Here is a 230686-nt window from a genome sequence, read left to right as displayed (position 1 = left end):
AATGATTGGATGCATTTTCATCGAAAAGTGTATTATAAAATAAAACATTAGACATAGAAATAGGAGAATCATGAGGAACAAGTGCTACTTCTCCAAGGTAATGAGAGCCCTCATCTGTTGCTGTGAGTTCTTTTAAAATTTCTTCGCCTTCTTCTGCCTTGACGTCTGTAATCCGGCCGTTTTCAAATGTAAGAGAGAAATTGTCAATCAAATTACCACCGTAGCTGAGAGGCTTTGTGCTTGCTACAACGCCATTTACGCCTTCTTTATCAGGAACTGTGAACACTTCTTCTGTTGGCATATTAGCCATAAATTCGTTGCCTTGTTCATTGACGCTTCCTGCGCCAATCCATAGGTGCTTCTCAGGAAGTTTGATTGTTAAATCTGTTCCCTGTGCACGGTAATGGAGCTTTTTATATTTTTTGCCGTTTAAATATTCTACCTTGCTGTTCAGTGATCGATCATGTTCCTTCCATGCTGCAACAGGATCTTCAAGATCTGTGCGGGTTGCTTTGAAGATTGCATCCCACAGCTGTTCAACTGCTTTTTCGCCAGCTTCAGGGAACACTTTTGCAGCCCATTTCTCAGATGGAACGGCGATCACGGACCAGCTTACTTTGTCTGCCTGAACATAATTTCTGTATGTAGATAAAGCAGTGCCTGCAGCTTTTGAATTGGCAGCAATTTTCTTCGAGTCAATGCCCTTTAATAAATCAGGGGACGATGAAACGATCGACATAAAAGCAGCGCCATTTTCGGCAAGCGTTTCTAGACCTTTTGCACGCCACTCAGGAAATTCTTCGAAAGCTTCCAGCGGTGCAAGCTCAAATCTTGTACGGGTTACTTCGTCATCATTCCAGTCTACCTGCACGTGTTTTGCACCTGTTTCATAGGCTTTTTTTACAACTAAACGGACAAATTCAGCTGCATCAATGGAAGCGTTGATGACAAGCGTTTGCCCCTTTTGAATATTCACTCCGACTTTGACAGCAAGCTCTGCATATTTTTCGAGCTTTTTTTGAAAAGAAGTCATTAGCTTTATCTCCTTTAACCAGAATTAGTTCTATTTTATCAGAACTGTTAACATTAGGAAATATAAAGGACTGAGTATTCTATATACAAACAGATATCAGATCGGAATACTTTATCAAATGTGCGAGAAAAGATAGAATAGAAGGGAAAGAAGGTGGAATCGTGCTTGATCAGCAATTCATCAAAACGGACAGACAACTGATATTTTTGGAGAAGGCTACTGAGCTTGCACAGCAGTTCTCAGTGCGTGCCGATTATTACGATCAGCAGGCTCTTTTCCCTTTTGAAAATTTCAATGATTTAAAAAGAGCGGGCTTTTTGAAATTATCAATCCCTCAGAAATATGGCGGAGACGATCTGACTCTTTATGAATTCGTGTTAATACAGGAGAAGCTTGCACAGGGTGACGGAGCAACAGCTTTATCACTTGGATGGCATCTTGGAATTCTTATGAATATTAGAGAAACTGAAAAGTGGGAAGAAAAAACGTACGCACGGATTTCCCGAGAAATCATACAGTTCGACAAATTACTGAACAGTGCAGCGTCTGAACCGAATGGAGGAAGTCCTGTGAGAGGAGGAAAACCTGAAACGACAGCAAAACGCAATGGGGAGAAGTGGATCATTAACGGCAAGAAAATATTCACATCCCTTGCTCCTGCGCTTGATTATTTCCTGATTACCGCAACAATTGAGGATACAGGCGAAGTGGGGGAATTTATTATTCCAAGAGAATCTCCCGGGCTTTCCATTGAAGAAACATGGAACACGCTTGGAATGAGAGGAACAAGAAGCGATGATTTAATTCTTGAGAATGTGGAAACTGATGCAGAAGCGATGACAGGTTTGAAAACGAAACCTTCTAAAGGACCGGCACAGCAAGGCTGGCTGCTCCATATACCGGCATGTTATTTGGGAATTGCCATTGCAGCAAGGAATTTTGCTGTCCAGTTTGCAAAAAAACATCAGCCAAACAGCTTAAATCATCCAATTAAAGATCTGCCTGAAGTGAGAAGAAAGATAGCAAAAATGGATCTTTCGCTTCTGACGGCGAGACATCTTTTATACGGTACAGCAGAAAAATGGGACGCTTCACCCAATGAGCGAAATAAGCTCTCAGCGGAGCTTGCAGCAGCCAAGACAGTTGCTACAAATACAGCAGTCGAAGTGGTCGATCTAGCCATGCGTGTAGTTGGGGGGCAAAGCATGTTTAATTCCCTTCCCCTCCAAAGATATTACAGAGATGTAAGAGCGGGCCTCCATAATCCTCCGGCAGATGAAATTACGTATTCGATCCTTGCAGACCAGGCTTTTCAAGGAGATGAACAAGGAGAATGAACCTTTCAAGTGAGTTTAAACAAACAATTATCGGAGTTCATGGAGATTCAGGAGAAGCCTGGCTCCGTGAACTCCCTTTCATCATTGCGAGCTGCGAGCAGACTTTCGGCCTTAAAATAGGGGAACCTTATAAATTGTCGTATCACTATGTGGCACAGGCAGTTATGGAAAATGGAAAAGAGGCTGTTGTTAAAATCGGGCTTCCCAACCACAAAGATTTAATCGCAGAGTGCATCGCTTTAAAGATAATGGGCAGCGGAGATGGCATGGTAAAGCTGATTGATGCCCATTTAAATCACGGTCTATTAATTTTGGAAAAATTAATTCCAGGCACCATGCTGTCAGAGGTGAGCAGCGTTGATACAGCTGTTTCAATTGCTTCATCTGTTATGAAGAAAATTTGGCAGCCTTATGCAGGTGACCATTCTTTCCCTCACTTGTCAGATTGGATGGCCGGCTTGAGACAGGTGGAGCAAAATATCATTGCTGAAAAATGGATTCATAAAGCGGAGGTTCTTTTTGGTGATTTAATAAACTCTATTACTAAACCCATTCTTCTGCATGGAGATCTTCATCAGGACAATATCTTGAAAAAGGGCCAGGACTGGCTTGCCATAGACCCTAAGGGGGTTATAGGGGAAGCAGAATATGAAGTAACAAGCTTTTCCAAAAATTATCTATTTGATAAAAAAAATCCTAAGGATGTTCTCAGAAAGAGACTTGACCTGTTCGAAAAAGAATTAGGCCTGGACCGAAGCCGGATGATTGGCTGGGGCTTTTGTCAGGCTGTACTGAGTGCATGCTGGTGTCTGGAGGGTGGGGCAGCATGTTTTGAAGAGAATCTTCACCTTGCCAAGCTGTACGATGCCATGATGTAACTGCTTTCATATGGTGTTGACATATTTAGTTTTTTTATCATATACTAATATCATTCTAATATCGGAAAGGAAAAGGTACAGGAGACATGTGGAACTAATCTTATTTTCTAAACGTTTTTTGAATAAGCAAAAAAACGAGACCTAGAGAATAGGATGAGTACGCTCATTTTTCATACCATTTCCAGCTGAAGGCCCAGAAACATGCATCTTTTTGCATTTTTTTCTGTACCCTTCTGTCTATTTCATATGGTTGAAATCCTCTCTAGGCGAACTTGGGAGGTTTTTTTATGGGTAAAAATGAAAGATTCTTAAAACAGCGAAATGCAAATACAATTCTTAATGTAAAGGATGTAAAAAAACAATATGGTGATCAAGTTATACTTGAAAACATACAGTTTGAATTGAAACAAGGAGATTGTGCCGGATTAGTCGGATACAACGGTGCAGGCAAGACGACCCTAGCCAATCTGATTTTTGGGAAGCTTCTTCCTGATGAAGGCAGCATCTACAGAAAAAAAGACATGAAAATCGGATATCTGATGCAATCAGTTGATTACACCGTACATGATTTTAAAGGTGTTTTAGAAGATCACAGCTTCGAAACGATCTTTGAAACGACAAAAAAATTAGGACTTGAAAAAGTGCAGAATTGGAAAGATGACCGGCTTTATCATTTAAGCGGCGGTGAGAAGCTGAAGCTCGCACTCGCTCATGTATGGGCCGCAAACCCCGATCTGCTGATTCTGGATGAACCGACCAATCATTTGGACTATCAGGGAATAGAATGGCTTGTGGATCAGATGAGGACGTTTAGTGGAGCTGTGCTGATTATCTCGCATAACCGGTATTTTCTCGACAGAACCGTATCTCATATTTTTGAACTGGAAAATAAGAAGATAAAGGAGTTCAAAGGGAATTACACGGCTTACAGGGACGAGAAGAAAAGACTTTTAGAAGAACAAAAGCATCAGTATGAAGTGCAGCAGCGGTATAAAGCAAAAATTGAAGGGCAAATGGAAAATTTAAAGAATTGGTCAGATAAAGCTCACCGTGAATCAACCAAGCAAGGAAGTCCTTCTGAACGGAAACAAATGGGCTTTAAAGAATATCACAGAGTAAAGGCGAAAAAATTGGACATTCAGGTCCGTTCTAAGATGAAGCGGTTAACGGCTGAGCTTGAAAAAAATAAAATAGAAAAGCCGCAAGATGAAGCGAAAGTCTTGTTTCAGTTTGATTCAAGCGGCAAGAGAGGCAGACGTGTACTTGAAGCAAAGGATCTTGAAAAAACGTTTGGGCAGCTGCCCTTGATTAAGAAAAGCCATTTTTATATTAAACATGGCGAGAGAATTGGCATGATCGGAAAAAATGGAGCCGGTAAATCGACGCTCATCCGGATGATTCAAGGCATGGAAGACGTGACCGGAGGCGAGTTATGGAAAAGCGAAACGATGAAGATCGCTTATTTAAGTCAGGATGTGAATGATTTAAAAGAAGATGAAACGGTTCTTGAGGCTCTTGATCTTTATGAGAGGGAACAAATTCTAAGAGCGCGGACCATTTTCGCAAATATGGGGCTACCTGAAGAAAAACTTCAGCAGACAATCGGTTCACTGAGCCTAGGTGAACGCACAAGGGTGAAGCTCGTGTCTATGATCCTCAAAGAATATGACGTTCTCATACTCGATGAGCCGACAAACCATCTGGACCTCCCGAGCCGCGAACAGCTAGAGGAAACCCTTGATGAGTTTGAAGGGACCATCATTATTGTCTCTCACGATCAGTATTTTATAAATAAATTATGTGATAAGCTGCTCGTATTTGAAGATGGGACCGTAAGAAGAGTAGAAATGAAGCTTAATGACTATTTTTCAAAGAGCAGTAGTGAATCGAATGAAACAGATATTGAGAAAGAGCTGCTTAAAATAGATCATCAGCTGACAGCTGTTTTAAGCAGGCTGAGTGTAATCAGCAGAGATGACCCTTCTTTTGAATTGCTTGATGCAGAGTACAGCAGACTTCTTAAAGCTAAGAAAAAGTTAACAGGCTGATCATAAAAGGCTGAGTCACGATGACTCAGCCTTTTATAATATTAGATTTTAGAAGCTGCTATAATTTGAACCTCTAGAGTGCCGCTTTTTTGATCGGTTATGGATTTAATAATAACAGGATAGTCTTTATTATTCATAAATTTAAAATCGTAGCCTCCCCAGGAAACAGTTGCATCCTGATTAATAGGGACATAGCCGACTGCTTTAGAATGGTGATGAAGTTCGATTATTTCAAGACCTGCCTTGGCAACAGCGTTGTACAAAGTGCTTGATGTCTGGCAGATGCCTCCGCCGATTCCTTCGACAAACTCTTTATTTACAATCTCAAGCGCTTTTTGATATCCGCGTGCAGGTGTTCTCTCACCGACGATTAAATTAAAATAAAATCTGTCTCCAGGTCCAAGTACGATTTCATTAATCGCATTCGAAGAAATGGCAATGTTGGTGCTTCTGCCTGCTACAGAAGGATTGAAAGTTGTTTTGTAGCTTCCGATCACGCTTTGTTTAGCGCCATTTAAGGCTTCCTGCGTAATATTTGGAGCTGTTTCCGTGATAGGGAGCGGGATTTCCTGATTAAATGCCGATAGATTCAGCAATTGATTTAATAGAGCCTTCTCATCCAGGACAACCCGGCTTTGACCCGGGAAAAGCTTGCCGTCTTTAACTTTTGAAGGGGTCATCGGCTGATCAAATTTATCTGCCATCTGCCGAACCAGTGCCTTCATATCCTTTTCATGCTGCTCTTTATTTTTATCTGCAGCTGGTATAAATGTGGTCACTGTGCTGCCGTCTCTGCTGTCAATCAGAGCAAACTCCCGGTTCATCTCCATCGCCTTTGAAGAAACAGCTTTTGCACTCACAGCATTATTCGCCATGATAAGTTTTTCTTTTTCCGCCAAACCGCATCCGCTTAGAACAAAAGTAATTGATACGAACAATAATAAGCGTTTTATGTCGTTCTCCCCCAGTGAAATTGTAGATTAGATGTTTTTATGTGAATCATACAATAGGTAAGACGCATATGAAAAGAGAAAAGTTTCAAAAATTTGGAGAAAAAAAGAATAATTTTCAAGTGATTGATTTATTTAGAAAAAGAAAGTAGAATAAAAAATAAGAACAAACGTTCTATATCAAGCAAAAAAAGAACCGCAGTAAAATGCGGCTCTTTCACACTTATATTATTTTGAAACTTTTTGAAGCTTGTGAATGACCTGAAGAGATCTTCCTGTTCCGATTGCAACTGATTCAAGCGGGCTTGGAGCAAGGTGTACAGGGACTACAATTTCTTCACTGAGCCATTCCTGCATGCCTTTCATTAATGCACCGCCGCCTGTCAGAATAACTCCGCGGTCTACAATATCACCGCTAAGCTCAGGAGGACAGTCTTCAAGGGTAGCACGAATCGCTTCCAGTATATGGAGCAATGATTCTCTCATTGAATTCTGCATTTCTGTTGAAGATAGAGTTATCGTCTTTGGAAGACCTGTAACCAAGTCACGTCCTCTGACTTCCATTAACAGCTCGTCATGCTTGACAAGTGCATAGCCGATTTCCATCTTAATGTTTTCAGCAGTGCGCTCGCCGATTAACAGGTTATAGTTTTTACGGACATATCCAATAATATCCTCATCAAGCTGATCACCGCCGATTCTGATGGAGTGACATGATACAACCCCGCCAAAAGAAATAATGGCAACCTCTGTGGTACCGCCGCCGATATCAACAATCACATTAGCGATCGGTTCATCTACAGGAAGATCTGCGCCAATAGCTGCTGCAACCGGCTCCTCAATTAAATGAACGATTTTAGCTCCTGCATTTTTTACCGCATCGTGAATGGCACGGCGTTCAACACTTGTTGCACCTGAGGGAGTACATACAACAACAGTAGGCTTTCTAATAGAAAACCCTAATTTTTTTGAAGCTTTTTTCATAATTTGCTTAAGCATTTCAGTTGTTACATCATAATCAGCAATTACGCCATCTTTTAGCGGTCGGACCGCCACAATTTTACCAGGCGTTTTGCCAATCATGCTTTTTGCTTCCGTCCCTACAGCCAAAACATTTTTTGTTACTGTATCAATCGCCACAACGGACGGTTCATTTATTGCGATTCCTTTATCCTTGCTGTATACAAGAATATTTGCTGTACCTAAGTCAATACCAATTTCAGAAGTAGAAAACATATATCTTCACCCAATCCTCATAGATTTCGAGTCTTTAATATTCATTCTGCGAACAGTGTCGATTTATGGGGGTAGCGGGCCGTTTTTTTTAGGATGTATTTTATGGGAGCTTCAGGGAATAAGAAAAAGAGTATTGAAAAAGGAAGTGCATCTAAAGTGGAAGTGAAATTCTGTAGACATTCTTTTGTAGTAAAAACAAGTATCGTGCTCCCCTCTGATACAAACAATTATGGAACATTGTTCGGGGGGAAGCTTATGGCTTATATCGATGACGTAGCAGCCATTTCTGCAATCAGACATGCCCGGGCGCATGTTGTCACTGCTTCGACTGATTCTGTTGATTTTCTGCATCCAATATATGAAGGAAACTCTGTTTGTCTTGAAGCGTTTGTGACATATACGGGAAGAACATCAATGGAGGTTTTTGTAAAGGTCATTGCAGAAGACCTCCTGAACGGAAATCGAAATGTTTGTGCTCTTTCCTTTCTTACAATGGTCGCCGTTGATGAACACAGTAAACCTACTCCCGTACCAAAGGTTATTCCTGAGTCAGAAACAGAAAAGATGCTGAACGACTCTGCACTTAAGCGTGCAGCAATCCGGAAAAAACGAAAAGAAGACACCGAATCAATGGCAGCCGCATTCGGAACCGATTATCCCTGGCTGTAAGGGTAAAGAAAGTGATGTACAGCCTAAAGGAGCAGGGATGTCCTGTTTCTTTGGCTGAAAGCAGAATGGGGAAACCTGAAACCCTGTTCTTTTTCATTCAAAATGAATTACTGGAGAAATCATATTCAATGCATGTATAGTGAAGCAGGAATCTTTCATATATAATCAGTGGAAAGAAATCAGGATCTTCTGATAAAAAGAAGTATATCTTTCTACTAACTGATCTATAAACCTATTAATGACGGTTATCAGGTAACCCTCTGAAACAAAAAGGAGAAACGAAATTGAAGCAGTTATGTGTTATACCATGCGGAAATAAAAAAATTTGGGATAAGGAGCCTCATCTTGGACAAGTTGAAGCCCAAAATGCCTATACGGGAACCTTTCATTTGCTCTGCCGGCAGTATGCCGAAATGTTCTTCGATGATTGGGTCATTCTTTCTGCAAAACATGGCTTCTTATTCCCTCAGGATCTTGTTCCGGGCAATTACAATGTCTCGTTTAGCATGAAAACAGAAGAAGTGATAAAACTTGAAGAGCTGAACATGCAGGCTGATGAAAAGAACCTGCATCAATTTAATAAGTTTGTTGTGCTTGGAGGAAAGAAATTCAGACCCATTATAGAAACGGCGGTTGAAGGGGAATACATTTATCCTCTGCAGGGCTGTACAGGAATCGGATATATGCAGCAAATGCTAAAAAAGGCGGTTCTTACAAATCATAGTCTCCATGATTGATAGTAAGAGATAAGACGGTTGAATATGCTGATAAATCAGAAAATGGTATACTATAAAAAAACAGAGGCGAAAAGGTGCTGCGATGAACAAATATACGGGCAGAATTATGATTACTTTAATAGCAGTATGTATTCTGATTTTATGGAATATCTTAGACTATTATTTGGGGAGTCAGTCCGTCCCATTGGTGCTCCGCAGTTTATTCTGCATATTAATCTTGGCTGTTGTCTGGAAATTAGGCACTTATTTTGACCGGTCCAAGCTGTTGATTCATCAGCTGAGCGAAAGTCAGCGCCGCTATAAAAACCTGCTTGTTGAGACGAAGATGGTCCTTGAAAATATTCAGGAAGTCGTGTTTCAAACAGATGGTGAAGGGAATTTTATTTACTTAAATCCTGCATGGACGGACGTAACAGGGTATGAAAGAACAGAAAGTCTTTATTCAAGTTTTTATCATTACATTACATTTGAAGATAAAAAGCGGGTGAAAAGCAAGCTTGTTGAATATACGGCTGCGAAACGAGTCGAGGGAAAACTGGAAACATCCTATCGCAAGAAAAGCGGCGGAGAATTTTATGCTTATGTTCATTTCAAAATGTATTATGATAATGAAGGCTATTTGATCGGAACAGTCGGGACAATTCATGATATTACTGACAGAAAACTGGAAGAGCGGGAATGGAGAGAGATGAATGAGCACCTTGCCCTGAAATCCCAAAAACTGTCCATTGCCGGGCAGCTTGCAGCGGGCATTGCACATGAGGTAAGAAATCCGCTTACATCCATCAGCGGTTTTCTTCAGCTGATCAAAAACGAATTTCCTGACAAAGATTCATATTTTGATATTATCTTTGGAGAAATAAAGAGAATTGAGCTGGTTCTTAGTGAAATGCTTGTCTTGGCCAAACCGCAGGCGATTCATTTCAGGGAAAAGAATATGATTTCCATTTTGGACCAAGTGGCTGTACTGATTGAATCCAATGCCATTTTACATAATATCCAGATTGAAAAAAGTTTGCCCTCAACAGAAATTATAGTTGAATGTGATGAAAATCAATTAAAACAGGTATTTATCAATCTTATTAAAAACGCGATTGAAGCACTGCCTGATGGAGGAAATATCCACATGAGCTGCAGACTGAAAGGCGAATACGTGATCATAGCAATTGAAGATGATGGCATGGGGATACCAAAAGAAAAAATCTCAAAACTTGGCGAACCCTTCTTTTCTACAAAAGAAAAAGGGACTGGTCTTGGTCTGACCGTTTGCTTAAGGATCATAAAAGATCACTATGGCCATATCAATGTAAACAGCAGCTTAAATAAGGGGACTACCTTTGAGGTTGTACTGCCAGTTGTGAATCGCCATACGATATTAGAACCAGTTTAAGAGGAGAATGGTAAGATGAACTGTCATTTATTTGTTTATGGAACACTGCGCTATATGGAGAAAAATCATCATTTTTTAAAGAATGGAACGTGTATTGCCGAACAGGCGCGGACAAATGGATCGCTGTATGATTCGAATGACGGCTATCCTGCGATGACTGTGGAACAGGAAACCGTTTACGGAGAACTCTATGAAATTGATGAGGAACTGCTTCCTGAAGTTCATGAACTAGAAGGGCACAATGGACCTGAAGCAGATGACAACCTGTTTGAATTTGTGCCAATTCGTGTCTATACAGATACAATGGAATATGATGCTTTTTGTTATGTAATAAAGCCGGAACAGGCTGATACAATGAAAAAAATAAAGAGCGGCGACTGGAAAGAATATCAGTTTATCTTGAATCCGCCAGCTGAAACGTTTTATTTTGCTTATGGCTCGTGCATGGATACTGAACGATTTCAAAAAGCGGCTGTTGATCATCATTTTGCTGATGTAGTCGGCGGCGGAAAAGCAGAAAAGTATTCTGTTAAATTCACAGTTACGATGGAAGATGGGGGCCGCGCTGACATCGTTGAAGATGGCGGAGGGGCTGAGGGCATTTTATACCGTGTACCTGAGGAAGCAGTGGACTATCTTTACATGCGTGAAGGTGTTGACTCTAAATTGTACCGTCCAGCCTTCATCAGGGTGGAAACGGGAGGAGTGGTCTATGAGCAGTGCCTTACCTTTACAGTGATTCAGAAAAAAGAGGAGTTCCGCCCGCCTGGACATTACTCAACAGAAATATTAAGAGGTGCAAAAGGCAGACTTGGAGAGGAGTATGTTGAAAAAATCCGGGCATATATGGCGGCTCTTCCTGAATATAAATCATGATAGGCATAGGAGATATCTTCTTTGCTGATCATGATTGCAAAACATGTTCAGCACATCACAATCTTTTATGTTTTGCTTTTGGGAATCTGTGATATAAGATCATTAGAACATTAAAAGGAGATGTGGCCCTTTGGCTGAACTTGATAGCGTCATACTTAGCCGGATGCTTACGACATTGACACTAGCCTTCCACATTATTTTTGCAACAATTGGAGTCGGAGTTCCTGTTTTAATATCTATTGCAGAATGGATGGGAATCAGGAAAAACGATCCGCACTATATCCTGCTGGCAAGACGCTGGACGAGGGGCTTTGTTGTTACAGTGGCAGTAGGCGTCGTTACTGGAACATGTATTGGATTGCAGTTATCTTTATTATGGCCGAGTTTCATGGAAATTGCCGGTCAGGTTATTGCCTTGCCGCTTTTTATGGAAACATTCGCTTTTTTCTTTGAGGCCATCTTTTTGGGCATCTATCTTTACACATGGGACAGGTTTAAAAAACCAATTTACCACTGGCTTATTTCCATTCCGATTATTATAGGATCGTCGATGTCTGCCGTGTTTATCACCACAGTTAATGCTTTCATGAATACTCCTCAGGGCTTTACGCTGAATGGCAGAACGATTACAGGCATCGATCCGATTGCTGCAATGTTTAATCCTGCAGCACCTTCAAAAGTCTTTCATGTGCTGATGTCTTCCTATATGACTTCAGCCTTTGTGCTCGCTGCTATAACTGCTTTTATGATCCTTAAAGGAAGAAGAACAGACTATCACCGTAAAGCCTTGCAGGTGACAATGGTCTCGGCTCTTGTCTTTTCGCTTGGTACGGCCCTCGCTGGTGATCTCTCTGCAAAATTTTTGGCCGAGCATCAGCCTGAAAAGCTTGCAGCAGGGGAGTGGCATTTTGAAACAGAAGCCGGAGCTGATTTAATTTTATACGGAACACTGAATGAAAAGGGTGAAATCATCAATGAGATCAGGGTTCCAAAAATGCTCAGTTTCTTATCATTCAGTGATTTTAATGCAGAAGTAACAGGGTTAAATGAAATAGAAGAAGACTTAAGACCCCCTCTCTGGATTCACTATATGTTTGACGTAATGGTCACGATTGGGATGTTCGGTCTGGGATTGTCTATGCTGTTTATTCTATTTGGAAAAATAAAAAGGCTGAATGGTTTCCAATCGCTGCTTTTATGGCCGATTGTAGCTGCCGGACCTCTTTCCATGATTGCAATCGAAGCAGGCTGGATTTTTGCCGAGGTTGGACGTCAGCCATGGATTCTCAGAGGTTTTATGAAGGTTGCTGAAGGAGCAACGACATCTGATCATGTAGGGTTAATGTTTGTTCTGTTTTTTGGGCTGTACACCTTGCTTGGAACACTGTGCATCATTGTGTTAAAACGCATGTTTAAAGAAAATCCGGCAGAAGCTGAGCTTGAGTACCGTTTTAAATAGGAGGGAGAAGTCTAAATGGATATTCCAATCGTTGGCATGACGGTTCTGTGGGTTTTTCTTTACGGCTATTTAATTGTTGCTTCAATAGACTTTGGAGCTGGTTTCTTTGCTTTTTACGCCCAGCTGACAAAGCGGGATGATATCGTAAATAACTTAATCAGCCGCTATTTGTCGCCGGTGTGGGAAGTGACAAATGTCTTCTTCGTCTTCTTTTTTGTGGGGATCGTCGGTTTTTTTCCGCAAACAGCGTATTATTATGGCACAGCACTGCTGGTTCCAGGCAGCATAGCGCTGGTTTTAATCGCGATCCGCGGTTCCTTTTACGCATTTGGGAATTACGGGGCTAAGGACAGTCTTTTTTATACGTTTTTATATGGAGCCACAGGACTTTTAATTCCTGCATCCCTGTCTACGGCTCTTTCAATATCAGAAGGGGGCTTTTTGGAAGAACGAAATGGCACTGTCGTATTTCTTGCTAATGAGTTATTTACAAGCTTCTATTCGTGGAGTGTGGTATTCCTTGCCATTGTATCCGTTTTGTTTATCAGTGCTTCTTTTTTAACCTACTATGCAGATCGTGCGTCAGACAGCAAAGCTTTATCGCTGCTTAGAAAGTTTGCGCTTTTTTGGGCGCCGCCTACAATCCTTGCAAGCTTTCTTGTCTTTCTTTCCCTGCAGCAGCATAATCCCAGGCATTTTAATCAAGCGCTGGATCTTTGGTGGATGTTCGGATCCTCACTCTTGTTTTTTATGATATCCGTTTGGTTAATCTATAAAAGAAAGAATCTTGGAACGGCCTTTATTATGGTGATGCTGCAATTTTTCTTTGCCTTCTTTGGCTACGGGGCATCACATTTGCCTTACATTCTTGATCCGTTTGTTACTATTTATTCGGGATATACCAATGAAACGATGGGGATCACACTTGTCATTGTTTTTATAGCAGGGCTGCTGCTTTTGATTCCCTCATTGATATTGCTTTTGCGCCTGTTTTTATTTGATGCAGAATATGTAAAGGGCAGAAAGTAAAGCTTCAATTTGTTTTAATAAGGGATAAAGTTATGTTAAAATTTGTTTATAGTATGATGGCTGGAGGAACGTACATATGAAAAAGGATTTTGCAGTTATTGGACTTGGGCGTTTTGGAGGCAGTATTTGCCGTGAGCTGAGCGAAGAGGGCATGGAAGTAATGGCCATCGATATGGATGAAGATAAAGTGAATGAGTATGCCAATATTGCTTCCCATGCTGTTGTCGGAGATTCAACTGACGAAGCTGTTTTAAAAAGCCTGGGCATCCGCAACTTCGATCACGTCATCGTGGCAATTGGCGATAATATTCAGTCAAGTATTTTAACAACACTGATGCTGAAAGAGCTAGGCGTTAAATTTATTACTGTAAAAGCGCAAAACGATTATCATGAGAAAATTTTAAGGAAAATTGGAGCTGATCAAATCGTTCATCCAGAGAGAGATATGGGCAGAAGAATTGCTCATAATCTGATCTCCAATAACGTTCTTGATTACCTTGAACTTTCCGACGAACACAGTATTGTAGAGATTGTCGTAAATAATAAACTGTCAGGAAATACATTAATCGATCTTGATATTCGCGCTAAATACGGAATTAACATAGTTGCCATAAAAAGAGGCAAAGAAATATTTGTTACTCCACAGGCAGATGAAGTGATTCAAAAAGATGATATTTTAATTGTTATTGGTGCAGATACAGATATCGACAGATTTGAAAAAAGGGTTTTAGAAGCTTAATCGGGAAAAGACACTTGAAGGTGTCTTTTTTTATTTTTTGCAGTAGAACGTTTGTTCTTTATGAATTGTGGTATAATGGAAGATGTATACATTCGTGAACATATGGGTGGTCGGCTAGCCCCTGTCTCTTTTCTTTGTGAAGCAAGGAAAGGGGGTGATGCCCGGGTGACAGTATATGAGAGCTTAACATTTGCTATTTCATTTGCTACGCTTATCATTGCAGTTCTGTCGTTTGACCAGAAAAAATAGACCTCCCAGCTTTGTCGATTGCGGGTGAGGTCTATTTTTTAATTGATTGATAAAAATGGCCGACCCCGAGCGTGGGACCGAATGTATGCATGGCCGTAAGTGTTGCTGCACTTGCGGTCATTTTTATGTTATTCAACTTTATGTGTATCATACCACAGAATAAATAATTATTAAACGAAAACAAAAACCGTTGACTGCCGGTCAATTTACCATTACTATATGTTACTAAATACTTATATTCATGAACTCGTATAATATTGGAGATATGGTCCAAAAGTTTCTACCGAACTGCCGTAAAAAGTTTGACTGCGGGGAATGAATAAAAAAGGCATTATTCTATTGCCTTTATTTATCTCACTCCTCCATAACAGCGAGGGGTTTTTTTATGAAAAAAGAAGAATTCATTCAATCAATAGAAGCAAGTACAAAAAGAAAAAAAGCCGATATCGTTTTTAAAAATGCTCAGATTGTCGATGTGTTTAATTCGGAGATTATAAGCGGCGACGTAGCCGTCACAAATGGAAGAATTGTAGGTATAGGCGATTATGAAGGCAAGGAGGAAATTGATGTAAGCGGGAAGTATCTTTGTCCCGGATTAATTGATGGTCATGTTCATATTGAATCGTCAATGGTTCCGCCGCATGAATTTGCCAAAGTGGTGCTTCCTCATGGTGTAACAACGGTCATTGCAGATCCTCATGAAATTGCGAATGTTTCCGGGGTAAAAGGGATTCAATATATGCTGGACAGTTCAGAAGGCATTTTGCTTGATGTATTTGTCATGCTGCCGTCCAGTGTGCCTGCAACAAGCTTTGAACATGCAGGAGCAAGGCTGGAAGCTTGTGACTTAGAACCCCTTTTCGACCATGAACGAGTCATTGGGCTTGCAGAAGTCATGGATTATGTTGCTGTTCAAACAGCTTCTGACAGCATGCTGAATAAACTTGAAATGACTTCGCGGCACTCGCGCCTGATTGATGGCCATATGGCAGGCCTTCCTGCAGATATGATCAATGTCTATCGCTCTGCGGGGATTATGACAGATCATGAGGTGACGAATGCGGCAGAGGCGAAGGAGAGAGTGCAGCGGGGCATGTATGTGTTAATCAGACAGGGCTCCGTGGCAAAAGATCTTCCGAATGTAATAGGAGCTGTCAATGAACGTAATTCCAGACGCTTTTTATTCTGCACGGATGATAAGCATTTGGATGATTTAGCAGCAGAAGGCAGCATCGATCATAATATTAGACTTGCTGTGCAGCATGGGGTTGATCCTATTATAGCTATACAAATGGCTACATTAAATGCAGCAGAATGCTATGAACTTAAGAATAAAGGGGCTGTGGCGCCTGGGTATGAAGCCGACCTGCTGATTCTAAACAGTCTCAGCGATTTTCAGATTGAGCAAGTTTATAAAGCTGGGAAATTAGCAGCACATGAGGGTGTTGTAAAAACGGATGATCTGAGAACAGTGAAAACACCTTCTGCATTATTAAATACAGTTCATCTGCATGATTTGCAGCTTTCAGATCTTGAACTATCCGTAACGAAAGATCAGCCGGTACCGATTATTGAAATCATTCCAAATCAGCTTGTTACAAGAAAAATATTCGAACAAACAAGTGTCAGCGATGGTATTTTCCATCCTTCCACTGAGCTTGATCATTTAAAGCTAATCCTGGCTGAGCGTCATAAGAATACGGGATTAGTCGGAAAAGGAATTGTAAAAGGCTTTCAGCTGAAAAGAGGGGCAATCGCAACTTCGATTTCGCACGATTCACATAACCTCATTGCTGCCGGTACGAATGATTCAGACTTGCAGCTTGCTGTCAAAGTGCTGAAAACCAATGCAGGAGGTTTAGTTGTTGTACAGGATGGAAACATTCTCGCACAGCTTCCGCTCTCAATCTCGGGTTTAATATCTGATCAGCCGTATGAAGAAGTGCTGCACGGCCTAAAATCGATACATGAAGCATTAGAAATGATAGGACTGCCTGGCACCTTTAATCCATTCTTAACGTTATCTTTTCTTGGACTTCCTGTCATTCCGGAATTGAAAATAACATGTCAAGGAATCTTTGATGTCAATTCTTTTATACATTTAGAGTATTAACCACGAACAACCGGTCTCGCAGTGAGGCCGGTTGTTTAAATTTATGTATGATCGTAAGGGAGCTTCGTGCGAGTAAATATTATTGTTCTAATGGAAATTGCTTCAATTGCTTACCGTCTAATTGAAGGAGAGTCACTACTTTTTTTGTGGCAGGGCTGATCAGATCTGCTTTAACTCCTTTATCCTTTAGACGCTGTACGAATTTTTCAAGAGAGGACGGCTTTTTCATGTTAGGCACTACCTTTCTTTCGGCTTAAAATTTGACTGAACGGTCAGTGCAGTTTATTATACAGCATATTTTCTGATTCTTCAATATGATGGAGAATACTTGAAGACAGATCTTCTAATACAAAAAAACTGCCGGATTTCCGGCAGCTCTGCTGATTAAACCTCCATGATGATAGGTAAAATCATCGGGCGGCGTTTTGTTTTTTCGTATAGGAATGGTGCAAGTGTATCTGTAATTTCATTTTTAATTTCAGACCACTGGCTTGTGCGGCGTTCCATCACTTTATTTAAATGCTTAGTAATCAGCACTTGAGCATCATTAATAAGATCACCTGATTCTCTCATGTAGACGAATCCGCGTGAGATGATGTCAGGACCGGCAGAAATTTTAAATTCCTTCATATTAATGCTGACAACGACAATAACTAATCCTTCTTCCGAAAGAATGCGGCGGTCACGAAGTACGATATTTCCGATATCGCCAATTCCGCTCCCGTCAATATAGACAGAGCCAGAAGGAATTTTACCTGCTACAGATACTTCGCGGTCACTGAGGGCAAGAACTTCTCCATTATCCATGATAAAGCAGTTTTCTTCAGCAACACCACAGTCCTTGGCAAGTCTTGAATGCATAATCTGCATGCGGTACTCACCATGAATTGGCATGAAGTATTCAGGCTTCATTAGACGAAGCATCAGCTTTTGCTCTTCCTGGCCGCCGTGGCCAGACGTATGAACATCGCTTAAAGAACCATGAATGACTTCTGCGCCTGCACGGTAAAGCTGGTTGATTGTTCTGCTTACGCTGATTGTGTTTCCAGGGATCGGCGAAGAAGAAAATACAACCGTATCTCCAGGAATGATCTGAATTTGACGGTGTGTGCCATTTGCAATACGGGATAGTGCTGCCATAGGTTCGCCCTGGCTTCCGGTACATAAAATAGTCACTTTATTAGCAGGCAGGCGGTTAATTTCATGTGGTTCAACAAATGTTTCTTTTGGACATTGAATGTATCCAAGATCTTGTCCGATTGCAATCGCTGATTCCATACTGCGGCCAAATACAGCAATTTTACGATTATGCTGAACAGCTGCTTCAACGACTTGCTGAAGTCTGTGAATGTTTGATGCAAAAGTTGCGAAGATGACACGTCCATCAACTTTGCGGAAGATCTCCTGAATGCTCTCGCCGACACGGCGCTCAGACATCGTAAAGTGAGGAATTTCACTGTTAGTGCTGTCTGAAAGCAGACATAAAACGCCTTCTTTGCCGATTTCAGCCATTTTTGTCAAGTTTGCAGGTTCGCCGACCGGTGTAAAATCAAACTTGAAATCTCCAGTATGTACGATATTTCCAGGCGGTGTCTTTACAACGATTCCGTATGAATCCGGGATGCTGTGTGTTGTTCTGAAGAAGGTAACAGACGTCTTTCTGAATTTAATGATGTCATCTTCTTTAATTTCATATAATTTAGCCTGACGCAATAAACCATGCTCTTCAAGTTTGTTGCGGATTAAGCCGAGTGCAAGCTTGCCTCCGTAAATTGGCACGTTTACTTGCTTCAATAGATAAGGAATCCCGCCGATATGGTCTTCATGGCCATGTGTAATGAAAAGACCTTTAATCTTATCTTCATTTTTGACTAAATACGTGTAATCCGGAATCACGTAGTCAATTCCAAGCAATTCCTCTTCAGGGAATTTAATGCCGGCATCTATCATAATAATTTCATCCTGGAATTGGACACCGTACGTGTTCTTGCCGATTTCTCCGAGTCCACCAAGTGCGAATACCGCAACTTGATCATTTTTAACAAATTTCATAAAAATCAAATCTCCAATACTTTAAAGTTTTCGTTTTGTTTTTCATATTCAAGAAAAGCACCTTCTACTGATTGAATAAATTCAATGTTATAAAAGCGGTCTTTTAGTTTATTTCTTGCGTCACCTTCTGTTTTAGCTTCAACAAAAAGTGTTTTAGTTTTTTCGCGGACAGGAACCTGATTTAATTTCTCCTGATAATAAACTTTGTATAGCATTGCCAAATCTCTCCTTAACTACCGTATGTTAGACTAACTTGTTCTATTATATGCGATAATCATCCCTAAGCCAACCCTCATGAGCACTAGGCCTATTTCAATTAGAAAAAAAACCCTCTGCATCTAGAAAGGGTTTTTGTTAAGCCATTGTTTTTCTGCCAAGAATACTATTCCATTGAGATCTTAATCTGCGCCGCAATCTTTTCAACATATCTGTCTCACTCCTTATCTTGTCCAATTCGGGTGTCTGCCGAGCCTTCGTGAATCTGCCAGACTTAGTATATGTGATATAGAGCAAAGTTAACATGGGTATTTGTGGAAAATGTTTGTATTTAATGATTAAATAAGAAGAGATTAAACGATTTCGGTTGAGAAGCTAAATTTTTTCCTTTATTATGGGTCTAGTTATGGTTGATTAATTCAGGACAGGTTAGGAGACGTTTTATGAATGGAAAAGTAATATTTTTTGATATTGACGGCACTTTATTAAATCACGATAAAGAAATACCGGACTCCACACGGGCGGCCATCGAAGAGTTAAAAAAAGAGGGTCATCATGTTGCCATCGCAACAGGCAGGGCGCCTTTCATGTTTGAGGATCTTAGAAAAGAACTTGGAATCGATTCCTTCGTCAGTTTTAATGGCCAGTTTGTAGTTTTTGAAGGAAATGTCATTTATAAAAATCCTCTTAATACAGAAAGACTTGAAGAATTATATGAATTTGCACGCACGTCAAATCACCCGTTAGTTTTCATGAGTGATGACACTATGATGTCAACAGAAACGGATCATCCCTATATACACGAGAGTATGGGCAGTCTGAAGTTTATGCATCCGGAGCGGGATCCTGACTTTTACCGCCATCACGAAATTTATCAGACGCTGCTTTTTTGTAAAGAGGGCGAAGAAGAAAACTATAAAAAGTATGAAGACTTCCATATCATCCGCTGGCATGAGCTTGCTACCGATATCCTTCCTTTTGGAGGTTCTAAGGCTGAAGGCATTAAAAAGCTGATGGAACGTCTGGAGATTGAGAAAAAAGATGTTTATGCTTTCGGTGATGGATTGAATGATCTTGAAATGATTAAATATGCTGGTACAGGCGTAGCGATGGGGAATGCAGTGCCTGAGCTGAAGGAGCTTGCAGATGAAGTGACATCAGATGTAAACCAGGACGGCATCCTTAATGGGCTGAAAAAAGTGGGACTGCTGTAGAAAAGCATATGTTTATTGGTCCGCAATAAAAATAAGAATCTTTCTTATGACTATAAAAAGACCTGTCTGCTTTAGCAGACAGGTCTTTTAGCGTTCAATGGCAATGGCATCTTCGGGTTCTTGCATAGGATCTTTTTCATTCATATGATCATAAAACATGACTCCATTTAGATGGTCTATTTCATGCTGAAATACAATAGAAAGCATGCCGCGGAGTCTTAAGTCGAGTTCTTCTCCCTCAAGTGAAACCGCTTTGACGCGAATTCTTGCATAGCGGGGCACATATCCCGGTACAGGGCGATCAACTGACAGACAGCCTTCACCGCTTGTTAAGTAGCTTTTTTCAACGGAATGGCTGATAATTTTCGGATTAAATAAAGCGTAGCTGTGCAGTGTTCCTTTTTCATCTGTCAGCCGAATGGCAATCATCCGCTTTGAAACGTTTATTTGCGGTGCAGCAAGTCCTATACCAGGTCTTAAGCCATATTTTTCGATCATTTCAGGATTTTGACTGTTTGAAACATAATCAAGCAAATCCTGCAATGTTTTTTTGTCTTCATCAGAAGGCGGCATGGCAACTTCTTCTGCCACTTTGCGAAGTGCCGGATGGCCTTCCCTGATAATATCATCCATTGTAATCATGGGGACTCACACTCCATTTCTTGCTAAATCATCTATATAAGTATAATGGAATTGACGACAAACGAAAAGTATTGCTTGTCCATTCAGGATAAGCGGCATCATTTTTGCGGCTTGCCCACAAAAAAAATGTGGGCATCACGGCCGCAATCATTCATTAGCAGTGGCCTACAAAAGCTGCACCAACGATAATTAATAGAATAAACAACACTACAATTAAAGCGAAAGTGCGTCCGTCGGCAGCCGGGTAGCCGTAACCGTACCCAGGATAACATCCGTGCATGTAAAAAACCTCCTTTTAATTGACCCTCATGTTCTGTGCATTAGCCTGAGTGTCTAATATAAACTATGTCACGGCATGGGAAGTGTATAGACAAAAGCCCAGATCCAATAAAAAAAATGGGAATTGATAGTGAGCAATTCGGCGCTGCCTTTCATACTGATCCAATCTTGCCTGAACTCAGGCGGTTAACAGGTTAAATCAAACATTATACAATTAACTTTTAAATCACCTCATTCTGATCAGCTTCACCTAATTCCCTCAGGAAAGTCAAACCCGGACTTTTCGGGTGAATTCTTATCTGTCTTACCCGAGTCTGACCAGGCGGTTCCGCTTTTCTGTTAAAGAAGATATTGTAAAAAACCGAAGAACATCTTATAGTTAAAGTGTTGAATGGTTAGGGGGACCCATGGTGACAAAATTTTCAAAAGCAATTTCAGCAGCAGCGGCAATCTTGATTGGATCGGTATTATTATCTGGCTGTTCAGGCTCTTCGCCAGAAGAAGAAATGTACAGTGCTCTTGAGAAGGTAGTATCTCTTGAAGATACATTTGAGCAGCAGCAAAAGCCTCTAATTGAGCTTGAAAAAGAGGAAAATGAACTTTATGAAGAAATTATTTCTTTAGGTATGAAAGAGTACGATAAGATTGTTTCTCTTTCAAAGGAAGCGTCAGCTGTTGTAGAAGAAAGAGAAAAGCGGTTAGAGGATGAAAGGCAAAGCATTCTTGATTCCAAGGAAGAATTTAAAAAAATTGCAGATCTTTCAAAGGAGCTCAAAGAAGACGGAGCGAAAGATAAGGCTGATAAGCTGCAGGGGCTGATGCAGAATCGCTATGATTCCTACGATGCCCTTTATGCTTCATATAAAGAAGCGATTGACCTTGATAAAGAGTTGTATCAAATGTTTCAAAAAAAGGATTTGAAGCTTGAAGAGCTTGAAGCGAAAATTACTGAAATTAACAGTACTTACGAAAAAGTATTGGCCGAAAATAAAAAATTTAATGAGTATACAGAACAGTATAATCAGGCAAAAATGGACTTTTATAAAGAAGCGGAGATTGAGGTAGAACAGCCGGAAGAAAATGCATCAAAATCATAACCATAAAAGCTTGTTTTATAGAGTATGGCCTGCAGAGAGATCGTTCTCTGCAGGTTTTTTGTTTTCGAGCAGTAAACCGCTGAGTATAATGGCAGCCGCATCAGCATTTTTCGACATTTGCTTATAAGGATACCTGTATCGATTTTTATAATACAGATGAACAATTAGTTATAGTACAGATTGATAAATAGGAAATAAAAGTAAAATGAAAACACTTGATATCTTTTAAGAATATCGATATAAATCAATTGACGAACTTATTTTTTATGGTGTACACTAGGAAATGTTGAAACGAATTGTATTAATTTCTTTCATCACTTAAATTAGTACAGATATTTGTACTGTCCAATACATAGAGAACGTTTCGGCATTCTCTCAGGTGGTATAAAGATATATAGAGGATAGCCTAAAAAAATGTGTCAGGCGTACTCATTTTGGGTAGGCTAATGCTGTATGTGTCAGTAATTATCTAATCTAGAACTATTTTTTTATAAGAGAAAGGATAGGTGACTAAAGATGGCTGCTAAGACTAAAAATGCTGTAGTTGACAGCAAAAAGCAATTCGAAGGAATTGCAAAGCAGTTTGAAACGTTCCAAATTCTGAATGAACAGGGCGAGGTTGTAAACGAAGCTGTAATGCCTGATTTATCAGATGATCAATTAAAAGAATTAATGCGCCGTATGGTTTATACGCGTATTTTGGACCAGCGTTCTATTTCACTAAACCGTCAAGGACGTTTAGGATTTTATGCTCCAACAGCAGGACAGGAAGCATCTCAGATCGCTTCTCATTTTGCACTTGAAAAAGAAGATTTCGTTCTTCCAGGATACCGTGACGTTCCGCAAATCATCTGGCACGGACTTCCATTATACCAAGCATTCTTATTCTCACGCGGACATTTCCACGGAAACCAGTTCCCTGAAGATGTAAATGCAATTTCACCGCAGATTATCATAGGTGCACAAATCATCCAGACTGCAGGTGTAGCTCTTGGAATGAAAAAGAAAGACCTTAAATCAGTTGCAATTACTTACACTGGCGACGGCGGAGCATCTCAAGGTGACTTCTACGAAGGTATCAACTTTGCAGGCGCTTATAAAGCACCGGCGATTTTTGTTGTGCAAAACAACAGATTTGCGATCTCAACACCTGTTGAAAAGCAATCTGCTGCTCAAACAATCGCTCAAAAAGCTGCAGCTGCAGGTATCGTAGGAATTCAGGTTGACGGAATGGATGCATTAGCTGTATATGCTGCAGTACGTGATGCACGCGAACGCGCTGTTAATGGTGAAGGTCCTACATTAATTGAAACGCTTACTTATCGTTATGGCCCTCATACGATGGCTGGTGACGACCCAACCCGCTATCGTACGAAAGAACTTGATAACGAGTGGGAAGAGAAAGATCCTCTTGTACGTTTCCGTAAATTCTTAGAAAACAAAGGCTTATGGAACGAAGATGAAGAAAATAAAGCGATTGAACAAGCAAAAGAAGATATTAAAGAAGCAATCAAAAAAGCGGATGAATATCCAAAACAAAAAGTAACAGATCTAATGGATAACATGTACGAAGAAATGCCATACAATCTGAAAGAGCAATATGAAATCTACAAAGCAAAGGAGTCGAAGTAAGCCATGGCTCAAATGACAATGATTCAAGCAATCACTGATGCGCTGCGCTCAGAATTAAAAAATGATTCTAACGTCTTAGTGTTTGGAGAAGATGTTGGTGTAAATGGCGGCGTATTCCGTGCTACTGAAGGATTACAAAAAGAATTCGGCGAAGACCGTGTATTTGATACACCTCTTGCTGAATCAGGAATCGGCGGTCTTGCGATCGGTCTTGGATTAACAGGATTCCGTCCTGTAGCTGAAATTCAATTCTTCGGTTTCGTTTATGAAGTAATGGACTCTATTTCAGGCCAAATGGCTCGTATGCGCTACCGTTCCGGCGGACGCTGGTCTTCTCCAGTTACTATCCGTTCACCATTCGGCGGAGGCGTTCATACACCTGAACTTCATGCTGACAGCTTAGAAGGCCTTATGGCTCAGCAGCCTGGTGTCAAAGTTATTATTCCTTCAACTCCATACGACGCAAAAGGACTTTTAATCTCTGCTATTCGTGATAACGATCCAGTCGTTTTCCTTGAGCATATGAAACTTTACCGTTCTTTCCGTCAGGAAGTTCCTGAAGAAGAATATACGATTGAAATCGGCAAAGCTGAAGTGAAAAGAGAAGGTTCTGACCTTTCTATTATTACTTACGGCGCAATGGTGCATGAGTCATTAAAAGCAGCAGAAGAGCTTGAAAAAGAAGGAATTTCTGCTGAAGTGATCGACCTGCGCACAATCAGCCCATTAGATATCGACACAATCATTGCATCTGTAGAAAAAACAGGCCGTGCGATTGTTGTGCAAGAAGCTCAAAAGCAAGCAGGAATTGCAGCGAACGTTGTTGCTGAAATCAATGACCGTGCGATCCTAAGCTTAGAAGCTCCTGTACTTCGCGTGACAGCTCCAGACACTGTATTTGCTTTCTCTCAAGCTGAAGGTGTATGGCTGCCAAACTTCAAAGATGTGATTGAAACAGCTAAAAAAGTAATGAATTTCTAATTATACATTCTGAGAAAAGAAATCAGAGGGCCCGGAAGAATGCGTGTTTATGTTCCATGATCAGCGCGGCGCAGCTGCGTGAAAGCACTTGAACAAACATCAAATGGTAATTCTTTTGAAACCTGAAAACTGGTTTCTTTTCCATATGAAAAATAGGAGGTAATATACCGTGTCATTCGAATTTAAAATGCCGGATATCGGTGAGGGTATCCACGAAGGTGAAATTGTAAAGTGGTTTATCAAGCCAGGCGATGAAGTAAACGAAGATGACGTACTGGCTGAAATCCAGAACGATAAAGCTGTCGTTGAAATTCCTTCTCCTGTAAAAGGAAAAGTTATTGAGCTTAAAGTTGAAGAGGGAACTGTTGCGACAGTTGGACAAACTCTTATTACATTTGATGCTCCTGGTTATGAAAACCTTAAGTTTAAAGGTGATGACCATGGAGATGAGCCTGCTAAAGAAGAGAAAACAGAAGCACAAGTTCAATCTACAGCTGAAGCTGGTCAAGATGTGAAAAAAGAAGAAGCTCCTAAACAAGAAACAAAAGAAGCTACAGGCGCAGGTGCACAGGATCAGGCTGAAGTCGATCCAGACCGCCGCATCATTGCAATGCCTTCTGTACGTAAATATGCCCGTGAAAAAGGCGTTGAAATCCGCCAAGTATCAGGATCAGGCAAAAACGGACGCATCGGCAAAGAAGACATTGATGCATTCTTAGAAGGCGGCTCTAAACCTGCTGATAACGCAAACTGAAGCTCCTAAAGCAGAAGCTAAAGAAGAAAAAGCAGAGCAAAAAGCACCGGCAAAACAAGCTGTTCCAGAAGGCGACTTCCCTGAAACACGCGAGAAAATGAGCCCAATGCGCAAAGCAATCGCTAAAGCAATGGTTAACTCAAAACATACAGCTCCACACGTTACATTGATGGATGAAGTGGATGTGACGAAACTAGTTTCTCACAGAAAACAGTTCAAAGGTGTTGCAGCCGAGCAGGGAATTAAGTTAACATATTTACCGTACGTAGTGAAAGCTCTTACATCAGCGCTTAAGAAATATCCGGTTCTTAACACTTCTATCGACGACAAAACAGAAGAAGTGATTCAAAAGCATTACTACAACATTGGTATTGCTGCTGATACAGAAAAAGGACTTATGGTTCCAGTTGTTAAAAACGCAGAACGCAAATCAATCTTTGACATTTCTGATGAAATTAACGGCTTAGCTACTAAAGCACGCGACGGTAAACTTTCTGCTGCGGAAATGAAGGGCGCTTCTTGTACAATTACAAACATCGGCTCAGCTGGCGGACAATGGTTCACTCCAGTAATCAATCACCCAGAGGTTGCAATCCTTGGAATCGGCCGCATTGCTGAAAAAGCAATCGTAGTTGACGGTGAAATTGTTGCTGCTCCAGTGCTTGCTTTATCATTAAGCTTTGACCACCGCATGATCGATGGTGCTACAGCACAAAATGCATTAAATCACATTAAGCGTTTATTGAACGACCCACAACTTATTTTAATGGAGGCGTAATCGATGGTAGTAGGAGATTTCCCTATTGAAACAGATACTCTTGTCATTGGTGCGGGACCTGGCGGCTATGTAGCTGCCATCCGCGCTGCACAGCTAGGACAGAAAGTAACAATCGTAGAAAAAGCAAACCTTGGCGGCGTTTGCTTAAACGTTGGATGTATTCCTTCTAAAGCGTTAATCGCTGCCGGTCACCGTTTTGAGAATGCTAAGCATTCTGAAGATATGGGAATCAAAGCTGAAAACGTAACAGTTGATTTTACGAAAGTTCAAGAATTCAAAGCTGGCGTAGTGAAAAAGCTTGTCGGCGGTGTTGAAGGACTTCTTAAAGGCAACAAAGTTGAAATCGTTCGCGGCGAAGCTTATTTTGTAGACAGCGAATCTATTAAAGTAATGGATGATAATTCATCTCAAACTTATAAATTCAAAAATGCAATCATCGCTACAGGTTCACGTCCGATTGAAATTCCAGGATTCAAATATTCTAAACGCGTTTTAGATTCAACAGGCGCGCTAAACTTAAATGAAATTCCTAAGAAAATTGTTGTTATTGGTGCAGGCTACATAGGCACTGAGCTTGGAACAGCTTACGCAAACTTCGGTTCTGAAGTCGTATTCATTGAAGCAATGGATGAGATCTTAATGGGCTTTGAAAAGCAAATGAGCTCACTAGTAAAACGCAACCTTAAGAAAAAGGGCAACGTTGAAATCCATACAAAAGCTAAAGCTAAATCTGTTGAAGAAACAGAAAACGGCGTAAAAGTAACATTTGAAGTAAAAGGCGAAGAGCAGACAGTTGAAGCTGATTACTTGTTAGTAACAGTTGGTCGCCGTGCTAACACAGACGAACTTGGCCTTGAGCAAGTAGGCGTTGAAATGTCAGACCGCGGCGTGATTAAAATTGATAAGCAGTGCCGCACAAGCGTGACTAACATCTTTGCAATCGGCGATATTGTTGAAGGTCCTCCTCTTGCACACAAAGCTTCTTATGAAGGCAAAATTGCTGCAGAGGTAATCGCTGGCGAACATGCTGAAATTGATTACTTAGGAATTCCTGCTGTTGTATTCTCTGAGCCTGAACTTGCTTCAGTAGGCTACACAGAAGCACAAGCTAAAGAAGAAGGAATTGAGGTTGTTGCTGCTAAGTTCCCATTTGCTGCAAATGGACGGGCACTATCTCTTAACCAGACAGACGGATTCTTAAAACTAGTTACACGTAAAGAAGACGGTCTTGTTATTGGAGCGCAAATTGCTGGTGCTGCAGCTTCTGATATGATTTCAGAGCTTAGCCTTGCAATTGAAGCCGGCATGACTGCTGAAGATATTGCGATGACAATTCATGCGCATCCAACATTGGGAGAAATCACAATGGAAGCTGCTGAAGTTGCAATCGGAAGCCCGATTCACATTGTGAAATAATGAGAGAAAAACCCCCTTAATGCTTATGATTAAGGGGGTTTTTTGACAAAATAAAAAGGCGGCTAATTATATAGAACCACCTTAAAAACTTAACGCTGTCCGCTGCTCTTTGACAGAGCTTTAATGACAGGATTAATAATCTCCTCTTTATTCCCTACATGCCCTTCAATTTGGAAGATCACCTGATTATCGTCCACAACAACAAGAGAAGGATATTTGTCTACATCATACGGATAATTTTCTTCCGCACTTGACTCGATAAATTGCAAACCTTCAATTTCTTCTGGGAATTCCCTTTTTAAATCGATGAGTGCGTCATAATAAACGGATTCCTGATATTCATCCTGTTCATCTGAGAAGAATAATAGCTTTCTTTCTTCCGGTTCCGGCTGATTAATCGCCTCAGAAGTGAAATTCAAACTGCAAGATGATAGAAGAAATACTGGCATGATGAAGGCGACAATAACCGACTTTGCCATATTGCCCACCTCTTTAAAATGAAATGGTCTAAACATACCGCTCTATTTGTGAATGAAAACCAATACTTACTACCCAGTTTTAGTGTGCCGTCTTGCTAAATTAATGCTATTCTATCATGTTTTCCGAATATTCCCCTGAATGTTACCTATTTGTTACATAAATGAAAAATATACAGTAGGAATGTCGCATAACCTAAATATAGGGGATAAAGCGGTTGAGTAAAAGAAGGGGAGTAAAGATGAAATGGCCAATGATTATTTTTCTGCAATGTTTCATGTGGGGCGGTTATTTATTGGTGGAAAGGATTTCTGAAAAAGATTCGCTGCAGGCTAAATTGATCTTGCTTGGGGTCTTTCTGTACATAGCATATATTGTGGCAGCATCTCTTTCACAATCCAAAAAAATCGCTCTATTCGTGACGGCTGCAACTTCAGCTGCGGCATTTTTATGCAAGGATGAATTCTTATTGCTCATTAGGACGTTTATTTAATAACACTGTCAGCATAATCAAAAACACTTTCTCCCAAACTAGAAAGTGTTTTTTGATTTTTTCTTTTATACAGGATTATTCACTGTAAGCAGGTACCTTTGTTAATTAATTCCTCTTTTTATATAGTGCAGCAATCAGCCTTATATTATACTAATAATGGAGAATGATTGGGGGATACATAATGAAGCATTTGCTTTGCATCTTGGCTGCGGTCTGTTTACTTGCAGCGTGCAGCTCAGATCAAACTGATAATCAAGCAGCGAAACATGAAGAAGCGGACAAGCAAAAGGAAGGACAAAAGAGTGACAAGGCACCAGAAGAGCCTGCACCTGATAAAGAGGAAAAAGAAAGCGCGGAGACAGCAGCTGAACCAGAAGCACTTCCTAAATACAAGATAAATCCAGCGAATTGGACAATTAAGCCTCTGAGTGCAAATATCAATGCAAAGGCAGTCCTGATTACGATTGATGATGCTCCTGATAAACACAGTCTGGAAATGGCTCATACGCTAAAAGATCTTGGTGTAAATGCGATTTTTTTCGTTAATGGCAACTTCTTAGATACAGATGAAGAGAAAATGACATTGAAAGATATTCATAACCTCGGGTTTCCGATCGGCAACCATACGATGACACATGCTAATTTGAAAGATCTTTCTGCAGAAGAGCAGCGAAATGAAATCGTTCGGCTGAATGATCTAGTTGAAGCGACAATTGGAGAAAGACCTCGTTTTTTCCGTGCTCCATTCGGAAGCAACACAGAAGAAAGCCGGAAGCTTGCAGAGGAAGAAAAGATGATTTTGATGAACTGGACATACGGTTATGATTGGGAAAAGGCGTATCAATCAAAAGATGCCCTTGCAGACATTATGGTCAATTCACCGTTCCTGACAGATGGAGCGAATCTGTTAATGCATGACCGGGAATGGACAAACGAAGCATTAAAGGGGATTGTAGAAGGATTAAAAGCTAAGGGATATGAATTAGCTGATCCCCATTCAATCGAAAAAATTTCATGAAAAAGCGGTCCTATAAGGATCGCTTTCATCTTTTATAATAGTACATTTTTCTGCCGTTAAATAATGTTAGTTCTCCTTTAAGTTTTTTTGCAAGGAACTTTGAAAACTCATTTGCTTTATTCTTGTCTCCGTATTTTGAATCAGAGGGGAGGGTGATTTGCAGAAAAGAAGGCTGCTCATTACCGGCTGAACTGACTCCGACATACATTTTGGAATATCCTCGTTCTTCTGACGATAAGGAAAGATATCCATCCACTTGTTTACATTCATAAGGAAAAGCAGAGCTTTCATATTCGAAGTTTAATTGCTGGCCGGTTTTACTCGTTATGTCCTTGTAATAGTGAAAAAGCTCTATTACTTCATCAACCGTTATATGCTGTTTAATGGATCCGCCGACTAATTTAATAAATGCGTGAGAGGCCATCCTGTCAACTCCTAATATTTTTGACTGATTAAATTAAATTTTACAAATATTTAAACAGTCTGACAAGATAAAGGTGAAATAAAATTGTGCTGAGACACAATGTAGGGTATAATTAATCTGAATAATCAGATAATAAAACAGAAGGAGGCCATTATGAACGCTTTAGAAAAGTTTTATGATGATACCGAGCAGGCTAACGTAAGGTATGTGGGATTTGCTTCAAGTGACAAGAGGTATGATTTGGCCATTGTATACTCAAGCATGTTTTTTGGCAAACCGCTCGTCATATGTCTCCAAACCGGTAAAGCAGCTCTCCTTGACTCGTCTGATATCGAAGACCTCGAACTCCTCATGAACACATTTCGCACTGAAACCCTGCAGCAGGCATCAGAACTCTCTGATTTCTTCAAAGAAGTGATCCCAGCCGTCCAATTGACCACCGAATATGAATAAGAAAAAAACTGGCGTATTTCAGCCAGTTTTTTAATATGCTTATACTAAAAGAAAGATACATAAATTGATAGAAAATACATAAATGTGTTATACAATTTAGGCTTGACGAATTAAATGTGTTATATTATTATAGAGTTACAAAGTATTAAGCGCTTTCAATAATTCTTAAAGCGCTAATCCACTCAAAAAAGGGGTATGGAAATGGGAACAATCGTATGTCAAACATGCAATGGTACTATCGATCATTTTGAGGACGAAAAGGTCAGTGTTTTGTATGGGAAGTGCACAAGCTGCGATTGCCAAGTACTCGAGAGAGAAATTACAGTTATTCAAGGGGTTTAAATAGAAGCTAGATGAAAGCATGCGGGATTTCCTGCATGCTTTTATTTTTTTTTAGATTTGTCTGCCCTTCGTTTCTGCGCGCTCACCTTGTAATTCTTCGCGTTAAATCCAATTAACATTCTTTCAATCTACTTCGATTAAGGCGGCTGTTTTATTTTTTTCTTGCACCGGATAATGGTTATAAATTGTTTAAAGCTGAGACTAAGAAAAGCTGTCTGCTGAATTTCAGAGCGAACATATATGCATTTTTCCAGATAGAATGGGGTGAAAATACGACTGTTGACTGTTGATTTGTTACTGCTCGGTTTCTGACCACACAGCCATTTATCTCTGCAAAGTATGTATTTAATCTCAGACACTGTTTTTGATCGATCCCTGTTGTTAGATGAATACCCTGATGCCTAAACTATTCATGCTGCAGTCAGTTTCTTATAACCGCAAAAAAGACGATTCATAAAAGAATCGCCTTTTTACTTTTATCTGATTGCTTTATGCTCTTTAATCACTCTCAAATAGTTAAGCTCAGGATCTTCTGGTCCTTGTACAGGTAGACCGACTTCCAGGTTCTTGCGCACATATGCAAGATTTTCTTCAGATATGATTTCACCAGGGATGAAAATTGGAATTCCTGGGGGATAAACCATGATAAACTCAGCAATGATGCGTCCTGCTGATTCACTGAAAGGGACAACTTCCGTTTCCGCATAAAATGCATCACGGGGTGTCAGTGCTAAAACAGGAATATCAGGCAGCATGACAGTCGGTTTTACCAAGTCTGCAGATGCATCAATAAATTCTGAAGACAGAGCCTGCAGCGCTTCAACCAAAATGCCTGTTTCTCTTTCAGAATCCCCCGGTGTAATGATGCAAAGAATGTTATATAAATCTGACATTTCAACTTCAATATTATAGTTTTCACGCAGCCATTTTTCTACATCATAGCCATTTAAGCCAAGCTCTTTTATGGAAATGATCAGCTTCGTCGGATCGTAATCAAATGCCGCTTTGGTGCCGACAATCTCCTCGCCGATGCACTCGATTTTATCAATCTCATTAATCTTTCTGCGTGTATCCTCTGCAAGGTGGATAGCCCGTTCGACGAGCTCGCGGCCTTCTGTTGCCAAACGTTTTCTTGCTACATCAAGCGAAGCTAAAAGCAGATATGACGTAGATGTTGTTGTCAGCATGCTCAGGATAGTTTGAACTCTTTGAACAGATACCAATCCTTCGCGGACGTTTAACACAGAGCTTTGCGTCATAGATCCGCCCAGCTTATGAACACTTGTTGCCGCCATGTCTGCACCTGCCTGCATGGCTGACATCGGGAGGTCCTCATGAAAATGTATATGAACCCCATGAGCCTCATCGACAAGAACAGGGACATTGTACGAATGGGCAATTTCAACGATTTTCTTTAAATCAGCCGAGACTCCGAAATAAGTAGGGTTGATGACAAGCAGTCCTTTTGCATCTGGATGCTGCTCAAGGGCATGTTCAACAGATTCAGTTGTAATGCCGTGTGAAATGCCAAGCTCTTTATCAATTTCAGGGTGAATAAAGATTGGTGTAGCCCCAGAGAAAACGACAGCGGACATAACCGACTTATGAACATTGCGGGGAACAAGGATTTTATCTCCAGGTCCGCATACAGCCATCACCATTGTCATGATCGCACCGCTTGTTCCCTGTACAGAGAAGAATGTATAATCTGCTCCAAATGCTTCAGCTGCCAAGTCTTGAGCTTTTTTGATCATTCCTTTTGGAGAATGAAGATCATCCAAAGGTCCGATGTTGATTAAATCTATGGAAAGAGCAGGGTCCCCGATAAAAGAGCGGAATTCAGGATCAATTCCTGCACCTTTTTTATGTCCTGGGATATGGAATTGAACAGGATCTTTTTTTGCATGCTCTTTTAATCCTGTAAATAAGGGTGTTTCATATTGCGACAATTTGTATTCCCACCTTCTTTAATTAAAAATAGCATCTATTTTCATCATTTCATTTTAGTTATTTACACATAAAACAAGTGAATTATATCACTTTATAAATGGATTGAAAAGGTATTTTTCAAAAGGGTAAAACTGCGCAAAATAATTAATTTGGCAGAATTTTTAGAATAATGGTTGTCTTTTTTGCCAGTTACATATTATGATAGAAGTAGCTTTACATACCAACCGGTTAGTAAGTTATTAGAAAGGGTGATTTAGTTGAACTTTACTTACTCAGATAAAGTGATTGACTTACAAAAACGAGTAGCATCTTTTATGGAAGAATTCGTTTATCCAAATGAAAAAAAGTACGAAGAACAATTAAATGCACAGGAATCCAGATGGTCTGAAATTCCGGCCATAATGGAAGAGCTGAAAACCAAGGCAAAGGAAAGAGGATTATGGAATTTATTTTTGCCTGAGAGCGAGTACGGGGCAGGACTTACAAATTTAGAATATGCTCCGCTTTGTGAAATTATGGGACGCTCATTGCTTGCACCTGAAGTGTTTAACTGTGCAGCACCTGATACAGGAAACATGGAGGTACTTGTGCGCTACGGCACAGAAGAACAAAAAGAGAAATGGCTGAAGCCTCTTCTTACCGGAGAAATCCGTTCATGCTTTTCCATGACTGAGCCTGATGTTGCCTCAGCAGATGCGACGAATATTGGAGCAAGCATCATCCGGGACGGGGATGAATATGTCATTAACGGAAGAAAATGGTGGTCTTCAGGAGCCGGCGATCCCCGCTGCAAGATTGCGATTGTGATGGGAAAATCCGATTTTCAAGCCCCTAAATATGAACAGCAGTCGATGATTTTAGTGCCGCTTGATGCTGAAGGCGTCAAGATTGAAAGAGTGCTGCCTGTTTTCGGCTACGATCACGCTCCTCACGGTCATGCGGAAATTACATTTGAGAACGTAAGAGTGCCGGCTTCTAATATGCTGCTCGGTGAAGGAAGAGGATTTGAAATTGCCCAGGGCCGACTTGGACCGGGAAGGATTCATCACTGCATGAGATTGATCGGGGCTGCAGAACGAGCTCTTGAGGAATTATGTAAGCGCGTACAAAACAGAGAGGCTTTTGGCAAACCGATTTCAAGCCAGGGTGTCATCAGAGAATGGATCGCAGACTCCCGCATCGAAATTGAGCAGGCGCGCTTGCTGACTTTAAAAGCGGCCTACATGATGGATACGGTCGGAAATAAAGCGGCTAAAACGGAAATCGCGATGATTAAAGTCATTGCTCCGAATATGGCACTGAAAGTAATCGACAGGGCCATTCAGGCATTCGGTGCTGCTGGAGTCAGCGAAGATACTCCGCTTGCCGCTCAATGGGCAAGTGCAAGAACCTTGAGAATTGCTGACGGACCGGATGAAGTGCATCGTGCGCAGCTGGCAAGGCTTGAGCTGAAAAAATACGATGTGAATTTGCAGACAGTATAAGGAGGGGTAGTATGCATGTGAAAGAAATGTTTGATCTGACAGATAAAGTGGCTATCATCACGGGCGGAGGTCGAGGACTTGGCGAGCAGATAGCTGAGGGATTTGCACAGGCAGGCGCATCGCTTGTCCTCTGTTCCAGAAAAGCCGCAGCCTGTGAAGATGCAGCTGCCCGTTTAAGCAGGGAATATGGAGTAAAAGCCATCGCTTTATCATGTGATGTGACAAATAGTGAAGATGTAAAAAATGTTGTAAAAACTACAATCGAAAAGTTTGGAAAGATTGATATTTTAGTCAATAACAGCGGAGCAACATGGGGTGCACCTGTTCAGGAAATGCCGCTTGAGGCGTGGAATAAGGTTATGAATGTGAATGTTACCGGCACATTTCTAATGTCCCAGGAAGCCGGCAAACAAATGATCAAGCAAAAGAGCGGGAAAATCATTAATATCGCCTCTGTTGCAGGACTTGGCGGAACAGACCCTCGCTATATGGATACCATTGCCTACAACACAAGCAAGGGCGCTGTCATCACTTTTACAAAGGACCTGGCTGTGAAGTGGGGACAGTACAACATTAATGTGAATGCCATTGCACCCGGTTTTTTTCCTACTAAAATGTCTCAGGTGATCATAGAAAACGGGAAAGATCATTTCCTGAATATCACACCGCTTAAACGATTCGGAACAGATCAGGATTTAAAAGGCGCTGCCCTGTTTTTGGCGGCCAAAGCTTCTGATTTTATCACAGGTGATGTTCTCGTCGTAGACGGCGGAACACATGCCATGTAAGAAAGGGGTAAGTTAAATGAATCGTGATCCGGTCATCGTAGCTGCTGTCAGAACCCCAATTGGGAGACAAGGCGGTGCACTTTCATCAATGGAAGCCAATGAATTTGGGGCCATTGTAATAAAAGAGGCAATGAACAGAGCAAAGATATCAGCAGACATGATCGATGATGTCATTTTTGGAAATGTCCTCTCAGGCGGAGGAAATATTGCAAGATTAACAGCCTTGTCCACGGGACTATCACTTGATATACCGGGGCTGACAGTTGACCGTCAATGCGGCTCGGGGATTAATGCTGTGAATCTAGCAGCACAGGCGATCAAAGCAGGTGATGGTGATATCTATATAGCAGGGGGCACTGAAAGCATGTCTCTCGCTCCTTATTTAATGGAAAAACCGAAAAAAGCATTCAGTCCGGCACCGCCGAGATTTAAGTCAGCAGTGCTGTCTCCGAAAGAAATCGGGAATCCTCCAATGGGAATAACAGCGGAAAATCTGGTTTCCAAATATGAGATCAGCCGCGCGGAACAAGATGAATTTGCTCTCCGCAGCCAGCAGAGAATGGCGGCAGCTGTCGCAGAGGGAAGATTTGACGAGCAGATTGTTCCTGTTGAAATCCGTCAGAGAAAAGGAGACCCTATCCTGTTCAAAGCAGATGAACATCCCCGTCCAAATACAACGATTGAAGGTTTAAAAGCACTGGGTCCAGCTTTTAAAGAAGACGGCACTGTTACTGCCGGAAGCAGCTCTGGTCTGAATGATGCTGCATCAGCAGTTGTTATCATGTCACGTGAAAAAGCTTTGGAACTTGGCTTGATGCCGCTATGCACAGTAAAGCATTATGCCGTTGCAGGCGTCGATCCGAATATTATGGGAATCGGCCCAGTTCCAGCTGTGAAAAAAGTGCTTGAGAGAGCAAATTTATCACTGGCGGATATGGACATCGTTGAACTGAATGAAGCATTTGCGGCACAAGTCTTAGCATGCGACCGGGAACTGAATTTTGATCACAGCAAGCTGAACGTAAACGGGGGCGCGATTGCCCACGGCCATCCGCTTGGGGCAACAGGTGCCATTTTGATGACAAAGGCCATCTATGAGCTGAAGCGCTCAGGAGGACGCTATGCCCTGATCACAGCGTGTATTGGAGGCGGCCAGGGAATTGCAACAATTATAGAAAGAGAGACTGATTGATGAGACTTGCCGGCAAAGTTGCTGTAATTACAGGGGGAGCAGGCGGCATAGGCAAAGCAACTGCCATGCTGTTTGCCGAACAGGGTGCGAAGGTAGTTATCGGCGATTATAACAGTGAAGCAGGAGAAAAAACGGCTCATGAAATCAGAGAGAAAAACCTGCCATGCCTTTTTGTTAAAACGGATGTGACAAACCCAGATGATGTTCAGGCATTGATGAACTCAGCTGTAAATGAATACGGTGCACTTGATATTCTTTTCAACAATGCAGGTGTTTCTAATCAGAGCGTGAAAATAAGCGAGATGGAAACTGAGGAATGGGACAGGGTCGTTGATATTAATCTTAAAGGTGTTTTCTTGGGAATCAAATATGCAGTTCCATTCATGATACGAAGCGGCGGAGGCTCGATTATCAATACTTCCAGTGTGCTTGGAATGAAAGGGAAAAAACGGTTGGCTCCTTACAACGCATCAAAAGCAGGTGTCATTGCTCTGACAAAAAATGCGGCCCTTGATTATGGAAAAGAAAACATTCGGGTAAATGCGATTGCTCCAGGCGTGATTGATACTTCCATTATTGATGAATGGCGCAATGATGAGAGAAGATGGGAGATCTACTCGAAATCGAATGCTCTTGCAAGAATCGGCCAGCCTGAGGAAATTGCCAAGGCCGTCCTGTTTCTGGCAAGTGATGATGCTTCTTATGTGACGGCAGCCACGCTGCTTGTAGATGGCGGAACGATTACCTTTTAATCATTGGCTTTTTGGAAATGCTGTTTTAATTTACTGACAGTTCTCTGAAAAGAGCCTAACCATAAAGGAGGAACCTGTAATTGGATAAATGGCTTGCAACGTACCCGGAGCATGTACATCATGATTTTGACATACCTTACATTTCCATTCCGCAAATGTTTGAGGAAACCGTTCATAAATATGGTGAAAAAGAGGCAATTTCATTTTGCGGGAAATCCATTTCTTATCAGGAAGTTGCAGGAATGGTCATTGCCTTCGCATCTGCTCTTCAGAAAAAGGGTATTAGAAAAGGTGACAGAGTGGCAATTATGCTTCCGAATTGCCCGCAGTATGTTGTCGCTTACTACGGCGCATTAAAAGCTGGTGCGATTATCACGCAGGTAAACCCGATGCTTGTTGAACGTGAACTCGATTATATTCTGAATGATTCAGGAGCTGAAACCATCGTCGTTTTTGATGCGCTTTATCCAAGAGTAAAAGCGGTTAAAGGAAGTACAAACTTAAAGCAAGTCATAACAGTCAGCCTCCAGGAAGAAATCACTCCTGATGCAGAAGATCATACGTTTCAGCAGTTTCTGGGCATGGGGACCGGGGAAGTGCTGCCTGTGCAGATTGAGCCAGAGCATGATATTGCCGTCCTTCAATACACAGGCGGAACGACGGGCCGCTCCAAAGGGGCAATGCTCACACACCGCAACTTAATGGCAAACATTTATCAATCCTATGAATTCTTTAAGAATGAAGTACAGTCTGGGGCAGAGCGCTGTTTAACCGTTATTCCGCTATTTCATGTGTTTGGGATGACATCCTGCATGAACTTAACGATTCTTCGCGGCAACTCTATGATCTTGATGCCCCGTTTTGAACTTGAAGAAGTCATGCAGACGATAAAACGAGAACAGCCTACTATTTTTCCGGGAGTTCCGACCATGTATGTTGCGATCACAAACCATCCCAAGGCCGAAGAATACGGAATCAGCAGCATCCGGATCTGCAACAGCGGCAGCGCGCCAATGCCTGTTGAGCTGTTAAAAGAATTTGAACGGAAAACAGGAGCAAAGATTTTAGAAGGATACGGTTTATCCGAAGCGGCGCCGACGACGCACTGCAATCCTCCGTTTGGAGAGCGGAAACCGGGAAGTGTAGGAATCGGTGTTCCGGGAACAGCTTATAAAATTGTTGATGTTGCAGCTGGAAAAGAAGAGGTTCCTGCAGGGACTCTCGGGGAAGTGATCATAAAAGGCCCTCAGGTGATGAAAGGATACTGGAATATGCCTGAGGAAACAGCCAATACAATTCGTGACGGCTGGCTCTTTACCGGTGATATTGCAAAGGTGGACAAGGAAGGATATTTGTATATTGCCGACCGCAAAAAGGATATGATCATTGCCAGCGGATACAATGTCTACCCGAGAGATATCGAAGAGGTTTTATACGAACATGATGCAATCCAAGAGGCAGTTGTCATAGGCGTTCCGGATCCTTACCGCGGAGAGACGGTTAAGGCCTTTGCTGTATTAAAATCAGGAAAAAGTGCAACAGAAGAGGAAATCATTTCATTTTGCCGCAGCCAATTGGCATCTTATAAAGTGCCTGCCATCATCGAGTTCCGAGATCAGCTGCCGAAAACGAGCGTCGGCAAAATATTGCGCAGGGCTCTCAGAGAAGAAGTTGTTAAAAGGTAAATCTAAAGCAAATAATCTATGAATCTCTTTATAGGGCTTATGGTATAATCTCTTTAATCTAGGCGAGAGAGGATTAGGCATAATGAAAGAAAAAATCATACAGCAAAGCATACAGCTATTCGGAGAAAAAGGATTTAAAGAAACATCCATACAGGATATTGTTGACAGCCTGAGGGTAACTAAAGGCACCTTTTATTATTACTACAAAAGCAAAACAGAGCTGTTAATGGCGATTCACTTAAAGTACATTGACGATCTTCTGCGAAAACAGGAAGAAATCATCCAGGATAATGAAAAAATGTACAAAGATAAGCTACATGAAATTGTTTATATGCTGATTCATGACATCGAAAAAGAAGGATTAAGCGCGAAGGTCTTCTTCAGGGAAATGAGAAATTTAAGTGAAGAGGATATGGCGGAAGTAGTAGCCAAAAGAGATCTTTTCAGAGTGAAGATTCAGCAGATTATTGAAGCGGGAATTGCTGCCGGAGAATTCCGTTCAGATCTGCCGATAGATATTGTCACATTCGGGATATTGGGTATGACGAACTGGAGTTACTTCTGGTTTGATCCGAACGGCCGGGTATCTGATCGTGAAGTATCGGAAATTTTTCTGAAAATGGTGCTTGAAGGACTAAATATGTAAAGGGATTTTCGGGTGACCGGGAATTTCTTCGCCTGAAACATACCGACTGGTTAGTAGTCATTGAGGGAGGATAATCATGAAAAAAGAGGACATTCAGCAAATTTCGGTCATTGGAGCAGGGCAAATGGGACATCAAATAGCTATGCTGTGCGCGCTTAGCGGCTATGAAACCATCCTGCAGGATGTTCAGGAAATCGCTTTAGAAAAAGCCGAGTCGACCCTGCATTCCATCATGGATAAATGGGTGAAAAAATCCAAGCTGACAGAAGAAGCGAAACAGGCTGCTTTTGCAAGACTGAAATTCACATCTTCACTTGAGCGGGCAGCAAGTCATGCAGATTTTATTATTGAAGCTGTAGTAGAGAAACTGGATGTGAAGAGGGAACTCTTTGCAAGGCTTGATCAGCTTGCGAAGCCTCATGCTATTTTGGCTTCAAACAGCTCAACGATTGTCAATTCTCTGATCGCATCAGCGACAAATCGGGAAGACAAAGTCGTGAACATGCATTTCTTTTTCCCTCCGCTTGTCATGGATTGTGTAGAGGTTGTTATGAGTGAGCAGACTTCAAGTGAAACTGCCGAGTTAACAATGGAAGTCTGCAAAACAATCAACCGCACCGCTGTGCTTTTGAAGAAAGAAATTTCAGGATTTATCGCCAATCGCATTTTAGGAGCACTTCAAAGGGAAGCGGTTTTCCTATATGAAGAGGGATATGCAAGCTATGAAGATATTGACATTATCTGCCGCAAAGCTTTAAACCATCCAATCGGTCCGTTTGAATTAATGGACTTATCCGGCATAGATGTTGGCTATTACGTTATGCAGCAGAGGTTTGCAGAGTCGGGAGATCCTGCAGATAAACCGTTTGCCTGCATTGAGCAAAAGGTAAGGCAAGGCGAGCTTGGCAGAAAAACGGGCAAAGGCTGGTATGAGTATCAAAAAGAAGAGGTGAAAAAATGATGAACTCTGTGGTCACTTCAGAAAAAAATGGATCAATTGCGATTGTCACAATTAACAATCCTCCTTTGAACGTCATGAATCAGCAAGTAACTAGGGAACTGAAAGAATGCTTTCGGGCATTGAAAGAGGACAGTGAGGTTGTCGCCGTTATTTTAACAGGTGCGGGCGAGCGGGCTTTCATGGCCGGAGCAGATATTAAGGAATTTCCGCAGCTGATCGGGAAAAAAGGCATCAAAGCAAATTTCCTTGAAGGACACGCATTTTTAAATGAAATTGATCAGTTTCCAAAGCCTACAATCGCTGTTTTAAACGGGTTAACGTTTGGAGGCGGATGTGAGCTTGCGTTAACATGTGATCTTAGAATTGCAGAAGAGCATGCTCAAATCGGGCTGCCTGAAATTAAGCTTGGTTTATTCCCGGGCGGAGGCGGAACGCAAAGACTGCCAAGAATTGTGGGCGATGCAAAAGCAAAAGAAATGATGTTCACTGGCGACCCAATCGAGGCAGAAGAAGCGAAAAGGTTAGGACTTGTATCCTATGTTGTTCCTAAAGGGGAAGGACTTCAAAAAGCGCTGGAGCTTGCAAACCGCATCAGCCGTCATTCTCTGCCTGCTCTCTCAAAAATTAAGAAAGCAGTCGATCAAGGTTTAAACAGCACTCTGGAGGAAGGTCTTGACCTTGAAGCCGGTTTGTTTGAAGAGGTGTTTCAGACAGAAGATATTAAAGAAGGCGTGCAGGCTTTTATTGAAAAAAGAAAACCAGCGTTCAGCCATAAATAAGGAGATGGGGTGATCCATGCACGAAGCAAAAATAAGAGTGCGATTTTGTGAGACAGATGCGCTGGGTCATGTGAATAATACAAGCTACTTTATCTATTTAGAGGATGCGCGCGTTCAATTTTTTGAAGCTCTTGGCTATACAATGACTTCTGGAGACTGGCCATTTATATTAGCACGCGCAACATGTGATTTCCGCGGTCAGGCTTATTTCAACAATCATTTAATTATTAAAACCGCAGTTCAGAAAATCGGCTCAAAAAGCTTCACTGTTTCCCATGAAATCACTGAAGAGCAATCGGGACGCCTAATTGCAGAAGGAGAAGCTGTTATTGTAACATTCAATTTTAAGACACAGGAAACGGAATGGATGTCTGAAGAGCTTAAAGATCAATTGAAGAGGTTTGCTGCGGAAATAAAAATCTGAATATTTAAATAAAGAGGTGATACGATGTCTCAAATTATACCTGTCCGCACCGGGGAAGAGCTCAATGCCCAGATTCTTGAAGAGTGTTTACGAGCAGAAATCCCTTCGCTTCCTGCTGGTACTTTACATATTGAACAATTTGGGACCGGCGCTTCAAATTTAACCTATGCCCTGAGAATAGGAGAGTGGGAGGCTGTTTTAAGACGGCCGCCGCTCGGACCAGTGGCGCCTAAAGCTCATGATATGGAAAGAGAGTATAAAATCCTGAAAGATCTGAATCCTCTCTTTCCACTAGCTCCAAAGCCATATTTTTTCAGCGGTGATGATTCCGTGACAGGCAGTACGTTCTTTGTGATGGAAAGACGGCACGGTGTTCTTGTCGATACAGAACTGCCTGAAAATAGTGAATGTACGGTTGAAATAGGCCATTCTCTTTCCGAAGTCATGGTTGATACGCTTGTAAAGCTTCATGATGTTCCTTACAAAGGAACGGCGCTCGAAACATTGAGCAAGCCTGAGGGATTCATGGAAAGGCAGGTGCGCGGATGGATTGGCAGATATCACAAGGCAAAAACAGACGAAATCTTTGAAGTTGAGCTGCTGACAAAGTGGCTGCAGGCGAATTTGCCCGTTTCAGGAGAGCCAGCTGTCATTCATTATGACTTTAAATTCAATAATGCCTTGTTCTCTCAAAATCTGAAAGAAATGACGGGATTGTTTGACTGGGAGATGACAACGATCGGAGATCCGCTTGCAGACCTTGGCGCTGCCATGAGCTACTGGATGGAGAAGGATGATCCTGAACCTCTTAAAAAAGGAATGGGCAGACCTTCAATCACAACAAACGGGAAGTTCTATACAAGAGATCAGTTTATAGAGAGCTATGCGAGGAAAAGCGGGAGAGATGTTACAAATATTCACTATTACACAACATTCGCAACGTTTAAACTGGCGGTAATTTGTCAGCAAATCTACTATCGCTACAAAAAAGGCCAGACTAATGATCAGCGTTTTGCCCGTTTCGGGCCATTTACGCAAATCCTCATTCAGCATGCCCTTCGCATGGCACATAAGGAGTCATGATGGGAAAAATTCATGTTGTTACAAGAAAAGAAGAGATTGATTCTGTAAAAATGGAAAACAAAATCGCTGTCGTCTTCGACGTTCTGCTTGCAACATCAGCTATTACAACTGTTCTGCATCACGGTGCCCGGTCAGTTATTCCTGTTCTGGATGGGCAGCAAGCAAATGAACGTGCCAAACGGTTAAACAAGGATGAATACATTCTCGTCGGTGAGTATGAAGGGAAGACCATCGAAGGGTTTCTTGATCCGAATCCGTCCGCACTTAAGGATGCTGCCGCCGGAAAAAAGGTGATTCTATCGACTACAAACGGCACGGTTGCCGTGCATAAAAGCAGCTCAGGACTTAGGGTATTTGCATGTTCATTATTAAATGCGCGGGCTGTTTCAGAAAAATTGATAGCTGAAAATGCGAATGAAACGATTGTGATTGTCTGTTCCGGGTCGTCCGGTCATTTTAGTTTAGAAGATTTCTATGGTGCGGGATATTTGATTGATCTGCTGACCTCTCTGACTGACTGGGATTTAAGCGACTCTGCAAGAACAGCCAAATTATTTTACGAAGGCAATCACCAGGATCCTTTTCAAGTGCTTTCTCAGTCAAGAGTAGGAAAAATGCTGGAGAGATACGGTTTTGGAGAGGAAATTCAGTTTATCAGCAGGCGCAGCTGTTTTGATGTAGTCCCAATCCTGAAGGGGGATGAGCTTGTGAACATCGGCAAGGCCATCACCAGCATCTGAACAATCTGGGAAAGGAAGTGAATACATGAGATTTCAGCAGCAAATTGCCGTCGTAACAGGTGCCGGAAGCGGCATCGGCAAAGAAACGGCAAGAAGACTTACCTTAGAAGGCGCCAAAGTGATTTTGGTTGGCAGAAATGAGGAGAAATTAACATCTGCAGCTGATGAGCTGAACCAGGAAGAAAAAGCGGCATTTCCTTTCACAGCTGATGTGACGAAGGAAGAAGATGCAGCTTCTCTACTTACTTATGTAAAAGAAGAATTCGGGAATTTGCATGTGCTTGTGAATAATGCAGGAGGTTCTGTTCATTCGAGAATTATGGATACTACTTCTGATCAGTGGGATTTTGTCCAAAATGTGAATTTGAAAAGTGTCTTTCTTATTTCTAAAGCACTTGGAGGCTATATGGCTAAAAAAAGTGCGGTTCAGTCTGAGTGCAGGGCCATCGTGAATGTAGCTTCTCTCTCTGGCCATAAAGCGGGAGCAGAAATTCCGCATTACAGCTCAGCAAAAGCAGCTGTGATCAATTTTACGAGAGCGCTCGCCTATGAGTTTGCCCCTCACGGAATAAGAGTCAACTCGGTCTCGCCTGGTTTTATTGAAACACCTCTTACTGAAAAAGGTCTCCAAAATGAGAGATTTACACAAGCCATTAAAAGGAATACAGCGCTAAAGCGTGTAGGAAGACCTGAGGAAATTGCAAATATTATTGCGTTTGCCGCTTCACACGAGGCGTCTTATATGACTGGCACCGATTTGCTTGCAGACGGCGGCTGGCTGATTACATAAATTTTGAGGAGGAATTATGATGAGTGATTTATTGGTAGAAAAAAATGGACATGTCCTGTTTTTAACGTTAAACAGGCCTGAAAGATTGAATGCATTCAGTGCTGATATGATTCTTGCCCTGACAAATGAATTAAATAATGCTAAACAGGATGACAGCGTGAGGGTTGTTGTATTAAGCGGATCCGGAAGGTCATTCAGTGCCGGAGGAGATGTGAAAACAATGGGTGAAGCAGACGGTAAGCAGGTATATGATCATATTGGACGCCTGAACGAATGCATCAAAGCTTTTAAGGAATTAGACAAACCGATTATCGCAGCTGTGCATGGATTTGCAGCAGGAGCTGCCTTTAATCTGGCCCTTGCATGCGATCAGATCCTGGCTGCGGAAGACAGCAAATTTGTCATGAGCTTTTCGCAGGTAGGGCTCATTTCTGATGGAGGCGGTTTGTACTTCCTTCCGCGCATCATCGGTCCCTATAAAGCAAAGCAGTTATTTTTCAACGCAGAGCCAATCACTGCAAACCAGGCGCTTGAATACGGCATCGTAAATAAAGTTGTCCCTTTAGAACAGCTGAAAGATGAAGCTGTATCATATGCTCATAAGCTATCGCAAGGTCCGATCAAAGCGTACGGGATGATGAAAAAAATCATTAATTCCTCAGCTGTTTCAACACTTGAAGAGATCTTGGAGCAAGAAAGGATTGCCCAGACCCTGATGATTTCAACGGAGGATCATCAGGAAGGCATCCATGCATTTAAAGAAAAACGCAAGCCAGTCTTTCAAGGGAAGTGATGATGATGAGAGCGATCCAATTAGAAGAATACGGCGGTCCAGAGGTTTTAAAAGTGGTGGAAATGGAAGTTCCGGAGCCTGCAGCAAAGGAAGTTTTAATTAAAATAGAAGCAATCGGAGTTAACTATGCAGATACGGCGAGGAGGGAAGGACAATATGTGATTGATACACCTCTCCCGTTTGTTCCGGGTGCAGAGGTGGCGGGAACGGTTGAGGAAATCGGCAGTGATGTCACCCGCTTTAAAAAAGGAGATAAAGTCGTCACACTTCTTGGATCCAGCCGAGCCACAGGCTATGCGGAGTTCACTGTAGCTGAAGAAAAGGGATTAATTCCTGTTCCAGGCGGTGTGGATGTTAAACAAGCGGTGTCGCTTCCTCTTCAAGGGCTCAGTGCTTATCACATTTTAAAAACAATGGGGCGGATTGAACAGGGAGAAACCGTTCTGATACATGCAGCTGCAGGTGGAGTTGGGACAATTGCCGTACAGCTTGCAAAGCTATTTGGAGCATCTAAAGTCATCGCAACGGCGAGCACCCCTGAAAAAAGAAGCCTTGCCATTGAAATGGGTGCAGACGAAGCGGTTGATTATACTCAAGAAGGCTGGGAAAAGGAAGTTCTTCATCTGACTGGAGGCAAAGGTGTAGATGTAGCCCTTGAAATGGCTGGAGGCGATGTTTTCAGAAAAACATTATCATGCATGGCGCCGTTTGGCCGTCTTGTGATCTATGGAGTAGCGAGCGGTGAACAATCACGGCTATACCCTTCTTCACTCATGGCACAAAATCTGTCTGTCATCGGGTTTTTCCTTCCGCAGATTATGAGAAAGAAAGAGTTATATTTACAAAGTCTGTCAGACCTGCTCGGCTATCTTCAAAATGGAGAGTTAAAGCTGACAATCGGGGGCGTCTATCCTTTGGAAAGTGCGAAAGAAGTACATGAGATGCTCCAGGGAAGGCAAACAAAAGGGAAACTGATTTTAGTTCCTTAAAAAAGAAAAGCGGAATCGCCCGTTTAGCTCAGGGCATGGCAGATAAGAATCCTGCAAAAAAAGTCCGGGTTTGACTTATCCTGCTGATTTGTTCTGGCCGAGGAGATGGTCGCTTTCGCTTGCTATCAATGTGCAATAGTAAGGTATTCTCTCAAACTAATATGGGGCCCGCCGGTGTACGAAACGGCCCTTCTTTTTTCCATTACAATCTGCAAATCCTTCTACTTAATCCGCCTATATGCTGAAACATTCACTTCTGATATAAACATGACTTCATAAAAAATGACACATTGAAAAAGGGACGAGTCATTTCAGCTTTTCGCCTGTTCAGATAAAAAATAAGTAAGGGGGCCCGCAATGGAACTATTACTTCAGCAATTATTTAACGGGGTCACAATTGGAAGCGTTTACAGTTTAGTTGCTTTAGGATTAACGCTTGTTTTTGGCATTCTTCATATCCCGAATTTTGCTCACGGAGCATTTTATACTATCGGAGCATATGTAAGCCTGTTGTTCATGACACAGTACGGTATTAATTACTGGGCTGCCATGATTTTGTCCATTCTTATTGTAGCCGTGTTAGGGATTTTATGCGAACAGTTTGTGTTTAAATTCTTAGGAAATGTGAACCCAATGAGGGTCATGGTTGCTGCCATTGGACTTATGCTCTTTTTCGAATCATTGGCTCATCTAATATGGGGTACAGATTATAAACAAATGCCAACTCCTTTTTCAGGAGTCGTGGAGGTTTTCGGATTAACCCTGACCCAGCAGAGGATCTTGATTGTCGTATCTTCCATCCTTTTAATGCTTGCTCTGCATTTTTTCCTGACAAAGTCGATGACAGGCGCCTCGATTGTGGCCATGTCGCAAAATAGGGAAGGGGCGTTTTTAGTAGGAATAAATGCAAACATGGTCGCAATGCTTACATTCGCTATTGCAGCGGGTCTTGCTTCTGCCGCTGCAACGCTTGCTTCCCCTATTAATCTTGTCTTTCCAACGATGGGGAGTCTGGTTATTATGAAAGCTTTTGTCATTATTATCATCGGAGGTATGGGGAGTATACCAGGGGCAATTGTCGGAGGCTTTCTCCTTGGTTTAACAGAAAGCCTTGGAGCGACTTATTTATCAAATGACTACAAAGATATGATTGCTTTTCTTCTCTTAGTAGCTATATTAACGATTAAGCCAACAGGATTATTTTCAAAGGGGGCACGCACGTGAAGATTCAAAGACTTGTGCTGCTGGGTATCCTGCTGATCACCGTCTTATTCCCGCTCCTTTCTCAAAATCACTATCACAAGCAAATTATCATTCTTGTGATGATTTGGTCGATAGCGGTTTACGGACTAAATATTATTTCTGGTTTTACAGGGCAGCTCTCGCTTGCACACGCCGGTTTTTTTGCATGCGGGGCATATACTCTCGGCATTTTAACTGCTACTTATCAAATGAATTTCTGGATTGCCTTTATTGCGGCTCTGGCTGCTACGGTAGGCTTAAGTTTTTTAATTGGTTTGATCGCTCTGAGGACGAGACATCACTTTTTTGCTATCTACACGATGTGTGTCGGTTTCATTATTTATTTGACGATTGATAAATGGGACGAGGTGACAGGGGGAGTCAGAGGTCTTATCGGCATTCCTGTTCCGTCTCCGATCGGTCCGGTTACGTTTGAGACAATCGAATCCCAATATTACTTCATTCTGCTTTTCTTACTTGGAACCATCCTTGTTGTTAAAAGAATAAAAGATTCTCTTTTTGGCAGAACGCTGCAAGCGATCCGCGGAAGTGAAGATCTTTCAAAAACAATCGGCATCAATATTATGAAGAACCAGCTGCTGGCATTTGTTCTATCTGCATTTTTTGCTGGGCTTGCGGGAGTTCTTTATGCAGGCTTTATCCGTTTTCTCGGGCCGGATATTTCAGCCATCACGGTGACGTTTGAAATGCTGATGTATTTGCTTGTCGGCGGAATCGGAACAATGACAGGGCCGGTTCTGGGAACATTTTTAATTGTATCTGTCACCCAATCACTTCAATTTTTGGAAGAGTACCGAATGCTGATTTTTGGTCCGATTGTTGTATTGATCATGCTTTTCTATCCTAAAGGGCTTGTTGGCAGCTATTATACTTTAAAAACGTTTTTGCTAAGCCGTAAGACAGCACCTGTAAAAGAGAAAGTGAAGGAGGCAGGCTGATGCTGATCGAGATAAATCAATTGACTAAATCCTTTGGCGGTTTAACGGCAGTGAATCACGTTGACCTCGCGATTGAACAAGGAAAGATTACCGCCATCATCGGGCCGAATGGGGCAGGGAAATCCACGTTCTTGAACTTGATCAGCGGTTTTCATCGCCCAACATCAGGAAGCATTCACTTTGAAGGGAAAGATGTAACTGCAGCCAAACCGGCAAAAATGGCGAAGCTCGGGATTGGCAGAACGTTTCAAACGACGAATTTGTTTTCAGATTCAACCGTAATTGATAACGTTCTGATCGGTTACCGCCTCCGGACGAAAGCTCATCTATTCGACGGCATTTTTAACAGCAGGAGGGAAAAAACAGAACAAAAAGCATGTTATGACAAAGCGATGGAAGCTCTATTTTTCTGCGGCATCGAGCATTTGGCAGGAGAAGTTGCTTCTTCTATTACCCAGGAATCACAAAAAAGGGTTGCCATTGCTCTCGCACTTGCAACTGAACCGAAAATTGTGCTGCTGGATGAGCCTGCAGCGGGTGTAAATCCTGACGAAACGGATGGATTGTCACAGCTTATTCTTAAGCTGAAAAACCATGGCTATACCGTTTGTTTCATAGAACATAAGATGAAAATGGTCATGAGTCTCGCTGACAAAGTGATGGTCCTGAATCATGGGAAAAAAATTGCTGAAGGTCTGCCTCGGGATATTCAGGCGGATCAGAATGTCATTGAAGCCTATTTAGGAGGACATGCCTATGCTGAAGCTTCAACATATTGATGTCTATTACGGTCGCTATCAGGCACTTAAAAATGTGTCAATGGAGATTGGACAAGGCGAGCTTGTCACAATCCTTGGTGCAAATGGTGCCGGTAAAAGCACATTATTCAATACAATTTCAGGGCTGAATAAAGCTTCAGCTGGCCAGATCTTATTTAATGAAACAGAAATCCAGAACAAACCTCCTCATAAGCTGGTCAGATCCGGGATTGTTCAGTGTGCGGAGGGCAGAAAGCTTTTTCCTGAAATGTCCGTTTTTGAAAACTTGAAAATGGGCAGCTACAGTCACCGCAAGGAAAGGGAAATGGTCAAAAAGCGGCTTGATGAGATTTATGCTCTCTTCCCGATTTTATTTGATAAAAGGAAAGATGCAGCAGGTTCTTTAAGCGGAGGACAGCAGCAGATGCTTGCAATCGGACGTGCACTCATGTCCCACCCGAAAATCCTGCTTCTTGATGAACCGTCGCTTGGACTTGCACCGCTTATCGTTGACCAAATGTTCAAAGTCATAGAGGAAATCCATAAAAACGGCACCACCATTTTGCTTGCTGAACAAAATGCGCATGCCGCTCTTTCAATCTCATCAAGAGGGTATGTCATGGAGAGCGGACAGCTTGTAATGGAAGGTTCAAGAGATGAGCTGTTTGATAACGAAGAGATTAAGCGTGCTTACATAGGCGCATGATCATACCCTTCATGAATAGTGAAGGCGGAAAAATGAAAAATAGGGGGAATCAATGTGAAATCGCTGAAAAAAATTGGTCTAGTACTTGGATTGTCCATTTCCATCCTCGGGCTCCAAGCATGCAATTCAAGTGAATCGTCAACCACATCGGGAGAATCAGGATCAAAAGATGGAACGGTCAATATTGGCTTTAGCGGTCCTCTATCAGGCCCCGCTGCATTCTACGGGGAAAATACATTAAGAGGTTTAACTATGGCAGCTGATGAAATCAATAAAGAGGGATTTGAAGTAGACGGAAAAAAATACAAAGTGAAAATTGTTTCCCTTGATGACAAATATCTGCCGAATGAAACAGGAACAAACGCACGAAGACTTGTTCAGGAAAACAAAACTCCAATCGTGTTCGTTCCTCATAGCGGAGGTGTTTTTGCAACACAAGTGTTTAATCAGCAGGAAAATTTCATTATCGGTGCCTATACGAGTGAGCCTAAAATTCAGGAGCAGGGAAATAAGCTGACCTTGAGCATTCCTCCGGCATATGATGCCTATCCAGAGCCGTTTGCAGACTATCAAATGGAGCGTTTTGGGAAGAAGCTTGCTTTAATACCTACAGCTACTCAATACGGAAAAGATTGGACCGATACTATTAAGCCTGTTTGGGAAGAAAAAGGCGGGGAAATCGTGTTTGACGGCTCAGTCGATTTCAGCAAAGAAACAGACTTCTTCACAATCATGACAAATGCCTTAAAAGAAAAGCCGGACGTGCTATTTGTCGGCGGGCCATCTCAGCCAACGGCTCTTTTAATCAAGCAGGCAAGAGAGCTTGGTTTTAAAGGGGGAATTATGGTGATGGATCAGGCGAAATTTGAAGAAATGGAGCCGGTGTTAGGCGGATATGAGATGCTTGAAGGTGCGATTGGGACGCTTCCTATTAAAGAAAGTGACGCATCTGGCGGACAGGCATTTGTTGATAAATATGCTGAAGTGAGTGATGGGATTCCTACTGCAGAGAGTGCTTTTAACTATCAGGCTCTGCATGTAGCTGTAAAAGCGATGCAGGCTGCAGGCACTGTCTCAGACCCGGCTAAAATCATGGAAAACATGGAGGAAGGTATTAAAACCCTAGAGGACGAGCAGATGGTCTGGCATTTAACAGGCATTGAAAACAATGGATTTGACTGGGAAACTTCCATTTATGCCGTAGAAGATGGAAAGCTTGTCAATATCAAAAAGTAACAGCTGGAGTTTCCCGGTTATCTTTAGGGAAACTCTATTTCATTACCTGGATCAGAATTTTAAAAAATAGTTTAATTAGAAAAAGGTATTTATCAGAAAAGTTAGAAATTAAATTGTAAGCGTTACCAATAAAGGAGAAGAGGTGTGATAACGATGATTCAATCTCATTTTGAACATTGGCCGGTAAGAGTCCCGTATACGTTAACAGTTCCCGAAACGACGCTTTATGACAATCTGGAAATTTCGGCGAGGAGATACCCTGAAAAAACAGCGATTTATTATTATGGTGCAGAAATTACATACAGGCATTTAATGCGTGAGGTTGATTCGCTTGCAGGGTTTCTGGAAAATAAATTATCCGTTGCCAAGGGAGAAAAAGTCCTGTTGTTCGTACAAAATTCCCCTCAGTTTGTCATCGGTTATTATGCCATTCTGAGAGCTGGCGGGGTTGTTGTTCCGATAAATCCTATGAATACGGCAGAGGAACTCAGGTTTTATATTCATGACTGCCAGATAAAGACAGGTATTATTGGACAGGAGCTTTACGAACGAATACAGCCTGTTTTTGATTCAACCACACTGAAAAATGTTATTGTCGCTGCTTACTCTGATTATCTTTCTCCAGATTCTCTGAATGAGGACATCCCGGAAGAGGTAAAAAAAGGAGCGGTTGAGCTTTTAAATCATGATCATATGAGCTGGAAAGATGCTGTGCAGGGATTATTTGCACCTTCTGAAATGACTTCTCTTGCAGATGATCTGGCTGTTTTGCCTTACACTTCCGGCACAACCGGACTGCCAAAAGGATGCATGCATACGCATCGGACAGTTCAGGCTAATACGTTTGGCGGCTATCATTGGCTGAACGCTACTTCTGACGCGATCTGCTTGGCAACTTTGCCTCTTTTTCATGTGACAGGAATGGTTCACAGCATGCATATACCTATTCTATCAGGAGCAACAGTCGTGATGATGACTAGATGGGACAGGGAATATGCAAGAAAAATCATTCGCGATTTAAGAGTGACACATTGGATTAACATCAGCACGATGCTGATTGACTTTTTGGCAAATCCCGCGCTTGTAAAGGAAGATATGACATCCTTGATGAACCTTGCCGGAGGAGGAGCAGCTCTCCCTGCGGCCGTAGGAGAAAAGCTGTATAAAATGACCGGTCTCAAATTTATTGAAGGATATGGGCTGTCAGAGACAATTGCCCAGACTCACTTCAATCCGCCTGACCGTTCTAAGCTCCAATGTCTTGGTATTCCATCGTTTGATGTGGATGCAAGAGTAATCGATCCAGTTCATCTAACGGAGCTTGGAACAGGTCAGGAAGGAGAGATTGTTGTTTACGGCCCGCAGATTTTCCTCGGCTATTATAATCGCGAAGAGGAAAATGAAAAGTCTTTTATTGATATTGAGGGCAAAAAGTTCTTCAGAACAGGTGATATCGGCAAACGTGATGAGGAGGGCTATTACTTCATTGTGGACCGTGTCAAACGGATGATCAACGCATCAGGATTCAAAGTGTGGCCGACGGAGATTGAAGGTGTAATGTATCAGCATCCTGCCGTCCAGCAGGCATGCGTCGTAGGAGTTCCTGATAAAAGACGGGGTGAAACTGTTAAAGCATTTATCATATTAAATAAAGAGTTTGAAGGTAGAATCGATGCAGATGAAATCGTGAACTGGGCAAAAGAAAAAATGGCAGCTTATAAATATCCAAGGCTCATTGAATTCAGAAAAAGCCTGCCAATGACATCAAGCGGAAAACTGCTGTGGAGAAAGCTCCAGGAAGAAGAAAAACAAAAGGTTTTGGGGTGAGAGAATGAAACATATGGTTGAAACAGTTACTGGGCCAATAGCAGCCAATCAGCTTGGCAAAACATTAATTCATGAACATTTTGTATTTGGCTATCCCGGATTCCACGGTGATGACTCTCTTGGGGGATTTGATGAACAGGATGCTCTTGAGACAGGCATTACCATTGCCCTTCAGCTCTTGAGCTTTGGGGTTGACACGGTGGTCGATCCAACTCCGAATGAATGCGGCAGAAACCCTGAACTATTAAAGGAAATCTCTGAACGTACAGGACTGCAAATTGTGTGCGCAACAGGTTTTTATTATGAGGGAGAAGGTGCAACTCCTTATTTTAAATTCAGGCAGGGACTCGGTACAGCTGAAGAAGAAATATATGAAATGTTTAAGAAGGAAATAACAGAAGGAATCAGGAATACCGGAATAAAGCCCGGTATTATCAAGCTTGCTTCAAGCAAAGGTGTCATTACCGAATATGAACGAATGTTCTTTAAAGCCGCTGCAAGGGTACACCTAGAGGAAGGCACGGTCATCCTGACGCATACACAAGAAGGAACAATGGGGCCTGATCAAGTGGAATTATTGATTGATCTTGGATGTGATCCTAAAAAAATAGTGATTGGCCACATGTGCGGCAATAGGGATACAGATTATCATGTGAAGGTTTTGGAAAAAGGAGCATTCATCGCATTTGACAGGTTTGGCATACAGGGCATGGTAGGGGCTCCGAACGATGACGAAAGAATAAGAACCCTTATCAAATTAGTATCCCTTGGCTACACAGATCAAATCATGCTGTCTCATGACACAGTTAATCATTGGGTGGGACGGCCGTTAATTCTGCCTGAGGTGATACAGGAAAAACTGAAAAACTGGCACCCTGCCCACCTTTTTGAAAATATTATCCCTGAGCTTCGGGAGCAGGGGGTGCCTGAAGAAAACATCCGAACAATGCTTGAGATCAATCCGTCAAGACTGTTTTTTCATCAGGAAGCTAAAATCAGTTCTTAATTTTTTGAGGCAGCCTGAGCTGCCTTTTTTTATTGCCTTTAAAAAAAGGAGTTGAAACAGAAAAAGAGAATTTGAATATCACAAGGGATTTCATGTGCATCAAAGAAAGGGGATTTTTAAATGGAATGGAAGACTAGAATTACAGAGCTTTTAAACATTCAATACCCAATTATTCAGGGAGGACTTGCATACCTTGCATATTCTGATTTGGCAGCTGCTGTATCAAACGCAGGCGGACTGGGCCAAATAACAGCGATGTCTCTTGGAGAACCTGAACTGCTTCGGGAAGAGATTGCAAAAGTCCGCAAAAAAACAGATAAGCCGTTTGGTGTGAATTTTGCGGTCGGCCAGCACGGAAGACCATTCTCAGATCTGCTGGATGTGGCAATTGAAGAAGAAGTACCTGTCATTTCAATGACAGGAGGCAATCCTTCCGCTATCTTTGATCAATTAAAAGGAACAAACGTAAAAAAGCTTGTTCTGGTGGCTGCCAGAAGGCAAGCTGAAAAAGCAGAAGAACTTGGAGCAGACGCTGTTATGGTTGTAGGACATGAAGGAGGAGGCCACCTTGGAAGAGATGACACCGGAACGTTCGTTTTAATACCCCAAGTGGTTGATTCGGTGTCCATTCCTGTTATTGCATCCGGAGGAATTGGTGACGGCAGGGGATTGATGGCTGCACTCAGTCTCGGAGCAGAAGGAATTGAAATGGGAACGAGGTTTATTGCTACACAAGAATGTGTACATGCGCATTCAGAATACAAACATGCCCTTGTAAACAGTTCAGAACGGGATACTGTTGTCATTAAACGCAGTATTGGAGCGCCGGCTAGAGCACTAGCGGGACTTTGGACAGCTAAAATATTGGAGATGGAGCAAAAACAAGCTGATTATGAGCAGTTAAAAGATTATATTAGCGGCCATGCTAACAAAAGATACATATATGATGGTATGATTGACAATGGTTTTGCGTGGGCCGGACAAGTTACAGGCTTAATCCGCGACGTACCGAGCGTTGAACAGCTTCTCTCGAGGATGATAACTGAGGCCGGCGAAATAAGACAAAGATGGAGTTAACTAACTAATCAAGCAGGAAATGGCAGGTGAGGAACAATGGATTATCAATATCCGATTCAGCCTGATTGGAGCACAAATGAAATCATTGATGTGATTGCATTTTTCCAATCGATTGAAAAAGCATATGAGAGCGGGATCAGCCGGGAAGACTTGATGAAAGCATACCGGAGATTCAAAGAGATTGTCCCAAGCAAAGCAGAAGAGAAGAATCTCTGTGATGATTTTGAAGAAATGAGCGGGTATTCTTCTTACCGCGCCATTAAAAAAAGCAGAGAAAGCAGCGATGCTGATAAAATTAAAATGTAAAAGGACGGGTTCATCCCGTCCTTTTGTGTATTTTTTATGACACAGCAGCCTTTTGAGCAATAGTATAAAGAGGAAGCAGCGTTTTAAATGTTTCTTCCATTTTGTCTGTAAATTCTTTTCCGCTCATTTTAACGGCATCTTCTCTGTCAATTTTAATTCCGCATAATAATTCAGCTTTTTTGACATTTTCAAGGCGTTCAAACATTTTTTGGAAGTCTTCTTGGCTCATGTCTTTTTGAACAGATACTTCCGGTTTTGTATGGTCCGCCGACCAGACGAAATGGTCGGGGATATGTGAACGCAGCCTGGTCCAGTTTTTTGCAAGCTCGGCTCCGTATTGGTCTTTTACAGGAGACTCATAAATAACCGCAAACCAGGCGAAGGCGTGAGTTTCCCATAAGCCGATTTGAAAGTGGGGAAGCATTTTATATCCGCGCTTATTGCTTGCGAATGCAACCCAAGTATCTTTAGGCGGGTTAACCGACCGGCGTGCGTGCTTTGCAACATGTGCAAACATTTCATCCCCCGTCATTCCTGAGAGTTCTGAGGCAAATTTTTCACCTAACTGCTCAAGCTTTGGCCTTACTGTATGAATTAATGCTTCCATTCGCTCATCTAAGCCGTCAATTTTAAAAACATCGAAATCTTCATTTGTAAATCCTTTGAAGTCCATTTCTTACTACCTCCTGATCACGTTGCATGCCACCATTTTAGCACATCAGCCAGCATATCCGAAAGAAACTTGCACGTTTCGACACTATGAAAATGTGGTATTAACTAAATAATAGGTAAATACACAATTTTCACTTCCAAGTTGCATCCTATTTTCAAGTTTCATATCATATATAAAAATATCAGAAAATTACGCCAAATGAAAAGTCGCTGGTTAACAATTATAGACAATATTTGAAAGGGGCGGTAGAAAGATGAAGCAAATTGTGAAAACTACTGGACAAAAGGAATCGGATAATCGTATTGGGGTGCTGAAACTTGAATTAGATTACGAATTGGCCACCCTTTATGACGCCATGAGCGAAAAAGATGAAACAAAGAAGAATGAATGCAAACGGAAGCTTGAGAGACTAAGAAAAGAATGGCTCAGACTGCAGGCTTAAATGCAGCATACAAAGCGAACCTCGCATAAGGGTTCGTTTTTATCTGAGTAGCTGATTTTTGGGCAGATGAGTGCGCCATTTGCTTGCTTTCCATAATTTCCTTGCGTTATTCTTATTTTATATAAATAGCTTACCTACATAGAAAGAAGGTTTATACATGGCAAATTGGTCTAAGATCGAAAGTGATGCAAAAACATGGATTTACGCGGCAGGAGAAACGATCAGACAGTCTTTTCAAAATGTGCTGCAGATCCAGTCAAAATCTAATCCGGATGATCTTGTCACCAATATGGATAAAGAAACCGAGCAATATTTCATTTCGAAAATTAATGAAACATACCCGGAGCACAGGATCCTTGGGGAAGAAGGATTTGGTCACGACATACAATCTTTAGAAGGAATTGTCTGGATTGTGGACCCGATAGACGGAACAATGAATTTTGTTCATCAGCAAAGGAATTTCGCCATTTCAATCGGAATTTATGAAGATGGGGTAGGACAAGTCGGTCTGATCTATGATGTTGTTCATGACGAGCTATACCATGCAGTCAAGGGCAAAGGAGCCTATATGAATGATTACAGACTCCCCGAGCTGAAGGATGTTCCTTTAAACCAGGCTGTGATTGCTTTGAATGCAACATGGGTCATGGAAAATAAACGATTTGATCATAACTTATTAGTTCCAGTTGCAAAAGCGGTCAGAGGAACACGGTCATATGGTTCTGCCACACTAGAATTTGCCTATGTTGCATCAGGAAGGCTTGATGCTTATATTACGCTGAGACTTGCTCCATGGGATTTTGCTGCCGGTCTGATTTTACTCGATGAAGTTGGGGCTAAAGCAACGACATTAGATGGTGAAAAAATAAATCTGATTGGACAAAACAGTATTTTCGTTGCAAAAAAAGGGATTCACTCCACTATTCTAAAGGATTATCTGCATAAGTAGATGCTGAATTACCGTTTATTTGAAGAAAAAGATTATCCTTTCTTTGCAGAGCTGATTTCAGCAAGCGAAGCCTGGCATGAAGAGGAATGCAGGCCAGATCAGGCAGAAGAATACATGACATCATATAAAATGTATAACGGCACTTGGCTCATTTGGATGAAGTCAGCAGAAAAAATTGGCATCTCCTTTCATCTTAACTGGGCTCCTTCCAATGAGAAACCGTGGATTGGAACGGTCCTGATTCATCCCAAGCACCGTAATCAAGGTCTCGGTATGAAAATGATCGAGCAGATATCGGCACAATTAAAAGGCGATGGCCATAAAGCAGTATTCGCTGGCTGTCCGGCTTCGAGGCTGGACTGGCTGAAGTTTTTAGGGGGATGCGGATTTGAACAGCTTAAATCAGAAAAAGATTCTGAAGGCAAAGAATATATAATCACTGTAAAACCTGTATAGCCCCTTATTTAGGGGTTTTTTAATGTGAAAAAACCTGGGACTCGGAGCCCAGGCTTTTGTTAAAGAATTCCTTTATCCCGCATTTTCTTTTTTGTAGCAAATCCAAATCCCATTGCCGCAATAATGGCAATAATAGAGATCACTATGCCTAAAATACTTCTTTCACCAACCGCTATGCCGACGCTTACCATCGAGGCAGCTGCAATGAATGCTAAAAGAAAGAAGACCCATTTTCCAGATTTCATCTGATATTTCATCCCTTTCAAGAACCGTTTGGACAGCAAATTTTGTCCCTTTTATTAGTTTACATAAAATGATTCCTTTTTTCTATAAAAGTTTGTGGTATAATACATAAGGTTATTTTAATTTTTTAGGAGATGAAAATGTGAAACTTCGAAATGATATTCGAAACATTGCTATTATTGCCCACGTAGACCACGGAAAAACGACTCTAGTCGACAAAATGCTTCATCAGGCAGGTACGTTCCGTGCGAACGAACAAGTTGCTGAAAGAGCGATGGATTCCAATGATTTAGAGCGCGAGCGCGGAATTACGATCTTAGCAAAAAATACGGCAATTAATTATAAAGATACACGCATCAACATTATGGATACACCAGGACATGCCGACTTTGGCGGCGAAGTTGAGCGCATCATGAAAATGGTTGACGGCGTATTGCTTGTTGTCGACGCTTATGAAGGCTGTATGCCTCAAACACGCTTTGTGCTTAAAAAAGCACTTGAGCAAAATTTAACGCCTATCGTAGTAGTTAACAAAATTGACCGTGATTTTGCCCGTCCAGAGGAAGTAGTGGATGAAGTTCTTGACTTATTTATTGAACTTGATGCATCAGAAGAGCAGCTTGAGTTCCCGGTTATTTTTGCTTCAGCTATGAATGGAACAGCAAGCACAAGCCCGGACCCTGCAGATCAGGAAGAAAACATGGTTTCATTGTTTGATTCTATTGTTGAGAACATTCCAGCTCCTGTTGATAACACAGATGAGCCTCTTCAATTCCAGGTAGCTCTTCTTGATTACAATGATTATGTTGGACGTATCGGAATCGGCCGCGTATTCCGCGGAAAGATGGAAGTTGGCCAGCAGGTTTCATTAATGAAAATTGACGGTTCTTTCAAAAATTTCCGTGTAACAAAATTATTCGGTTTCCAAGGCTTAAAACGCGTTGAAATTGAAAGCGCAAAAGCAGGAGATCTAGTTGCTGTTTCCGGAATGGAAGATATCAACGTAGGGGAAACAGTCTGCCCGGTTGAACATCAGGAAGCATTGCCAATCCTTCGTATCGATGAGCCGACTCTTCAAATGACATTTGTTGTAAACAACAGTCCATTTGCAGGCCGCGAAGGAAAATATGTCACTTCACGTAAAATTGAAGAGCGTTTAATGTCTCAATTACAGACTGATGTTAGTTTGCGTGTGGAAAACACGGAATCTCCTGACGCTTGGATTGTTTCAGGCCGCGGTGAGCTTCATCTTTCTATTTTAATCGAGAACATGCGTCGTGAAGGCTACGAACTGCAAGTATCTAAACCAGAAGTTATCGTTAAAGAAATTGATGGAGTCAGATGTGAGCCAGTTGAACGTGTTCAAATTGATGTACCGGAAGAACATACAGGTTCTGTTATGGAATCTATCGGTGCCCGTAAAGGTGAAATGCTTGACATGATTAATAATGGTAATGGTCAAGTCCGTTTAATTTTCAATGTGCCAGCACGCGGATTAATAGGCTATTCAACAGAATTCATGTCAATCACTCGCGGATTCGGTATTATCAACCACACATTTGACAGCTACCAGCCAATGCAGCCAGGTCAAGTTGGCGGACGTCGTCAAGGCGTGCTGATTTCTATGGAAAACGGAAAATCAACAACTTATGGTATACAAGGCGTTGAAGACCGTGGCATTATCTTCCTGGATGCTGGTAAAGATGTTTATGAGGGTATGATCGTTGGAGAGCACAATCGTGAAAACGATCTTGTTGTTAACATTTGCAGAATGAAACAGCAAACGAATATCCGTTCTGCAAACAAGGATCAAACAAATACTATGAAAAAACCTCGCATCATGTCTCTTGAAGAATCTCTTGAATACTTGAACGATGATGAATACTGTGAGCTTACTCCAACATCAATCCGTTTGAGAAAGAAAATTCTTGATAAGAATGAGCGTGAAAAACAAGCTAAGAAGAAAAAATTAGCTGGCTTGCTGTAAGAGATAACCCTAGACATGCAATGGAGGGGAACACGGGATGAACGTTTACGAAAGTATGTGGCCGGTTGCGTATTCCATCTATACAGCAACTGAACCTGATACTCAAATGGGGGCAAATATTTTATACTTGGTCATTCTCGGATTATCAATTGTCGTATTTAAGCTGGGGTTTGCTAAAAAGCTGCCTCTTCTAAAGGCAATTGTCATCTATTTGTTCTTAATGTTCGGGTGTACAGTTTTAACCTTTTTAGGTGCATTTCTTCCTGTCGCTGAAGGACTCATTGTTGCAGCACTCATCTTAATCATCTATAAGATCCGTCTGCATCAGTCCAAAAAAGCTGAGCGGAATGCCGCAACATGAGATCACTTCAGGACTCTCTTTATAATTGGCTTTCCATTAAAGTTGTAGCGGATGCCCGTCCTGAAGATACTGCTGCAGGTGATACATTCAGGCTGTTTGATGAATTGCTGAAGGAAAACCATGATTTAAACGATGTTCAAGTTCATAAAGATGAAGTCATGTATCTTGTGAGCTTCACACTGAATGGCGAGTCTAAATCATTCAGATTTCCGGCAGAATTAATTGACAGCATGATTGATCAAATTGAAGCAGAACCTGAAAAATATGTGAATTATAAATAAAAACACCTCTTAATGAGGTGTTTTTTTGTGCATAATTTGAGCTGAGGCAGCCATTACAGCTGCAAACAGGATGTGACCTAATATCCACCAGGCAATCGCTTCAAAGTCGTTAATTGCCGGTGTCTCTCTTACGGCAAGTATAGTTAAAGGCAAATATAATAATATGGCCGGCAGAGTAAGCACAAATGATGTCAGCCATTTAATCAGAATAGCTGAGATATTAAAAATGTTCAAAGTGAAAATATACAGAATTCCTATAACAACAGCAACAGCTAAATGAAGAACAAATTCATAAAGCTCAGGGAGAGGCTCTCTGTAAATAAAATCAATGTTAAGTAAAAGCACATACACTTTCACTTCACTGACTATTTCAGAGAATTTCAGAAAAAGACCAAGAACAATACCGCTGAACAGGCCAATAAGAGCTCCCCGTTTAACAACTACCAGTTTTCCTCTGTTTTTTTATCTCTGTACAATCTGAAATTACCCGTGTTTGCCCGTTCAATCGTCCGATTTTCAATCCTCAGATCGCATTCATTGCACATATACGTATGGATCGGGCGGTTTCTCAGCCTCTTAGCCTGAAGCGTTTCGTCATTAATGGTTTCGACTTTATCGCATAAAACACATTTTACTCTCATGGTACACCTCATTATTCTTTTATGATAATTACATTTAATTAAGTTTCTTTTTTAGTTTTGGTGAATAAACCTTAGATAAACTTTTATTGTCAATACAGGTTGAAAAGATTCTGAAGCCGGCTGATAAAATTGATTTGTGATTTATGAACCGCTACTGTATATATGTTTTTCTGCCTGCGCTAAACAGGCAGTTCCGCTTTTCTTTATGTCCAGCTCCACCGCCTAATTCCTCGGCCAGAACGGCTTCCCCAAAAAAATCAAAACCGGACTTTTCCGGGTAATCTTTATCTGTCTGCCCGCGCTAAACAGGCGGTTTCGTTTTTCTGTGTGATATTACAGTTGGAAACAAAAATAAAAAAAGGTATGATAGCATTATACAACTTTAATGGAGGGAAGAAAATGGCTAATAAGGTAGAAACAAAATTGATTCAGCCTTTGTTTGACAATCTCCAAAAAGAAAGATTTGCTGTTTTTGCAACTCTTGATCATGAAACAGGATCTCCGAATGTATCAGCCGTTTCATGGGTGTATGCACCCGATTTAGAACGGGTTTACCTGGCTGTTGACAATCGTTCCAGAATCGTTGAAAACGTCAAAAAGCATCCGGCTGCGGCCATTACGCTGCTTGCAAATGAGTCTACATATTCTATTAATGGAAATGCCCATGTGAAAATTGAAAAGCTTGGGGGAGTCCCGTTAAAACTTGCATTAATTGAGCTTAACATTTCTGAAGTCCGAGATGTGATGTTTTACGGCTCAAAAATTTCAGCTGAACCTGGATATGAAAAAACATATGATGAAAAAGCAGCAGCAAAGCTTGACAGCCAGGTTTTAGAAGCAATGAAAAAAGCTTAGAACAGATACGCTCTAAGCTTTTTTTAAGTGCAATTTTTTATCCTTGGACTCCGAGCATTTGGTCATCAGTTTTGATTTAAATGATCCTGAGATTGATCTTCCTGTTCACGATCAAGCTCTTTTTGCTCCTTTTCATTCAGCTGATCGTTATCTTGTTCCGTTGGTCTGTTTTGATTATTATTATTATTATTCAGCATATCATTTGGAATTTCAGGCATGACGCGGCCTACTATTGCGGCAAGCTCGTCAAGAATGCCTCCAACTGGCTGTCCCTGCTGAAGATCTTTACCCATTTCCCGCAGTCGGACTGTTGTATCCGCATCAGCAATGATCACCGCGTTTGCTCCATATGGATCATGCTGAATGCTTTCAGCAACAGCATATTTAATGGATTCGACTTTGTTGCGGTCAAGTTCAGAATTTACATCAATGCCTACTACTGCATACCTGCCTAGAACAACTGCGCTGACGTCATTTACTCCTGGAACACGTCCTGCAAGATTGACCAGGCGCTTAGAAATCTGTTCACCTGATTTTTTTTCCACTGGTTCATTTACTGTGTTTCTGACATTAATGGGCTTTCCGTTGTGATCTTCGGGTGTGTCTCCCTGAGAGCCCTGATTCACTGTGCATGCTGTTAAAGCGAGCAGAATAAACAGTGCTGAAAAAACAAAGTTGCGCATGAAATCACTCCTTTTTAGACCATGCTTTTTAATTTTATTGTCTAATAAATCTTCTATCTTTATGCACCATTTCATATATTTTAGCAACGCTTCAATTACAGCTTGATTATCTTAGTCTGACTTATAAGTGCAGTACACTATAAAAACCTGAACTGGGTAGGAGGCGGAAGGTTGAGTAAAATCTATGTTTTGGATACGAATGTCTTACTGCAAGATCCGAATTCCATTTTTTCTTTTGAAGAAAATGAAGTAGTGATTCCGGCAGTCGTTCTTGAAGAGGTCGATTCAAAAAAGCGGTATATGGATGAAATAGGACGAAATGCAAGACATGTTTCCAAACTGATTGATGGCCTAAGGCTGATTGGAAAGCTTCATGAAAAAATCCCTTTGCCAAGCGGCGGTTTTTTAAGGATTGAGCTGAATCATCGCTCTTTTCATGAACTTCAGGAGATTTTTATAGAAAAAACAAATGATAATCGCATTCTTGCAGTAGCGAAAAATCTTTCAATTGAAGAGGAAACAGCGGAAAACGGAAGACCTGTCATTTTAGTGAGCAAAGATACGCTGGTCAGGGTAAAAGCTGATGCAATCGGACTGCTTGCAGAGGATTTTCTTAGTGACAGGGTCGTTGAAATTGACAGAATCTATACGGGATATCTTGATTTGTATATAAGCGGTGATGATATGAATCGATTTTATGAGAAAAATGAATTGATTTTGTCTGAGGTGACAAATCATCCATTTTATCCGAATCAATTTGTCATTATGAAAAATTCGCTTGGCGGCTCTGCTTCTGCGATAGGAACCGTGGATAAAACCGGGAAAAAGGTAAAAAGACTCGTTTTTGATCACGATCACATATGGGGGATTCGGCCAAGAAATGTTCAGCAGACGATGGCGATGGAGCTGCTTCTCAGAAATGACATGCCTCTTGTCACATTAATTGGAAAAGCAGGCACCGGGAAAACGCTGCTCGCTTTAGCTGCAGGTCTGATGCAGACAGAAGATTTAGGCACTTTTAAAAAATTGCTCGTTGCAAGGCCAATTGTTCCTGTTGGGAAGGATATTGGCTATCTGCCTGGTGAAAAACAGGAAAAATTAAGGCCTTGGATGCAGCCGATTTATGATAATCTAGAATATCTTTTTAATGCGAAAAAACCTGGTGAGCTGGATGCCATTTTAGCAGGCATGGGATCAATTGAAGTAGAGGCCCTCACGTATATTCGGGGAAGAAGCATCCCTGAGCAGTTCATTATTATCGATGAAGCCCAGAATTTAACAAAACACGAAGTTAAGACGATTTTGACCAGAGTAGGGGAAAAAAGCAAAATTGTCTTAATGGGGGATCCTGAACAAATTGATCATCCTTACCTTGATGAATACAATAATGGGTTAACCTATGTTGTTGAGAAGTTTAAGGATCAGCATATAGCGGGTCATGTAAGATTAGTAAAGGGAGAGCGCTCAGGTCTTGCGCAGCTCGCCGCAGATTTATTGTGAAAAATGGGAAAAGCCGCTGATAATAGCGGCTTTTATTACTCAATTATTATTTCTCTTGTGTTTGTAATGGGGTTATCCCTGTTGCTGCCATCACCATAATAAAGGGTAACAGGTCCTTCGTCAGTCAGCGGTTTCCCATTTTTACTGAATCCAAGGATGAGGGCAGATGCTTCCACAAGTGTCATTCTAACCTCTCCTTGATTGGTTTTAAATACAGCATATTCAGCTGTTGAAGCAGGCTCGGCATTTTTTAGGAAAGGAAGCAGCGGAATTCCGAAAGTTCCGTTTAAGATTCTTTCTTTTTCAGTGCGCTTTTCGTTTTTGCTGTCTGGGAGCTTTGCTCCTTCGCGTATTTCCCGGTCCCAGTGTTTTGAGACGGCCTTCGTATACTCTTCTAGTTCGTTTCGCTCTTTGTTATTCTCATCAAAATAAACAGTCAGATCGACTTTTCTGTCGTCAAAAATCCATACACCGGGATCCAGTGTGATTGGAAAGGCGATATTTCCTTTTATCATAATGATTGAGTCCATTGCTACACGTCCTTTCATAAAAAATTATAAGCGCTTTCTGTGATTTTGTCATGGGGGACATTGGCATGAAGTTAATTGGGCAAACTAACACCTCATACTGAAAGAAGAGGTGAACGGGTCATGCCATGTCAAACTAACGAAGAGCTTGAGCGGCTTGTGAGCATTGCAAGGGAAGTTACGAAGGATGGAAAGATAGCTGACTATATTCCCGCACTTGGCGAAGCAGATCAAAATGATTTGTCTGTTGCGATTTATCATGTTGAAAATACATGTATGTCAGCAGGGGATATTGAAAAAAGCTTTACCCTGCAAAGTATATCAAAAGTGCTGACACTTGCTCTTGTGCTAATGGATCATGGTGAATCCTTTGTGTTTGATAGAGTGGGCATGGAGCCAACTGGAGATCCGTTTAACTCAATCGTCAAGCTTGAAACTCATGAAAATCAGCGGCCGCTTAATCCGATGATCAACGCAGGCGCTCTTGCGGTTACGAATATGATTAAAGGATCTGACAAGGAAGAAAAATTATCCCGTTTTTTAGCATTCACAAAAGAATTAACCTTCAATAAAGATATTAAAGTCTGTCATGAAATAGCTTCTTCTGAATTTGAAAATGCTTGGCTGAACCGGTCACTTTGCTACTTCATGAAGAAAGACGGAATCATTGACGGTGATGTAGAGGACTTAATTGATTTATATTCAAAGCAATGTGCCGTACAAATGCACAGTCTCGATCTTGCAATAATCGGAGCAGTCTTCGCTCTTGATGGCAAGCATCCTCAAACAGAAAAACAAATTATCCCCAAAGATATTGCCCGTATTTGCAAAACGTTTATGGTGACATGCGGAATGTACAATGCATCAGGGGAATTTGCAATAAAAGTTGGAATACCTGCTAAAAGCGGAGTGTCCGGGGGTATTATGGGAATCGTGCCTTATCATTTTGGAATCGGAATTTTTGGACCGTCTCTTGATAAAAAAGGGAACAGTATTGCAGGCATTAAGCTGCTTCATCTTTTGTCTGAAAAGTATGAATTGAGCATTTTCTGATGTATCTTTGTCCGGAAATAAGTTCACTTAAGAATAACACCTTGTTTTTTCTTGATTTTTTACTGTTTTCACTATAATATTAATAGATAGATTAGGGTAATCGCTCGGGAACGGAGGGGTTCAATTGGCGTCTGAGATTGCGATTGATCATCGAGAAAAAGCACTTGCGCTCTTAAAGGCAGATGCTGATAAAATTACGAAGCTGATTCAAGTCCAAATGGACAATTTGACGATGCCTCAATGTCCTCTTTATGAAGAGGTTTTAGATACACAAATGTTTGGACTATCAAGAGAAATTGATTTTGCCGTCAGGCTGAATCTGATTGATGAACGGGAAGGAAAAGTAATCCTTGACACACTCGAAAGAGAAATGTCGGCATTGCATGAAGCGTTCACAAAGAAATAACAATAAAACTCAAACTGTTCATTTAGACAGTTTGAGTTTTTTTATAAAGCACTTATCATAAACTTTGCTGCTTTCACTAGTCAGTAATAAATATGCTTTTGAATTATCATAAAATAGGGTGCGAAATCGAACTGCCGTGAACAACCTCTGCATAAAAAACAATTTATGCGAACATACCATAACAAAAGACCTACATACTTTTATAACTTGTTTACGCACGTTTGCCGGGTTACCATAAGGCGTGCGTTCGGAAGAAGAAAACACAATGGAAGGAATTTTCGCTTTAATCTCGAATTTCTAACTAGGAAAATAAAATCATCCAGAATGCAGCAACAAGTCATGATAGGAAGCGATAAAATGATAAAAAAAATTCTAAAATCATATGATTATTCACTACTGCTTGCTGTTATCCTCTTATGCGGGTTTGGTCTCGTGATGGTGTACAGTTCAAGTATGATTTCTGCCGTTGCCAGGTGGGGCTATGAAAGTGATCACTTTTTCCAAAGGCAGGCAATTTTTACTGCACTGGGGCTTGTGGTCCTTCTAATTACCATGTTCTTTCCTTACAGAGCTTATTTAAGTCCTTTATTTATCAGGGGCGTAGTCATGCTTTCCATCCTGATGCTCCTTGCTATTTTCGTATTCGGCTCTGTTGCAGGCGGTGCAAGAAGCTGGTTTTCGCTGTTCGGATTTAAGCTTCAGCCGGCAGAATTTGTAAAGCTCAGCGTCATCCTTTATCTTGCAGCGGTGTACGAAAAAAAACAATCCTACATTGATCATTTCGGAAGAGGTGTGCTGCCTCCCATTATTTTTACAGGGTTTATATGTGTACTGATTATCCTGCAGCCTGACATTGGCTCGGCATCTATCATTGGCATGATTGCTCTTTCAATGGTCGTTTGTTCTGGACTTGGCATGAAAAATATTTTCAAGCTTATTATATTGGGGCTTGCCGGTCTTGCAGCGATCAGCCCTTTAGTTTTGCTGAAATGGGACAAGATTTTTACAACAGAGCGGGTCAGCCGGTTTGTAGGATTTATGGATCCTTTCGGAGATGCAGCGGACTCGGGCTTCCATTTAATCAATTCTTATTATGCCATTGGTTCTAGCGGATTGACTGGGCTTGGCCTAGGGGAAAGCGTTCAAAAATACGGCTATTTGCCTGAATCGCACACAGATTTTATTCTGGCAATCATCTCTGAAGAGCTGGGGATATTTGGAGTGGCGTTTGTCCTGATCCTACTTGCTTTTATCGTGCTGAAAGGTTTTCACATTGCCAGAAACTGTGAAGATGCATTTGGGACACTGCTTGCAATTGGCATTTCAAGTATGATTGGTATACAGACAGCGATTAACGTTGGAGGATTAACGGGGCTGTTGCCAATTACAGGAGTTACTCTTCCATTTATCAGCTACGGAGGCTCCTCTATGATCCTATTAATGCTTTCAATGGGGCTTCTCATTAACATCTCCATGTTTATTAAATACCGGGCTACCTATCAGAAGACTGAACCTAAGCCGGTAAGTGAAATACACGGAAATACTGTCCCATTTCAATAGAATAAAAGTGTTATACTAATTATAAATGTGTTATACTTTTAGTAATGCAAGTGATGAAGCTTAAGGAGGATTCGTATGTCGCAGAAAAACATTCAGAAAATACTCGTTGCAAACCGTGGTGAAATTGCCATCCGTGTATTCCGTGCCTGCACGGAGCTTAACATCCGGACAGTAGCTATCTATTCTAAAGAAGATTCAGGATCGTTTCACCGTTACAAAGCAGACGAAGCATACATAGTTGGCGAAGGAAAAAAACCGATCGATGCTTATTTGGATATTGATGGCATTATTGAGATTGCCAAAGCCAATCATGTGGATGCTATCCATCCTGGCTATGGATTTTTATCGGAAAATATTCACTTTGCAAGAAGATGCGAGGAAGAGGGAATCATCTTTATTGGCCCAAAATCCAAGCATCTCGATATGTTTGGGGACAAAGTTAAAGCAAGAAAGCAGGCGGAGCTCGCAAATATTCCGGTCATTCCGGGCAGCAAAGGACCTGTGCAAAGCTTAGAGGATGTTGTAGAGTTTGGCCGTGAAAATGGCTATCCTTTCATTATTAAAGCTTCACTTGGAGGCGGCGGACGCGGCATGAGAATTGTGCGCAGCGCTGCAGCTGTTAAAGAATCCTATGAACGTGCCAAATCTGAAGCGAAAGCTGCATTTGGCAACGATGAAGTTTACGTTGAGAAGCTAATTGAAAACCCTAAGCACATTGAAGTGCAAATTATTGGTGATGAACACGGCAATATCATTCATTTGTATGAACGTGATTGTTCCGTGCAAAGACGTCATCAAAAAGTGGTTGAAGTAGCTCCAAGCGTTTCTGTTGATGAAAAATTAAGACAAGACATTTGTGATGCTGCCGTTAAACTGATGAACAAAGTTGAATATGTAAACGCAGGAACCGTGGAATTTTTGGTTGCAAATGGAGAGTATTACTTCATTGAAGTCAACCCGCGTGTTCAAGTAGAACATACGATTACCGAAATGGTCACAGGAATTGATATTGTACAGACTCAAATTATGGTCGCTGAAGGCTATCCGCTTCACGGAGAAAAAATTGGCATTCCTTCACAAGATCAAATCAGAGTAACAGGCTATGCCATTCAATCAAGGGTTACAACAGAAGATCCGCTGAATAATTTTATGCCGGATACTGGGAAAATCATGGCTTATCGCTCAGGCGGAGGCTTTGGAGTAAGGCTTGATGCAGGGAACGGATTCCAGGGAGCTGTTATCACTCCGCATTATGATTCATTGCTCGTTAAGCTTTCGACACAGGCATTGACGTTTGAACAGGCTGCTGCAAAAATGATCAGAAACTTAAGGGAATTCAGAATCAGAGGAATTAAAACCAATATTCCATTTTTAGAAAATGTCATCAAACATGAGAAATTCATGTCAGGTGAATACGATACGTCTTTTATTGATTCATCACCAGAGCTATTCGTATTTTCAAAGAAAAAAGACCGCGGAACGAAAATGCTTTCCTACATTGGAAATGTAACAGTTAATGGCTTCCCGGGCATTGAAAAGAAAAAGAAGCCGGTCTTTGATAAACTTTACATTCCTAAAGTTAAGCTTTCAGAGCCGATTCCAAGAGGAACAAAGCAGATTCTTGACGAACAGGGTCCGGAAGGTCTTGTGAAATGGCTGAAAGAGCAAAATGAAGTGCTATTAACAGATACTACGTTCCGTGACGCTCACCAATCGCTGCTTGCAACACGCTTAAGAACAAATGACATCAAACATATTGCGGAACCTACGGCAAGACTTCTGCCTAATTTATTTTCGCTTGAAATGTGGGGCGGAGCAACATTTGATGTAGCGTACCGTTTTTTAAAAGAAGATCCTTGGGACAGACTTCTCACGGTCAGAAAACAAGTTCCGAATATTCTCCTGCAAATGCTGCTTCGTGCATCTAACGCAGTAGGCTATAAAAATTATCCGGATAATGTTATTGAAGAATTTGTGGAGAAGTCCTCCTATGCAGGAATAGATGTATTCCGTATTTTCGACAGCTTGAATTGGGTTGAAGGAATGCGGCCTGCGATTGAAGCGGTCAGAAAATCAAATAAAATTGCTGAGGCAGCGATCTGCTATACCGGAGATATTTTAGATCCTTCCCGAAGAAAGTATGATCTTGAATACTATAAAAATCTGGCTAAAGAACTCGAAGAATCAGGTTCTCATATCTTAGGAATTAAAGATATGGCAGGATTGCTTAAGCCGCAGGCTGCTTATGACCTAATTTCTGCTTTAAAGGAAACAATTTCGATTCCTATTCACCTGCACACACATGATACGAGCGGAAATGGTATTTTCACTTATGCAAAAGCAATTGAAGCGGGAGTAGATGTGGTGGATGTAGCAGTAAGCTCAATGTCCGGCTTAACTTCACAGCCGAGCGCCAATTCTCTCTATCATGCTCTTCAAGGAATGGACCATCGGCCAAAAGCAGATATTGAAGCATTAGAAGAGCTGTCTCAATATTGGGAAGGCGTGCGCCACTACTATCAGGATTTTGAGAGCGGAATGAATTCTCCTCATTCAGAAGTTTACATGCATGAAATGCCGGGAGGACAATACAGCAATCTTCAGCAGCAGGCAAAAGCTGTCGGACTTGATGATCGCTGGAACGAAGTCAAAGAAATGTATCGCCGCGTAAATGATATGTTCGGAGATTTAGTCAAAGTAACGCCTTCTTCGAAAGTAGTCGGCGACATGGCCCTCTTTATGGTCCAAAATAATTTGATAGAAGACGATATTTATGAGCGGGGAGAAACGCTTGATTTCCCTGATTCCGTTATTGAATTATTTGAGGGATACCTCGGACAGCCTCACGGAGGTTTTCCAAAAGAGCTTCAGCGCATTATCTTAAAAGGCCGTGAGCCTATTTTAGTCAGACCTGGCGAATTATTGGAGCCGGTCAACTTCAAAGCATTGAAGGAAGAGCTTTTCCAAAGCTTAAACAGACAAGTGACAAGTTTTGATGCTATAGCGCATGCTCTATATCCAAAAGTGTTCATGGACTACGCAAAGACATTTGAACAATTTGGAGATATTTCAGTTCTCGATACGCCGACCTTCTTATATGGAATGAGACTTGGCGAAGAAATTGAAGTTGAAATTGAACAGGGGAAAACATTAATTGTAAAGCTTGTCTCAATCGGGGAGCCTCAGCCTGATGGAACACGTGTTGTCTACTTTGAATTAAACGGTCAGCCTCGTGAGGTCATTATTCGTGATGAAAACATTAAAGCTACGATCACAGCGAAAATGAAAGCTGATAAAGGCAATAAAGATCATATTGGGGCGACAATGCCTGGAACAGTCATCAAGGTTTTGGTTGAAAAGGGCGAAAAGGTCAGCAAGGGCGATCATTTGCTCCTGACTGAAGCGATGAAAATGGAAACGACCGTACAGGCGCCATTCTCAGGTACAATTAAGGATATTCACGTATCGAACGGTGAAGCGATTCAAACTGGAGATTTATTAATTGAATTAACCCATTAAAAAGACAGCCTACGGGCTGTTTTTTTTTTGACTCTGCACTAAGATCCATGGCTTATCCGTTTGGTGGCAGGATTGGGGAGGACTATCCAGAGCCTGCAGTCGAACACAGCGAGCAATGAAAGAAAGTCATTGAAATGTTTAAGGGTATGTAAAAAGAGGGGCGCACAAGGCGTCCCTCTTTTTTAGATTACTTTTTTATTATCCTTATTCAATTGAGCCTGCCGGTTTATTTTATTTCTGCTTATAAGCAGGATGAAATAGCTGAGAACCCCGAAAAGACAAGAGATAATTAAAGCGTGGGCTAGGGCGACAGCCAAATTTAAACCTGTCAGCACTACTAGAGCCCCTGACACTACTTGCATAGAAATTAGCGCAAAAGCAATCATCCAGCCATAATAAACGACTTTTTGATGTTTATAGTATTTAAAAGCTTTGTAGGCAGCTATTGCAACCCAGATAAAGATTAATGCGGCCGCAAATCTGTGGCCCATTTGAATCCACTCATGCAGGGTGGCCGGAAGACCATATGGCCTGTTGCTGCACATTGGCCAATTTGGGCATGCAAGACTTGCTTCTTTATGCCTTACAAATGCGCCGGTATACACAACAATATAGCAGTAGGATATAATGCCGATCATATGAAATTTCATTCTTTTATCAATTATCAAGGATCCCGTATCAAACTTTTTATCTACTTCAAAAATAAGCAATGTAAGAAGCAGAACAGATGCAAATGATATAAGCGATATCCCGAAATGCAGGGCAAGAACGGCATCGGACTGTCCCCACTTAACTGCGGCAGCACCAATCAATGCCTGCAGAATCAGGAAAAAGAATGATAAAGCAGCAAGAAATTTTGTCTCGCGTTTATGTCCAATCAAAATCCATGATGAAACAGCTAAAAGAAGGACGAGAATGCCCGCTAACCCGCTTACAACCCGGTGACTGAGTTCAATGACAAGCTCAGGGGTAATCTCTGACGGAATCAGTTCGCCATGACATAGCGGCCAGGAATCGCCGCATCCTGCTCCAGATTCCGTTTTTGTAACTAAAGCTCCTCCTAAGAGTACGAGAAGCATAACGATAGATGTGAGCACGCCTAAACCTTTTAATGCTCGCTGCAAGATGTTCACCTTCTTATTCGTAATAATGAGTTTATCTAAATCGACAAAAATCGAGGGTGTGCGCTTGATTTTAAAGCGGCAGCCTCAGCCGATCAGGCAACAAAAAACATGACTGATATCATCTCTGTTTATTATAGTAGGAAAACAGGCACATTAATAAGGAATTATATGGGGGATTCTTCTGCCGATGTTTTTTTCGCAAAAGATTCCATAATCTATAAAAAATTCCTAATAGTTATGATAGAATGTTATCGTGGTCAAAAAGTTATGCCATCATTTTTTAGAGTATCAGTGAATGAACTGCTTTTCAATTAATTAACCTGTGCAGCTCATCTGCTTCACAATTTCGACATAACTTCTTCATAATTTGTTCACAAAACATTTGCTGATTATGGTTTAATATCAAGAAGGAAGCATTTTGTAAATATTGTTTTATTTAGTATGATATAGAAAGTCTCTATCATACAGCCGATTCTTTCTATTAGAAACAGAATTGAAAAGGAGGTCTATAAAACGTGCCTGATTCAAGGACCTTATCAGAAACACATCTGAGCGGACACCGCCTGGAAGAAATCCATGAAACGACAGCTCTTAAAGATTTCTTAAGTCTCATTAAAATGGGAATTGTCAATTCTAACATGATTACTACCTTCACGGGACTGTGGCTTGCCTTGCATTTTACAGGACAAAGTTTCCTGCAGAATATAGATAGTGTTTTATTTGTTTTACTTGGTTCAGCTTTAATTATTGCTGGTTCATGTGCCATTAATAACTTTTACGACCGTGATATTGATCATATCATGGAAAGAACAAAAATGAGACCGACAGTTACAGGAAAAATGAACCCAATTCAGGCATTGTGGATTGGTATTTTATTGCTTACGTTCGGCTTTATTCTTCTGCTGATGACAACTGTAACAGCCACGTTAATCGGGTTGATCGGCGTAATTACATACGTCTTTTTATATACAATGTGGACTAAACGCCACTATACACTGAACACTGTTGTAGGCAGTGTATCCGGTGCGGTTCCGCCGCTTATCGGCTGGGCTGCAATCGATGCTGACCTGAGTGTGATTGCTTGGGTATTGTTTATGATTATGTTCATATGGCAGCCTCCGCATTTTCTTGCACTTGCAATGAAAAGAGTGGAAGAATACCGTGCTGCAGGCATTCCTATGCTGCCGGTCGTTCATGGTTTTGCCATTACAAAAAGGCAAATGATGGTTTGGGTGATCTGTCTCCTGCCTTTGCCGTTTTACTTATTTCAGCTCGGGGTTCCTTTCATTATTCTTGCAACTGCACTGAACATCGGGTGGCTTGTGCTTGCTTTATCTGGCATGAAGATGAAGGATGATCTGAAGTGGGCAAAGTGGATGTTTATTTATTCACTGAATTACTTAACGATCCTTTTTGTGGCGATGGTACTTTTCACGATCAACTAAGTTAGAAATTCTTTCTTTTAGGAATTTACATAGAAGGAATTATCGATTCCTGTGAAACTGCGGGAATTAATTTACTGAAAGAGGGGTTTGATTTAGCTATGGAAAAGAGGCTGACAAAATTGCGTCTCGTTGCCATTTTTGCAATGTTGACACTTGTCCTAGCCGGCTGTGGTGAACCATATCTTTCCGCTCTTCAACCAGCTGGTGAAGTTGCGGATATGCAGTACTCATTAATGGTGCTGAGTACACTCATCATGGTCATTGTAATCGCAGTCGTAACTGTGATCTTCATTTATGTAGTTCTGAAATTCAGACAGCGCAAAGGTGAGGAAAATAAAATTCCTGAGCAAGTAGAGGGAAGTCATAAACTTGAAATCATTTGGACTGTTATTCCTATTCTTTTACTACTTGTGTTAGCGGTTCCAGTTGTATCTGCAACATTTGAACTCGCAGATGTGAAACCAATGGAAAAGAAGGACCGCAAACCTGAAGATGCAGTTGTTATTAATGTCAGAGCGAATCTTTACTGGTGGGAATTCGAATATCCTGATGCTGGGGTAATCACAAGCCAGGATTTAGTTGTTCCATCAGATGAAAGGGTTTACTTTAATCTGATTGCTTCTGATGTGAAGCATTCATTCTGGATTCCGTCAGCAGGCGGCAAGATGGATACAAACACTGAAAACATAAATCAGTTCTGGCTTAATTTTGACAGCAAACGTGCCGAAAAAGCCGGAGAATATTTTTACGGGAAATGTGCTGAGCTTTGCGGCCCTTCACATGCTTTAATGGATTTTAAAGTGAAAACAAAATCCCGCGAAGAGTTTGATCAATGGATAGAGGAAATGAAAAATGCTAAAGCGGTTGCAGATTCAGATTTAGCTAAACAGGGTGAAGAATTGTTCCAGGAGAAAAGCTGTATCGGCTGTCATGCGGTGACACCTGCTGATAAGCGTCCTAAAGAAGCAAGAACCGCACCTAACTTAGCTAACTTTGGAGAGCGTACCAGAGTAGCGGGCATTCTGCCTCATAATGAAGAAAATATCAGAAACTGGCTGAAAGATCCTGAACAGTACAAACCAGGAAACAAGATGACAAAAACGTATCCTGAACTTAACGATGAGGAACTTGATGCACTTACTGAATACTTAAGCGGCTTAAAAGTCGAAACGAAGTAAGATGTCTCAGCAGAATAAAAGGGAGGTAACACTGTGAGTACGTTAACTCAGAAAAAGGGGTTCGGCGCTGTGCTATGGGACTACTTAACAACAGTAGACCATAAAAAAATCGCCATCCTTTACCTGATTTCCGGCGGCTTCTTCTTCCTCGTAGGTGGATTAGAAGCGATGCTTATCAGAATTCAGCTCGCTGTGCCAAATAACGATTTTATCGCAGCTGGCCTTTACAACGAAATCTTAACTATGCATGGCACGACCATGATTTTCCTGGCAGCCATGCCGCTCATATTTGGTTTTATGAATGCCGTCGTACCGATTCAGATCGGAGCGCGTGACGTTGCATTTCCATTTTTAAACTCATTGGGTTTCTGGCTGTTTTTCTTTGGAGGACTATTCCTGAACCTAAGCTGGTTTTTAAATGGAGCTCCTGATGCAGGCTGGACGAATTATGCTTCACTTGCACTGAACTCGCCTGGACATGGAGTAGATTTCTATTTGCTGGGACTTCAAATATCAGGATTTGGTACATTGATTGCGGGTATTAACTTCCTCGCAACAATTATTAACATGCGTGCACCAGGTATGACTTACATGCGCATGCCGTTGTTCACTTGGACAACATTTGTAGCTTCAGCACTTATCCTATTTGCTTTTCCGCCGCTTACAGTTGGTTTAGCAATTATGATGTTTGACCGTGTATTCGGCACTGGATTCTTTGATCCGGCGGTTGGAGGAAATTCAATTATCTGGGAGCATTTATTCTGGATTTTCGGACATCCTGAGGTTTACATCTTAATTCTTCCGGCTTTCGGGGTTTTCTCGGATATTCTCCCTCATTTCTCGAAAAAGCGATTATTTGGATATTCGTCAATGGTATTTGCTACAGTGTTAATCGGATTCTTAGGGTTCATGGTGTGGGCGCATCACATGTTCACAACTGGTCTTGGACCAATCGCAAATGCGATTTTCGCAGTAGCAACAATGGCCATTGCCGTTCCGACAGGAATTAAGATTTTTAACTGGATGTTTACAATGTGGGGCGGAAGCATTCGCTTTACTGTACCAATGATCTGGTCTGTTGCCTTCATTCCTACGTTCGTTATGGGCGGAGTAACAGGAATCATGCTTGCAGCAGCACCGACAGATTATCAGTATCATGACACCTATTTCGTAGTGGCGCATTTCCACTATGTTATCGTAGGCGGAGTGATTATGGGATTATTCGCAGGCCTGCACTACTGGTGGCCGAAAATGTTCGGCAGAATGCTTGGTGAAAAACTGGGTGTTGTTACATTCGTATTATTCTTTACAGGATTCCATTTAACGTTCTTTATCCAGCATTTCCTTGGATTGATGGGAATGCCGCGACGCATTTTCACATTCCTTCCTGGACAGGGTCTTGAAACGGGGAATCTGATCAGTACGGCTGGGGCATTCTTGATGGCTGCCGGAACAATCGTATTGCTGTACAATATCGTTATTTCTTCTATAAAGGGAGAAAAAGCAGCAGGGGATGCATGGGGAGATGGGCGCAACCTGGAATGGGCTGTATCATCACCTGCACCTGAATATAACTTTAAACAAACACCTCTTGTTCGCGGCCTTGACGCTTTGTGGGTTGAAAGAATGGAAGGAAACAACGGAATGACTCCTGCTGAACCGCTGGGAGACATCCACATGCCTAACGGTTCCATCCTGCCGCTGATTATGTCATTTGGATTGTTTGTTGCAGCATTTGGATTATTGTATCATTCAGATTATGCATGGGCTGATCCGGTTATTATCATCGGACTCTTAATTACACTTGGATGTATGTTCCTTCGTTCAATCATTGATGATCACGGTTATCATATTCACAAAGAAGATTTAATGAATGATGATAACGATAAGGGGGTTAAGGCATAATGCGTGTTGAGGATAAATTAACAGCTGAAACGTTCCCTGCCTCACCTGAAAAGGCGACCCTTGAAGGCAAAAATAAATTTTTAGGCTTCTGGCTTTTCCTTGGAGGAGAGACCGTCCTGTTCGCTTCTCTGTTTGCAACGTTTTTAGCTTTAAGAGATTCAAACAACGGCGGTGCGACTACACAGGAAATGTTTGAACTTCCGCTTGTTTTTGCAGCAACTATGCTTCTTTTGACAAGTTCTCTGACAAGTGTTTACGCCATGTACCACATGAAGAACTTTGATTTCAAAAAAATGCAGCTCTGGATGGGAATTACCGTTCTATTAGGAGCAGGATTCCTGGCTCTTGAGATTTATGAATTCAATCATTATATTCATCATTTTGAATTTACTATTACAAGCAGTGCTCTTGGATCCGCTTTTTACACGCTGGTCGGAACACATGGCGCCCACGTTGCATTTGGTTTACTTTGGATCACTACTTTGATGGTACGCAATGCAAAAAGAGGATTGAATTTATACAACGCGCCTAAATATTACGTTGCAAGTTTATACTGGCATTTTATCGACGTTGTATGGGTGTTCATCTTTACAGTTGTATACTTAATGGGAATGGTGGGATAAACTGATGGCAGCTAATCAAAATTCAGGAAACCCAAAAGTTGATCTTGCATATCGCCGCAAGAAAAATAAAGAAGATATGAAATTTCAAGTTGTTACATTTGCATTAATGATTTTCCTGACAGTCATTGCATTTGTAGCAATTGGCTATGACGGCATTGCAGAATGGTTTAAAATTCCATTTATTCTTTTGCTTGCTGTTATCCAAGTTATTTTCCAGCTTTATTACTTTATGCATATGAGCCATAAAGGCCATGAAGTGCCTGCGCTCTTCCTTTACTCTGGGATCGGTGTAGCATTTCTGACAGTTCTTACATTCATGACAATTATTTGGTGGTAATCTGATAACCGGCTGAGTTCATTCTCAGGCCGGTTTTTTGTTTGGTAAGAGGTGAAAATGAATGCGGTGAATAGACATCAAAACATATATTTTAAGAAGTCCGCGGATCTTACGTACGAGTACTTGAATCAAATTTCTTTCGCTCTTCTAATGTCATAGAACGTTCATTGATAGCGCTTCATTGAAGGTGTATAATAGTTGCAGGAGTTATAGCAGAAATAGGAGATGAACTCATTGTTAAATTTAGAAATGTTTGGTTTTAGAGCAATGTGGAGCCCTTATTTTTTCCTGTTTGTTGCGGTCATTCTTGGCGTTTATTTTCTATTAATCGGACCTCTTCGAAATCGATTTCATGATAGCCAGCCTGTCCCGTTCAAACAGAAGGCGCTTTTTGCAGGCAGCATGATCCTTTTATATGCTGTAAAAGGCAGTCCGCTGGATCTAATGGGACATATAATGTTCAGTGCACATATGACACAAATGGCCCTTTTATATTTGCTGATTCCGCCTCTGATGATCTATGGCATTCCGCTCTGGATGTGGAGAGCAATGATTTACAGACGGGGCGTAAAGCAAATCGTATCATTTTTGTCTAAGCCGCTGATCGCTTTAATTGTTTTTAACGGTGTTTTCTCAATCTATCATATTCCGCTTGTCTTTGATGTTGTGAAGACAGATCATATCATCCATGCGTCAGTAACGATTTTTATTTTTATTGCGGCGATGCTGATGTGGTGGCCATTGTTGAATGAACTGCCTGAATGGAGAGAGCTTGGCGGAATTAAAAAAATCGGATACATATTCGCCAATGGAATGCTGTTGACACCGGCTTGTGCCCTTATCATATTTGCTGATACTTCTCTTTATTCTACCTATTCAGATCCAAGTGCATGGGTCACCGCCCTTGAACTTTGTGTGCCGGCAAGTATGCTGTCAGGTTTGAATTTAACAGGTCCGGAAATGTTCAATACATTGCCTCTTGTTGAAGATCAGCAGCTTGGAGGCATCATGATGAAAATTATCCAGGAGTTTGTTTATGGAACTCTGCTCGGAATTATTTTCTTTAAATGGGCCCGTCAGGAGAGAGAGCGCGATGATCTTGAAGAAAGAAAGAGATTTACTCCGCAGCCGATTAAGTAATTTTCGCTCTAATTTTCTGCTTATCAATCTATAATTTTTTATTTTTAGGAGCTGCAAAAATGAATGTACCTATTTTACCTACTATAAGTACAGCCTTTATTGTTTTAAGTGCTGTTTCTGTTGCTGTTGGCTGGTATTTGATTAAGCTGCGCAAAATAGAGGCACATCAGAAGGCAATGCTTACCGCAGCTGTTTTTGCGGTTATCTTTTTTGTCGTGTATGCCTCAAGAACGGTCTTTGTAGGAAACACAGCGTTTGGCGGACCCGATGATATTAAAGTCTATTATACTGTTTTCCTGATTTTTCATATTACTCTAGCTACAGTAGGTGCAGTCTTTGGAATTATCACCTTGATTTCAGGTTATAAAAACAATCTCTCAAAGCACAGAAAATTAGGTCCTGTTACGAGCCTGATCTGGTTTTTCACCGCGATTACCGGGGTGGCTGTCTATTACCTGCTTTATATTCAGTATAAAGGCGGAGAGACGACTTCCGTATTCAAAGCGATTTTAGGTTTTTAATGATGGCATGAGATGTTATGGAATTTATCATTCTATAACATCTTTTTTGTTTCTTTTTTTCTTTAAGTATAGGACGCACAGAATGGCCATAAAATGAAAGTATCAGACGGTTTATGAAAGGGAGTGACTGTAAGATGATTGAAATTGTAACAGAACGGCTGCTCATTATCCCTTGCTCTTTGGATATAGCAAAATCCTTAGTCTTTCACCGAAATGAACTGGAAAGCCGCTCCCCAATTGGAATACCTGTTACTTGGCCTTCAATTGCGGTCAAAGGAATGCTCCCGCTCTATATTGAAAGACTTGAGAGAAATGAAAAAGAATATGGCTGGGGACTTTGGCTCATTATTTTATATCATGAAAAGAGAATTGTAGGCGACTTATTCATTCAAGGCATGCCGGATGAGCATGGCTGTGTGGAACTATGCTACAACATACACGAGGTCGATGATGAGGAAAGTTTAACATATGAAGCGATTGATGCAGTTATTGAATGGCTGACAAGTGAAAAATCAGTCAAACAAATCAGCATGGAATGCATCGATCATAATAAAAAATCTATCCGCCTATTTGAGAAGCTTGGCATGATCTGCACCAAAAAAGAGGACGTTTTTTTATCCTGGGAACTTAAAAAGAAAGCATAGGTGAGAAGGAGACGTTATGATTCGTAAAGCAGAAGAGACCGATTATGAAGAGGTTGTCCGTTTATCACAATACTCATTTAAGAATGATCGGACAGAAATAAGCCGCTTCCCGAAGGAAATGATATTGGGTGACTTTGACAATGAGAGGCTTATTGCTAAAGTCCACATTCTGGATCTTGATATCTATTTTTCAGGGAAAAAAGTAAAGATGGGAGGGCTGTCATCTATTTCTTTTTTGCCGGAAGAGCGGCGCAAGCAAAAAATGGACAGGCTTCTTTTTGAAGCTTTACTCAGGATGAAGAATCAAGGCTGTTCCATTTCGTATCTGAATCCCTTTTCCATCCCTTTTTACAGAAAATTCGGATGGGAATTGATATCAAATGAAAAAAAATGGACGATGAACAAGGAAGGTCACCACCTTCGTACATTTGGCGGAAGCAGCAATGTTAAAGAACTTAGCCAGGATCTCGCTTTGCCGTTCCTGCAAACGGTTTATGACCGTTTCAGCAAAGAAAATAACGGTATGATCATCAGATCGGAAGAATGGTGGAAAAATGAAATATTAAAAGAAAATCATTTTGTTTACCTTCACTTTCTTAAGGATGGCAGCGCTGATGGGTATATGATTTATAGGCTTGAAAATCATAATCTGTATGTAGATGAGTGTATCGCCCTTAACGATGCAGCCAAAAAATCACTTTGGACTTGTATCTGTCAGAAGGAATTAAGATATGAGCAGCTGATTTGGCGTACATTCGAGCAGGATCACTTTTCTTTTTTTCTGAAAAATCCTTTCATTCTATCAGAGGTTAAGCCCACGATAATGGGGAGAATTGTGGATGTCGAATCTTTTTTAAAGCAATACATATTTGAGCCTCATGAGAAGCCGCTTTTTTTGCACATCCATGATTCCTTTGCAGACTGGAACAGCGGAACGTATCTTATAAAAAAAGACGAGATCACTCATTTTCAGAAGTCTTCTGCAGGAAGCGTCTGTACACACCCTCCCAAACGCGGCCTTCAGCTGGATATAGCCACATTAACAGCCGTTCTATTCGGATACATGAAACCTGCCTCTCTCTATGATGCAGGTCTTATTAAAGGACCAAATGAAGATCTGCATTTGCTTGTGCAAATGATTCCATCAAAAAAATCCATGTGCATGGATCGCATTTGAAAAGGGCTGTTCGATAAACGTCAGCCCTTTCTTACTGCCTATAATTTAAAATGAAAACGGATAATGCCTGATTCTCTCGCGGAATTATACACAATCAAAATCATCGGGCCGATGAAAAAACCAAGGACACCAAACAGCTTTAATCCAAGATACATTGAGATAAGAGTCGCAAGAGGGGATAACCCGATATGGCTTCCCATCACTTTAGGCTCGATGGTACGTCTGATAATCAAAAGAACGGCTGTCAGAATGCCAAGTTTTGCTGCAAGCACCGGATCGCCTGAGATGAGATGATAGAGGGTCCAGGGGCCCATAATAATGATTGATCCAATGATAGGTATGACATCAATAATCCAAATAATAATAGACATAACAAGCGCAATTTCAGGCGCTATCAGGAGAAGCCCAATAAAGGATGCCACAAAGATAATAATGCTGACTAAGAACTGAGCTTTTGCAAAACCAAAAATGACGTAAGACATGCGAGTAACCATAAAATTTACTTTTTGAGCAGTATTTTCCTTCATATGTTTATACATTCGCATTTTTTGGTGCGGGAGCTCAATCATAAACAGGAATAATGCAATTAAGTAAACCAGCATGTTTACCATATAATTAGGAATGTTTGTAACGATGCTTTTAACATTATCTATATTAATTGAGCTTGCAAGATCGGTTTTTGTTTTTTCAAGAAACTCTTCTATCTGATTGCTGATTTCATTTACAAACTTCGGTGGAAGATCCTTTGCAGAATTCGTAATCCGTTTTTCAACATTGTTCCACGCTATCGTAATTTCATTTATGTAGCTTGGTGCATTTTCAATTGTCCGAATGGCTTCGCCTACTACTTTAGTAGTAATAAAGTAACTGCTGATGGAGATGGTAAACAGAAAGATTAAAAATGCTGCCAATACGGCCATTTTTCGATTGAGCTTAACGCTGCTTTGGAATTGCCTTACGAGCGGTTCCAATAATAACGCTGTAATAAAAGCCATAATCAAGGGAATCGAAAGGGGCAGAAGAAAATAAACAATCAGCCCTATCACAATAATGGATGAAATGATGAGGAAATTTCGTTTTGAGAGTATTGTAGACAATCCCTTGCTCCTTTCAATGGTTCTCTTTAAATTATAGTACGGAAGGACGGTGTGCAGAAAGGTTTTTATAAACAATTATGAAAATATAATTGTCAATATGAGGAGAATGAATGGTTTTTTATAGCCAAATAAAAAGCAAAAGCAGTGAATGCTTTTGCGTGTGTGCCTTTAAACGATTCGTCCAATTTCTTCTTTCAGCTGCTTAAGCAATTTCTGGCTTGTACTTAAAACGGCATTTGGGAAGTTTTCGCCTTCGCCATATTCTACTCCGTGCGGATAATAGTGCTTGCCGAGAAGCGGTGTCATTAATTTAACTACTGCATGCTTTCCGCCAATGTCGCCTTCTACGGCAAATCCCGGAATGCGAAGATAAAACGTCTCATCTTTGTTTTCGAATTTACGATCATATGTAACACGCTCATAATCCCACTGACCGGCACGAACAATGCCAAGCTCATCCATAATTTCATCCAGTCTTGCTAATTCAACTGTCAATCCATCCAGTCCTGTGTTTTCTAATTTCATTATGTATTCCCTCCTAAACCTTCTAACGGCATTTTCATTAGTAAAGCGCTTTAATGAACTCCCCTTCAATCATAGTACGAATGCATGGAACTTTCAATCTTTACCTGATAATTTACATCTTTATCTTATTTTGGGCCAAACTACATTAGCAGAATGATTATTTTTTATTTACTATCAGGGAGGTTTTTTTATGCAGAAGGTTCGAGATATTATGTCTAATGACATCCAGGCATGCACGCCGCTTGATAATGTATTCGAGGTAGCGGTCAAAATGAAAGAATGGAACGTAGGATCCATTCCAATCGTTGAAAACAATCAATTGCTCGGGATGATTACGGATCGTGACTTAGTCGTGAGAGGTATCGCAGAAAAACATCCTGGATCTTATCAAGTGACGAAGGTTATGAGCGATCATCTTTACACAATCAGTCCGGATGCATCTGCAGATGAAGCAGTACAGCTTATGGCGGAGCATCAAATCAGAAGGCTTCCAGTTGTAGAAAATGGACATATAGTCGGAATGGTCTCACTTGGAGACTTATCCCTAAATCAGCTGACAGATCAGCAGGCTGGGGCAGCCCTGACGACAATTTCTGAAAAGAATGATCATCATCTTCATTAAGCGATGAAAGAACATGCCTTTGATTGGGCATGTTCTTTTTTATATGGAAGGAAAAACTGGTGAATCATAAGCTAGAAAAATTTTATTGCAAACATCTTAATTGAAAAAAGCTGCCATTTTTGATTAAATGACCTATAAAAGGATATACTATCTGCCAATCTTGTGAAATACTGTTTAGTAGTATAATGAATCTAATGGTTCATATAATGGGTAGAAATGAGTGACCTGGAGGGATTTAAGCTGAGCAGTATATTAAAAACCGTTTTTTTATTGCTGGTTATTTTTATTACTTATATTCTTTTTATTCAATATGGAAATAAGGAACCGATCAAACAAATAGATGAAAATGAACAAATTGCAAAAGAATCAAATGAAGAATTAAATATGCCGGATTCAGGTGTTCTTTCTTTTGTCGGAAAATCTTCCAGTGAGATCATTGAAACGCTTGGGGAACCTGCAAGGAAAGATCCTTCATCCTATGACTACGAATGGTGGATTTATAACCAGAACGATCAGCAGTACCTTCAGGTTGGGGTACTTGATAACAAAGTCGCCACGGTATATGCCATCGGGCCAGAGGTAAATGTAAAGCCGTACAAATTAGGCCAGCCTGTCGGTGAGGTTTTTAAAACAAATTCGATATCTTCAAGTATATCAATAGATTTTGACGGCAATTCTTACCGATTTGAAATGTCTGAAGAAGATATGAATACGAGACCAATCGTTAAAATGGGAGACGTGTATGTTCAGCTTTATTTAGATAAGTTTGATGGCGAACTTTCAAGCGTCAGAGCTTTAGATGAAGAAACATTAGTAAAGCAGCGTCCTTATGAGGTGGTTTACCGGGGTGAACTCATTCAGCCCAAACAGCTTAACGCGGAAGAATGGAAGGCTGTTGAAAAAGGTGCAGAGAATCAAATCCTTGATCTGACGAATATCATTCGGAAACGGCACGAAATTCCTCCTGTAGAGTGGGATCAAATGACATCAGACGTAGCTTTTTTGCACAGCAGCGATATGCGTTCAAATGAATACTTTTCACATGAGTCCCCGACTGAAGGGTCGCTTGCAGACCGTTTGAAAGAAGGGGATGTAGCTTATCAGATGGCGGGAGAAAATATTGCAGCCCAATACATTGACGGAATAGCGGCGGTTGAAGGCTGGCTCAACAGCAAAGGCCACCGCGACACACTTTTGAACCCGGATTTTACGAGACTTGGTGTCGGAGTGAATGAGCTTTACTATACACAAAATTTTATCAGGCCTTTTAATGACTGATATTCACAACAAAAAGACATCCATAGCGGGTGTCTTTTCTGCTGAGTGAAAAATGGTATTCATGCGGCGGCAGAAGCTATAGCCGGAAGATTATCTATGCTTTTTTAAAAGCACGTCTCTCAGCATATCCTATACAAAGATGACAAACTTGAATTTTTTTTCCCGTTTATCGCCAAAATAGGTTTCGGTGTTTTTTGCTTTTTTCTTACAGAAATAACATGAGGGAACATTTCTTTCTACTTACTTATCGTTTAGGACGATCGATAATAAAAAAGCTTGCTGTACAATGAGCCATTAATTTGCCGTCATCACGGAAGACTTTGCCCTCAGTAACAACTGTTTTGCTGCCCTTATGGATAAGAGAGGCTATACATTTTAGTTCTGTGCCGATCCCTGGTGCAACATAATTAATTTTCATTTCAGATGTAACAGCAGCAAGATGGTCCGGCAAAACATGATGTACAAGCGATCCCATTGCAGAGTCTAGCAGTGTAGCAGTAATTCCTCCATGTACAATATGCAGGGAGTTTTGAATAATTGCCGTATTGGGAATGGTTAATATGAATTGATTTTCGGTATATTCACCTTGTGCATGCAGCAATGCACCTATGTATGATCCGTTTTCTTTGTCCGCTTTCTTTTTCAGCCCCTCAAGAAACAGCTTTAAAACCGGAACATCTTCTTCTTTTAAATCAGCCAATAAGCGCGTCAGTTCTTCCTTTTCCATCTCTCACCCAATCCTTTCTATCCTCCACTTCATCTTATCAGTACTCCCAAATATTGTGCAATCAGGATTTTTATAAAAACCTGCTCGAAATGGGAAAAGAGCATAAAATGGGCGAACCGTTTTCATACGGTCAAATAAAATATAGTAGGCGAAGGTAAGCAGAGGTGATCAGATAATGACAGAAAAAAAAGAACATCCTTCTATTGGAGAATTTAAGGAATTTGTAAAAAAACATCCTAAATTGATTACTGAAGTCAGAAAAGGCGAGAAAAAGTGGCAGGAACTATTTGAAGATTGGTATTTGCTTGGAGAAAATGATGTCTCATGGAAGAAGTACAGAGAAGAGTCAGATGAGTCTGAAAGTACGGCAGAAAAGAAGTCCGATTTTATGTCCAGGATGATGACAGCTGTAAAAAGCATGGATGCCAATCAAATGAATCAGCATTTGTATAATATGAACAACACCATTTCATCTATTCAAAACTTATTTTCAACTTTCGGGATTACAAAAGGCTCATCATCTAGTCAGTCGAACACACCAAACCATCCCTTTTCTTTCAGGAAAGATTGAGCAGGAGCGACAGCATGAGAAAAGAAATTCAGGAAATGATTGCAGCAGACAATGAATTAAAAAAATTTTTGCGGGAACAGCCGTATTGGTACAGAAAGCTAGCAAGAAATCCTCAAGATACAGAATCGATGAAACTTGCCATGATGAATTATTATCAAAAAACCATCCCGCATAAAGTAGCTCAGTTTTCAAACTCAGTACAAATGGCTTCCATGATGCTTGGGATGTTTCAGTCGATGAGGCAGCAGGATTGATTGAAAGAAAGTCTTCACCATGACTTTCTTTTTTTATTTAAAAACATATTTGATATAAATCTGGTGAAACTACCTCCATAAGGAGGCGTTGTCATTGATGAAACACTTTATGCTGCTGATTTTATTGCTCGTATCTTTAACAGCCTGCACGAATGAAAAGCCCCGTCCAGAAGGAAATGCTGTTCCCATGGAAATCAGCATAACACAACAGGATGCAGTTGAAGCAGGTGCTCAAACAGGGAGACAGCTTTTTGTCAATCATCATCTAAAAGGGCGCAATGTTTATATAGAGTGCTTTGTTCCCAATTTTACTTTTTCAGATGATCGCGGGAAAAAAGTAAATGGTGAAGGATACATGAATCTGTATGTTGACGAAAAAAAAACGGATGAAATACATACAGCTGCATTTATCATTAAAGGTTTAGAAAAAGGAACACATACGATTTCCCTTGAACTTTTGCATAATGATTCCTCGAAATATCACTTGAAAAAAACGTGGAATGTCACTGTTCAGTGAGATGCTGCATTTACCATTCCGGCAGAAACATGTTAAAATATAGCTGGAGGTGATGCCGTCTATGTTTGCTACTATAGAAAGCGTCAATTTAATCGACGAAGCTGAGCTTCTTGGGTCGTTAGTTGTTGAGTCAGAAATTGCGGAAGACTATCGCCGCACTTTAAATACATTAAATAAAGATAAATCTGCACAAAAGGTGATAGCCAAATTTGTTGAAATAAAGGATTTATACGAAGATGTCCAGCGTTTCGGCAAATATCATCCGGACTATAAAGAAATCACAAAGGCCATGAGGGAAGCAAAGCGCGAGCTTGATCTTCATGACGCAGTGATTGCCTTTAAAAAAGCAGAGAAAGAGCTTCAATCGCTGCTTGATGAAATAAGCGCCCAACTCGGCAGAGCCGTTTCGCAGCATATCAAAGTGCCCACAGGGAACCCGTTTTTTGATACCGGGTCAAGCTGTGGAGGGGGATGCGGCTCAGGCGGGGGATGCGGCTGCAAAGCATCTTAAAAAACGAGGCCAGTCCTCGTTTTTTAAGTTCCTTTTTTAAGACGGATACAGTCCTCGCACAAATTTCCGCAGCAGAACATTTTTTCCTGAGGCACATAAAAACGATGCCGAAATACATATAAATTCTTGTCTTCTCTGACAAAGATGCAATCAAACGTAAGACGTTTTCCCTTCATTGCAAAACGGGACTCTTTCTCAATCTTGAGCGTAATATCCGCGAGTTCCCTCCCGGAATTCACCTGGACATACAGAAACGGAATACCTGCAGCTTTTTTTATCCAGCATGAACATATTTCATCTGCATTCATCCTATCTAAAAATAATTGGACGGTATGGCTCAGAATCAAAGTATTCAGCTCCTTTTGCAGAGATGTTTTCAGGTGCTTATTGTAAAAAAATTAGAAAATTGGTACACTTCAAGTGGAGAATATAAAAAGGGAGATTATTTATGATGTTTGAAAAGCGTCAAGGCATTATCATCTGGATGCATTCCTTAAAGCAGATCAAAATGCTCCGTAAATTCGGAAACATCCATTACGTATCCAAGAAATTAAAGTATGTTGTCTTATATTGTGACATGGAACATGTTGAACCTACAATAGAGAAGGTATCATCCTTTTCATTTGTAAAGCACGCTGAACCATCATATAAGCCCTTTCTGAAATTGGAATTCGAATCGAAAATTGATAAAGCAAAAGAATATGACTATAAACTTGGTCTATAGAAGAAAAGCGTAATTCCATATTGGGATTGCGCTTTTTGCATGCATTCAAATGGCGAAAGAAGAGTTTTGAGAAGTTTAAAAGTGAAGCAGAAGAATAGCTAGTAAGGGAGAATTTCGGCTAAAAAATAGAAAATTAGTCCAGAAAGAAAGAAAATCAGCTAATTGATCAAAAGCTGATCTAAAAAAATAAAAAACGGATAATAAATTTATAAATTGAAAAATAAAAAGTGCATTTCGGCTAGAAAAATAGTGAATTTCGCTTTTCATTTTGTCCTGCTCTACTTCCCAACTCCTCGGCCAGAACGGTTCCGTCAGTAAAGGCAAAAAGCGCCTTTTCTGCCTGCGCCTTATCTGTCTGCCTGCGCTAACCGGGCGATTCCGAATTTCGTTATTGTCCAGCTCCATCGCCCAACTTCTCGGCCAGAACGGATCCGTCAGTAAAGGCAAAAAGCACCTTTTCTGACGGATCCTTATCTGTCTGCCAGCGCTAAACGGGCGATTCCACATTTCGTTATTGCCAAGGCGGCAAATAACGGTTCATTCTGAGAATGCCAGTCAGGTACTGAAAATATAATTCTTTTTCGGCAAATTGACTGGAGGATTTGACATCCAGCTCTATAATCGATTTCTCAAGCTTTTTTGCGAGATCTTCAAATAATTCACGGCGTTTGCTGCTTCCTGAGGAAATGCCTTCAAGGCATAAGTAAATAGCCTGGAAATGTCCAGGGTCTGTAGGATTCATAGTGACTGCAAAAGATGACATTTTTCTTTCATTTATCGTTGTATTCAGTATTAAAAACCTTGAAACACGATGAGCATTTGCCTGTGTGGTTTCAATTAATTCATACAGATCCGAATAGCCGGCTCCAAGCTCAATAAAGCGCTGTATCAAACTGAATTCCTCCTGTTCTTTCTTTCTCATCATAATGTAACATGTTTGATTTCAGTTAGATAGATGATGCCCTAATTTTTATCCGGAAAAAAGTTTATAGAAATGTATAGTGTGAACGCTATTGGTGGATAATGTATAGTAACAACATCGAATCGAAGATGTTGTTGCCAACCGCGGAGAAGACTTACGTTTCCCCATAAGTTCTTCCTCCGGTTTCTCCTCTCCCTTTGCCTTCTGCCCAAAAAAAGTCCGCTTTTTTTGGATTAGAAGGACCCTGCAGGTTTCCTGCGGGGTTTTTTTATTTGCCGATTGGTCAAGACCAGCGGGCACAGCTTTTCCATATTGTCTCTGCCCACGCACTATGATACGATAAAACAGGCTAAATTCTAGCAGCAAAGACAAAATAACAGTGGTGAGAAAGATGAGAGTAGTATCAGGAAGCTGTAAAGGGCGGCCTTTGAAAGCAGTGCCGGGTATGTCCACACGCCCAACGACGGATAAAGTGAAAGAATCGATCTTTAATATTATAGGCCCCTATTTTGACGGCGGGCTTGCTGTCGATTTGTTTGGCGGAAGCGGCGGTCTTGGGATTGAAGCTTTAAGCAGAGGCATTGATAAATGCATTTTTGTGGACAGGGAAGCCAAAGCAGTTGCAACTATACATAAAAATTTAGAAGCCTGCCATTTTCAGGATCAGGCAGAGGTTTACCGCAATGATGCGGAGAGAGCGTTAAAAGCCATTGCGAAGAGAGAGCTTGCTTTTAAGCTTATCTTTTTGGATCCTCCGTACAAGCAACAAAAATTGAAAGCGCTTATCGAATTGATTGATTCATTTCGTTTAGTGGAAGATGGAGGCATAATCGTGGCCGAACATGATGCCGGCATAACATTGCCCGATGAGATTGGTACCTATAAGCTCACTCGTTATGAATCATACGGCATAAGTGCAGTGTCCATCTATCTATATAAAGAACAAGGGATGGGGGAGTAAAATGGCAAGCATTGCTGTTTGTCCGGGAAGCTTTGATCCTGTGACGTACGGACATTTGGATATTATTAAACGCGGAGCAAAAGTATTTGATAAGGTGTATGTTTGTGTGCTGAATAATTCGTCGAAAAACCCATTGTTTAATGTGGATGAACGCTGTGAACTCTTAATGGAAGTGACAAAGGATATGCCGAATGTTGTGGTAGAATCGTTTAAGGGTCTATTGATTGAGTATGCAAACAGCAAGAATGCCAGCACGATTTTGAGAGGTCTGCGGGCGGTATCAGATTTTGAATATGAAATGCAGATCACTTCCATGAATAGGGTGCTCGATGCCAATGTAGAAACGTTATTTATGATGACGAACAACCAATATTCATTTTTAAGCTCAAGTATCGTTAAAGAAGTGGCCAAATACCGCGGCGATATTTCGGAGCTTGTTCCTAAAATAGTTGAAAAAGCGTTGAAGCAGAAATTTAACCGATAAAAAAGAGTGGCCCCTTAACTAGATTGCGTCTAATGGGGTCACTTTTTTTGATAAGAAAAAAATAAAAAACTGGGAGATAAATCTTGTAAATCGGTTGATATACCATTTAGTGCTTCGTCCATCCATCGCTCATATGTTAATTCCTTGAAATAACCCTCCCTGCATATATGAAAACATAAATGAACAACGAGGCAATCGTGATTATCGGTCCAATTTCAGTGAGAAGACTCCAGATGGACGCAAGAAGAACGGGGGTATCTTCTGTGAGAAAAACGGGCAGTACATAAACGTTTGAGGTTGCAAGTTCTAAATAAACAGGCTTCCAGAAGATCCATGCAAAGCATGCAGCATAGCCTCCCTGCAAAATTCTTGCGATGAAAAACGGCTGAAAGCGGATGTCCGTCTCTGCAAGAATACTTGCAACCTGAGCTTGTATCGACAAACCGCTGAAGCCGAGCAAAAAGCTTGTCACAATTGCTTTTTGGAGCAAGTCGACATCAGCCGCACTTGCCAGCTGACTTCCTAGTGTCATCTCAAACATACCTGATACAAGCGGAATACTGAGTTCAGCAGACAATTGAAAAAACGCGAGCAGCAAGGAAAAGGCTAAAGCGATGAAATCTGTTATCGATATTAGGGATAATAGTTTATTTAAAACAGAAAATAAAATAATGAATCCTCCTACCATCAGCAGCGTTTGGATAGAGGAAAGAACAGCATCGCCAAGCATTTTTCCAAATGGCCTTGTGTCATCGATCCGCGTCTGATGCATTTGTCTGAACGCTTCTCTTATGGACGGTCTCTTGTAGCCGGTTTTTGAGGAATCAGTCTGTTCCCGTCCGTGAAATCTCATGGTTAAACCCACAGCCAAGTTGCCGGAATAATGGGCGGCAGCCAGAAGCAGACCAAGAGCCTGATTGTTAAAAAATCCAATTGCGACGGCTCCGAAAATAAATAATGGATTAGAAGAATTCGTAAACGATACAAGCCTCTCAGCTTCAAGTGCCGTCAGCTGATTTTTTTTCCGCATCTCTGCCGTCAGCTTTGCGCCTGCAGGTGAACCTGATGCCCATCCCATTGCCCAGATAAAGCCTCCAATTCCAGGAACTTTAAAAAGAGGTCTCATGACCGGCTCTAAAAGCACACCAATGAACCTTACAATTCCAAAACCGATCAGCAGATGGGAAAGAATGAAAAAGGGCAGCAAAGACGGGAAAACGATACCCCACCAAAGCTCAAGCCCTGCTTTAGAAGCAGTAAAAGAAACTTTGGGGCTTATGATCATAGCAAATGCCAGGATGATCATTGAAAATCCCAGCACGAGTGTTTTTAGTTTAGCTGCGTTCAAAATATGTCCCCCTCTTGCTTCTTTCTATACTTTTCAAAGCGGATAATGATAAAATATAGTCAATCTTCCCTGTAGGGTTGTACACTCTTTGATAGTTCAATATACGAGAATAGGGGACCATTTTAGACCATAGAATTGACTAACGGATGAATTGACATTAGAGGAGGGTATCTCTTTGAAGAGAGAACCTAAAATTGGTCTTGCCTTAGGATCTGGCGGAGCACGCGGTTTTGCTCATCTGGGAGTATTGAAGGTACTTAGTGAAGAGGGGATACCGATCAGCATGATTGCCGGCAGCAGCATGGGAGCTTTAGTCGGCAGTTTTTATGCGACAGGGCTCGGGTTTGATCATTTATATAAGCTTGCCACATTATTTAAACGCAAATATTATTTGGATTTCACGGTGCCTAAAATGGGCTTTATCGCAGGAAACCGGGTAAAGGATTTTATTAAAGTTTTTACAAGAGGCAAGCATATTGAAGACTTGGATATACCGCTTTCGATTGTTGCAACAGACTTATACGAAGGAAAAAAAGTGGTTTTTACGAAAGGACCGGTTGCAGATGCCGTGCGGGCAAGCATCGCCATTCCTGGTATTTTTGTTCCCGAAAAAATAGATGGAAAGCTCCTCATTGACGGCGGAGTAATTGACAGGATTCCCGTTTCGGTTGTAAAAGAGATGGGTGCAGATCTTGTCATTGCTGTAGATGTTTCTCATGTGAAAAAGACAGAAGAAATCACCTCTATTTTCGATGTGATTCTGCAGAGCCTTGATATTATGCAGGATGAGCTTGTCCATCACCGCAAAATTGCTTCGGATATTATGATACGTCCGCATGTAGAGCAATATAGTTCAAGAGCATTTAAAAACATAAAAGAAATCATTGAGATTGGTGAAAACGAAGCAAGAAAGCATGTAAACGAAATAAAAGAGCTGATAGAGAGTTGGAAGGGGTCACAGCAAGATGAAGAATAACAAAGTAGTCAGGGCCATTTTAATAGGAGTGATCCTCGCTGCGGTCCTGAATTTTATTAAACTCCCTTATTACGTAACAAAGCCTGGCATGGCAACAGAGCTCGAGCCGATCATTGAAGTTGAAGGCGGCTATGAGGAAGAAGGCAGCTTTTCGCTTACAACCGTTGGATTCGGAAGGGCGAATATTTTTTCCTACATCCTTGCAAATGTCCTTCCTTATCATGAGCTTTTGCCGCTTGAAGATGTCGTTCAAGAAGGTGAATCAGATGATGATTATCTAAATAGACAAATGCATATGATGGAATCTTCTCAGGAATCTGCAGTGTCTTTAGCATATGAAAAGGCAGGCAAAAAAGTGGATTACAAGTTTCACGGAATCTACGTTATGCAGGTTGTTGAAGGGATGCCATCAGAGGGAAAGCTTAAAACAGGAGACCGCATTTTTAAAGTCGACGGGAAGGAATTTAAAACAGCCGAAGAGTTTATAGCGTACGTCAGCCAAAAGAAAAAAGGCGATAAGATAAATGTTACATATGACCGTAATGGCAAAGAAGGCAAAACCGAAATAACAGCAGCTGAATTTCCGGATAACAAAAAGAAAGTCGGGATCGGTATATCTCTTGTGACAGACAGAGAATTGATTACAGACCCTGATATTTCGCTTGATACAAACAATATTGGCGGTCCTTCTGCAGGCCTGATGATGACACTTGAAATTTATAATCAGCTGACGAAAGAGGATTATACAAAAGGCTATAATGTTGCAGGCACCGGTACGATTGATGAAAAAGGAACAGTCGGGCCAATAGGCGGGATCTCGCAGAAAATTGTTGCTGCCGACAAATCAGGTGCAGAAATCTTCTTCGCCCCGAATCAGAACGGAATTGCTGCATCAAATTATAAAGAAGCAGCCGCAACTGCCAATGATATTGAAACGGATATGAAAATTGTGCCGATTGATACGTTTGATGACGCGGTAGATTATCTTAAATCATTAAAAGAGAAATAAAAAAAGTGACTTCATCGCGAAGTCACTTTTTTGCCTATAAAAACAGTTTTTCTTTTTCGTCATATTGAACAGGTCTTGTTGAATATTCGCTGTGCATAAACTGAGACCGAAGCGGTTCAGGGAAAATCATGGCGTATACTGATGCTGCTTTTATGTCCAGATCAAGCAGCGGATGGCTGAATGCGGACAAAGTTGAAACGATTGGTTTATCAACCGATTTTTTTATCCTGTTTAAATATGTCCGTCCCTGCGAAGACATGCCGAGAAGTCTCAAATAAGGGGCTTCTGCTTTCTCGAGCTTCATTTGCTCCTTGGTTGTTCTGGTTAAAATATGAAGACAAAGACGCTGAAGCCTTGTCCACGTGTACCGTTTTGTTTTCAGCTGCTCCATAAAATCCTTAAATGATGCCGCCTGCTGAATGAGAGATTTAACCCGATTTTCAAGGCCTTCTTCCACTTCATAGATTTGTTTCAGTTCATCGTGTGTCATCGTGCAGATTGTATATTTCAGGAATCCGAAGTAATCCTCCCATTGATGAAAGGTGTCAAAATTATATTTATACTGCTTGAGATGATACAAGGTGGTTTCAGGTACAAAGGATTGGATATCTTTGTTTTCTTCTGAGAAAATGGCCTTGCGTATGCTTGTCGCACTTGCGATGGGGGTTTCATTAAATTCTTCATCATGATAGCCGGCAGCTGTACGTTTAATCGTGAGGGGGGATATAGCAGCTCCCTGTTTTTGAATGGCTTTTACATAGTGATAACCGAGTATATTATTCGGCAAAGATAAATCAAGCGCATGCCCGCCTGTATTCAGTGATTGATAGGCTTTTGTCTGAGCACTTGGATAACTTATCCCTTGTTTCATATAATACTTAATGGCATCCTGATAGTCTGAATCAAGTTCTTCAAGTGTTTCAGCCGTCTCCAAAAAAGGGAAGATGTCTCCATTCTCACTGCCAAAGCAAACCGAATCGCATTTTAATGCTTCCAATATGGAGATGGCGCCATCTGCGAAAATTTCTGCTTTTTGGGTCGCAAATGCATATGGAAGTTCAATGACAAGATCAGCTCCCTGCTGAAGGGCCATTTTAGCACGGCTCCATTTTGAGACAAGCGCAGGCTCGCCCCGCTGCAGAAAATGACCGCTCATTACGGCGATGACGGCATCAACCTCTGCATTTACCTTCGAAGCATGAAGGTGATAGAGATGGCCATTATGGAACGGATTGTATTCAACTACTAAACCAACTGCTTTCAAAAACATCCCTCCCTGGTTCTTTCTTTTCATTTTTTCTAATTAAATCATGAAACGTGAAGAGCATGAAGTCAAGTTTCTGCAAAAAAATAGGGATGAAAGATCTTAAAAAACAGCTTGAACATTTTGCATTAAAACAATATTCATGTATACTAAACACTGTAAAGAAAAAATATTGACAAATATTATTGCGAAAGCTATAATTACCTTTGTTGCCTTGAGGTGATACCATATGAAATGGTCTATTAATCAACTGAACCAACTGCAAAACAAGGGACTGCAAATTGATGAAACCGTCCAATTGACAGATATGAAAGGCGCGCTTTCTGAAATACGTGAAATTTCACCTGTTTCAGTAAAAGGCAGAGCAGATCTGGGCTCTTCTAAAGCAACTTTTCATTTGACGCTGACTGGCACGATGATTCTCCCTTGTGCAAGAACGCTAGTGGATGTTCCATTTCCGTTCGAAATTCATACAACTGAAACGTTTTTATTAAAACCGAATGCAGACTTCGAGATGGAGGAAGATGTCCATCACGTTCAAGAAGATATCGTTGACTTAATACCTGTTATTAAAGAAAACATACTTTTGGAAGTACCGATGCAGGTTTTTAGCGATTCTGTTGAAGGAAATGATCAGGCTGCCCCGCAAGAGGGAAAAGATTGGAAAGTTATCTCTGAAGAAGATAACAAAAACAAGATTGACCCGAGACTTGCCGGCTTATCGAAATTCTTCGATGATCAAGACAGCTAATGCTATTGTTTAGCACTTATATATAGGCTGTTTTAAACACAAAGTTTTAATGAAACTCTGTAAGGAGGTGGGAATAATGGCTGTACCTTTTAGAAGAACTTCTAAAACAAGAAAAAGACTACGTCGTACACACTTCAAATTGCAAGTGCCTGGTATGGTAGCATGCCCAAACTGTGGTGAAGTTAAATTAGCTCACCGTGTATGTAAAGAATGTGGAACATACAAAGGAAAAGAAGTTGTTAGCAAATAATAACTTCATTAAAAACGCAAGGATCTCTGATCCTTGCGTTTTTTTTATGAAATCTAAATATGTTCTAGTGCTTGGCCGGTCCTTTCTATAAAATAAAAGATATTCATCTTGTTCTATTAGGGGGATAAAAGTGGGGAAAGTATTAGCAAGCGAGAGAAACAGGATATTAGAGATCAAAATTAACCGGCCAGAACGAAGAAATGCAATTGATTATGATGTGATGAACGAATTAGAAATGATTTTGGACGAGGCAGAAGGCAATGAAAGACTGCTTGCGGCAACCATTACCGGAAGCGGCAGCAAGGCGTTTTGTTCAGGCGGTGATCTTTCTGTTTTCGGGAATATCACGACTGCTGAAGAAGCCCTGCATATGCTCTCTAAAATGGGGGATCTATTATACAGAATCATGACTCTTCCTGTACCGACATTTGCTATGATTAATGGAACGGCTGTAGGAGGAGGGATGGAAATAGCAGCTTCTGCTGATTTCAGACTAGTGAATGAAGAAGCGTCGCTTGGGTTTATTCAGGGAAATCAAGCGATTACAACTGGGTGGGGCGGAAGCACAATGTTATTTGAAAAAATGCAGCCTGATGCAGCCCTGTACATGCTCACGAGCGGACAAAGAATAAATTCAGAAAAGGCAAAAGAGCTTGGATTTGCTTCGAATATTTTTCATTCTGAAACATTTGAAGCAGATGCTTTGGATTTTATAAGAAAGTCTCTTATTCCTTATCCTGATGTGATACGAGGGTATAAAAGAGTTCAGATTAATAAATGGGTCCGTTCCGGCCTGAAAGAACGAATGCAGGAAGAAATCGCAAAGTGTGCAGAGCTATGGGCAGGTGAAGACCATCTTCGTGCTGTAAGGCGATTCTTCCAAAAATAGACAGTAAAAAACAGCTTGTAACCCTGGGATTTCTGTCATGTTCGATAGTCTATCTATTCTAGCAGGCGCATATGTATGTAAAAAATGCGTATTAGGGGGAATAGAAAATGACTACTACACGTCAGGATGCTTGGACTCAGGATGAGGATTTGATGCTCGCTGAAATTGTTCTCAGGCAGATTCGGGAAGGCGGAACACAGCTTGCAGCATTCGAAGAAGTAGGGAAAAAGTTATCAAGAACGGCTGCTGCATGCGGTTTTCGCTGGAATTCCTATGTAAGAAAGCAATACAAATCAGCAATTGAAATGGCAAAAGCACAGCGCAAAAAAATCCGCAAACAAGAGACTGAAGAATCAGCTGAACCTTCTATACCCTCTTTTGAAAGCGAATCACAGTCTGAAGAAGGCGTACCGCTGACTTTTCATGAAGTGATTTCATTTTTGAAAAACTATGAAAACTCTGGAAGTGCTGCAGACTTAAAAAGTGAAAATGAAAACCTCACTAAAAAAGTAACTCACCTTGAACAGCAAATCGAAAAGCTCCAAGCTGAAAAAGAAACCATCCACAGCAATCTGAAGATTGTAGAGGAAGATTATATGATGCTGATTGAAATGATGGAGCGCGCAAGAAATATGGCTGTTCTGAGAGACGATGAGCGCAGCCGCAAGGTAAAGTTTCAAGTAGACCGCAATGGGAATCTGGAAAGAGCTGAAAAATAAAAGAATGACCGCAGATGCGGTCATTCTTTTATTTTATTGAAAGGATATTCTTATGCAGATTCGCCTCTTTGTTCAGAAACGCCTTCAGGATACCAGACAAGAGGATTTTCTCCCTTATCCCGCTCCATGTCATAAGTGACGGACTCAAATCCCATTCTGGACCAGAATTCACCTGACTTTACTCTTGGGTTGGTTTTGATTGGAACGCCGTAAGACTTCGCGTATTCAACAAGTGCCGTGCCATAGCCTTTTCGTTTATAATCAGGAAGCACTTCAAGCTTCCATAATTCCAGGTAATCCTGTTTTGGGTCAAAATATTCGTCGAACTTTTTATCGACCCGGTACAGACTCATACGGGCAACTAGTTTTTCGCCGAAGTAAATGCCGTAGAATGGCGAATTACTATCATTTTCTATGATATTATCCTGAAGATCATCAAGCATGGACAGCTCCTGCAGTCCATATTCTTTAAATTTTTTGAATTCCTCTAATGTCTTATAATTAATAAGCAATTTTTCTACCTTAAACATTGTTTCTCCCCCTTGCAGCCTCTGATCGTTGTATATCATACAGGTTTAAGATAAGAATACAAAATCTTAATAAAATTTTAAAACTTACATTTATTATACCACGAAGAAAAGATTAGAAAAGAGTTTAGTGAGCGTTTTCAATTTATAGCAGGAAATTTAAAGTTTTTGAAGAAATGTACTCTGTGGGGATATTCTTTTACACCTTGGGAGGGGAGAAATTGAAGAAGATTTTAATTGCAAACCGGGGAGAAATTGCGCTTCGGATTATCAAAACATGCAAAAAAATGGGGATTGAAACAGTCGTCATTTTTTCTGATGCCGATGCTGAACTGCCTTTTGTTAAAGAAGCAGACTATGCCTTTAGAATAGGTGAAGCTCCTGTGTCGAAGTCTTATTTATTAAAGGATGAAATTTTAAATATTGCTGTCCGGGAACAAGTGGATGGCATCCACCCAGGATATGGATTCTTATCTGAAAATACGGAGTTTGCTCAGGCAGCAGAAGGAAAAGGAATCAAGTTTATTGGTCCGAGTTCTGAAACAATGGCTCTAATGGGGGACAAAGTAGCAGCAAGAAAAACAATGAAAGAAGCTCTCGTACCTGTTGTTCCCGGCAGTGTCACCGGCATTTCAACGATCGAGGAAGCCTGTTCGTTTGCAGCAGAAATCGGCTACCCGGTTATGCTAAAAGCAAGCGGAGGCGGAGGCGGGATCGGCATGCAGCGGTGTGACAATGAAGCTGCCCTTATGAAATGTTTTGCCTCAACAAAAACAAGAGCAAAAGCATACTTCGGAAACGATGAAGTTTTTATAGAAAAATTTATTGCAGATGCAAGGCACATTGAAATTCAATTATTTGGAGATCATCATGGAAATGTTGTTCACATGTTTGAGCGTGACTGCTCGGTTCAGCGCAGAAACCAAAAAGTGGTTGAAGAATCTCCTTCTCCCCACTTATCCGGGGAGACAAGGGCTAAGATGTGTGAAGCAGCAGTTGCGGCAGCAAAGCATGTAGGATACATAAACGCAGGAACGATTGAGTTTATTGTTGATGATAAAGAGAACTTTTATTTTCTTGAAATGAATACTAGACTGCAAGTAGAACACAGGGTAACAGAAGGTGTGACCGGGCTTGATCTTGTTGAACTTCAAATTCGGACTGCAGCAGGAACTGAGCTTCCTTTTACACAAGAGGAAATTACGAAAAATGGACATTCTATTCAATTTAGACTTTATGCCGAGGATCCTGTGAAGTTCATTCCGTCACCCGGATTAATTAAAGCGTTTACATTCAATGAAACAGATGGGGTCATTGTGGATTGTGCCTATATAGAAGGGAATACGGTTACACCTTTTTATGACCCCCTCGTGGCAAAAATCATTGTAAACGGCGAAAGCCGCGAGGAAACCATTGAAAAAGCACGGACCTTTTTAAATGAAATGAAAATAGAAGGAATTAAAACGAACCTTCCATTATTCATCAATATTTTGTCAAATGAACAATTTAACCAGGGAAGGTACAGCACATCTTTTCTGCAAACAGCGGTTTTCGCTTAATTTAGAGCTTGTAAAATAAAGAATTTGTTTCACCACACCAAGAATGGAGGATTTATAACATGATCGAAATAAAAGCAAGTATGGCAGGAACAGTATTAAATGTATTAGTGGCAGCAGGGGACGAAGTAACGGCTGGACAAGATGTGATCATGCTTGAATCAATGAAAATGGAAATACCTTTAGACAGCCCTGAAAACGGCGTTGTGGAGGAAGTAAAAGCTGAAGCCGGCGATTTCGTTAATGAGGGCGATGTATTAATCATTTTAAAAGCTTAAAAAAGGAGGTATTTCCAATGTTGAAAACGGATGAACTGGTCAAAATCCTGAAGGAGAAAACAGCTGAAATTGAAGCTGGCGGACAGCCTAAATATCACGAAAAGCTTCAGCAGCAGGGTAAATTGTTTGTAAGAGAAAGACTTAACCGTCTATTTGATAATGGACAATACACAGAGGATGGGAAGTTTGCCAATAACCAGGCAGGCGACCTTCCATCTGACGGCGTCGTTACAGCGATCGGGAAAATTAATAACCAAACCGTTTGCGTAATGGCAAATGATTCTACTATAAAAGCAGGCTCATGGGGAGCAAGAACGGTTGAAAAAATCATCCGCATCCAGGAGACTGCTGAAAAATTGAAAGTTCCATTGCTTTATCTGGTGGACTCAGCCGGAGCGAGAATAACGGACCAGATTGACATGTTTCCAAATCGCCGCGGTGCAGGGAAAATCTTTTATAACCAGGTCAAATTGTCAGGCATGATTCCTCAAATCTGTCTTCTGTTTGGTCCTTCAGCAGCAGGCGGAGCATATATCCCGGCATTTTGCGACATTGTCATTATGGTTGAAGGCAACGCCTCCATGTATTTGGGATCACCACGCATGGCAGAGAAAGTCATTGGCGAAAAAGTTTCTCTTGAAGAAATGGGCGGAGCGAGAATGCACTGCTCTGTAAGCGGCTGCGGCGATGTCCTTGTAAAGAAAGAAGATGAAGCCATATTAGAGGCGAGAAGATACTTAACTTATTTTCCGCAAAATTATCAGCATGCCTCCATACCTGCAGAACCAGTTGCTCCGAAGCAGGGCAGAAGGCTGTCTGAAATTGTTCCGGAAAATCAGAATGCGCCATTTGATATGTATGAGTGCATCGACTCTCTCATAGATGCGGGAAGCTTTTTTGAAATCAAACGATTATTCGCCCCTGAAATAATCACAGGCTTTGCCCGGATGGACGGGAAGGCAGTTGCGATCATTGCAAATCAGCCGCGAGTGAAAGGCGGCGTTTTATTCGTAGATTCAGCAGATAAAGCAGCGAAGTTTATGCAGCTTGCGGATGCGTTTCATATCCCATTATTATTCCTTGCGGATGTGCCGGGATTCATGATTGGCACTAAGGTAGAAAGAGCGGGAATTATCCGTCACGGCGCAAAGATGATCGCTGCCATGAGCTCTGCTACGGTCCCAAAAATCTCCGTTATCGTGAGAAAAGCATATGGCGCAGGACTATATGCCATGGCAGGACCGGCTTTTGAAACGGATTGCGTCATTGCTCTTCCTACAGCTCAAATAGCTGTTATGGGTCCCGAAGCTGCAGTTAATGCTATTTATTCAAATAAAATTAATGAAATCGAAGATCCGAAGGAGAGAATGAAATTCGTCCTTCAAAAACAGCAGGAGTATAAAGAAAACATTGATATTTATAAGCTTGCATCTGAAATGATTGTAGACGACATTGTTTCTGCAGATGAGCTTAGAGAAGAACTGATTTCCCGCTTCTCTTTATATGAAACAAAACAGCTTTCATTCAGCGAACGGAAGCATCCGGTTTATCCGGTTTAATTCAGCAGATAAAGCCAGCTTTCGGAGCTGGCTTTTCTTATTGAAAAAAATGAAAACCCCAGGCTAGTCCTAGAGTTCCAAAAAGCTTTCAGCGAGGTACTAAAAACTCTTCAGAGGTGCTAAAACATATTTGGTTCGCAATCCCAGCCGAATCGTACCCTGTAACTCGGATATGGCAAAATCCATGACCCCAAACTCGGAAAATGGTGTCCTAGAAGTGGAAAAAGCAAAATCCATGACCCCAAACTCGGAAAATGGTGCCCTAGAAATCGGAAAAAGCAAAATCCATGACCCCAAACTCGGAAAATGGTGCCCTAGAAATCGGAAAAAGCAAAATCCACGTCCCAAAACTCGGAAAATGGTGCCCTAGAAATCGGAAAAAGCGAAATCCATGACCCCAATTTCGCAGAATGGTGCCTTAGAAATCAGAAAAAGTGAAATCCATTTAGCCATTCAATCCGAATGTAAGCATATATTACGGCGGCTTTTTTATTCCAGCTTTATTAAATATGGGAAATACTTCATATATTTGGTATGATAAAAGAATTAAGGGAAAACGGTGGGATTAGCTTATGGAGATAGGAATTATCGGTTCAGGAGCGGTAGGATTACTTAGTGCCGCATATTTAAGCAAGAACAATGATGTAACGCTTTATACAAGGCGAAAAGAGCAGGCAGAGCTTATCAATGCTGCAGGAATAAGTTTAGTCAAGGGAAATCAAGAGACCATATCTTTAAATCTTAGAGCTGAAGAAAAACCAGCTTATAAAGAACCGCTTTTAATTGTAACAGTCAAACAATATCAGCTGGATGACATTTTGAATGCCTTGAAAAAAAGTCCGTCTAAAACGGTTCTTTTTCTGCAAAATGGCATGTCTCATATCCCTTTGCTTCAAACTCTGACAGCCCATCGGGTATTTGTGGGCACTGTGGAGCATGGTGCATTAAAACTGAGTGACAACACCGTTAAGCATACAGGTTTCGGATGCATTAAGGTCAGCCCATTGTTTCCAGTTGAAAGGTTAAAGGAGCTGCCTATCCTGCAGATGCAAATAGATCATTTTCCTTTTGAATATGTCGGAGACTGGAAGTATATGATGTCGCGGAAACTGCTTGTGAATGCTTGCATTAATCCGCTGACTGCTTTATTGCGGGTTCCTAATGGCGAGCTTGCCTCAAATCCCATGTTTAACAAAATGACAGAGAATGTATTTCATGAGGCAATGAAAGTATTGGCTCTTGAGAAAGGACAAGAAGAATGGGAGCATGTAATGGCCATATGCAGGAATACGGCTCAAAATCGTTCATCTATGCTAAAAGACATAGAAGAAGGCAGAATGACGGAAATCGATGGAATCATTGGCTACTTAATCAATCAGGCAAAAACAAAGAAGCTTGAAGTTCCTGTACTTCATTTCATATATCAAGCCATTAGGGGGATGGAGGGATGATTGTGATTGATTCTATTGTCAGCATTTTTGCATTTGCTGTTTCACTTCCGCTGTTCAGTTTTTTTCTTCTTTTTCTTCTTTTTCTTGTTTTGACAACCAGCAAAAAAAGAGCCTTGCTGCTTGCTGCTGACATTGCTGTGATTTTATTTATATTCTCAATTTATTTCAAACTGCTAACATTATCGCAAACTGCTTTTTACGGCGGATTATTTTTCGTCTGCCTCCTCATCGTGTTTACAGGTCTGCTCATCCTGATCCGATCACAATCGTCCATTTCATTATCAATTGCATTTAAAAAATGCTGGCGGTTCTCTTTTTTGCTTTTGCTGCCGATCTCCACGTTTCTTACTATATATGGAATCATTTCCGGAATCCTTGAATATCTGTAAGATTGCAGGCAAACTTTTTTTATTTTCGAAGCAATAAATGCTATACTCTTCTCGGAAGCTTACATAACCCGGAAAGGAAGTACACAAATGGAGATTACTGAACTCTCCCTGCGCCACACAAACCGTCTTGTGGAAGATTTGGTTCATGCAAGGCTAAATACGGTGGATTACTTTGATTATCAGATTACAAATGATGATGTCTATGAAAAGAGAATGAACGATTTAAAAAATAGAACATTTGCTCGGGAAGAATTATCTGATTACCTTTTATCCTATCATCAGAAACACTTTCCTGAAAATCACGCAGTGACCGATAACATTAAACGGCTGAAACAGCCTGACAGCCTTGTAGTAGTGGGCGGACAGCAGGCAGGTTTATTGACAGGTCCTCTCTATACAATACATAAGATTATTTCCATTCTCGTGCTTTCAAAGCAGCAGGAAGATAAGCTGTCTGTTCCTGTTATCCCGATTTTCTGGGTTGCAGGCGAGGACCATGATTTTGCGGAAATCAATCATTTGTATGTATCGCAAAATCAAGTCATAAAAAAGAAAGCCATCAAACACGCACAAACCGAAAAAATCCCTGTTTATTATAAAGAACTGGATCAGACAGAATGCTGGAATTGGATTTGCTCTATTTTTGAAACGTATGGTGAAACAGATTATACAAACACGCTGATGGAAAGTCTCAAACAAACATTAAGTACATCAAAAACCTATACTCAATTTTTTGAAAAGCTTACATATGAAATGTTTTCTGGGTACGGACTTGTCATCATGAACTCCTCTGACCCTGACTTAAGGAAGATGGAATCGGTATTTTTCCAGCAGTTTATCAGAAAAAATGAAGAATTCTCAGAGGCGCTTGCTGCACAGCAGGAGTTTATGAGATCAGTTGGCTATCAGCCGATCATTGAAACAGAAGCGACAAGTGCAAATCTATTTTATCATCATGAAAATAACGAACGTTCTTTGCTTCATCGTTCAAAAGATAAAACATATTCAGTAGAAGAAAAATTATCTTTTACTGAAGAAGATCTGAGGCACCTTGCCGAACAAAATCCTGAAAAGCTGAGCAACAATGTTGTCACAAGACCGTTAATGCAGGAGTGTATCCTTCCGACCCTGGCGTTTATTGCCGGTCCTGGGGAGCTTGTGTATTGGGCGGAATTGAAAAGAGTCTTTCAGGTTTTAGGTTTTGAAATGCCGCCTGTGGTACCGAGACTAAATATAACATTATTGGAAAGATCCATTGAAACAGATATGCAGGATGTGGAGATCGGGATTGAAGATGTCTTTACACGAGGTGTGGAAAATGCACGGAAAGAGTGGGTCTCAAAAAAAGAACCTTCTCAAATGCCGCCTAAAATTGAGGAGACAAAAAAGCAGTTCGAACAGATTCACCGTGAACTGCGGGAGTCAGCTCTCTCAATTGACGCAAGTTTAGAGCCCTTTTTAATGAAAAATGCGTATTTTATTCAAGCTCAGCTGGATTTATTGGAATCTCACATCGACAAGAAGATTCAACAAAAACATCGGGCGGAAATGGATAAATTCACAAGAATCGGGAAATCTCTCAAACCAAATGACGGTTTTCAGGAGAGAACCTGGAATATTTACTACTATCTGAATAAATATGGTCCAAATTTTTTAGACGAAATCGTGCAGCTTCGCTATTCTTTTAACAATCATCATAAAATTGTCAAAATTTAAATAACGATTTTCTGAAATCCTGTGGAATACAGGGTTTTTTTTTATGAAAAGAACGTGTAGAATAGGAGGTGGGGAGAAGTGGGGGGAAGTGGTGACTGAGAGAAAGAAAGTGGGGCGACGGACATGTTCATGGGTGAATATCATCATACGATTGATGCAAAAGGCCGCATGATCGTTCCTGCCAAGTTCCGGGAAGAGCTCGGAGAAACTTTCGTCATCACAAGAGGACTTGATCAATGTTTGTTCGGTTATCCAATGAGCGAGTGGAAATTGATCGAAGATAAACTTAAAGCTCTCCCATTAACAAAAAAAGACGCACGTGCATTCACTCGGTTTTTCTTTTCTGGGGCTGTAGAATGCGAGCTCGACAAGCAAGGCCGCATTAATTTAGCTGCACCGCTTTTGCAATATGCAAAGCTTGAAAAAGAATGTGTTGTTATCGGAGTATCAAATCGGATCGAGTTATGGGATAAAGCAATTTGGGATACATATGTGACTGAACAAGAAGATTCATTTGCCGAAATTGCTGAAAATATGATTGGTTTTGATATATAATGGTCTCTTGTGCAAACAATGAGTAATAAGACATTTCAACATCATATTTAAACATCCAAAACAATCGACTCTGATAAAGGTGGTAACAGCAATGTTTCAACATAAAACAGTATTATTGCGTGAAACAGTAGACGGATTAAACATTAAAGAAGACGGTGTATATGTAGACTGCACATTAGGGGGAGCAGGTCACAGCTCTTATCTGCTGTCCAAGCTATCAAAGGATGGTCACCTCTTCGCTTTTGACCAGGATGATGCAGCCCTCTCGCATGCAAAAGAACTGCTTGCAGACTATGCGGGACAGGTTACATTTATAAAAAGCAATTTCAGGTATTTAAAAGAAGAACTTGAACAGTTAGGTGTTACTGAGGTTGACGGCATTCTGTTTGACCTCGGCGTATCATCGCCGCAATTAGATACACCTGAGAGAGGCTTCAGCTATCATCACGACGCACCTCTTGATATGAGAATGGACCAGCATGCCAGCATTTCCGCATTTGATGTGGTGAATCACTGGACATATGAAGAACTGGTCAAAATTTTCTTCCGTTATGGTGAAGAAAAATTCTCAAAGCAGGTAGCGAGAAAAATAGAAGCAGCCAGAGAAAAACAGCCGATCCAAACTACAGGAGAGCTCGTGGAATTAATTAAAGATGCAATTCCAGCTCCAGCAAGAAGAAAAGGCGGGCACCCTGCCAAACGGATTTTTCAGGCGATCCGAATTGCGGTAAATGATGAACTGAAAGTATTTGAAGAAGCCATTGGACAAGCTGTCGACCTTATTAAACCCGGCGGCAGAGTCAGCGTCATAACGTTCCATTCATTGGAAGACAGAATCTGCAAGACGGCCTTTAAACAAGCTGCTGCATTACCGGAACTGCCTCCTAACTTGCCGGTTATACCGGATGAATTTAAACCGAAAGTGAAACTGATCACAAGAAAACCAATCGTGCCATCAGACGAAGAGCTAGAAGAAAACAATCGAGCAAGATCAGCTAAACTTAGAATCCTAGAAAAACTATAAAGAAAGCCAAAAAAATCAGAGGGGGTTGTGTTCATGAGTAATTTAGCAGTTAAATTACAGCAGCAGAGGCAAGAGCAGCATAAACAAATGCCCGAGCAGCAGCAAACGGTCGTCATTACAAGAAGACCAACCATAACAGTAGGGGAAAAAGTGCTTATCGTCGCTTTCTTATCTGTCCTCTTATTTGCAGCCATCCAAATCGTAACGAACAGTGTAACAGTCTACCAGTCAAATATTGAAATTCAGAAGGTTGAGGCCAAAATACAGGATCAGCAAAGAATCAATTCTGACTTAACAGTCCAAGTAAAAGAATTAAGCACATATGAACGCATCTGGGCAAAAGCTAAAGAGCTTGGATTAGAACTTAATCCAAAAAATGTGAAAGTTGTTAATGAATAATCATGACACAGCCGAAAAATATCAATATGAACAGAGGAGCAGCAATATTAACTTTAATATTTGCATTGCTCTTTTTTGTCTTAATCATCAGATTCCTGTATTTACAGACAACAGGTGAAGTAAACGGGGAAATACTTGCAGCCCGCGCTCAAGAGCAATATGAGCGTAAGCGCGGCATTGAGGCGAATCGGGGATCCATTTTGGACAGAAGAGGAGAAGTCATTGCTCAAGATACGTCAACGTATACTTTGGTTGCTGTTCTTGATGACAGCATGACGACAAGCCCCAAAAAACCCAAGCATGTAATTGAACCGGAAGAAACAGCTGAAAAACTTGCTCCATTGCTTGATATGGAAGAGAGTGAAGTCAGTGACATTTTATCGAAGGATGCTTTTCAGGTAGAGTTTGGTTCTGCCGGAAGAAACATAAGCCATTCATTAAAAGTAAAGATTGAGAAAATGAATCTTCCGGGTATCGGATTTATCAGAGACACCCACCGGTATTACCCCAACGGCACATTCGCCTCACATATTATCGGGTATGCCCAAAGAGACGAAGAATCAAAGAATACGGTAGGCATGTTTGGAATTGAGAAAAGTCTTGATAAATATCTTCAAGAAAAAGATGGCTACAAAGTATATGAGGGAGATAAACAAGGATTTAAACTCCCAAATGGAGAAGAAAAAATAGTAGCTCCTGATAACGGAAACAATGTATATCTGACGATTGACCAAAAGATTCAAACATTCCTTGAAGATGCCATGAATGAAGCAGCAGAAGAATATGAACCTGAGAAGATTATCGGAATTGTGGCCGATCCTAAAACTGGGAAGATTCTTGCAATGGGGCAGCGCCCAAGCTTTAATCCGAATGTCCGCGATATCAACAATTATTATAATGATGCCGTTGCTTATCCATTCGAGCCAGGCTCGACGATGAAAATTTTCACGCTGGCAGCTGCAATTGAAGAAGGCGTATTTAACCGCAATGAACTGTATCAGTCAGGTGCATATAAAGTGGAAGGCGGAAGAATACGCGATCATAATAAAACAGGCTGGGGAACGATTTCCTTCTTAGAAGGTGTGCAGCGTTCGTCCAATGTAGCGATGGCCATCCTTGCGAAGGAAAAGCTCGGTCCAGATCGATTCATGCAGTATATGAACAAGTTCGGACTAAATGAAAAGACCGGAATTGATCTGCCAAACGAAGCAAATGGTAAGTTTAACTATAAGTATGATATTGAAAAAGTAACGACTGCATTTGGCCAAGGTTCAACAGTGACGCCGATTCAGCAGGTGCAGGCAGCAACTGCAATCGCAAATGGCGGAAAAATGATGAAGCCTTATATCATTGATAAAATTGTTGACGTTGATCATGACAAAGTGGTGAAGCAAAATAAGCCTGAAGTTGCGGGAACACCTATTTCTGAAAAGACTTCAAAAGAAGTGCTGGATATTTTGGAAACAGTGGTAAGTTCAGAAAAAGGCACCGGCAGACTGTACCAGATTGAAGGGTATGAAGTTGCCGGAAAGACAGGAACGGCACAAATAGCAGGAAGTGACGGGAAATACTTAAGCGGCCGGGATAACTTCATTTTTTCATTCCTTGGAATGGCTCCAAAAGAAGATCCAGAGCTACTTGTTTATGTTGCTGTCCAGCAGCCAGAGCTGAAAGACACAGAAACAGGATCTATGCCTGTATCATCCATTTTTAATACCGTAATGAAAAACAGCTTGCAGTATTTGAAAATCCAGCCTTCTGAGGAAGCTCTGGAACAGCCTAAGAAAACGGAAACTGAAACTGGAGCAGAAGTGCCGTCCTTTGTCGGGGAAGATTCAGCATCAGCAGAAAAACTGCTGAATGCAAACAATGTTCAGCCGCTTATTCTTGGATCGGGAAATGAAATTGTTGCTCAATATCCAGAAGCGGGCACAAACATGATTGTCAATGAACGTGTGTTTTTACAGACAGATGGCAAAGTCGCGATGCCGGACCTTAAAGGCTGGTCATCCCGGGATGTCATGAAGCTAGCTAATTTTCTAGATCTTGACCTTAAATTAAAAGGAAACGGCTATGTTGTTTCTCAAAATTTAACGGAAAATGAGACTGTAAAAGAGAACGATCAATTAATTGTAAAGCTTGAAAGTCCCAAACAGCCAAGCAGCGGAGAAAATGAACAGGCTGAAGAGGAAGAAGAAGAAGATGAAGCTGAGTAGAATAGCAAGCTTGGTCAACATCGTTGATCAAGCTTCTTTTTTTAGTCATTAAAAACTTTCACGTTTTGACCAGCTTCTCCTTATCCCTAAAAGTTCTAGATAATGCTGTACAAGCATATATTTGAACGAGCCTGGATAAGGAGGGGTATAATTCTATGCGCGTTTCAAATGTAACTGTCAGAAAGCGTCTGACAATGGTGCTGCTGTTTGGATTTTTGATTTTTCTTATTATCGATATCCGTCTTGGATACGTTCAGTTTTTTATAGGGGATAAATTAACTGCTCTTGCTAAGGATTCATGGAGCAGAAACATTCCTTTTGAGCCTGAACGGGGGGAGATTCTTGACCGCAACGGCGTTAAGCTTGCTACGAATATGAGTGCCCCGTCGGTCCTTGTTGTGCCGAGGCAGGTGGAAAACCCGGCAGATACGGCTGAAAAGCTTGCTTCTGTTTTAAATATGTCCAAAGAGCGCGCTTATGAACTAATTACAAAGAAGCAGTCAATCCAGCGCATTAATCCTGAAGGAAGAAAGATCTCTCATGAAAAAGCAAAAGAGCTTCGGGCCCTTGGGCTAAAAGGAGTATACATAGCGGAAGATTCTAAGCGGCATTATCCGTTTGGAAGCTATCTATCACATGTGCTTGGTTTTGCCGGAATCGATAATCAGGGGCTGCTTGGGCTGGAATCCTATTACGATGAACAGCTGAAAGGCACAAAAGGATATGTGAAATTCTACTCGGATGCAAAAGGGAAAAGAATGCCAGAAGAAGCGGATGAATATACAGCTCCAATAGACGGTTTAAATCTTAAATTAACCATTGATTCAAAAGTTCAAACCATTGTAGAACGGGAACTGGACAACGCTCAGGCAGCCTACAACCCGGACGGAATGATTGCCATTGCCATGAATCCCAAAAACGGAGAAATTCTTGCCATGTCAAGCAGACCTGACTTTGATCCTGCGGATTTCAGAAATGTTGATCCGCTGATCTACAATCGGAATCTTCCTGTATGGAGCTCTTACGAACCAGGATCAACCTTTAAGATTATTACATTAGCTGCAGCCCTTGAAGAGAACAAAGTAGATCTGCAAAAAGAACATTTTCATGACGGCGGATCTGTGGAGGTTGGCGGAGCAAGACTTAAATGCTGGAAAAGAGGCGGACATGGCAGCCAGACATTTCTTGAAGTTGTTCAAAACTCCTGTAACCCGGGATTTGTAGAATTAGGACAAAGGCTCGGCACGAATACGCTGTTTAAATATATTCAGAACTTTGGTTTCGGCCAAAAAACAGGGATCGATCTGCAGGGAGAAGGAAGGGGAATTCTCTTCAATGTTAAAAATGTCGGACCCGTTGAGCAGGCGACAACAGCTTTTGGTCAAGGTGTTTCTGTAACACCCATTCAGCAGGTCGCAGCTGTTTCAGCGGCGGTTAACGGCGGAACACTATATACACCTTTTATTGCAAAGGAATGGATTGACCCGATCACAGGTGACGTTGTCAGTCAGACAGCTCCTGAAGCTAAGCGCCGTGTGATTTCAGAAGAAACATCAAAACAGATAAGATATGCCCTAGAAAGTGTAGTGGCACAAGGAACAGGGAGAAATGCATTTGTAGACGGCTACCGTGTCGGCGGCAAAACAGGAACTGCCCAAAAAGTAAAAGACGGAGTTTATTTAAAGAATAACTATATTGTGTCGTTTATAGGCTTTGCTCCAGCTGATGATCCAGAAATTGTTGTTTATGTTGCAGTTGATAATCCAAAAGGCACGGTTCAGTTCGGGGGAACGGTAGTTGCGCCAATTGTAGGAAACATCATGGAAGACAGTTTAAGAGAGCTTGGTGTGAAACCGAGAAAAGATCAAATAGAAAAAGAATATAAATGGCTAGACACAAAACTTGTAAATGTCCCGAATGTTGTAGGGCTGACTACAACGGAACTGAGAGAGCAGATGGTGAACCTGAAGCTTGATATTGCCGGTTCCGGCGACACAGTTGTTCAGCAGTCACCAGCAGCCGGAGTGAAACTGAAGGAAGGTTCAACCCTCCGCCTGTATTTAGGAAAAAGCGACAATAAAACAGATGACGAGTAACTAACTCTCTTTTATACACAAAAAAAGCCGGCAATCACAACACGTGTTTGCCTCGCTTTTATTTTATGGCAGGAAAAGAGAAGCTCTGTACCCTCTTTTATCTTTGAATATGGGATATGAAGCGAACTGGGCCTAATCAATGATATTTTTAAAAGCTGATATGGCTCTTTTAGCGAAGATGAGATAAAATAAGAACTGTGCGTTTTTTGATAAATGGATGATTTTGTATAAAAAATAAAGAAAGAAACTATTGTTGGTTTTTGAGAGGATTTGGTAATGATGAAATTACAGACACTGCTTTCGCAGCTGCAAAATATGAAAATGAACGTGAACGAAAATCCAGAAATTCTCTCGATTGAAATGGACTCAAGAGAAGTGAAGGAAGGAAGTTTATTTATTTGCATCAGCGGGTACACAGTAGATGGCCACGATTATGCTGAGCAGGCTGTCAGCAGAGGGGCTGCTGCTGTATTATCTGAAAAGCCTTTGTCACTTCCAGTACCTGTTATTGTTGTTAATAATACAAAGAGAGCTATGGCGCTTCTCGCAGACACATTTTACGGGCAGCCTACACATAAGCTTCATTTAATAGGCGTTACAGGCACAAACGGCAAAACTTCAACAACGCATTTAATTGAGAAGATTCTTCAAAATTCCAGCCAAACTACTGGATTAATCGGAACGATGTACATAAAAATCGGAGATGAACAATTAAGCGTTAAAAACACTACACCAGAGAGCCTGACTCTTCAAAAAACCTTTGGAACGATGGTTGATAAAGGAGTCAGTCATGCAATTATGGAAGTTTCCTCCCATGCCTTGCATATGGGGCGTGTTCATGGGTGTGACTATGACGTAGCTGTCTTTACAAATTTGTCACAGGATCATCTGGATTACCACCAGACAATGGATTCATATCGGGCAGCAAAAGGCCTTCTATTTTCGCAGCTTGGCAATAAATTTGATCAAAAGAAGCCAAAAACAGCTGTCTTGAACGGTGATGATCCTGCTTCTGCCGAGTTTATGAATATGACGGCTGCACATATATTGACTTATGGGATTGATACAGAGTGTGATGTGACGGCGAAAAATATTGCGATGTCTCCAAGCGGAACATCATTTGATCTTCTCACTCCCCATGGCAGTGAGAAGGTGAATATGAAGCTGATCGGCAAATTCAGCATCTATAATGCGCTTGCTGCAGCTGCTGCAAGCCTTGCTTCTAATGTACCTCTATCTGTAATAGTTGCGACTCTTGGGGACATTGAAGGTGTCCGCGGCCGCTTTGAAGTTGTCGACGGAGGACAGGATTTTTCCGTAATCGTTGATTATGCCCATACTCCGGACAGTCTGGAAAATGTCCTTTCAACGGTCAAGCAATTTGTTCTTGGAAAGACATTTGTCGTTGTCGGCTGCGGCGGGGACCGTGACCGGACAAAACGGAAAATCATGGCGCAGATTGCAGTGAAGTATGCGGATGAACCGATCTTTACATCCGACAATCCGAGAAGTGAAGATCCGATCGCCATATTGAATGAAATGGAAGATGGGGTTAGAGGCGAATATTATCATTCCATTGAAAATAGAGAGAAGGCCATTTATTTTGCCGTTTCTCATGCATTGCCAGGCGACGTCATCTTAATCGCAGGAAAAGGCCATGAAACCTATCAGCAGATCGGTACACAGATTTTCGATTTCGATGATCGTGAGGTAGCCTTGAAAGCTATTAATGAACGGATTAGATTATGATCCGCTATAAAAGATGTATTTAAGAAATTCACGAATTTTTATTATATGATGAATCCGTAATCAGAAGCGGTCATCATGCAGCTATTCAGGGAGGATCTAAACATGCTTGAACAAATTATTTTATTTACTATTATTATGGGTTTTTTAATCAGTGTTCTGATATCTCCCATCTTTATTCCATTTTTAAGAAGACTTAAGTTCGGACAAAGCATTCGGGATGAAGGACCGAAATCCCATCAGAAAAAATCAGGCACCCCGACGATGGGCGGAATCATGATAATTCTGTCTGTGATTGTAACAACGCTTGTCATGAGCTATAAATTTGCAGAACCAAGTGTGGAAATGTATTTGCTTCTATTCGTTATGTTCGGTTACGGCCTGCTCGGTTTTCTGGATGATTTCATCAAGGTTGTGATGAAGCGCAACCTCGGTCTTACTTCAAAACAGAAATTAATTGGACAGATTATTATTGCGGTCATTTTCTATATCGTTTTTAAACAATATGGGTTTTCTTCAGAAATCCGTATTCCAGGCACTGATTTTTCATTTGACTTAGGATGGGCTTATGTCATTCTGATCATTTTCATGCTTGTCGGCGGATCGAATGCTGTTAATTTAACAGACGGCCTTGACGGCCTGCTCTCAGGTACGGCAGCCGTTGCGTTTGGAGCATTTGCTGTTCTTGCCTGGAATCAATCTCAATATGATGTGGCTATTTTTTCGGTGGCAGTTGTAGGAGCGGTTCTTGGGTTTCTTGTTTTCAATGCACATCCCGCAAAAGTATTCATGGGTGACACAGGATCACTGGCACTCGGGGGAGCTATTGTCACAGTTGCTATTTTAACAAAGCTTGAAATTCTTCTTGTTTTAATCGGAGGAGTTTTCGTCATCGAAACCTTATCCGTTATTATACAGGTCATCTCTTTTAAAACGACCGGAAAACGGGTATTTAAGATGAGCCCTCTTCATCACCACTATGAGTTAACCGGCTGGTCAGAATGGAGAGTTGTCGTGACATTCTGGACTGTCGGTCTTGTTTTCGCCGTTTTGGGAATCTATATTGAGGTGTGGTTATAAGATGAAAAGTATTCAAGATTTTACTCATAAACATGTACTGGTATTGGGGCTTGCAAAAAGCGGTTTAGCTGCTGCAAAGCTCTTACATAAACTCGGAGCAAACGTTACAGTCAATGATATGAAGCCTCTTGAAGAAAATGAGTCTGCTAAGGAACTTCAGGCTGCTGGTCTTCAGGTCATTTGCGGCAGTCATCCGAAAGAGCTCCTTGATCATGCAGAATATATTGTGAAAAACCCAGGTATCCCTTATACCAATCCATTGCTTGCTGAAGCTTTGGAGCGGAATATCCCGATTGTGACAGAAGTGGAACTTGCTTATTTAATCTCGGAAGCAGATATGATTGGGATAACGGGTTCAAATGGAAAAACAACTACGACAACTCTCATTCACGAAATGCTCCTTGCTGACCAGAAGAAGTCTTTGATCGCTGGGAACATCGGCACTGTAGCATGTGAAGTCGCCGAACATGCTTCTAAAGAGAATGTCATTGTGACTGAGCTGTCTTCTTTTCAGCTCATGGGAACAATCAAATTCAGACCTAAAATTGCGCTGCTGCTGAATCTATTTGATGCCCACCTTGATTATCATGGCACTAGAGAAGAATACGCTCTTGCAAAAGCGAAAATCTATGAAAATCAGCAGGCAGATGATTATTCTGTCGTGAACTATGATGACATGGGTGTGCGCAGGGCAGCAGAAAAATCCAAAGGTCAAATTGTTTATTTTTCAGTTTCAGAGAAGCTTGAAAAAGGCGCTTATATAAGCAACGGTTCTCTCTGGTATAACGATGAGCAGATTATTAAAATAAAAGATGTTGTCTTGCCGGGCAAGCATAATCTTGAGAATATCCTTGCTGCGATCTGTGTTGTAAAACTATATGGAGCATCAACAGACGCCATTCAAAAAGTTCTGACTGCCTTTAAAGGGGTTAAACATCGGCTGCAGTTTATCAGCACGATTGATGGAGTAAAATATTACAACGATTCTAAAGCTACTAATATATTAGCAACATCCAAAGCGCTGCAGGCCTTTGATGCACCAATACTTCTGCTTGCAGGAGGTTTGGATCGCGGAAACGAATTTGACGAGCTGATCCCATTCCTGGGCAATGTGAAGGCATTCATTACATTTGGACAAACTGCACCAAAGCTTGAGAGAATAGCAGGTGATGCTGGAATAGAAGTGATAAAACGTGTCGATAATGTTGAACAAGCGGCTATGGCGGCGTTTGACTTATCTCAAGATGGTGACATTGTTCTTTTATCCCCTGCGTGCGCTAGCTGGGATCAATATAAAACATTTGAGCAAAGAGGAGACATGTTTGAGAACGCCGTGCATAAGCTAAAGTAAAGGGCTCGTACACGCATCGTCACAAAGCTTGAGCCCTAATTCCATAACATTGGGGTGTTCGGCGTTGACGGCAAAAAGATCTGCACCAGACTTCATTCTAGTCATCATTACCTTGCTGCTGCTGACGATTGGACTGATCATGGTATACAGTGCAAGCGCAGTTTGGGCAACTTATAAATTTGAAGATTCATTTTTCTTTGCAAAGAGGCAGCTGCTTTTTGCAGGTGTAGGTGTAATCGCCATGTTTTTTTTAATGAATGTTGATTACTGGACATGGAGAACCTGGGCGAAAATGCTGATAATAATTTGCTTTGTTCTGCTTCTGGCCGTTTTAGTTCCCGGCATAGGGATGGAGCGAAATGGTTCCCGCAGCTGGATAGGAGTCGGCGCATTTTCCATTCAGCCCTCCGAATTCATGAAGCTTGCCATGATTGCGTTTTTGGCTAAATTTCTGTCAGAAAATCAAAAGAAAATAACATCATTTAAAAAAGGTCTTTTTCCATCGCTGGGCTTTGTTTTTACCGCGTTCGCGTTAATTATGCTTCAGCCTGATCTTGGAACAGGAACCGTTATGGTAGGGACTTGTATTGTGATGATTTTTGTTGCAGGGGCGAGAATCAGCCATTTTGGTTTCCTTGGTTTGCTGGGAGCTGCAGGATTTGTAGGGCTCGTTTTATCAGCACCGTATCGGATTAAGCGAATCACATCGTTTTTAAATCCTTGGGAAGATCCGCTCGGAAGCGGATTTCAGATCATTCAATCTCTCTATGCAATTGGACCTGGTGGACTATTTGGTCTTGGACTCGGGCAGAGCAGACAAAAATTCTTTTACTTGCCTGAGCCGCAAACAGACTTTATCTTTGCTATCCTGGCAGAAGAGCTTGGCTTCATCGGCGGCTCGCTGATCATTTTGCTGTTTGGTCTGTTATTATGGCGGGGTGTAAGAATAGCCCTCGGTGCCCCGGATTTATACGGTTCATTTCTGGCCATCGGAATTATCACAATGGTTGCGATTCAAGTCATGATCAATATTGGAGTAGTAACGGGACTGATGCCGGTTACGGGTATTACGCTGCCATTTCTCAGCTACGGCGGATCTTCATTGACGCTGATGCTGATGGCGGTTGGTGTTCTATTGAATATTAGCAGATATGCCAGGTACTGAACCTGCATTTCATAGATGAAATAGACCCTGTTGAAAAACAGGGTTTATCATTTTTTTACCGCTGAATTTGAATATTTTTGAAAAAGTTTCTATTAAATGGGGGTACCTATGAAAATTATGGTAAGCGGCGGAGGGACAGGCGGACACATTTATCCTGCCCTCGCCTTAATAAATGAAATTAAAAAAAATGACCCAAATGCGGAATTTTTGTATGTCGGCACAGATAATGGCCTTGAGTCCAAAATTGTTCCAAAAGCAGGAATTCCATTTCGTTCAATTAAGATTTCCGGCTTTAAAAGGAAGATTTCTCTGGACAATGCAAAGACAATCATGCGCTTTTTCAAAGGAGTCAGCGACAGCAGGAAATTCATAAAAGAATTTAAACCGGACGTCGTAATTGGTACTGGCGGCTATGTATGCGGACCCGTTGTCTATGCAGCTTCTAAGCTGAAGGTGCCGGCGATTATCCATGAACAGAACAGTCTTCCTGGAGTGACCAACAAATTTTTAGCGCGCTATGTAGATAAGGTAGCCATTTGTTTTGAAGAGGCAAGAAGCTATTTCCCTGCTGAAAAAACAGTGCTGACAGGTAACCCCAGAGCGTCTGAAGTGGTAACGGATGACGTCAGTCACTATAAGGACCCTGCACTTATGGCTGACAAAAAAACAGTGCTGATTATGGGAGGAAGCAGAGGGGCAAAACCCATCAATGATGCAGTAATCGGTATGCTTGATGAAATGAAAAATAAGGATTATCAAGTTATCTATGTAACGGGTGAAATTCATTATGAAAACGTTATGGAGCAAGTTTTGAATCTGCCGAAAAATGTTGTGATCAAACCTTTCATTCATAACATGCCTGAAGTCTTAAAAGGAATTGATTTAATTGTGGCACGATCTGGTGCAACGACTTTGGCAGAAATAACGGCACTTGGACTTCCAAGTATCCTGATACCAAGTCCATACGTAACAGCGAATCACCAGGAAAAAAATGCAAGGGCCTTAAGTGATCATGATGCAGCGTCAATAATCCTTGAAAAAGACCTCTCAAGTGCTGTATTAGTAAAAGAGATGGATGCTATCTTGCTTAATGGGGCGAATCTTCAAAAAATGTCAGCTGCTTCTAAGCAGTTAGGCATTCCTGATGCTGCAATGAAGTTATATAAAGAAATACAGGCTTTGGCTTATCAATAAATTAGCTTTATATCATAAATACAGACATAGAATTTAAAAAAGACAGAAGTCATAGGAGTTTATTTCTTCAAAAAAGAAGGCAACAAATAATTTGTGCCTATCGAACCATATTCCTATGAGCCTTCTTCAATGTCATACAGGAAAAGAACAATCTATTTTAGGAGGCTGTCATGGAAAAGATACTAATGAAATTACAAGAAGCAGAAGTTGGGAAAGTTGTTCAAAATGAACCGCTGGCAAGGCATACAACCATTAAAATCGGAGGACCTGCGGAAATTTTTGTAGAGCCAAATTCGATTGGAGATCTGAAAAAAACGATGGATACCGTAACAGAAAGCGGTGTTCCATGGAGAGCGATCGGCAGGGGATCTAATCTGCTTGTTGGGGATTCAGGCATTAAGGGTGTCGTGATTAAACTAGGAAAAGGACTGGATCATCTTGAAGTGGATGGAGATACCATTACTGCAGGAGGAGGCTACTCTCTAATTAAATTAACGACTGTCATCAGCAAACAGGGACTCTCCGGTCTTCAGTTCGCAGGGGGCATTCCCGGATCTGTAGGAGGAGCTGTATATATGAACGCGGGTGCTCACGGTTCTGATATGTCCAAAATCCTTGTAAAGGCTCATATTCTGTTTGAGGATGGAACGATGGAATGGCTGACAGCGGAAGAATTGGACTTTTCATACCGGACTTCCCTGCTTCAGAAGAAACGCCCGGGCATTTGCCTAGAAGCGGTTTTGAAGCTTGAGAAAGGCAATCGCGAAGAAATTGTGGCAGAACTTCAGAAAAATAAAGATTACCGCAGAGAAACTCAGCCATGGGATCATCCAAACTGCGGCAGCGTGTTTAGAAATCCCCTTCCGCATTATGCCGGCCAGCTGATTCAGGAATCAGGCCTGAAGGGCTATCAGATCGGCGGAGCGAAAATTTCCGAACTTCATGGAAATTTCATTGTGAATACAGGTAATGCCACGGCTAAAGACGTCCTTGATTTAATTGATTTTGTTAAAAAAACAATTTATGAAAAACATGGTGTCAGAATGGAAACAGAAGTTGAAATTGTCGGTGTAAATGAGTAGAGAATGCTTATCTCTTTTTCCTTTTATTGTGGTATACTGTCTTTATTGAAGGTACAGTTGCTAAACGGCATACATCATGCCGTTTGTTTCTCTTTTTAAGATGATTTTACGCCCCCGAAAGTGTTTCGGGATGAGGGGTGATTACAGTTGGAAAAAGGCAAAGTCGTTTCGCTTGAAGATCGTGTTCCAAAGCTCCAGGAGCATCGGAAACAAAAATCAAACCGCAGATTAATTTTATTTTTATCCGTCTTTTTCATCCTCATATTATTGGTGATCTACTTTCAATCTCCGCTTAGCAAAGTATCTTCCATAGATGTTGCCGGAAATAAGACAGTATCTGATGAAGAAATAATAAATATGAGTGGAATCACAGCAAAATCCGGCTTTTGGAGCATTGGTGAAAAAGAAGTGAATGATGCCCTGTCAGATTTTGAACAGATTCAAAATGTTAAATTGGACAAGCAATTGCCTAATAAAGTAACGATTGTGGTAGAAGAATATCATAAAGTGGCCTATATCGTAAAAGGAGATCAATACTCCCCCATACTTGAAAACGGCAAAACACTCGATCCTTTGGAAGGGACTTTTCCAGACGATGCGCCGCTTCTAATTAATTGGAGCAAGGCTGAAGAGATTGAAGAAATGGCCATGGAACTCATGAGTCTTCCTGACAGTGTAACGAATGCGATTTCTGAAATCTACCATACACCTGAAAAAACGGACCCATGGCATATTACGCTATACATGAATGACGGATATGAAGTGCAGGCCTCAGTACGCAGCTTTTCAAAAAAAATGATTGATTATCCGGCCATTGTCAGCCAGCTTGCGCCAAATTCCAAAGGCATTATTCATATGGAAGTCGGAACCTATTTCGAATCATTCGATAAGAAGGATGAAGCTGCACAAGAAGCAGCGGAAGACGGAGCCGCATTAGAAGCAGAGCCGGAGGGGACAGAGCAAAATGAAAATGAAGATGAGAGGTAGATATGTTGTTCTCTCTTTAATCATGCTTGTTCTCGGTTTTTTAGTTTCGTTTTCTTATCAGCTCACGAAAGAACAGCGTCCTAATAATGGAATTTCTTCTGAACAGTGGACCAAAGAGTATGAAACAAGACAGCTGCTGATTAAGCAGGAGGAAAGAAATACAGAGCTTCAAAAGGAACTATTTAAAAGCCAGGAAAAAGTAAGAGAAATTGAAGAAAATCTGAAGAATGAAAAGCAGATTTACTTTAATCTTGTGGAAGATGTTGAAAAGTACAGAATGTATGTAGGCGAACTGGGTGTAGCAGGGGAGGGCATTGAAGTTACTTTGGAGGATTCCTCCTACATTCCAGAAGGGGAAAATGTAAATAATTATATTGTTCATGAAGGCCATATTTTTAAAGTGATCAATGAATTGCTTATTTCGGGCGCAAGTACCATCGCCATCAATGGACAAAGATTATCGCATGATTCGTATATATATTGTAATGGTCCTGTCGTTACTGTGGATGGAAATCAATTTCCAGCTCCCTTTGTCATTTCTGCCATCGGCGAGCCTGCTGTTCTGGATCAGGCATTAAATATCGCCGGCGGTATTGTCGAGCAGATTGCTTACGATAATATCGTGATAACCCTTGAGAAAAAAAACGAAATAAAGATGAATCCATTATTGCAAGAAAAGAAATCTTGATAGGTGGTTGCCTTGAAGAAAAATCTTAAGGGTGTCAGCTTTGCATTACTGACTATGATATTTGGTTTAATGCTTGCCGTTCAATTTCAGTCGATTCTGGAACCGGCAGTAAGAGACACACGTGACATGTGGCAATTGAGGGAGGCCCTCAAGCAGGAACAAGAGACTCAATCAAACCTTCTGCTTGAGATCCGCAAATACGAAGAGCTGATTGATACATACGAAAATGACGAAAATCAAAGTGCAGAAAAAACGCTGAAAGAGACTCTTAAAGAACTTAAAAATGAAGCGGGATTAACGGAAGTAACAGGAGCGGGTGTAGTCATTACAATTGAACCCCTGTTTGATGAAGCAGTATCTCAGACAGAGGTTGAAAACATTGCACCGGATTTGCTGAAACGATTGTTGAATGAGCTGAATTCTTATGGTGCTGAGCATGTCTCTATCGCAGACAGAAGAGTTGTGAATACAACCGTCATCCGTGATATTAATGGTCAAACAAAAATGGACGGGTACAGTTTGAATTCATATCCAATTGAAATTAAAGTCATTTCAGACGACGCTGAAAAGCTCTTTAGCAGACTAAACGGGTCTACGACAATGGACACCTTTGCTATTGACAATTTACGGCTCACAATTTCGGAGCCCAAGGATCGGATTGTCATACCTCCATATGATGACGCGATTCGGATTAAAAACATGAAGCCTGTTGAGGAAGGAGAGAAATCATAATGTGGCTTCCCATTTTAGGATTAATATTAGGAATAACATTGGGACTGCTCACTGATTTCCGAATTCCCAGTGAATATTCGAATTATCTGTCCATTGCTATACTTGCTGCACTGGATACTCTTCTTGGAGGTATTCGCGCTCATCTGCAAAATATGTACGATGAGATGGTTTTTGTATCCGGATTTTTCTTCAACATCATATTGGCTGCAAGTTTAGCTTTTCTAGGTGTTCATCTTGGTGTAGACTTGTATTTGGTAGCAATATTTGCTTTTGGTGTCAGACTGTTCCAAAATATTGCTGTAATCAGACGAATTTTAATTTCCAATTGGACTCAATCACGCCAAAAACTAAAAAAAAGTTGATTTTTTAAGAGGGAAAATCAAGGATTTGACGAATACTCACTTTAGTATGTATTTATTAAGAAGAGTCCGTATTAAGGACATGGAAAATAAATGTGACAATGAGAAGTCAATTATCACAATATTTTTCACTATTGTTACAAATATGTAAAACTAGATTCATTGTATTGTTGTTCCTCTAATAATAGAATGGAAATGAAAAGTTAAGGAGGTGCCATAGAATGAACAACAATGAAATCTTTGTAAGTCTAGACATCGGTACATCCAGTGTTAAGGTTATCATCGGTGAAATGGCAGATGATAATTTAAACATTATAGGTGTAGGCAATGTGAAATCTGAAGGATTAAGAAAAGGGTCGATCGTTGATATTGACGAGACCGTTCATTCTATTAAAAAAGCGGTGGAGCAGGCAGAAAGAATGGTTGGCATACCGCTTAAAAGAGTCGTAGTAGGGGTGACTGGCAATCACGTTCAGTTGCAGGATTGTCACGGGGTTGTTGCAGTTTCAAGTGACAATCGTGAAATTGCTAATGAAGACATAAGAAGAGTGATTGAAGCAGCTCAAGTTATGTCTATACCTCCTGAACGAGAAATAATAGATGTTATTCCTCAGCAATTCATAGTCGATGGTCTGGATGAAATCAGCGATCCGCGCGGAATGATTGGTGTCCGTCTTGAAATGGAAGGCACCATTATTACAGGATCTAGAACGATTTTACATAATCTGCTTCGCTGTGTTGAAAAAGCAGGTCTTGAAATAACGGATATTTGCCTGCAGCCGCTTGCATCAGGAGCCGTTGCATTATCAAAAGATGAAAAAAATCTCGGTGTAGCATTGGTTGATATTGGAGGGGGATCCACGACGATTGCTGTCTTTGATCAAGGTCATCTGCAAACGACAAGCGTCCTTCCAATTGGCGGCGAGAACATAACGAAAGACCTTTCAATCGGACTTCGCACAACAACTGACGAGGCTGAGCGCATTAAAGTGAAACATGGACATGCTTTTTATGATTATGCTTCTGAAGAAGAAGTGTTTGAAGCTGCGATTATTGGCACAGACCAAAAACAGCAATTCAATCAGCTTGAAATATCTGATATTATAGAAGCTAGACTTGAAGAAATGTTTGAACTCGTTTTACACGAGATTAAGAGACTGGGTGTAAGAGACTTGCCTGGCGGATTTGTTCTGACTGGTGGAACGGTCAGTATGCCAGGAGTTCTTGAGATTTCCCAGGCTGTTCTGCAAAATAACGTTCGCATTGCAAGCCCAGATTATATTGGTGTAAGAGAACCTAAATATATGACAGGTGTAGGCTTGATCCAATTTGCTTATAAAAATGCGAAGATTCAAGGCAGAAGCATCAGTTCGAATGTTGTTCCTGATAAGATTGAGAAAACGTCTCAAAGAGAACCTCAGCATCAGCAGCAGCAGCGTTCAAAACCAAAAGAAAAAGAAGAGAAAAAAGAAAGCAAAGTAAAAAAATTCTTTGGTTACTTCTTTGAATAACCTGCATCAAGAGGAAGTCATTCGATGGATTAGGAGGATTTTGTATGTTGGAGTTTGAAAGCAATATTGATGGAATGGCAACAATTAAAGTTATTGGGGTTGGCGGCGGAGGAAACAACGCTGTTAACCGTATGATAGAACACGGTGTTCAAGGAGTAGATTTTATTGCGGTGAACACGGATGCACAGGCACTGAACCTATCTAAAGCAGAAACAAGAATGCAGATTGGTTCTAAGCTGACAAGAGGCCTTGGCGCAGGTGCTAATCCTGAAGTGGGAAAAAAGGCGGCTGAAGAAAGCAAGGAGCAGATTGAAGAAGCTTTAAGAGGCGCAGATATGGTTTTCGTTACAGCTGGAATGGGCGGAGGAACAGGAACTGGAGCAGCTCCAGTTATTGCCCAGATCGCTAAAGACTTAGGGGCTTTAACTGTAGGTGTTGTCACTCGTCCGTTTACGTTTGAAGGACGCAAGCGTGCAATGCAGGCAGCAGGCGGAATTTCTTCAATGAAGGAATCAGTTGACACATTAATCGTGATTCCTAATGACCGTCTTCTTGAAATCGTAGATAAAAATACTCCTATGCTAGAAGCTTTCCGTGAAGCGGACAACGTTTTACGCCAGGGTGTACAAGGTATTTCTGACTTGATCGCTGTACCTGGACTCATCAACCTTGACTTTGCGGATGTTAAAACAATTATGTCTAATAAAGGTTCTTCATTAATGGGTATTGGTGTTGCAACTGGAGAAAGCAGAGCTGCAGAAGCTGCTAAGAAAGCAATCTCAAGTCCGCTGCTTGAAACATCAATTGATGGTGCTCAAGGTGTCCTAATGAACATTACAGGCGGATCTAACTTAAGCTTGTACGAAGTTCAGGAAGCTGCTGATATTGTAGCAACTGCATCTGATCAAGATGTTAACATGATTTTCGGATCTGTTATCAATGAAAACTTAAAAGATGAAATTGTTGTGACGGTTATTGCGACTGGTTTCAATGAAGTTGAAATCAACCACAGCAAACCCACATCAAGACCTTTTGGGAATAATACATCGCCAAAACCTATGCCAAAGCCTCGCGACGTAAGAGAAATGAAGCGTGAGCGCGAAGAGCCTGCACAAGAAATGACAAACCGTTCTATGCAGCAAGGTGAAGATACACTCGATATTCCAACATTCTTAAGAAACCGTAATAAACGCCGATAAAATATCGGAAAACCTGGCCCCTTTGGCCAGGTTTTTTTTGCCTGAAATTCTCTTACAACAGCAGCCATCACTTTCTGGACAATTCATTATAGTCTTAAACTCTGGCTGACAATTGAACTATGTTGTCCGATTTACGATACTTTTGAATGAAATGACTTCTTCATTATCGCCTCTGATTGTGGCTTAAGACTCTCTCTCTCGCTTACTGTATATCTTAATATGGATAAAAAAGGAAATACGAATCATTTTTCTCTCAACCTAAGAACCTCCTTTTCAAATAGATAGATTTACCCCCATAAAAAATGCTATAAACATCCTTATTGAACCTATATAAAATCTCATTTTTGCAAGATCCAAAGTTTTTGGCGGAAGATCATTTGGACTACGAAGGAAAAGAGGATGCTCCTACTATATCCTCGTTTTTGGAAAATTAAGAAAAATCTTACATATAATGACAAAATAATCAAAATACTTTCATTAAATTAATGTTAACAGCCCAGAACTGACAAAGAGATCAGGGGAAGGGGGATATGTTTCAATCATTTTAAATTTAAAGGGGGAATTTTAGGAATGCAGAAGAAACATGTTAAATTGCTTAGTATTTTGTCAATTTTTATCCTGCTTCTTACCATGCTTGCTCCGAGTGTTTCAACAGCAAGCTCAAAATCTGGCGTCAGCACCTCTGTAAAAGACCAGAAAAACATACAGGCCGGGAAAGTCTCCAAAAAATTGACTCAGGCATTCGAAAAAGATGAAAAAGTAACGTTTCTCATAAAGTTAAAAGATCAAGTTGATACGGGTAAAGTGGCTAAAGATGCAATGAAAGAAGCAGCTAAAGATAAAGACTCAAAAGCCCAAGCAAAATTTGAAAAACGTTCTGCTGTTGTCTCTTCGCTAAGAGCAAAAGCGATTGAAACACAGCAAAATCTTAAAACATACTTAACAAAAGAAGTGAATGCGGGCAATGCGAAAGGTATTCAATCCTTTTACATCGTAAATGGCATGGCTGTAACTGCTACGGAGGAAGTGATGGAGCAGGTTGCATCATTTCCTGAGGTAGAGAAAGTGCTTCCAAATGAAATGAGGCAATTAAACGCAGAGTCCGCCAAAAAAGAAAAGGCTGTCCAAAAGTCAGCGGAATCTAAAGCGGCGCAAGCAAGCACAGAATGGAATATCGATCAAATTGGCGCACCTGCTGCCTGGGAAATGGGAATCGACGGGAGCGGGACAGTTGTTGCTTCCATTGATACGGGTGTTCAGTGGGATCATCCGGCTTTAAAGGATAACTACCGGGGTTATAACCCTGCAGCTCCTGAATCACCTGATCATCAATTCAACTGGTTTGATGCTACTGCTGCTCAATCAGCTCCATATGATGATCAAGGTCACGGAACACATGTTACAGGTACGATGGTAGGGGCTGAACCAAACGGCAGCAATCAAATAGGCGTAGCTCCTGGAGCAAAATGGATAGCTGTTAAAGCATTTACGGAAGATGGCGGATCAGATGTAGATCTATTGGCAGCTGGAGAATGGATTATTGCTCCAAAAGATGCTAATGGCAATCCCCACCCGGAAATGGCGCCTGATGTTGTCAACAATTCCTGGGGCGGAGGATCTGGACTTGATGAATGGTACAGACCAATGGTCCAAGCCTGGCGTGCAGCTGATATTTTTCCGGAATTTTCAGCTGGAAACACGACTATATTCAATCCTGGAGGACCTGGTTCAATCTCCAATCCAGCAAACTATCCGGAATCCTTTGCTACTGGTGCGACTGACATAAATAATCAATTGGGTACATTTTCTCTACAGGGGCCATCACCTTATGATGAAACGAAACCGGATATTTCAGCCCCTGGCGTAAATATTCGTTCATCGGTCCCAGGAAGTGCTTATGAAGGCGGATGGAATGGGACATCAATGGCAGGCCCGCATGTTGCAGCTGTAGTTGCGCTGCTTAGACAAGTTGACTCCTCAATTACTGTTGACGAAATTGAGGAAGTCCTCACCACAACGGCCACACCGCTTATAGATTCAACGTTTACAAGCTCTCCGAATAATGGATATGGTCATGGACTAGTTAACGCATATGATGCCGTTTCCTCACTTATGACAGGGCTTGGCAAAGTAAAAGGTCAAGTAGCAAAAGAAGGGGAAGATACTGAGGCTCCTGTCTTTTTGCACACCGCTCCGGATGAAACCTTTGCAGGCATGAATCTGCCGCTCACAATCGCTGTTCAGGATAACGTGAGTGTAACGAATGTCTCACTTCATTATCAGGATAACAGTGGAGAGTGGCAAATCGCTGAAGCTCAAAGAATTTCAGGAGATTATCTGGACGGAGTATACGAGGCGGTCATACCGGGCAGTGCGATAATGGAAGGCACATTCATATACAAATGGAAGGCTGTCGACTTTGGTGCAAACGAAGTCGTTTCTGATGAGTATGAAATTGCTGTAAAGCCAGGGATTTCGACTGGTTATGAACAGGATTTTGAGTCAGGAGCGTCCGGCTGGACCTCGTATGGAACAAAAAACAGCTGGGAGCATGGTGTTCCAATAAATGGACCAGGCAATGCAGCCTCAGGTGAAAACGTATATGCTACAAATTTAGATGGTGATTATGAAAATGGCTCAAATATGAATTTGCTCATGCCTCCAATTGATCTTCCGCAAGAAGGACAGGCATTTTTGCAGTTCAAACAATGGCATGAATTAGAAGCCAGATATGATTTTGGTCATGTTTTTGTTTCAACAGATCAGGAAAACTGGACACAGGCATTGCGTGTGAATGGCGTTACAACAGGCTGGATAGATGGACAAGTGGATCTATCACAATATGCCGGTCAAAGAATTTATGTTCAGTTTAATGTAACGACTGACGGAAGTGTTGTCAAAGACGGATGGTATATAGACGATGTGAAATTAACAAATACAGCCCTTGAAACACCTAGTAAAGCAAGTCTTGGCATAGATAAAAAACCAGTAAGTGAGACAAAAGCCGGAATAGAGAAGAAAGAAAAGGTAGATCCTGAAAAAATTTCTCCGGCTCCATATGTGAAAAAGAGCAGCGAAAGTCAAGAAAATGCAGAGCCGGCAGCACTTCCGCTGCGTGCACAGGTAAGTGTTCTTGAAACAGGACGCTCAACTTATTCCAGTCTTCAGGATGGAAGCTATGAAATCGTGCACGGTGCCGGATCATATACCCTGCAGGCGGAAGCTTATGGATATGAGTCTGAGACTCAGGCTGTAACTATTGAAAATGATGATGTAACAGAATCAAACTTCATTCTGGAAGAACTGCCAAAGGGGACGGTCAGCGGTACAGTAACAAATGATGTAACTGGAGAGCCAATCCCGAATGCAACTCTTCTTTTAGTAGAGGATGCTGCCATTACTCCTGTTCAAACAAACAGTGAGGGTGAGTATGCCATTGTTGCTTATGAAGGGGAATATACGCTCAAAGCAATGGCACCGTCCTATTACGGAAAAGACGTTCAAATCGAAATTGAAGCCGATCAGACAATGATTCAAAATGTAACGTTAAAACCATTCATCGGTTATCCTGGTGAAATCGGGTATGATGACGGCACTGCTGAAAATGCGCGTGCATTCAATGCTGCCGGCAACGGATGGGCAGTAAAAATGTCCCTTGCTGAAGGAAATGAGCGTGCAATAGTAACGGGCGGATTGTTCCGTTTCTGGGATACTGAATGGCCGGTGCCAGGGGGAACTGAATTCCAGGTAGCCATTTATGATGCATCCGGACCAGACGGTGCACCAGGAAAAAAACTCGCTGGACCGATTGACGCAACTGCTCTGCGCAACGGAGAATGGACAATGGTGAACTTGCTCGACCAGGGAGTCGTTGTAGATGGAGACTTCTATTTGGTTTACATTCAGACAAAAGCTAACCCGAACTCTCCGGGACTCGCTACAGATGAAAATGGAGAAAATGCCGGACGCAGTTATCAGATGGTCGGAGGAGCATGGTCAGCTTCACCTGCTGAAGAAGGGAATTACATGATTCGTGCAATCGTGAATTATGAAGTGACAGCACCTGAGATCACTTCGCCTAAAGAAGAAACTTTTACGAATCAGGAAAAGGCAGTTGTTGAAGGAAAAGCAGCTCCAACTACAACTGTACATGTATATAATGGAAGTTCAGAAGCTGCTGCAGTACAAGCAGCTGTAAATGGTACATTCCGTGCAGAAGTTACACTGCAGGAAGGGGAAAACGTGCTGACTGCAAAATCTAGTACAGAAGCCGGAATAACAGATGCTTCAAATGCGGTAAAGGTTACTCTGGATAAAACGAAGCCGCAATTCACCGTTGAAAATCCTAAAAACGGTGAAAAATTCAATACAGAAGCGTTAACTGTCAGCGGAACTGTAACAGATGAAAACCTTGACTGGATTAAGGTAAATGGACAAAAAGCGATCGTTAAAGATGGAACTTTCTCTAAGCGGATTCTGCTGGAAAATGGAGAAAACATCATTACTGTTCTTGCTGCTGACAAAGCTTCCAACCGATTAAAGAAAACAGTAAAAGTATATGTAAAGTATGACGCGCCTGTCATTGAAAACATCCAGCCGTCTGCAGATAAATATATGAAATCAGGAGAAAGTGTGAAGATTGAGTTTACTAGTGAAGAAGATCTCGATGCAACATTTGTGCTTCATATGCCGCTCACAAACGCAAGCGTCCAAAATGCAACGGAGCTGCCGCTGAGAGAAACGTCTCCTCGCCATTACGAAGGATACTATACCGCGACATCGAACATGAAGGCTGACGGAGCACGGATTGAAGTAATCGCAAGAGATGACTTCGGCAATGAAACAAGAGCGATTGCTGAAGGCAAATTATTCATAAATGGAAAGAAACCAACGAAATAAAAAGTTTCTAAAGGTAAAAAAACTCTTTTTTCTGCATGGCAGAAAAAAGAGTTTTTCATTTTTGAGAGGACCATAAACACGAAAAAATGCCATCTTTTTTCATCGACAAATAATCGCGATATCTATCAAAAATACACGATTTTATCGGCAGTAACTGACAGACTTCACCTGTGCGTCTCAGCTATACTATTACTATCCAATCGGACAGTGCCCTTATTTTTCAATGGGCATGTGAAATCACCTTTGGGGAAAGGAGTTTCACGTGTCAATCTATTTAGATGTTATATGGTTATTAAATTTTTCCTTTGATTTACTGCTGCTGCTTCTTACCGCCATTCTATTGAAAAGGAAAATTTGGAAGCTGCGGATTGTGATTGGTGCCCTTATTGGATCGAGTATTATTCTATTGATGTTTACTCCATTTGCTTCTTTTGCGGTTCACCCTTTCGGCAAACTCTTTGTCTCAATTATGATGGTGCTGTCAGCCTTTGGTTTTAAACGGTTTAAATATTTTGCACAGTCACTGTTTACCTTTTATTTTGTCACCTTTATGGTAGGCGGCGGAATGATTGGGGCCCATTACTTTATTCAGACGGAGATTGGCATTTTTGATGGTATTCTGATGACAAACAAAGGAGGCTTTGGCGATCCGATCAGCTGGCTGTTTGTCTTAATCGGTTTTCCTGCAGCTTGGATTTTTTCAAGGAAACGGCTCGATGATTTAGAAATGAAAAAAATTCAGTATGATCAAATCGTTTCAGTATCAATAAAAATCGGTGATATTTCATTCTGTTTAAAAGGGCTGATAGACAGCGGCAATCAGCTTTATGATCCTATATCAAAAAGTCCCGTCATGATTGTAGATGCACGGAAAGCAGCTGAATATTTGCCTGATCCCCTTATTTCTATTGCCTTACAAGAGGATGTCATGGCAGCACTTGCAGCTTCCGAGGAACCACATCCGCTAGAGCACAGGGTGCGGATTATTCCGTTTCGGGTAGTGGGAAAGTCCAATCAATTTTTAATCGGTTTAAAACCAGATGAAGTGATCATCACCACTGCAGATGAGACCATCCAGGTACCTAAAGCAATTGTAGGATTAAACCGAACAAGCCTGTCGCCTGAAGAAGAATTTGAATGCATCGTTCATCCGAAAATGCTTCAGAGCGGGTCCATACAAGACGTCTCTTGAGGGCCATCCTGTAGTATTTTACTCATAACATCTGAAAAATAGAAGGGGGAGAACTATGAAAAAACTAAAATTGCATGTAACCTATCTATGGTACAAATTATTAATGAAGCTTGGCCTGAAAACAGATGAAATTCACTACATAGGCGGAAGTGAAGCGCTGCCGCCTCCGCTTTCAAAAGATGAAGAAGAAATCCTGCTCAGAAAGCTGCCGGGCGGTGATCAGGCCGCGCGCTCCATTTTAATTGAGCGAAACCTCCGATTGGTTGTTTACATCGCCCGCAAATTTGAGAACACGGGCATCAATATTGAAGATTTAATCAGCATTGGAACAATCGGATTAATCAAAGCAGTAAATACCTTTAACCCGGAAAAGAAAATTAAGCTTGCCACATATGCATCACGATGCATCGAAAATGAAATCTTAATGTATTTGCGCCGCAATAATAAAATTCGTTCAGAAGTTTCCTTTGATGAACCTTTAAACATTGACTGGGATGGAAATGAGCTTCTCCTGTCGGATGTGCTTGGAACTGAGGAAGATATTATTACAAAAGATCTGGAAGCAAATGTTGACCGTAAATTGCTATTAAAGGCCCTTCAGCAGCTGAATGAAAGGGAAAAGCAAATTATGGAGCTCCGTTTTGGGCTTCAGGGGGGAGAGGAAAAAACCCAAAAAGATGTCGCAGATATGCTTGGGATATCCCAGTCCTACATTTCGAGGCTTGAAAAAAGAATTATTAAAAGATTGCGTAAAGAATTCAATAAAATGGTCTAAAAATTTTTTTATCCAGAAAATTTCCAATCCCGGCATGGTTTTGTCCGTTTGTGAATGATTTCACCGCTTGGACATGTGCATATTTTTCCCACCTAAGGAGATACTTAACTCTGTACAGCAGCTCCTGTTAGGAGGGAAAGATGTGGCAAGAAATAAAGTTGAAATTTGCGGAGTAGATACTTCCAAACTTCCAGTCCTAAAAAATGAGGAAATGAGAATTTTGTTCAGGGAAATGCAAAGCGGTGAACTATCAGCAAGAGAAAAGTTGGTAAACGGCAATTTACGCCTGGTTTTAAGCGTCATTCAGCGTTTTAACAACCGGGGAGAGTTTGTTGATGACCTGTTTCAAGTTGGCTGCATTGGACTTATGAAATCGATTGATAATTTCGATCTTGGCCAAAATGTAAAATTTTCAACTTATGCTGTACCCATGATAATAGGGGAAATCAGAAGATATTTGCGGGACAATAATCCAATCCGCGTATCAAGATCTCTTCGTGATATTGCCTATAAAGCTTTGCAGGTCAGAGAACAATTAATGAGCAAAACCTCAAGGGAACCTACCGCTGAAGAGATTTCCCGGGTTCTAGAAGTTCCTCATGAAGAAATTGTTTTTGCTCTAGATGCTATTCAAGATCCCGTTTCTCTGTTTGAACCGATTTACAATGATGGGGGCGACCCGATTTATGTAATGGATCAGCTGAGCGATGAGAAAAACCGAGATTCTCATTGGATAGAAGAAATCGCTTTAAAAGAAGGAATGAGACGGCTGAATGACCGTGAAAAGCTGATTCTCAGAAAGCGTTTCTTTCAAGGGAAAACTCAAATGGAAGTAGCAGAAGAAATAGGTATTTCTCAAGCGCAGGTTTCAAGACTTGAGAAAGCTGCAATCAAACAAATGAATAAGAACATACAAAATTAGGACTGTTCATCTGAACAGTCCTTTTTACATTAGTATCCTCTGTAGACATAAGGATCTTTCGGCTCATTGATTTTTTTCCATGATTCAGCCTTTAAATAAGGTATTTCAGACTTGAAAGGCTGATAATAAATAGTTGATAACGTACCTTTTACTTGAACCCATTCATCATCTTTTAATTTGACCTCTTCAGGAAGTTCTACAAGCATTCCGTAAACCCCAGAATCTGCGATACAGTGTATAATACCGAAGCGCAAAACAAAAATCTGATTTTTATTAATGGATTCTCCCTTAAAAGCAAATCCATCAAACTGAATGGTTTTATCTGTAAACTCGCCCGGAAACTGATAAATCGTCTCAAGGGTCTTTAAATAATTAACATCATTTAATTGAATCGAAGCCTGTTTAGAATATTTTTTCAGTTCCTCATGCATTAAGTCATAATGTCCCTCTTTCCCATAATAAACACTTGTATCCGGCATTAAATATTGATTACGTGAAAATTCACCGGAATTTTCAATGTTTTGAAAGGTAAAGCCTTTTGCTTTAACAATAGTAGAATCCAATTTGGCAATCGGAAAAAAGAAACCTGCAATTAACGGATATATAAAAACGCAGCTGAGTAAAAATCTGCCTAAACTGGACGGTTTATCGTGATGGTGATCATGATGGCAGCAGTTTGTTTCACAATCGCCATCTTCAGGGGTTTTAAAATACGTATAGGCCTGAATGGCAGTTAGCAGGGCAAAAATAAAAATCGCACTATAAGACAAGTAAGCATACTTCATGTTGATATACTTTGTAATATTTCCAGAAGCATGAAGGTGAAAAAAGAAATAAGTAAATGCCATTAACAGCAAGATTCGGAACAATGTGATAGATCCTCCTTTAGATAAGCAGTGAGCCAATCAGCACTAAAACTGTGATATAGGCTATCAATGTAAAAACAAATTTTTTCTTGAAAGCATCAAGCATCATAAGCGTATTTTTTATATCGATCATGGGGCCGAATACTAAGAAGGCAACAATGGAACCTGTTGAAAAAGTGCTTGTAAATGAAGATGCAATAAAAGCATCCGCTTCTGAACACAGAGATAAGATAAATGCAAGGCCCATCATGACTGCTGACGAAGATAATTCATTTTGTCCTATCGCAAGCAGGGTAGAAGTCTTAATAAATGTTTGCATCGCAGCCGCAATGAAAGCTCCAATAATTAAGTATTTTCCCACTGAGAAGAATTCATCGACAGCATGCTGCAGGGCTCCCAAAAGTTTATGAAAGAAATGAGGTTCACCTTTTAAATCATGAGTATGAATGTCCAAAGTTTTTTTCTCTATAAGCTGTTGACTATTATACTGAAATGAGATGATCAGGCCGACTATAATGGAGACAATGATTGCAAGACCTCCGCGATAAAGCATGATGTCCCAATTATTGCCGAATGCAACATAGGTTGAAAATAAGACAATTGGATTAATAACTGGCCCTGTCAGCATAAACGCGATTCCCATATGCAAGGGAACTCCTTTTAAAATAAGCCTTCTGACAATTGGGATAATCCCGCATTCACATGCAGGGAATAATGCGCCAATAAATGTCCCGTAAAGAACAGAAAGAAAACGGTTTTTAGGGATGAATTTAGAAACCATCTGCTCTGTAATGAAAATTTGTATGATGCCAGAAATAAATACTCCCAAAAGTACAAAAGGCATTGCTTCTATTAAAATACTTATAAAAATGGAATTCATTTGAAAAAAAGCTTGTTTTGTCACTTGAAATCCTCCGCTTTGAACGATAATTTTCATTTTGATGCACTGAATTATATCATAATATTCTTTATGAAAAACTTGTATCGAAGGAATAGGATAAAAAGCTTGAATAGATTTATGAAGTAACATCATATAGTTAAAGTAAGAACAGGGGGCGGTTGCGGTGATGAATATCTCTGAATTTCAGACGAAAGATGTTGTCAATGTTTCAGATGGCAAGAAGCTTGGGATTGTATCAGATTTCGATATAAATGTGACAACGGGCAAAATTCAGGCTGTGATTATTAGCGGAACTGGTAAAGTGTTAGGTTTTTTTGGAAAAGATGAAGAACTGGTTGTTCCCTGGAGAAATATCGTGAAAATTGGAGAAGATGTTATTTTAGTGCGTGTAAATAGGGAGATAGACCAAAATAATGAATTAATTTAACAATCTTTCTGTCGGAATGGGAAAGATGTGGTAAAATATAGTCGTGTATAACGAAACATGCAGCAATCTGTAAACAAAAGGAATGAACATTTATGACTCAGCAGCCGTTTCAACTGCAGCATGAAACCTATTTGAAAAGCCCGGTCTGGGAAAAATTAAATGAAGAGCTTGTTGTCGGTTTTACAACAAAAAACGGCGGGATAAGCTGTGGAGATTTCCACTCGCTGAATCTTGGCCTGCATGTAAAGGACAAACCAGAAAATGTTGTTTTAAATCGAAGACGATTAGCAGATGAGCTGAAATCACCTCTAGAAAACTGGATTTGTGCAGATCAGGTCCATGACAGCAGCATTTATAAAGTGAGTCAGTCAGATAAAGGCAAAGGAATACTTGATTATGAATCAGCAATCGGTGCAACGGATGGCCTTTATACACAAGAAGAGAATTTGATGCTTGCTCTTTGCTATGCAGACTGTGTTCCATTGTATTTTTATGAACATGAAAAAAAGCTGATTGGAACAGCACATGCCGGATGGAAAGGCACTGTCAAAGACATAGGCGGGAAAATGATCCAAACATGGATAAAGGACGAAGAAGCTGACGTTGCCTCCATTTATGCAATAATTGGTCCATCAATCGGACCCTGCTGCTATGTAGTTGACGATTACGTTATTGAAAAAGTCAATCAAGTTATTCGGAATACTGTTGCACCGCCATATCACAAAGTATCTGAGGGTCAGTATTCTCTAGATCTAAAACAGCTGAACAAACAATTGCTGATTCATGCAGGTGTGAAAGAGGACCGGATTTTGACGAGTTCTTTATGTACAAGCTGTGAATCATCCATGTTTTTTTCCCATCGCAGAGACTCAGGATCGACTGGGAGAATGTTCAGTTTTATCGGTTTAACGAGGAGGCACGAGCAGCTATGAGTGTAGCATACAACTTAAATGAAATTAATGCCCGAATTGAAAATACATGTTCAAAAATAGGACGAAATCCTAATGAAATTCAAATCATTGCAGTTACAAAATATGTAGATATAGATCGTGCAAAAGAAGCGTTAAGTGCTGGCATAAGTCATCTGGGAGAAAACAGGAATGAAGGGCTCAGCGAAAAATATACAGCAATTGGATCAGAGGCAAAATGGCACTTTATCGGAACACTGCAGACCAGAAAAGTGAAGGATATCATCGGGAAAGCAGATTATATTCATTCCCTTGACAGAATTTCACTGGCAAAAGAAATCAGCAAACGTGCCGATAATAAAATAGATTGCTTTATCCAGGTAAATACATCAGGCGAAGAATCTAAGCATGGTATGGCTCCAAATGAGGTTTTGCCATTTGTTAATGAACTCGGCAGCTTTCCATACATAAACGTAGCAGGATTAATGACAATGGCTCCTCATACAGACGATACAACTGTTTTAAGGCAATCATTCTCCAGATTAAGGGGGTTAAGCGAAGAAGTAAGAGCGCTTAACTTGCCTTATGCCCCGTGCAAAGAGCTTTCAATGGGCATGTCGAATGATTTCGAGATTGCGATTGAAGAAGGCGCAACCTTCATACGTATAGGCTCTGCCCTGGTAGGATAAGAAATCGGAGGTGTCAGAAGTTGAGTATTAAAAATAAGTTTAAAAGCTTTTTTGCCTTGGATGATGAAGAGTATGAATACGTTGAACAAGACCGTTATCAGGAAGATGACTTTGAAGATGAGCAGCCGTTTGCCGCAAAACCGCAGACTAAACAGAATGTTGTAAGTTTGCAAAGTGTTCAAAAATCATCTAAAGTGGTTTTATGCGAGCCTCGAGTTTATGCTGAAGCTCAGGATGTAGCCGATCAGCTAAAAAACCGGAGAGCGGTTGTAGTGAATCTCCAGCGTATTCAGCATGATCAGGCAAAACGGATTGTAGACTTTTTAAGCGGAACTGTGTACGCTATAGGAGGAGACATTCAAAAAATAGGAGCAAATATTTTTCTTTGCACTCCTGATAATGTGGATGTCGCAGGATCTATATCTGAAATTGTAACTGAAGAAGATCAGAGGTGGTAAATCTAGATGGGTATAGTAGCTGATGTATTATTTACATTATTGCAGATTTATTCGTACGCGATTATTATTTACATTCTGCTTTCCTGGTTTCCAAATGCAAGAGAAAGCGGTTTTGGCCAATTTTTAGCTAAGATTGTCGAACCTTATCTGGAACCATTCCGCAGATTCATTCCGCCGCTTGGAATGATTGATATTTCCCCGATTGTGGCGCTTCTTGCCCTAAGATTTGCGGGATATGGGCTGAATTCAATTTTCAGCATGATTGGATAAGATTGTCTTACAAGTGCCGTTTATCGGCACTGTTTTCATTTTAGAATGGTTGGAGCTGTATGAAGTGAACCATGTTTATCAGCATTTTAGACAGGAAGAGCGTCATTTCATTGATCAGGTGATGGAGTGGAAAGAAAATGTTCTGAATTTTTACAGTCCTAAACTGACTGACTTTCTTGATCCGAGAGAGCAGGAAATGGTTCAGGCTGTTGTCGGTTCAAACGGGGAAATAAATGTCATGTTTTCAGGTGATGACATGGAGAGAAAGCGTGCTCTTCTTTACCCTGATTACTTTACACCTTCCTTGGATGATTTTCAGTTATCATTGATTGAAATTCAATATCCAGTTAAATTTATCTCTCTTGAGCATCGCCATATTTTAGGATCACTTATGTCTCTTGGATTAAAACGGTCTAAATTTGGAGATCTTTTGTTCTTCGGTGAGCGGATTCAGCTTGTGGCAGCAAAAGAGGTTGAGGATTTTATTTTAATGAATGTAACCGAAATCGGCAGAGCAAAGGTTTCCCTTCGGAAGCTTGACTGGAGCCTGCGAATTCCGCATCATGAAGAAATTCAAGAGCTGTCTGCAACTGTCAGCTCATTAAGATTAGATGCTGTTGCAGCTTCTATTTATAATGTTTCCAGACAAAAAATCGGCATGCTCATTCAGAATGGACATGTAAAAGTAAACTGGAAAGTCACCGAGCAGACTTCCTTTGAATGCCGCGAGGGAGACACCTTTTCTGTCAGAGGTTTTGGGAGATCCAAGCTTTTGTCGATTGACGGCAGAACAAAGAAGGATAAATGGAAGCTGACTATTGGAAAACAAAAATAATTTCAGGGATTTAGCAGGAATTTTGACCTTTCTGTCTAATAATGAATTATACTATTTTAAAAGAAACGTTTCATTCAATACATAATGGAGGTGGCAGAAGTGCCCTTAACACCGTTAGATATTCATAACAAAGAATTCAACAAAGGCTTCCGCGGCTATGATGAAGATGAAGTGAACGAATTCCTTGATCAAGTGATAAAAGATTATGAAATGGCGATTCGCGAACGCAAAGAACTTGAATCAAAAGTCGGCGAATTGACTGAGAAGCTTGGTCATTTTGCAAACATTGAAGAAACTCTTAACAAATCGATTCTAGTTGCTCAGGAAGCAGCTGAAGAGGTTCGCCGCCACGCTCAAAAAGAAGCGAAATTAATTGTAAAAGAAGCAGAAAAGAACGCAGACCGCATCATTAATGAATCACTGTCTAAATCAAGAAAAATTGCAGTTGAGATTGAAGAACTCAAAAAGCAGTCTAAGGTTTTCCGCACTAGGTTCCAAATGCTGATTGAAGCACAGCTTGATCTTCTTAAAAATGACGACTGGGATCATTTATTAGAGTATGAAGTAGAAGCTCTTTACGAAGAACGCGAAGAATCTAAAGTGTAATCTTGACTTGCGTACATAGTTTCACATATAATACGATCACTACTACAATTATTATAAAATAAAAAATTGAAACGATGAGAGGGAGAGTAGCTCTTTTTAACCTTTTTAAGCGAGCCGGATCTGGTGGAAGCCCGGCAAAGGAGAATGAGTGAAGATCACCCTTGAGTTTTTTGCTGAAACAAATAGAAAGTAAGCAAAGACGCGTTATTCACGTTACGAATGTCGAGAGGATAAACAGGCTGTCGTTTATCTAAAAGGGTGGTACCGCGAGAAAACCTTCTCGTCCCTTATGGGATGAGAAGGTTTTTTGTGTTTTCTTATTTAATGGCTGTTTTCTAAAAGCCTACTTAAAAATTGTTTGGAGGAATACCCATGGAGTATAAAGATACACTGTTAATGCCAAAAACTGAATTTCCAATGCGCGGGAACTTGCCGAACCGCGAACCTCAAATGCAGGAAAAATGGGAAGAAATGAACATTTATCAAAAAGTGCAGGAGCGTACGAAAGATCGTCCAATGTTTATTCTGCATGATGGACCTCCATATGCAAATGGGGATATTCATATGGGGCATGCTTTAAACAAAGTGCTGAAAGATTTTATTGTCCGCTATAAATCAATGACGGGCTATAACGCACCATATGTGCCGGGCTGGGATACACACGGTCTTCCGATTGAAACAGCTTTAACTAAAAACAAAAAAGTAAACCGAAAAGAATTAAGTGTTGCTGAATTCCGCAAGCTTTGTGCTGAGTATGCATGGGAGCAAATCAATAACCAGCGTGAACAGTTCAAGCGACTGGGAGTTAGGGGAGACTGGGAAAATCCATATGTGACATTAAACCCTGAATATGAAGCACAGCAAATCAAAGTATTCGGTGAAATGGCGAAAAAAGGCTATATCTATAAAGGTCTTAAACCTGTTTATTGGTCTCCTTCAAGTGAATCTGCTTTAGCAGAAGCAGAAATCGAATATTATGATAAGCGATCTGCTTCCATTTATGTTGCATTTACTGTTACTGAAGGAAATGACGTATTAAACGGCGGAGAAAAAATCGTTATTTGGACGACAACTCCTTGGACGATTCCTGCAAATCTTGGTATTGCCGTACATCCTGAGCTTGAATACAGTGTTGTATCTGTAAAAGACGATTCTCTCATCGTGGCATCTGCTCTTTTGGAGACTGTTGCGAAAGAACTTGAGTGGGAAACTTACACTGTTTCAAAAACACTTAAAGGCGCTCAGCTTGAAAAAGTGGTTGCGAAACATCCTTTTTATGACCGCGAATCGCTTGTTGTTCTTGGAGAGCATGTCACAACAGAGGCTGGTACGGGTTGTGTACACACTGCTCCTGGACATGGGGAAGATGACTTTATTGTCGGTCAAAAATATGGACTTGGCGTTCTTTGCCCAGTTGATGAAAAAGGCCATATGACGAATGAAGCACCAGGCTTTGAAGGTATGTTTTATGATGCAGCAAATAAACCAATTACAGAAAAGCTTGATGAAGCAGGCGCTTTACTGAAATTATCGTTTATTACGCATTCTTATCCTCATGACTGGAGAACAAAAAAACCAACAATCTTTAGAGCAACGGCTCAGTGGTTTGCATCTATTAAAGACTTCCGTGAAGAGCTATTAACTGCTGTTAAAGAAACAAAATGGGTTCCAGCATGGGGAGAAACAAGATTATTCAATATGGTCCGCGACCGCGGAGACTGGTGTATTTCAAGACAGCGTGCGTGGGGAGTTCCAATTCCGGTTTTCTATGCTGAGAATGGAGAACCAATCATTACAGATGAAACGATCAATCATGTTTCAGGCTTGTTCCGTGAACATGGTTCCAATGTTTGGTTTGAACGTGAAACAAAAGATCTGCTTCCTGAAGGATTTAAACATGAAGGAAGCCCAAATGGATTGTTCACAAAAGAACAGGACATTATGGATGTATGGTTTGATTCAGGTTCATCCCATCAGGCTGTCTTATTAGAAAGAGATGACCTGCAGCGTTCGGCAGATCTTTATTTAGAAGGATCTGATCAATACCGCGGGTGGTTTAACTCTTCCTTATCAACAGCAGTTGCTGTAACTGGTAAAGCTCCATACAAAGGAGTGCTGAGCCATGGATTTGCTCTTGACGGTGAAGGACGCAAAATGAGTAAATCTTTAGGAAACGTCGTACTGCCTTCAAAAGTCATGAACCAGCTTGGTGGAGACATCCTTCGTCTATGGGTAGCATCTGTTGATTTCCAGGCAGACGTAAGAGTTTCTGATAATATCTTAAAGCAAGTTGCTGAAGTATACAGAAAAATCCGCAACACATTCCGTTTCCTGCTTGGAAACCTTGCAGATTTTAATCCGGCAAAAGACGCCTTGTCATATGAGGAGCTGCGTGATGTAGATCGTTATATGCTTGTAAAGCTGAATAAACTAACAGATAAAGTGAAAAAATCCTATGAAGAATATGAGTTTGCAGCGATTTTCCATGCGGTTCATAACTTCTGTACGATTGAACTTAGCTCATTTTATCTTGATTTCGCAAAAGATGTTCTGTACATTGAAGCACCAGATAATAAAGAGCGCCGTGCTATTCAAACTGTTTTGCACGAAACGCTTCTTTCTTTAGTGAAGTTAGTAACACCAATCCTTCCTCACACTGCCGACGAAGTTTGGACACATATTAATTCTGTAACAGAAGAAAGTGTTCAGCTTGTTGATATGCCGGAAGTGAAGACCCTTGAAAATGCAGATGCATTAGAAGAAAAATGGGATGCTTTCATGGAACTTCGTGATGATGTACTGAAGGCACTTGAAGTGGCAAGAAACGAAAAAGTAATCGGCAAGTCATTAACAGCAAGCATTGAACTTTATGTTGATGCTGAAACGAAGCAATTGCTTGATTCAGTTGAAGAAAACCTCAAGCAGCTGTTTATCGTATCAGGCTTTAAGCTTGCAGGTGACTATGACGCAGCACCGGAAGAGGCTCATGTATTCGATCATGTGAAAATTGCTGTGAAGCCTGCTGAAGGCGAAACATGTGAAAGATGCTGGGTTGTCACAACGGATGTTGGCAGCAATGAAAATCATAAAACTCTTTGCGGCCGCTGTGCAGCAATTGTTGATGAAAACTATACAACTGCTTAAATTATTGGGAACCGCTGACTTCATTGATCAGCGGTTTTTTTATATTTAGTGCGTTGTGGCAGGGCTGCTTTAAGTAAAGACTTATTGGCTTAGAAAAGATTATTTAGTATGGGGATCAAACGTTGAATGAATATCGGCTAATAAAGCTATTATTGGGATAAAAAATTCTATAATTGGCTTTATATACAGAAAAGCAGCTAACATTGCAGAGACTCAGCTAGATGAAAAAATCAATTGGCTAGAAAAATTCAATATTCAGCAAGATAAATCATGAAAACGGATAGAAAAAATGAAAAAGTGGATAATAAAATCCTTGTTTTCGCAAATAACAATTGGAGCGGATCCGTTTTTGTATCTGTCTGTCGGAGTTAACCAGGCGATTCCGCATTTCTTTGCGCCTTTTCTGTCGGATCCTTATCTGCCTGTCGGAGCTAAACAGTCGGTTCCGCTTTTCTTTGTCATTACAGGAAAATTCTTAAAAGCGTGAGCGGCAGGGAGAACGGATAGACTATGAGTACAAAGCAAGTACACAAGGAGTTGTCCGCTATGAGTATAGACGCCATTTGGTATGAGCTTCAAATTATGCAGCAGGAATTGAAATCAAGGCTGTTTGATCATTGCTTGTTTGAGGTGGATATGAATGAACAAAATCTATTTTATCCATTTAAAGAAAAAACAATTATGATTCATGTGAAAGAAGAATTAAATGATGTTGAAAGAGCTCTGCAGAAAATTGAAAACGGCACGTTCGGCATTTGTGAAGAAACAGGAACTCCAATTGCACTTGATAAGTTAGCCATTATCCCCACTGCGAGAACCATTCATGATTTTGCTTTTCAGGAACTTTATGAAAGAAAATCTCTGCCTCATCTCTATCTCAATCACCAATCCCACTATGAAGTGGGAGAATATCATTAAAACACTGCTTTCATGAGATACAAGCTTTACTCTTCTTTTTTGCCTGTGATACAATTCAAAGGTACATTATAGGAAAGTTGGGGAAAGCTTGTGCTTTACTATATCATCGCCCTTGTTATTATTGCGCTTGATCAGCTGACAAAATGGCTGATTGTCAATGAATTGGAAATCGGAGAAAGAATACCTGTTATTGAAAACGTACTGTATATTACATCACATCGGAACCAGGGTGCTGCCTGGGGAATTCTGCAGGGTCAGATGTGGTTTTTTTATGTCATTACCGTTATCGTCGTAATTGGACTCGTGATTTATATTCAGAAATATGCAAAAGACCAGCGTTTAATGGGAATGGCGCTCGGACTTATGCTTGGCGGAGCCATTGGCAATTTCATAGATCGTGTTATTCATCAGGAAGTGGTGGATTTTGTACAAACCTACATAGGAACATACCCATTTCCTATCTTTAACATAGCAGATTCGGCCCTTTGTGTAGGAGTTGTTTTGTTATTTATTGTCATGCTTTTTGAAGGGAAACAAGAGAAGGAGAAAGTGAATGAACAGCATAGAGATTAAGATTGATGACAGCAATAAATTTGAACGATTAGATAAACTGCTTGTGGCAGAGAATTCGGATTGGTCAAGAAGCCAAGTTCAAATATGGATTAAAGAAGGCCATGTAAAAGTAAACGATGCTGAATCGAGAAGCAATTATAAGGTACAGCCCGGCGATACGGTTACACTTCTCATTCCAGACCCTGAACCGCTTGATGTGATGCCAGAGGAGATGAACCTTGATATCTATTACGAGGATGGGGATGTCCTCGTTGTTAACAAGCTAAAAGGAATGGTCGTCCATCCTGCACCTGGCCATCTGTCAGGAACACTTGTTAATGGTCTGATGGCACACTGTAAAGACCTGTCAGGTATTAATGGAGTCATGAGACCGGGAATCGTTCATAGAATTGATAAGGATACCTCTGGACTTTTAATGGTTGCCAAGAATGATAAAGCTCATGAGTCATTAGTCAATCAGCTGGTTGAAAAATCAGTTACTAGACGATATCAGGCAATTGTTCACGGTGTCATCCAGCATGACAAAGGAACAGTTGATGCACCGATCGGCCGTGACAAACAGGACCGCCAAAGCATGACAGTAACTAATGAGCACAGTAAAGATGCTGTTACTCATTTTCATGTTCTTGACCGCTTTGAAGGATATACTTTAATCGAATGTCAGCTTGAAACGGGCAGAACGCATCAAATTCGTGTTCACATGAAATATATTGGTTTCCCGATTGTAGGAGATCCAAAGTACGGACCTAAGAAAACAATGAAAATAAACGGTCAGGCGCTTCATGCAGGCGTTCTTGGGTTTAAGCATCCGAGCACAGGAGAATACCTTGAGTTTAAAGCACCTCTGCCCGCAGAATTTGAAGAAGTTCTTTCGGAACTTAAAAATAACCGTTGACACATTCATGTTATTCTGACATAATGACAATAGTTTAAAAATGAACCTTTAATACAGTCCCGTGAGGCTGAGAAGGAAACGGATCTTATACGCTATTTCTGCGTATTTTAAGCTATGCATCCAAATCCCTCTTGCCAAATCGGCGAGAGGGATTTTTCTTTTTAAGGTTCTTAAGGAGAGGTGAGAAACATGCCGCAAAAAGCGATCGTTTTAGATCAGCAGTCCATAAGAAGAGCTTTAACTCGAATTGCACATGAAATTATCGAGCGGAATAAAGGAATCGATTCAGTGATTCTTGTCGGCATTAAGACAAGGGGCATTCACATTGCAAAAAGGTTAGCTGAACGCATCGAACAGATTGAAGGAAAGCCGGTTGAAGTAGGAGAACTTGATATCACGCTCTACCGTGACGATCTTTCAAAAAAAACGGACGATCAGGAGCCTCTTGTAAAAGGATCTGACATTCCGGCAGATATTACAAACAAAACCGTCATCCTTGTAGACGACGTTTTATACACGGGAAGAACAGTAAGAGCGGGACTTGATGCCTTAATCGATATTGGCAGACCATCGCAAATTCAGCTTGGAGTTCTTGTAGACCGCGGTCACCGTGAACTGCCGATCAGGGCAGATTATGTTGGGAAAAACATTCCGACTTCAAGCTCAGAAAAGATTGTTGTTGAACTGCTTGAAGTGGACGAAACAGATCAAGTAACCATTTACGAAAAAGAATAAAAACCTTTTAATGAAGTCCAGAGAGGCTGCAAAAGGGAAAGAAAATCACACGCCTGTGATTGATTCAGGCGGGATTATTCTGCCTCTTTGCTCCTTATGCAAAGAGGTTTTTTATTTCTCAAAACGAAAAGAAGCGGAGGAATGAAAATGAAAAAGAATCAAGAGAATGACATACATCTAGATGTAAATGAGATTCCAAAGCCGCTTTCATGGATTACACTCAGCTTTCAGCATTTGTTCGCAATGTTCGGCGCGACCATCCTGGTGCCTTTCCTTGTGGGTCTTGACCCGTCAGTAGCGCTGATTTCAAGCGGACTTGGAACAATTGCCTTCCTTTTAATTACAAAAGGTCAGGTGCCAGCTTACCTGGGATCATCCTTCGCGTTTATTGCTCCGATCATCGCAGCAAAGGCTGCGGCAGGTCCTGAGGGAGCAATGGTCGGCAGCTTTCTTGCCGGAGTTGTTTACGGAATTGTCGCTTTACTGATAAAAATGGTCGGATATAAGTGGATTATGAAGCTCTTGCCGCCGATTGTTGTCGGACCAGTCATCATCGTAATTGGTCTGAGCCTTGCAAACGTCGCAGTTGGGATGGCGATGAATAATCCGGATGGAGAATATAATCTGACTTACTTCTCGGTAGCGCTTGTAACACTTGCCATTACGATCATCTGCTCTGTTGTATTTAAAGGATTTATCAGTCTTATCCCGGTGCTTGTCGGAATCATTGGAGGCTATGTTTATGCCCTTGCAATCGGACTTGTAGATTTCAGCAAAGTCGCAGAGGCCAGTGTATTTGAAAAACCGGACTTTATCATTCCTTTTATCACCTATACACCTGGCTTCTCATATGAAATCATCCTGCTGATGGTGCCGGTCGCAATCGTCACACTGTCAGAACATATCGGACATCAGCTTGTACTTGGAAAAGTTGTCGGCCGTGACTATATAGAAAAGCCCGGCCTTCACCGCTCAATCTTAGGAGATGGAACTGCGACGATGATTGCATCATTAATAGGCGGGCCTCCAAACACGACATACGGTGAGAATATCGGTGTATTGGCCATAACGAGAGTATACAGCGTATATATTATTGCCGGAGCTGCTGTGATGGCGATCGTGTTCGGATTTATCGGTAAAATTTCAGCTCTGATCAGCTCCATTCCGACGCCGGTCATGGGCGGTGTATCCATTCTGCTTTTTGGAATCATCGCTTCATCAGGCCTCAGAATGCTTTCAGACAGCAAAATTGATTTTGGAAATAAGCGAAATCTTGTGATATCATCCGTCATTCTGGTTATCGGCATCGGCGGTGCTTTAATAAAAGTAAGTGAACAATTTGAGCTGCATGGCATGGCGCTTTCAGCCATCATCGGCATCCTTTTGAACCTTGTCCTTCCTGGACGAAAAGAGGCTGAAAGGGATCAGAACATGAAAGAAAACACAGCTGCATAATCACCTTTTAACGAAAGTCCAGAGAGGCTTTTAAGGGTGGATAGGCATTGGCAGATCAGCTTGATGATTTGTCATGCTTCCTCACACCCTGAATCTCTGATCAGGGTGTTTTTTTGCAAAAAAAAGATGGGGAGAGATGACTTTGAGGCACTTATTGAGAATGAATGATTTACCTGCAGATGAAATTATGAGGATATTAAAAGATGCAGAACGATTTAAAACAGGAAAGTCCTTGCTGCAGGAGACACCGAAATTTGTTGCTAATCTGTTTTTTGAACCAAGCACACGAACAAGATTCAGTTTTGAAGTAGCGGAAAAAAGACTGGGTCTGAACGTACTCAATTTTGACGCGTCGCACTCAAGTGTTCAAAAAGGAGAAACGTTGTATGATACTGTCCGGACGCTTGAGGCAATTGGTGCGGACGCAGTAGTCATCAGACATCCAGATGATGAGTACTTTACAGAATTGCAAGATAATATCAGCATTCCGATTTTGAATGCCGGAGACGGATGCGGCCATCACCCGACACAGTCTCTGCTGGATCTTCTGACAATTCAGCAGGAATTTAAACAATTTGAAGGCCTGACGATCTCCATCCATGGAGATATCAAACATAGCCGTGTAGCACGGTCAAATGCAGAAGTGCTGAAGCGGCTCGGAGCAAACGTTTTACTTTCAGGACCTGAGGAATGGAGAGATCCTTTCAATAAATTTGGTCAGTATGTAACGACAGATGAAGCCATAAAGACATCAGATGTAGTGATGCTGCTTAGAATTCAGCATGAGAGGCACCAAGGTGAAAATGAGGGGCTTACGGACTATCATCGCAGGTTTGGTTTAACTTTAGAAAGAGAAAATGCCATGAAGCCGAATGCCATCATCATGCACCCTGCACCGGTTAATCGCGGAGTTGAAATTGCAACCGAGCTTGTTGAAAGCAGAAAATCAAGGATCTTTAAGCAAATGGAAAATGGCGTTTTTGTCAGAATGGCCGTGCTGAAACGGGCATTAGCGAGTGCCAAATTAACAGAGGAGGAAAATACTTATGCATTTTATCATTAAAAATGGACGTATTTTAGATAACAGCGGTGCAGAAAAAAGAGCAGATATTCTGATTCAGGATGGAATCATTACTAAAATAGAAGAGAATATCAAGCATGAAACGGCACAGATCATTGATGCAAGAGGAAATCTTGTTTCTCCTGGCTTCGTCGATTTACACATTCATCTAAGAGAACCAGGAGGAGAGCATAAGGAAACAATCGAAACAGGCACAAAAGCAGCTGCTGCAGGAGGTTTCACAACTGTTGCTGCGATGCCTAATACAAAACCGGTGCCGGACCAGCCCGAGCAAATGGAATGGCTGCAGAATCGCATAAAAGAAACCGCTTCGGTCCGTGTTTTGCCATATGCCTCTATTACTGCACGCCAGGCTGGAAAAGAGCTGACAGACTTTGATGGCTTAAAACAGGCAGGCGCCTTTGCTTTTACAGATGACGGCGTAGGGGTCCAATCAGCCGGAATGATGTTTGAAGCAATGAAAAAAGCAGCGGGGCTTGGAGCGAGCATTGTTGCTCACTGTGAAGATAACTCGCTGATTTATAAGGGAGCTTTGCATGACGGGGAATTCGCAAAAAAACATGGCATTAACGGCATTCCTTCTGTATGCGAGGCTGTACAGATTGCAAGGGATGTTTTGCTTGCAGAAGCAGCAGACTGCCATTACCACGTCTGTCACATCAGTACAAAGGAATCTGTAAGAGTTGTAAGAGATGCAAAGAAGGCAGGCATAAACGTTACGGCTGAAGTAACTCCTCACCATCTTCTCTTAAGCGACAGTGATATTCCTGAACTTGATACGAACTACAAAATGAATCCGCCGCTTCGCGGAAGGGATGACCGCCAGGCTTTAATTGAAGCATTGCTGGACGGAACCATCGATTTTATCGCAACAGATCACGCTCCGCATACAGAAGAGGAAAAAGCAGAAACGATTCAGCTTGCGCCATTTGGAATTGTCGGTTTGGAAACGGCATTCCCGCTGCTTTATACACGCTTTGTAGAGACAAACGAATGGTCACTGAAGCAGCTTATCGATTATTTGACAAGTAAGCCTTGTGAAGCTTTTAACCTTCCATATGGGAAATTGGAAGTTGGAAGTCCGGCAGATCTTACAATTATTGATTTGGAAGAAGAGAAGGAAATTGATCCCGAAACATTCCTTTCAAAAGGTAAAAACACTCCGTTTGGAGGATGGAAATGCAAGGGATGGCCAATTGCAACAATCGCACAAGGACAGCTAGTTTGGGAAAGGGAGAGAGTAAACGCATGATCAGACATCTAATTCTCGAAGACGGAACGATATTCACAGGACAAGGATTTGGAAGCGAAGAAGATACGATTGGAGAAATCGTTTTTCACACAGGAATGACAGGCTATCAGGAAATTTTATCTGACCCATCCTATTGTGGACAAATTGTCACACTTACTTATCCGCTTATCGGAAACTATGGAATTAACCGAGATGATTTTGAAACCATCTCGCCTTTCATAAACGGTTTTATCGTAAAAGAATTATGTGAAGTGCCATCAAACTTCAGAAGCGAGTATTCGCTTGATGAGTATTTTAAGCTCAAAAAGATACCTGGATTAGCAGGAATTGATACTCGCAAACTGACAAGGATTATCCGGACATATGGCACCTTGAAAGGGGCATTTTGCTCAGAGAAAGCAGATACGGAGGCGGTGCTTGCAAAATTAAGAGCGGCAAACCTTCCAACAAATCAAGTTGAAACTGTTTCAACAAAAACATCTTATCCGAGTCCTGGACGCGGCTGCAGAGTAGCATTAGTGGATTTTGGAATGAAGCATGGCATTTTGCGCGAGCTCAACAAGCGCGATTGTGACGTCGTCGTTGTTCCTCACACAACTACAGCAGAAGAAATTCTTCAATTAAATCCAGACGGCATTATGCTTTCAAATGGACCTGGGGATCCAAAAGATGTGCCGCATGCACTTGAAATGATCAACGGAGTGCTCGGTAAAATTCCGCTATTCGGAATTTGCCTTGGCCACCAGCTTTTCGCGCTGGCAGGAGGAGCAAACACTGAAAAAATGAAATTCGGACATCGCGGCTCAAATCATCCTGTTAAAGATTTATCAACAGGAAAAATTGCGATAACCTCTCAAAATCACGGCTACACCGTTACACTTGACTCGGTTGACTCAACTGATCTTGAAGTAACACACATTGCGCTGAATGATGGGTCAGTAGAAGGCCTTAAACATAAAGAACTTCCTGCATTTACAGTTCAGTATCACCCGGAAGCATCACCAGGACCGGAAGATGCAAACGGACTTTTTGATCAATTTATCGACATGATTGAAACTCACAAGAAAGAAGGGATCAAAGTATGCCAAAACGCGTAGATATAAAAAAAATCCTAGTAATAGGTTCAGGTCCGATTATTATTGGCCAGGCAGCAGAGTTTGATTATGCCGGTACACAGGCCTGCCTTGCTTTAAAAGAAGAAGGTTATGAGGTCATACTTGTAAATTCCAATCCGGCAACGATCATGACGGACACCGAGATGGCGGATAAAGTCTACATTGAACCATTAACAGTGGAATTTTTAACAAAAATCATCAGAAAAGAACGTCCTGATGCCCTTCTCCCGACACTTGGCGGACAAACAGGATTAAATATGGCAGTGGAGCTTGCAAATGCTGGGGTGCTTGAAGAGTGCAATGTTGAAATCTTAGGGACAAAGCTCAGCGCGATTCAACAAGCGGAAGACCGGGATCTGTTCCGCCAATTAATGAATGAGCTTGGCGAACCAGTGCCTGAAAGTGACATAGTTCATAACCTTCAAGAAGCGTTCGCTTTTGTAGATAAAGTAGGCTATCCCGTTATCGTAAGGCCAGCCTACACGCTTGGCGGAACAGGAGGAGGCATCTGTTCGAACGAAGAAGAACTGATTGAGATCGTAACGAGCGGATTAAAGTACAGTCCAGTGACTCAATGCCTTCTAGAAAAAAGCATTGCGGGCTACAAAGAGATTGAATATGAAGTGATGCGCGATAAAAATGACAGTGCGATTGTGGTCTGCAACATGGAAAATATCGATCCTGTAGGCATTCACACAGGTGACTCAATCGTAGTTGCACCAAGTCAGACTTTAAGCGACCGCGAATATCAAATGCTTCGCAACGTTTCGCTTAAAATCATCCGTGCCCTGCAAATCGAAGGCGGCTGCAACGTTCAGCTTGCTCTCGATCCAAACAGCTTTCAATACTACATCATTGAAGTGAATCCGCGTGTCAGCAGGTCATCAGCTCTTGCTTCAAAAGCAACTGGCTATCCAATTGCAAAGCTTGCAGCAAAGATTGCTGTCGGTCTGACGCTTGACGAAATGATGAATCCGGTTACCGGTAAAACATATGCCTGCTTTGAACCTGCACTTGACTATATCGTAACGAAAATTCCGAGATGGCCTTTTGACAAGTTTGAATCAGCAAACCGGAGACTCGGCACTCAAATGAAGGCGACCGGAGAAGTAATGGCGATCGGCAGAACGTTTGAAGAATCATTGCTGAAAGCGGTACGCTCACTTGAATCAGATGAATATCATCTTGATCTTAAGAATGCAGATGAATTCAGCAACGAACTAATCGAAAAGAGAATCCGCAAAGCAGGAGACGAACGTTTGTTTTATCTCTCTGAAGCGATCAGAAGAGGGGTATCCATTGAAACGATTCATGAGTGGAGTGCCATCGATCTCTTCTTCTTAGTAAAAATAGAAAAAATCATCAAGTTTGAAAATGTGCTGAAAGAAGCAAAGCTTGATGCGGATGTCCTTAAACAAGCTAAGAAAATGGGCTTCTCTGATATTGCAGTCGCAAGGCTCTGGAACATGACAGAACGTGAAGTCTATGATTACAGAAAACAGATTAATCTCTTCCCGGTTTTCAAAACAGTTGATACATGTGCAGCGGAGTTTGAATCAGAAACACCTTATTTCTACGGCACGTACGAAGATGAAAATGAATCAGCTGTGACAGAGAAAGAAAGTGTGATCGTCCTTGGTTCAGGACCAATCCGCATCGGTCAGGGTGTGGAATTTGATTATGCAACCGTTCATTCCGTATGGGCCATCAAAGAGGCCGGGTATGAGGCGATCATTATCAACAATAATCCTGAGACGGTCTCTACAGACTTCAGCATCTCAGATAAGCTTTACTTTGAACCGCTTACTGTAGAAGATGTCATGCATATTGTAGAACTTGAAAAACCGCGCGGCGTAGTCGTTCAATTTGGAGGTCAGACTGCTATTAATCTTGCAGAAGAGCTTGAAGCGAGAGGTGTGCAAATCCTTGGTACATCCCTTGAAGACTTGGACCGGGCTGAAAACAGAGATAAGTTTGAGTACACATTAGGCAAGCTTAACATCCCTCAGCCGCTTGGTAAAACAGCGACTTCTGTTGAAGAGGCAGTTAAAATTGCATCAGAGATCCGCTACCCTGTACTAGTCAGACCATCATATGTTCTCGGCGGCCGGGCAATGGAAATTGTTTATGAAGAAAAGGATCTGCTGCATTATATGAAAAATGCGGTAAAAGTAAATCCGCAGCATCCGGTTCTCATTGACAAATATTTAACAGGAAAAGAAATCGAAGTAGACGCGATTTCAGACGGCGAAACGGTCTTTATACCAGGAATTATGGAACACATCGAGCGTGCTGGCGTTCACTCAGGCGACTCAATTGCCGTCTATCCTCCGCAAACTCTGTCTGCAGAAATAAAGGAAACGATTATAGAAAGAACAATCGCTCTCGCTAAAGGATTAAACATAAAAGGCTTGCTGAATATCCAGTTTGTTATATACAAAAATGAAGTTTATGTGCTTGAGGTAAACCCAAGATCAAGCCGGACAGTGCCATTCTTAAGCAAGATTACGGGTGTTCCAATGGCGAATCTCGCAACAAAGGTAATTTTAGGAAAAACACTTAATGAGCTCGGCTATGAAACAGGCATTCAGACTGAGAGAGAAGGCGTCTATGTGAAAGTTCCGGTATTCTCCTTCGAAAAGCTGCGCAGAGTGGATATTACACTCGGCCCTGAAATGAAATCTACTGGAGAAGTCATGGGCAAGGATACAACGCTTGAAAAAGCTCTGTATAAAGGACTGATCGCATCTGGAATGAAGGTTCAGAATTTCGGACAGGTACTGCTGACGATTGCAGATAAAGATAAAGAAGAAGGCCTGGAAGTTGCAAGACGCTTCAGCGCCATCGGCTATCAGATCATGGCGACAAGCGGAACGGCTGAATACCTTCATGCCAATGGAGTAACAGCAAAGATTGTTAATAAAATCGGCAGCGAGGCTCCAAACATGCTTGATATCATCCGCACGAGCGAAGCACAGTTTGTCATTAATACACTGACAAAAGGAAAACAGCCGCAGCGGGATGGATTCCGTATCCGCCGCGAATCTGTAGAAAACGGCATTCCATGCTTAACATCACTTGATACGGCAAAAGCAATATTGAGAGTGCTCGAGTCCATGACCTTCTCAACAGACGAAATGCCAAAGCGCGCAAACAGCAAAGAGGTGACATACGCTTGATACAAAAAGAATGGATGACGATTGCAGATCACAAGGAATTGGCAGCAGGTATATACGAAATCACATTAAAAGGCAATTTAACCGATCACATGAATCAGCCAGGGCAGTTTGTACATGTGAAAGTTTCAGAGACAGCCTCACCGCTATTAAGAAGACCGATCAGCATAGCGAAAATAGATAAAGAGAATCAGGAATTCACCATGATATACAGAGCAGAGGGAGCAGGCACGAAGCTCCTTTCTGCAAGAAAAAATGGCGAGCTTGTTGATGTGCTCGGACCTCTCGGCAATGGATTCGATCCGGATCAGCTGGATAAAGGTGATACGGCGCTTCTTGTCGGCGGCGGGATCGGAGTGCCTCCTTTATATGAACTATCAAGACGCCTGGTTAAAAAAGGGGTTACCGTTAAACATGTTCTGGGCTTTCAATCAAAAGAGCATGTATTCTATGAAAAAGAGTTTCAAAAACTTGGAGATACCTATGTCACAACTGTAGACGGGTCTCATGGAAAAAAGGGGTTCGTCACCGATTTGATTAAAGAGTATGAGCTCACCTTTGATGCGCTGTTTTCCTGCGGACCTACTCCTATGCTCGCAAACATTGAAAAACTCTTCCCCGAAAAGCCGGTCTTTCTGTCACTCGAAGAACGGATGGGCTGCGGAATTGGTGCTTGCTTCGCATGTGTTTGTCATACAGCTGATGATCCTGCTGGCACTTCTTATAAAAAAGTGTGCAGCGACGGACCAGTATTTAAAGCCGGGGAGGTGCTTTTATCATGCTGAACTTCGAATTGCCCGGACTATCTCTGAAAAATCCTGTAATGCCGGCCTCAGGCTGCTTTGGCTTCGGAAAAGAATTTGCAAACCTGTACGATTTAAGCAGTCTTGGTGCGATTATGATTAAAGCTGCTACGGCAGAAGCGCGATTTGGCAACCCGACGCCAAGAGTAGCGGAGACAGAAGCAGGCATGCTTAATGCCATAGGTCTTCAAAATCCAGGCTTAAAAGGAGTGCTCGAAAATGAGCTTCCCTGGCTGGAGTCATATGACGTGCCGATCATTGCGAATGTAGCTGGCTCCGCACAGGAGGATTATGTTGAAGTAGCAAGAGAAATCAGCAGGGCAAAAAATGTCCGTGCGATTGAACTGAATATCTCCTGCCCGAATGTAAAAACGGGGGGGATTGCATTTGGAACGGACCCTGAGATCGCCGCCTCTTTGACAAGGGCAGTAAAGGAAGTATCAGAAGTGCCTGTTTATGTGAAGCTTTCGCCAAATGTAAGCAACATTGTAGATATCGCCAAAGCCATTGAAAACGCCGGTGCTGATGGTTTAACCATGATCAATACGCTGCTTGGCATGAGGCTGAACATGAGAACGGCTAAACCAATTCTCGCTAACCGCTCTGGCGGATTATCAGGTCCTGCAATTAAGCCTGTCGCAATCAGAATGGTGTATGAAGTAAGCCAGGCTGTTTCCATTCCGATTATCGGCATGGGAGGCGTGCAGACAGCAGAAGACGTGATTGAATTTATGTATGCAGGTGCAAGTGCAGTCGCTGTCGGAACGGCAAATTTTGTGAATCCGTATGTATGTCCGGAGATCATTGAACAATTGCCGCAAACATTAAAAGAATATGGCTTTGATCATATTTCAGAATGCATCGGAAGGAGCTGGAAGAATGAACGGAAGACCGCTTATCATCGCGCTTGATTTTCCAAATGGGAAAGAAGTGGACGGATTTTTAAAAAAGCTGCCTGAACAAAAGCTTTATGTGAAAGTGGGAATGGAGCTATTTTATCAGGAAGGTCCTTCGATTATTCATCAGCTTAAATCAGCGGGGCATGACATTTTTCTTGATTTGAAGCTCCATGATATTCCTCAGACAGTCAAGCAGGCCATGAAAGGACTGGCAAAGCTTGAAGTGGACCTGGTTAATGTTCATGCTGCGGGCGGAAGTGCGATGATGCAGGCTGCGATGGAAGGATTGGAAGCAGGAACGCGGACAGGGTCAAAAAGGCCTGACTGCATTGCTGTCACTCAATTGACTAGCACATCTGAGGCCATGCTTAATCATGAACTTCTCATACGAAAAGGCCTGAACGAAACAGTCCTTCACTATGCCAAACTGGCAAATGAAAGCGGACTTGATGGCATTGTCTGCTCTTCGCTTGAAGTACCTGAAATATATAAGCATTTGAACCGTTCTTTCCATACCATTACGCCTGGAATCCGACTCGCTGAAGACTCACTGAATGATCAAGTGAGAGTGGCGACGCCTGAGAAGGCAAGAGAACTGGGATCAACAGCCATTGTTGTCGGAAGAAGCATAACTAAAGCAAATGATCCGCTGACTGCATACTTACAAATGAAAAACGCATGGGAGGGTCTGCCTGTATGAAACATCAAATTGCTGAGCAGCTGCTAAAAATTGAAGCCGTTTTTTTAAGTCCAAATGAGCCATTTACATGGTCAAGCGGCCTAAAGTCGCCAATCTATTGCGACAATCGCCTGACATTATCCTATCCTGAAGTCAGAAAAGACATTGCAGAGGGCTTAACTAAGCTAATCAGGGAAGAGTATCCCCAGGCTGAAATGATTGCAGGAACCGCAACAGCGGGTATCCCGCATGCTGCATGGGTGAGCGATCTGCTTAATTTGCCAATGTGCTACGTCAGAAGCAAGCCGAAAGGCCATGGAAAAGGCAATCAAATAGAAGGTAAAGTGCATGAGGGTCAAAAAGTAGTAGTTGTTGAAGATTTAATCTCAACAGGAGGAAGCGTTATTACGGCTGTTCAGGCGCTTAGAGAGGCAGGCTGTGAAGTGATTGGAGTTGTCTCCATCTTCACATATGAACTGCAAAAAGGCGCAGAGATGCTCGAAGATGCCGGAATACATGCTGTTTCCCTAACCGATTATTCTTCATTGATTGATGTAGCTCTGAAAAAGGGAGCAATTGAAAAAAAAGATCTTGAAAAGCTGATAAAATGGCGCGAAAATCCTGCAAATGAAGCATGGTTGACTGTTTAAAAGGCAAGAAAGCAAAGTCGTTTTTGACTTTGCTTTTTTATTGCCAAATCAAAAATGAACTTAGAAAAGAAACAAGGCTTATTAGAAGATAACCTGTTCGAAACAATTTAATCTGCCATGCTTCTGGAAGGAACCTTTTGCAAATACCAAAGCTTGCATGACCGATCCAGCCAAATGCCCCAAAAAGGCCTGCTTGTTCTTTTTTTATATTTCGGAAAATATGATGATCATCAAGCGTTACGACGGCATAAGCTAATGAAAATCCGCCTATAAGGAAAGTGAAAATGGTCATTATGGCTGGAATTAGGATAGGTTTCACCTCTCGGACAGTAATTTTTTATCGATAAAACCTTATTCCCGATTTGAAAGTTTAGCACTAAATTTAGCCTTTTAAATAAATTTTTTAATTCCGATCGAAAAACTAGGGTTGACAGAATGACTAATTGTGATAAAATTTAGAAAAATATAATAAACTTATCAAGAGAGGCGAAGGGATCTGGCCCTGCGAAGCCCGGCAACCTGCGTTCTGCAAGGTGCTAAATCCAGCAAAATGTAAACCCATTTTGAAAGATAAGGTACATCTACCTGAACAGTCTTTCAAATTGGAAGGCTTTTTTCTTTCTCAATTTGCGGTAAATTTCTCAGAAAGAAAGAGCGGATAAGAAATGAAATGGGGGACTGCAGTGGGAAAGGAAGAACATCTTGAAATCGTCATCGAAAGATTGCGGGAAATGCTGAAAACGATGAATTATGGTTCTGTCACATTGGTTGTTCAGGACGGCAAAGTGATTCAGCTTGAGAAGAATGAAAAAGTAAGAATTAAATAATATGCTGACTAGAAAAACTAGAGGCATTTTAACACTGAACGGGTTCCGTCATTCTGTTAAAATGTCTTTTTTTAACGGGACCTGGCTGATAGAGGGGAAGAATAAATATGCTTACGTATGAAACCTGGCAGGAGCCAGCCGCCGATTTTGAAGTTGATGACACTTATAAAGGCGCATTAAACGTTTTAAAGTGGAGTTATGGTCATTACGGCAAAGAGATTGTATATGCATGCAGCTTTGGAATAGAAGGCATGGTGCTTGTTGATTTAATTTCAAAAGTAGAGCCGGATGCAACGATCGTTTTTCTTGATACGGACGTACATTTTAAAGAAACCTATGAAACGATTGACCGGGTGCGGGAAAAATATCCGCAGCTGAATATCGTGATGAAGAAACCGGCTCTCACACTTGATGAGCAGGCAGCAGAATACGGCGATAAGCTTTGGGAAACAAATCCAAATAAATGCTGCCAAATCAGAAAGCTTCAGCCTCTTAACGAGACGTTATCGGAATCTGAAGCCTGGATCTCAGGGCTGCGCAGAGAGCAGTCAGAAACAAGGAAACATGTTCAATTCATTAACCGCGATGATAAATTTCAGTCGGTAAAAATATGTCCGCTGATTCACTGGACTTGGAAAGATGTGTGGCGGTACGTACACAAAAACGATTTGCCATATAACCCCCTGCATGACAGGGGCTATCCTAGCATTGGCTGCTCTCACTGCACCGCACCTGCATTTAATGCCGATGATTTGCGTTCCGGAAGATGGAGCGGGCAGGGTAAAACAGAATGCGGATTACATGGATAAGGAGCAGGCGCGGTGCTTGAATTAGCGGCTCTCGCCATCAGTTTCTTTTTTGCAATGAATATAGGGGCAAGCGGTGCTGCTGCCTCAATGGGTGTGGCTTATGGGTCAGGTGCAGTCCCAAAAGCGCGGCATGCCCTCTTAATATGTGCCGCAGGGGTGTTTGCAGGAGCGGTGCTCGGAGGCGGAGAAGTTGTAAAGACGATCAGCGCCGGCATTATCCCGCAGGATATTATTAACGTGAAAATTGTGCTGATCATCATTATTTCCGCTACAAGCTCCCTGTTTGTTGCTAACTTGCTTGGCATTCCGCTTTCTACGAGCGAGGTTACAGTTGGTTCTGTAGTAGGAGTAGGGATTGCGTATCAAGTGCTGTTTGTCAATTCATTGCTTGTTATTATGCTGTTTTGGGTAATCGTTCCTGTTGCAGCTTTCAGTTTAGCCTGGATATTCGGCAAAGGGCTATATACGCTGCAGAATAAAGGGATTTTGCAAGATCGTCCCTGGCTAACCGTCATTCTGATTTTTGCAGGATTTCTGGAAGCCTTCTCTGCAGGTATGAACAATGTGGCCAATGCAGTCGGTCCATTAGTGGGAGCAGGCTTGATTTCCGTTTCAAATGGAATATGGATTGGAGGCGCTTTTGTAGCGCTCGGATCCATTTTCCTCGGAAAAAAAGTCCTTGAAACAAACGGAAAGAAGATTACCAGCTATTCAAAGCCTGAAGGGATTTTAATCTCAGGTACCGGTGCTGGTCTCGTCATTGTCAGTTCCATCTTCGGATTGCCGGTTCCGCTTACTCAGATTACTTCATCAGCGATTATCGGTCTTGGAATGGCGAAAAACGGAAGTGAAATTCTACATAAGCATATCGTGAAGAAGATTATCCGGATATGGATTGTTTCACCTCTGTTTTCACTGGCCATTTCTTATTTCTTAGTCAAATTATTTTTAGAAAGTGACATTTATTCAATCGTCGTACTAGTCAGTGTCATGCTTGCAACCTTAGGAGCCCTCAGCTTAATGAAGGCCATCAAAGAGGAAAAGCGGGCCGTGCATGAAGAAGGCGGAGGCATTTAGCTTTAAAACCAATTAAAAGGGTATGTTTAGGAGGAAAAAAGAAAATGAGTTTACAGCCGCACGGAGGATTACTAATACAAGCGTATAACCCAGAGGAAAAATATCAGGAGATTTTTGCAGAAATTGAAATCGATGCAATGGCATTAAGTGATTTGGAATTAATCGGAATTGGAGCATATAGCCCGCTTGAAGGATTTCTTTCACAGAAAGATTATGAGCAGGTCGTAAATGATATGAGGCTTGCTTCAGGGACTGTCTGGAGCATACCGATCACACTGCCTGTTTCAAAGGAAACGGCTGAGAGATTACTAGTCGGCGCAAAAGCGAGACTGCTTTACAAAGGCGAGGTATATGGCCTGATACAGGTTGAAGATGTTTATGAGCCTGACAAAACACTTGAAGCCATAAATGTATATGGAACGGCAGACATTGCTCACCCGGGCGTGAAAAAAATGCACGAACGGGAAGACGTCTATGTAGGCGGCAAAATTACTCTTTTAAAGAGACCTGAAAAGCCATTTAAACAATACACGTTTGATCCAATTGAAACGCGTGAAATTTTTAAAAGCAAAGGCTGGAAAACGGTCGTTGGATTCCAGACAAGAAACCCCGTGCATAGAGCACATGAATATATTCAGAAATCAGCCCTTGAAACAGTGGATGGATTATTCTTAAATCCGCTTGTAGGTGAAACCAAATCTGATGACATTTCAGCATCCATCAGAATGGAGAGCTATGAGGTTCTTCTAAGAAACTACTATCCGGAAGAGCGGGTTGAGCTCGGCGTCTTTCCGGCAGCAATGAGATATGCAGGCCCAAGAGAAGCGATCTTCCATGCCATCGTCCGGAAGAATTACGGATGCACCCATTTTATTGTTGGCAGAGATCATGCAGGTGTAGGTGATTACTACGGAACCTATGATGCTCAGAAAATCTTTGATCAATTTGAGGAGCAGGAGCTTGGAATCAAGCCGCTGAAATTCGATCACAGCTTCTACTGCAGCAAATGCGAAGGAATGGCGACAACGAAAACATGTCCTCACGACAGCTCGGCACATATTATTCTATCAGGAACAAAGGTTAGACAAATGCTCAGGAACGGCGAGGTTCCTCCAAGCACTTTCAGCCGCCCGGAAGTCATTGAAGTTTTAATAAACGGACTTAAAAAAGAAGTCGTTTCATAAGAAGGGAGAAACATCGATGAGCAGCAATATTGTATGGCACGAATCCTCTATTTCAAAACAAGAAAGACGAGATAAAAATAAACACCAGAGCTTTATTCTCTGGTTTACAGGTTTATCAGCATCCGGTAAATCTTCTGTTGCGAACGCTTTTGCCCGGACTTTATTTGACCGCGGCGCTCAGGCGTTTGTCCTGGATGGTGATAATGTGAGGCATGGCCTCAATCAGGATCTTGGCTTTAATGAGACCGGCCGCAAGGAAAATATCAGACGGATAGGAGAGGTTTCGAAACTGTTTGTTGAGAGCGGACAAATCGTCTTAACAGCTTTTATATCCCCTTACCGTGCTGATCGTGACCTTGTCAGAGAATTGGTTGAAAAGGATGAATTCCTCGAAGTCTATATTAAATGTTCGATTGAAGAATGCGAAAAACGCGATCCCAAAGGACTTTATAAAAAAGCGAGAAATGAAGAAATCAAACATTTTACAGGCATCAGCGCACCATACGAAGAGCCTGCGAATCCGGAAATTGTCCTGGATACAGAAAAATATTCAATAGAAGAATGTGTTAAACAATTGACGAAAGCCTTGATTGAAAAGGGTTTAATCTAAAGGTTTCCTTTTATGGACTGAAGATTAAAGAAAAAAACTCTCGAAAAGTTTGAATTTATTGATATATTATTCTATAAGAATAGCAATACATCATTTAAGGTAATTGTCCTCAAATGAACACGCGGTCAATTGCATGTTAGTTAGGAGAGTCAGAACATGGGAAAGGTCTATTTAGTTGGAGCAGGCCCAGGTGATCCTGAGCTGATCACGTTAAAAGCCATCAAATGCATCCAGAAGGCAGATGTTATTTTGTATGATCGCCTGGTCAATAAAGAATTGCTTTCCTATGCCAAAAAGGAAGCAGATCTCATATATTGCGGCAAGCTTCCTGACTATCATTTAATGAAGCAGGAAACGATTCATCACTTCTTAATCCGTTATGCGAAAAGCGGTAAGATCGTAACCCGTTTAAAAGGTGGAGATCCGTTTGTATTTGGACGCGGTGCTGAGGAAGCAGAAGCCCTTGCAAAGCAGAAGATTCCGTTTGAAATCGTCCCTGGCATCACTTCGGGCATAGCAGCGGCTGCATATGCAGGAATTCCTGTCACACACAGGGATGTAAGTGCAAGCGTCGCTTTTGTCACAGGACATCACAAAAATGATGCAAAAGAAGACGAGAAGTGGGTAAGCCTCTCAAAAGGGATAGATACATTAGCGATTTATATGGGCGTCAGCAACCTTCCATATATTCAGGAACAGCTTCTGAAAAATGGGAAAAGCAAAGATACACCCGTTGCTCTGGTCCATTGGGGAACCACGGAAGTTCAAAAAACAGTTACAGGCACACTTGAGGATATCCTTGAAGTTGTCCGTGAACAGAATATAAAAAATCCAAGCATGATCATTATCGGAGAAGTTGTACGCTACCGCGAGAAAATTAAGTGGTTTGAAGAGAAATTACAGACTTCAGCTCCTATCAGCGAGGCGTTATAAAATGAAACAAGCCGTTTTATATGTGTGCCATGGCAGCCGTGTGAAAGAAGCGTGTGATGAGGCTATTGCTTTTATCGAGAGAACCCAGATGCATATTCTTGCCGATATTCAGGAAATCTGCTTTCTTGAGCTGGCTGAACCTTCTATTGAAGAAGGGTTCGCTTCTTGCATCAAACAAGGCGCCACACACGTTGCTGTTGTTCCTCTGTTATTGCTTACTGCTGTACATGCAAAAGAGGACATTCCTCTGGAAGTGAAAAAGGCTCAAGAAAATTATCCGGAAGTTGCCGTTACATATGGTATGCCTATAGGTGTGCACCAAAAGATGGCGATAAGCATCGTGAACAGAGTGCATGAACAAGGCAGGCCTGATCCTGACTCAATCATTGTCCTGATTGGCCGCGGCAGCTCAGACCCCGCCGTAGTACGAGATTTGACTGCCATAAGCGGGCTAGTCAAAAGTGAATCCGGTGTCAGCAATGTAGAAATTTGCTTTCTGACTGCTGCTAAACCGAGTCTTGATGAGATGCTTTCAAATCTTTCACTTCTCAAAGAAAAAACGATTTACCTAGTGCCCTATTTATTATTTACAGGGCTGCTTATGAGGGAAATTCAGACAAAAGTTAATAAGCTTGACCATGAAAAAATCAAGCTTTGCCGGTATTTAGGCTACGACTCTGAAGTTGAAGAAGTTTTTACCGAGAGAGTGCAGTCTGCACTTGATAATTATGATTCTATGTATACCTTCAGATTTGGAGACAAATGCGATGCTGCCATTAATGATTGATGTCAGTAATCGCCTGGTCGTCATCATTGGAGGCGGAAAAATTGCTTATAGAAGACTGTCTGTATTTTTAAAGCAGGGTGCAAAAATAAAGGTGATCAGTCCGCATGTGATTGATGCAATCAGCTTTCTCCACGCTCAATCACAAGTTGAATGGAAACAAAAAGAAGCAGATAAAGAAGATTTCAAGGATGCGTTTTTAATTGTTGCAGCAACTGACAGCAAGGAAGTAAATGCCTGGGTAGCAAGGGAGGCGGGTGAACATCAGCTTGTCAATCTTGCTGGTGAGTCAGAGCTTGGAAATGTCCAGGTTCCTTCGTTTCATCAGCGTGGAAGGTTAACGCTTGCTGTGTCAACGGATGGGGCAAGTCCATCACTTGCAAAAGATCTGTCTGGGCAATTTTTTGATCAGTTTGATGACGCGTTCTTTGACCGCTTGGAAGATCTTTTTAATGAACGGAAAAAAATTAAAGCAACAGACCTTCATCAGGATGAAAAGCGAAGACTTTTGAATCAGCTTGTTAGAAAAGCGCAAGCGCCTTGGTCAGCTCCGACAGACAGATAAGAATCCGCTGAAAAAGTCCGGTTTTGACTTTTTTGGCGGATTCGTTCTGGCCGAGGAGTTAGGCGATGGAGCTGGACATAAATGCACAAATTTTTATTCTTTCTATTAACTTCAAAAAAAAGCATGGACTCATAATGAGTCTATGCTTTTCTTAATTTTATCACCAAATCCGGATCTGGCGTCACATAGACGGTTTGCTGATTGTCATAAATCACAAAACCTGGTTTTGATCCGTTTGGTTTTTTAACATGCCGGATTTTTGTGAAATCAACCGGGACTGAGCTTGAGCCTTTTGCTTTGCTGAAATAGGCTGCAAGATTGGCCGCCTCTAAAATCGTTTCCTCACTTGGTTCCTGGCTGCGGATGACAACGTGAGAGCCAGGTATGTCTTTTGTATGCAGCCAAATATCATCCCGTGCGGCTGTTTTGTTTGTTAAGTAATCGTTTTGCTTGTTGTTTTTTCCGACAAGTATTTCCGTGCCGTCGCTTGCCGAATATTTTTCAAGGACAATTTTTGCAGGCTTGTTCTTTTTATTTCCCTTCACTTGCTTCTTCTTTAAATAGCCGCCGTCCATCAGTTCTTCTCTAATCTCTTCGATGTCCTTTGGAGAAGCGGATTCAATTTGCTGATACACGTTCTCAAAATAGAGGATTTCATTTTCAGCCAGGCTGATTTGTTCTTCCACAAACGAAACAGATTTTTTCGCCTTGTTGTACTTTTGAAAATAAGCCTGTGCATTTTCAGACGGTGTCTTTTGCGGGTTCAAGGTAATGCTGACCATTTCTCCGTCATAATAGTTTATGACCTCTGCCGTTTTATCCCCGCGCTTTATTGCATACATATTTGCTGTAATCAGCTCGCCGCGAAGCTTGTATTTTTCTGCTTTTTCAGCATCCTTTAACGTGGCTTGCAGTTTTTTAATTTTTGTTTTATTTTTCTTCAGTTCATTTTGAACAAAACGTTCAAGGTCATTTCCCTGCTGCTTTACCCTGTCACGGGCTGCTTTTCCATAATAATAGCGGTCCAGCATCTCTGAAATCGTTGGGAAAACCTTGCTGGTCCCGTTTAAGTGAGTAAGCGGCAGGATATAAAAGTATTCTTTTTCATCGGTTTCAATCATTGTTGCCGAAATTTCACTTTTCTTGATGTTTGAAACGAGGTTCAAAAATGATTCCGGCAGGCTGGTCCGGCTGGCAAGCCCTGCTCTAAATAGAATCTCTTTTGCAAACAGGGGAGATATTCCTGCGAACTGCTGCATAAGCTGCTGATCTAATTTCCCTGAATTGAAATCAACTTTGCGCAGAATGGTTTCTTCTGTCGCTTCAAAGGGGTTCAGTTTATTCTGTTCAGGAGGCAGAACATATTCCTGACCAGGCATAATGGTCCGGTGCCGATTTACAGCAGGTGATATGTGCTTAATGCTGTCGAGAATCATATTGCGGTCACGGTCTATTAGAATAATGTTGCTGTGTCTTCCCATTATTTCAATGATCAGTCGTTTATAAGTGACATCGCCAATTTCATTTCTGCCTTTTACATCAAAGTAAAGAATCCGTTCTAATTCAATTTGCCCGATTCGTTCAATAACCCCGCCTTCGAGATGCTTTCTGAGCAGCATGCAGAACATTGGAGGTTCACTCGGATTTTCATAGCTTTCAGTTGTTAAATGAATTCTTGCATAGCTTGGATGGGCTGAGAACAGGAGACGGTGATTTCCCCCATTTGCCCGGATGACAAATATCAGTTCATTTTTATAAGGCTGATGGATCTTTGAGATTCTTCCATTTGCCAGTTCATTTTTCAATTCTTCTGTTATTGCATATGTAAACATGCCATCAAATGACATCGCAAGCACCCTTTTCTATAGGTAAGTTGGATCAAATCTCCACATTCAAATTATTATAGCATTTTTTTGGACAGGGCTGAATAAATTGACATTATAAGAGATTGTCCTACTATTCCACGTATTGAGAGGTGTAAAAAAAATTCATGAAATGGCATGAAATTGGACCGGAAGAAGTACTTCAGTCAATTAATACAAGCAGAGAAAACGGATTAACTGAAAAAGATGTTCAAAAAAGAGTGAAGCATCACGGTTTCAATGAACTTAAGGAAGCTGAAAAACCTTCAGCATTTTTATTATTTCTGGAGCAGTTTAAAGATTTTATGGTGCTGGTTTTGTTAGCGGCAACACTGATCTCGGGTCTGCTAGGCGAATATATTGATGCCATTGCAATCATTGCCATCGTTTTAATTAATGGCATACTTGGTTTTTTTCAGGAACGGCGGGCGGAAAAATCACTTGAAGCATTAAAAGAGATGTCAGCGCCTCAAGTACAGGCTCTCAGAGAAGGCGAATGGACAAGAATTCAATCAAAGGATCTAGTACCTGGAGATATTGTGAAATTTACGAGCGGGGACAGAATCGGCGCGGATCTTCGCTTAATCGAAGCAAAAAGCCTTGAGATAGAAGAATCGGCTTTAACAGGAGAGTCGCTTCCTGTTTCTAAATTTACGAATGCTTTGTCAGATGGTCATGCGGGTATTGGGGATTTAACCAATATGGCCTTCATGGGAACTTTAGTAACGCGCGGCAATGGCGTTGGCGTTGTTGTTGCAACGGGCATGAATACGGCGATGGGTCAGATTGCCGACTTGCTTCAATCTGCTGAGACGCTGGAAACACCGCTTCAGAGAAGACTTGAGCAGCTCGGGAAAATCTTAATTGTTGTGGCTCTTGCGTTAACTTTTTTAGTAGTAGCCGTCGGGGTTATTCAAGGTCATGAGCTTTATGATATGTTTCTTGCAGGTGTGTCTCTTGCAGTGGCTGCAATTCCGGAAGGACTCCCTGCCATCGTAACCGTTGCTTTGTCTCTTGGTGTTCAGAGGATGATCAAACAAAGGTCGATTGTCAGAAAGCTCCCCGCTGTTGAAACGCTTGGCTGTGCATCCGTAATATGTTCAGATAAGACCGGGACGATGACACAAAATAAGATGACCGTTACTCATATTTGGTCAGGCGGACGCGAATGGCAGCTGAGCGGAACAGGATATCAGCCTAAAGGCGAATTCTTCGTGAATGAACAAAAGGTTTTGGTGAAGGATAATAAACCCCTTCAGCAAATTCTCACATTTGGCATGCTTTGCAATACAGCAAACATTTATGAAAAAGATGATGACTACATTCTGGACGGTGACCCGACAGAAGGAGCACTTGTTGTTGCGGCGATGAAAGCAGGACTATCAAAAGAAGCGCTGTCAAAGCAATTTAAAATTATAGAAGAATTTCCGTTTGACTCAATTCGGAAGATGATGAGCGTCATTATCGAGGATAAAAACGGGAAGCGCTTTGTTATTACAAAAGGTGCTCCGGATATATTGCTTCAGAAATTAGATTTTGTGCTATGGGACGAAAAACAGCACTATATGTCTGCAAAATACGAAACAAAAATAAATGAAGCAATCGACAATCTGGCATCTCAAGCATTAAGGACGATTGCTGTTGCCTTTAAGCCTGTCTCTGCCCAGGCCATTTATCATCAGCATGAAGCTGAAAAGAATTTGGTTTTCTTAGGACTGCAGGGAATGATCGATCCGCCGCGTCCTGAAGTGAAACAAGCAGTGAAAGAATGCAGACAGGCTGGAATAAAAACGGTGATGATCACAGGGGACCATGTCAATACTGCCAGAGCCATAGCTAAACAGCTGGATCTCTTGCCGGCAAACGGAAAAGTAATAGATGGTGCAGCTCTGTCAGCTATGCCAAATGAAGAGCTTGTGCAGATTGTAGATGATATTTATGTGTTTGCAAGAGTATCGCCTGAGCATAAGCTGAAAATAGTAAAAGCGCTTCAAAGCAGAGGGCACATAGTTGCCATGACAGGGGACGGAGTAAACGATGCCCCTGCCATAAAAGCTGCTGATATTGGCATTTCAATGGGGGTAACAGGAACAGATGTAGCAAAGGAAGCATCTGCACTTATTTTAGTGGATGATAACTTTGCAACGATCAAGCTTGCTATTAAAGAAGGCCGGAATATTTATGAAAACATAAGAAAGTTTATTAGATATCTGCTTGCTTCAAACGTTGGAGAAATTCTGGTTATGCTTTTTGCCATGCTGCTCGCTCTTCCCCTGCCCCTTGTTCCGATCCAGATCCTGTGGGTCAATCTTGTGACAGATGGTCTGCCGGCGATGGCTCTCGGTTTAGATCAGCCAGAGGGAGATTTAATGCAGAGGAAGCCGAGGCATCATAAAGAAGGGGTATTTGCACGGGGCCTTGGATGGAAAGTCATTTCGAGGGGATTCCTGATCGGAATTGTGACCCTTGCAGCCTTTATGATTGTCTATCACAGAGATCCTGACAATTTAATTTATGCCCAGACGATTGCATTTGCAACATTGGTCATGGCTCAATTGATTCATGTGTTTGACTGCAGAAGCGAACGTTCAGTATTTTTAAGAAATCCATTTGAGAACCTCTACCTAGTCGGTGCGGTTATATCATCCGTGCTGCTGATGCTTTCAGTAATCTACTACGCCCCATTGCAGCCGATATTCCATACAGTGCCAATCATGGCTCGAGACTGGCTCTTGGTGCTTGGATTATCAGCCATTCCAACTTTTTTGCTTGCAGGGTCACTTTTAACAAGAAAAAAAAGTTAAAATATGCTATAATTCGAAAGGTAATAGCTGAGTCTATTACCTTTTCTTTTGTTAGAAGCTCTTTTTGGGACAGAAACAAGGAGCATTTCTTATGATTTGATCAAAGAATTGGATGTGAAATAAATGGTTTGCAGCATGACAGGATATGGGCGTTCATCAATTGGGAATGATAAACTGACCATTACAGCCGAAATGAAATCGGTTAATCACCGTTTTTTTGAAATTAACGTAAGAATGCCTAGACAATTGATGTCCATTGAGGATAAAATCAAAAAAGTGATCTCTTCTATCATTTATAGAGGACGCGTTGAATTATACATAACAATTGAAGGCGAATCATTGGCAGACCGGTTTATCGAAGTTGATTGGAACCTGCTTGATCAATACGTTCAGGCAGCTGCTTCGATGCGAAACCGGTATGATTTACATAATGAATTGCAGCTTTCTGATCTCCTTAACCTTGACAATATTTTTACAATTGGAGAACAGGAAAAAGGGAATGAAGAAATACAATCTATGATCTTTGAGGCCGTACAGAATGCTGCAGAAAAGCTGAAAGAAATGAGATCGGCAGAAGGCGCACATTTGAAAAGTGATTTGCTGAAGCAGCTGTCAATTTTGGAATCATATGTTTCTGATATTGAGAAATATGCACCTCAAGTCGTTATCCGCTATAAACAAAGGCTGGAAAAAAAGATGGCCGAACTCTCAGAAGGCGCAATTGATGAAAGCAGAATGATAACAGAGGCTGCCCTTTTTGCTGACAGAGCGGACATTGCAGAAGAGATTACCAGAATTAGAAGCCACATCTCACAATTCCGTGAAACGATGCAAAAAGAAGAATCAATTGGAAGAAAATTAGATTTCCTTGTTCAGGAGCTGAATAGAGAAGCGAACACAATCGGTTCTAAAGCAAATGACAAAGATATTGCCAAATGTTCAGTTGAACTGAAAAGTGTCATAGAAAGATTAAAAGAGCAAGTTCAAAATATTGAATAATCAGCAGTTAAATCGTTTATAATGGGCCATTTAGGGCAAAAATAGTTTTGTCGATTACTAGGGGGAGCGAATAGATGAGTATTAAGTTAATTAATATTGGCTTCGGCAATATCGTCTCAGCCAACCGCATTATTTCCATTGTAAGTCCTGAATCGGCTCCGATTAAAAGGATCATTCAAGACGCCCGTGACCGCGCCATGCTTATTGATGCGACATATGGACGCAGAACGAGAGCGGTCGTGATTATGGACAGTGATCACATTATACTATCTGCGGTACAGCCCGAAACGGTTGCCCACAGGCTTTCAAATAAAGACGAGTTAACAGATGAAGGGTAGGGAAAGTTCTGGATATGAAAGAAAGAGGATTACTCATCGTGCTTTCGGGTCCTTCTGGTGTTGGTAAAGGTACTGTGCGAAAGGCTATCTTTTCACAGAATGATACAGATTTTCAATATTCCATCAGCATGACGACGCGCAAGCCCCGCGAAGGAGAAGTTGATGGAGTTGATTATTTCTTTAAATCAAAAGAAGAATTCGAACAATTAATTAAAGAAGAACGTTTATTGGAATGGGCAGAGTTCGTCGGCAATTACTATGGAACGCCGATTGACTATGTGGAGAAAACGTTAAGCGAGGGAAGAGATGTTTTCCTTGAAATTGAAGTTCAGGGAGCATTGCAGGTGCGAAAGGCATTTCCGGAAGGGTTATTCATCTTCCTTATGCCGCCAAGCTTAAGCGAGCTTAAAAACCGCATCGTCACCCGCGGAACGGAAACACAGGATATCATCAATAATCGCATGAAGGTTGCTAAAGAAGAAATTGAGATGATGGATGCTTACGATTACGTCGTTGAAAATGATCAGGTCGATCTTGCCTGTGGACGTATTCGTGCGATTGTTACAGCTGAACATTGCAGACGCGATCGCATTGCACTTCGTTATAAGAAAATGCTGGAGGTTGAATAATTAATATGTTATATCCATCTATTGATAAACTCATGAATAAACTTGATTCTAAATATACACTTGTAACAGTGGCGGCAAGACGCGCACGTGAAATGCAGGAAAATCATGATCAGCAAATCGTGAAGCCTGTCTCTTATAAATATGTCGGCAAAGCACTAGAAGAAATTAATTCAGGATTGCTGGATTATGAAAAACAAGACTAATTAAATGGCACTTTAAAATAACAACCTGAAACAAATTGGGTTGTTATTTTTCATAGTTGAAGAATTTTATAAAGGCAAATAGGCTGTAGATGATGAAATAGAGGTATCTCATCAAGATGAGGTGCCTAAAACCTCGGTCAGAACGAATCTGCCTGGCGGATCTTTCCAAGGCGCCTCTGCTTTTGTTCTTCTGCATGATTCGCAGCTATAATAGGTACAATGACTTTGGTGGGGGAATGTGAAATGAAGGGAAAGAAAATTCTCCTTTGCGTAAGCGGAGGAATTGCCGTCTATAAAGCAGCAGCCTTAACAAGCAAAATCATTCAGGCTGGAGCTGAAATTAAAGTAATCATGACACGCTCAGCACGTGAATTTGTCAACCCGTTGACCTTTTTGGCTCTGTCAAGAAATGACGTTTATTTTGATACATTTGACGAGAAAAATCCTGCAGTTATTTCACACATCGATCTTGCGGATTGGGCAGATCTGGTTGTAGTTGCTCCGGCCACTGCTAATACAATCGGTAAATTAGCAAATGGAATCGGGGACGATATGCTGACAACTACTTTGCTTGCGACAACTGCGCCGGTCTGGATTGCTCCTGCTATGAATGTTCATATGTATGACAATCCGGCTGTTCAGAAAAACATTCTCGCGTTATCCCAATATGGGTATCAATTTATTGAGCCAAGCGAAGGCTATTTAGCCTGCGGATATGTCGGGAAAGGAAGACTTGAAGAACCTGAGAAAATTGTCTCTTTAATAGAAGGATTTTTTGCTGGTAAAGAAATTCAGCCTTTAAAAGGCAGGAAAGTTATGATTACTGCGGGTCCAACCCGTGAAAAGGTAGATCCCGTCCGTTATTTTACCAATCATTCTTCAGGGAAAATGGGCTATGCCATTGCAGAAGCGGCAAATCAAATGGGTGCTGAAGTTATATTAATCTCTGGTCCTGTCATGATTGCTCCGCCTTCAGGAGTGACGGTTATTAAAGTTGAATCAGCGGAAGACATGCATAAGGAAGTATTGAAACACTACAGTGAAATGGATATTGTCATTAAATCTGCAGCAGTTGCGGATTATCGGCCTCTCAGCGTTTCTGATCAGAAAATGAAAAAACAGGACGGACCTTTATCCATAGAAATGGAACGTACAAAAGATATTTTAAAGGACCTTGGAGAGCGAAAAGAAAATCAGGTTCTAGTCGGATTCGCTGCTGAAACGGAAAATGTGGAGGACTATGCATTAAGAAAACTCCGGAAAAAAAATCTGGATATGATTGTGGCTAATAACGTAACGCTCGCTGGAGCTGGTTTTGGCACAGATACAAATATTGTGACAATGTACAAAAAGAGCGGAGAAAAAATTGAGCTACCTGTGCTATCTAAGCAAGAAGTAGCAAAGAAAATTTTAGAAGAAGTCAGCCGTATTAATAAAGGAGTATAAATCATGAGGTTTGCCAGCGTAATCGTTGATGTGAAAGCGATGCAGACAGACAGAGCATTTGATTATCTGATTCCTGATAAATGGACAGGTTTTATTAAACCCGGAATGCGTGTTATCGTGCCATTTGGTCCCCGCAAAGTTCAGGGGTTTGTGATTGGCCTTAAAAATGAAAGTGAATTTGAACGGGTAAAGCCAATCGCTGAAGTGATGGATATCACGCCTGCATTGACAAAGGAACTGCTCGATATCGGCCATTGGCTTACTCAAACAACGTTATGCTTCAAGATTTCTGCTTTCCAGGCAATGCTGCCGGCTGCGATGAAAGCGAAATATGAGAAGGAAATTGTCCTTGTTTCTGAGGAATACAGACCAAACCTTCATCCAAAAGTCCTTCCATGGTTTCAAAGCAGAAAAAGCATTTATTGGAAAGACATCGAAAAAAGCGACTCTGTAAAAGAATTCCAAATGGAAATCGAACGGGGAGTCCTTGAAGTTATTTATCAAGTAAAACAAAAGAATAAAAAAAAGACTCAAAAGTACATCACTTCAATCACTGAACTAGACGAACTAAAAAAAGAATCAGATTTATGTTCTGCGCAAGCAGCAAAACAAAAGCGCGTTCTTGATTACTTTATTCAAAACAGCGGTAAATCTGTGCCGCTTCAGGAACTCCTTTTGCAATTGAACATAACAGACTCTCCTGTGAAAACGCTCATTAAGAAGAAATTGCTAAGGGAAGAGAATATAGAGGTTTATCGTGACCCTTATGAGGACCGCACCTTCAAAAAGACAGAATCGCTTGTACTGACAGCTGAGCAGCAGACGGCTATTACCCCAATCCTGACCTCTGTTGAACAAAACCGGCATGATGTGTTTTTAATGTATGGTGTAACAGGCAGCGGGAAAACAGAGGTTTATTTGCAGTCTATCGAGGCGGTCTTGAAGCAGGGGAAAGAAGCGATCGTTCTCGTTCCTGAGATTTCGCTTACTCCGCAAATGGTCAATCGATTTAAAGGAAGATTCGGTTCGCTTGTGGCTGTGCTGCACAGCGGTCTTTCAGTCGGAGAAAAGTACGATGAATGGAGAAAGATTCATCGCGGTGAGGTGAAACTTGTCGTTGGAGCAAGATCTGCGGTGTTCGCTCCTTTTACTGATCTTGGTATGATTATTATTGATGAGGAACACGAAGGAAGTTATAAGCAAGAAGAGAATCCACGCTACCATGCGCGGGATGTCGCCATTTACCGTGCAAAATTTCATGAATGTCCTGTTGTTTTGGGGAGTGCAACTCCCTCACTAGAATCCTTTGCAAGAGCAGGAAAAGAAGTTTATCAGCTGCTTGCCTTAAAAGAACGTGTCAACAATCGTCCGCTGCCCCAAGTTGAAGTGATTGATATGAGGGATGAATTAAGAAGCGGGAACAGAACCATGTTTTCATCATCTTTGCTTGAGAAGCTCCAGGACCGTTTGGCAAAAGGGGAGCAATCCGTTTTATTTTTAAATAAACGTGGCTATTCTTCTTTTGTCATGTGCAGAGACTGCGGTTGTGTGACCGGCTGTCCGCATTGTGATATTTCATTAACCTATCATAAACATGGATCACAATTAAAATGCCATTATTGCGGGCATGAGGAGCCGATGCCAAAGGTTTGCCCTGAATGCAGCAGCGAACATATCCGGTTCTTTGGAACGGGAACTCAGCGGGTTGAAGAAGAGCTTGCAAAAGTACTGCCGGAAGCAAGAATCATTCGTATGGATGTGGATACGACCGGACGGAAAGGCTCTCATGAAAAATTACTGACACAGTTTGGCAATAAAGAGGCAGATATCCTTTTAGGAACGCAAATGATTGCTAAGGGCCTGGATTTTCCCGATGTAACCCTTGTAGGAGTTTTAACTGCAGATACGATGCTGCATTTGCCTGATTTCCGCTCATCTGAAAAAACCTTTCAGCTTCTGACACAAGTAAGCGGCAGAGCAGGCAGGCACAAATTACCGGGTGAAGTTGTCATTCAGTCCTATTCACCTGAGCATTACAGCATTCAGCTTGCAAGCCATCATGATTATGATTCTTTTTATAATCAGGAAATGCTTACAAGAAAGCAGCATGCTTATCCTCCTTTTTATTATCTTGCATTAGTAACTGTTTCTCATCCCGATCTCCTGAAGGCTGTTTCCGTAACTGAGAAAATTGCGAAGCATCTGAATCAAAGGCTTTCAGAAACCGTCCAGATCCTTGGACCTGTAGCTTCACCTATTCCAAGGATAAACGATAGATATCGGTATCAATGCATGATAAAATACAAGCGGGAAGAAAATCTGCACACATCGCTTAAAATGATTATCGAACGTTATCAGCAGGATATGAATAAAAATCAATTATCCATCAGCATTGATTTAAATCCAAATACACTAATGTAGGGTTTAGATGCTTCATATGCGTCTAAACTAATGAATAGAAAAGGGAAGCGCCCGCGTAGCTCAAGCATGACGAGTTTCTTGCCTAGGAGCTGGGCGATTTCGCTTGCCGTCAATGCAAAAAAATTTATACTTTTATCAAGACAAACCTGGAGGATGTTTCATTGGCTATTAAACCAATTGTATTGCACCCGGCAGAAGTGCTGGAGCAAGTTTGCGAACCTGTCACCATCTTTGACAGAAAGCTGTCAAAATTATTAAAAGACATGTATGATACAATGATTGAACTTGACGGAGTGGGTCTTGCAGCTCCTCAAGTGGGAATTCCCATTCAAGCTGCTGTTGTTGATATAGATGACCAACATGGAACAATCGAACTGATTAATCCCATTATTATAGAAAAGCGCGGTTCTCAGACAGGACCAGAAGGCTGCTTAAGCTTCCCGGGGTTATATGGAGAAGTAGAGCGCAGCGATTTTGTTAAAGTCAGAGCTCAAAATCGAAAAGGCAAACCATTTGTCATAGAAGCAAATGGTTTTTTAGCTAGAGCGATCCAGCATGAAATCGATCACCTGCATGGAATCCTGTTTACTGCCAAGGTGAAAAAATATCTTAAAGAAGAAGAGTTAGAAGAATTGGAAGGATGATTGGCATGACAAGAATTGTTTTTATGGGAACGCCTGATTTTTCTGTTCCTGTTTTAAAAAGACTGGTGGCAGAAGGCTATGAAGTTGTTGGGGTTGTAACTCAGCCTGACCGTCCTAAAGGCCGCAAAAAAACGTTAACACCTCCTCCTGTAAAAATAGAAGCGGAAAAACAGAATATTCCTGTGCTTCAGCCGGAAAAAATAAGAGAGAAAAAAGAGCTTGAGGAAGTGCTTGCTCTTAAACCTGACCTGGTCGTAACCGCTGCATTCGGTCAAATTCTGCCGAATGAATTATTAGAAGCGCCGCAGTTCGGCTGCATAAATGTTCATGCATCATTGCTTCCTGAGCTAAGAGGCGGAGCGCCTATTCATTATTCCATCCTTCAGGGCAAAAAGAAAACGGGCATCACGATCATGTACATGGTTGAAAAACTTGATGCCGGTGATATCCTGACTCAGGCAGAGGTGAGAATTGAAGAGCGTGATCATGTAGGCACTCTTCATGATAAATTGAGTGCTGCCGGAGCTGATCTTTTGGCAGAAACGCTGCCTGCACTGCTTGAAGGAAAACTGACTCCCCGAAAGCAGGATAATGAAAAAGCAACATTCGCATCAAATATTAAGCGAGAACAAGAGAAAATTGACTGGACGAAAAGCGGCCAGGAAATCTATGATCACATCCGCGGTCTCCACCCATGGCCGGTTGCCTATACTCACCTGAATGGCCAAGCAGTAAAGATCTGGTGGGGTGAAAAAATGCCAAATAAAAATACAGCAGCACCCGGTACAGTAATTGGAATCGATTCTGATGGTATAGTTGTGGCAACTGGAGACAGCACGGCAATCAAAATTACAGAGCTGCAGCCATCCGGGAAGAAAAAGATGAGCGGAGAAGATTTTTTGAGAGGCACGCAAATGCAAGCAGGAGAAAAGTTGGGAGAGCAAAATGAAGAAAACAAATAATGTCCGCGAGGTTGCTTTAGAAACACTGCTGACAATTGAAAAAAATCAGGCGTACAGTCATCTTCTTTTAAATTCCATGATAAAGAAGAACCATGTGAAGGAAATTGACATTCCGCTGCTGACTGAAATGGTGTATGGAACCCTGCAGCGCAAGGATACGATTGATTTTTACCTGGCGCCGTTTATGAAAAATGCCAAAAAAACTGAACAGTGGGTAATGAACCTGCTTCGCCTTTCGGTCTATCAAATGGTTTATTTGGACCGTGTGCCAGAGAGGGCCGTATTATTTGAAGCGGTGGAGATTGCCAAATCCCGGGGACATAAAGGAATTGCCTCTTTTGTAAATGGCATTTTAAGGTCGCTTCAGCGTGAAGGTGTTCCAGTCTTTGATTCTATAAAGGATGAAGCGGAACGGATTGCTGTGGAAACAAGCCACCCTGTCTGGCTTGTTCAGCGCTGGATCGCCCAGCTTGGAGCCGGCGAGACAAGAAAAATGTGCGAGGCAAACTTAACACCGCCAAGCGTGACCGCACGTGTGAATCAAATGAAGCAATCACCTGAGGAACTGATGGACAGGCTTGCGGAAAAAGGGATTCAAACCGAAAAAGGCGACCTTACAGATGAAGCAATTAAAAGCCTGAAGGGAAATCTTGCTAAAACAGAAGAATTTAAAAAGGGCTTCTTTACAATCCAGGATGAAAGCTCTATGCTCGTGGCAAGAACGCTTGGTTTGCAAAAAGGCGACAATGTGCTGGACGCTTGCGCTGCACCTGGAGGCAAATCAACTCATATTGCTGAGATTTTGGAGAACACTGGCTCCGTCCATTCGCTTGATCTGCATGAGCACAAGGTGAAATTGATTAAAGAACAGGCAGACCGTCTTCAGCTCACCAATATCGAGACAGAAGCACTGGACAGCAGAAATGCCCATACCCGCTTTGAAAACGGCCAGTTTGATAAAATCTTAGTGGACGCACCTTGTTCTGGGTTTGGCGTTATCCGCCGAAAACCTGACATAAAATATTCAAAAACGGAAGAGGATGTTTTGCGCCTGTCAGAAATTCAGCTGGCAATTCTTTCATCAGTCGCACCTTTATTGAAAAAAGATGGTACACTAATCTATAGCACATGTACAATTGATCATGAAGAAAATGGACAAGTCGTACAAGCATTTTTAGAAAAACACGAGGATTACGAGCTCGATCATTCATTAACAGACCGTTTGCCGAAGCCTGCAAAACCATATGCTGCTGATGGACAGCTTCAAATATTGCCGCACTATTTTGGCACGGACGGATTTTATATAGCAAGCTTAAGAAAGAAGGTGTAAAAATGGAAGAAGTAAAACGAACTAAAAAAACAGTCATCAAAGATCAAGTAAAACCTTCCATTTATTCTCTTGAACTCGGAGAATTGCAAGAGTGGTTAACAGAGAAAGGCGAAAAGCCGTTCAGGGCTGCACAAATTTTTGACTGGCTTTATATAAAAAGGGCAGCCTCTTTTGAAGAAATGTCAAATCTATCCAAAGCGCTGAGAACCAAGCTTGATGAACATTTTGTATTAACTACACTTAAGACTATTATTCAGCAAACTTCAAATGACGGCACAATGAAGTTTTTATTTGAACTTCAAGATGGTTATTCAATTGAAACAGTTCTGATGCGCCATGAATATGGAAATTCCGTTTGTGTCACAACACAAGTCGGCTGCCGGATTGGCTGTACGTTCTGTGCATCTACACTTGGCGGATTAAAACGCAACTTAGAAGCAGGAGAAATCGTTGCTCAGGTCGTAAAAGTACAGAAGGCACTTGATGAGCTGGGAGAACGTGTGAGTCATGTGGTCATCATGGGAATTGGCGAACCATTTGACAATTATGATGAAATGATGGGCTTCCTTAAAATCATTAATCATGATGATGGATTAAATATTGGAGCCCGCCATATTACTGTTTCAACGAGCGGAATCATTCCAAAAATCTATAAATTTGCAGATGAACATCTGCAAATTAACTTTGCCGTTTCTCTGCATGCACCAAACACGGAGCTGAGAAGCCGTTTAATGCCAATCAACAAGGCGTATAAGCTTCCTGAGCTTATGGAAGCCATTGAGTATTATGTGAATAAAACAGGCCGCCGTGTGAGCTTTGAATATGGTTTATTCGGCGGAGTAAATGATCAGGTAGAGCACGCTGAAGAGCTCGCGAAGCTTATTAAGCATCTCAAATGTCATGTGAACTTAATTCCGGTCAACTATGTGCCTGAACGAGACTATGTCAGAACTCCAAGAGAACAGATTGATCTGTTTGAAAAGACATTGAAAAAACGCGGCATAAATGTAACGACCAGACGAGAGCAGGGACACGACATTGATGCAGCATGCGGTCAGCTTAGAGCGAAGGAGCGCAAAGAAGAGACGAGGTGACTTCATGGAAACCGTTATTGTAACAGACAGGGGAAAAGTAAGGCAGCATAATGAAGACAGTGTTGGCGTCTTTAAAAATGAAGACGGAGATGTGCTGGCAGTTGTTGCAGATGGTATGGGAGGTCACTTAGCAGGGGATGTTGCAAGTCAAATGACGATTGCAATTCTGAAAGAAATGTGGGAATCAGCTTCCCGCATTTCTTCTCCTGACCTTGCTGTAAATTGGCTTAAAGAGCATATCGAAAAAGTTAACTCTATTTTACTTGAACATGCATTGACGCATCCCGATTGCAAAGGCATGGGTACAACGGTTGTTGCAGCTATATGTACCGGAAGCTTTGCTACAATCGGCCATATCGGCGACAGCCGGGGATATTTATGCAATACTGACGGTTTTAAACAAATTACAGAGGATCATTCCCTTGTAAATGAACTCGTGCGTTCAGGACAGATTTCAAAGGAAGATGCAGAACATCATCCGCGAAAAAATGTTCTTGTCAGGGCTTTAGGTACTGAAGAACACGTTGAACTTGATCTAACATCCATTTGTCTGGAGGAATCTGATATCCTGCTTTTATGTTCAGATGGACTATCCAACAAAGTTGGCGAGAGTGAAATGAAGCAGACATTAACTTCGCTCGGGTCACTTAACGAGATTGCATTGTCTTTGGTCAATCAGGCAAATGATAATGGGGGAGAGGATAATATTTCACTCGTCATCGTCAAACAGCCGTCTGAAATCAAAGAGGGTGATCAGACGTGTTAATTGGCAAGCGATTAAGCGGCAGATATAAAATTCTTCGGGTAATTGGCGGCGGAGGAATGGCGAACGTATATTTGGCGCGGGATATGATTTTAGATCGCGATGTTGCAATGAAAGTCTTAAGATTTGATTTTTCAAATGACGATGAGTTTATTAAGCGATTCAGACGTGAGGCGCAATCAGCAACAAGCCTTGCACATCCGAATATTGTCAGTATATTTGATGTTGGGGAAGAAGACGGCATCTACTATATCGTCATGGAATACGTTGAAGGCAATACGTTAAAACAATACATACAGCAATATGCACCGCTGCATCCCAGAGAAGCCTTAAATATAATGGAGCAAATTGTATCAGCGATCGCACACGCCCATGAAAATCATATCGTTCATCGTGATATAAAGCCGCATAACATTTTGATTGATCCGCATGGAAATGTGAAGGTAACCGATTTTGGCATCGCAATGGCATTAAGCTCCACTACGATTACCCAGACAAATTCTGTGCTCGGCTCTGTACATTATTTATCGCCTGAGCAGGCTCGCGGAGGAATGGCGAATAAAAAATCAGATATTTATTCCCTGGGGATTGTTCTTTTTGAGCTGCTGACTGGCAGACTCCCTTTTGACGGTGAATCTGCCATTTCAATTGCGCTAAAACATCTGCAGTCTGAAACACCTTCAGCTAAACGGTGGAATGCTACGATTCCGCAGAGTGTTGAGAATATTATTTTAAAAGCAATGGCAAAGGATACCTTTCACAGATATGAATCTGCAGAAGAAATGGAAGAAGATATTTCAACAGCGCTTAAACCAGAGCGTCTAAATGAAGTGAAATTCGTTATTCCGGAAGATAATGAAGCAACAAAAGCGATTCCGATCATCACGGATTCAAATATGTATGAAAAAACCGATGACACCCTTGTCCGCCCTCATGAGAATATTGGTGAAGAAGCATCAAAGAAGCCCTTAAAAGAAGCAAATAAAAAAGGCAAAAAAGAGAAAAAGAAAAAAAGCAAAGCCGGCATGATCATACTGACAATCTTTCTTCTGCTTTTGGTAGCTGGTGTTGCCGCGGTAACGATTATCCCTCCACTGCTTATGCCAAAGGATGTTGAGGTACCTGATTTAACGGGAATGAAGTATGAAGAAGCAGTTGAACAGCTGATTGCTGATAAGTTTGTTGTGGATGATCCAATTCTTATAGAAGATGAAGAAATTCAGGAAGGCTTTGTTGTTAAAACAAAACCGGAAGCAGGCAAAACGGTAAAAGAAGGAGATACAATCATCATTTATGAAAGCTCAGGCAAAGAGAAGGTCGAGCTGGATGATTATGTTAACCGTGATATTAACCGTGTCCGTGATCTTCTTGAAAGAAAAGGGTTTACCAATATTAAAGTGGAAGAAGAATTTAATGAAACAGCTGCGGGAACGATTTTAGAACAGGATCCCGAACCTGGAGTGGAGGTTATCCCAGGAGAAGATGAACTGGTCTTAACGGTGAGCAAGGGACCTGAGGAGTTTGAGCTTCAGGATTTAACAGGCTATTCAGAGGAAGCATTAAATGCTTATATTGAAGAAAATAATCTGGAATTGGTCAGGAAAGATGTTTATTCAGACACGGTCAGCAAAGGAGAAGTCATCTCTCAATCTCCTGCACCATCTGAAAAAGTACTCCCTGGAGATACGCTTGAAGCGACAATATCGCTTGGTCCGGAACCAATACCAATTCAAAAAGTGAAGAAAACGATTGAAATTCCTTATCCGCCAGAGCTTGCAGGACAGCCAGCTGATGTCAGTATTAACATAGATGATGCAGAGCATTCTATTTCAGATGTGTATGATAAGTTTACGACCACTGAAACGACTTCACGTGAAATAGAATTTTCGATTGCTCCTGATGAGAAAGCTTTTTATCAGGTTATCATCGACAATAGGGTAGTGAAATCTGAAATTATTCCATACCCTGAGTAATTGTCTGCAGCAATCAAGGAGGAAATGTATGCCTAAAGGCAAAATTATTAAAGCGTTAAGCGGATTCTATTATTGTCTTGACGGAGAGCGGACGATCCAGTGCCGCGGCCGCGGTGTTTTCCGTAAAAACAAAGTAACACCGCTGGTTGGAGACGAAGTCATTTACGATTATGAAAATGAACGTGAAGGCACTATACAGGAGGTACTGGACCGGAAAAACGAGCTTGTTCGTCCTCCGATTGCAAATGTTGATCAGGCGATCCTTGTTTTTTCTGCTGTTGAGCCTGATTTCAGCACAGTGCTTCTTGACCGCTTTTTAGTCCTTATTGAATCGAATGATATTGAGCCGATTATTTGCATCAGCAAAACGGATCTAATTGAAGACGAAAAACAGAAGAATGAGATTTTAGCCTATGCGGATGATTACCGCAAAATGGGATATGAAGTGAGACTGACTTCTACACTTGAGGCTGATGGCATCGCCGAACTGCTGCCATTGTTAAATGACCGCATCTCGGTATTTGCCGGCCAGTCCGGTGTTGGAAAATCATCTCTTTTAAACGTGCTTCGCCCTGAACTTGCCCTTAAAACCAGTGACATCTCCTCTCACTTGGGACGCGGAAAGCATACGACAAGGCATGTAGAGCTTATTCCAGTCGGATCCGGATTAGTAGCAGATACGCCTGGCTTTAGTTCACTTGAATTCATGAATATTGAAGCAGAAGATCTGTCTTATTGTTTTCCGGAAATGAGAGAAAGAAGCGATCAATGCAAATTCAGAGCCTGCACACATGTGTCAGAACCAAAATGCGCGGTTAAGACTTCAGTGGAAAATGGGGAAATCCCGAAATACCGGTATGAGCATTATTTGAGCTTTATTGAAGAAATTAAGGATAGAAAGCCGAGGTACTAACCATGATTAAAATTGCACCATCGATTCTTTCAGCTGATTTTTCCCGCCTTGGAGCAGAAATTGAAGATGTTGAAAGAGGGGGAGCGGATTATATTCATGTCGATGTGATGGATGGGCATTTTGTACCTAATATCACAATCGGTCCGCTGATTGTCGACGCAATCAGACCGGTGACAAAGCTCCCTTTAGATGTTCATTTAATGATTGAGAATCCTGACGCTTTCATCGGTACGTTTGCTAAAATGGGTGCGGATATCATTTCTGTTCATGCAGAAGCATGTCCGCATTTACACCGGACGATTCAGCTTATTAAGTCCGAAGGTGTAAAAGCAGGGGTTGTTCTTAATCCCCATACACCGGCAGATGTCATTAAACATGTTCTCGATGACCTTGATCTGGTTCTTCTTATGACAGTAAACCCTGGATTCGGCGGCCAATCTTTTATTCATTCTGTCCTGCCGAAAATTACGGAAGTAGCAGAAATGGTGAAGGAACGCGGGCTGCAGACGGAGATTGAAGTAGATGGCGGAGTAAATGCAGAAACAGCTAAGCTTTGCATAGAAGCAGGGGCAAATGTGCTGGTAGCAGGTTCAGCCATATACAATCAGCCGGACCGCATGAAAGCGATACGTGAAATAAGGAACGCTTAAGAACCGCTTTTGCGGTTCTTTTTTTAAGAATTCAATCGTTAAAAAGAAATCATAATAATATTATGTAAATTAGAAATAAGCAAGGATGAATGAAATGAAATCAATTTATATTGTTGCAGGCGGACCGAAAAAGTATATACCATCCTTAACCGGATATGATGCAGATCCTGTTATCTGGATTGGTGTCGACAGGGGAGTTATCTATCTTCAGGAAGCAGGAATTACACCTGCTAGAGCATTTGGCGACTTTGATTCTATTACAGATCAAGAACGTGAGGATTTAACAAAATCGTCTCTGAATATAGACTTATTTCCGCCTGAGAAGGATCAAACAGATACGGAGATTGCTTTAGAATGGGCAATTTTGCAGGAGCCTGATGAAATACTTCTCTTTGGTTCAACCGGGGGAAGACTCGATCATTTTCTTGCCAATACGCAGCTGCTTGCAAAGTATCCGAATGCACCGATTAAGATCATTGATCATACGAATGAAATTACAGTGCATCTGCCAGGCACTTATAAAGTCGGGAGACAAAGCAGTTATCCGTATATTTCGTTTCTTCCTGTAAGCGGGGAAGTAAAAGGCATAACCCTTGAGGGCTTCAAATATCCGCTGTCAAATTGTCATATTAAGCTTGGCTCTACATTATGTATTAGTAATGAACTTATTCTTTCGTTCGGTACTTTTTCATTTGAGCAAGGCATATTAATGATGGTAAGAAGTACTGATGAATAACTTCTGGAGCGTTTTTTAAACTATGATGTTTAAAAAAATAATCGGGGCTGCACTGCTTCGCATACGATGAAGAATGAAGAAAAACAGATCCGCTGAATCTTTCATCATCATTTTGAACGAATGGCTGAGGAGGGAAAGTATGAAATTTTATACGATCAAATTACCGAAGTTTTTAGGTGGCATCGTTCGGGCGATGCTGGGCTCGTTTAAAAAAGATTAAGAGCAGAAGCAAAGCGCCCTGGTCATTCAGGTAAAATAGAAAATGGCCAAAGAAGGCGCTTTTTGCCTTTTGGGGCCATTTTGGAATCTTTAAGAATATAAAAAAAGCACCGCCCTTTAGCGGTGCTTTTTTCATATGTTTTAAATCCCGTCCTGAATTCGTTCGAAAATCTATAGAAATGAACGGGTCAAAAGCTTAAAGCTTTTGATTAAACACGCTCAACTTTACCAGATTTTAAAGCTCGAGCAGATACATATACGCGTTTTGGTTTGCCGTCAACTAAGATACGTACTTTTTGAAGGTTAGCACCCCAAGTACGTTTTGAAGCGTTCATTGCGTGAGAACGTGCGTTTCCAGAACGTGTTTTTTTACCAGTGATTACGCATTTACGTGCCATCGTATTCCCTCCTAACTGCAAAAAACCTTTCCAATTCAAACATACTAATCTTGTTTGTCATGAGATACTTTAATAATTTATCACAACTCCTTTCGGAATGCAATAGTTCTTGCTTTTGCTTTCAAGAATTTTCCCTTGACATACATGAATATTTCATGCTGAATAATACTATAGGGAAAGATGTCCCGTGGCAGTACTGTAGATTAACTTTTAAAAATCTCTTGTATATAGTAAAATAGCTTTAGCCTATGCGAACAATACCAAAGGGGGAACAATCATGTCCATTGAGATGAAAACAAAGTACGGACAAATTGACATATCCAACGAAGTCGTTGCAACGGTTGCAGGCGGTGCAGCAATTGACTGTTATGGCATTGTAGGAATGGCATCAAAAAATCAAATCAAAGACGGCATCACTGAGATCTTAAGAAAAGAAAATTTCAGCCGCGGAGTTATTGTCCGCCAAGAAGAAGATCATATCAATATTGATATGTACATTATCGTCAGCTACGGAACTAAAATCTCTGAAGTGGCTCATAATGTTCAAACGAAAGTGAAGTACACACTGGATAAAACAGTTGGACTAGCTGTTGATTCAGTCAATATTTTTGTTCAGAGTGTTCGTGTAACGAACCCGTAGTAAGGAGGAAAAAGTCCGTGACAATTACAACTTTGGATGGAAAACGTTTTGCGGAAATGATTTTGCAGGGAGCAGGTCACCTGTCAAACAATGCAAAATACGTTGATGCATTAAACGTTTTTCCTGTTCCGGATGGAGATACTGGAACAAATATGAACCTTTCGATGACCTCAGGTGCGAAAGAGGTTAAAAATAATGTTTCTGAACACATTGGCAAGGTCGGTGCAGCACTCTCAAAAGGCCTATTAATGGGAGCACGCGGGAATTCAGGTGTTATTTTGTCCCAGCTGTTCAGAGGCTTTTCAAAAGCGATTGAATCAAAAAGCGCGATTACAAGCGCTGATTTTGCAAACGCGCTTCAGGCTGGTGTCAACACTGCTTATAAAGCGGTTATGAAACCTGTTGAAGGTACGATTTTAACCGTTGCCAAAGACTCTGCCAAAAAAGCGATTGATACAATTGAAGCTGATTCATCGATTTCAATTGATCAATTAATGGAAGCGATTTTAACAGAAGCTAAAGCATCTTTAGAGAGAACGCCGGATTTATTGCCTGTACTTAAAGAGGTCGGAGTAGTCGACAGCGGCGGACAGGGTCTTGTATTTGTATATGAAGGTTTCCTTGCTGAGCTGAGAGGCGAAAAAGTGTCAAATATTAAGGTTGCTGCTTCGATGACTGATCTTGTGAGCGCTGAACATCATAAAAGTGTAGCTTCCCACATCAATACAGAAGACATTGAATTTGGCTACTGTACAGAATTCATGGTGCGGTTTGAAGATGACAAAGACGCTTTTACTGAGGAAGCGTTCAGACAGGATCTCAGTGAGCACGGTGATTCTTTATTAGTTATTGCTGATGAAGAAATCGTTAAAGTACATATTCACGCAGAATATCCTGGACAGGTATTAACATATGCCCAGCGTTATGGAAGCCTGATCAACATGAAAATTGAAAACATGCGCCAGCAGCATACAAGCTTGCTTGATAACGTCCCGTCTATGCCTGCTGCTGAACCTGTTTCCAAAAAGAAAGAAAAACAAAAATTCGGCATCGTTGCCGTGACAATGGGGAAAGGCATTGCTGATCTTTTCAGAAGCATCGGCTCTCATTCTGTCATTGAAGGCGGACAAACGATGAACCCAAGCACAGAGGATATTGTTCAGGCCATTAAAGATGTTCATGCAGAGAATGTCATTATCCTGCCTAACAATTCAAACATTGTCATGGCTGCTCAGCAGGCGGCTTCTGTTGTTGATGATCACGTAATCGTTATTCCTTCAAAAACAGTGCCTCAAGGAATGGCAGCAATGCTTGCCTTCAATCCTTTAGCATCTGCAGAAGACAATGAAGAAATCATGAAGGACGCTCTGGGCTCTGTCAAGACAGGTCAAATTACGTACGCTGTCCGCGATACGAATATTGACGGCCTTGATATTGAAAAGGGCGATTTTATGGGAATTGCAAATGGCAAAATTGTAACAAAGGACACAAACCAATTAGCCTCTGCGAAAAAACTTCTCGAAGCCATGATTTCAGAAGATGATGAAATTCTTACAATTCTTCAAGGTGAAGATGCTGCTGATGATGAATTGCAGGAATTGGTTCAATTCATTGAAGAAAAATATACAGAAATAGACGTAGAAGCTCATAAGGGTGAACAGCCTTTATATTCTTACATCTTTTCAATTGAATAATACAATAAAAGTAGAAGGGGATCCCCCTTCTATTTCTTATGTAAGCTGAAATTTCATAAGCTTTCCTTATCTTTCTTTTTTCCAGTATGATTACGTTTTCGCAATGGATCATTTTCTGGTAAACTGAGATTTGCAGGGGAGAATTAGATTTTGTAAGTAACTTTTTTCTAAGCTTAGGGGGATATTATGAAATATAGAAGTGTATTTGATATCATTGGACCCATTATGATCGGCCCGTCAAGCTCGCATACAGCAGGGGCTGCAAGAATCGGGAGAGTGGCACGGAGCCTGTTTGGAAGAGAGCCGAAGTGGGCGGCTATTTCTTTTTACGGCTCGTTTGCCAAAACGTTTAAAGGACATGGCACAGATGTAGCCATTATCGGCGGATTGCTTGATTTTGACACATTTGATGAAAGAATAAAAACATCTTTAGAGATTGCAGATCAAAAAGGAATGAAAGTAACCTTCACTGAAGAGGAAGCCATAACCGATCATCCGAATACAGCACGTGTCATCATTGGCGACGATCAAGGCCAGCTTGAGCTGGTGGGAATCTCGATCGGCGGCGGAAAAATTGAGATTACTGAACTGAACGGATTTGAATTGAAATTATCAGGAAATCATCCTGCCATATTAGTTGTTCACAATGACCGTTTTGGCGCCATTGCAGCTGTAGCGAATGTTCTGGCGAAATATGCGATTAATATTGGCCATATGAATGTAGCTCGCAAGGAAAAAGGCAAGCTTGCACTAATGACAATTGAAGTAGATCAAAACATTGATACCGCTGTACTGGATGAACTTAAAACACTGCCGAATATTCTTCAAGTAACGAAAATAGCAGATTAAGCTGAAAGAAGCAGTGATGTGACTGGGGGAAAAAACATGTTTCGAAATGTAGCAGAACTAGTCGAACTTGCAGAAAGCAAGGGCGTTAAAATAGCAGAAATTATGATTCAGCAGGAAATGGAAATGACCGGAAGAACACGCGAGCAAATTTTGTCCATGATGGATCAGAATTTAACGGTAATGGAACAAGCCGTTGAAAAGGGACTTGCCGGGGTGAAATCTCATTCAGGGCTGACTGGAGGAGACGCTGTTCTCATGCAGGCCTATATTCAAAAGGGGAATTTCCTTTCTGGAGAAATTATTCTGGATGCCGTCAGTAAAGCGGTTGCCACAAACGAAGTTAATGCTGCAATGGGAACAATCTGCGCAACACCTACTGCAGGATCAGCGGGCGTTGTTCCAGGTACTCTTTTTGCTGTGAAAGCTAAATTAAATCCAAGCAGGGAACAAATGATTGATTTCTTATTTACGTCTGGTGCTTTTGGATTTGTCGTTGCAAATAATGCATCTATTTCCGGAGCTGCCGGAGGCTGTCAGGCTGAAGTCGGATCTGCTTCAGGCATGGCTGCAGCTGCCATAACGGAGATGGCAGGCGGCACACCTAGTCAGGCTGCAGAGGCAATGGCTATTACTCTGAAAAATATGCTCGGACTAGTTTGCGATCCGGTAGCCGGTTTAGTAGAAGTTCCGTGCGTAAAAAGAAATGCTATGGGTGCTGCAAATGCAATGATTGCTGCTGACATGGCTTTAGCAGGCATTACGAGCCGCATACCTTGTGATGAAGTGATCGATGCGATGTTCCGCATTGGGCAATCCATGCCGACTGCTCTTAAAGAAACAGCGCAGGGAGGACTGGCGGCAACTCCAACCGGCCGTGAACTCGAGGCGAAAATTTTTGGGATCTCGCTTGATGAACGCGGACAATAATCTCATGCAGCCTGTCAGTGCAGTAAAGGGAATAGGGGCGGAGTCTGAAGAGATCTTAAATGGAATGGGCATTTATACAGTAAAAGACTTAATTGAATATTTGCCATATCGTTATGAAGATTATCGCCTGAAAGACTTAGCGGAAGTACAGCATGATGAACGGGTGACAGTCGAGGGGAAGGTTCATAGTGAACCTTCTCTTGCCTTTTTCGGCAAAAAGAAATCAAGGCTGACTGTTCGGGTTCTCGTTGGAAGATATTTAATCAGCGCCGTGTTTTTTAACCGCCCATATTACAAAAAGAAGCTTGCTCTGCAGTCCATCATTACCATCTCAGGGAAATGGGACAAACACCGGCAGACGATTTCCGTCAGTGAAATCGTATTTGGTCCACAGGCAAAGCAGCATGAAATTGAACCGGTGTACTCTGTTAAAGAAAAGATAACAGTCAAAACGATGAGGAAATTCATCAATCAGGCATTGAGTCAATACGCTTCAGACATAACGGATATGATTCCTCTGCAGCTGATGGCGGCCTATCGTCTGCCGCCAAAAAAAGAGGCAATTTTTACGATGCATCATCCATTGAAGCATGAGGATTTAAAGCATGCAAGAAGATATTTTGTCTATGAGGAATTCCTTCTATTTCAACTGAAAATGCAGGCTTTGCGAAAATTTCAGCGGGAGCAGTCGCATGGAATTATCCATAAGATCGATCCATTGCAATTAGACGGATTTACGGAATCACTTCCGTTTCCGCTAACAAATGCTCAGCAAAGGGTTGTCAGTGAAATTTTAACCGACATGAAGTCAAATTACCGCATGAATCGCCTCCTTCAGGGAGATGTAGGTTCAGGTAAAACCGTAGTTGCGGCCATTGCCATGTATGCGGCTCATTTATCAGGCTATCAAGCTGCCTTGATGGTGCCGACGGAAATTTTGGCAGAACAGCATGCAGAATCACTTGCGCAAACCTTCAGCAGCTTCCCTGTCAATGTCTCCTTGCTGACTAGCTCAGTGAAAGGGAAAAAAAGAAGAGAACTGCTACAGAGAGTTGCAGATGGTGAAATCCAATTTATAGTCGGAACACACGCCCTGATTCAGCAGGATGTCCATTTTGCAAAACTTGGACTTGTTATAACAGATGAACAGCATCGCTTTGGTGTTGAGCAGAGAAAAGTGCTGCGCGCTAAAGGAGAAAATCCGGATGTCCTGTTTATGACAGCTACTCCAATTCCGAGAACGCTTGCCATCACGGCATTTGGAGAAATGGATGTCTCTGTGATCGACGAACTTCCGGCTGGCCGAAAACAAATTGAAACGTATTGGGTGAAGCACGAAATGCTAGACCGCATTCTTCGTTTTATTCATAAAGAGCTGCAGGAGGGAAGACAGGCTTATGTTATCTGTCCCCTTATTGAAGAGTCGGATAAGCTTGATGTTCAGAATGCAATCGATGTTCACGGCACCCTCGTTCATTTTTATAAAGACAAATGGAATGTAGGACTGATGCATGGCAGACTGACAAGTGCTGAAAAAGATGAAGTGATGAGAGAGTTCAGTGAAAACCGGGTTCAAATTTTGGTTTCGACAACCGTTGTTGAAGTAGGAGTCAATGTACCTAACGCGACTGTTATGATGATTTATGATGCAGAGCGCTTCGGCCTTTCACAGCTCCATCAATTAAGAGGACGAGTAGGAAGAGGAAGCTCACAGTCTTACTGTATTCTGCTTGCAGATCCAAAATCAGAAACCGGCAAAGAACGCATGCGGGTTATGACAGAAACAGCGGATGGCTTTGAACTGTCAGAGAAAGATCTGGAACTCAGAGGCCCGGGAGACTTTTTTGGCAGAAAGCAAAGCGGTATGCCTGAGTTTAAAGTGGCTGATATGGTTCATGATTACCGTGCGCTTGAAACTGCCCGGAGTGATGCGGCAAAGCTCGTTCAATCCGAAGCTTTCTGGCATTCGGATGATTACAGGGAGCTCAGAGACTATCTGGAAAAAACAGGTGTTGTTGATGGTGATAAATTAGATTAATAGAATACGAAAACATAGAAAGCAGATTGCATTTGGACCTTGCAATCTGCTTTATTTGATTATATACTACTATTAGTACCTAGTCTTAAGAGTGCGGACGGTGTCACTAAATGAGAAAATCAAAAAAAGAGCGGCAGTCGATGCTGCAGCAGACTATAAATGAAACACCTTTTATTACCGATGAAGAGCTCGCGGATAAATTCAGTGTCAGCATACAGACAATCAGGCTTGACCGGCTTGAGCTTTCTATTCCTGAGCTTCGCGAACGAATTAAGCATGTAGCTGTCAAGCAGCTTGACGATGAAGTGAAATCACTTCCTTTAGAAGAAGTAATCGGCGAAATTATCGATCTTGATCTTGATTCCTCTGCCATTTCTATTTTCGAAGTGAAAAAGGAGCATGTGTTTGTCCGGAATCAAATCGCACGCGGCCATCATTTATTTGCTCAGGCGAATTCACTGGCAGTTGCGGTAATAGATGATGAACTGGCTTTAACGGCTAAGGCGAATATTCGTTTTACAAGACAGGTTAAAGAGAAAGAAAGAGTGATCGCAAAAGCTAAAGTGATAAAAGTAGATGAAGATAAAGGAAGAACGACTGTTGATGTGAACAGTTATGTAGGAACCGAGCTGGTTTTCTCAGGCACATTTGACATGTATCGATCAAAAACAATGAAAAAGGCAGGTTTCAGCAATGAAGATCGCAATTGATGCAATGGGAGGAGACAATGCCCCTAAAGCAATCGTAGAAGGTGCAATGAAAGCTGTCACTTTATTTAACGATATTGAGATTATCTTATACGGTAAAGAAGCACTTATAAAAGAACATCTTTCAAATCCGGAAAGAATTACAATTGTACATACTGATACCGTTATTGAAGGAACAGATGAACCTGTCAGAGCGGTGAGAAGAAAAAAAGATGCATCAATGGTGCTGATGGCGAACGCTGTAAAAGAAGGACAGGCTGATGCCTGTATATCTGCCGGGAACACCGGTGCATTAATGACAGCAGGTTTGTTTATAGTAGGAAGAATTGATGGAATTGAAAGGCCGGCATTGTCGCCGACACTTCCAACCATTGAAGGACAAGGTTTCTTAATGCTTGATGTTGGGGCAAATGTTGACGCAAAGCCTGAGCATTTGCAGCAATACGCAATCATGGGCTCCATTTATGCCAAAAAGGTCCGCGGCCTTGCAAACCCAAGAATCGGTTTGCTGAATGTCGGCACAGAGGACAAAAAAGGAAATGAGCTGACAAAAGCAGCATTTCAATTATTGAAAGAATCCGATTTAAACTTTATTGGAAACGTTGAAGCAAGAGATCTTCTTGACGGAGCAGCTGATGTCGTTGTTACGGACGGATTTACCGGCAATGTTGCTTTAAAAACAATAGAGGGAACAGCGCTGTCCGTATTTAAAATGCTGAAGTCAGCACTGACCAGCAATATGAAATCTAAACTTGCAGCAGCAGTATTAAAGCCGCAATTAAAAGAGATCAAAGTGAAAATGGATTACTCTGAGTACGGCGGTGCCGGATTGTTCGGCCTGAAAGCGCCGGTTATTAAAGCGCACGGCTCTTCAGATCCTAACGCTGTCTACAATGCAATCCGCCAGGCGCGTGAGATGGTAAACAACGACGTCTGCAAAACCATTCAGAAAACAATTGAAAAAACGAACTCTGTTCGGGGCCTGAGAGGAGATAGAATATGAGTAAACTAGCCTTTATTTTCCCTGGTCAAGGGTCGCAGACCGTCGGCATGGGGAAAGATCTGTATGATGAAGTTGAAGCATCGCGCAGTGTGTTTGCAGCTGCAGATGACAAGCTTGGTTTTCAGCTTTCTGAGTTAATCTTTGAAGGTCCGCAAGAAAAGCTGACATTAACATACAACGCACAGCCGGCTCTGCTGACAGCAAGCATCGCTTTATTGGAAAAATTGAAAGAAAGCGGGATTCAGCCGGATTTTGTTGCTGGACACAGTCTTGGAGAATACACAGCACTTGTTGCAGGAGGAGTTCTTTCCTTTGAAGATGCTGTATATGCTGTCAGAAAACGCGGAGAATATATGAACGAAGCAGTTCCTGCAGGTGTCGGAGCTATGGCAGCCATTCTGGGAATGAATTCAGATGAGCTTCGCGAAGTAACAGAGCAAATCACAAACGATGGCTTCTCTGTACAGCTGGCGAACTTAAATTGCCCAGGTCAGATTGTCATTTCAGGAACAGCTGAAGGCGTGGAAAAGGCATCTGCATTAGCAAAAGAAAATGGCGCGAAAAGAGCAATCCCGCTTGATGTGAGCGGTCCGTTTCATTCAGAGCTGATGAAGCCTGCTGCAGAAAAGTTTAAAAGCATACTTGATGAAGTAAGCCTTAGTGATGCTTCTATACCAGTGGTGGCAAATGTAACGGCAGCGCCTGTAACAAGCAGCGCAGACATAAAAACCCTGCTTGTCGAACAATTGTTTTCACCAGTAAGATGGGAGCAATCAATCGGCGAAATGATTGAACAGGGTGTTACGACATTTGTTGAAATCGGTCCTGGAAAAGTTCTTTCAGGATTAGTGAAAAAAATCGATCGCAAGGTGAACACGATTGCTGTATCTGACTTAGCGTCAATCGAAGCTGCAATCGAAAAGCTCAGGGAGGTCAAATAATGGTTGAAGGTAAAGTGGCATTAGTTACTGGAGCATCAAGAGGAATCGGCCGCGCCATTGCACTTGAATTGGCTCAAAATGGTGCAAATGTAGCTGTAAATTACGCTGGGAGCGAAGCAAAAGCGAATGAAGTTGTTGATGAAATAAAGGCACTCGGCAGAGAAGCATTTGCCGTTCAGGCAGATGTCAGCGACAGTGATGCTGTAACTGCTATGGTCAAAGCCACAGTGGAGCAATTCGGCAGATTGGACATACTAGTTAACAATGCCGGCATTACAAAGGATAATCTGCTGATGAGAATGAAAGACTCTGAATGGGATGATGTCATTAACATCAATTTAAAAGGTGTTTTTCTCACAACAAAAGCAGTTACCCGCCAAATGATGAAGCAGCGTCAAGGACGAATCATCAATATTGCATCCATTGTAGGAGTTAGCGGAAATCCTGGTCAGGCGAATTATGTAGCGGCAAAAGCTGGTGTTATCGGTTTAACGAAAACAGCAGCTAAGGAGCTTTCATCGAGAAATATTACCGTCAATGCCATCGCACCCGGGTTTATTACAACCGATATGACGGATAAACTGACAGAAGAAGTGAAAAATGAAATGCTGAAGCAAATTCCGCTTGCCCGGTTTGGCGAGCCATCAGACATATCAAATGCGGTAACGTTTTTAGCTTCTGATAAAAGCAGCTATATCACAGGGCAAACGATCCATATCGACGGCGGAATGGTCATGTAAAAAAGATTTAGAGGTCTTCTTTTGGATTCTCTGATTTCGGCTAGTTTTTTAATTGGATATACACTATAATACTTTGAGGGGAGGTGAAATGTTATGGCAGATGTACTGGCTCGCGTAACGAAAATTATCGTTGACCGTCTTGGTGTTGATGAGGCTGAAGTAAAAATGGAAGCTTCTTTTAAAGACGATTTAGGTGCGGATTCCCTTGATGTAGTAGAACTTGTTATGGAACTTGAAGATGAGTTCGATATGGAGATTTCTGATGAAGATGCAGAAACAATTACAACAGTGGGAGACGCTGTGAACTACATACAAAGTCAACAGTAATGTTGCATTTAAAGTCCCGTTTTAAAGCGGGGCTTTATCCCTTTTAAAACATGGGAACAAAAAAGAAAAGATGCGTTTGTTTAAGTGATGGAGGTACCTATGCCGAAGATGAATTACAGAGAGAGAAGATCGTTTGTCAAAAAAGCAGAATTCAAACAATTTCAAGAACAAATTGGCCATACATTTCAAAATGAAAGACTTTTGTATCAAGCCTTCACACATTCATCCTATGTGAATGAGCATCGCAAAAAGCCTTACGAGGACAATGAAAGACTGGAATTTTTAGGAGATGCAGTTTTAGAATTAACGATTTCTCAGTTTTTATTTAAGAAATATCCAACAATGAGCGAAGGTGATTTAACAAAGGTCCGTGCAGCTATTGTATGTGAGCCGTCGCTTGTAGCATTCGCAAATGAATTATCATTTGGAAAGCTTGTACTGCTTGGTAAAGGTGAAGAAATGACTGGCGGAAGAGCTAGACCTGCTCTGCTAGCAGATGTTTTTGAAGCATTTATCGGAGCTTTATATTTGGATTCAGGGCTTGATCCTGTCGTTGCCTTTTTAGATAAATGTGTTTTTCCTAAAATTAATGATGGTGCTTTTTCTCATGTGATGGATTTCAAAAGTCAGCTGCAGGAGTTTGTTCAAAGAGACAGCAAAGGTTCTTTGGAATATAAAATTCTTCAGGAGAAAGGCCCTGCCCACAATCGTGAGTTTGTAGCCACTGTCTCTTTAAATGGAGAAATTCTCGGAACCGGAAACGGCAAATCAAAAAAAGCGGCTGAACAGCATGCCGCCCAGGAAGCATTAACAAAATTGAAACCTCATTAAGATGAATTAACCCCCGGAAATCAGGGGGTTCTCTTTATGTTCAGCAGTTTTCACAAGATGAGAAAATAATGGTTTCCTTCAAGATTTCTATTAAATTATCCGAGCATCTGAATGATAAGCGGGAAGGAGCTTTATCTTTTTAAACAAACTGGCCTGAATTATGATAGAATATGGTTGATTTTAAAGAATAGTAGGGAGGATCCTAAATGTTCCTCAAACGTTTGGATATAGTAGGATTTAAATCATTCGCAGAGCGGGTGAATGTAGATTTTGTAAAAGGGGTGACCGCAGTAGTCGGACCCAACGGCAGCGGGAAAAGCAATATAACAGACGCCATCAGATGGGTGCTCGGCGAGCAGTCGGCACGATCTCTCCGGGGAACGAAAATGGAGGATATTATCTTTGCCGGCAGTGACTCGAGAAAAGGCGTAAATATGGCGGAGGTTACTCTCACCCTTGATAACGAAGATCAGTTTCTGCCAATCGATTATCATGAAGTATCGGTTACGAGAAGAGTGTATAGATCCGGTGAAAGCGACTTTTATATAAACAATCAGTCTTGCCGGCTGAAAGATATTGTGGATCTTTTTATGGATTCCGGCCTTGGCAAAGAAGCTTTTTCAATCATCAGCCAAGGAAAAGTGGAAGAAATCCTCAGCAGCAAAGCGGAGGAAAGACGCAGCATCTTTGAAGAAGCGGCAGGTGTTTTAAAATATAAAACACGAAAGAAAAAAGCAGAGTTCAAGCTAGCGGAAACGCAGGAAAATCTCAATCGTGTTCAAGATATTCTTCATGAGCTTGAAGGCCAGGTTGAGCCTCTTAAAATTCAGGCATCGATTGCAAAGGATTTTCTTGAGAAAAAAGAAGAGCTGGAGCAATTTGAAGTAGCACTCACTGTCTATGAAATTGAAGAGCTGCATAAAAAATGGGAGTCTTTATCAGAGACTGTTGAGAATGGAAGACTGCAAGAAAGCAGTCTGTTCGCTTCTGTTCAAAAGAAAGAGGCTGAAATTGAACAAATCAGAGATCAGTCACAGGCTTTAGACGAATCAATTAATGATCTTCAGCAAGTGCTGCTCCTGGCAAGTGAGGACCTTGAAAAGCTCGAGGGCCGCAAAGAGGTACTTAAAGAGCGTAAAAAAAATGCACATCAGAATAAATCGCAGCTTCAAAAAATAATCGAAGAAGCATCTGAACGCACGTCAGCTCTTGAAAATGAAAAGAAAACTCAGTCAGCATTATTGGAAAAGCTTCAAAAAGAAGTCAGCGATCTTAAAATGCAGCTGCAGGAAAAACAAACACAGCTGTCCACGTACGATCAAAACATTGAAGAGAAAATCGAATCTCTCAAAAGTGAATATTTTGATTTGCTGAATGCGCAGGCCCAGGCAAGAAATGAAATGACTTACATAGATGATCAAATGGATCAGCAAACAAAGAAAACCGGCCGGTTAAAAGATGCGAATCAAAAATACATTAATGAGCGGATTGAGATTGAAGAGAAAAAGCGAAGACTTGAAGCAAAGCTCTCTTTACTTGAAGCTCAGCTGGATGAACAAATTAAAACCTTTCGTGCTGCACAGGCAAAATTAGAGAAGGATAAAGCAGCCTATCAAAAAAGAGAAACGTCTCTCTATCAAGCTTATCAATATTTGCAGCAGACGAAATCGCGCAAAGAAATGCTTGAGACCATGCAGGAGGATTACGCAGGCTTTTTCCAGGGTGTAAAGGAAGTGCTTAAGCAGCGTAATCAGCTCCAAGGCATTCATGGCGCTATTGCAGAGCTTATAACAACGGACAAGCAATTTGAAACTGCTGTAGAAATTGCCCTTGGAGGTGCTGCGCAGCATGTGGTTGTTGAAAACGAACAAGCTGCAAGAACAGCCATTTCATATCTGAAGAAAAATGCGTTTGGCCGGGCAACTTTTCTGCCTTTAACCGTAATGAAGGAACGCACCATATCAGCGCATGATCTTCAAACTCTTAGGACCCACAGTGCTTTTAAAGGAATTGCCTCAGACCTGGTTTCTTTTGACCCGCGCTACCAGAGGGCTGTATCTAATTTGCTCGGCACAGTCGTTGTCACAGAAGATTTGAAGGGTGCAAATGAACTTGCTAAACTGCTAAACTACCGTTTTCGCTTCGTTACAGTGGGCGGAGATGTTGTAAATCCTGGGGGATCGATGACAGGCGGAGCGGTCAAGCAAAAAAACAATTCACTCTTAAGCCGCAGCCGCGAATTAGAAACGATTGAAAAGCAATATAAAGAAATGAGCGATAAAACAAGTCAGCTCGAAGAAGATGTGAAATCACTGAAGCACTCGATTTTGGCTCAGGATCAGCAATTAGAGGTTCAAAGAGAAAAAGGAGAACAGCTGAGGATTGAAACACAGTCAGTGAGGTCCGAACTGAGAGAGATGGAAATGAACGAGAAGAATGTTAACAATCATCTTTCTCTTTATGATGCTGAAAAAGAATCATATCAGGATGAACAGGCCAGAATGATAAAGCGGAAAGAAGAGCTTGCTGTACAGCTGGATGCTTCTATGGAAAAAATGAAGCATCTGGATGAGCTTATCGCCGAATTATCGGCTCAAAAAACAACCCAGCAATCTTCTAAAGAAGAAGTTCAAAACGCAATAACAGATCTAAAAGTTGTTTTAGCAAGCAAAAAGCAATCACTCGAAAACCAGCTTGAAAAAGCAGAGCGGACGAAGCTTGAGCTTGATAATCAGCATAAGAAACTGACTGAAGCACGGGAAGATTTGAATTTCCTGCACGATGAAATGAATTCCAATTTCTCGGGCGAGGAAAAATTGGAGGAAACTGCCCGTCAAAAACGCGAAGACAAAAACAAGACCATTGAACTGATTTCCGTCAGACGAAATCAGCGCCTGAAACTCCAGGATCAGCTTGAAGTTTCTGAACGGGAAGTGAAAGAATTAAATAGGCAGCACAAGCAGCTTTCAGATCTTTTAAAAGATGAAGAGGTCAGATTAAACCGATTTGATGTAGAGCTTGATAATCGATTAAATCATTTGCGCGTGGAATACTTGCTTACATTTGAAGCGGCGAAGGAAAAATATGTACTGGATCTTGATGTCAATGAGGCACGCAAGCGCGTAAAACTTATTAAGCTTGCGATTGAAGAGCTTGGAACTGTCAACCTTGGAGCGATCGATGAATATGAGAGAGTTTCAGAACGGTTCCATTTCCTGACTGATCAGCGCAATGACCTTCAAGAAGCCAAAGACACTCTCTATCAGGTCATCGATGAAATGGATGAAGAAATGAAAAAGAGATTTCATCATACCTTTACCCAAATCAGATTTCATTTCGAATCTGTCTTTCAAGCGCTATTTGGCGGCGGCCGTGCAGAGCTCAGGCTTACAAACCCGGATGATTTACTGAACACAGGGGTAGATATTGTCGCTCAGCCTCCAGGAAAAAAACTTCAAAACCTGGGTCTTTTATCTGGCGGAGAGCGTGCATTAACGGCAATCGCATTGCTTTTCTCAATTTTAAAAGTCCGTCCTGTGCCATTTTGCGTACTTGATGAGGTTGAAGCAGCGCTTGATGAAGCGAATGTCCACAGATTTTCTCAATACCTGAAGAAATTCAGCAAAGACACACAATTTATCGTCATTACCCACCGCAAAGGGACGATGGAAGATGCTGATGTTCTGTATGGCGTCACCATGCAGGAGTCAGGCGTGTCTAAAATGGTATCGGTCCGCTTGGAAGAAACAAAAGAATTTGTGCAATCAGGATGAAAGGAAGAAGCTGAATGAGTTTTTTAAAAAAATTAAAAGAGAAATTTACACAGCAGCAGCAGCCGGATTCTTCACCGGAAAAATTTAAAGACGGCCTGACAAAAACACGGGTCTCATTTTCAGAACGGGTAAATAACCTTGTAGCCCGCTACCGTAAAGTAGATGAAGAGTTTTTTGAAGAGCTTGAGGAGGTATTGATCGGTGCCGATGTTGGCGTATCAACGGTTATGGAACTGATTGACGAGCTGAAAACAGAAGTTAAACGACGCAACATTCAAGATTCAAAAGATGTGCGCTCTGTCATTTCAGAAAAACTCGTTGACATCTATCAAGGAGAAGATGCCGAATCGCCAAAACTTGATATTCAAGAAGGCCGATTAAACGTCGTATTGTTTGTTGGAGTTAACGGTGTTGGAAAAACAACGACGATCGGCAAACTCGCACACAAACTTAAAAGTGATGGCAAGTCCGTCCTGCTCGCTGCAGGTGACACATTCCGCGCCGGTGCGATTGAACAGCTTGAAGTATGGGGAGAGCGCGTAGGAGTTGATGTGATCAAGCAATCAGCCGGTTCAGATCCAGCTGCTGTCATGTTCGATGCTGTTCAGGCCGCTAAAGCCAGGAAAGTAGATGTCCTATTATGTGATACAGCAGGACGGCTGCAAAATAAGGTGAACCTTATGAAAGAACTCGAAAAAGTGAAGCGCGTCATTGAACGTGAAATCCCTGGTGCCCCGCATGAAGTCATGCTCGTCCTTGATGCAACAACAGGCCAAAATGCCATGGTCCAGGCGAAACAATTCTCTCAGGCGACAGATGTATCAGGTATTGTCCTGACGAAACTTGATGGAACTGCAAAAGGCGGCATCGTCCTTGCTATCCGCAATGAACTGAGCATACCGGTGAAATTTGTCGGCCTCGGTGAAAAAATGAATGACCTTCAGGAATTTGATGCAGAACAGTATGTATATGGACTATTTGCTGATTTAGTAGAAGAAGCATAAACAGATGAAACTGTCTCATGAAGTCGTGTTTACGGCTTAAGCTGAGACAGTTTTTTTCTTTTTCAGTTCCTTTAAATAAATAGCAGGAAATTCAATCCTATGCATGAAAAAACGGGTCTGACCAGTCGGTTCCGCTTTTCTAAGTGTTAAGAAAAAAACTTGACAAGGAATTCAATAGCTTGTAAACTAATGACTTGTAAAGGCAATTCCCTTAACAAAGGAGAGACGCTGAGTGATGCTTGAAAAAACAACGAGAGTAAATTATCTCTTTGACTTTTATCAATCGTTGTTAACACCAAAGCAAAAAAGCTATATGTCGCTTTATTATCTTGATGATTACTCCTTGGGTGAAATTGCTGAAGAGTACGACATTAGCCGGCAGGCCGTGTATGATAACATAAAACGAACTGAGGCAATGTTAGAGCAATATGAAACCAAACTATTGCTTTTTCAAAAATTTCAAGAGCGTCAACAATTGATTAAACAATTAAAAGCTGCAGCGTTCAAGATTGATCAGGAACGTTCACTTTTTTTGACGCTGATTGAGGCGCTGGAGAAATTAGATTAGGAGGCGGCATGTATGGCATTTGAAGGATTAGCCGACCGACTGCAGAATACAATCGCAAAAATCCGCGGCAAAGGCAAAGTGTCGGAGTCTGATGTAAAAGAAATGATGCGTGAAGTGCGTTTAGCGCTTCTAGAAGCAGACGTTAACTTTAAAGTCGTAAAAGATTTTGTAAAAAAAGTAAGCGAACGGTCAGTAGGGCAGGAAGTTATGACAAGCTTAACTCCTGGCCAGCAGGTCATTAAAGTTGTTAAAGAAGAGCTGACTGCTTTAATGGGCGGCGAACAGAGCAAAATTGCCGTCGCCAACAGACCGCCAACCGTTATTATGATGGTTGGACTGCAAGGTGCCGGTAAAACAACGACAACAGGAAAGCTTGCGAACCTGCTTCGAAAGAAACATAACCGCAATCCTCTTCTCGTCGCTGCAGATATTTACCGTCCAGCTGCCATCAAACAGCTTGAAACGCTTGGAAAACAGCTGAATATGCCTGTCTTTTCCTTGGGTGATCAAGTGAGTCCTGTTGAAATTGCCAAGCAGGCGATTGAACATGCAAAAAAAGAGCATCTTGATTACGTTCTGATTGATACAGCAGGCCGTCTTCATATTGATGAAACACTGATGGATGAGCTTCAGCAGGTAAAAGAATTATCAAAACCTGATGAAATTTTCCTCGTTGTTGATGCAATGACCGGACAGGATGCCGTAAATGTAGCGCAAAGCTTCAATGATCAGCTCGGCTTAACAGGCGTTGTCCTGACAAAGCTTGATGGTGACACTCGAGGCGGGGCTGCACTATCCATCAGATCTGTTACCCAAACACCGATTAAATTCGTTGGTCTTGGAGAAAAATTGGATGCGATTGAAGCATTTCATCCAGAACGCATGGCATCCCGTATTTTAGGCATGGGCGATGTTCTCACATTGATTGAGAAGGCACAGGCCAATGTGGATGAAGATAAGGCAAAAGAACTCGAACAAAAAATGAGGACTGCTTCGTTTACATTTGACGACTTCCTCGAACAGCTCGGACAAGTCCGCAGCATGGGACCGCTTGATGAGCTTCTTGGAATGCTCCCTGGCGCTAACAAAATTAAAGGTTTAAAAAATGCTCAAGTCGATGAGAAACAGATTGGTTCTGTTGAAGCTATCATCCGTTCGATGACAAAGGAAGAAAAACAGCATCCTGAAATCATCAACTCTGGCCGCAGAAAACGGATTGCAAAAGGAAGCGGAACGACCGTACCGGAAGTTAACCGTCTTTTAAAGCAATTTGAGGACATGAAAAAGATGATGAAGCAAATGACGAGCATGTCAAAAGGGAAGAAAAAAGGCGGAATGAAATTTCCGTTTATGTAACAATTTTTAGGTGTTAAGAAAAAACACTTTACAAAGTGCTTTTTCATTGATATCATACTATCTTGTTGAAATATTTTCGGAGGTGCTTTATAAAATGGCAGTAAAAATTCGTTTAAAACGCATGGGAGCTAACAAATCTCCTTTCTATCGTATCGTAGTTGCAGATTCTCGTTCACCACGTGATGGACGTTTCATCGAAACAGTTGGAACTTACAATCCTGTTGCTAACCCGGCAATCGTTGACATTAACGAAGAGCTTGCTCTTAAATGGATGCAAAATGGTGCAAAACCATCTGACACAGTTCGCAACTTGTTCTCAAACCAAGGCATTATGGAAAAATTCCATAACGCTAAACACAGCAAGTAAGGCTGAATGATGAAAGAGTTAATCGAGTCGATCGTGAAGCCGCTTGTTGACCATCCTGAAGATGTGTCTGTTGTAGAAAATGAACGTGAACATCAAATTGTCTACGAATTAACCTTACATCAAGATGATATCGGCAAGGTGATTGGAAAACACGGCCGGATAGCGAAGGCGATTCGGACTGTTGTATACGCAGCAGGATCTAACTCTAAAAAAAGAGTCCAGTTGGAAATTAATGATTAAGCAAAAAAGGGGAGGTATAACCTCCTCTTTTTTTGTACAATGAAAGTGTTGAATATCTCTGTTATTAGAATAGCTTACCGGAGGAATGGCGATGGAAATCTTCCAGACAGTTACCGTCAAACAAATATTGACAGAAACGAGCAGGGAACAGCTTTTAAATCATTTCATGCAAACCAAACAGCAGCTGGAACGGGAAATTGATCAGCTTGCCTTTCAGCTCAAGAAAAAAGAAAAAACGAATCAGACAGAAGAAATGCGCAAACAATATCAGCGGGAAATATCAAAGCGGATGGACAAAATAAAAATAGCCGACTTTCAAATACAGCAAATACATATCCTGCCGCTTGGAAGCGAAATAAAAGAAAAAGAGATGAACGCCATTCTGGAGGTTCATGTCGGGGACCGCTGGGATGATCTTATAAAGGAAAAGACGATTGTGATTAAAGATGGTTTTGTAGTCGAAATACGCTAGAGGTGAATGGTAATGACAGAAAAATGGTTTAATGTAGGTAAGATTGTAAATACTCACGGTGTAAAAGGAGAAGTCAGAGTTTTATCAACGACCGATTTTCCTGAAGAACGATATCAGACAGGCAACGTTCTTTATCTCTTTCAATCTGAACAAAAAGAGCCTGTGGAAGTAAAAATAAAGACACATCGTTTTCATAAAACATTTGATCTTCTTACCTTTGAAGGGCATGGTTCTATTAATGATGTCGAGAAATATAAAAATTATCTTATTAAAGTCCCTGAAAGCCAGTTAACAGATCTTGATGAAGGTGAGTACTATTTTCACGAAATTATTGGATGTACTGTTTTAACAGACGCTGGAGAAGAAATTGGAACGATTAAAGAAATTCTCGAAACAGGGGCCAATGACGTCTGGATTGTCAAAAGAAAAAACAAAAAGGATGCGTTAATTCCTTTCATTGACGACGTTGTTAAAGAAATTGATGTTGAAGAAAAGCGCATTATTATTTCATTAATGGAAGGACTAATTGACGAATGAGAATTGATTTCTTAACCCTCTTTCCCGAAATGTTTCATGGTGTAATCGGCAATTCCATTTTAAAAAAAGCGGAAGAAAAGGGTGCCGTCAGCTTTAAAGTAACCAATTTCAGAGATTACTCTGACCATAAGCACTCCATTGTTGATGACTATCCATATGGCGGAGGAGCGGGCATGGTTCTTAAGCCGCAGCCTATATTTGATGCTGTACAAGATATTCAAAAGGAAAGTGCATCTGCCCCTAAAATTATTCTCGTATGCCCCCAGGGTGAAACCTATTCTCAGAGAAAAGCAGAGGAACTGGCAAAGGAAGACCATCTTGTTTTTATCTGCGGACATTATGAAGGATATGACGAGAGAATCAGAGAGCATTTAGTAACGGATGAAATTTCGATTGGAGATTTTATTCTTACCGGCGGAGAACTGGCTTCAATGGTTATCGCTGACAGCGTCGTCAGGCTGCTTCCGGACGTTTTGGGCAATGAGGACTCTCCTGTGCTCGATTCCTTCAGCACAGGGCTCCTGGAGCATCCTCACTACACTCGTCCATCTGAATTCCGCGGAATGAAGGTTCCGGATGTCTTAATCTCCGGCAATCATGCTAAAATTGATGAATGGCGGGAAAAAGAATCGCTTCGCCGGACTTTTAACAGGAGACCGGATTTGCTGAACTCCTTCGATCTATCAGACAAGCAGAAAAAGTGGATAGAAGAATTTAAAAAAGGTTAAATGCAGTATTGCATGAGAAGATTCGATATGATATGATGTTTCTTGTGATTTGGTTGCCTATAAAGTGTTTTTCCTTGAAAGGCATTTGGCGCTCATCACACTAAAACGGTGTTCCGCTGCATGATTTATTTTGTAATGAACATCTGTTGGAAGGAGTTGAAAACGATGCAAAAACTAATTGAAGATATCACTAAAGAACAATTAAGATCTGATCTTCCTGCTTTCCGTCCTGGAGACACTGTACGTGTACACGTTAAAGTTGTTGAGGGAACTCGTGAGCGTGTTCAGATTTTTGAAGGTGTTGTCATTAAGCGTCGTGGTGGTGGAATCAGCGAAACTTTCACAGTTCGCAAAATTTCTTATGGGGTAGGCGTAGAACGTACATTCCCAGTTCACACACCTAAAATCGCACAGTTAGAAGTTATCCGTCGCGGTAAAGTACGCCGTGCGAAACTTTACTACTTGCGCGAATTACGCGGTAAAGCGGCTCGTATTAAAGAAATTCGATAATCGATCGTACCAAAAAGGGCTTGTTTGCTTTGAACAAGCCCTTTTTTCTTAATATAAACAATGAAAAGCTGACAATAAAAGATTCATGACAAAAACGTGTATGAGAAGGTGAGCTTAAAGATGACTCGAAAAAAGAGCGAGTTGTTTGAATGGATCAAAGCACTTGCTATTGCAGTAATACTCGCAGCCGTTATCCGATATTTCTTATTTGCACCAATTGTTGTGGATGGATTGTCCATGATGCCTACCCTGCACGATCAGGACCGCATGATAGTTAATAAGATAGGATATAAAATAGGTGAACCGGAGCGGTTTGATATTGTCGTTTTTCATGCAACTGAAGAAAAGGACTACATCAAAAGAGTCATTGGACTTCCGGGAGAGCGTGTAGAATACCGTGATGATATGCTCTACATTAACGGAAAAGCCTATGAAGAGCCTTATTTAGATGAATATAAAAACACGTTAATTGACGGACCTTTAACAGAACCGTTTACAGTTGAAGAAGTCCCTGAAGGCCAGTTGTTTGTAATGGGTGATAACCGCAGATACAGCAAAGACAGCCGCCATATCGGCCCGGTATCCAAAGATGAGGTAATGGGACAAACAAGCCTGATCTACTGGCCATTAAATGATATTCGATTTGTTGAGTAAAGAAATAAAGCAGGTGTAAAGTATGACTATCCAATGGTTTCCCGGCCACATGGCCAAAGCAAGACGTCAAGTAACCGAAAAATTAAAGTTAATAGATATCGTTTTTGAACTTGTAGATGCGAGAATTCCGGTATCATCAAGAAATCCGATGATCGATGAAATTATATCGAGCAAACCGAGAATTGTGCTGCTGAATAAAGCTGACATGGCTGATCCGAAGGCGACACAGCAATGGCTTGCCTATTTTAAAGAGCAGGGGATTCACGCATTGCCGATAGACGCTAAAACTGGTACCGGCATGAAACAGATTGTTTCGATGTCAAAAGAAGTCCTGAAAGAAAAGTTTGACAGACTGGCTGCAAAAGGGGTTAAACCAAGAGCGATTCGCGCATTGATTATCGGCATTCCAAATGTCGGAAAGTCGACGCTTATCAACCGTCTGGCAAAGAAAAATATGGCGAAAACCGGAGATCGTCCGGGAGTCACTACTGCCCAGCAGTGGGTTAAAGTAGGCAAGGAGCTTGAGCTGCTTGATACTCCAGGAATTCTATGGCCTAAATTTGAAGATGAGCTTGTCGGACTAAAACTGGCAACTACAGGTGCTATAAAAGATGCGATCTTAAACCTTCAGGAAGTTGCGTTATATGCATTGGAATTTTTAAGCGAAAAGTATCCAAATCGGCTTAAAGAAAGATATGCACTTGAAGAAATCCCTGAGGATCGTGTTGAGCTTTTTGATGCTGTAGCGAAAAAAAGAGGATGCATCATGTCTGGCGGCTGGGTGGACTATGATAAAACATCCGAGCTTCTCCTAAGAGAAATCCGCTCTGAAAAACTGGGACGCCTGAGCTTTGAAACGACAGAAAGCATTCAGCAATAAGAAAAGAAGACTCGCTATATGGCGCGTCTTTATTTTTTTTGTAAATGAAGAATGAAGAAAGTCCAGGGTAATTAACTCATTTTTCGCTTTTATACCTACATACCGATAAATAAAGGCTGTGATATCCATGAAAAAACAAACAACTGAGCAAATCAGGCAAAAATTGATTCAAATCGAACATACAGGCGACCCTTTTTTACTTGAATGCGGAAAAGATGAACGAAAAAGTGTACAAAAACTGGTCGAAAAATGGATGCGTGAATTTGAACAGAAGAAAAGAGATAAGCAGATGTTTGAAGACATGATGACATTTGAGCGTCAGGCAAGAGACAAGGGATATAAATACATATGCGGAATTGATGAAGTCGGACGCGGTCCTCTGGCAGGGCCTGTTGTGGCTGCTGCTGTTATCCTTCCTGAAGATTTTTTCCTGCCAGGGTTAACTGATTCCAAAAAACTGTCAGCAGAAAAAAGAGAGTTATTTTTTGAGATAATTGTCAGTGAGTCTGTCGCTTATGGAATCGGGGCTATTTCACCTGCGCAAATTGATGAGATGAACATCTATCAGGCTACTAAAGCTGCTATGCTGAAGGCTGTAGATGAGCTCGCTGTGCGGCCTGAGTATATGCTCATTGATGCGATGGAGATTGCCCTGCCAATCCCTCAAGAATCATTGATAAAAGGGGATGCAAGAAGCGTGAGCATCGCTGCGGCCTCCGTCGTGGCAAAAGTCACCAGAGATCGAATCATGAAAAAGCTTGCGCAGAAATTTCCCCAGTACGGGTTTGATCAAAATATGGGATATGGAACAAAGCTGCATCTTGAAGCTTTAAATAAGAATGGTGTAACAGACTATCACCGCAAGAGCTTTTCACCTGTGAAAGAAATGGCATTAAGTAAATAAGGGAGCAGTAATAATGAATAAAATCATTGCAGGTAAAAGGCAGATGCTCATTCAAAAAGAAGAAATGCCTGCATTCAGGAAGAACAGCATCATTTATGGAAAGATCCTTGAAAAAAGCGGTGACCTTGCCGTCATACAAATTGGAGATACTAAACTAAAGGCGATGATCGACAGCAGCCTTCCTTCTTCAGGGACCTATTGGTATGAAGTTAAATCCAGTAAAGAGGGCAATTCCGTTCTTCTGAAAATGCTGACCAAAGCTAATGGCCGCGATGAGCCTTCAGATGCACCGCAATTTATTCTGAAGCTCCTTAAAGAAGCAAATATTGCCAGAACAAAAGAGCATGTTGATTTCTTGCAGCGGGTGCTGCGGGAGCACCCTGGGATAACCCGAAAAGACCTTCAGCAAGTATTGCAGCATGCAGCAGATTCAGGAAGTGATCATCCAGCAAAGCTGATGTCGTCCCTATCATTCGCCCTGAAAAATAACCTTCCGCTGTCGGACGCGGTCATAAATTCCTTATGTGAGGTTCAGAGCAGGGTAACCCTGTATGATCAATTAAAACAGCTGAACAGCGTAATAGAGACAGAAAAGCTCCCGTTAAATGCTCTGAAGGCTCAAATAGGTTCAATGGTTGCTCAGGATTTCGCAAATAATGCAAACAATCTGGCCGGTGTATTATCTTTCTTTCAAAAGCAGCTTGGTTTAAAGGGGGAAATCTCCTTATTACAGCAGCTTGCAAAGGGCGCAGATCTTATACACCAAGAGGACAGCTTGAAGCTTCTTTTGCTGACAGCAAGTCAGAACCAGACAAATCAGGCTGTAAAAGAAAAAATCGATCAGCTTATTTCTAAGCTGAATGGACAGGCTTTGTTAGGTGCTGACCAAGGAATCACCCAGCACTGCTTCATGCAAATACCGCTGCATTATGGGCAATTTCAATCCGATCTGAACATCGAGTGGACGGGCAGAAAGAACGAAAGGGGCGAAATCGACCCGGATTACTGCAGAGTTCTTTTTTACTTAAACATGAATGTTCTTAAAGATATTATGATTGATCTACATATTCAAAACCGTATTATGACGGTCACGATCTATAATCAATTCAAGGATCCGTCATTAATTGAAATCCTTCATAAGATGGAAGTGAACGAGCAAATTCCGGAAGAACTTTATCAGGCAGTCGCTGAAATATTTTCATTTATTTATCATGTTGATAAAGAAGCAGAAACCATGTCAGAGAAGAGTAAAGGGCAAGATTGATAATATTTTATATTACTAGAAAAATAATTTTAGTGAAAAAGTTAGAAAAAAATAAAGGATTCGACGAATTTCTGCAGAATAGTAGACAAGGAATCAACTATTTTATAAAATGAAAGCGCAGTCTAATTTTTCGTACATAAGTTAGGAGGATGGGAAATGAATATCCATGAGTATCAAGGAAAAGAAATCCTTAGAAAATATGGAGTAGCAGTACCAAACGGCAAAGTTGCCTTCACAGTTGAAGAAGCAGTGTCAGCAGCAAAAGAATTAGGTACTGAAGTAGTTGTTGTAAAAGCTCAGATCCATGCGGGCGGCCGCGGAAAAGCTGGCGGGGTAAAAGTTGCAAAGAATATTGAAGAAGTAGAAACTTATGCGAAAGAAATTTTAGGGAAAACGCTAGTTACCCACCAGACAGGTCCGGAGGGCAAAGAAGTAAAACGCTTACTTATCGAAGAAGGCTGCGATATTAAGAAAGAATACTATATCGGACTTGTACTCGACCGCGCGACTTCACGTGTTGTTTTAATGGCATCTGAAGAAGGCGGAACGGAAATTGAAGAAGTTGCAGAAGCAACTCCTGAAAAGATTTTCAAAGAAGTAATCGATCCTGCTGTAGGTTTACAAGCTTACCAGGCTCGCAGAATTGCTTTTAATATTAATATTCAGAAAGAATTAGTCGGGCAGGCTGTTAAATTCATGATGAGCCTGTACAAAGCGTTCACTGAAAAAGACTGTTCAATTGCTGAAATCAATCCTCTTGTTGTAACAGGAGACGGAAAAGTAATGGCGCTGGATGCAAAATTAAACTTTGACTCAAATGCCCTTTACCGCAGAAAAGATATTCTTGAATACCGTGATCTTGATGAAGAAGATGCTAAAGAGATCGAAGCTTCTAAATATGACTTAAGCTATATTTCTTTAGATGGAAATATCGGCTGTATGGTAAATGGAGCAGGACTTGCAATGGCAACGATGGATATCATCAAGTACTACGGCGGGGACCCGGCAAACTTCCTGGACGTTGGGGGCGGTGCAACGGCTGAGAAGGTAACAGAAGCATTTAAGATTATCCTTTCAGATCAAAACGTAAAAGGGATTTTCGTCAACATTTTCGGCGGAATCATGAAATGTGACATTATCGCTCAGGGTGTTGTTGAGGCAACGAAACAAGTCGGCCTTGAAATTCCTTTAGTTGTCCGTTTAGAAGGCACTAACGTAGAGCTTGGCAAACAAATCTTAAATGAATCCGGTTTAAATATCACATCTGCAGAATCAATGGCTGATGGCGCACAAAAAATCGTATCTTTAGTAGGGTAAGAAAGGCAGGGGACTTAAGATGAGCGTATTTATTAACAAAGATACTAAAGTGATTGTACAGGGGATTACAGGATCTACTGCTCTATTTCATACAAAGCAAATGCTTGAGTATGGCACAAAAATAGTAGGCGGAGTTACCCCGGGAAAAGGAAACACGGAAGTAGAAGGAGTTCCTGTCTTTAATACAGTTGAAGATGCTGTTAAAGAAACAGGTGCAAATGCATCAGTCATTTATGTTCCGGCACCATTTGCAGCAGATGCAATCATGGAAGCTGTAGATGCTGAACTTGATCTCGTTATCTGTATCACTGAACACATTCCGGTTCTTGATATGGTTAATGTGAAGCGTTACATGGAAGGCAAGAAAACCCGCCTTGTCGGACCAAACTGCCCGGGTGTCATCACACCTGATGAATGTAAAATCGGCATCATGCCTGGATATATTCATACAAAAGGACATGTTGGCGTCGTATCACGTTCAGGAACATTAACATACGAAGCTGTTCATCAGCTCACTCAAGCAGGCATCGGTCAATCTACAGCTGTAGGTATTGGCGGAGATCCTGTAAACGGCACAAACTTTATCGATGTTCTTAAGGCATTCAATGAAGATGAGGACACATATGCAGTCATCATGATCGGCGAAATCGGGGGAACTGCTGAAGAAGAAGCAGCATTATGGATTAAAGAAAACATGACAAAGCCAGTTGTTGGCTTTATCGGCGGTCAAACAGCACCTCCTGGAAAGCGCATGGGCCATGCTGGTGCGATTATTTCAGGCGGCAAGGGTACTGCGGCCGAAAAGATCAAAACAATGAATGAGTGCGGCATCAAAGTTGCTGACACTCCATCTGTAATGGGTGAAACATTAATTGAAGCTTTAAAAGAAAATAATTTGCTGGAAAAATGTAAAACTCATTAAAAGATCTGGGAATAGCGTAATATGCTATTCCCTTCTTTCTATATGGCTCTTTTCCAATCCAAAATGAATACTCCGAAAATCATTCATGATATGACTTTTATAAAAACTATATATAATAGTAGAAAGGGACTTAAAATGCTCGAAATAGAAAAAAACCTTATCCATTTATCCCACTGCAGGGGCTTTCGCCATCTTAATTTTTTCAAACTGTTTAAAGCCGACCCAACTTTAAAATCTCTATACAGGTTCACAGATCAAGAGATTCAGCTGCTTTTCAAGCTTACAGATCAAACACTTCCGCAATTCCTTCAAGATTTCCACTCATTTAACCTCCAAGACATAAAGGCTCATTATGATGAACAAAACTTTCATATGCTCACTCTTTTTAATGAAACTTACCCAGAACTGCTGCGTGAGATTCCAGATCCCCCTCCAATTCTCTTTTATAAAGGTGACATAACTCGTCTAAAATCAAAAAAAATGATCAGTATAGTAGGAACACGGAATCCAACAACATACGGCACAAATGCGCTGAAAAAAATTGTGCCGCCCTTAGTCAGCGATGGATGGACCATTGTAAGCGGGCTGGCTAAAGGTATTGACGCTCTTGCCCATCGTGCCGCCTTAAATGAAAAGGGAGCAACAATCGGAGTTATTGCAGGTGGATTACAACACTTTTATCCTAAGGAAAATAAAGCACTGTTTGAAAAAATGTCCTCTGAACAGCTTGTCCTCTCGGAACATCCTCCAAATGTAAAACCTCAAAAATGGCACTTTCCCCAAAGAAACCGGATTATTAGCGGCTTGAGCCTTGGAACAGTTGTGATGCAGGCTAAAGAGAAAAGCGGATCGCTGATTACGGCTAACACTGCAATAGATCAGGGGAGACAGGTTTTTGCTGTTCCAGGGTCCATATTTGATGATTTCTCTGCTGGAGCAAATCAGCTGATCAAGCAGGGGGCATACCTCGCAGAAGACGGAAGCGATATCATAAATGATCTCATTTTGCAGGTATAATAAGCGTATTTTTCCTTCTTATGTTCATTTACTGTTTGACAAACTGCATCACTATATTTAATAATAGTGGAGATTTAACCTGTTTAAGCAAATCATGGAATGTATGCGTTATTCTTTGTATGCGGCAGGAATATCATTTCATTTAAAAGATAAACAAATAAATTGAAAAAAGTGAAAGTATGAAAATAAAGAGAGAGAACACCTCTTTAAGGAGGATCATGTATGTCGGATTTTTTAGTGATTGTTGAATCGCCGGCAAAAGCGAAAACAATCGAACGATATCTAGGGAAAAAATATAAGGTTAAAGCTTCTATGGGGCATGTCCGCGATCTTCCAAGAAGTCAGATCGGCGTAGACACTGAGGGGAATTACGAACCGAAATATATTACGATTCGGGGGAAAGGGCCAGTCCTTAAAGAATTAAAAACAGCAGCAAAAAAAGCAAAAAAAGTCTATCTCGCAGCTGACCCGGATCGCGAAGGGGAAGCTATTGCCTGGCACCTCGCTCATAGTCTTGACGTTGACGTTCTGTCAGACTGCCGTGTCGTTTTCAATGAGATAACAAAGGATGCCATCAAAGAATCATTTAAACATCCTCGTCCCATCAACATGGATTTAGTTGATGCTCAGCAGGCGAGACGTATTCTGGACAGATTAGTCGGGTACAAAATCAGCCCGATTCTCTGGAAAAAAGTAAAAAAAGGATTAAGCGCGGGACGCGTTCAGTCTGTTGCTGTCCGTTTAATCATTGACCGCGAAAAAGAAATAAAGGCATTTGTTCCGGAAGAATACTGGACAATAGAAAGTCAATTCTTAAAAGACCAAGATCTTTTCGATGGTGCATTCTTTGGGATAAACGGGAAAAAAGCGGAATTAAAAACCGAAGCTGATGTGAGCGAAGTGTTAAATAAAATAAAAGGCAACAATTTTACAGTCACAAACGTTTCAAAAAAAGAAAGAAAACGTAATCCGGCAGTACCATTTACAACATCTACACTTCAGCAGGAAGCGGCCCGTAAATTGAATTTCAGAGCGAAAAAGACAATGATGATTGCACAGCAGTTATACGAAGGAATGGACCTTGGTAAAGAGGGGACTGTCGGTCTGATTACGTACATGCGTACAGATTCTACAAGAATTTCTGAAACAGCTCAGCAAGAAGCATTTACTTTCATTGAACAGAAGTATGGCAAAGAATTTACGAATACAGAGAAGAAGACTGCGAAGAAAAATTCAAATACCCAAGATGCCCATGAGGCGATCCGCCCTACTTCAACTCTGAAGGATCCTGCATCTTTAAAAGAGTTCTTAAGCCGTGACCAGCTGCGTTTATACAAATTAATCTGGGAACGTTTTGTAGCAAGTCAAATGGCATCTGCCGTACTTGATACAATGAGTGTAGATTTAAACAATAACGATGTGATGTTCAGAGCAAATGGCTCCAAAATTAAATTTCCTGGATTTATGAAAGTATATGTCGAAGGAAATGATGATGGAGTGGAAGAGAAGGACCGCATGCTTCCTGATTTACAAAATGGAGATGTGGTTTATTCAAAGGATATAGAACCTGCTCAGCATTTCACTCAGCCTCCTCCTCGCTATACAGAGGCAAGACTTGTGAAAACGCTTGAGGAGCTTGGAATAGGCAGACCGTCAACTTATGCACCTACTCTTGATACGATTCAGAAAAGAGGCTATGTTGCCCTTGATAATAAACGATTTATTCCAACTGAGCTTGGTGAGATCGTTCTTGAATTGATCATGGAATTTTTCCCTGAAATCATTAATGTTGAATTTACGGCTAAAATGGAAAACAGTCTTGATGAAATTGAAGACGGAAATGTACAATGGGTCAATATCATTGACGATTTCTATAAAGATTTTGCAAAGCGCCTTGAAGTCGCTGAAAATGAAATGGAAGAAATCGAAATTAAAGATGAACCTGCAGGTGTTGACTGTGAAGAATGCGGCAACCCACTGGTGTTTAAGATGGGGCGTTACGGAAAATTCATGGCTTGCTCGAATTTCCCTGATTGCCGCAATACAAAACCGATTGTGAAAGAAATCGGGGTTCCTTGTCCGAAATGTGAAAAAGGAAATATCGTTGAAAGAAAATCAAAGAAACGCCGCATTTTCTATGGCTGTGATCAGTTTCCGGAATGTGATTTCCTATCATGGGATAAACCGATTGCAAGATCATGTCCAAAATGTGATAATATGCTAGTTGAGAAAAAACTTAAAAAGGGCATGCAGGTACAGTGCGTGAACTGTGATTATAAAGAAGAACAGCAAAAGTAAAGGTGAGCGAAGTCTTGCTCACCTTCTTTATGTGTTTTATGGAGGTTAAACAAATGAACAATAAAACAGTAAATGTAATTGGAGCCGGTCTTGCCGGAAGTGAAGCAGCATGGCAGCTTGCAAATCGCGGAGTCCAGGTAAACTTGTATGAAATGAGACCGGTAAAACAAACACCTGCTCATCATACAGATAAATTTGCAGAATTGGTGTGCAGTAATTCCCTGCGAGCAAATGGTTTAACAAATGCAGTAGGCGTTCTGAAAGAAGAAATGAGAATGTTTGATTCAGTCATTATTAGATCTGCTGACGATTGTGCAGTACCAGCAGGGGGCGCACTGGCAGTTGACCGTCACGAATTTGCAGCCCTTGTTACGGATCGTGTGAAAGGGCATCCTAATGTTGCGGTCATCACTGACGAAGTAACTGAAATCCCCGCTGGTCCTACAATTATTGCAACTGGACCGCTTACTTCTAAAGCGTTATCCGAGCAATTAAAGGCGCTTACGGGTGAAGAATATTTGTACTTTTATGATGCAGCTGCACCAATTCTTGAAAAAGACAGCATTGACATGGACAAGGTATATTTGAAATCCCGTTATGATAAAGGCGAAGCAGCATATCTAAACTGCCCGATGACAGAAGAAGAGTTTGAACGTTTCTATGATGCGCTCGTTGAAGCCGAAACCGTTCCTCTAAAAGAATTTGAAAAGGAAATTTTCTTTGAAGGCTGCATGCCGATTGAAGTAATGGCAAAACGCGGTAAAAAGACAATGCTTTTTGGCCCGCTTAAACCAGTTGGACTTGAAGATCCGAAGACTGGAAAAAGACCACATGCGGTTGTTCAGCTCAGACAGGATGATGCTGCCGGCACTCTTTATAACATTGTCGGTTTTCAGACACATTTAAAATGGGGGCCGCAAAAGGAAGTATTGAAGCTGATCCCGGGTTTAGAAAATGCAGAGATTGTCAGATACGGTGTCATGCACAGGAATACATTCATTAATTCTCCTAAAATGCTTAAGCCGACTTATCAGTATAAAGAGAGAGAGGATCTGTTCTTTGCAGGTCAAATGACAGGTGTTGAAGGCTATGTAGAATCTGCAGCTTCAGGCTTATTGGCAGGCATCAATGCTGCAAATTATGTTCTTGGGGAAGAATTGCTTGTGCTTCCGCATGAGACTGCAATGGGAAGCATGGCAAGATATATTACAACAGCAAATCCTGACAATTTCCAGCCTATGAATGCGAACTTTGGCATTTTTGCAGAGCTTCCTGAGCGCATCAAAAATAAAAAAGAACGCTATGAAAGATACGCTAACAGAGCGATAGAAACAATTCAAAAAATTTCGAAAAAATCATAGAAATCATTTGCAAGGGCTGCTGAATGTATGATAACATTTAGTAGCCCTTGTGAGGTGTTATGATGGAAAATGTTAAGAATTCTTTAAGTCTGTTCGTAGAATATTTACAAATTGAGAAAAACTATTCACAATATACAATTGTGAATTATGTTGCTGATATAGAAGATTTTTTTATATTTATGAAGGAACAATCCTTGATTGATCTTCAGCTCATTACATATTCTGATACAAGATTATACTTAACTCAGCTGCATCAAAAAAATTTTGCCAGAAAATCAATTTCAAGAAAAATTTCTTCGTTAAGAAGCTTTTACAGATTCCTTAATCGGGAAAAGCTATCAGCAGAAAATCCATTTGCGAGTGTCTCTCTTCCCAAAAAAGAGCAGAGGCTGCCTCAATACTTATATGAAAAAGAGCTCGAGCAGCTGTTTACTCTATCAGATCCTGCTACTGCAGCCGGCCAGAGAAATCAGGCATTGCTTGAAGTTTTATATGGTACAGGTATAAGGGTAAGCGAATTGTGTCAAATCAGGCTTTCCGATCTTGACTTGCATATAGGAACTGTCCTTGTGAACGGCAAAGGCGGTAAACAGCGCTATGTTCCCTTTGGAAGTTTTGCACAGGACACTTTGGAACTTTATCTATCTTCAGGAAGAAAGCAGCTGCTTCTTAAAGATAAACAAAATGGAGATCATGATCATCTTTTTGTCAATCAGCGGGGCGGACCTTTGTCTGTAAGGGGTGTCCGGCACATTTTAAATGAAATGATTAAAAAGACTTCTTCAACAATGAATATCAGCCCGCATATGTTCAGGCATACGTTTGCGACACACCTTTTGAATGAAGGGGCTGATATGAGAAGCGTTCAGGAGCTTTTAGGCCATTCCCATTTATCTTCTACACAAATCTATACTCATGTGACAAAAGATCATTTGCGGAACATTTATATGTCTCATCATCCGCGTGCTTAAAGAAAAAGATTACGGAGGTATTTGTATGTCTCAATTTCATGCGACGACCATTTTTGCGATCCAGCACAACGGCAAATGTGCAATGGCAGGCGACGGTCAAGTAACATTCGGCAATGCAGTTGTAATGAAACACACTGCAAAAAAAGTGCGAAAGCTATTTAACGGCAAGGTCATTGCTGGATTTGCCGGTTCAGTAGCAGATGCGTTCACTTTATTTGAAATGTTTGAAGGAAAGCTTGAAGAATACAATGGAAACCTCCAGCGTGCAGCGGTCGAGCTGGCAAAAGAGTGGCGCAGCGATAAAGTGCTGCGAAAGCTTGAGGCCATGCTCATCGTCATGAACGAAGAAGATATCCTTCTCATTTCTGGTACAGGCGAAGTGATCGAACCTGATGACGGGATTTTAGCGATTGGATCTGGCGGAAATTATGCTCTCTCAGCAGGAAGAGCGCTTAAAAGATATTCTGGTGATGCGCTCTCAGCAAAAGAAATAGCAGAAGCAGCACTTCAGATGGCCGGAGAAATTTGCGTTTATACAAATCTGAATATAACAGTAGAAGAGTTATAAAGAGAGGAGTAATGATCAAATGAAAGAAATGACGCCAAGACAAATTGTTGAACGTTTGGATCAGTATATTGTTGGTCAGAAAGACGCAAAAAAAGCGGTTGCTGTAGCTTTAAGAAACCGTTACCGCAGAAGTCTGCTGTCAGAAAACCTTCGCGATGAAGTTGTGCCGAAGAACATTTTAATGATTGGACCTACCGGTGTAGGAAAGACGGAAATTGCAAGAAGAATTGCAAAGCTTGTAGGAGCACCTTTCATAAAAGTTGAAGCAACCAAATTCACTGAGGTCGGCTATGTAGGACGTGATGTTGAATCAATGGTCCGTGATCTAGTTGAAACATCAGTCCGATTAGTAAAAGAAGAAAAAATGACAGAAGTAAAATCCTCAGCTGAAGAAAATGCGAATAGAAGACTTGTAGAATTATTAGTTCCTGGCAAGAAAAAGCAAACATCATATAAAAACCCATTAGAAATGCTTTTCGGCGGTGCTCAGGGTACCTCACAAGAACAAGATGATTATTCAGCTGAAGAGCAGTCTACGGAAGAAAAAAGACGCAAAATTGCTCATCAGCTTGCTTTAGGCGAACTTGAAGAACACCATGTCACGGTGGAAGTAGAAGAACAGCATGCTTCAATGTTTGATATGCTTCAAGGATCGGGTATGGAACAAATGGGCATGAACATGCAGGACGCATTAAGCAGTTTTATGCCTAAAAAGAAGAAAAAGCGCAAGCTCACAGTGCGCGAGGCGCGAAAAGTTCTGACAAGTGAAGAAGCGCAAAAACTGATTGATATGGATGATGTTACACAAGACGCAGTTTTGCGCGCAGAGCAAATGGGCATCATTTTCATAGATGAAATCGACAAAATCGCCAAGAAGAATCAAGCTGGTTCTTCAGCTGATGTATCCAGAGAAGGAGTTCAGCGCGATATCCTCCCAATCGTTGAAGGATCAACAGTGGTAACAAAATATGGATCTGTCAAAACAGATCACGTGCTGTTCATTGCTGCAGGTGCTTTCCATATTGCCAAACCGTCTGATTTAATTCCTGAGCTTCAGGGAAGATTCCCAATCCGTGTTGAACTGACTAAATTAAATGTTGAAGATTTCGTTCGGATTTTAACAGAGCCTGATAATGCTCTGCTGAAGCAATATACGGCTTTATTGGAAACAGAAGGTATACAACTTGAATTTTCTGACGATGCTATTCGTAAGATTGCAGAGGTTGCATTCCAGGTCAATCAGGACACGGATAATATCGGGGCAAGAAGACTTCATACGATCCTTGAAAGACTTCTCGAAGACCTTTCATTCGAAGCACCTGAGATCACATTAGATAAAATAGCGATCACACCTCAGTATGTCGAGGATAAATTAAGCAAAATTGCTAAAAACAAAGACTTAAGTCAATTTATTTTATAATTACATATTTCCAGGAGGAACTTACTAATGGCTTTATTGCAAAAAACAAGAAAAATTAATGCTATGCTTCAAAAGGCAGCAGGAAAACCAGTTAATTTCAAAGAAATGTCGGAAACTTTAAGTGATGTCATCGAAGCAAATATATTCGTCGTCAGCCGCCGCGGCAAACTTTTAGGATTTGCCATCAATCAGCAGATCGAGAATGAGCGTATGATTCAAATGCTTGAAGATCGTCAATTTCCTGAAGAATACACAAAGAATTTATTTAACGTCAATGAAACATCATCAAACCTTGATGTTTTCAGTGAGTATACAGCTTTCCCTGTTGAAAACCGCGAGCTGTTCAAAAGCGGCTTGACTACAATTGTACCTATCATTGGAGGCGGAGAGCGTCTCGGAACACTTATCTTAGCTCGTCTGCAGGCTCAATTCGAGGATGATGATTTAATTCTTGCTGAGTATGGAGCTACAGTTGTCGGAATGGAGATTCTTCGTGAAAAAGCAGAAGAAATTGAAGACGAAGCAAGAAGCAAAGCAGTCGTTCAAATGGCAATCAGCTCTTTATCTTACAGTGAATTAGAAGCAATTGAGCACATTTTTGAAGAATTAAATGGAAATGAAGGCTTGCTGGTTGCGAGTAAAATTGCTGACCGAGTAGGAATTACCCGTTCGGTAATCGTTAATGCATTGCGCAAACTTGAGAGTGCTGGAGTTATTGAATCACGTTCTCTTGGTATGAAAGGCACGTACATTAAAGTATTAAATGATAAATTTCTATTTGAACTTGAAAAATTAAAAACAAATTAACAATATCTTTTTACAAAAAAGCACTTCTTTTGAAGTGCTTTTTTGTTTTGCCTGGACAAAATGTTAATTCGAGTGTAAAAATCCCTATGACCATTAAATCACCGTGGAAAATAGTGTAAAAATACTAGGTAAAAAGAACTTAAATAAAAATAGATACAAATTCCGACCTTTTTTTACAAAACCTTCATAGACTTTAAGACTATTTTTTCTTACAATTACAGTATAGATTTAACATAATTCGACAATATACCATTCGAAAGGTATAAGGATTTTGTGAGGGGACTAAATGAAAATTTTTTCTGAAACCATTCATTCGCTTGAAAATGCTGTGAATCGATCTGCAGTTAAGCAAAAAGTAATTAGTCAAAATATTGCCAATGTAGATACTCCCAATTATAAATCGAAAGAAATTGACTTCAAACAGTCCTTAGATTCTGAAGTGAGCAGGCTTCTAGCTAAAAAGACTGATCAGCGTCATCTTTCTTTCGGATCAGGACAAGAATCCTACTCGATTAAATCCAAAGCAAACACATCCTACCAGGCAAACGGCAATAATGTAGACATAGATCGTGAAATGTCAGACTTGGCTGAAAATCAAATTTACTACAATGCACTTATTGACCGTTTAAGCAGTAAATATAACTCGCTTAAAACGGTGATTAGAGGAGGAAGCTGATTATGAATATTTTCAGTCAGTTAAATACAACCGCTTCTGCTCTAACAGCGCAGAGATTAAGAATGGATGTCATCTCATCCAATATGGCAAATGCGGATACAACAAGAGCTGTCTTTGAAAATGGCGAATGGCAGCCCTACCGGCGCAAAATGGTCGTAACTGAGCCAAATGGAAATACGTTTTTATCTCACTTACATAGAGCACAGGGTAAAGCGGCAAGTGACATGTCTGGTGTAAAGGTCACAGAAATCAAGGAGGATCAAACTCCATTTAAACTGGTATTTGATCCTGAACACCCGGATGCAAATGATCAAGGATATGTAGAGCTCCCCAACGTTGATCCTTTAAAAGAAATGGTTGATTTAATGAGCAGTACACGGTCATACGAGGCAAATGCAACAGTTTTTAACGCTTCTAAAGACATGCTGATGAAAACATTAGAATTAGGAAAGTAGGATTGAGGATCCATGATTCAAGCTATATCACCCTTTCAGATGCAGAGTGTTAAGGAAAGTCAAAATCAGGACGTTCAAAATAATAATCAAACTCAACAGACCTCATTTTCCGATTTCTTAACACAATCGATCAATGAAGTGAATTCCATGCAGGTGAAATCAGATCAAATGACCGCTGCATTAGCAAAAGGGAAAAATGTTCAATTGCAGGATGTTATGATTGCCACTGAAAAGGCGAGTGTAACCATGCTTGCAACAATTGAAATCAGAAATAAAGCCGTAGAAGCATATCAGGAAATGATGAGAATGCAAATGTAATCTTAATATGTATAAAACTAGCGATGGATGCCGACTTCTCTATGCAGCATTCATGTCGTCATTATCGGGGGATTTCCAGGAATGAATCAGAAGTTAATGGAATTTAGAAATAAAATAGTACAGGTTTGGACTGAACGCACGAAAGCACAAAATGCTTTTATCATTAGCGGAATTGCTGCTTTGCTTCTTTTTATTGGAATTGGATCTTATATGGCATCAAATCCCAATCTTGTAGCGCTTTATAAAGATCTATCACCCCAAGAGACAGGTCAAATAAAGGAAACGCTGGATGCTCAAGGGATTCAATCAAAAATCGCAGATAATGGTGCAACAATATTGGTGCCCTCTGAGATGGTTGACAATCTAAAAGTTGAGCTTGCAGCTGAAGGAATCCCGAACAGCGGTGTGATCGACTATTCGTTTTTTGGTCAAAATATTGGATTTGGGATGACAGATAACGAATTTGATGTTTTGAAGCTGAAAGCCACACAAACAGAACTTTCAAATTTAATAAAAGGTATTGAGGGAGTACATGACGCAAAGGTCATGATAAATCTTCCGAAAGAATCTGTTTTTGTTAATGAAGACAATGGCTCATCTACCGCCTCTATTGTCTTAAGTATGAAGCCCGGAATACAGCTTGATCAGACAAAGGTAAATGCCCTTTACCATCTCGTTTCAAAAAGTGTTCCTGGTCTATCTACAGATAATATCGTCATTATGGATCAAAATTTTGCGTATTTTGATTTAAAAAATGATAAAAATATTCCTTTTGTTGAAAATATTTCCACTCAGCATGATTTGAAAACGAAAATTGAGCGGGATATTCAGCGTCAAGTCCAAAAAATGCTCGGAACGATGATGGGTCAGGATAAAGTAATTGTATCTGTTACTGCTGATTTAGACTTTACCCAGGAAAACAGAGAAGAAAACATCGTTGAGCCTGTTGATAAGGAAAACATGGAAGGTCTTGCGGTAAGTGTAGAAAGAATTACTGAGACATATACAGGCGAAGGTGCACCTGAAGGCGGCGTTACCGGAGCTGGAGAAGATGATGTGCCTGGCTATGAAGCTGTCCAGGGTGAAGGTACAGGGGATTATGAAAAAATAGAAGAACGAATAAATAATGAAGTAAACCGTGTTAAGAAAGAAATCGTTGAAAGTCCATATAAGGTTCGTGATTTAGGAATTCAAGTCATGGTTGAACCACCTTCTTCAGATGATCCAAGTTCATTATCTGCTGAAAGTGTAAATGACATTGAAAAGCTCCTTGGGACGATCATCCGTACTTCGATTAATAAGGATGAAACGGCAGAGCCGCTTACAGATGAACAGATAGAGGAGAAAATATCCGTTTCCGTACAACCGTTTGCAGGGAAAATGGACCTGTTGGATGAGACGAAATCATTTCTTCCAGTCTGGCTTTATGCGGCGGGTGGAATTCTCTTGCTGATCATTATTATCCTTCTGTTTTTATTATTTAGAAAAAAACGCAAAGCAGAAGACGAATATGAAGAAGAAGACATTTTTGTACAAGAGAAATTGATCCTGCCCGATGTAAATGATGAGCATGAAAGTGAGACATCTGTAAGGAGAAAACAATTAGAAAAAATGGCCAGAGAAAAACCGGAAGATTTTGCAAAGCTGCTCAGATCTTGGCTGACGGAAGAATAGGAGGTTTTAAGTGATGGTAAGAAGAGCACACAATGGAAGACTTACTGGGAAGCAAAAAGCCGCCATCCTTCTGATTTCCCTTGGTCCGGATGTAGCTGCATCTGTTTATAAGCATCTATCAGAAGAGGAAATTGAACGTCTGACTCTTGAAATCTCAGGAGTCAGAAATGTAGATTCTCAAAATAAAGAAGAAATCATTGAAGAGTTTCATCAAATTGCGATGGCTCAGGAATTTATCTCTCAGGGAGGCATCTCTTACGCGAAACAGATTCTCGAAAAAGCTTTGGGAGAAGATCGGGCATCAAGCATCATTCACAGGCTGACATCTTCACTGCAGGTTAAACCTTTTGATTTTGCAAGAAAAGCTGATCCTGCACAGATCTTTAATTTTATACAGGGGGAGTATCCCCAAACAATTGCCCTTATTTTATCTTATTTGGACCCCGTACAATCGGGCCAGATCTTATCGGGCTTGCCGCATGAGCAGCAGGCTGATATTGCAAGGCGCATCGCTAAAATGGATCGTACTTCACCGGAGATTATCAATGAAGTGGAACAGATCCTTGAGCGGAAATTATCATCATCTGTCACTCAGGATTATACACAGACAGGCGGCGTCGAAGCTGTAGTTGAAGTTCTTAACGGTGTAGACCGCAGTACAGAAAAGACCATTCTTGATTCTCTCGAAATACAAGATCCGGAACTTGCAGAGGAAATAAAAAAGAGAATGTTTGTATTTGAAGATATTGTGACACTTGACAGCAGAGCGATTCAGCGTGTCATCCGCGACGTGGAGAACGAGGACTTAATGCTTTCTCTGAAAGTTGCAAGCGAGGAAGTAAAAGAAGTTGTCTTTAAAAATATGTCAAAGAGAATGGCAGAGACATTTAGAGAAGAAATGGAGTTTATGGGTCCAGTCAGACTTCGTGATGTTGAAGAAGCTCAGTCACGCATCGTTGCAGTTATACGCAGACTTGAAGACGCCGGTGAGATCGTAATCGCCCGCGGCGGAGGAGATGATATCATTGTCTAAATTGATTAAATCGGCCCATGCATTTCAGCAGGAAGACGCAAAAAAATCAATTTTATTACAGACAATCGACTTCAGTCCTCCTTCAAATGTAAGAGAAAATCCAGAACTGTCGGTGAAAGCAAAAGTATTTTTGCAGCAGGCAAGCGAGGAAGCTGAAATCCTTGTTCAAAAAGCTAAAGCTGAAGCGAAAAGCATCCGAAATATTATAGAGGCTGAGCGGCAGCAATGGAATTCTGAGCGGGAGATGCAAAAAGAAGAAGCGAGACAAGATGGATACCTTGCCGGTCTGAATGCCGGAAAAGAAGAAGGCTACATGCAATACATCTCCCATCTTGAAGATGCACGGGAAATTGTTCAGCAATCAAAGGAAGATTATATCGGCAAAATTGTTTCAGCTGAAGAAACGATCGTCAAGCTTGCTGTTAAATTGGCTGAGAAGCTGATTTTTATTGAAATGGAAGAACATCCGGAGTGGTTTTTGGAGCTTGTTAAAAAAGCATTAAATGAAGTTCGCGAGTATCCTGAAATTAAAATTTTTGTTCATCCGATACATTATGGTCATGTTTTAAAACAAAAAAATGAATTAGAGAATATGCTTATGTCTAAATCAGACTTGTTTATATTTCCTGATGATGCATTGCCGAAAGGAAGCTGTCAAATTGAATCACCTTTTGGAAAGGTGGATGCAGGAATCGATGTACAGCTTCAGCAGCTGAAGCAGCAAATGCTTGAATTGGTTGGAGAGGAATGAGCACTTTTTGAAAGCAGAGGAGTTAATCTCGAAAATAGATACCCTGGAATCTTATAAAAGATATGGAAAAGTAACCAAAGTGATTGGACTTATGATTGAGTCAAGAGGCCCGGAAAGTTCAATAGGAGATTTATGCTATATCCATACAGGTTCCAATAAGGAATCAGCCATTCCGGCTGAAGTGGTTGGATTCAAAGGGGAAAACGTCCTATTGATGCCATTTGAGCATCTTTCACAGATTTCACCAGGCAGTATCGTGGAAGCAACAAATGACTCTTTGAAAATAAAAGCAGGTTCTGGTTTGATCGGTCAAGTTGTAGATGCGTATGGCCATCCTCTAAATCTAGCCCCTTTGCCTAAAGGTTTAACGCCAATATCTACTGAACAAAGTCCTCCAAACCCTATGAGAAGACCTCCAATAAATGAGCCGATGGAAGTAGGCGTTCGCGTGATCGACAGCCTGCTGACTGTAGGAAAAGGTCAGCGTGTAGGGATTTTTGCGGGAAGCGGCGTAGGGAAAAGTACACTCATGGGAATGATTGCAAGAAATACAAAAGCGGATCTGAATGTGATCGCTCTAATAGGAGAGCGCGGCCGCGAAGTCAGGGAATTCATTGAAAAGGATCTGGGAGAAGAAGGGCTTAAGCGTTCTATTGTAGTAGTGGCAACCTCAGATCAGCCGGCTTTAATGAGAATGAAAGCTTCATATACTGCTACAGCCATCGCTGAATATTTCCGGGATAAAGGCTTGAATGTCATGTTTATGATGGATTCTGTTACAAGGGTTGCCATGGCACAAAGAGAGATAGGACTCGCAGTCGGCGAACCTCCAACAACCAAAGGCTATACACCAAGTGTTTTTGCCGTCCTGCCCAAGCTATTAGAGCGGACAGGCACAAACGAGAAAGGAACCATTACTGCTTTTTATACCGTGCTTGTAGATGGTGACGATATGAATGAGCCGATTGCGGATACAGTGCGCGGAATACTCGATGGACACATCGTGCTTGACCGCAGCTTGGCTAACAAAGGCCAGTTTCCGGCAGTCAACGTATTAAAAAGTATAAGCAGGGTAATGAATCAAATTGTTTCTGATCATCAGAAAAAGAATGCGGCAAAACTAAGAGAATTACTGGCCACTTATATGAATTCTGAAGACTTGATTAATATTGGAGCTTACAAAAGAGGTTCGAACAGGGAGATTGATGATGCCATCCGATTTTATCCGAAGATCATTTCATTTTTAAAACAGGATGTGCACGATAAAATCACTTTTGCAGAGAGCGCAGCCTCATTAGAACGATTGATTGAAAAAGGTGAGAATGGGTGAAATATACATACCGGTTTCAAAAAGTGCTTGAATTAAAAGAAAATGAAAAAGAAAAGTCTCTTGAAGACTATAACCGTTCTGTTTCTGAATTTGAAAAAGCCGCAGAAAAGCTGTATGACTGCCTGAAGAAAAAAGAGGTGCTCGAAGAGAGAACCGTAAGGCAGCTGAACACAGGCATGCCTGTACAGGAAATCCGCCATTTTCAGCAGTTTGTCACTAATTTAGAAAAAACGATTACCCATTATCAGCGGCTGGTCGTTATGACAAGAGAAAACATGAATGAAAAACAGCTTGAGCTTACTGAAAAAAATATTGAAGTAAAGAAATATGAAAAAATGAAAGAAAAGCATTATGAAGTACATCTCGAACATGTGAAAACGTCAGAATCAAAGTTCATGGATAATCTCTCGATTCAGGCCTTTGCACTTCGGGGAAATTAGGTGAAAATACTGTGAAAAACAATGAGAATGATTCAAGCAAGCTTCAATGGACATTTTTTGTAATTGTCATTCCATTCATATTTACTATTACGTTCATTACGGTCATCTTAACAGTCGCAGGCGTTGATGTGGCAGGGAAAATGAAAGAAGTGATCTTGCATCTGCCGGGAACTCCAGAACATACGAGCGTACATGAGGAAAAAAACAGCAAGAATGCAGATGCCTCCCTTACAGCAGAGCTTGAGGAAGAAAATAAGCTTCAAAAAACCACCATTGAAAAACAGCAGCAGGAAATATCTGCCCTGGAAAATGACGCTGACCTTAAAGTGAGAGAAATTCAGCAGCTCAGCCAAGAAGTAAAGTCCCTCAAAGAACAGCTGCTTGGAAGAGAAAACAAAGAAAAAGAAGGAAAAGATATCGCTAAACTCTATGAAAAGATGTCCAGCAAAAAAGCCGCTGAAATCATCCCGTTTTTATCAGATGAAGAGGCATTACTGATTTTAACTTCCATTAAAGATGATCAGCTCATTGCAGTGATGGAAAAAATGTCAGCTGAGGATGCTGCGAAATATACAAAAATGCTTGCAAAATCCTGACACCATAGATGACTTGTAGGGGAGGTGAAAAGGTGAAAATTTCTGCTGACTCACTAAATACCGGGACTGTATGGCAGAACGCGCATCAAAAAAGTGAACAATCTGCTTCTTTTCAAACCCTTTTTGATGGCTTGCAGCTTACTGAACAAGAAGATCATTCATCAGTTGCTGTATCCGAAAAGATTTATGAAGAGAATCATCCAGAATTTGATTTTAACGAATTTGAAGAGGAAATAAAGGGTTTTTTAACGACTATACCTTTGGAAGAAGGGTACTTCATTCAATCTCCATTGTTAAATCAGAAAATCACTCAATTAGCAGAGCTAGCAGATGAGGATGAAGGCCATATTATCCTTACAATCTTAACTCATTCTGAATCTATGGAGAATATTTTCGCTCAGCTGAACGAACAGCCGGCTGCAGTATCAGTGATACTGCTTACAGTGATGGCTGGAATTATGCAGTTGCCTGGATCAAAAGAAATAACGGAGCTTAAAAATGAACTGATTTCCTATTTTCATAGAGATCGGCCGGATCTTATAATGAAGGACTCTTCTCTTGCAGAGGCAATAAAGATTTTTAATGAATATGATCAGAGCGGAAATCAAATGAGCAGAACTGCAGAAAATAATCGTTCCGGTCTTGTGCATACTCCTGTAAATGAGAATTTAATACAAGCGGAATTAACCTCAAAAGTAAGAGATCCTGTTAAAAACATGATGGAAGAAATGCCTCTCTCAGCACAAAAATATGAACTTCCTAAAATGACTGGCCAATATAATAGCCAGAATCTGAATGGTGACAGCAATGAAGCAATTTTATTAGTAAATACAGAAGAACGTTATCGTATTTACTCATTAGGACAAAACATTGGTGCACCTCCAATTAAAATGTTTAATAAAATCAAAACAGCAGGCACTGAGGGCAATAAGAATTTACCTGTTTCAGGCATGACAGGTCAAGATGTGCAAAGAAATCTCTCTTTTTCAGAAAGTGGTTTACAAATAAATACAGGAAAAGCAGAAGGTTTCTCAACATCAGATAAAGAGATTCCAGCCCCTCAAAATAAGCAGTTATTTAATAATCAAGTTACAGAAGCTTTTAAACGGTCCAAACCGCTATTTAAAGCTATTGGTTCATCTCAGATGACCATCCGTTTAGCTCCAGAACATTTAGGGATGCTGACAATAAAACTTCAGCAGCAGGATGGAAAAACGATTGCGAAGATCATTACTTCCACACAATCCGCAAAGGAGCTGGTTGAACAAGGCATTCATCAACTGAAACAAGTACTTCCAGCTATCAGTATTCAGGTTGACAGGTTTGAAATATATAGCGAACAGCTGGAGCCTTCATTTAATCGCAGTCATGAAGAAGCTGATCAACATCGCCGTGAACAAGACAGATCAAGAAAAGAATCAAAAGAAGATGAAAGAGATACGTTTAAAGCACATTTAAATATGCTGACGTAAGCGGAGGATGAAAATGACTCAAAACACAATTGATGCAGGACTGCTCTTATCTTCTACTAATACAGCAGAAAGATTCGGGGGAAAATCCAGCTTAGGTAAAGACGACTTCTTGAAAATCTTGATTGCCCAGCTTCAAAATCAGGATCCGCTTAATCCAATGGAAGATAAAGAGTTCATTTCTCAGATGGCCAGTTTTTCTTCACTTGAACAAATGACAAATATGAGTACTCAGCTCAGTGATTTTATTCAGCTTCAAGTGAATGATGGTATTTTAAAGTACTCTGAAATGATAGGAAAACAAGTTGAGTGGGAGTCAAGTGAAGGCAAGTCTTCCGGAATCGTTAAATCCATTAAACAGTCAGGTGCAGATATTATTCTGGAAATGCAGGATGGACAAGAAGTGCCAAGCGCTTTGATTACAAAAGTGACAGTTCAGAATTCATAATTTTTAAAAATTGAAATTCAAATTGATTCAGCACCTAAATGCTGACCATTAAGGGAGAGAGAAAATCTATGTTGCGTTCAATGTACTCTGGTGTAAGCGGTATGAAAAATTTTCAGACAAAACTTGATGTGATTGGAAATAACATCGCAAACGTTAATACTTATGGTTTCAAAAAAGGCCGAGTTACCTATAAGGATTTAATAAACCAGCAAATTGCAGGCGCCAGTGCAGCAACAAATAATTCAAGCGGAATGAACGCGAAACAGGTAGGCCTTGGTTCAGCCCTGAGCTCTATTGATACCATTCACACTGCTGGTTCTAATCAAACGACCGGCCGTACACTGGATCTTGCGTTGGCGGGTGATGGATTTTTTGTAGTTGGAACGATTAAAGATTTAGATGCTGTAGGTTTAGATACAAAAGACGAAATGAAAGATAATAAAATTGCAGATGGGACTCCAATAGATGATGCAATTGATTTACACTACACGCGATCTGGGAATTTTTATTTAGATGATAAAGGTTATCTGGTTACTTCTGATGGGTTATATCTAATCGGAAAAGCGGGTGAAAAACCTGAGGATGAAAATGGGGAATGGGGAGAAGATGTTTCTGAGTCTGCGGGACTTATTCAAGTTCCATTGACTGCTAAAAGTTTCAATATTGGTCCTGATGGAAAGGTTAGCTTTGTAGATGCTGAAGGAAATTTAAAGGTGGCAGGACAAATTCTTGTAGCAAATTTTGCAAATGAAGGCGGTCTTGAGAAAGTTGGCGGTAATTTATATAAGCAATCCAGCAACTCAGGGACTCTTAATACTAACGAAGAGGATGGGGTACAGGTCGACGAACTTTCAATTCCTGGCCAAGACGGTGCAGCAGCAATTATGGCCGGAATGCTCGAAATGTCGAACGTAGACCTTGCGGATGAATTCACAGAAATGATTGTGGCTCAGCGCGGATTCCAGTCAAATACAAAAATTATTACGACTTCTGATGAAATTCTTCAGGAATTAATGAATTTAAAACGTTAAGTTAGGGGGCAGGGGGCTCATATCTATATATGACCCCCGCAGAATTTGATTTTATTAACTCGTTTGAACGGAAAGTCTTTTACACTAAACGCGATTTACATAGAGCAGGTAGAGTCTTTTCCGGACACAACCATAACACTTACCAACGGGAAAAAATTTGTTGTAAAAGAATCAGAAGCTGCCGTTTCAATATTAACTCGCAATTTTTATAGAGAAATTCAACTTTTACATGCATCAGGTTCTGCGGAGGTGACCGGACATGAATAAAAAATTATTAACCATCATGCTTGTCATCATTACATCCATTACGTTAATAGGCGTATCAGCATTAGTCATCGTAACAAATTTTATGGATACGGCAGAAGCAAAAGAAAAAGAGCCGTCCATCGATGAGGTCATCGAGTATTCCTTTGATCTTCCGGAAATTACGACTAATCTGGCAAGTGATAACATTGTCCGTTTGTCTTTTAAACTAGAAACGGACAGCAAGAAAGCGAAAGAAGAGCTCGAAAAAAGAGAATTTCAAGTCAGAGATATTATCATTTCAGAGCTTTCAAATATTCCTGCTGAAGAATTGGATGGAAAAGACGGTATGGACGCTTTTAAAGAGACTGTTAAGAAGCGGGCAAACGAATTGATGCAAAAAGGCAAAATTCAGAAGGTCTACACAACCTCCTATATCATTCAATAGTTTGGCATAAAACCTGTACAGGAGGTGTGAATGCATGACAAGTGAAATATTGTCTCAAAATGAAATTGATGCTTTGCTGTCAGCTATTTCGTCAGGTGAAATGGATGCAGATGAATTAAAAAAAGAAGAAACAGAACGAAAAGTAAAAGTTTACGATTTTAAGAGAGCTCTAAGGTTTTCTAAAGATCAAATTAGAAGCTTAACGAGAATTCATGAAAACTTTGCAAGGCTTTTAACAACGTATTTTTCAGCTCAGCTGAGAACATATGTCCAGATCAGTGTAGGATCTGTAGATCAGCTGCCATATGAAGAATTTATCCGGTCGATTCCAAAGATGACCATTCTTAATGTATTTGAAGTTAACCCTTTAAAGGGGCGCGTATTAATGGAAGTCAACCCGATTATCGCTTATGCCATGATGGACAGGCTTATGGGCGGACTTGGCACAGGCATAAATAAATCTGATCAATTGACGGAAATTGAAAGCAGAATTATGTCAAACCTGTTTGAAAAATCACTTGATAATTACAAAGAGGCATGGAGCTCAATCTATAACATAGAGCCGGTCATGAATGATCTTGAAGTCAACCCGCAGTTCCTTCAGATGGTTTCACCGAATGAAACGGTGGTTGTGATTTCGCTGAACACTCAGATTGGTGAAACGAGCGGCATGATAAATCTCTGTATTCCGCATGTCATCTTAGAACCGATTATTCCCCGTTTAAGTGTTCACTTTTGGATGCAGTCTGAAAGAAAAGAACCAAAGCAAAACGAAGTTGAAGCTCTAGAAAGAAAAATTCATTCAGCAGAACTTCAGATTATCGCGGAACTGGGAATATCAGAGATTACCATACAAGAATTTTTGGACATTCAAGCGGGAGATGTTATACAGCTGGAAAAAGCCATTGATCAGCCTTTAGTGGTCAAAATTGGAGATAAACCAAAATTTTATGGTCAGCCCGGTAAAGTAAAAAGAAAAGCAGCAGTGCAAGTAATCGGCCATTATCAGAGGGGGCACGAAGAAGGTGAGTAATGGGATGTTATCTCAGGATGAAATTGATGCTCTTTTAAAAGGAACAGATTCAATTGATGAAAAGAGTTTTTCGATAGAAACCGACGATTATTTAAATGATATGGAAAAAGATGCAATTGGGGAGATTGGCAATATTTCATTTGGCAGTTCAGCTACAGCACTATCTACATTGCTGCATCAAAAAGTGGAAATTACCACTCCAACTGTTTCTGTTGTGCAAAAACAAAGATTATCAGATGAGTTTCCACATCCATATGTAGCGATTAAGGTGAACTATACAGAAGGATTTATCGGCAGTAATCTGCTTGTGATTAAACAAAGTGATGCAGCGATAATCGCTGATTTGATGATAGGAGGAAATGGTGAAACTTCTGATTCAACACTGGATGAAATTATGATCAGCGCGGTTCAAGAAGCGATGAATCAAATGATGGGGTCAGCTGCAACCTCAATGTCTACGATCTTCAACAAAAAAGTAGATATCTCTCCTCCGTCTATTGAGCTTCTTGATGTAAAAGAAGGAGAGGGAACAGAAGCCTTTCTAAAGGAAGATTTATTTATAAAAGTGGCATTCAGGCTGAAGATCGGTGTTTTAATAGATTCAGAGATTATGCAGCTGCTGCCTCTGCAATTTGCAAAAGGTCTTGTTGATGAGCTAATGAATCCAAATGAGCAGGCTGCGGCGATTGAAGCTGTTAAAGAAGAAAGACGGATTGAACCAGCACCTCAGAACCGGCCCAGTTATGCTTCACAGCCTGTTCAGCAAAGCGCAGAGAAACGGCAAGTCGATGTTAAACCGGCTGAATTTTCATCTTTCGAACCTGTTCCAGCCTATCAAAATGAAATGAAAAATCTTGATATGCTGCTTGATATCCCACTTCAGGTAACTGTTGAGCTTGGCCGCACAAAGCGTTCAGTTAAAGAAATTCTGGAACTTTCCTCCGGCTCAATTATTGAATTGGATAAACTTGCAGGCGAACCTGTTGATATTCTAATTAACAATAAAATCGTCGCACAAGGGGAAGTAGTTGTTATTGAAGAAAATTTCGGAGTGCGGGTGACTGATATTTTAAGTCAGTCTGAGCGTTTAAATAAACTAAAGTAATCAATCATGGGAGTGACTGAAATGGCACATAA

At 41.2% G+C, this 230686-nt stretch carries 233 protein-coding genes, 1 pseudogene, 2 riboswitches and 1 other annotated feature (2 of these 237 running past the window's edge); of the genes and pseudogenes, 205 read left to right on the top strand and 29 right to left on the bottom strand.

Annotation, left to right across the window (positions count from 1 at the left end; translation table 11 throughout):
* A protein-coding gene (locus QFZ72_RS19165; RefSeq protein WP_307436471.1) for an aminopeptidase crosses the window boundary here: on the bottom strand, positions 1–1033 show its 5' portion. 197 nt of this gene lie to the left of the window's left edge; only the first 1033 of its 1230 coding nucleotides appear in the window; it begins with the start codon at positions 1031–1033; the stop codon falls past the left edge of the window.
* A gap of 161 nt (positions 1034–1194) precedes the next feature.
* Between QFZ72_RS19165 and QFZ72_RS19160 the strand changes: the two genes are divergently transcribed.
* From QFZ72_RS19160 to abc-f, 3 genes are all read left to right on the top strand, one after another.
* Entirely contained in the window at positions 1195–2370 is a 1176-nt protein-coding gene (locus QFZ72_RS19160) for an acyl-CoA dehydrogenase family protein (protein WP_307436469.1), read from the top strand.
* Entirely contained in the window at positions 2367–3248 is an 882-nt protein-coding gene (locus QFZ72_RS19155; protein ID WP_307436466.1) for an aminoglycoside phosphotransferase family protein, read from the top strand. Before QFZ72_RS19160 ends, QFZ72_RS19155 begins: the two co-directional genes overlap by 4 nt.
* A gap of 287 nt (positions 3249–3535) precedes the next feature.
* A complete protein-coding gene (gene abc-f, locus QFZ72_RS19150; RefSeq protein ID WP_307436463.1) occupies positions 3536–5296 on the top strand; it encodes a ribosomal protection-like ABC-F family protein in 1761 nt (586 codons plus the stop codon).
* 41 nt (positions 5297–5337) lie between these two features.
* On the opposite strand, the gene QFZ72_RS19145 is transcribed toward abc-f, so the two are convergent.
* Both QFZ72_RS19145 and mreBH read right to left on the bottom strand, forming a co-directional pair.
* Positions 5338–6195, bottom strand: a complete 858-nt coding sequence (locus tag QFZ72_RS19145; RefSeq protein WP_307436460.1) for a VanW family protein — start codon at positions 6193–6195, stop codon at positions 5338–5340.
* Positions 6196–6474: 279 nt separating this feature from the next.
* Positions 6475–7482 carry a rod-share determining protein MreBH gene (mreBH, locus tag QFZ72_RS19140; RefSeq protein ID WP_223441855.1) on the bottom strand — a complete coding sequence of 336 codons (1008 nt, stop codon included), beginning with the start codon at positions 7480–7482 and terminating at the stop codon, positions 6475–6477.
* A 102-nt stretch (positions 7483–7584) separates the two neighbouring features.
* Between mreBH and QFZ72_RS19135 the strand changes: the two genes are divergently transcribed.
* From QFZ72_RS19135 to ade, 8 genes are all read left to right on the top strand, one after another.
* Positions 7585–8151 (top strand): acyl-CoA thioesterase, encoded by a 567-nt coding sequence (locus QFZ72_RS19135; RefSeq protein WP_307436456.1) that lies wholly within the window; start codon positions 7585–7587, stop codon positions 8149–8151.
* A 284-nt stretch (positions 8152–8435) separates the two neighbouring features.
* Positions 8436–8888, top strand: a complete 453-nt coding sequence (locus QFZ72_RS19130; RefSeq protein ID WP_307436453.1) for a DUF6884 domain-containing protein — start codon at positions 8436–8438, stop codon at positions 8886–8888.
* An 82-nt stretch (positions 8889–8970) separates the two neighbouring features.
* Complete coding sequence (locus tag QFZ72_RS19125) at positions 8971–10278, top strand: ATP-binding protein (RefSeq protein WP_307436450.1); 1308 nt, start codon at positions 8971–8973, stop codon at positions 10276–10278.
* Positions 10279–10293: 15 nt separating this feature from the next.
* Entirely contained in the window at positions 10294–11154 is an 861-nt protein-coding gene (locus tag QFZ72_RS19120) for a gamma-glutamylcyclotransferase family protein (RefSeq protein WP_307436447.1), read from the top strand.
* Between the two features lie 130 nt (positions 11155–11284).
* Complete coding sequence (locus tag QFZ72_RS19115; protein WP_307436444.1) at positions 11285–12613, top strand: cytochrome ubiquinol oxidase subunit I; 1329 nt, start codon at positions 11285–11287, stop codon at positions 12611–12613.
* 15 nt (positions 12614–12628) lie between these two features.
* Positions 12629–13642 (top strand): cytochrome d ubiquinol oxidase subunit II, encoded by a 1014-nt coding sequence (locus tag QFZ72_RS19110; protein ID WP_307436441.1) that lies wholly within the window; start codon positions 12629–12631, stop codon positions 13640–13642.
* Positions 13643–13718: 76 nt separating this feature from the next.
* Positions 13719–14381, top strand: coding sequence for a potassium channel family protein (locus tag QFZ72_RS19105; protein WP_223441875.1), 663 nt, complete (start codon positions 13719–13721; stop codon positions 14379–14381).
* A 476-nt stretch (positions 14382–14857) separates the two neighbouring features.
* Positions 14858–14959: riboswitch (purine riboswitch) on the top strand.
* Between the two features lie 56 nt (positions 14960–15015).
* Positions 15016–16743 (top strand): adenine deaminase, encoded by a 1728-nt coding sequence (gene ade, locus QFZ72_RS19100; RefSeq protein WP_307436436.1) that lies wholly within the window; start codon positions 15016–15018, stop codon positions 16741–16743.
* A 79-nt stretch (positions 16744–16822) separates the two neighbouring features.
* On the opposite strand, the gene QFZ72_RS19095 is transcribed toward ade, so the two are convergent.
* The 3 genes from QFZ72_RS19095 to QFZ72_RS19085 all read right to left on the bottom strand — a co-directional run bounded on the left by QFZ72_RS19095 (position 16823) and on the right by QFZ72_RS19085 (position 19010).
* Positions 16823–16972: a hypothetical protein gene (locus QFZ72_RS19095; RefSeq protein WP_307436433.1), complete on the bottom strand. Its 150-nt coding sequence runs from the start codon at positions 16970–16972 to the stop codon at positions 16823–16825.
* A gap of 155 nt (positions 16973–17127) precedes the next feature.
* Positions 17128–18795, bottom strand: coding sequence for a ribonuclease J1 (gene rnjA, locus QFZ72_RS19090; RefSeq protein WP_223441882.1), 1668 nt, complete (start codon positions 18793–18795; stop codon positions 17128–17130).
* A gap of 5 nt (positions 18796–18800) precedes the next feature.
* On the bottom strand, positions 18801–19010 hold the full coding sequence (locus QFZ72_RS19085; RefSeq protein ID WP_070878987.1) for a DNA-dependent RNA polymerase subunit epsilon: 210 nt from the start codon (positions 19008–19010) through the stop codon (positions 18801–18803).
* Positions 19011–19454: 444 nt separating this feature from the next.
* On the opposite strand from QFZ72_RS19085, the gene QFZ72_RS19080 reads away from it, so the two are divergent.
* Positions 19455–20225, top strand: coding sequence for a Cof-type HAD-IIB family hydrolase (locus QFZ72_RS19080; RefSeq protein WP_307436428.1), 771 nt, complete (start codon positions 19455–19457; stop codon positions 20223–20225).
* Between the two features lie 87 nt (positions 20226–20312).
* Here QFZ72_RS19080 and def (QFZ72_RS19075) read toward each other — a convergent pair whose 3' ends face one another.
* Complete coding sequence (def, locus tag QFZ72_RS19075; RefSeq protein WP_307436425.1) at positions 20313–20867, bottom strand: peptide deformylase; 555 nt, start codon at positions 20865–20867, stop codon at positions 20313–20315.
* A 154-nt stretch (positions 20868–21021) separates the two neighbouring features.
* A complete protein-coding gene (locus QFZ72_RS19070) occupies positions 21022–21147 on the bottom strand; it encodes a YjcZ family sporulation protein (RefSeq protein ID WP_307436422.1) in 126 nt (41 codons plus the stop codon).
* Positions 21148–21556: 409 nt separating this feature from the next.
* Between QFZ72_RS19070 and QFZ72_RS19065 the strand changes: the two genes are divergently transcribed.
* The 5 genes and pseudogenes from QFZ72_RS19065 to lpdA all read left to right on the top strand — a co-directional run bounded on the left by QFZ72_RS19065 (position 21557) and on the right by lpdA (position 27804).
* Positions 21557–22243, top strand: coding sequence for a YkyA family protein (locus QFZ72_RS19065; RefSeq protein WP_307436420.1), 687 nt, complete (start codon positions 21557–21559; stop codon positions 22241–22243).
* 516 nt (positions 22244–22759) lie between these two features.
* Entirely contained in the window at positions 22760–23875 is a 1116-nt protein-coding gene (pdhA, locus tag QFZ72_RS19060; RefSeq protein WP_307436417.1) for a pyruvate dehydrogenase (acetyl-transferring) E1 component subunit alpha, read from the top strand.
* Positions 23876–23878: 3 nt separating this feature from the next.
* Positions 23879–24856 carry an alpha-ketoacid dehydrogenase subunit beta gene (locus tag QFZ72_RS19055; protein ID WP_307436414.1) on the top strand — a complete coding sequence of 326 codons (978 nt, stop codon included), beginning with the start codon at positions 23879–23881 and terminating at the stop codon, positions 24854–24856.
* Positions 24857–25025: 169 nt separating this feature from the next.
* Positions 25026–26388 (top strand): annotated as a pseudogene (locus QFZ72_RS19050) (dihydrolipoamide acetyltransferase family protein).
* Between the two features lie 3 nt (positions 26389–26391).
* Positions 26392–27804 (top strand): dihydrolipoyl dehydrogenase, encoded by a 1413-nt coding sequence (lpdA, locus tag QFZ72_RS19045; protein ID WP_307436411.1) that lies wholly within the window; start codon positions 26392–26394, stop codon positions 27802–27804.
* A gap of 89 nt (positions 27805–27893) precedes the next feature.
* Here the strand turns inward: lpdA and QFZ72_RS19040 are convergent, their stop codons facing one another.
* Positions 27894–28283, bottom strand: a complete 390-nt coding sequence (locus QFZ72_RS19040; RefSeq protein ID WP_307436408.1) for a hypothetical protein — start codon at positions 28281–28283, stop codon at positions 27894–27896.
* Between the two features lie 239 nt (positions 28284–28522).
* Between QFZ72_RS19040 and QFZ72_RS19035 the strand changes: the two genes are divergently transcribed.
* Both QFZ72_RS19035 and QFZ72_RS19030 read left to right on the top strand, forming a co-directional pair.
* Entirely contained in the window at positions 28523–28774 is a 252-nt protein-coding gene (locus QFZ72_RS19035; RefSeq protein ID WP_307436406.1) for a hypothetical protein, read from the top strand.
* Between the two features lie 181 nt (positions 28775–28955).
* Positions 28956–29792, top strand: a complete 837-nt coding sequence (locus tag QFZ72_RS19030) for a polysaccharide deacetylase family protein (protein WP_307436404.1) — start codon at positions 28956–28958, stop codon at positions 29790–29792.
* A 25-nt stretch (positions 29793–29817) separates the two neighbouring features.
* On the opposite strand, the gene QFZ72_RS19025 is transcribed toward QFZ72_RS19030, so the two are convergent.
* Positions 29818–30216, bottom strand: coding sequence for a DUF1885 family protein (locus tag QFZ72_RS19025; protein ID WP_307436401.1), 399 nt, complete (start codon positions 30214–30216; stop codon positions 29818–29820).
* Positions 30217–30369: 153 nt separating this feature from the next.
* Here QFZ72_RS19025 and QFZ72_RS19020 point away from each other — a divergent pair, with 153 nt between their 5' ends.
* A complete protein-coding gene (locus QFZ72_RS19020; protein ID WP_307436398.1) occupies positions 30370–30669 on the top strand; it encodes a DUF3055 domain-containing protein in 300 nt (99 codons plus the stop codon).
* Between the two features lie 201 nt (positions 30670–30870).
* Positions 30871–31011, top strand: coding sequence for a GapA-binding peptide SR1P (locus QFZ72_RS19015; RefSeq protein WP_083328358.1), 141 nt, complete (start codon positions 30871–30873; stop codon positions 31009–31011).
* A 476-nt stretch (positions 31012–31487) separates the two neighbouring features.
* Here QFZ72_RS19015 and QFZ72_RS19010 read toward each other — a convergent pair whose 3' ends face one another.
* Positions 31488–32960 (bottom strand): aminotransferase class I/II-fold pyridoxal phosphate-dependent enzyme, encoded by a 1473-nt coding sequence (locus tag QFZ72_RS19010; RefSeq protein WP_307436395.1) that lies wholly within the window; start codon positions 32958–32960, stop codon positions 31488–31490.
* Between the two features lie 258 nt (positions 32961–33218).
* Here QFZ72_RS19010 and QFZ72_RS19005 point away from each other — a divergent pair, with 258 nt between their 5' ends.
* The 23 genes from QFZ72_RS19005 to QFZ72_RS18895 all read left to right on the top strand — a co-directional run bounded on the left by QFZ72_RS19005 (position 33219) and on the right by QFZ72_RS18895 (position 55184).
* Positions 33219–34445 carry an acyl-CoA dehydrogenase gene (locus tag QFZ72_RS19005; protein WP_307436392.1) on the top strand — a complete coding sequence of 409 codons (1227 nt, stop codon included), beginning with the start codon at positions 33219–33221 and terminating at the stop codon, positions 34443–34445.
* 11 nt (positions 34446–34456) lie between these two features.
* Positions 34457–35233 carry an SDR family oxidoreductase gene (locus QFZ72_RS19000; protein WP_307436388.1) on the top strand — a complete coding sequence of 259 codons (777 nt, stop codon included), beginning with the start codon at positions 34457–34459 and terminating at the stop codon, positions 35231–35233.
* A gap of 16 nt (positions 35234–35249) precedes the next feature.
* Entirely contained in the window at positions 35250–36425 is a 1176-nt protein-coding gene (locus QFZ72_RS18995) for a thiolase family protein (protein WP_307436386.1), read from the top strand.
* Positions 36425–37177, top strand: coding sequence for an SDR family NAD(P)-dependent oxidoreductase (locus QFZ72_RS18990; protein WP_307439867.1), 753 nt, complete (start codon positions 36425–36427; stop codon positions 37175–37177). Before QFZ72_RS18995 ends, QFZ72_RS18990 begins: the two co-directional genes overlap by 1 nt.
* A gap of 80 nt (positions 37178–37257) precedes the next feature.
* On the top strand, positions 37258–38862 hold the full coding sequence (locus QFZ72_RS18985; protein ID WP_307436383.1) for a long-chain-fatty-acid--CoA ligase: 1605 nt from the start codon (positions 37258–37260) through the stop codon (positions 38860–38862).
* Between the two features lie 82 nt (positions 38863–38944).
* Positions 38945–39508, top strand: a complete 564-nt coding sequence (locus tag QFZ72_RS18980; protein WP_307436382.1) for a TetR/AcrR family transcriptional regulator — start codon at positions 38945–38947, stop codon at positions 39506–39508.
* A 76-nt stretch (positions 39509–39584) separates the two neighbouring features.
* Positions 39585–40469: a 3-hydroxyacyl-CoA dehydrogenase family protein gene (locus QFZ72_RS18975; RefSeq protein ID WP_307436380.1), complete on the top strand. Its 885-nt coding sequence runs from the start codon at positions 39585–39587 to the stop codon at positions 40467–40469.
* Positions 40466–41248: an enoyl-CoA hydratase gene (locus QFZ72_RS18970; RefSeq protein WP_307436377.1), complete on the top strand. Its 783-nt coding sequence runs from the start codon at positions 40466–40468 to the stop codon at positions 41246–41248. The genes QFZ72_RS18975 and QFZ72_RS18970 overlap by 4 nt, the downstream gene beginning before the upstream one ends.
* Positions 41249–41264: 16 nt before the next feature.
* The gene (locus tag QFZ72_RS18965; RefSeq protein WP_307436375.1) at positions 41265–41672 is read left to right on the top strand and encodes an acyl-CoA thioesterase; all 408 of its coding nucleotides are present in this window, start codon (positions 41265–41267) and stop codon (positions 41670–41672) included.
* A 24-nt stretch (positions 41673–41696) separates the two neighbouring features.
* On the top strand, positions 41697–42755 hold the full coding sequence (locus tag QFZ72_RS18960) for a phosphotransferase family protein (RefSeq protein WP_307436372.1): 1059 nt from the start codon (positions 41697–41699) through the stop codon (positions 42753–42755).
* Complete coding sequence (locus tag QFZ72_RS18955; protein ID WP_307436369.1) at positions 42755–43495, top strand: 2-phosphosulfolactate phosphatase; 741 nt, start codon at positions 42755–42757, stop codon at positions 43493–43495. The genes QFZ72_RS18960 and QFZ72_RS18955 overlap by 1 nt, the downstream gene beginning before the upstream one ends.
* Positions 43496–43520: 25 nt before the next feature.
* Positions 43521–44285, top strand: a complete 765-nt coding sequence (locus QFZ72_RS18950) for an SDR family NAD(P)-dependent oxidoreductase (RefSeq protein ID WP_307436366.1) — start codon at positions 43521–43523, stop codon at positions 44283–44285.
* A 13-nt stretch (positions 44286–44298) separates the two neighbouring features.
* Positions 44299–45078, top strand: a complete 780-nt coding sequence (locus QFZ72_RS18945) for an enoyl-CoA hydratase/isomerase family protein (RefSeq protein ID WP_373464707.1) — start codon at positions 44299–44301, stop codon at positions 45076–45078.
* Positions 45079–45083: 5 nt separating this feature from the next.
* On the top strand, positions 45084–46067 hold the full coding sequence (locus QFZ72_RS18940) for a quinone oxidoreductase family protein (RefSeq protein ID WP_307439864.1): 984 nt from the start codon (positions 45084–45086) through the stop codon (positions 46065–46067).
* 357 nt (positions 46068–46424) lie between these two features.
* Complete coding sequence (locus QFZ72_RS18935; protein ID WP_307436360.1) at positions 46425–47291, top strand: branched-chain amino acid ABC transporter permease; 867 nt, start codon at positions 46425–46427, stop codon at positions 47289–47291.
* Entirely contained in the window at positions 47288–48268 is a 981-nt protein-coding gene (locus QFZ72_RS18930; protein WP_307436357.1) for a branched-chain amino acid ABC transporter permease, read from the top strand. Before QFZ72_RS18935 ends, QFZ72_RS18930 begins: the two co-directional genes overlap by 4 nt.
* Entirely contained in the window at positions 48268–49047 is a 780-nt protein-coding gene (locus QFZ72_RS18925; RefSeq protein ID WP_307436355.1) for an ABC transporter ATP-binding protein, read from the top strand. The genes QFZ72_RS18930 and QFZ72_RS18925 overlap by 1 nt, the downstream gene beginning before the upstream one ends.
* The gene (locus QFZ72_RS18920; RefSeq protein WP_307436352.1) at positions 49025–49732 is read left to right on the top strand and encodes an ABC transporter ATP-binding protein; all 708 of its coding nucleotides are present in this window, start codon (positions 49025–49027) and stop codon (positions 49730–49732) included. Before QFZ72_RS18925 ends, QFZ72_RS18920 begins: the two co-directional genes overlap by 23 nt.
* A gap of 54 nt (positions 49733–49786) precedes the next feature.
* Entirely contained in the window at positions 49787–50968 is a 1182-nt protein-coding gene (locus QFZ72_RS18915) for an ABC transporter substrate-binding protein (protein WP_307436350.1), read from the top strand.
* 153 nt (positions 50969–51121) lie between these two features.
* On the top strand, positions 51122–52795 hold the full coding sequence (locus QFZ72_RS18910; RefSeq protein ID WP_307439862.1) for a long-chain-fatty-acid--CoA ligase: 1674 nt from the start codon (positions 51122–51124) through the stop codon (positions 52793–52795).
* 4 nt (positions 52796–52799) lie between these two features.
* A complete protein-coding gene (locus QFZ72_RS18905) occupies positions 52800–53801 on the top strand; it encodes a phosphotriesterase family protein (protein ID WP_307436347.1) in 1002 nt (333 codons plus the stop codon).
* A gap of 120 nt (positions 53802–53921) precedes the next feature.
* Positions 53922–54878 carry an NAD(P)H-dependent flavin oxidoreductase gene (locus QFZ72_RS18900; protein ID WP_307436345.1) on the top strand — a complete coding sequence of 319 codons (957 nt, stop codon included), beginning with the start codon at positions 53922–53924 and terminating at the stop codon, positions 54876–54878.
* A gap of 36 nt (positions 54879–54914) precedes the next feature.
* Positions 54915–55184 carry a UPF0223 family protein gene (locus QFZ72_RS18895; RefSeq protein WP_252205013.1) on the top strand — a complete coding sequence of 90 codons (270 nt, stop codon included), beginning with the start codon at positions 54915–54917 and terminating at the stop codon, positions 55182–55184.
* A 34-nt stretch (positions 55185–55218) separates the two neighbouring features.
* On the opposite strand, the gene QFZ72_RS18890 is transcribed toward QFZ72_RS18895, so the two are convergent.
* A complete protein-coding gene (locus QFZ72_RS18890; protein ID WP_307436341.1) occupies positions 55219–55857 on the bottom strand; it encodes a YktB family protein in 639 nt (212 codons plus the stop codon).
* A 253-nt stretch (positions 55858–56110) separates the two neighbouring features.
* Here QFZ72_RS18890 and QFZ72_RS18885 point away from each other — a divergent pair, with 253 nt between their 5' ends.
* The 3 genes from QFZ72_RS18885 to QFZ72_RS18875 all read left to right on the top strand — a co-directional run bounded on the left by QFZ72_RS18885 (position 56111) and on the right by QFZ72_RS18875 (position 57704).
* Positions 56111–56299, top strand: coding sequence for a hypothetical protein (locus QFZ72_RS18885; protein ID WP_307436338.1), 189 nt, complete (start codon positions 56111–56113; stop codon positions 56297–56299).
* Positions 56300–56456: 157 nt separating this feature from the next.
* A complete protein-coding gene (locus QFZ72_RS18880; protein ID WP_307436335.1) occupies positions 56457–57248 on the top strand; it encodes an inositol monophosphatase family protein in 792 nt (263 codons plus the stop codon).
* Positions 57249–57704: a GNAT family N-acetyltransferase gene (locus tag QFZ72_RS18875; RefSeq protein ID WP_307436332.1), complete on the top strand. Its 456-nt coding sequence runs from the start codon at positions 57249–57251 to the stop codon at positions 57702–57704.
* 59 nt (positions 57705–57763) lie between these two features.
* Here the strand turns inward: QFZ72_RS18875 and QFZ72_RS18870 are convergent, their stop codons facing one another.
* Entirely contained in the window at positions 57764–57949 is a 186-nt protein-coding gene (locus tag QFZ72_RS18870; RefSeq protein WP_307436330.1) for a YlaF family protein, read from the bottom strand.
* A gap of 140 nt (positions 57950–58089) precedes the next feature.
* Between QFZ72_RS18870 and typA the strand changes: the two genes are divergently transcribed.
* The 3 genes from typA to QFZ72_RS18855 all read left to right on the top strand — a co-directional run bounded on the left by typA (position 58090) and on the right by QFZ72_RS18855 (position 60576).
* Positions 58090–59934 carry a translational GTPase TypA gene (typA, locus tag QFZ72_RS18865; protein WP_307436328.1) on the top strand — a complete coding sequence of 615 codons (1845 nt, stop codon included), beginning with the start codon at positions 58090–58092 and terminating at the stop codon, positions 59932–59934.
* A gap of 106 nt (positions 59935–60040) precedes the next feature.
* Positions 60041–60295, top strand: coding sequence for a YlaH-like family protein (locus tag QFZ72_RS18860; RefSeq protein ID WP_223443309.1), 255 nt, complete (start codon positions 60041–60043; stop codon positions 60293–60295).
* Positions 60292–60576: a hypothetical protein gene (locus tag QFZ72_RS18855; RefSeq protein ID WP_307436326.1), complete on the top strand. Its 285-nt coding sequence runs from the start codon at positions 60292–60294 to the stop codon at positions 60574–60576. Before QFZ72_RS18860 ends, QFZ72_RS18855 begins: the two co-directional genes overlap by 4 nt.
* Positions 60577–60585: 9 nt before the next feature.
* Here QFZ72_RS18855 and QFZ72_RS18850 read toward each other — a convergent pair whose 3' ends face one another.
* Positions 60586–60921: a hypothetical protein gene (locus QFZ72_RS18850; protein WP_307436322.1), complete on the bottom strand. Its 336-nt coding sequence runs from the start codon at positions 60919–60921 to the stop codon at positions 60586–60588.
* A 95-nt stretch (positions 60922–61016) separates the two neighbouring features.
* Positions 61017–61217, bottom strand: coding sequence for a YlaI family protein (locus QFZ72_RS18845; protein ID WP_223441976.1), 201 nt, complete (start codon positions 61215–61217; stop codon positions 61017–61019).
* 399 nt (positions 61218–61616) lie between these two features.
* On the opposite strand from QFZ72_RS18845, the gene QFZ72_RS18840 reads away from it, so the two are divergent.
* The gene (locus QFZ72_RS18840) at positions 61617–62072 is read left to right on the top strand and encodes a pyridoxamine 5'-phosphate oxidase family protein (protein WP_307436318.1); all 456 of its coding nucleotides are present in this window, start codon (positions 61617–61619) and stop codon (positions 62070–62072) included.
* A 65-nt stretch (positions 62073–62137) separates the two neighbouring features.
* Here the strand turns inward: QFZ72_RS18840 and QFZ72_RS18835 are convergent, their stop codons facing one another.
* Positions 62138–62755 (bottom strand): YhcN/YlaJ family sporulation lipoprotein, encoded by a 618-nt coding sequence (locus QFZ72_RS18835; protein ID WP_307436315.1) that lies wholly within the window; start codon positions 62753–62755, stop codon positions 62138–62140.
* A gap of 171 nt (positions 62756–62926) precedes the next feature.
* On the opposite strand from QFZ72_RS18835, the gene QFZ72_RS18830 reads away from it, so the two are divergent.
* Positions 62927–64255, top strand: a complete 1329-nt coding sequence (locus QFZ72_RS18830) for a PhoH family protein (protein WP_307436313.1) — start codon at positions 62927–62929, stop codon at positions 64253–64255.
* Between the two features lie 35 nt (positions 64256–64290).
* Here the strand turns inward: QFZ72_RS18830 and QFZ72_RS18825 are convergent, their stop codons facing one another.
* On the bottom strand, positions 64291–64785 hold the full coding sequence (locus tag QFZ72_RS18825; protein WP_307436310.1) for a peptidyl-prolyl cis-trans isomerase: 495 nt from the start codon (positions 64783–64785) through the stop codon (positions 64291–64293).
* A 120-nt stretch (positions 64786–64905) separates the two neighbouring features.
* Here QFZ72_RS18825 and glsA point away from each other — a divergent pair, with 120 nt between their 5' ends.
* From glsA to pyc, 4 genes are all read left to right on the top strand, one after another.
* Positions 64906–65835, top strand: coding sequence for a glutaminase A (gene glsA, locus QFZ72_RS18820; RefSeq protein WP_307436308.1), 930 nt, complete (start codon positions 64906–64908; stop codon positions 65833–65835).
* A 124-nt stretch (positions 65836–65959) separates the two neighbouring features.
* Positions 65960–66241 (top strand): Fpa/YlaN family protein, encoded by a 282-nt coding sequence (locus tag QFZ72_RS18815; RefSeq protein ID WP_223441989.1) that lies wholly within the window; start codon positions 65960–65962, stop codon positions 66239–66241.
* A 357-nt stretch (positions 66242–66598) separates the two neighbouring features.
* The gene (locus QFZ72_RS18810) at positions 66599–67801 is read left to right on the top strand and encodes an FtsW/RodA/SpoVE family cell cycle protein (protein WP_307436304.1); all 1203 of its coding nucleotides are present in this window, start codon (positions 66599–66601) and stop codon (positions 67799–67801) included.
* Positions 67802–67876: 75 nt separating this feature from the next.
* Positions 67877–71320 (top strand): pyruvate carboxylase, encoded by a 3444-nt coding sequence (gene pyc / locus QFZ72_RS18805; protein WP_307436300.1) that lies wholly within the window; start codon positions 67877–67879, stop codon positions 71318–71320.
* A 182-nt stretch (positions 71321–71502) separates the two neighbouring features.
* Here pyc and QFZ72_RS18800 read toward each other — a convergent pair whose 3' ends face one another.
* Positions 71503–72444: a COX15/CtaA family protein gene (locus QFZ72_RS18800; protein ID WP_307436296.1), complete on the bottom strand. Its 942-nt coding sequence runs from the start codon at positions 72442–72444 to the stop codon at positions 71503–71505.
* A 515-nt stretch (positions 72445–72959) separates the two neighbouring features.
* Here QFZ72_RS18800 and cyoE point away from each other — a divergent pair.
* The 9 genes from cyoE to QFZ72_RS18755 all read left to right on the top strand — a co-directional run bounded on the left by cyoE (position 72960) and on the right by QFZ72_RS18755 (position 81414).
* The gene (gene cyoE / locus QFZ72_RS18795; RefSeq protein WP_307436294.1) at positions 72960–73889 is read left to right on the top strand and encodes a heme o synthase; all 930 of its coding nucleotides are present in this window, start codon (positions 72960–72962) and stop codon (positions 73887–73889) included.
* 98 nt (positions 73890–73987) lie between these two features.
* Entirely contained in the window at positions 73988–75067 is a 1080-nt protein-coding gene (gene coxB, locus QFZ72_RS18790; protein ID WP_307436291.1) for a cytochrome c oxidase subunit II, read from the top strand.
* A gap of 33 nt (positions 75068–75100) precedes the next feature.
* Positions 75101–76972: a cytochrome c oxidase subunit I gene (gene ctaD / locus QFZ72_RS18785; RefSeq protein WP_307436287.1), complete on the top strand. Its 1872-nt coding sequence runs from the start codon at positions 75101–75103 to the stop codon at positions 76970–76972.
* Entirely contained in the window at positions 76972–77595 is a 624-nt protein-coding gene (ctaE, locus tag QFZ72_RS18780; protein WP_307436284.1) for a cytochrome c oxidase subunit III, read from the top strand. The genes ctaD and ctaE overlap by 1 nt, the downstream gene beginning before the upstream one ends.
* 4 nt (positions 77596–77599) lie before the next feature.
* A complete protein-coding gene (gene ctaF / locus QFZ72_RS18775) occupies positions 77600–77932 on the top strand; it encodes a cytochrome c oxidase subunit IVB (protein WP_307436281.1) in 333 nt (110 codons plus the stop codon).
* 249 nt (positions 77933–78181) lie between these two features.
* Positions 78182–79072 carry a cytochrome c oxidase assembly factor CtaG gene (gene ctaG / locus QFZ72_RS18770; protein ID WP_307439860.1) on the top strand — a complete coding sequence of 297 codons (891 nt, stop codon included), beginning with the start codon at positions 78182–78184 and terminating at the stop codon, positions 79070–79072.
* Positions 79073–79131: 59 nt separating this feature from the next.
* Entirely contained in the window at positions 79132–79593 is a 462-nt protein-coding gene (locus tag QFZ72_RS18765; protein WP_307436278.1) for a DUF420 domain-containing protein, read from the top strand.
* A gap of 134 nt (positions 79594–79727) precedes the next feature.
* A complete protein-coding gene (locus QFZ72_RS18760) occupies positions 79728–80237 on the top strand; it encodes a GNAT family N-acetyltransferase (RefSeq protein ID WP_307436273.1) in 510 nt (169 codons plus the stop codon).
* 16 nt (positions 80238–80253) lie between these two features.
* Positions 80254–81414, top strand: a complete 1161-nt coding sequence (locus QFZ72_RS18755) for a GNAT family N-acetyltransferase (protein ID WP_307436271.1) — start codon at positions 80254–80256, stop codon at positions 81412–81414.
* A gap of 38 nt (positions 81415–81452) precedes the next feature.
* Here the strand turns inward: QFZ72_RS18755 and ytvI are convergent, their stop codons facing one another.
* Both ytvI and QFZ72_RS18745 read right to left on the bottom strand, forming a co-directional pair.
* On the bottom strand, positions 81453–82511 hold the full coding sequence (gene ytvI, locus QFZ72_RS18750; protein WP_307436269.1) for a sporulation integral membrane protein YtvI: 1059 nt from the start codon (positions 82509–82511) through the stop codon (positions 81453–81455).
* Positions 82512–82679: 168 nt separating this feature from the next.
* Entirely contained in the window at positions 82680–83036 is a 357-nt protein-coding gene (locus QFZ72_RS18745; RefSeq protein WP_307436267.1) for a YugN family protein, read from the bottom strand.
* Between the two features lie 190 nt (positions 83037–83226).
* On the opposite strand from QFZ72_RS18745, the gene QFZ72_RS18740 reads away from it, so the two are divergent.
* Positions 83227–83658, top strand: coding sequence for a CBS domain-containing protein (locus QFZ72_RS18740; RefSeq protein WP_307436265.1), 432 nt, complete (start codon positions 83227–83229; stop codon positions 83656–83658).
* A 240-nt stretch (positions 83659–83898) separates the two neighbouring features.
* Positions 83899–84936, top strand: a complete 1038-nt coding sequence (locus tag QFZ72_RS18735) for a CAP domain-containing protein (RefSeq protein WP_307439858.1) — start codon at positions 83899–83901, stop codon at positions 84934–84936.
* A gap of 244 nt (positions 84937–85180) precedes the next feature.
* Here the strand turns inward: QFZ72_RS18735 and QFZ72_RS18730 are convergent, their stop codons facing one another.
* Positions 85181–85663, bottom strand: coding sequence for a PaaI family thioesterase (locus tag QFZ72_RS18730; RefSeq protein ID WP_307436264.1), 483 nt, complete (start codon positions 85661–85663; stop codon positions 85181–85183).
* A gap of 175 nt (positions 85664–85838) precedes the next feature.
* Between QFZ72_RS18730 and ylbD the strand changes: the two genes are divergently transcribed.
* The 5 genes from ylbD to QFZ72_RS18705 all read left to right on the top strand — a co-directional run bounded on the left by ylbD (position 85839) and on the right by QFZ72_RS18705 (position 88240).
* A complete protein-coding gene (gene ylbD / locus QFZ72_RS18725) occupies positions 85839–86234 on the top strand; it encodes a YlbD family protein (RefSeq protein ID WP_307436261.1) in 396 nt (131 codons plus the stop codon).
* 14 nt (positions 86235–86248) lie between these two features.
* Positions 86249–86488 carry a YlbE-like family protein gene (locus QFZ72_RS18720; protein ID WP_307436258.1) on the top strand — a complete coding sequence of 80 codons (240 nt, stop codon included), beginning with the start codon at positions 86249–86251 and terminating at the stop codon, positions 86486–86488.
* Positions 86489–86582: 94 nt separating this feature from the next.
* Positions 86583–87005, top strand: a complete 423-nt coding sequence (locus tag QFZ72_RS18715; RefSeq protein WP_307436255.1) for a hypothetical protein — start codon at positions 86583–86585, stop codon at positions 87003–87005.
* Between the two features lie 61 nt (positions 87006–87066).
* The gene (locus QFZ72_RS18710; protein WP_307436252.1) at positions 87067–87516 is read left to right on the top strand and encodes a YlbF/YmcA family competence regulator; all 450 of its coding nucleotides are present in this window, start codon (positions 87067–87069) and stop codon (positions 87514–87516) included.
* Positions 87517–87967: 451 nt separating this feature from the next.
* On the top strand, positions 87968–88240 hold the full coding sequence (locus QFZ72_RS18705) for a YlbG family protein (RefSeq protein WP_223443315.1): 273 nt from the start codon (positions 87968–87970) through the stop codon (positions 88238–88240).
* A gap of 511 nt (positions 88241–88751) precedes the next feature.
* Here the strand turns inward: QFZ72_RS18705 and QFZ72_RS18700 are convergent.
* Positions 88752–89132, bottom strand: a complete 381-nt coding sequence (locus QFZ72_RS18700; protein WP_307436250.1) for a DUF7147 family protein — start codon at positions 89130–89132, stop codon at positions 88752–88754.
* Positions 89133–89553: 421 nt separating this feature from the next.
* Here QFZ72_RS18700 and rsmD point away from each other — a divergent pair, with 421 nt between their 5' ends.
* Together rsmD and coaD are read left to right on the top strand one after the other, a co-directional pair.
* A complete protein-coding gene (gene rsmD, locus QFZ72_RS18695) occupies positions 89554–90123 on the top strand; it encodes a 16S rRNA (guanine(966)-N(2))-methyltransferase RsmD (RefSeq protein WP_307436247.1) in 570 nt (189 codons plus the stop codon).
* A gap of 1 nt (position 90124) precedes the next feature.
* Positions 90125–90607: a pantetheine-phosphate adenylyltransferase gene (coaD, locus tag QFZ72_RS18690; protein WP_307436244.1), complete on the top strand. Its 483-nt coding sequence runs from the start codon at positions 90125–90127 to the stop codon at positions 90605–90607.
* A 136-nt stretch (positions 90608–90743) separates the two neighbouring features.
* On the opposite strand, the gene ylbJ is transcribed toward coaD, so the two are convergent.
* Complete coding sequence (gene ylbJ, locus QFZ72_RS18685) at positions 90744–91955, bottom strand: sporulation integral membrane protein YlbJ (RefSeq protein ID WP_307436241.1); 1212 nt, start codon at positions 91953–91955, stop codon at positions 90744–90746.
* A 175-nt stretch (positions 91956–92130) separates the two neighbouring features.
* Here ylbJ and QFZ72_RS18680 point away from each other — a divergent pair, with 175 nt between their 5' ends.
* Together QFZ72_RS18680 and QFZ72_RS18675 are read left to right on the top strand one after the other, a co-directional pair.
* Positions 92131–92931: a patatin-like phospholipase family protein gene (locus QFZ72_RS18680; protein WP_373464609.1), complete on the top strand. Its 801-nt coding sequence runs from the start codon at positions 92131–92133 to the stop codon at positions 92929–92931.
* A complete protein-coding gene (locus QFZ72_RS18675) occupies positions 92921–93940 on the top strand; it encodes a SepM family pheromone-processing serine protease (protein WP_307436238.1) in 1020 nt (339 codons plus the stop codon). Before QFZ72_RS18680 ends, QFZ72_RS18675 begins: the two co-directional genes overlap by 11 nt.
* A 34-nt stretch (positions 93941–93974) precedes the next feature.
* Here the strand turns inward: QFZ72_RS18675 and QFZ72_RS18670 are convergent, their stop codons facing one another.
* On the bottom strand, positions 93975–95204 hold the full coding sequence (locus tag QFZ72_RS18670) for a nucleotidyltransferase (RefSeq protein WP_307436234.1): 1230 nt from the start codon (positions 95202–95204) through the stop codon (positions 93975–93977).
* 229 nt (positions 95205–95433) lie between these two features.
* Between QFZ72_RS18670 and QFZ72_RS18665 the strand changes: the two genes are divergently transcribed.
* From QFZ72_RS18665 to QFZ72_RS18650, 4 genes are all read left to right on the top strand, one after another.
* The gene (locus QFZ72_RS18665) at positions 95434–95955 is read left to right on the top strand and encodes a YceD family protein (RefSeq protein ID WP_070879066.1); all 522 of its coding nucleotides are present in this window, start codon (positions 95434–95436) and stop codon (positions 95953–95955) included.
* Between the two features lie 76 nt (positions 95956–96031).
* Complete coding sequence (gene rpmF / locus QFZ72_RS18660) at positions 96032–96205, top strand: 50S ribosomal protein L32 (RefSeq protein ID WP_029285043.1); 174 nt, start codon at positions 96032–96034, stop codon at positions 96203–96205.
* A gap of 130 nt (positions 96206–96335) precedes the next feature.
* The gene (locus tag QFZ72_RS18655; RefSeq protein ID WP_307436228.1) at positions 96336–97094 is read left to right on the top strand and encodes an enoyl-CoA hydratase/isomerase family protein; all 759 of its coding nucleotides are present in this window, start codon (positions 96336–96338) and stop codon (positions 97092–97094) included.
* A 107-nt stretch (positions 97095–97201) separates the two neighbouring features.
* Positions 97202–97813, top strand: a complete 612-nt coding sequence (locus QFZ72_RS18650) for an RsfA family transcriptional regulator (RefSeq protein WP_307436226.1) — start codon at positions 97202–97204, stop codon at positions 97811–97813.
* 50 nt (positions 97814–97863) lie between these two features.
* Here QFZ72_RS18650 and QFZ72_RS18645 read toward each other — a convergent pair whose 3' ends face one another.
* Positions 97864–98343, bottom strand: a complete 480-nt coding sequence (locus tag QFZ72_RS18645) for an N-acetyltransferase (protein WP_307436223.1) — start codon at positions 98341–98343, stop codon at positions 97864–97866.
* Between the two features lie 218 nt (positions 98344–98561).
* On the opposite strand from QFZ72_RS18645, the gene QFZ72_RS18640 reads away from it, so the two are divergent.
* The 27 genes from QFZ72_RS18640 (at position 98562) to sigG (ending at position 132461) form a co-directional block, all read left to right on the top strand.
* Complete coding sequence (locus QFZ72_RS18640) at positions 98562–99899, top strand: acetyl-CoA carboxylase biotin carboxylase subunit (protein WP_307436221.1); 1338 nt, start codon at positions 98562–98564, stop codon at positions 99897–99899.
* A gap of 59 nt (positions 99900–99958) precedes the next feature.
* Positions 99959–100174, top strand: a complete 216-nt coding sequence (locus QFZ72_RS18635; protein ID WP_307436218.1) for an acetyl-CoA carboxylase biotin carboxyl carrier protein subunit — start codon at positions 99959–99961, stop codon at positions 100172–100174.
* Positions 100175–100191: 17 nt separating this feature from the next.
* On the top strand, positions 100192–101733 hold the full coding sequence (locus QFZ72_RS18630) for an acyl-CoA carboxylase subunit beta (RefSeq protein WP_307436216.1): 1542 nt from the start codon (positions 100192–100194) through the stop codon (positions 101731–101733).
* Positions 101734–102305: 572 nt separating this feature from the next.
* Positions 102306–103184 carry a 2-dehydropantoate 2-reductase gene (locus QFZ72_RS18625; RefSeq protein WP_307436212.1) on the top strand — a complete coding sequence of 293 codons (879 nt, stop codon included), beginning with the start codon at positions 102306–102308 and terminating at the stop codon, positions 103182–103184.
* Positions 103181–103573, top strand: coding sequence for a DUF3397 family protein (locus QFZ72_RS18620; protein WP_307436210.1), 393 nt, complete (start codon positions 103181–103183; stop codon positions 103571–103573). The genes QFZ72_RS18625 and QFZ72_RS18620 overlap by 4 nt, the downstream gene beginning before the upstream one ends.
* Positions 103574–103660: 87 nt before the next feature.
* The gene (gene bshC / locus QFZ72_RS18615) at positions 103661–105289 is read left to right on the top strand and encodes a bacillithiol biosynthesis cysteine-adding enzyme BshC (RefSeq protein ID WP_307436205.1); all 1629 of its coding nucleotides are present in this window, start codon (positions 103661–103663) and stop codon (positions 105287–105289) included.
* Positions 105290–105412: 123 nt separating this feature from the next.
* Positions 105413–105844, top strand: coding sequence for a division/cell wall cluster transcriptional repressor MraZ (mraZ, locus tag QFZ72_RS18610; protein WP_133311264.1), 432 nt, complete (start codon positions 105413–105415; stop codon positions 105842–105844).
* Between the two features lie 91 nt (positions 105845–105935).
* Positions 105936–106868 carry a 16S rRNA (cytosine(1402)-N(4))-methyltransferase RsmH gene (gene rsmH / locus QFZ72_RS18605; protein WP_307436201.1) on the top strand — a complete coding sequence of 311 codons (933 nt, stop codon included), beginning with the start codon at positions 105936–105938 and terminating at the stop codon, positions 106866–106868.
* A gap of 33 nt (positions 106869–106901) precedes the next feature.
* On the top strand, positions 106902–107267 hold the full coding sequence (ftsL, locus tag QFZ72_RS18600) for a cell division protein FtsL (protein ID WP_307436198.1): 366 nt from the start codon (positions 106902–106904) through the stop codon (positions 107265–107267).
* 2 nt (positions 107268–107269) lie between these two features.
* Positions 107270–109483 (top strand): penicillin-binding protein, encoded by a 2214-nt coding sequence (locus QFZ72_RS18595; protein WP_307436195.1) that lies wholly within the window; start codon positions 107270–107272, stop codon positions 109481–109483.
* A 155-nt stretch (positions 109484–109638) separates the two neighbouring features.
* A complete protein-coding gene (locus tag QFZ72_RS18590) occupies positions 109639–111579 on the top strand; it encodes a stage V sporulation protein D (RefSeq protein WP_307436192.1) in 1941 nt (646 codons plus the stop codon).
* A gap of 279 nt (positions 111580–111858) precedes the next feature.
* Positions 111859–113328 carry a UDP-N-acetylmuramoyl-L-alanyl-D-glutamate--2,6-diaminopimelate ligase gene (locus tag QFZ72_RS18585; RefSeq protein ID WP_307439855.1) on the top strand — a complete coding sequence of 490 codons (1470 nt, stop codon included), beginning with the start codon at positions 111859–111861 and terminating at the stop codon, positions 113326–113328.
* Between the two features lie 102 nt (positions 113329–113430).
* Positions 113431–114405 carry a phospho-N-acetylmuramoyl-pentapeptide-transferase gene (gene mraY / locus QFZ72_RS18580; protein ID WP_307436190.1) on the top strand — a complete coding sequence of 325 codons (975 nt, stop codon included), beginning with the start codon at positions 113431–113433 and terminating at the stop codon, positions 114403–114405.
* Between the two features lies 1 nt (position 114406).
* Positions 114407–115756, top strand: a complete 1350-nt coding sequence (murD, locus tag QFZ72_RS18575; RefSeq protein ID WP_307436187.1) for a UDP-N-acetylmuramoyl-L-alanine--D-glutamate ligase — start codon at positions 114407–114409, stop codon at positions 115754–115756.
* Between the two features lie 64 nt (positions 115757–115820).
* Complete coding sequence (spoVE, locus tag QFZ72_RS18570) at positions 115821–116921, top strand: stage V sporulation protein E (RefSeq protein ID WP_223442082.1); 1101 nt, start codon at positions 115821–115823, stop codon at positions 116919–116921.
* A gap of 108 nt (positions 116922–117029) precedes the next feature.
* Positions 117030–118115, top strand: a complete 1086-nt coding sequence (gene murG, locus QFZ72_RS18565; protein WP_307436185.1) for an undecaprenyldiphospho-muramoylpentapeptide beta-N-acetylglucosaminyltransferase — start codon at positions 117030–117032, stop codon at positions 118113–118115.
* Between the two features lie 170 nt (positions 118116–118285).
* The gene (gene murB / locus QFZ72_RS18560) at positions 118286–119197 is read left to right on the top strand and encodes a UDP-N-acetylmuramate dehydrogenase (protein WP_307436183.1); all 912 of its coding nucleotides are present in this window, start codon (positions 118286–118288) and stop codon (positions 119195–119197) included.
* Between the two features lie 147 nt (positions 119198–119344).
* Positions 119345–120184, top strand: a complete 840-nt coding sequence (locus tag QFZ72_RS18555; protein WP_307436181.1) for a cell division protein FtsQ/DivIB — start codon at positions 119345–119347, stop codon at positions 120182–120184.
* On the top strand, positions 120174–120872 hold the full coding sequence (locus QFZ72_RS18550; RefSeq protein WP_307439853.1) for a DUF881 domain-containing protein: 699 nt from the start codon (positions 120174–120176) through the stop codon (positions 120870–120872). The genes QFZ72_RS18555 and QFZ72_RS18550 overlap by 11 nt, the downstream gene beginning before the upstream one ends.
* A gap of 12 nt (positions 120873–120884) precedes the next feature.
* A complete protein-coding gene (locus QFZ72_RS18545) occupies positions 120885–121604 on the top strand; it encodes a DUF881 domain-containing protein (RefSeq protein WP_373464608.1) in 720 nt (239 codons plus the stop codon).
* The gene (locus tag QFZ72_RS18540) at positions 121604–121966 is read left to right on the top strand and encodes a small basic family protein (protein WP_252205072.1); all 363 of its coding nucleotides are present in this window, start codon (positions 121604–121606) and stop codon (positions 121964–121966) included. The genes QFZ72_RS18545 and QFZ72_RS18540 overlap by 1 nt, the downstream gene beginning before the upstream one ends.
* Positions 121967–122184: 218 nt before the next feature.
* On the top strand, positions 122185–123474 hold the full coding sequence (gene ftsA, locus QFZ72_RS18535) for a cell division protein FtsA (RefSeq protein WP_307436177.1): 1290 nt from the start codon (positions 122185–122187) through the stop codon (positions 123472–123474).
* 44 nt (positions 123475–123518) lie between these two features.
* Positions 123519–124673 (top strand): cell division protein FtsZ, encoded by a 1155-nt coding sequence (ftsZ, locus tag QFZ72_RS18530; RefSeq protein WP_307436174.1) that lies wholly within the window; start codon positions 123519–123521, stop codon positions 124671–124673.
* Positions 124674–125243: 570 nt separating this feature from the next.
* The gene (locus QFZ72_RS18525; protein ID WP_307436172.1) at positions 125244–129572 is read left to right on the top strand and encodes a S8 family peptidase; all 4329 of its coding nucleotides are present in this window, start codon (positions 125244–125246) and stop codon (positions 129570–129572) included.
* A gap of 262 nt (positions 129573–129834) precedes the next feature.
* Positions 129835–130764 carry a sigma-E processing peptidase SpoIIGA gene (spoIIGA, locus tag QFZ72_RS18520; RefSeq protein WP_307436170.1) on the top strand — a complete coding sequence of 310 codons (930 nt, stop codon included), beginning with the start codon at positions 129835–129837 and terminating at the stop codon, positions 130762–130764.
* A 55-nt stretch (positions 130765–130819) separates the two neighbouring features.
* Positions 130820–131539: an RNA polymerase sporulation sigma factor SigE gene (sigE, locus tag QFZ72_RS18515; RefSeq protein ID WP_307436168.1), complete on the top strand. Its 720-nt coding sequence runs from the start codon at positions 130820–130822 to the stop codon at positions 131537–131539.
* Positions 131540–131681: 142 nt separating this feature from the next.
* Complete coding sequence (gene sigG, locus QFZ72_RS18510) at positions 131682–132461, top strand: RNA polymerase sporulation sigma factor SigG (protein WP_223442107.1); 780 nt, start codon at positions 131682–131684, stop codon at positions 132459–132461.
* A 29-nt stretch (positions 132462–132490) separates the two neighbouring features.
* Here sigG and QFZ72_RS18505 read toward each other — a convergent pair whose 3' ends face one another.
* Positions 132491–133330: a TIGR03943 family putative permease subunit gene (locus QFZ72_RS18505; protein ID WP_307436166.1), complete on the bottom strand. Its 840-nt coding sequence runs from the start codon at positions 133328–133330 to the stop codon at positions 132491–132493.
* Positions 133331–133346: 16 nt separating this feature from the next.
* The gene (locus QFZ72_RS18500; protein WP_307436163.1) at positions 133347–134264 is read right to left on the bottom strand and encodes a permease; all 918 of its coding nucleotides are present in this window, start codon (positions 134262–134264) and stop codon (positions 133347–133349) included.
* A 127-nt stretch (positions 134265–134391) separates the two neighbouring features.
* Between QFZ72_RS18500 and QFZ72_RS18495 the strand changes: the two genes are divergently transcribed.
* From QFZ72_RS18495 to QFZ72_RS18350, 30 genes are all read left to right on the top strand, one after another.
* Entirely contained in the window at positions 134392–134655 is a 264-nt protein-coding gene (locus QFZ72_RS18495; RefSeq protein WP_133311249.1) for a YlmC/YmxH family sporulation protein, read from the top strand.
* A gap of 92 nt (positions 134656–134747) precedes the next feature.
* Entirely contained in the window at positions 134748–135587 is an 840-nt protein-coding gene (gene pgeF / locus QFZ72_RS18490) for a peptidoglycan editing factor PgeF (protein ID WP_307436161.1), read from the top strand.
* The gene (locus QFZ72_RS18485) at positions 135584–136252 is read left to right on the top strand and encodes a YggS family pyridoxal phosphate-dependent enzyme (protein WP_307436158.1); all 669 of its coding nucleotides are present in this window, start codon (positions 135584–135586) and stop codon (positions 136250–136252) included. The genes pgeF and QFZ72_RS18485 overlap by 4 nt, the downstream gene beginning before the upstream one ends.
* 20 nt (positions 136253–136272) lie before the next feature.
* Positions 136273–136710, top strand: coding sequence for a cell division protein SepF (locus QFZ72_RS18480; protein WP_307436156.1), 438 nt, complete (start codon positions 136273–136275; stop codon positions 136708–136710).
* Between the two features lie 6 nt (positions 136711–136716).
* Positions 136717–136980 carry a YggT family protein gene (locus tag QFZ72_RS18475; RefSeq protein WP_223442120.1) on the top strand — a complete coding sequence of 88 codons (264 nt, stop codon included), beginning with the start codon at positions 136717–136719 and terminating at the stop codon, positions 136978–136980.
* Positions 136981–137044: 64 nt separating this feature from the next.
* The gene (locus QFZ72_RS18470; protein WP_373464706.1) at positions 137045–137815 is read left to right on the top strand and encodes a YlmH family RNA-binding protein; all 771 of its coding nucleotides are present in this window, start codon (positions 137045–137047) and stop codon (positions 137813–137815) included.
* A 99-nt stretch (positions 137816–137914) separates the two neighbouring features.
* Positions 137915–138421, top strand: coding sequence for a DivIVA domain-containing protein (locus tag QFZ72_RS18465; protein ID WP_070879099.1), 507 nt, complete (start codon positions 137915–137917; stop codon positions 138419–138421).
* 65 nt (positions 138422–138486) lie between these two features.
* Positions 138487–138712 (top strand) — a binding site (T-box leader).
* An 81-nt stretch (positions 138713–138793) separates the two neighbouring features.
* Entirely contained in the window at positions 138794–141565 is a 2772-nt protein-coding gene (gene ileS / locus QFZ72_RS18460; RefSeq protein WP_307436151.1) for an isoleucine--tRNA ligase, read from the top strand.
* Between the two features lie 289 nt (positions 141566–141854).
* A complete protein-coding gene (locus tag QFZ72_RS18455) occupies positions 141855–142052 on the top strand; it encodes a hypothetical protein (RefSeq protein WP_307436148.1) in 198 nt (65 codons plus the stop codon).
* 59 nt (positions 142053–142111) lie between these two features.
* The gene (locus tag QFZ72_RS18450) at positions 142112–142483 is read left to right on the top strand and encodes a TraR/DksA family transcriptional regulator (protein ID WP_307436145.1); all 372 of its coding nucleotides are present in this window, start codon (positions 142112–142114) and stop codon (positions 142481–142483) included.
* 90 nt (positions 142484–142573) lie between these two features.
* Entirely contained in the window at positions 142574–143056 is a 483-nt protein-coding gene (gene lspA / locus QFZ72_RS18445) for a signal peptidase II (protein WP_307436142.1), read from the top strand.
* A complete protein-coding gene (locus QFZ72_RS18440) occupies positions 143037–143951 on the top strand; it encodes an RluA family pseudouridine synthase (RefSeq protein WP_307436140.1) in 915 nt (304 codons plus the stop codon). The genes lspA and QFZ72_RS18440 overlap by 20 nt, the downstream gene beginning before the upstream one ends.
* 189 nt (positions 143952–144140) lie before the next feature.
* Positions 144141–144686: a bifunctional pyr operon transcriptional regulator/uracil phosphoribosyltransferase PyrR gene (pyrR, locus tag QFZ72_RS18435; protein ID WP_307436137.1), complete on the top strand. Its 546-nt coding sequence runs from the start codon at positions 144141–144143 to the stop codon at positions 144684–144686.
* 147 nt (positions 144687–144833) lie between these two features.
* Positions 144834–146141, top strand: a complete 1308-nt coding sequence (locus tag QFZ72_RS18430; RefSeq protein ID WP_307436134.1) for a solute carrier family 23 protein — start codon at positions 144834–144836, stop codon at positions 146139–146141.
* A 142-nt stretch (positions 146142–146283) separates the two neighbouring features.
* The gene (locus QFZ72_RS18425) at positions 146284–147204 is read left to right on the top strand and encodes an aspartate carbamoyltransferase catalytic subunit (protein ID WP_307436132.1); all 921 of its coding nucleotides are present in this window, start codon (positions 146284–146286) and stop codon (positions 147202–147204) included.
* Complete coding sequence (locus QFZ72_RS18420; RefSeq protein WP_307436130.1) at positions 147188–148474, top strand: dihydroorotase; 1287 nt, start codon at positions 147188–147190, stop codon at positions 148472–148474. Before QFZ72_RS18425 ends, QFZ72_RS18420 begins: the two co-directional genes overlap by 17 nt.
* On the top strand, positions 148471–149571 hold the full coding sequence (locus QFZ72_RS18415; RefSeq protein ID WP_307436126.1) for a carbamoyl phosphate synthase small subunit: 1101 nt from the start codon (positions 148471–148473) through the stop codon (positions 149569–149571). The genes QFZ72_RS18420 and QFZ72_RS18415 overlap by 4 nt, the downstream gene beginning before the upstream one ends.
* Positions 149556–152768: a carbamoyl-phosphate synthase large subunit gene (carB, locus tag QFZ72_RS18410; RefSeq protein WP_307436124.1), complete on the top strand. Its 3213-nt coding sequence runs from the start codon at positions 149556–149558 to the stop codon at positions 152766–152768. The genes QFZ72_RS18415 and carB overlap by 16 nt, the downstream gene beginning before the upstream one ends.
* A complete protein-coding gene (locus QFZ72_RS18405; protein ID WP_307436121.1) occupies positions 152765–153550 on the top strand; it encodes a dihydroorotate dehydrogenase electron transfer subunit in 786 nt (261 codons plus the stop codon). The genes carB and QFZ72_RS18405 overlap by 4 nt, the downstream gene beginning before the upstream one ends.
* The gene (locus QFZ72_RS18400) at positions 153544–154479 is read left to right on the top strand and encodes a dihydroorotate dehydrogenase (protein ID WP_307436119.1); all 936 of its coding nucleotides are present in this window, start codon (positions 153544–153546) and stop codon (positions 154477–154479) included. Before QFZ72_RS18405 ends, QFZ72_RS18400 begins: the two co-directional genes overlap by 7 nt.
* Positions 154448–155167, top strand: coding sequence for an orotidine-5'-phosphate decarboxylase (pyrF, locus tag QFZ72_RS18395; RefSeq protein WP_307436115.1), 720 nt, complete (start codon positions 154448–154450; stop codon positions 155165–155167). The genes QFZ72_RS18400 and pyrF overlap by 32 nt, the downstream gene beginning before the upstream one ends.
* Entirely contained in the window at positions 155164–155796 is a 633-nt protein-coding gene (pyrE, locus tag QFZ72_RS18390; protein WP_307436112.1) for an orotate phosphoribosyltransferase, read from the top strand. Before pyrF ends, pyrE begins: the two co-directional genes overlap by 4 nt.
* A 471-nt stretch (positions 155797–156267) precedes the next feature.
* Positions 156268–156373, top strand: a riboswitch (SAM riboswitch).
* Positions 156374–156479: 106 nt separating this feature from the next.
* Positions 156480–156623: a YezD family protein gene (locus QFZ72_RS18385; RefSeq protein WP_223442170.1), complete on the top strand. Its 144-nt coding sequence runs from the start codon at positions 156480–156482 to the stop codon at positions 156621–156623.
* 107 nt (positions 156624–156730) lie between these two features.
* Positions 156731–157432: a phosphoadenylyl-sulfate reductase gene (locus tag QFZ72_RS18380; RefSeq protein WP_307436107.1), complete on the top strand. Its 702-nt coding sequence runs from the start codon at positions 156731–156733 to the stop codon at positions 157430–157432.
* A 54-nt stretch (positions 157433–157486) separates the two neighbouring features.
* A complete protein-coding gene (locus tag QFZ72_RS18375) occupies positions 157487–158509 on the top strand; it encodes a sulfate permease (RefSeq protein WP_307439847.1) in 1023 nt (340 codons plus the stop codon).
* Between the two features lie 44 nt (positions 158510–158553).
* Complete coding sequence (gene sat, locus QFZ72_RS18370) at positions 158554–159693, top strand: sulfate adenylyltransferase (RefSeq protein WP_307436104.1); 1140 nt, start codon at positions 158554–158556, stop codon at positions 159691–159693.
* Between the two features lie 16 nt (positions 159694–159709).
* Positions 159710–160303: an adenylyl-sulfate kinase gene (gene cysC / locus QFZ72_RS18365; protein WP_307435097.1), complete on the top strand. Its 594-nt coding sequence runs from the start codon at positions 159710–159712 to the stop codon at positions 160301–160303.
* A 156-nt stretch (positions 160304–160459) separates the two neighbouring features.
* Positions 160460–161236, top strand: coding sequence for a uroporphyrinogen-III C-methyltransferase (gene cobA, locus QFZ72_RS18360; RefSeq protein ID WP_307436101.1), 777 nt, complete (start codon positions 160460–160462; stop codon positions 161234–161236).
* 1 nt (position 161237) lies between these two features.
* The gene (locus QFZ72_RS18355; protein WP_307436097.1) at positions 161238–162023 is read left to right on the top strand and encodes a sirohydrochlorin chelatase; all 786 of its coding nucleotides are present in this window, start codon (positions 161238–161240) and stop codon (positions 162021–162023) included.
* Complete coding sequence (locus tag QFZ72_RS18350) at positions 162004–162585, top strand: NAD(P)-dependent oxidoreductase (protein WP_307436093.1); 582 nt, start codon at positions 162004–162006, stop codon at positions 162583–162585. Before QFZ72_RS18355 ends, QFZ72_RS18350 begins: the two co-directional genes overlap by 20 nt.
* A 140-nt stretch (positions 162586–162725) precedes the next feature.
* Here QFZ72_RS18350 and QFZ72_RS18345 read toward each other — a convergent pair whose 3' ends face one another.
* The gene (locus tag QFZ72_RS18345) at positions 162726–164432 is read right to left on the bottom strand and encodes an Rqc2 family fibronectin-binding protein (RefSeq protein WP_307436091.1); all 1707 of its coding nucleotides are present in this window, start codon (positions 164430–164432) and stop codon (positions 162726–162728) included.
* Between the two features lie 143 nt (positions 164433–164575).
* Here QFZ72_RS18345 and QFZ72_RS18340 point away from each other — a divergent pair, with 143 nt between their 5' ends.
* The 17 genes from QFZ72_RS18340 (at position 164576) to spoVM (ending at position 182572) form a co-directional block, all read left to right on the top strand.
* Positions 164576–167251 (top strand): calcium-translocating P-type ATPase, SERCA-type, encoded by a 2676-nt coding sequence (locus QFZ72_RS18340; protein WP_307436089.1) that lies wholly within the window; start codon positions 164576–164578, stop codon positions 167249–167251.
* A 123-nt stretch (positions 167252–167374) separates the two neighbouring features.
* On the top strand, positions 167375–168250 hold the full coding sequence (locus QFZ72_RS18335; protein WP_307436086.1) for a YicC/YloC family endoribonuclease: 876 nt from the start codon (positions 167375–167377) through the stop codon (positions 168248–168250).
* Between the two features lie 74 nt (positions 168251–168324).
* A complete protein-coding gene (gene remA / locus QFZ72_RS18330) occupies positions 168325–168588 on the top strand; it encodes an extracellular matrix/biofilm regulator RemA (RefSeq protein WP_029281439.1) in 264 nt (87 codons plus the stop codon).
* Positions 168589–168602: 14 nt separating this feature from the next.
* Positions 168603–169217 (top strand): guanylate kinase, encoded by a 615-nt coding sequence (gene gmk, locus QFZ72_RS18325; protein ID WP_307436082.1) that lies wholly within the window; start codon positions 168603–168605, stop codon positions 169215–169217.
* A 5-nt stretch (positions 169218–169222) separates the two neighbouring features.
* Entirely contained in the window at positions 169223–169420 is a 198-nt protein-coding gene (rpoZ, locus tag QFZ72_RS18320; protein ID WP_101565193.1) for a DNA-directed RNA polymerase subunit omega, read from the top strand.
* Between the two features lie 243 nt (positions 169421–169663).
* Positions 169664–170866 carry a bifunctional phosphopantothenoylcysteine decarboxylase/phosphopantothenate--cysteine ligase CoaBC gene (coaBC, locus tag QFZ72_RS18315; protein WP_307436076.1) on the top strand — a complete coding sequence of 401 codons (1203 nt, stop codon included), beginning with the start codon at positions 169664–169666 and terminating at the stop codon, positions 170864–170866.
* A 3-nt stretch (positions 170867–170869) separates the two neighbouring features.
* Positions 170870–173287, top strand: a complete 2418-nt coding sequence (gene priA / locus QFZ72_RS18310) for a primosomal protein N' (RefSeq protein WP_307436073.1) — start codon at positions 170870–170872, stop codon at positions 173285–173287.
* A 161-nt stretch (positions 173288–173448) separates the two neighbouring features.
* Positions 173449–173931, top strand: coding sequence for a peptide deformylase (def, locus tag QFZ72_RS18305; protein WP_307436069.1), 483 nt, complete (start codon positions 173449–173451; stop codon positions 173929–173931).
* Positions 173932–173936: 5 nt separating this feature from the next.
* On the top strand, positions 173937–174893 hold the full coding sequence (gene fmt / locus QFZ72_RS18300; RefSeq protein WP_307436067.1) for a methionyl-tRNA formyltransferase: 957 nt from the start codon (positions 173937–173939) through the stop codon (positions 174891–174893).
* Positions 174877–176223 (top strand): 16S rRNA (cytosine(967)-C(5))-methyltransferase RsmB, encoded by a 1347-nt coding sequence (rsmB, locus tag QFZ72_RS18295; RefSeq protein ID WP_307436064.1) that lies wholly within the window; start codon positions 174877–174879, stop codon positions 176221–176223. Before fmt ends, rsmB begins: the two co-directional genes overlap by 17 nt.
* A 2-nt stretch (positions 176224–176225) precedes the next feature.
* Positions 176226–177317, top strand: a complete 1092-nt coding sequence (rlmN, locus tag QFZ72_RS18290) for a dual-specificity RNA methyltransferase RlmN (protein WP_307436061.1) — start codon at positions 176226–176228, stop codon at positions 177315–177317.
* A gap of 4 nt (positions 177318–177321) precedes the next feature.
* On the top strand, positions 177322–178083 hold the full coding sequence (locus tag QFZ72_RS18285) for a Stp1/IreP family PP2C-type Ser/Thr phosphatase (protein ID WP_307436058.1): 762 nt from the start codon (positions 177322–177324) through the stop codon (positions 178081–178083).
* Positions 178077–180053 carry a Stk1 family PASTA domain-containing Ser/Thr kinase gene (gene pknB / locus QFZ72_RS18280; protein ID WP_307436054.1) on the top strand — a complete coding sequence of 659 codons (1977 nt, stop codon included), beginning with the start codon at positions 178077–178079 and terminating at the stop codon, positions 180051–180053. The genes QFZ72_RS18285 and pknB overlap by 7 nt, the downstream gene beginning before the upstream one ends.
* A 28-nt stretch (positions 180054–180081) precedes the next feature.
* A complete protein-coding gene (gene rsgA / locus QFZ72_RS18275) occupies positions 180082–180966 on the top strand; it encodes a ribosome small subunit-dependent GTPase A (RefSeq protein WP_307436051.1) in 885 nt (294 codons plus the stop codon).
* A gap of 2 nt (positions 180967–180968) precedes the next feature.
* Positions 180969–181616: a ribulose-phosphate 3-epimerase gene (gene rpe, locus QFZ72_RS18270; protein WP_307436048.1), complete on the top strand. Its 648-nt coding sequence runs from the start codon at positions 180969–180971 to the stop codon at positions 181614–181616.
* Between the two features lie 94 nt (positions 181617–181710).
* Positions 181711–182352: a thiamine diphosphokinase gene (locus tag QFZ72_RS18265; protein WP_307436045.1), complete on the top strand. Its 642-nt coding sequence runs from the start codon at positions 181711–181713 to the stop codon at positions 182350–182352.
* A gap of 139 nt (positions 182353–182491) precedes the next feature.
* The gene (gene spoVM / locus QFZ72_RS18260; RefSeq protein ID WP_003328987.1) at positions 182492–182572 is read left to right on the top strand and encodes a stage V sporulation protein SpoVM; all 81 of its coding nucleotides are present in this window, start codon (positions 182492–182494) and stop codon (positions 182570–182572) included.
* Positions 182573–182780: 208 nt separating this feature from the next.
* On the opposite strand, the gene rpmB is transcribed toward spoVM, so the two are convergent.
* Positions 182781–182969 (bottom strand): 50S ribosomal protein L28, encoded by a 189-nt coding sequence (gene rpmB / locus QFZ72_RS18255; RefSeq protein ID WP_101565215.1) that lies wholly within the window; start codon positions 182967–182969, stop codon positions 182781–182783.
* A gap of 277 nt (positions 182970–183246) precedes the next feature.
* On the opposite strand from rpmB, the gene QFZ72_RS18250 reads away from it, so the two are divergent.
* The 51 genes from QFZ72_RS18250 to cheY all read left to right on the top strand — a co-directional run.
* Positions 183247–183609 carry an Asp23/Gls24 family envelope stress response protein gene (locus QFZ72_RS18250; RefSeq protein WP_307436039.1) on the top strand — a complete coding sequence of 121 codons (363 nt, stop codon included), beginning with the start codon at positions 183247–183249 and terminating at the stop codon, positions 183607–183609.
* A 17-nt stretch (positions 183610–183626) separates the two neighbouring features.
* Entirely contained in the window at positions 183627–185303 is a 1677-nt protein-coding gene (locus tag QFZ72_RS18245) for a DAK2 domain-containing protein (protein ID WP_307436036.1), read from the top strand.
* A 186-nt stretch (positions 185304–185489) separates the two neighbouring features.
* Positions 185490–186152 carry an L-serine ammonia-lyase, iron-sulfur-dependent subunit beta gene (sdaAB, locus tag QFZ72_RS18240; protein WP_223442225.1) on the top strand — a complete coding sequence of 221 codons (663 nt, stop codon included), beginning with the start codon at positions 185490–185492 and terminating at the stop codon, positions 186150–186152.
* A 36-nt stretch (positions 186153–186188) separates the two neighbouring features.
* On the top strand, positions 186189–187079 hold the full coding sequence (gene sdaAA / locus QFZ72_RS18235; RefSeq protein ID WP_252205122.1) for an L-serine ammonia-lyase, iron-sulfur-dependent, subunit alpha: 891 nt from the start codon (positions 186189–186191) through the stop codon (positions 187077–187079).
* Positions 187063–189117: an ATP-dependent DNA helicase RecG gene (recG, locus tag QFZ72_RS18230; RefSeq protein ID WP_307436030.1), complete on the top strand. Its 2055-nt coding sequence runs from the start codon at positions 187063–187065 to the stop codon at positions 189115–189117. The genes sdaAA and recG overlap by 17 nt, the downstream gene beginning before the upstream one ends.
* A 110-nt stretch (positions 189118–189227) precedes the next feature.
* Positions 189228–189827 (top strand): transcription factor FapR, encoded by a 600-nt coding sequence (gene fapR, locus QFZ72_RS18225; protein WP_307436028.1) that lies wholly within the window; start codon positions 189228–189230, stop codon positions 189825–189827.
* Complete coding sequence (gene plsX / locus QFZ72_RS18220) at positions 189811–190827, top strand: phosphate acyltransferase PlsX (RefSeq protein WP_307436025.1); 1017 nt, start codon at positions 189811–189813, stop codon at positions 190825–190827. Before fapR ends, plsX begins: the two co-directional genes overlap by 17 nt.
* Positions 190824–191768 carry an ACP S-malonyltransferase gene (gene fabD, locus QFZ72_RS18215; RefSeq protein ID WP_307436022.1) on the top strand — a complete coding sequence of 315 codons (945 nt, stop codon included), beginning with the start codon at positions 190824–190826 and terminating at the stop codon, positions 191766–191768. The genes plsX and fabD overlap by 4 nt, the downstream gene beginning before the upstream one ends.
* On the top strand, positions 191768–192508 hold the full coding sequence (gene fabG, locus QFZ72_RS18210; RefSeq protein ID WP_307436020.1) for a 3-oxoacyl-[acyl-carrier-protein] reductase: 741 nt from the start codon (positions 191768–191770) through the stop codon (positions 192506–192508). Before fabD ends, fabG begins: the two co-directional genes overlap by 1 nt.
* A gap of 93 nt (positions 192509–192601) precedes the next feature.
* The gene (gene acpP, locus QFZ72_RS18205; RefSeq protein WP_307436017.1) at positions 192602–192835 is read left to right on the top strand and encodes an acyl carrier protein; all 234 of its coding nucleotides are present in this window, start codon (positions 192602–192604) and stop codon (positions 192833–192835) included.
* A gap of 99 nt (positions 192836–192934) precedes the next feature.
* Positions 192935–193666 carry a ribonuclease III gene (gene rnc / locus QFZ72_RS18200; protein WP_252205128.1) on the top strand — a complete coding sequence of 244 codons (732 nt, stop codon included), beginning with the start codon at positions 192935–192937 and terminating at the stop codon, positions 193664–193666.
* A 206-nt stretch (positions 193667–193872) separates the two neighbouring features.
* Positions 193873–197439, top strand: coding sequence for a chromosome segregation protein SMC (smc, locus tag QFZ72_RS18195; protein ID WP_307436012.1), 3567 nt, complete (start codon positions 193873–193875; stop codon positions 197437–197439).
* A gap of 14 nt (positions 197440–197453) precedes the next feature.
* Positions 197454–198443, top strand: a complete 990-nt coding sequence (gene ftsY / locus QFZ72_RS18190; RefSeq protein ID WP_307436009.1) for a signal recognition particle-docking protein FtsY — start codon at positions 197454–197456, stop codon at positions 198441–198443.
* A 232-nt stretch (positions 198444–198675) separates the two neighbouring features.
* Positions 198676–199011: a putative DNA-binding protein gene (locus tag QFZ72_RS18185; protein ID WP_307436007.1), complete on the top strand. Its 336-nt coding sequence runs from the start codon at positions 198676–198678 to the stop codon at positions 199009–199011.
* A gap of 12 nt (positions 199012–199023) precedes the next feature.
* Positions 199024–200367 carry a signal recognition particle protein gene (gene ffh / locus QFZ72_RS18180; protein WP_070877224.1) on the top strand — a complete coding sequence of 448 codons (1344 nt, stop codon included), beginning with the start codon at positions 199024–199026 and terminating at the stop codon, positions 200365–200367.
* 94 nt (positions 200368–200461) lie between these two features.
* Positions 200462–200734, top strand: coding sequence for a 30S ribosomal protein S16 (gene rpsP / locus QFZ72_RS18175; RefSeq protein WP_070877225.1), 273 nt, complete (start codon positions 200462–200464; stop codon positions 200732–200734).
* Between the two features lie 9 nt (positions 200735–200743).
* Complete coding sequence (locus tag QFZ72_RS18170) at positions 200744–200974, top strand: KH domain-containing protein (RefSeq protein WP_133311086.1); 231 nt, start codon at positions 200744–200746, stop codon at positions 200972–200974.
* A gap of 91 nt (positions 200975–201065) precedes the next feature.
* Positions 201066–201446 carry a YlqD family protein gene (locus QFZ72_RS18165; protein WP_307436002.1) on the top strand — a complete coding sequence of 127 codons (381 nt, stop codon included), beginning with the start codon at positions 201066–201068 and terminating at the stop codon, positions 201444–201446.
* A 12-nt stretch (positions 201447–201458) separates the two neighbouring features.
* Entirely contained in the window at positions 201459–201983 is a 525-nt protein-coding gene (rimM, locus tag QFZ72_RS18160) for a ribosome maturation factor RimM (protein ID WP_307436000.1), read from the top strand.
* Positions 201980–202711 (top strand): tRNA (guanosine(37)-N1)-methyltransferase TrmD, encoded by a 732-nt coding sequence (trmD, locus tag QFZ72_RS18155; protein WP_307435997.1) that lies wholly within the window; start codon positions 201980–201982, stop codon positions 202709–202711. Before rimM ends, trmD begins: the two co-directional genes overlap by 4 nt.
* A 165-nt stretch (positions 202712–202876) precedes the next feature.
* Positions 202877–203221: a 50S ribosomal protein L19 gene (gene rplS / locus QFZ72_RS18150; protein ID WP_223442272.1), complete on the top strand. Its 345-nt coding sequence runs from the start codon at positions 202877–202879 to the stop codon at positions 203219–203221.
* A 120-nt stretch (positions 203222–203341) separates the two neighbouring features.
* Entirely contained in the window at positions 203342–203875 is a 534-nt protein-coding gene (gene lepB, locus QFZ72_RS18145; RefSeq protein WP_307435994.1) for a signal peptidase I, read from the top strand.
* Between the two features lie 22 nt (positions 203876–203897).
* A complete protein-coding gene (ylqF, locus tag QFZ72_RS18140) occupies positions 203898–204755 on the top strand; it encodes a ribosome biogenesis GTPase YlqF (RefSeq protein ID WP_307435990.1) in 858 nt (285 codons plus the stop codon).
* Positions 204756–204882: 127 nt separating this feature from the next.
* The gene (locus QFZ72_RS18135; protein ID WP_307435987.1) at positions 204883–205659 is read left to right on the top strand and encodes a ribonuclease HII; all 777 of its coding nucleotides are present in this window, start codon (positions 204883–204885) and stop codon (positions 205657–205659) included.
* Between the two features lie 13 nt (positions 205660–205672).
* Complete coding sequence (locus QFZ72_RS18130) at positions 205673–206923, top strand: EscU/YscU/HrcU family type III secretion system export apparatus switch protein (protein WP_307435984.1); 1251 nt, start codon at positions 205673–205675, stop codon at positions 206921–206923.
* Positions 206924–207079: 156 nt separating this feature from the next.
* Entirely contained in the window at positions 207080–208240 is a 1161-nt protein-coding gene (sucC, locus tag QFZ72_RS18125) for an ADP-forming succinate--CoA ligase subunit beta (RefSeq protein ID WP_307435981.1), read from the top strand.
* A gap of 19 nt (positions 208241–208259) precedes the next feature.
* Complete coding sequence (gene sucD, locus QFZ72_RS18120; protein WP_070877236.1) at positions 208260–209162, top strand: succinate--CoA ligase subunit alpha; 903 nt, start codon at positions 208260–208262, stop codon at positions 209160–209162.
* 135 nt (positions 209163–209297) lie between these two features.
* Positions 209298–210179, top strand: coding sequence for a DNA-processing protein DprA (gene dprA, locus QFZ72_RS18115; RefSeq protein WP_307435978.1), 882 nt, complete (start codon positions 209298–209300; stop codon positions 210177–210179).
* Between the two features lie 222 nt (positions 210180–210401).
* On the top strand, positions 210402–212477 hold the full coding sequence (gene topA / locus QFZ72_RS18110; RefSeq protein WP_307435975.1) for a type I DNA topoisomerase: 2076 nt from the start codon (positions 210402–210404) through the stop codon (positions 212475–212477).
* Between the two features lie 53 nt (positions 212478–212530).
* Positions 212531–213838 (top strand): FADH(2)-oxidizing methylenetetrahydrofolate--tRNA-(uracil(54)-C(5))-methyltransferase TrmFO, encoded by a 1308-nt coding sequence (trmFO, locus tag QFZ72_RS18105; protein ID WP_307435973.1) that lies wholly within the window; start codon positions 212531–212533, stop codon positions 213836–213838.
* 62 nt (positions 213839–213900) lie between these two features.
* Positions 213901–214809, top strand: a complete 909-nt coding sequence (gene xerC, locus QFZ72_RS18100) for a tyrosine recombinase XerC (protein ID WP_307435968.1) — start codon at positions 213901–213903, stop codon at positions 214807–214809.
* A 25-nt stretch (positions 214810–214834) separates the two neighbouring features.
* The gene (hslV, locus tag QFZ72_RS18095) at positions 214835–215377 is read left to right on the top strand and encodes an ATP-dependent protease subunit HslV (protein ID WP_223442308.1); all 543 of its coding nucleotides are present in this window, start codon (positions 214835–214837) and stop codon (positions 215375–215377) included.
* Positions 215378–215396: 19 nt separating this feature from the next.
* Positions 215397–216797, top strand: coding sequence for an ATP-dependent protease ATPase subunit HslU (gene hslU / locus QFZ72_RS18090; protein ID WP_307435962.1), 1401 nt, complete (start codon positions 215397–215399; stop codon positions 216795–216797).
* Between the two features lie 27 nt (positions 216798–216824).
* Positions 216825–217604, top strand: a complete 780-nt coding sequence (gene codY / locus QFZ72_RS18085; protein WP_070877243.1) for a GTP-sensing pleiotropic transcriptional regulator CodY — start codon at positions 216825–216827, stop codon at positions 217602–217604.
* A gap of 286 nt (positions 217605–217890) precedes the next feature.
* Complete coding sequence (gene flgB, locus QFZ72_RS18080) at positions 217891–218280, top strand: flagellar basal body rod protein FlgB (protein ID WP_307435958.1); 390 nt, start codon at positions 217891–217893, stop codon at positions 218278–218280.
* Positions 218281–218282: 2 nt separating this feature from the next.
* Entirely contained in the window at positions 218283–218735 is a 453-nt protein-coding gene (flgC, locus tag QFZ72_RS18075; protein WP_307435955.1) for a flagellar basal body rod protein FlgC, read from the top strand.
* A gap of 12 nt (positions 218736–218747) precedes the next feature.
* Entirely contained in the window at positions 218748–219053 is a 306-nt protein-coding gene (gene fliE / locus QFZ72_RS18070) for a flagellar hook-basal body complex protein FliE (protein ID WP_307435951.1), read from the top strand.
* 81 nt (positions 219054–219134) lie between these two features.
* On the top strand, positions 219135–220727 hold the full coding sequence (gene fliF, locus QFZ72_RS18065; protein ID WP_307435949.1) for a flagellar basal-body MS-ring/collar protein FliF: 1593 nt from the start codon (positions 219135–219137) through the stop codon (positions 220725–220727).
* Positions 220728–220740: 13 nt separating this feature from the next.
* Positions 220741–221760, top strand: coding sequence for a flagellar motor switch protein FliG (fliG, locus tag QFZ72_RS18060; RefSeq protein ID WP_307439843.1), 1020 nt, complete (start codon positions 220741–220743; stop codon positions 221758–221760).
* On the top strand, positions 221753–222511 hold the full coding sequence (fliH, locus tag QFZ72_RS18055) for a flagellar assembly protein FliH (protein ID WP_307435946.1): 759 nt from the start codon (positions 221753–221755) through the stop codon (positions 222509–222511). Before fliG ends, fliH begins: the two co-directional genes overlap by 8 nt.
* A gap of 7 nt (positions 222512–222518) precedes the next feature.
* On the top strand, positions 222519–223841 hold the full coding sequence (gene fliI, locus QFZ72_RS18050) for a flagellar protein export ATPase FliI (protein ID WP_307435944.1): 1323 nt from the start codon (positions 222519–222521) through the stop codon (positions 223839–223841).
* On the top strand, positions 223838–224281 hold the full coding sequence (gene fliJ / locus QFZ72_RS18045) for a flagellar export protein FliJ (RefSeq protein ID WP_307435941.1): 444 nt from the start codon (positions 223838–223840) through the stop codon (positions 224279–224281). The genes fliI and fliJ overlap by 4 nt, the downstream gene beginning before the upstream one ends.
* An 11-nt stretch (positions 224282–224292) precedes the next feature.
* Positions 224293–224877 (top strand): MotE family protein, encoded by a 585-nt coding sequence (locus QFZ72_RS18040; RefSeq protein WP_307435939.1) that lies wholly within the window; start codon positions 224293–224295, stop codon positions 224875–224877.
* 32 nt (positions 224878–224909) lie between these two features.
* Positions 224910–226349 (top strand): flagellar hook-length control protein FliK, encoded by a 1440-nt coding sequence (locus tag QFZ72_RS18035; RefSeq protein WP_307435936.1) that lies wholly within the window; start codon positions 224910–224912, stop codon positions 226347–226349.
* Positions 226350–226362: 13 nt separating this feature from the next.
* On the top strand, positions 226363–226794 hold the full coding sequence (flgD, locus tag QFZ72_RS18030) for a flagellar hook assembly protein FlgD (protein WP_307435933.1): 432 nt from the start codon (positions 226363–226365) through the stop codon (positions 226792–226794).
* A gap of 68 nt (positions 226795–226862) precedes the next feature.
* Positions 226863–227825, top strand: coding sequence for a flagellar basal body rod protein FlgG (flgG, locus tag QFZ72_RS18025; protein ID WP_307435930.1), 963 nt, complete (start codon positions 226863–226865; stop codon positions 227823–227825).
* Between the two features lie 45 nt (positions 227826–227870).
* Positions 227871–228092, top strand: a complete 222-nt coding sequence (locus QFZ72_RS18020) for a flagellar FlbD family protein (protein ID WP_307435928.1) — start codon at positions 227871–227873, stop codon at positions 228090–228092.
* A complete protein-coding gene (gene fliL / locus QFZ72_RS18015; RefSeq protein ID WP_307435925.1) occupies positions 228085–228516 on the top strand; it encodes a flagellar basal body-associated protein FliL in 432 nt (143 codons plus the stop codon). The genes QFZ72_RS18020 and fliL overlap by 8 nt, the downstream gene beginning before the upstream one ends.
* Before the next feature lie 34 nt (positions 228517–228550).
* A complete protein-coding gene (fliM, locus tag QFZ72_RS18010) occupies positions 228551–229549 on the top strand; it encodes a flagellar motor switch protein FliM (protein ID WP_307435923.1) in 999 nt (332 codons plus the stop codon).
* Positions 229542–230654, top strand: a complete 1113-nt coding sequence (gene fliY / locus QFZ72_RS18005; protein ID WP_307435920.1) for a flagellar motor switch phosphatase FliY — start codon at positions 229542–229544, stop codon at positions 230652–230654. Before fliM ends, fliY begins: the two co-directional genes overlap by 8 nt.
* Positions 230655–230675: 21 nt before the next feature.
* Positions 230676–230686 carry the beginning of a chemotaxis protein CheY gene (gene cheY, locus QFZ72_RS18000; RefSeq protein WP_307435916.1) on the top strand. 352 nt of this gene lie beyond the right edge of the window, so only the first 11 of its 363 coding nucleotides appear in the window; it begins with the start codon at positions 230676–230678; its stop codon lies off the right edge, out of view.

This window comes from Bacillus sp. V2I10, assembly GCF_030817055.1.
In the GTDB taxonomy this organism is placed as follows: domain Bacteria; phylum Bacillota; class Bacilli; order Bacillales; family Bacillaceae; genus Bacillus_P.
Note: the sequence above shows the minus strand (reverse complement) of the source record. Positions and strands in the feature narration are given on the sequence as shown.

Excerpts from the sequence above, each read along its gene's own strand:
- QFZ72_RS19155 (WP_307436466.1), top strand. The coding sequence starts at position 2,367 with ATGAACCTTTCAAGTGAGTTTAAACAAACAATTATCGGAGTTCATGGA.
- abc-f (WP_307436463.1), top strand. The coding sequence starts at position 3,536 with ATGGGTAAAAATGAAAGATTCTTAAAACAGCGAAATGCAAATACAATT.
- mreBH (WP_223441855.1), bottom strand. The coding sequence starts at position 7,482 with ATGTTTTCTACTTCTGAAATTGGTATTGACTTAGGTACAGCAAATATT.
- QFZ72_RS19135 (WP_307436456.1), top strand. The coding sequence starts at position 7,585 with ATGGGAGCTTCAGGGAATAAGAAAAAGAGTATTGAAAAAGGAAGTGCA.
- QFZ72_RS19125 (WP_307436450.1), top strand. The coding sequence starts at position 8,971 with ATGAACAAATATACGGGCAGAATTATGATTACTTTAATAGCAGTATGT.
- QFZ72_RS19120 (WP_307436447.1), top strand. The coding sequence starts at position 10,294 with ATGAACTGTCATTTATTTGTTTATGGAACACTGCGCTATATGGAGAAA.
- QFZ72_RS19110 (WP_307436441.1), top strand. The coding sequence starts at position 12,629 with ATGGATATTCCAATCGTTGGCATGACGGTTCTGTGGGTTTTTCTTTAC.
- QFZ72_RS19105 (WP_223441875.1), top strand. The coding sequence starts at position 13,719 with ATGAAAAAGGATTTTGCAGTTATTGGACTTGGGCGTTTTGGAGGCAGT.
- ade (WP_307436436.1), top strand. The coding sequence starts at position 15,016 with ATGAAAAAAGAAGAATTCATTCAATCAATAGAAGCAAGTACAAAAAGA.
- QFZ72_RS19095 (WP_307436433.1), bottom strand. The coding sequence starts at position 16,972 with ATGAAAAAGCCGTCCTCTCTTGAAAAATTCGTACAGCGTCTAAAGGAT.
- rnjA (WP_223441882.1), bottom strand. The coding sequence starts at position 18,795 with ATGAAATTTGTTAAAAATGATCAAGTTGCGGTATTCGCACTTGGTGGA.
- QFZ72_RS19085 (WP_070878987.1), bottom strand. The coding sequence starts at position 19,010 with ATGCTATACAAAGTTTATTATCAGGAGAAATTAAATCAGGTTCCTGTC.
- QFZ72_RS19080 (WP_307436428.1), top strand. The coding sequence starts at position 19,455 with ATGAATGGAAAAGTAATATTTTTTGATATTGACGGCACTTTATTAAAT.
- def (WP_307436425.1), bottom strand. The coding sequence starts at position 20,867 with ATGATTACAATGGATGATATTATCAGGGAAGGCCATCCGGCACTTCGC.
- QFZ72_RS19070 (WP_307436422.1), bottom strand. The coding sequence starts at position 21,147 with ATGCACGGATGTTATCCTGGGTACGGTTACGGCTACCCGGCTGCCGAC.
- pdhA (WP_307436417.1), top strand. The coding sequence starts at position 22,760 with ATGGCTGCTAAGACTAAAAATGCTGTAGTTGACAGCAAAAAGCAATTC.
- QFZ72_RS19055 (WP_307436414.1), top strand. The coding sequence starts at position 23,879 with ATGGCTCAAATGACAATGATTCAAGCAATCACTGATGCGCTGCGCTCA.
- lpdA (WP_307436411.1), top strand. The coding sequence starts at position 26,392 with ATGGTAGTAGGAGATTTCCCTATTGAAACAGATACTCTTGTCATTGGT.
- QFZ72_RS19040 (WP_307436408.1), bottom strand. The coding sequence starts at position 28,283 with ATGGCAAAGTCGGTTATTGTCGCCTTCATCATGCCAGTATTTCTTCTA.
- QFZ72_RS19035 (WP_307436406.1), top strand. The coding sequence starts at position 28,523 with ATGAAATGGCCAATGATTATTTTTCTGCAATGTTTCATGTGGGGCGGT.
- QFZ72_RS19030 (WP_307436404.1), top strand. The coding sequence starts at position 28,956 with ATGAAGCATTTGCTTTGCATCTTGGCTGCGGTCTGTTTACTTGCAGCG.
- QFZ72_RS19025 (WP_307436401.1), bottom strand. The coding sequence starts at position 30,216 with ATGGCCTCTCACGCATTTATTAAATTAGTCGGCGGATCCATTAAACAG.
- QFZ72_RS19020 (WP_307436398.1), top strand. The coding sequence starts at position 30,370 with ATGAACGCTTTAGAAAAGTTTTATGATGATACCGAGCAGGCTAACGTA.
- QFZ72_RS19015 (WP_083328358.1), top strand. The coding sequence starts at position 30,871 with ATGGGAACAATCGTATGTCAAACATGCAATGGTACTATCGATCATTTT.
- QFZ72_RS19000 (WP_307436388.1), top strand. The coding sequence starts at position 34,457 with ATGCATGTGAAAGAAATGTTTGATCTGACAGATAAAGTGGCTATCATC.
- QFZ72_RS18995 (WP_307436386.1), top strand. The coding sequence starts at position 35,250 with ATGAATCGTGATCCGGTCATCGTAGCTGCTGTCAGAACCCCAATTGGG.
- QFZ72_RS18990 (WP_307439867.1), top strand. The coding sequence starts at position 36,425 with ATGAGACTTGCCGGCAAAGTTGCTGTAATTACAGGGGGAGCAGGCGGC.
- QFZ72_RS18980 (WP_307436382.1), top strand. The coding sequence starts at position 38,945 with ATGAAAGAAAAAATCATACAGCAAAGCATACAGCTATTCGGAGAAAAA.
- QFZ72_RS18975 (WP_307436380.1), top strand. The coding sequence starts at position 39,585 with ATGAAAAAAGAGGACATTCAGCAAATTTCGGTCATTGGAGCAGGGCAA.
- QFZ72_RS18970 (WP_307436377.1), top strand. The coding sequence starts at position 40,466 with ATGATGAACTCTGTGGTCACTTCAGAAAAAAATGGATCAATTGCGATT.
- QFZ72_RS18965 (WP_307436375.1), top strand. The coding sequence starts at position 41,265 with ATGCACGAAGCAAAAATAAGAGTGCGATTTTGTGAGACAGATGCGCTG.
- QFZ72_RS18960 (WP_307436372.1), top strand. The coding sequence starts at position 41,697 with ATGTCTCAAATTATACCTGTCCGCACCGGGGAAGAGCTCAATGCCCAG.
- QFZ72_RS18955 (WP_307436369.1), top strand. The coding sequence starts at position 42,755 with ATGGGAAAAATTCATGTTGTTACAAGAAAAGAAGAGATTGATTCTGTA.
- QFZ72_RS18950 (WP_307436366.1), top strand. The coding sequence starts at position 43,521 with ATGAGATTTCAGCAGCAAATTGCCGTCGTAACAGGTGCCGGAAGCGGC.
- QFZ72_RS18940 (WP_307439864.1), top strand. The coding sequence starts at position 45,084 with ATGAGAGCGATCCAATTAGAAGAATACGGCGGTCCAGAGGTTTTAAAA.
- QFZ72_RS18935 (WP_307436360.1), top strand. The coding sequence starts at position 46,425 with ATGGAACTATTACTTCAGCAATTATTTAACGGGGTCACAATTGGAAGC.
- QFZ72_RS18925 (WP_307436355.1), top strand. The coding sequence starts at position 48,268 with ATGCTGATCGAGATAAATCAATTGACTAAATCCTTTGGCGGTTTAACG.
- QFZ72_RS18920 (WP_307436352.1), top strand. The coding sequence starts at position 49,025 with ATGCTGAAGCTTCAACATATTGATGTCTATTACGGTCGCTATCAGGCA.
- QFZ72_RS18910 (WP_307439862.1), top strand. The coding sequence starts at position 51,122 with ATGATTCAATCTCATTTTGAACATTGGCCGGTAAGAGTCCCGTATACG.
- QFZ72_RS18905 (WP_307436347.1), top strand. The coding sequence starts at position 52,800 with ATGAAACATATGGTTGAAACAGTTACTGGGCCAATAGCAGCCAATCAG.
- QFZ72_RS18900 (WP_307436345.1), top strand. The coding sequence starts at position 53,922 with ATGGAATGGAAGACTAGAATTACAGAGCTTTTAAACATTCAATACCCA.
- QFZ72_RS18895 (WP_252205013.1), top strand. The coding sequence starts at position 54,915 with ATGGATTATCAATATCCGATTCAGCCTGATTGGAGCACAAATGAAATC.
- QFZ72_RS18890 (WP_307436341.1), bottom strand. The coding sequence starts at position 55,857 with ATGGACTTCAAAGGATTTACAAATGAAGATTTCGATGTTTTTAAAATT.
- QFZ72_RS18885 (WP_307436338.1), top strand. The coding sequence starts at position 56,111 with ATGAAGCAAATTGTGAAAACTACTGGACAAAAGGAATCGGATAATCGT.
- QFZ72_RS18880 (WP_307436335.1), top strand. The coding sequence starts at position 56,457 with ATGGCAAATTGGTCTAAGATCGAAAGTGATGCAAAAACATGGATTTAC.
- QFZ72_RS18875 (WP_307436332.1), top strand. The coding sequence starts at position 57,249 with ATGCTGAATTACCGTTTATTTGAAGAAAAAGATTATCCTTTCTTTGCA.
- QFZ72_RS18870 (WP_307436330.1), bottom strand. The coding sequence starts at position 57,949 with ATGAAATCTGGAAAATGGGTCTTCTTTCTTTTAGCATTCATTGCAGCT.
- QFZ72_RS18860 (WP_223443309.1), top strand. The coding sequence starts at position 60,041 with ATGGGGGCAAATATTTTATACTTGGTCATTCTCGGATTATCAATTGTC.
- QFZ72_RS18855 (WP_307436326.1), top strand. The coding sequence starts at position 60,292 with ATGAGATCACTTCAGGACTCTCTTTATAATTGGCTTTCCATTAAAGTT.
- QFZ72_RS18845 (WP_223441976.1), bottom strand. The coding sequence starts at position 61,217 with ATGAGAGTAAAATGTGTTTTATGCGATAAAGTCGAAACCATTAATGAC.
- QFZ72_RS18840 (WP_307436318.1), top strand. The coding sequence starts at position 61,617 with ATGGCTAATAAGGTAGAAACAAAATTGATTCAGCCTTTGTTTGACAAT.
- QFZ72_RS18835 (WP_307436315.1), bottom strand. The coding sequence starts at position 62,755 with ATGCGCAACTTTGTTTTTTCAGCACTGTTTATTCTGCTCGCTTTAACA.
- QFZ72_RS18825 (WP_307436310.1), bottom strand. The coding sequence starts at position 64,785 with ATGGACTCAATCATTATGATAAAAGGAAATATCGCCTTTCCAATCACA.
- glsA (WP_307436308.1), top strand. The coding sequence starts at position 64,906 with ATGCCATGTCAAACTAACGAAGAGCTTGAGCGGCTTGTGAGCATTGCA.
- QFZ72_RS18810 (WP_307436304.1), top strand. The coding sequence starts at position 66,599 with ATGATAAAAAAAATTCTAAAATCATATGATTATTCACTACTGCTTGCT.
- pyc (WP_307436300.1), top strand. The coding sequence starts at position 67,877 with ATGTCGCAGAAAAACATTCAGAAAATACTCGTTGCAAACCGTGGTGAA.
- coxB (WP_307436291.1), top strand. The coding sequence starts at position 73,988 with ATGGAAAAGAGGCTGACAAAATTGCGTCTCGTTGCCATTTTTGCAATG.
- ctaE (WP_307436284.1), top strand. The coding sequence starts at position 76,972 with ATGCGTGTTGAGGATAAATTAACAGCTGAAACGTTCCCTGCCTCACCT.
- ctaF (WP_307436281.1), top strand. The coding sequence starts at position 77,600 with ATGGCAGCTAATCAAAATTCAGGAAACCCAAAAGTTGATCTTGCATAT.
- ctaG (WP_307439860.1), top strand. The coding sequence starts at position 78,182 with ATGTTTGGTTTTAGAGCAATGTGGAGCCCTTATTTTTTCCTGTTTGTT.
- QFZ72_RS18765 (WP_307436278.1), top strand. The coding sequence starts at position 79,132 with ATGAATGTACCTATTTTACCTACTATAAGTACAGCCTTTATTGTTTTA.
- QFZ72_RS18760 (WP_307436273.1), top strand. The coding sequence starts at position 79,728 with ATGATTGAAATTGTAACAGAACGGCTGCTCATTATCCCTTGCTCTTTG.
- QFZ72_RS18755 (WP_307436271.1), top strand. The coding sequence starts at position 80,254 with ATGATTCGTAAAGCAGAAGAGACCGATTATGAAGAGGTTGTCCGTTTA.
- QFZ72_RS18745 (WP_307436267.1), bottom strand. The coding sequence starts at position 83,036 with ATGAAATTAGAAAACACAGGACTGGATGGATTGACAGTTGAATTAGCA.
- QFZ72_RS18740 (WP_307436265.1), top strand. The coding sequence starts at position 83,227 with ATGCAGAAGGTTCGAGATATTATGTCTAATGACATCCAGGCATGCACG.
- QFZ72_RS18730 (WP_307436264.1), bottom strand. The coding sequence starts at position 85,663 with ATGGAAAAGGAAGAACTGACGCGCTTATTGGCTGATTTAAAAGAAGAA.
- ylbD (WP_307436261.1), top strand. The coding sequence starts at position 85,839 with ATGACAGAAAAAAAAGAACATCCTTCTATTGGAGAATTTAAGGAATTT.
- QFZ72_RS18720 (WP_307436258.1), top strand. The coding sequence starts at position 86,249 with ATGAGAAAAGAAATTCAGGAAATGATTGCAGCAGACAATGAATTAAAA.
- QFZ72_RS18710 (WP_307436252.1), top strand. The coding sequence starts at position 87,067 with ATGTTTGCTACTATAGAAAGCGTCAATTTAATCGACGAAGCTGAGCTT.
- QFZ72_RS18705 (WP_223443315.1), top strand. The coding sequence starts at position 87,968 with ATGTTTGAAAAGCGTCAAGGCATTATCATCTGGATGCATTCCTTAAAG.
- rsmD (WP_307436247.1), top strand. The coding sequence starts at position 89,554 with ATGAGAGTAGTATCAGGAAGCTGTAAAGGGCGGCCTTTGAAAGCAGTG.
- coaD (WP_307436244.1), top strand. The coding sequence starts at position 90,125 with ATGGCAAGCATTGCTGTTTGTCCGGGAAGCTTTGATCCTGTGACGTAC.
- QFZ72_RS18675 (WP_307436238.1), top strand. The coding sequence starts at position 92,921 with ATGAAGAATAACAAAGTAGTCAGGGCCATTTTAATAGGAGTGATCCTC.
- QFZ72_RS18665 (WP_070879066.1), top strand. The coding sequence starts at position 95,434 with ATGAAATGGTCTATTAATCAACTGAACCAACTGCAAAACAAGGGACTG.
- rpmF (WP_029285043.1), top strand. The coding sequence starts at position 96,032 with ATGGCTGTACCTTTTAGAAGAACTTCTAAAACAAGAAAAAGACTACGT.
- QFZ72_RS18650 (WP_307436226.1), top strand. The coding sequence starts at position 97,202 with ATGACTACTACACGTCAGGATGCTTGGACTCAGGATGAGGATTTGATG.
- QFZ72_RS18645 (WP_307436223.1), bottom strand. The coding sequence starts at position 98,343 with ATGTTTAAGGTAGAAAAATTGCTTATTAATTATAAGACATTAGAGGAA.
- QFZ72_RS18635 (WP_307436218.1), top strand. The coding sequence starts at position 99,959 with ATGATCGAAATAAAAGCAAGTATGGCAGGAACAGTATTAAATGTATTA.
- QFZ72_RS18630 (WP_307436216.1), top strand. The coding sequence starts at position 100,192 with ATGTTGAAAACGGATGAACTGGTCAAAATCCTGAAGGAGAAAACAGCT.
- QFZ72_RS18625 (WP_307436212.1), top strand. The coding sequence starts at position 102,306 with ATGGAGATAGGAATTATCGGTTCAGGAGCGGTAGGATTACTTAGTGCC.
- QFZ72_RS18620 (WP_307436210.1), top strand. The coding sequence starts at position 103,181 with ATGATTGTGATTGATTCTATTGTCAGCATTTTTGCATTTGCTGTTTCA.
- bshC (WP_307436205.1), top strand. The coding sequence starts at position 103,661 with ATGGAGATTACTGAACTCTCCCTGCGCCACACAAACCGTCTTGTGGAA.
- mraZ (WP_133311264.1), top strand. The coding sequence starts at position 105,413 with ATGTTCATGGGTGAATATCATCATACGATTGATGCAAAAGGCCGCATG.
- rsmH (WP_307436201.1), top strand. The coding sequence starts at position 105,936 with ATGTTTCAACATAAAACAGTATTATTGCGTGAAACAGTAGACGGATTA.
- ftsL (WP_307436198.1), top strand. The coding sequence starts at position 106,902 with ATGAGTAATTTAGCAGTTAAATTACAGCAGCAGAGGCAAGAGCAGCAT.
- QFZ72_RS18595 (WP_307436195.1), top strand. The coding sequence starts at position 107,270 with ATGACACAGCCGAAAAATATCAATATGAACAGAGGAGCAGCAATATTA.
- QFZ72_RS18590 (WP_307436192.1), top strand. The coding sequence starts at position 109,639 with ATGCGCGTTTCAAATGTAACTGTCAGAAAGCGTCTGACAATGGTGCTG.
- QFZ72_RS18585 (WP_307439855.1), top strand. The coding sequence starts at position 111,859 with ATGAAATTACAGACACTGCTTTCGCAGCTGCAAAATATGAAAATGAAC.
- mraY (WP_307436190.1), top strand. The coding sequence starts at position 113,431 with ATGCTTGAACAAATTATTTTATTTACTATTATTATGGGTTTTTTAATC.
- murD (WP_307436187.1), top strand. The coding sequence starts at position 114,407 with ATGAAAAGTATTCAAGATTTTACTCATAAACATGTACTGGTATTGGGG.
- murG (WP_307436185.1), top strand. The coding sequence starts at position 117,030 with ATGAAAATTATGGTAAGCGGCGGAGGGACAGGCGGACACATTTATCCT.
- murB (WP_307436183.1), top strand. The coding sequence starts at position 118,286 with ATGGAAAAGATACTAATGAAATTACAAGAAGCAGAAGTTGGGAAAGTT.
- QFZ72_RS18550 (WP_307439853.1), top strand. The coding sequence starts at position 120,174 with ATGAGAGGTAGATATGTTGTTCTCTCTTTAATCATGCTTGTTCTCGGT.
- QFZ72_RS18540 (WP_252205072.1), top strand. The coding sequence starts at position 121,604 with ATGTGGCTTCCCATTTTAGGATTAATATTAGGAATAACATTGGGACTG.
- ftsA (WP_307436177.1), top strand. The coding sequence starts at position 122,185 with ATGAACAACAATGAAATCTTTGTAAGTCTAGACATCGGTACATCCAGT.
- ftsZ (WP_307436174.1), top strand. The coding sequence starts at position 123,519 with ATGTTGGAGTTTGAAAGCAATATTGATGGAATGGCAACAATTAAAGTT.
- QFZ72_RS18525 (WP_307436172.1), top strand. The coding sequence starts at position 125,244 with ATGCAGAAGAAACATGTTAAATTGCTTAGTATTTTGTCAATTTTTATC.
- sigE (WP_307436168.1), top strand. The coding sequence starts at position 130,820 with ATGAAAAAACTAAAATTGCATGTAACCTATCTATGGTACAAATTATTA.
- QFZ72_RS18500 (WP_307436163.1), bottom strand. The coding sequence starts at position 134,264 with ATGAAAATTATCGTTCAAAGCGGAGGATTTCAAGTGACAAAACAAGCT.
- pgeF (WP_307436161.1), top strand. The coding sequence starts at position 134,748 with ATGACTCAGCAGCCGTTTCAACTGCAGCATGAAACCTATTTGAAAAGC.
- QFZ72_RS18485 (WP_307436158.1), top strand. The coding sequence starts at position 135,584 with ATGAGTGTAGCATACAACTTAAATGAAATTAATGCCCGAATTGAAAAT.
- QFZ72_RS18475 (WP_223442120.1), top strand. The coding sequence starts at position 136,717 with ATGGGTATAGTAGCTGATGTATTATTTACATTATTGCAGATTTATTCG.
- ileS (WP_307436151.1), top strand. The coding sequence starts at position 138,794 with ATGGAGTATAAAGATACACTGTTAATGCCAAAAACTGAATTTCCAATG.
- QFZ72_RS18455 (WP_307436148.1), top strand. The coding sequence starts at position 141,855 with ATGAAAAAGTGGATAATAAAATCCTTGTTTTCGCAAATAACAATTGGA.
- QFZ72_RS18450 (WP_307436145.1), top strand. The coding sequence starts at position 142,112 with ATGAGTATAGACGCCATTTGGTATGAGCTTCAAATTATGCAGCAGGAA.
- QFZ72_RS18440 (WP_307436140.1), top strand. The coding sequence starts at position 143,037 with ATGAACAGCATAGAGATTAAGATTGATGACAGCAATAAATTTGAACGA.
- pyrR (WP_307436137.1), top strand. The coding sequence starts at position 144,141 with ATGCCGCAAAAAGCGATCGTTTTAGATCAGCAGTCCATAAGAAGAGCT.
- QFZ72_RS18430 (WP_307436134.1), top strand. The coding sequence starts at position 144,834 with ATGAAAAAGAATCAAGAGAATGACATACATCTAGATGTAAATGAGATT.
- QFZ72_RS18420 (WP_307436130.1), top strand. The coding sequence starts at position 147,188 with ATGCATTTTATCATTAAAAATGGACGTATTTTAGATAACAGCGGTGCA.
- QFZ72_RS18415 (WP_307436126.1), top strand. The coding sequence starts at position 148,471 with ATGATCAGACATCTAATTCTCGAAGACGGAACGATATTCACAGGACAA.
- carB (WP_307436124.1), top strand. The coding sequence starts at position 149,556 with ATGCCAAAACGCGTAGATATAAAAAAAATCCTAGTAATAGGTTCAGGT.
- QFZ72_RS18400 (WP_307436119.1), top strand. The coding sequence starts at position 153,544 with ATGCTGAACTTCGAATTGCCCGGACTATCTCTGAAAAATCCTGTAATG.
- pyrF (WP_307436115.1), top strand. The coding sequence starts at position 154,448 with ATGAACGGAAGACCGCTTATCATCGCGCTTGATTTTCCAAATGGGAAA.
- pyrE (WP_307436112.1), top strand. The coding sequence starts at position 155,164 with ATGAAACATCAAATTGCTGAGCAGCTGCTAAAAATTGAAGCCGTTTTT.
- QFZ72_RS18380 (WP_307436107.1), top strand. The coding sequence starts at position 156,731 with ATGCTTACGTATGAAACCTGGCAGGAGCCAGCCGCCGATTTTGAAGTT.
- QFZ72_RS18375 (WP_307439847.1), top strand. The coding sequence starts at position 157,487 with ATGAATATAGGGGCAAGCGGTGCTGCTGCCTCAATGGGTGTGGCTTAT.
- sat (WP_307436104.1), top strand. The coding sequence starts at position 158,554 with ATGAGTTTACAGCCGCACGGAGGATTACTAATACAAGCGTATAACCCA.
- cysC (WP_307435097.1), top strand. The coding sequence starts at position 159,710 with ATGAGCAGCAATATTGTATGGCACGAATCCTCTATTTCAAAACAAGAA.
- cobA (WP_307436101.1), top strand. The coding sequence starts at position 160,460 with ATGGGAAAGGTCTATTTAGTTGGAGCAGGCCCAGGTGATCCTGAGCTG.
- QFZ72_RS18355 (WP_307436097.1), top strand. The coding sequence starts at position 161,238 with ATGAAACAAGCCGTTTTATATGTGTGCCATGGCAGCCGTGTGAAAGAA.
- QFZ72_RS18350 (WP_307436093.1), top strand. The coding sequence starts at position 162,004 with ATGCTGCCATTAATGATTGATGTCAGTAATCGCCTGGTCGTCATCATT.
- QFZ72_RS18345 (WP_307436091.1), bottom strand. The coding sequence starts at position 164,432 with ATGTCATTTGATGGCATGTTTACATATGCAATAACAGAAGAATTGAAA.
- QFZ72_RS18340 (WP_307436089.1), top strand. The coding sequence starts at position 164,576 with ATGAAATGGCATGAAATTGGACCGGAAGAAGTACTTCAGTCAATTAAT.
- QFZ72_RS18335 (WP_307436086.1), top strand. The coding sequence starts at position 167,375 with ATGGTTTGCAGCATGACAGGATATGGGCGTTCATCAATTGGGAATGAT.
- remA (WP_029281439.1), top strand. The coding sequence starts at position 168,325 with ATGAGTATTAAGTTAATTAATATTGGCTTCGGCAATATCGTCTCAGCC.
- gmk (WP_307436082.1), top strand. The coding sequence starts at position 168,603 with ATGAAAGAAAGAGGATTACTCATCGTGCTTTCGGGTCCTTCTGGTGTT.
- rpoZ (WP_101565193.1), top strand. The coding sequence starts at position 169,223 with ATGTTATATCCATCTATTGATAAACTCATGAATAAACTTGATTCTAAA.
- coaBC (WP_307436076.1), top strand. The coding sequence starts at position 169,664 with ATGAAGGGAAAGAAAATTCTCCTTTGCGTAAGCGGAGGAATTGCCGTC.
- priA (WP_307436073.1), top strand. The coding sequence starts at position 170,870 with ATGAGGTTTGCCAGCGTAATCGTTGATGTGAAAGCGATGCAGACAGAC.
- fmt (WP_307436067.1), top strand. The coding sequence starts at position 173,937 with ATGACAAGAATTGTTTTTATGGGAACGCCTGATTTTTCTGTTCCTGTT.
- rsmB (WP_307436064.1), top strand. The coding sequence starts at position 174,877 with ATGAAGAAAACAAATAATGTCCGCGAGGTTGCTTTAGAAACACTGCTG.
- rlmN (WP_307436061.1), top strand. The coding sequence starts at position 176,226 with ATGGAAGAAGTAAAACGAACTAAAAAAACAGTCATCAAAGATCAAGTA.
- QFZ72_RS18285 (WP_307436058.1), top strand. The coding sequence starts at position 177,322 with ATGGAAACCGTTATTGTAACAGACAGGGGAAAAGTAAGGCAGCATAAT.
- rsgA (WP_307436051.1), top strand. The coding sequence starts at position 180,082 with ATGCCTAAAGGCAAAATTATTAAAGCGTTAAGCGGATTCTATTATTGT.
- rpe (WP_307436048.1), top strand. The coding sequence starts at position 180,969 with ATGATTAAAATTGCACCATCGATTCTTTCAGCTGATTTTTCCCGCCTT.
- QFZ72_RS18265 (WP_307436045.1), top strand. The coding sequence starts at position 181,711 with ATGAAATCAATTTATATTGTTGCAGGCGGACCGAAAAAGTATATACCA.
- spoVM (WP_003328987.1), top strand. The coding sequence starts at position 182,492 with ATGAAATTTTATACGATCAAATTACCGAAGTTTTTAGGTGGCATCGTT.
- rpmB (WP_101565215.1), bottom strand. The coding sequence starts at position 182,969 with ATGGCACGTAAATGCGTAATCACTGGTAAAAAAACACGTTCTGGAAAC.
- QFZ72_RS18250 (WP_307436039.1), top strand. The coding sequence starts at position 183,247 with ATGTCCATTGAGATGAAAACAAAGTACGGACAAATTGACATATCCAAC.
- sdaAB (WP_223442225.1), top strand. The coding sequence starts at position 185,490 with ATGAAATATAGAAGTGTATTTGATATCATTGGACCCATTATGATCGGC.
- sdaAA (WP_252205122.1), top strand. The coding sequence starts at position 186,189 with ATGTTTCGAAATGTAGCAGAACTAGTCGAACTTGCAGAAAGCAAGGGC.
- recG (WP_307436030.1), top strand. The coding sequence starts at position 187,063 with ATGAACGCGGACAATAATCTCATGCAGCCTGTCAGTGCAGTAAAGGGA.
- fapR (WP_307436028.1), top strand. The coding sequence starts at position 189,228 with ATGAGAAAATCAAAAAAAGAGCGGCAGTCGATGCTGCAGCAGACTATA.
- plsX (WP_307436025.1), top strand. The coding sequence starts at position 189,811 with ATGAAGATCGCAATTGATGCAATGGGAGGAGACAATGCCCCTAAAGCA.
- fabD (WP_307436022.1), top strand. The coding sequence starts at position 190,824 with ATGAGTAAACTAGCCTTTATTTTCCCTGGTCAAGGGTCGCAGACCGTC.
- fabG (WP_307436020.1), top strand. The coding sequence starts at position 191,768 with ATGGTTGAAGGTAAAGTGGCATTAGTTACTGGAGCATCAAGAGGAATC.
- acpP (WP_307436017.1), top strand. The coding sequence starts at position 192,602 with ATGGCAGATGTACTGGCTCGCGTAACGAAAATTATCGTTGACCGTCTT.
- rnc (WP_252205128.1), top strand. The coding sequence starts at position 192,935 with ATGCCGAAGATGAATTACAGAGAGAGAAGATCGTTTGTCAAAAAAGCA.
- smc (WP_307436012.1), top strand. The coding sequence starts at position 193,873 with ATGTTCCTCAAACGTTTGGATATAGTAGGATTTAAATCATTCGCAGAG.
- ftsY (WP_307436009.1), top strand. The coding sequence starts at position 197,454 with ATGAGTTTTTTAAAAAAATTAAAAGAGAAATTTACACAGCAGCAGCAG.
- ffh (WP_070877224.1), top strand. The coding sequence starts at position 199,024 with ATGGCATTTGAAGGATTAGCCGACCGACTGCAGAATACAATCGCAAAA.
- rpsP (WP_070877225.1), top strand. The coding sequence starts at position 200,462 with ATGGCAGTAAAAATTCGTTTAAAACGCATGGGAGCTAACAAATCTCCT.
- QFZ72_RS18170 (WP_133311086.1), top strand. The coding sequence starts at position 200,744 with ATGAAAGAGTTAATCGAGTCGATCGTGAAGCCGCTTGTTGACCATCCT.
- QFZ72_RS18165 (WP_307436002.1), top strand. The coding sequence starts at position 201,066 with ATGGAAATCTTCCAGACAGTTACCGTCAAACAAATATTGACAGAAACG.
- rimM (WP_307436000.1), top strand. The coding sequence starts at position 201,459 with ATGACAGAAAAATGGTTTAATGTAGGTAAGATTGTAAATACTCACGGT.
- trmD (WP_307435997.1), top strand. The coding sequence starts at position 201,980 with ATGAGAATTGATTTCTTAACCCTCTTTCCCGAAATGTTTCATGGTGTA.
- rplS (WP_223442272.1), top strand. The coding sequence starts at position 202,877 with ATGCAAAAACTAATTGAAGATATCACTAAAGAACAATTAAGATCTGAT.
- lepB (WP_307435994.1), top strand. The coding sequence starts at position 203,342 with ATGACTCGAAAAAAGAGCGAGTTGTTTGAATGGATCAAAGCACTTGCT.
- ylqF (WP_307435990.1), top strand. The coding sequence starts at position 203,898 with ATGACTATCCAATGGTTTCCCGGCCACATGGCCAAAGCAAGACGTCAA.
- QFZ72_RS18135 (WP_307435987.1), top strand. The coding sequence starts at position 204,883 with ATGAAAAAACAAACAACTGAGCAAATCAGGCAAAAATTGATTCAAATC.
- QFZ72_RS18130 (WP_307435984.1), top strand. The coding sequence starts at position 205,673 with ATGAATAAAATCATTGCAGGTAAAAGGCAGATGCTCATTCAAAAAGAA.
- sucC (WP_307435981.1), top strand. The coding sequence starts at position 207,080 with ATGAATATCCATGAGTATCAAGGAAAAGAAATCCTTAGAAAATATGGA.
- sucD (WP_070877236.1), top strand. The coding sequence starts at position 208,260 with ATGAGCGTATTTATTAACAAAGATACTAAAGTGATTGTACAGGGGATT.
- dprA (WP_307435978.1), top strand. The coding sequence starts at position 209,298 with ATGCTCGAAATAGAAAAAAACCTTATCCATTTATCCCACTGCAGGGGC.
- topA (WP_307435975.1), top strand. The coding sequence starts at position 210,402 with ATGTCGGATTTTTTAGTGATTGTTGAATCGCCGGCAAAAGCGAAAACA.
- trmFO (WP_307435973.1), top strand. The coding sequence starts at position 212,531 with ATGAACAATAAAACAGTAAATGTAATTGGAGCCGGTCTTGCCGGAAGT.
- xerC (WP_307435968.1), top strand. The coding sequence starts at position 213,901 with ATGGAAAATGTTAAGAATTCTTTAAGTCTGTTCGTAGAATATTTACAA.
- hslV (WP_223442308.1), top strand. The coding sequence starts at position 214,835 with ATGTCTCAATTTCATGCGACGACCATTTTTGCGATCCAGCACAACGGC.
- hslU (WP_307435962.1), top strand. The coding sequence starts at position 215,397 with ATGAAAGAAATGACGCCAAGACAAATTGTTGAACGTTTGGATCAGTAT.
- codY (WP_070877243.1), top strand. The coding sequence starts at position 216,825 with ATGGCTTTATTGCAAAAAACAAGAAAAATTAATGCTATGCTTCAAAAG.
- flgB (WP_307435958.1), top strand. The coding sequence starts at position 217,891 with ATGAAAATTTTTTCTGAAACCATTCATTCGCTTGAAAATGCTGTGAAT.
- flgC (WP_307435955.1), top strand. The coding sequence starts at position 218,283 with ATGAATATTTTCAGTCAGTTAAATACAACCGCTTCTGCTCTAACAGCG.
- fliE (WP_307435951.1), top strand. The coding sequence starts at position 218,748 with ATGATTCAAGCTATATCACCCTTTCAGATGCAGAGTGTTAAGGAAAGT.
- fliF (WP_307435949.1), top strand. The coding sequence starts at position 219,135 with ATGAATCAGAAGTTAATGGAATTTAGAAATAAAATAGTACAGGTTTGG.
- fliG (WP_307439843.1), top strand. The coding sequence starts at position 220,741 with ATGGTAAGAAGAGCACACAATGGAAGACTTACTGGGAAGCAAAAAGCC.
- flgD (WP_307435933.1), top strand. The coding sequence starts at position 226,363 with ATGACTCAAAACACAATTGATGCAGGACTGCTCTTATCTTCTACTAAT.
- flgG (WP_307435930.1), top strand. The coding sequence starts at position 226,863 with ATGTTGCGTTCAATGTACTCTGGTGTAAGCGGTATGAAAAATTTTCAG.
- fliL (WP_307435925.1), top strand. The coding sequence starts at position 228,085 with ATGAATAAAAAATTATTAACCATCATGCTTGTCATCATTACATCCATT.
- fliM (WP_307435923.1), top strand. The coding sequence starts at position 228,551 with ATGACAAGTGAAATATTGTCTCAAAATGAAATTGATGCTTTGCTGTCA.